179 protein-coding genes and 1 pseudogene (1 of these 180 cut by a window edge) are annotated in these 230,686 nt (G+C 63.2%); 100 read left to right on the top strand and 80 right to left on the bottom strand.

Annotated features, from left to right (window positions below):
* Together fixJ and CKO42_RS00905 are read right to left on the bottom strand one after the other, a co-directional pair.
* On the bottom strand, nt 1–91 hold the start of the coding sequence (gene fixJ, locus CKO42_RS00910; protein WP_200236767.1) for a response regulator FixJ. The gene continues 524 nt to the left of window position 1, outside the view; 91 of the gene's 615 nt are visible here — the first part of the coding sequence; it begins with the start codon at nt 89–91; the stop codon falls past the left edge of the window.
* Nucleotides 88–2,853 (bottom strand): PAS domain-containing sensor histidine kinase, encoded by a 2,766-nt coding sequence (locus CKO42_RS00905; protein ID WP_338034823.1) that lies wholly within the window; start codon nt 2,851–2,853, stop codon nt 88–90. The genes fixJ and CKO42_RS00905 overlap by 4 nt, the downstream gene beginning before the upstream one ends.
* Before the next feature lie 152 nt (nt 2,854–3,005).
* Here CKO42_RS00905 and CKO42_RS00900 point away from each other — a divergent pair, with 152 nt between their 5' ends.
* The 4 genes from CKO42_RS00900 (at nt 3,006) to CKO42_RS00885 (ending at nt 8,827) form a co-directional block, all read left to right on the top strand.
* Complete coding sequence (locus CKO42_RS00900) at nt 3,006–3,584, top strand: RDD family protein (protein ID WP_200236765.1); 579 nt, start codon at nt 3,006–3,008, stop codon at nt 3,582–3,584.
* Nucleotides 3,584–4,228, top strand: coding sequence for an MBL fold metallo-hydrolase (locus CKO42_RS00895; protein WP_200236763.1), 645 nt, complete (start codon nt 3,584–3,586; stop codon nt 4,226–4,228). The genes CKO42_RS00900 and CKO42_RS00895 overlap by 1 nt, the downstream gene beginning before the upstream one ends.
* An 85-nt stretch (nt 4,229–4,313) precedes the next feature.
* Entirely contained in the window at nt 4,314–7,511 is a 3,198-nt protein-coding gene (locus CKO42_RS00890) for a DUF349 domain-containing protein (RefSeq protein WP_200236760.1), read from the top strand.
* Between the two features lie 527 nt (nt 7,512–8,038).
* Entirely contained in the window at nt 8,039–8,827 is a 789-nt protein-coding gene (locus tag CKO42_RS00885; protein WP_200236757.1) for a DUF2189 domain-containing protein, read from the top strand.
* 301 nt (nt 8,828–9,128) lie between these two features.
* On the opposite strand, the gene CKO42_RS00880 is transcribed toward CKO42_RS00885, so the two are convergent.
* From CKO42_RS00880 to CKO42_RS00870, 3 genes are read right to left on the bottom strand one after another with little or no spacing between them, the layout of a single operon-like run.
* Nucleotides 9,129–9,569, bottom strand: a complete 441-nt coding sequence (locus CKO42_RS00880; RefSeq protein ID WP_200236754.1) for a response regulator — start codon at nt 9,567–9,569, stop codon at nt 9,129–9,131.
* Nucleotides 9,566–10,924, bottom strand: coding sequence for a sensor histidine kinase (locus tag CKO42_RS00875; RefSeq protein WP_200236751.1), 1,359 nt, complete (start codon nt 10,922–10,924; stop codon nt 9,566–9,568). Before CKO42_RS00875 ends, CKO42_RS00880 begins: the two co-directional genes overlap by 4 nt.
* Nucleotides 10,924–11,136: a hypothetical protein gene (locus tag CKO42_RS00870; RefSeq protein ID WP_200236748.1), complete on the bottom strand. Its 213-nt coding sequence runs from the start codon at nt 11,134–11,136 to the stop codon at nt 10,924–10,926. Before CKO42_RS00870 ends, CKO42_RS00875 begins: the two co-directional genes overlap by 1 nt.
* Before the next feature lie 82 nt (nt 11,137–11,218).
* Between CKO42_RS00870 and CKO42_RS00865 the strand changes: the two genes are divergently transcribed.
* From CKO42_RS00865 to CKO42_RS00855, 3 genes are all read left to right on the top strand, one after another.
* Entirely contained in the window at nt 11,219–11,635 is a 417-nt protein-coding gene (locus CKO42_RS00865; protein WP_200236744.1) for a hypothetical protein, read from the top strand.
* Nucleotides 11,636–11,751: 116 nt separating this feature from the next.
* A complete protein-coding gene (locus CKO42_RS00860; protein WP_200236742.1) occupies nt 11,752–12,417 on the top strand; it encodes a sulfotransferase family 2 domain-containing protein in 666 nt (221 codons plus the stop codon).
* A 5-nt stretch (nt 12,418–12,422) separates the two neighbouring features.
* Nucleotides 12,423–12,632: a hypothetical protein gene (locus tag CKO42_RS00855; protein WP_200236739.1), complete on the top strand. Its 210-nt coding sequence runs from the start codon at nt 12,423–12,425 to the stop codon at nt 12,630–12,632.
* Between the two features lie 239 nt (nt 12,633–12,871).
* Here the strand turns inward: CKO42_RS00855 and CKO42_RS00850 are convergent, their stop codons facing one another.
* The 10 genes from CKO42_RS00850 to CKO42_RS00810 all read right to left on the bottom strand — a co-directional run bounded on the left by CKO42_RS00850 (nt 12,872) and on the right by CKO42_RS00810 (nt 19,715).
* Nucleotides 12,872–13,561, bottom strand: a complete 690-nt coding sequence (locus CKO42_RS00850; RefSeq protein WP_242479026.1) for a fasciclin domain-containing protein — start codon at nt 13,559–13,561, stop codon at nt 12,872–12,874.
* Between the two features lie 316 nt (nt 13,562–13,877).
* Nucleotides 13,878–14,153, bottom strand: a complete 276-nt coding sequence (locus CKO42_RS00845) for a glutaredoxin family protein (protein ID WP_200236733.1) — start codon at nt 14,151–14,153, stop codon at nt 13,878–13,880.
* A 4-nt stretch (nt 14,154–14,157) separates the two neighbouring features.
* Nucleotides 14,158–15,171 carry a tyrosine recombinase XerC gene (gene xerC / locus CKO42_RS00840; RefSeq protein WP_242479025.1) on the bottom strand — a complete coding sequence of 338 codons (1,014 nt, stop codon included), beginning with the start codon at nt 15,169–15,171 and terminating at the stop codon, nt 14,158–14,160.
* Nucleotides 15,172–15,323: 152 nt separating this feature from the next.
* The gene (locus tag CKO42_RS00835) at nt 15,324–16,013 is read right to left on the bottom strand and encodes a DUF484 family protein (RefSeq protein WP_200236727.1); all 690 of its coding nucleotides are present in this window, start codon (nt 16,011–16,013) and stop codon (nt 15,324–15,326) included.
* Between the two features lie 3 nt (nt 16,014–16,016).
* Entirely contained in the window at nt 16,017–16,871 is an 855-nt protein-coding gene (dapF, locus tag CKO42_RS00830; RefSeq protein WP_200236724.1) for a diaminopimelate epimerase, read from the bottom strand.
* Nucleotides 16,871–17,278 (bottom strand): hypothetical protein, encoded by a 408-nt coding sequence (locus CKO42_RS00825; protein WP_200236722.1) that lies wholly within the window; start codon nt 17,276–17,278, stop codon nt 16,871–16,873. Before CKO42_RS00825 ends, dapF begins: the two co-directional genes overlap by 1 nt.
* Complete coding sequence (gene lysA / locus CKO42_RS00820) at nt 17,275–18,633, bottom strand: diaminopimelate decarboxylase (protein WP_200236720.1); 1,359 nt, start codon at nt 18,631–18,633, stop codon at nt 17,275–17,277. The genes CKO42_RS00825 and lysA overlap by 4 nt, the downstream gene beginning before the upstream one ends.
* Before the next feature lie 9 nt (nt 18,634–18,642).
* Nucleotides 18,643–18,864, bottom strand: coding sequence for an LPS translocon maturation chaperone LptM (lptM, locus tag CKO42_RS00815; RefSeq protein ID WP_200236717.1), 222 nt, complete (start codon nt 18,862–18,864; stop codon nt 18,643–18,645).
* 120 nt (nt 18,865–18,984) lie between these two features.
* Entirely contained in the window at nt 18,985–19,110 is a 126-nt protein-coding gene (locus CKO42_RS27820) for a hypothetical protein (RefSeq protein ID WP_274608862.1), read from the bottom strand.
* A gap of 194 nt (nt 19,111–19,304) precedes the next feature.
* Entirely contained in the window at nt 19,305–19,715 is a 411-nt protein-coding gene (locus CKO42_RS00810; RefSeq protein ID WP_338034822.1) for a L,D-transpeptidase family protein, read from the bottom strand.
* A gap of 404 nt (nt 19,716–20,119) precedes the next feature.
* Here CKO42_RS00810 and CKO42_RS00805 point away from each other — a divergent pair, with 404 nt between their 5' ends.
* The 11 genes from CKO42_RS00805 to CKO42_RS00755 all read left to right on the top strand — a co-directional run bounded on the left by CKO42_RS00805 (nt 20,120) and on the right by CKO42_RS00755 (nt 33,428).
* A complete protein-coding gene (locus CKO42_RS00805) occupies nt 20,120–21,145 on the top strand; it encodes an alpha/beta fold hydrolase (protein ID WP_200236714.1) in 1,026 nt (341 codons plus the stop codon).
* Nucleotides 21,146–21,248: 103 nt separating this feature from the next.
* Nucleotides 21,249–22,898: an SDR family oxidoreductase gene (locus CKO42_RS00800; RefSeq protein WP_200236711.1), complete on the top strand. Its 1,650-nt coding sequence runs from the start codon at nt 21,249–21,251 to the stop codon at nt 22,896–22,898.
* A gap of 141 nt (nt 22,899–23,039) precedes the next feature.
* Complete coding sequence (locus CKO42_RS00795; protein ID WP_200236708.1) at nt 23,040–24,818, top strand: AAA family ATPase; 1,779 nt, start codon at nt 23,040–23,042, stop codon at nt 24,816–24,818.
* A 260-nt stretch (nt 24,819–25,078) separates the two neighbouring features.
* Nucleotides 25,079–25,468 carry a CBS domain-containing protein gene (locus tag CKO42_RS00790; RefSeq protein ID WP_200236705.1) on the top strand — a complete coding sequence of 130 codons (390 nt, stop codon included), beginning with the start codon at nt 25,079–25,081 and terminating at the stop codon, nt 25,466–25,468.
* Between the two features lie 320 nt (nt 25,469–25,788).
* The gene (clpB, locus tag CKO42_RS00785) at nt 25,789–28,389 is read left to right on the top strand and encodes an ATP-dependent chaperone ClpB (RefSeq protein WP_200236693.1); all 2,601 of its coding nucleotides are present in this window, start codon (nt 25,789–25,791) and stop codon (nt 28,387–28,389) included.
* A complete protein-coding gene (locus CKO42_RS00780; RefSeq protein WP_200236691.1) occupies nt 28,386–28,535 on the top strand; it encodes a DUF29 family protein in 150 nt (49 codons plus the stop codon). Before clpB ends, CKO42_RS00780 begins: the two co-directional genes overlap by 4 nt.
* 205 nt (nt 28,536–28,740) lie before the next feature.
* Nucleotides 28,741–29,022, top strand: a complete 282-nt coding sequence (locus CKO42_RS00775) for a hypothetical protein (RefSeq protein WP_200236689.1) — start codon at nt 28,741–28,743, stop codon at nt 29,020–29,022.
* A gap of 142 nt (nt 29,023–29,164) precedes the next feature.
* Nucleotides 29,165–30,742, top strand: a complete 1,578-nt coding sequence (locus CKO42_RS00770; protein WP_200236686.1) for an ATP-binding protein — start codon at nt 29,165–29,167, stop codon at nt 30,740–30,742.
* A 221-nt stretch (nt 30,743–30,963) separates the two neighbouring features.
* Nucleotides 30,964–31,281, top strand: coding sequence for a type II toxin-antitoxin system TacA family antitoxin (locus tag CKO42_RS00765; RefSeq protein ID WP_200236684.1), 318 nt, complete (start codon nt 30,964–30,966; stop codon nt 31,279–31,281).
* Nucleotides 31,269–31,757 carry a GNAT family N-acetyltransferase gene (locus tag CKO42_RS00760; protein ID WP_200236681.1) on the top strand — a complete coding sequence of 163 codons (489 nt, stop codon included), beginning with the start codon at nt 31,269–31,271 and terminating at the stop codon, nt 31,755–31,757. Before CKO42_RS00765 ends, CKO42_RS00760 begins: the two co-directional genes overlap by 13 nt.
* A gap of 66 nt (nt 31,758–31,823) precedes the next feature.
* On the top strand, nt 31,824–33,428 hold the full coding sequence (locus CKO42_RS00755; protein WP_200236677.1) for an ATP-binding protein: 1,605 nt from the start codon (nt 31,824–31,826) through the stop codon (nt 33,426–33,428).
* Between the two features lie 116 nt (nt 33,429–33,544).
* Here the strand turns inward: CKO42_RS00755 and CKO42_RS00750 are convergent, their stop codons facing one another.
* On the bottom strand, nt 33,545–34,144 hold the full coding sequence (locus CKO42_RS00750) for a Uma2 family endonuclease (protein ID WP_200236674.1): 600 nt from the start codon (nt 34,142–34,144) through the stop codon (nt 33,545–33,547).
* Nucleotides 34,145–34,366: 222 nt separating this feature from the next.
* On the opposite strand from CKO42_RS00750, the gene CKO42_RS00745 reads away from it, so the two are divergent.
* The 7 genes from CKO42_RS00745 to CKO42_RS00715 all read left to right on the top strand — a co-directional run bounded on the left by CKO42_RS00745 (nt 34,367) and on the right by CKO42_RS00715 (nt 42,156).
* Entirely contained in the window at nt 34,367–35,956 is a 1,590-nt protein-coding gene (locus tag CKO42_RS00745; RefSeq protein WP_200236672.1) for a bifunctional GNAT family N-acetyltransferase/carbon-nitrogen hydrolase family protein, read from the top strand.
* 15 nt (nt 35,957–35,971) lie between these two features.
* Nucleotides 35,972–36,790: an MlaE family ABC transporter permease gene (locus CKO42_RS00740; RefSeq protein ID WP_200236669.1), complete on the top strand. Its 819-nt coding sequence runs from the start codon at nt 35,972–35,974 to the stop codon at nt 36,788–36,790.
* 2 nt (nt 36,791–36,792) lie between these two features.
* Nucleotides 36,793–37,548, top strand: a complete 756-nt coding sequence (locus CKO42_RS00735) for an ATP-binding cassette domain-containing protein (RefSeq protein ID WP_200236667.1) — start codon at nt 36,793–36,795, stop codon at nt 37,546–37,548.
* Nucleotides 37,549–37,644: 96 nt separating this feature from the next.
* The gene (locus CKO42_RS00730) at nt 37,645–38,739 is read left to right on the top strand and encodes an MlaD family protein (protein ID WP_200236664.1); all 1,095 of its coding nucleotides are present in this window, start codon (nt 37,645–37,647) and stop codon (nt 38,737–38,739) included.
* On the top strand, nt 38,724–39,446 hold the full coding sequence (locus CKO42_RS00725; protein ID WP_200236661.1) for an ABC-type transport auxiliary lipoprotein family protein: 723 nt from the start codon (nt 38,724–38,726) through the stop codon (nt 39,444–39,446). The genes CKO42_RS00730 and CKO42_RS00725 overlap by 16 nt, the downstream gene beginning before the upstream one ends.
* Before the next feature lie 43 nt (nt 39,447–39,489).
* Nucleotides 39,490–41,109, top strand: a complete 1,620-nt coding sequence (locus CKO42_RS00720) for a hypothetical protein (protein WP_200236658.1) — start codon at nt 39,490–39,492, stop codon at nt 41,107–41,109.
* Between the two features lie 144 nt (nt 41,110–41,253).
* Entirely contained in the window at nt 41,254–42,156 is a 903-nt protein-coding gene (locus CKO42_RS00715; RefSeq protein ID WP_200236655.1) for a DMT family transporter, read from the top strand.
* Nucleotides 42,157–42,326: 170 nt separating this feature from the next.
* Here the strand turns inward: CKO42_RS00715 and CKO42_RS00710 are convergent, their stop codons facing one another.
* The 3 genes from CKO42_RS00710 to CKO42_RS00700 all read right to left on the bottom strand — a co-directional run bounded on the left by CKO42_RS00710 (nt 42,327) and on the right by CKO42_RS00700 (nt 46,580).
* Nucleotides 42,327–43,220: a transglutaminase family protein gene (locus tag CKO42_RS00710; protein ID WP_200236652.1), complete on the bottom strand. Its 894-nt coding sequence runs from the start codon at nt 43,218–43,220 to the stop codon at nt 42,327–42,329.
* On the bottom strand, nt 43,217–45,871 hold the full coding sequence (locus tag CKO42_RS00705) for a circularly permuted type 2 ATP-grasp protein (protein WP_200236649.1): 2,655 nt from the start codon (nt 45,869–45,871) through the stop codon (nt 43,217–43,219). The genes CKO42_RS00710 and CKO42_RS00705 overlap by 4 nt, the downstream gene beginning before the upstream one ends.
* Nucleotides 45,872–46,076: 205 nt before the next feature.
* Complete coding sequence (locus tag CKO42_RS00700; RefSeq protein ID WP_200236646.1) at nt 46,077–46,580, bottom strand: methyltransferase family protein; 504 nt, start codon at nt 46,578–46,580, stop codon at nt 46,077–46,079.
* A gap of 152 nt (nt 46,581–46,732) precedes the next feature.
* On the opposite strand from CKO42_RS00700, the gene CKO42_RS00695 reads away from it, so the two are divergent.
* The 17 genes from CKO42_RS00695 to lpxC all read left to right on the top strand — a co-directional run bounded on the left by CKO42_RS00695 (nt 46,733) and on the right by lpxC (nt 65,517).
* The gene (locus CKO42_RS00695; RefSeq protein WP_242479024.1) at nt 46,733–47,287 is read left to right on the top strand and encodes a CIA30 family protein; all 555 of its coding nucleotides are present in this window, start codon (nt 46,733–46,735) and stop codon (nt 47,285–47,287) included.
* A 757-nt stretch (nt 47,288–48,044) separates the two neighbouring features.
* On the top strand, nt 48,045–48,497 hold the full coding sequence (mraZ, locus tag CKO42_RS00690) for a division/cell wall cluster transcriptional repressor MraZ (protein ID WP_200236643.1): 453 nt from the start codon (nt 48,045–48,047) through the stop codon (nt 48,495–48,497).
* A 47-nt stretch (nt 48,498–48,544) separates the two neighbouring features.
* Nucleotides 48,545–49,477 carry a 16S rRNA (cytosine(1402)-N(4))-methyltransferase RsmH gene (gene rsmH, locus CKO42_RS00685; RefSeq protein WP_200236641.1) on the top strand — a complete coding sequence of 311 codons (933 nt, stop codon included), beginning with the start codon at nt 48,545–48,547 and terminating at the stop codon, nt 49,475–49,477.
* Nucleotides 49,474–49,770, top strand: a complete 297-nt coding sequence (gene ftsL, locus CKO42_RS00680; protein ID WP_200236638.1) for a cell division protein FtsL — start codon at nt 49,474–49,476, stop codon at nt 49,768–49,770. Before rsmH ends, ftsL begins: the two co-directional genes overlap by 4 nt.
* On the top strand, nt 49,767–51,545 hold the full coding sequence (locus CKO42_RS00675) for a peptidoglycan D,D-transpeptidase FtsI family protein (protein WP_200236633.1): 1,779 nt from the start codon (nt 49,767–49,769) through the stop codon (nt 51,543–51,545). Before ftsL ends, CKO42_RS00675 begins: the two co-directional genes overlap by 4 nt.
* A gap of 46 nt (nt 51,546–51,591) precedes the next feature.
* Complete coding sequence (locus CKO42_RS00670; protein WP_420844249.1) at nt 51,592–53,010, top strand: UDP-N-acetylmuramoyl-tripeptide--D-alanyl-D-alanine ligase; 1,419 nt, start codon at nt 51,592–51,594, stop codon at nt 53,008–53,010.
* A gap of 2 nt (nt 53,011–53,012) precedes the next feature.
* Nucleotides 53,013–54,095 carry a phospho-N-acetylmuramoyl-pentapeptide-transferase gene (gene mraY, locus CKO42_RS00665; protein WP_200236630.1) on the top strand — a complete coding sequence of 361 codons (1,083 nt, stop codon included), beginning with the start codon at nt 53,013–53,015 and terminating at the stop codon, nt 54,093–54,095.
* Nucleotides 54,092–55,462, top strand: a complete 1,371-nt coding sequence (gene murD / locus CKO42_RS00660; RefSeq protein WP_200236627.1) for a UDP-N-acetylmuramoyl-L-alanine--D-glutamate ligase — start codon at nt 54,092–54,094, stop codon at nt 55,460–55,462. Before mraY ends, murD begins: the two co-directional genes overlap by 4 nt.
* A gap of 53 nt (nt 55,463–55,515) precedes the next feature.
* Entirely contained in the window at nt 55,516–56,724 is a 1,209-nt protein-coding gene (ftsW, locus tag CKO42_RS00655) for a putative lipid II flippase FtsW (RefSeq protein WP_200236953.1), read from the top strand.
* Nucleotides 56,709–57,785, top strand: a complete 1,077-nt coding sequence (gene murG, locus CKO42_RS00650; RefSeq protein WP_200236625.1) for an undecaprenyldiphospho-muramoylpentapeptide beta-N-acetylglucosaminyltransferase — start codon at nt 56,709–56,711, stop codon at nt 57,783–57,785. Before ftsW ends, murG begins: the two co-directional genes overlap by 16 nt.
* Complete coding sequence (gene murC, locus CKO42_RS00645) at nt 57,782–59,215, top strand: UDP-N-acetylmuramate--L-alanine ligase (RefSeq protein ID WP_200236622.1); 1,434 nt, start codon at nt 57,782–57,784, stop codon at nt 59,213–59,215. Before murG ends, murC begins: the two co-directional genes overlap by 4 nt.
* Nucleotides 59,212–60,114 carry a UDP-N-acetylmuramate dehydrogenase gene (gene murB / locus CKO42_RS00640; RefSeq protein WP_338034820.1) on the top strand — a complete coding sequence of 301 codons (903 nt, stop codon included), beginning with the start codon at nt 59,212–59,214 and terminating at the stop codon, nt 60,112–60,114. The genes murC and murB overlap by 4 nt, the downstream gene beginning before the upstream one ends.
* Nucleotides 60,111–61,097 (top strand): D-alanine--D-alanine ligase, encoded by a 987-nt coding sequence (locus CKO42_RS00635; RefSeq protein ID WP_200236619.1) that lies wholly within the window; start codon nt 60,111–60,113, stop codon nt 61,095–61,097. The genes murB and CKO42_RS00635 overlap by 4 nt, the downstream gene beginning before the upstream one ends.
* The gene (locus tag CKO42_RS00630; RefSeq protein ID WP_200236615.1) at nt 61,090–61,872 is read left to right on the top strand and encodes a cell division protein FtsQ/DivIB; all 783 of its coding nucleotides are present in this window, start codon (nt 61,090–61,092) and stop codon (nt 61,870–61,872) included. Before CKO42_RS00635 ends, CKO42_RS00630 begins: the two co-directional genes overlap by 8 nt.
* A 25-nt stretch (nt 61,873–61,897) precedes the next feature.
* A complete protein-coding gene (ftsA, locus tag CKO42_RS00625; RefSeq protein ID WP_200236612.1) occupies nt 61,898–63,118 on the top strand; it encodes a cell division protein FtsA in 1,221 nt (406 codons plus the stop codon).
* A 94-nt stretch (nt 63,119–63,212) separates the two neighbouring features.
* Nucleotides 63,213–64,379 carry a cell division protein FtsZ gene (gene ftsZ / locus CKO42_RS00620; protein WP_200236609.1) on the top strand — a complete coding sequence of 389 codons (1,167 nt, stop codon included), beginning with the start codon at nt 63,213–63,215 and terminating at the stop codon, nt 64,377–64,379.
* 223 nt (nt 64,380–64,602) lie between these two features.
* Nucleotides 64,603–65,517 (top strand): UDP-3-O-acyl-N-acetylglucosamine deacetylase, encoded by a 915-nt coding sequence (gene lpxC / locus CKO42_RS00615; protein WP_200236606.1) that lies wholly within the window; start codon nt 64,603–64,605, stop codon nt 65,515–65,517.
* A gap of 72 nt (nt 65,518–65,589) precedes the next feature.
* On the opposite strand, the gene CKO42_RS00610 is transcribed toward lpxC, so the two are convergent.
* The gene (locus tag CKO42_RS00610) at nt 65,590–66,048 is read right to left on the bottom strand and encodes a DciA family protein (RefSeq protein WP_200236603.1); all 459 of its coding nucleotides are present in this window, start codon (nt 66,046–66,048) and stop codon (nt 65,590–65,592) included.
* Between the two features lie 179 nt (nt 66,049–66,227).
* On the opposite strand from CKO42_RS00610, the gene CKO42_RS00605 reads away from it, so the two are divergent.
* The 5 genes from CKO42_RS00605 to CKO42_RS00585 all read left to right on the top strand — a co-directional run bounded on the left by CKO42_RS00605 (nt 66,228) and on the right by CKO42_RS00585 (nt 73,085).
* Nucleotides 66,228–67,148, top strand: coding sequence for a M23 family metallopeptidase (locus tag CKO42_RS00605; RefSeq protein WP_200236600.1), 921 nt, complete (start codon nt 66,228–66,230; stop codon nt 67,146–67,148).
* Nucleotides 67,149–67,415: 267 nt separating this feature from the next.
* Nucleotides 67,416–70,253, top strand: coding sequence for a preprotein translocase subunit SecA (secA, locus tag CKO42_RS00600; RefSeq protein WP_200236596.1), 2,838 nt, complete (start codon nt 67,416–67,418; stop codon nt 70,251–70,253).
* 27 nt (nt 70,254–70,280) lie between these two features.
* On the top strand, nt 70,281–71,546 hold the full coding sequence (gene argJ / locus CKO42_RS00595) for a bifunctional glutamate N-acetyltransferase/amino-acid acetyltransferase ArgJ (protein ID WP_200236579.1): 1,266 nt from the start codon (nt 70,281–70,283) through the stop codon (nt 71,544–71,546).
* A 7-nt stretch (nt 71,547–71,553) separates the two neighbouring features.
* Complete coding sequence (locus tag CKO42_RS00590; protein WP_338034819.1) at nt 71,554–72,525, top strand: Nudix family hydrolase; 972 nt, start codon at nt 71,554–71,556, stop codon at nt 72,523–72,525.
* A gap of 323 nt (nt 72,526–72,848) precedes the next feature.
* Complete coding sequence (locus CKO42_RS00585; protein ID WP_200236576.1) at nt 72,849–73,085, top strand: hypothetical protein; 237 nt, start codon at nt 72,849–72,851, stop codon at nt 73,083–73,085.
* A 129-nt stretch (nt 73,086–73,214) separates the two neighbouring features.
* Here the strand turns inward: CKO42_RS00585 and CKO42_RS00580 are convergent, their stop codons facing one another.
* Nucleotides 73,215–73,406, bottom strand: a complete 192-nt coding sequence (locus CKO42_RS00580; RefSeq protein WP_200236573.1) for a hypothetical protein — start codon at nt 73,404–73,406, stop codon at nt 73,215–73,217.
* Nucleotides 73,407–73,947: 541 nt separating this feature from the next.
* Between CKO42_RS00580 and CKO42_RS00575 the strand changes: the two genes are divergently transcribed.
* The 3 genes from CKO42_RS00575 to CKO42_RS00565 all read left to right on the top strand — a co-directional run bounded on the left by CKO42_RS00575 (nt 73,948) and on the right by CKO42_RS00565 (nt 76,939).
* Nucleotides 73,948–74,226, top strand: a complete 279-nt coding sequence (locus tag CKO42_RS00575) for a FeoA family protein (protein WP_200236568.1) — start codon at nt 73,948–73,950, stop codon at nt 74,224–74,226.
* Between the two features lie 95 nt (nt 74,227–74,321).
* Entirely contained in the window at nt 74,322–76,688 is a 2,367-nt protein-coding gene (feoB, locus tag CKO42_RS00570) for a Fe(2+) transporter permease subunit FeoB (RefSeq protein WP_200236563.1), read from the top strand.
* On the top strand, nt 76,688–76,939 hold the full coding sequence (locus tag CKO42_RS00565) for a FeoC-like transcriptional regulator (RefSeq protein ID WP_200236559.1): 252 nt from the start codon (nt 76,688–76,690) through the stop codon (nt 76,937–76,939). Before feoB ends, CKO42_RS00565 begins: the two co-directional genes overlap by 1 nt.
* A gap of 86 nt (nt 76,940–77,025) precedes the next feature.
* On the opposite strand, the gene CKO42_RS00560 is transcribed toward CKO42_RS00565, so the two are convergent.
* From CKO42_RS00560 to CKO42_RS00545, 4 genes are all read right to left on the bottom strand, one after another.
* The gene (locus CKO42_RS00560) at nt 77,026–79,638 is read right to left on the bottom strand and encodes a penicillin acylase family protein (RefSeq protein WP_200236554.1); all 2,613 of its coding nucleotides are present in this window, start codon (nt 79,636–79,638) and stop codon (nt 77,026–77,028) included.
* 82 nt (nt 79,639–79,720) lie between these two features.
* Entirely contained in the window at nt 79,721–81,013 is a 1,293-nt protein-coding gene (locus tag CKO42_RS00555) for a c-type cytochrome (RefSeq protein WP_200236551.1), read from the bottom strand.
* A gap of 106 nt (nt 81,014–81,119) precedes the next feature.
* Nucleotides 81,120–82,379 (bottom strand): BPSS1780 family membrane protein, encoded by a 1,260-nt coding sequence (locus CKO42_RS00550; protein WP_200236548.1) that lies wholly within the window; start codon nt 82,377–82,379, stop codon nt 81,120–81,122.
* Nucleotides 82,380–82,389: 10 nt separating this feature from the next.
* Entirely contained in the window at nt 82,390–84,321 is a 1,932-nt protein-coding gene (locus CKO42_RS00545) for an SEC-C metal-binding domain-containing protein (RefSeq protein ID WP_242479023.1), read from the bottom strand.
* A 172-nt stretch (nt 84,322–84,493) separates the two neighbouring features.
* Here CKO42_RS00545 and CKO42_RS00540 point away from each other — a divergent pair, with 172 nt between their 5' ends.
* From CKO42_RS00540 to CKO42_RS00530, 3 genes are read left to right on the top strand one after another with little or no spacing between them, the layout of a single operon-like run.
* Entirely contained in the window at nt 84,494–89,497 is a 5,004-nt protein-coding gene (locus tag CKO42_RS00540) for an nSTAND1 domain-containing NTPase (RefSeq protein WP_200236545.1), read from the top strand.
* Nucleotides 89,494–91,107, top strand: coding sequence for a glycosyltransferase family 87 protein (locus CKO42_RS00535; RefSeq protein WP_200236541.1), 1,614 nt, complete (start codon nt 89,494–89,496; stop codon nt 91,105–91,107). The genes CKO42_RS00540 and CKO42_RS00535 overlap by 4 nt, the downstream gene beginning before the upstream one ends.
* A complete protein-coding gene (locus CKO42_RS00530; RefSeq protein ID WP_200236538.1) occupies nt 91,041–91,661 on the top strand; it encodes an SAM-dependent methyltransferase in 621 nt (206 codons plus the stop codon). Before CKO42_RS00535 ends, CKO42_RS00530 begins: the two co-directional genes overlap by 67 nt.
* Before the next feature lie 20 nt (nt 91,662–91,681).
* On the opposite strand, the gene CKO42_RS00525 is transcribed toward CKO42_RS00530, so the two are convergent.
* Together CKO42_RS00525 and CKO42_RS00520 are read right to left on the bottom strand one after the other, a co-directional pair.
* A complete protein-coding gene (locus CKO42_RS00525) occupies nt 91,682–92,302 on the bottom strand; it encodes a response regulator transcription factor (RefSeq protein WP_200236535.1) in 621 nt (206 codons plus the stop codon).
* Nucleotides 92,299–94,131, bottom strand: a complete 1,833-nt coding sequence (locus CKO42_RS00520; RefSeq protein ID WP_200236530.1) for a sensor histidine kinase — start codon at nt 94,129–94,131, stop codon at nt 92,299–92,301. Before CKO42_RS00520 ends, CKO42_RS00525 begins: the two co-directional genes overlap by 4 nt.
* A gap of 224 nt (nt 94,132–94,355) precedes the next feature.
* Here CKO42_RS00520 and CKO42_RS00515 point away from each other — a divergent pair, with 224 nt between their 5' ends.
* The 3 genes from CKO42_RS00515 (at nt 94,356) to CKO42_RS27035 (ending at nt 98,592) form a co-directional block, all read left to right on the top strand.
* Entirely contained in the window at nt 94,356–95,189 is an 834-nt protein-coding gene (locus tag CKO42_RS00515; RefSeq protein WP_338034818.1) for a hypothetical protein, read from the top strand.
* A 122-nt stretch (nt 95,190–95,311) separates the two neighbouring features.
* On the top strand, nt 95,312–97,684 hold the full coding sequence (locus CKO42_RS00510) for an alkyl/aryl-sulfatase (protein ID WP_242479022.1): 2,373 nt from the start codon (nt 95,312–95,314) through the stop codon (nt 97,682–97,684).
* A 92-nt stretch (nt 97,685–97,776) separates the two neighbouring features.
* Nucleotides 97,777–98,592, top strand: coding sequence for a transporter (locus CKO42_RS27035; protein ID WP_242479021.1), 816 nt, complete (start codon nt 97,777–97,779; stop codon nt 98,590–98,592).
* A gap of 225 nt (nt 98,593–98,817) precedes the next feature.
* Here CKO42_RS27035 and CKO42_RS00500 read toward each other — a convergent pair whose 3' ends face one another.
* The gene (locus CKO42_RS00500) at nt 98,818–99,630 is read right to left on the bottom strand and encodes a Uma2 family endonuclease (RefSeq protein WP_200236522.1); all 813 of its coding nucleotides are present in this window, start codon (nt 99,628–99,630) and stop codon (nt 98,818–98,820) included.
* 330 nt (nt 99,631–99,960) lie between these two features.
* Here CKO42_RS00500 and CKO42_RS00495 point away from each other — a divergent pair, with 330 nt between their 5' ends.
* The 4 genes from CKO42_RS00495 (at nt 99,961) to CKO42_RS00480 (ending at nt 104,549) form a co-directional block, all read left to right on the top strand.
* On the top strand, nt 99,961–100,215 hold the full coding sequence (locus CKO42_RS00495; protein ID WP_200236518.1) for a ribbon-helix-helix protein, CopG family: 255 nt from the start codon (nt 99,961–99,963) through the stop codon (nt 100,213–100,215).
* Nucleotides 100,196–100,612, top strand: a complete 417-nt coding sequence (locus CKO42_RS00490; RefSeq protein WP_200236515.1) for a type II toxin-antitoxin system VapC family toxin — start codon at nt 100,196–100,198, stop codon at nt 100,610–100,612. Before CKO42_RS00495 ends, CKO42_RS00490 begins: the two co-directional genes overlap by 20 nt.
* A gap of 119 nt (nt 100,613–100,731) precedes the next feature.
* The gene (locus CKO42_RS00485) at nt 100,732–100,986 is read left to right on the top strand and encodes a hypothetical protein (protein ID WP_200236511.1); all 255 of its coding nucleotides are present in this window, start codon (nt 100,732–100,734) and stop codon (nt 100,984–100,986) included.
* Nucleotides 100,987–101,018: 32 nt separating this feature from the next.
* Nucleotides 101,019–104,549 carry a class I SAM-dependent DNA methyltransferase gene (locus CKO42_RS00480; RefSeq protein WP_338034817.1) on the top strand — a complete coding sequence of 1,177 codons (3,531 nt, stop codon included), beginning with the start codon at nt 101,019–101,021 and terminating at the stop codon, nt 104,547–104,549.
* A 31-nt stretch (nt 104,550–104,580) separates the two neighbouring features.
* Here CKO42_RS00480 and CKO42_RS00475 read toward each other — a convergent pair whose 3' ends face one another.
* The 3 genes from CKO42_RS00475 to CKO42_RS00465 form a co-directional block, all read right to left on the bottom strand.
* Nucleotides 104,581–105,360 (bottom strand): Uma2 family endonuclease, encoded by a 780-nt coding sequence (locus CKO42_RS00475; protein ID WP_200236507.1) that lies wholly within the window; start codon nt 105,358–105,360, stop codon nt 104,581–104,583.
* A gap of 168 nt (nt 105,361–105,528) precedes the next feature.
* Nucleotides 105,529–105,912 (bottom strand): antitoxin Xre/MbcA/ParS toxin-binding domain-containing protein, encoded by a 384-nt coding sequence (locus CKO42_RS00470; RefSeq protein ID WP_242479020.1) that lies wholly within the window; start codon nt 105,910–105,912, stop codon nt 105,529–105,531.
* Between the two features lie 20 nt (nt 105,913–105,932).
* Nucleotides 105,933–106,148, bottom strand: a complete 216-nt coding sequence (locus CKO42_RS00465) for a hypothetical protein (protein ID WP_200236502.1) — start codon at nt 106,146–106,148, stop codon at nt 105,933–105,935.
* Between the two features lie 375 nt (nt 106,149–106,523).
* On the opposite strand from CKO42_RS00465, the gene CKO42_RS00460 reads away from it, so the two are divergent.
* The 11 genes from CKO42_RS00460 (at nt 106,524) to CKO42_RS00410 (ending at nt 133,138) form a co-directional block, all read left to right on the top strand.
* On the top strand, nt 106,524–107,663 hold the full coding sequence (locus CKO42_RS00460; protein WP_200236499.1) for an ImmA/IrrE family metallo-endopeptidase: 1,140 nt from the start codon (nt 106,524–106,526) through the stop codon (nt 107,661–107,663).
* Complete coding sequence (locus CKO42_RS00455) at nt 107,650–108,165, top strand: PIN domain-containing protein (protein ID WP_200236483.1); 516 nt, start codon at nt 107,650–107,652, stop codon at nt 108,163–108,165. Before CKO42_RS00460 ends, CKO42_RS00455 begins: the two co-directional genes overlap by 14 nt.
* Before the next feature lie 112 nt (nt 108,166–108,277).
* Nucleotides 108,278–109,825 (top strand): DEAD/DEAH box helicase, encoded by a 1,548-nt coding sequence (locus CKO42_RS00450; RefSeq protein WP_200236477.1) that lies wholly within the window; start codon nt 108,278–108,280, stop codon nt 109,823–109,825.
* Nucleotides 109,826–110,064: 239 nt separating this feature from the next.
* Nucleotides 110,065–111,099 (top strand): response regulator, encoded by a 1,035-nt coding sequence (locus tag CKO42_RS00445; protein ID WP_200236473.1) that lies wholly within the window; start codon nt 110,065–110,067, stop codon nt 111,097–111,099.
* Nucleotides 111,100–111,211: 112 nt separating this feature from the next.
* Nucleotides 111,212–115,735 carry a PAS domain S-box protein gene (locus CKO42_RS00440; protein WP_200236461.1) on the top strand — a complete coding sequence of 1,508 codons (4,524 nt, stop codon included), beginning with the start codon at nt 111,212–111,214 and terminating at the stop codon, nt 115,733–115,735.
* Between the two features lie 377 nt (nt 115,736–116,112).
* Nucleotides 116,113–117,681, top strand: a complete 1,569-nt coding sequence (locus CKO42_RS00435; RefSeq protein ID WP_200236458.1) for a GAF domain-containing protein — start codon at nt 116,113–116,115, stop codon at nt 117,679–117,681.
* 11 nt (nt 117,682–117,692) lie between these two features.
* A complete protein-coding gene (locus CKO42_RS00430) occupies nt 117,693–121,193 on the top strand; it encodes a PAS domain-containing hybrid sensor histidine kinase/response regulator (RefSeq protein WP_200236454.1) in 3,501 nt (1,166 codons plus the stop codon).
* Complete coding sequence (locus CKO42_RS00425) at nt 121,190–122,227, top strand: HD domain-containing phosphohydrolase (protein ID WP_200236451.1); 1,038 nt, start codon at nt 121,190–121,192, stop codon at nt 122,225–122,227. Before CKO42_RS00430 ends, CKO42_RS00425 begins: the two co-directional genes overlap by 4 nt.
* 52 nt (nt 122,228–122,279) lie before the next feature.
* Nucleotides 122,280–123,848, top strand: a complete 1,569-nt coding sequence (locus CKO42_RS00420; RefSeq protein ID WP_200236448.1) for a response regulator — start codon at nt 122,280–122,282, stop codon at nt 123,846–123,848.
* Nucleotides 123,838–129,069, top strand: coding sequence for a PAS domain S-box protein (locus tag CKO42_RS00415; protein WP_200236445.1), 5,232 nt, complete (start codon nt 123,838–123,840; stop codon nt 129,067–129,069). Before CKO42_RS00420 ends, CKO42_RS00415 begins: the two co-directional genes overlap by 11 nt.
* Entirely contained in the window at nt 129,059–133,138 is a 4,080-nt protein-coding gene (locus CKO42_RS00410; protein WP_200236442.1) for a response regulator, read from the top strand. Before CKO42_RS00415 ends, CKO42_RS00410 begins: the two co-directional genes overlap by 11 nt.
* A 9-nt stretch (nt 133,139–133,147) precedes the next feature.
* Here the strand turns inward: CKO42_RS00410 and CKO42_RS00405 are convergent, their stop codons facing one another.
* From CKO42_RS00405 to CKO42_RS00360, 9 genes are all read right to left on the bottom strand, one after another.
* On the bottom strand, nt 133,148–135,844 hold the full coding sequence (locus CKO42_RS00405; RefSeq protein WP_200236437.1) for a diguanylate cyclase: 2,697 nt from the start codon (nt 135,842–135,844) through the stop codon (nt 133,148–133,150).
* Between the two features lie 60 nt (nt 135,845–135,904).
* Nucleotides 135,905–139,417 (bottom strand): hybrid sensor histidine kinase/response regulator, encoded by a 3,513-nt coding sequence (locus CKO42_RS00400; protein ID WP_200236434.1) that lies wholly within the window; start codon nt 139,415–139,417, stop codon nt 135,905–135,907.
* A 150-nt stretch (nt 139,418–139,567) separates the two neighbouring features.
* Nucleotides 139,568–139,780: a type II toxin-antitoxin system HicB family antitoxin gene (locus CKO42_RS00395; protein ID WP_200236431.1), complete on the bottom strand. Its 213-nt coding sequence runs from the start codon at nt 139,778–139,780 to the stop codon at nt 139,568–139,570.
* A 2-nt stretch (nt 139,781–139,782) separates the two neighbouring features.
* A complete protein-coding gene (locus CKO42_RS00390) occupies nt 139,783–139,968 on the bottom strand; it encodes a type II toxin-antitoxin system HicA family toxin (RefSeq protein ID WP_200236935.1) in 186 nt (61 codons plus the stop codon).
* 86 nt (nt 139,969–140,054) lie between these two features.
* Nucleotides 140,055–140,267: a DUF433 domain-containing protein gene (locus CKO42_RS00385; RefSeq protein WP_200236426.1), complete on the bottom strand. Its 213-nt coding sequence runs from the start codon at nt 140,265–140,267 to the stop codon at nt 140,055–140,057.
* A 10-nt stretch (nt 140,268–140,277) separates the two neighbouring features.
* Nucleotides 140,278–143,370, bottom strand: a complete 3,093-nt coding sequence (locus CKO42_RS27030; RefSeq protein ID WP_338034816.1) for an isoleucine--tRNA ligase — start codon at nt 143,368–143,370, stop codon at nt 140,278–140,280.
* 169 nt (nt 143,371–143,539) lie between these two features.
* On the bottom strand, nt 143,540–144,394 hold the full coding sequence (locus tag CKO42_RS00370) for a nucleotidyl transferase AbiEii/AbiGii toxin family protein (RefSeq protein ID WP_200236933.1): 855 nt from the start codon (nt 144,392–144,394) through the stop codon (nt 143,540–143,542).
* Entirely contained in the window at nt 144,391–145,122 is a 732-nt protein-coding gene (locus tag CKO42_RS00365; RefSeq protein ID WP_200236423.1) for a hypothetical protein, read from the bottom strand. The genes CKO42_RS00370 and CKO42_RS00365 overlap by 4 nt, the downstream gene beginning before the upstream one ends.
* 81 nt (nt 145,123–145,203) lie before the next feature.
* Nucleotides 145,204–147,039: an ATP-binding protein gene (locus CKO42_RS00360; RefSeq protein WP_242479019.1), complete on the bottom strand. Its 1,836-nt coding sequence runs from the start codon at nt 147,037–147,039 to the stop codon at nt 145,204–145,206.
* A gap of 59 nt (nt 147,040–147,098) precedes the next feature.
* On the opposite strand from CKO42_RS00360, the gene CKO42_RS00355 reads away from it, so the two are divergent.
* On the top strand, nt 147,099–147,266 hold the full coding sequence (locus tag CKO42_RS00355) for a hypothetical protein (protein ID WP_200236419.1): 168 nt from the start codon (nt 147,099–147,101) through the stop codon (nt 147,264–147,266).
* 165 nt (nt 147,267–147,431) lie between these two features.
* Here CKO42_RS00355 and CKO42_RS00350 read toward each other — a convergent pair whose 3' ends face one another.
* The 4 genes from CKO42_RS00350 to CKO42_RS00335 all read right to left on the bottom strand — a co-directional run bounded on the left by CKO42_RS00350 (nt 147,432) and on the right by CKO42_RS00335 (nt 152,790).
* On the bottom strand, nt 147,432–149,336 hold the full coding sequence (locus tag CKO42_RS00350) for an ATP-binding protein (RefSeq protein ID WP_242479018.1): 1,905 nt from the start codon (nt 149,334–149,336) through the stop codon (nt 147,432–147,434).
* Nucleotides 149,337–149,621: 285 nt separating this feature from the next.
* The gene (locus CKO42_RS00345; RefSeq protein WP_207148618.1) at nt 149,622–151,601 is read right to left on the bottom strand and encodes a putative bifunctional diguanylate cyclase/phosphodiesterase; all 1,980 of its coding nucleotides are present in this window, start codon (nt 151,599–151,601) and stop codon (nt 149,622–149,624) included.
* Nucleotides 151,602–152,447: an HDOD domain-containing protein gene (locus tag CKO42_RS00340; RefSeq protein ID WP_200236411.1), complete on the bottom strand. Its 846-nt coding sequence runs from the start codon at nt 152,445–152,447 to the stop codon at nt 151,602–151,604. It lies immediately after the preceding gene.
* Between the two features lie 10 nt (nt 152,448–152,457).
* Complete coding sequence (locus tag CKO42_RS00335; protein WP_420844248.1) at nt 152,458–152,790, bottom strand: hypothetical protein; 333 nt, start codon at nt 152,788–152,790, stop codon at nt 152,458–152,460.
* A 240-nt stretch (nt 152,791–153,030) separates the two neighbouring features.
* On the opposite strand from CKO42_RS00335, the gene CKO42_RS00330 reads away from it, so the two are divergent.
* Together CKO42_RS00330 and rlmKL are read left to right on the top strand one after the other, a co-directional pair.
* On the top strand, nt 153,031–154,281 hold the full coding sequence (locus CKO42_RS00330; RefSeq protein WP_200236406.1) for a LysR substrate-binding domain-containing protein: 1,251 nt from the start codon (nt 153,031–153,033) through the stop codon (nt 154,279–154,281).
* Nucleotides 154,278–156,782: a bifunctional 23S rRNA (guanine(2069)-N(7))-methyltransferase RlmK/23S rRNA (guanine(2445)-N(2))-methyltransferase RlmL gene (rlmKL, locus tag CKO42_RS27025; RefSeq protein WP_242479017.1), complete on the top strand. Its 2,505-nt coding sequence runs from the start codon at nt 154,278–154,280 to the stop codon at nt 156,780–156,782. The genes CKO42_RS00330 and rlmKL overlap by 4 nt, the downstream gene beginning before the upstream one ends.
* Here the strand turns inward: rlmKL and CKO42_RS00315 are convergent.
* The gene (locus CKO42_RS00315) at nt 156,777–158,426 is read right to left on the bottom strand and encodes a tetratricopeptide repeat protein (protein ID WP_200236402.1); all 1,650 of its coding nucleotides are present in this window, start codon (nt 158,424–158,426) and stop codon (nt 156,777–156,779) included. The two genes, rlmKL and CKO42_RS00315, sit on opposite strands and share 6 nt — an antisense overlap.
* 311 nt (nt 158,427–158,737) lie before the next feature.
* On the opposite strand from CKO42_RS00315, the gene CKO42_RS00310 reads away from it, so the two are divergent.
* Nucleotides 158,738–160,282, top strand: coding sequence for a GGDEF domain-containing protein (locus tag CKO42_RS00310; RefSeq protein ID WP_200236399.1), 1,545 nt, complete (start codon nt 158,738–158,740; stop codon nt 160,280–160,282).
* A 148-nt stretch (nt 160,283–160,430) separates the two neighbouring features.
* On the opposite strand, the gene CKO42_RS00305 is transcribed toward CKO42_RS00310, so the two are convergent.
* Entirely contained in the window at nt 160,431–162,749 is a 2,319-nt protein-coding gene (locus CKO42_RS00305; RefSeq protein WP_200236396.1) for a 2OG-Fe(II) oxygenase, read from the bottom strand.
* A 262-nt stretch (nt 162,750–163,011) separates the two neighbouring features.
* Between CKO42_RS00305 and CKO42_RS00300 the strand changes: the two genes are divergently transcribed.
* The 7 genes from CKO42_RS00300 (at nt 163,012) to CKO42_RS00270 (ending at nt 171,417) form a co-directional block, all read left to right on the top strand.
* Nucleotides 163,012–163,212 (top strand): hypothetical protein, encoded by a 201-nt coding sequence (locus CKO42_RS00300; protein WP_200236393.1) that lies wholly within the window; start codon nt 163,012–163,014, stop codon nt 163,210–163,212.
* 256 nt (nt 163,213–163,468) lie between these two features.
* Complete coding sequence (locus CKO42_RS00295; protein WP_420844251.1) at nt 163,469–164,167, top strand: cupin domain-containing protein; 699 nt, start codon at nt 163,469–163,471, stop codon at nt 164,165–164,167.
* 151 nt (nt 164,168–164,318) lie between these two features.
* On the top strand, nt 164,319–165,053 hold the full coding sequence (locus CKO42_RS00290; RefSeq protein WP_200236389.1) for a hydrogenase subunit MbhD domain-containing protein: 735 nt from the start codon (nt 164,319–164,321) through the stop codon (nt 165,051–165,053).
* Nucleotides 165,054–165,282: 229 nt separating this feature from the next.
* Entirely contained in the window at nt 165,283–166,737 is a 1,455-nt protein-coding gene (locus CKO42_RS00285; protein ID WP_200236386.1) for a complex I subunit 5 family protein, read from the top strand.
* A 5-nt stretch (nt 166,738–166,742) separates the two neighbouring features.
* Nucleotides 166,743–168,248, top strand: coding sequence for a complex I subunit 5 family protein (locus tag CKO42_RS00280; RefSeq protein ID WP_420844247.1), 1,506 nt, complete (start codon nt 166,743–166,745; stop codon nt 168,246–168,248).
* Nucleotides 168,245–170,329 (top strand): complex I subunit 5 family protein, encoded by a 2,085-nt coding sequence (locus CKO42_RS00275; protein WP_200236380.1) that lies wholly within the window; start codon nt 168,245–168,247, stop codon nt 170,327–170,329. The genes CKO42_RS00280 and CKO42_RS00275 overlap by 4 nt, the downstream gene beginning before the upstream one ends.
* Nucleotides 170,330–170,526: 197 nt before the next feature.
* Nucleotides 170,527–171,417: a sulfotransferase family protein gene (locus tag CKO42_RS00270; RefSeq protein WP_200236377.1), complete on the top strand. Its 891-nt coding sequence runs from the start codon at nt 170,527–170,529 to the stop codon at nt 171,415–171,417.
* A gap of 103 nt (nt 171,418–171,520) precedes the next feature.
* Here the strand turns inward: CKO42_RS00270 and CKO42_RS00265 are convergent, their stop codons facing one another.
* Nucleotides 171,521–173,491, bottom strand: a complete 1,971-nt coding sequence (locus tag CKO42_RS00265; protein ID WP_200236374.1) for a tetratricopeptide repeat protein — start codon at nt 173,489–173,491, stop codon at nt 171,521–171,523.
* An 83-nt stretch (nt 173,492–173,574) separates the two neighbouring features.
* On the opposite strand from CKO42_RS00265, the gene CKO42_RS00260 reads away from it, so the two are divergent.
* A complete protein-coding gene (locus CKO42_RS00260; protein WP_200236371.1) occupies nt 173,575–173,880 on the top strand; it encodes a hypothetical protein in 306 nt (101 codons plus the stop codon).
* Here the strand turns inward: CKO42_RS00260 and CKO42_RS00255 are convergent.
* From CKO42_RS00255 to CKO42_RS00225, 7 genes and pseudogenes are all read right to left on the bottom strand, one after another.
* Nucleotides 173,848–174,300 carry a Fic family protein gene (locus tag CKO42_RS00255; RefSeq protein WP_200236368.1) on the bottom strand — a complete coding sequence of 151 codons (453 nt, stop codon included), beginning with the start codon at nt 174,298–174,300 and terminating at the stop codon, nt 173,848–173,850. The genes CKO42_RS00260 and CKO42_RS00255 overlap by 33 nt on opposite strands.
* A gap of 196 nt (nt 174,301–174,496) precedes the next feature.
* Complete coding sequence (locus CKO42_RS00250) at nt 174,497–177,619, bottom strand: BPTD_3080 family restriction endonuclease (protein ID WP_200236365.1); 3,123 nt, start codon at nt 177,617–177,619, stop codon at nt 174,497–174,499.
* Nucleotides 177,619–180,828, bottom strand: a complete 3,210-nt coding sequence (locus tag CKO42_RS00245; RefSeq protein ID WP_200236362.1) for a site-specific DNA-methyltransferase — start codon at nt 180,826–180,828, stop codon at nt 177,619–177,621. Before CKO42_RS00245 ends, CKO42_RS00250 begins: the two co-directional genes overlap by 1 nt.
* A 179-nt stretch (nt 180,829–181,007) precedes the next feature.
* A complete protein-coding gene (locus CKO42_RS00240) occupies nt 181,008–181,250 on the bottom strand; it encodes a hypothetical protein (protein WP_242479016.1) in 243 nt (80 codons plus the stop codon).
* Between the two features lie 63 nt (nt 181,251–181,313).
* Nucleotides 181,314–183,113, bottom strand: coding sequence for a mechanosensitive ion channel family protein (locus tag CKO42_RS00235; RefSeq protein ID WP_242479015.1), 1,800 nt, complete (start codon nt 183,111–183,113; stop codon nt 181,314–181,316).
* Nucleotides 183,114–183,158: 45 nt separating this feature from the next.
* Nucleotides 183,159–183,428 (bottom strand): annotated as a pseudogene (locus tag CKO42_RS00230) (hypothetical protein); the annotation flags it as partial.
* 43 nt (nt 183,429–183,471) lie between these two features.
* Complete coding sequence (locus CKO42_RS00225; protein ID WP_200236356.1) at nt 183,472–185,445, bottom strand: tetratricopeptide repeat protein; 1,974 nt, start codon at nt 185,443–185,445, stop codon at nt 183,472–183,474.
* A 114-nt stretch (nt 185,446–185,559) separates the two neighbouring features.
* On the opposite strand from CKO42_RS00225, the gene CKO42_RS00220 reads away from it, so the two are divergent.
* Nucleotides 185,560–185,865, top strand: coding sequence for a hypothetical protein (locus CKO42_RS00220; protein WP_200236353.1), 306 nt, complete (start codon nt 185,560–185,562; stop codon nt 185,863–185,865).
* Here CKO42_RS00220 and CKO42_RS00215 read toward each other — a convergent pair.
* The 8 genes from CKO42_RS00215 to cmoA all read right to left on the bottom strand — a co-directional run bounded on the left by CKO42_RS00215 (nt 185,833) and on the right by cmoA (nt 195,725).
* The gene (locus tag CKO42_RS00215) at nt 185,833–186,861 is read right to left on the bottom strand and encodes a Fic family protein (protein WP_200236348.1); all 1,029 of its coding nucleotides are present in this window, start codon (nt 186,859–186,861) and stop codon (nt 185,833–185,835) included. The two genes, CKO42_RS00220 and CKO42_RS00215, sit on opposite strands and share 33 nt — an antisense overlap.
* Before the next feature lie 203 nt (nt 186,862–187,064).
* Entirely contained in the window at nt 187,065–187,433 is a 369-nt protein-coding gene (locus tag CKO42_RS00210) for a DUF5615 family PIN-like protein (RefSeq protein ID WP_200236342.1), read from the bottom strand.
* Complete coding sequence (locus CKO42_RS00205; protein ID WP_200236337.1) at nt 187,430–187,684, bottom strand: DUF433 domain-containing protein; 255 nt, start codon at nt 187,682–187,684, stop codon at nt 187,430–187,432. The genes CKO42_RS00210 and CKO42_RS00205 overlap by 4 nt, the downstream gene beginning before the upstream one ends.
* Nucleotides 187,685–187,831: 147 nt before the next feature.
* On the bottom strand, nt 187,832–188,713 hold the full coding sequence (locus CKO42_RS00200) for a Uma2 family endonuclease (RefSeq protein WP_242479014.1): 882 nt from the start codon (nt 188,711–188,713) through the stop codon (nt 187,832–187,834).
* Between the two features lie 168 nt (nt 188,714–188,881).
* The gene (locus CKO42_RS00195; protein WP_200236332.1) at nt 188,882–192,124 is read right to left on the bottom strand and encodes an efflux RND transporter permease subunit; all 3,243 of its coding nucleotides are present in this window, start codon (nt 192,122–192,124) and stop codon (nt 188,882–188,884) included.
* A gap of 12 nt (nt 192,125–192,136) precedes the next feature.
* Nucleotides 192,137–193,417 carry an efflux RND transporter periplasmic adaptor subunit gene (locus CKO42_RS00190; protein ID WP_207148617.1) on the bottom strand — a complete coding sequence of 427 codons (1,281 nt, stop codon included), beginning with the start codon at nt 193,415–193,417 and terminating at the stop codon, nt 192,137–192,139.
* A 401-nt stretch (nt 193,418–193,818) separates the two neighbouring features.
* A complete protein-coding gene (gene cmoB / locus CKO42_RS00185) occupies nt 193,819–194,928 on the bottom strand; it encodes a tRNA 5-methoxyuridine(34)/uridine 5-oxyacetic acid(34) synthase CmoB (RefSeq protein WP_242479013.1) in 1,110 nt (369 codons plus the stop codon).
* Nucleotides 194,929–194,987: 59 nt separating this feature from the next.
* Nucleotides 194,988–195,725: a carboxy-S-adenosyl-L-methionine synthase CmoA gene (cmoA, locus tag CKO42_RS00180; protein ID WP_200236321.1), complete on the bottom strand. Its 738-nt coding sequence runs from the start codon at nt 195,723–195,725 to the stop codon at nt 194,988–194,990.
* A 215-nt stretch (nt 195,726–195,940) separates the two neighbouring features.
* Between cmoA and ppk1 the strand changes: the two genes are divergently transcribed.
* The 3 genes from ppk1 (at nt 195,941) to CKO42_RS00165 (ending at nt 199,154) form a co-directional block, all read left to right on the top strand.
* Entirely contained in the window at nt 195,941–198,172 is a 2,232-nt protein-coding gene (gene ppk1 / locus CKO42_RS00175; RefSeq protein WP_200236317.1) for a polyphosphate kinase 1, read from the top strand.
* A gap of 176 nt (nt 198,173–198,348) precedes the next feature.
* Nucleotides 198,349–198,951, top strand: coding sequence for a hypothetical protein (locus CKO42_RS00170; protein WP_200236313.1), 603 nt, complete (start codon nt 198,349–198,351; stop codon nt 198,949–198,951).
* Nucleotides 198,951–199,154 carry a hypothetical protein gene (locus CKO42_RS00165; protein ID WP_200236310.1) on the top strand — a complete coding sequence of 68 codons (204 nt, stop codon included), beginning with the start codon at nt 198,951–198,953 and terminating at the stop codon, nt 199,152–199,154. The genes CKO42_RS00170 and CKO42_RS00165 overlap by 1 nt, the downstream gene beginning before the upstream one ends.
* A 65-nt stretch (nt 199,155–199,219) precedes the next feature.
* On the opposite strand, the gene CKO42_RS00160 is transcribed toward CKO42_RS00165, so the two are convergent.
* From CKO42_RS00160 to CKO42_RS00125, 8 genes are all read right to left on the bottom strand, one after another.
* The gene (locus CKO42_RS00160) at nt 199,220–199,459 is read right to left on the bottom strand and encodes a hypothetical protein (RefSeq protein ID WP_200236305.1); all 240 of its coding nucleotides are present in this window, start codon (nt 199,457–199,459) and stop codon (nt 199,220–199,222) included.
* Between the two features lie 72 nt (nt 199,460–199,531).
* Nucleotides 199,532–199,834 (bottom strand): 4a-hydroxytetrahydrobiopterin dehydratase, encoded by a 303-nt coding sequence (locus CKO42_RS00155; RefSeq protein ID WP_200236302.1) that lies wholly within the window; start codon nt 199,832–199,834, stop codon nt 199,532–199,534.
* Nucleotides 199,835–199,838: 4 nt separating this feature from the next.
* Entirely contained in the window at nt 199,839–200,285 is a 447-nt protein-coding gene (locus tag CKO42_RS00150; RefSeq protein WP_200236298.1) for a hypothetical protein, read from the bottom strand.
* A gap of 190 nt (nt 200,286–200,475) precedes the next feature.
* Nucleotides 200,476–202,218 (bottom strand): biosynthetic-type acetolactate synthase large subunit, encoded by a 1,743-nt coding sequence (ilvB, locus tag CKO42_RS00145; RefSeq protein ID WP_200236295.1) that lies wholly within the window; start codon nt 202,216–202,218, stop codon nt 200,476–200,478.
* An 86-nt stretch (nt 202,219–202,304) separates the two neighbouring features.
* Nucleotides 202,305–203,504 carry an acetate/propionate family kinase gene (locus CKO42_RS00140; protein WP_200236291.1) on the bottom strand — a complete coding sequence of 400 codons (1,200 nt, stop codon included), beginning with the start codon at nt 203,502–203,504 and terminating at the stop codon, nt 202,305–202,307.
* Nucleotides 203,501–205,597: a phosphate acetyltransferase gene (gene pta / locus CKO42_RS00135; RefSeq protein WP_200236287.1), complete on the bottom strand. Its 2,097-nt coding sequence runs from the start codon at nt 205,595–205,597 to the stop codon at nt 203,501–203,503. Before pta ends, CKO42_RS00140 begins: the two co-directional genes overlap by 4 nt.
* Nucleotides 205,598–205,827: 230 nt before the next feature.
* Complete coding sequence (locus tag CKO42_RS00130) at nt 205,828–206,883, bottom strand: thioredoxin family protein (RefSeq protein WP_200236283.1); 1,056 nt, start codon at nt 206,881–206,883, stop codon at nt 205,828–205,830.
* 149 nt (nt 206,884–207,032) lie between these two features.
* Nucleotides 207,033–208,664 (bottom strand): DEAD/DEAH box helicase, encoded by a 1,632-nt coding sequence (locus tag CKO42_RS00125; RefSeq protein ID WP_200236276.1) that lies wholly within the window; start codon nt 208,662–208,664, stop codon nt 207,033–207,035.
* Between the two features lie 445 nt (nt 208,665–209,109).
* On the opposite strand from CKO42_RS00125, the gene trxA reads away from it, so the two are divergent.
* From trxA to CKO42_RS00095, 5 genes are all read left to right on the top strand, one after another.
* Complete coding sequence (trxA, locus tag CKO42_RS00120; protein ID WP_200236272.1) at nt 209,110–209,436, top strand: thioredoxin TrxA; 327 nt, start codon at nt 209,110–209,112, stop codon at nt 209,434–209,436.
* 191 nt (nt 209,437–209,627) lie between these two features.
* On the top strand, nt 209,628–210,884 hold the full coding sequence (gene rho / locus CKO42_RS00115; RefSeq protein ID WP_200236268.1) for a transcription termination factor Rho: 1,257 nt from the start codon (nt 209,628–209,630) through the stop codon (nt 210,882–210,884).
* Between the two features lie 74 nt (nt 210,885–210,958).
* Nucleotides 210,959–212,431, top strand: coding sequence for a paraquat-inducible protein A (locus tag CKO42_RS00110; protein WP_242479012.1), 1,473 nt, complete (start codon nt 210,959–210,961; stop codon nt 212,429–212,431).
* Nucleotides 212,428–213,237 (top strand): nucleotidyltransferase family protein, encoded by an 810-nt coding sequence (locus CKO42_RS27020; protein WP_242479011.1) that lies wholly within the window; start codon nt 212,428–212,430, stop codon nt 213,235–213,237. Before CKO42_RS00110 ends, CKO42_RS27020 begins: the two co-directional genes overlap by 4 nt.
* Nucleotides 213,238–213,284: 47 nt before the next feature.
* Nucleotides 213,285–214,724, top strand: coding sequence for a glutamate-cysteine ligase family protein (locus CKO42_RS00095; RefSeq protein ID WP_200236265.1), 1,440 nt, complete (start codon nt 213,285–213,287; stop codon nt 214,722–214,724).
* A gap of 114 nt (nt 214,725–214,838) precedes the next feature.
* Here CKO42_RS00095 and CKO42_RS00090 read toward each other — a convergent pair whose 3' ends face one another.
* The 3 genes from CKO42_RS00090 to CKO42_RS00080 form a co-directional block, all read right to left on the bottom strand.
* Nucleotides 214,839–215,945 carry an AI-2E family transporter gene (locus tag CKO42_RS00090; protein WP_200236262.1) on the bottom strand — a complete coding sequence of 369 codons (1,107 nt, stop codon included), beginning with the start codon at nt 215,943–215,945 and terminating at the stop codon, nt 214,839–214,841.
* A 72-nt stretch (nt 215,946–216,017) separates the two neighbouring features.
* Nucleotides 216,018–216,440 carry a hypothetical protein gene (locus tag CKO42_RS00085; RefSeq protein ID WP_200236259.1) on the bottom strand — a complete coding sequence of 141 codons (423 nt, stop codon included), beginning with the start codon at nt 216,438–216,440 and terminating at the stop codon, nt 216,018–216,020.
* A 63-nt stretch (nt 216,441–216,503) separates the two neighbouring features.
* Complete coding sequence (locus CKO42_RS00080; RefSeq protein ID WP_200236256.1) at nt 216,504–217,409, bottom strand: LysR family transcriptional regulator; 906 nt, start codon at nt 217,407–217,409, stop codon at nt 216,504–216,506.
* A 206-nt stretch (nt 217,410–217,615) separates the two neighbouring features.
* Here CKO42_RS00080 and CKO42_RS00075 point away from each other — a divergent pair, with 206 nt between their 5' ends.
* The gene (locus CKO42_RS00075) at nt 217,616–218,932 is read left to right on the top strand and encodes an OmpP1/FadL family transporter (RefSeq protein WP_200236253.1); all 1,317 of its coding nucleotides are present in this window, start codon (nt 217,616–217,618) and stop codon (nt 218,930–218,932) included.
* A gap of 246 nt (nt 218,933–219,178) precedes the next feature.
* On the opposite strand, the gene dsrE2 is transcribed toward CKO42_RS00075, so the two are convergent.
* The 3 genes from dsrE2 to CKO42_RS00060 form a co-directional block, all read right to left on the bottom strand.
* On the bottom strand, nt 219,179–219,658 hold the full coding sequence (gene dsrE2, locus CKO42_RS00070) for a sulfur carrier protein DsrE2 (RefSeq protein ID WP_200236251.1): 480 nt from the start codon (nt 219,656–219,658) through the stop codon (nt 219,179–219,181).
* A 63-nt stretch (nt 219,659–219,721) separates the two neighbouring features.
* A complete protein-coding gene (locus tag CKO42_RS00065; protein WP_200236247.1) occupies nt 219,722–219,952 on the bottom strand; it encodes a sulfurtransferase TusA family protein in 231 nt (76 codons plus the stop codon).
* A 176-nt stretch (nt 219,953–220,128) separates the two neighbouring features.
* Nucleotides 220,129–220,455 carry a rhodanese-like domain-containing protein gene (locus tag CKO42_RS00060; RefSeq protein WP_200236244.1) on the bottom strand — a complete coding sequence of 109 codons (327 nt, stop codon included), beginning with the start codon at nt 220,453–220,455 and terminating at the stop codon, nt 220,129–220,131.
* Between the two features lie 237 nt (nt 220,456–220,692).
* Here CKO42_RS00060 and cysG point away from each other — a divergent pair, with 237 nt between their 5' ends.
* Together cysG and CKO42_RS00050 are read left to right on the top strand one after the other, a co-directional pair.
* A complete protein-coding gene (gene cysG, locus CKO42_RS00055; protein ID WP_200236241.1) occupies nt 220,693–222,120 on the top strand; it encodes a siroheme synthase CysG in 1,428 nt (475 codons plus the stop codon).
* 15 nt (nt 222,121–222,135) lie between these two features.
* Nucleotides 222,136–223,071, top strand: a complete 936-nt coding sequence (locus CKO42_RS00050) for a substrate-binding periplasmic protein (RefSeq protein ID WP_200236238.1) — start codon at nt 222,136–222,138, stop codon at nt 223,069–223,071.
* Here CKO42_RS00050 and CKO42_RS00045 read toward each other — a convergent pair.
* Complete coding sequence (locus CKO42_RS00045) at nt 222,992–223,681, bottom strand: rhodanese-like domain-containing protein (protein WP_200236233.1); 690 nt, start codon at nt 223,679–223,681, stop codon at nt 222,992–222,994. The two genes, CKO42_RS00050 and CKO42_RS00045, sit on opposite strands and share 80 nt — an antisense overlap.
* A gap of 270 nt (nt 223,682–223,951) precedes the next feature.
* Here CKO42_RS00045 and CKO42_RS00040 point away from each other — a divergent pair, with 270 nt between their 5' ends.
* Both CKO42_RS00040 and CKO42_RS00035 read left to right on the top strand, forming a co-directional pair.
* Nucleotides 223,952–224,506 carry a protein disulfide oxidoreductase gene (locus CKO42_RS00040; RefSeq protein ID WP_200236230.1) on the top strand — a complete coding sequence of 185 codons (555 nt, stop codon included), beginning with the start codon at nt 223,952–223,954 and terminating at the stop codon, nt 224,504–224,506.
* 144 nt (nt 224,507–224,650) lie between these two features.
* Nucleotides 224,651–224,914 carry a zinc ribbon domain-containing protein gene (locus tag CKO42_RS00035; RefSeq protein WP_200236227.1) on the top strand — a complete coding sequence of 88 codons (264 nt, stop codon included), beginning with the start codon at nt 224,651–224,653 and terminating at the stop codon, nt 224,912–224,914.
* A gap of 180 nt (nt 224,915–225,094) precedes the next feature.
* Here the strand turns inward: CKO42_RS00035 and CKO42_RS00030 are convergent, their stop codons facing one another.
* Nucleotides 225,095–226,222, bottom strand: a complete 1,128-nt coding sequence (locus tag CKO42_RS00030) for a S1C family serine protease (RefSeq protein WP_200236224.1) — start codon at nt 226,220–226,222, stop codon at nt 225,095–225,097.
* A 330-nt stretch (nt 226,223–226,552) separates the two neighbouring features.
* Here CKO42_RS00030 and CKO42_RS00025 point away from each other — a divergent pair, with 330 nt between their 5' ends.
* The 3 genes from CKO42_RS00025 to CKO42_RS00015 all read left to right on the top strand — a co-directional run bounded on the left by CKO42_RS00025 (nt 226,553) and on the right by CKO42_RS00015 (nt 229,077).
* Nucleotides 226,553–226,753, top strand: coding sequence for a YgaP family membrane protein (locus CKO42_RS00025; RefSeq protein ID WP_200236221.1), 201 nt, complete (start codon nt 226,553–226,555; stop codon nt 226,751–226,753).
* A 248-nt stretch (nt 226,754–227,001) separates the two neighbouring features.
* Entirely contained in the window at nt 227,002–227,889 is an 888-nt protein-coding gene (locus tag CKO42_RS00020; RefSeq protein ID WP_200236218.1) for an ABC transporter ATP-binding protein, read from the top strand.
* A 21-nt stretch (nt 227,890–227,910) separates the two neighbouring features.
* Nucleotides 227,911–229,077, top strand: coding sequence for an ABC transporter permease (locus CKO42_RS00015; protein WP_200236215.1), 1,167 nt, complete (start codon nt 227,911–227,913; stop codon nt 229,075–229,077).
* 197 nt (nt 229,078–229,274) lie between these two features.
* Here CKO42_RS00015 and CKO42_RS00010 read toward each other — a convergent pair whose 3' ends face one another.
* Together CKO42_RS00010 and CKO42_RS00005 are read right to left on the bottom strand one after the other, a co-directional pair.
* Nucleotides 229,275–230,192, bottom strand: a complete 918-nt coding sequence (locus CKO42_RS00010; protein WP_200236212.1) for a hypothetical protein — start codon at nt 230,190–230,192, stop codon at nt 229,275–229,277.
* 62 nt (nt 230,193–230,254) lie between these two features.
* Nucleotides 230,255–230,533: a phosphorylase family protein gene (locus CKO42_RS00005; protein ID WP_420844246.1), complete on the bottom strand. Its 279-nt coding sequence runs from the start codon at nt 230,531–230,533 to the stop codon at nt 230,255–230,257.
* Nucleotides 230,534–230,686: the final 153 nt, after the last annotated feature.

The raw sequence follows: 230,686 nt of genomic DNA, 5'->3' as shown, positions 1-230,686 counted from the left end.
CCTGCATGCCAACCGACTCGATGAGCCACTTCAACGAGCCGCGCATGGCCTGATCGTCGTCGACCACAAAAACGGTGAGCGTTTTACTCATCCGTGCGTCCCTTCCGCGCGCGGAAGTTCGAGCAGATTCAGCTCACGCGCATCCGCCAGCGCCACCGCCATCGCGGCCTGTCCGTCATCGGAACCAGCCGCATCGGCGGCGACCGGCAGCTCGACCTCGAACAGCGCACCAGCACCGGGCTCGGATTCCGCGCGGATCGTGCCGTTGTGATCTTCGAGGATGGTCAAACTGATTGGTAGCCCCATACCCATTCCGCTTTCTTTGGTGGTGAAGAAGGGATCGAACAATAGATCCATTCGCTGCGCTGGAATACCGGGTCCATTATCCTGTACGCGCACCAGCGCACGCTCGCCGACGCGCCGCGTGCTGACCAGGAGCGCACGCTCACCAGGCGCCATTTCCTCGAGCGCATCCAGCGCGTTGCGAACCAGGTTTAGCAGCACCTGCTCGATCTGGACCAGGTCCACATCCACCGGGATCGGCTCCTCGGTCAGCTGCTGCTCGATCTGCATCTCGAGCTTCGCGGTCTCGAATTCGACGAAGCTACAGACCTCGCGCACCAGCAGATTGAGGTCGACCACCGAGCGGATCGGCTGCTGTTTGCCGACCAACGCCCGTAACCGCTTGATGATCTCGCCAGCGCGCTGGGCCTGCCCGGAGATGTGCGCCATCGCGTCGATCAGCGGCGCGTGCTCATCTTGACCACTTTTCAGCCGACGGCTCGCACCGTTGGCGTAGTTGACGATCGCCGACAGTGGCTGATTGAGCTCATGCGCCATCCCGGTCGCGACCTCGCCCATGGTACTCAATCGGCAGACATGGACCAGCTCTGCCTGATGCTGACGCGACTCCTGTTCGGCCCGACGCACAGCGGTGATGTCGCGCGCGTAGATGTTGACATACCCAAGGTCTTGAATCGGCACGAATAGCAGCGAGTAGATCGTGCTGCCCAGATCGTCTTCGTACTCGCGCGTCTCGCCACCCTCGAGCGTCTCCCTCACCTGATCACACCAACGCGCTGGCAATGGTCCGCCGGGCTCGGTCTCCCAGGCCGTCATCAACGGCTGGCTAGATGCATTCGCATAGACGATGCGGGCGGCGCCATTGACTCGCAAGATCGGGCTCGGGCTCTCGCTGGCAAAGCGAGCGAGGCCTTTGATCTCGCGCTCGGCCTCCTTGCGCTTGGTAATGTCGTGGATATAGAGCGTATAAACCGGCTCATCGTCGAGCGCGATCGGCACGATCGAGATCTCGATCGGGAACAGCTGCTCGTTGTTACGCACCGCGCGCAGCTCGGTGCGCGCGTGCGGCCGATCGCCGAGTGGGCCACGGCGACGCGATTCCTGCAACAGCCCGATGAAATTGGCACGATCGCTAGGGGCGATGAAGGCGCGCACGAAATCAGTACCGATGATCTGATCGCGATCAAAGCCGAGGGTGTACTCCGCGGTCGGATTGTAGTCGATCACCGAGCCGGCACGGTTCAGGGTCACGATCGAATCCAGCGACGCCTCCATGATGGCCGCCTTCAATGCCTCCGTCTCGCGCATCTCGTGCTCGTGCTTGCGCCGCATCTCCTCACGCGCACGCAGCACCAACGAAGTGAAGTGCTGCATCCATTCTTCTAACAGCAGCAGCTGGTTACCGCCCCCTTTGAAGCCCGGCTGGTCGATCCCGAGCGCCCGCTGAGAAAAGCGCGTCATGCGCTTCAACACCTTGTTGAGGCGTGCCGAGACCAGGTAGATGACCAGCGTAAAGACCGTGATGAAGACCAACGCGGCGATCAGGCGCTGGTTGCGCTCGAAATCAATCACCTTACTCGACATCTTGGCCACACTGCGCTGCGGGATGAAGGTCGCAAACAGGATGTTCCAGTTCGAGCCTTCGTAGGCGGGCAGCGACTGCGAGGTCACCAAGAACTCATCGCCCCATTCGTTGAGCAAGGTTCCCGGAATCAGCTGCTCGGGCTCGTTGCTGGCAAGAATGCGCTGCTCGTCGGCGTCGACCAGCGCCACCGCCGAGCTGTCGGCCGAGAAACTGCCCTCAGAAGCGGCCAGAAAAGCAGCATCCACCGGCACCAGCACCACCAAACTGCCCATGGTATAGCCGCTCGCATCCTCGACACGGTCGCTCACCACGAGGAAGGGGCTGTCATCGAAGCGCGCCAGCACGGTCCGCACCTCATCGAGATCACTCAGCCATTCACCCAGATCATTGGTCAACTCCGCCGGCAAAGACTGCTCGCCGGACTGATAGACCTCGCGCACCAGACCGCGTGAGTCCACCAGCAGCACATGGCTCGGCGCCAACAGTGCATTTCGGCCAAACACATCCGGCAGCCAGAACGGACGGAAGCCGGCATAGATCACTGGATCGACGACCTCGCCCGGGAACCAAAACAGCGGCTCCAGGTACTGCGCGAGACGCCGATGGTTCGCCAACAGACGGGTCGTTGACGCATAGTTGGCCATATACTGATCAAAACGAATCAGACTCTCGCGCGCCCTCAAGTCCAGACGCATCGACAGCTCACGTCCAAAGATGCGCTCAACCGCCCGACTCTGCACCTGATCCAAGGTAATCCAGACCGCCAGGCCAGCCATCAGGCCGATTAAGATGCTGATCACCGGCATCGGTAAACGGCGCAGTACAGTAAAGAGGGTCGGTTTGACGCTGATGCGGGGTAGTTTCACAACGCCACCAGTTGCAAGCGAATGGCTCCGTTCAGGAAGATAGCGACCCAAGCGATTTCGATCAGGCGCGTCGATGCCAAGGTCGCGGAATGCCAGCATCCTGCCCAAATCCGAACCACCAGTCGAGCCGATAGTCTAGCCGATCAGGCCCCATCAGCCGCCACAATGCAGTGCTAGCCAGAAGACCCGCCGCCTCGGTAAGGTTGCCTGACCAAGCAACCTGCAGCCCAGAACACACTTCGAGATACCGAATGACTGACCTCTCCCAGACACAGGGCCCAGGGCTACTGCGCCGCCTAGCCGCCATCCTCTACGACCTACTGCTGGTCGCTTCTGTACTCTTTGCTGCCGCCTTCGTCTACACCATCTTGGTGCAGAGTCTCACCGGCGCTGACCTCACCCAGGGCGTCGCTGGCTTCCTGTTTCAGCTCTACCTGATTGCAGTCATCGTTGGCTACTATCTCTACTTCTGGACCGCTGGCCGCCAGACCTTGGCCATGCGCGCCTGGCGATTGCTCATCCTGCGCGAAGACGGCTCGCCGCTCAGCAGTGTCGATGCACTACGCCGCATCGGCTTCGCCATCCTGACCCTAGCACCAGCCGGCCTCGGCCTCTGGTGGATGCTGTTCGATCGCGACCGACTCACCTGGTACGACCGCCTTGCCGGCACCCGCACGCTGTTGCTGAGCAAGGGCGCCGGCAGCACCACGCTGCTTAGCAGCGACGGCAACGGCAACGGCAGCAACAATGGAAGCAGCAGCGGCAGTTCAGGCCCAAGTTCCAGCGTTAGCTCCAGCTCCAGCTCTCGCGCCAGCCAGGAGTCCAAGTGATGCAGTTTGAGATCATCCCCGTCACGCCCTTCGAGCAGAATTGCACGCTGTTGATCTGCCCAACAACGCGGGAGAGCGCCATTGTCGATCCGGGCGGCGAGCCAGCGCGGATTATCGCCGCCTTGGAGCGTCTCAACGCCACACCACGCATGATCCTGCTCACCCATGGCCATCTGGACCATGTCGGCGCCGCGCCCGAGCTCGCGGCACAGCTCAATCTGCCGATCATCGGACCGCATCGCGACGACGCCTTCTGGCTTGATGCGCTGCCACAACAGGCACAGATGTTCGGCTTCCCGCCGCAGTCCGCGTTCAGCCCCGACCAATGGCTCGAGCATGGCCAGCAGTTGCAGCTCGGCGAGCGCAGCCTCGAAGTGTTGCACTGCCCAGGCCACACGCCCGGCCATCTCGTGTTCTTTGATCGCGCCGCAGGCCTGGCGCAGGTTGGCGATGTGCTATTCCGAGGCGCGATCGGCCGCACCGACTTCCCGCGCGGGGACCACGCGCAACTACTCGCCTCGATCCGAGAGCGCTTATTTCCGCTCGGCGATGAAGTCCGCTTCATCCCGGGGCATGGCCCGATGGGAACCCTAGGAGAAGAGCGCCGAACCAATCCCTTCGTCGGCGAGCGACGCAGCGGTTGATCACAGCATGATCGCAGCATCCGTCGACCAGCCTTGAGCGGTATACAATGGCCGGTCACCTTGCCGCCACCTTCCCCTCGCTACCATGTTGCTGAAACGTCTGTTCGGCCGCCGCGCCGAGTCCAAGGCCCCCGCCGCTCAACAGATGGAGGTCGCGACCGCACTCGAGAGTACCGATGTCAACGTCCGCCGGAATGCCTGCCGACAACTGACCGACCTCAGGCGTCTGCGAGACCTCGCCGATGCCGACCACGACGCTGGCGTGCGCGAGCTCGCCGAGGCGCGCTACCGACGGCTGCTGTGCGGACTCGACGCCAACGCGCCACAGCTCGAGGCACGGCTCGCCGAGCTGAGCCGCGCAGCCAACCCGGGCCTGCTCGAGCAAGCCGCAACCCAAGCCAGTGACGCTGAGCTGCGTCTCGCCGCGATCAGCCAGCTCGAGGATGCCGCGGTCCTGACGGGATGCGCAATCAACGACGCGGTCGCCGGCAATCGGCTCGCCGCCGCCGAGCGCGTGCAACAGAAGCAGGCGCTGGAGCAGATCGTCAAGGCCATCGGCAAACGCGACAAACGCGTCTACCGGCTCGTGCGCGAGCGACTCAAGCAGCTCATCGAGCAAGAAGAACGCCCGCAACGCGCGCGAGCACTCGGCACCACCCTCTGCGAGCGTCTGGAAGGGCTGGGTCGCTACGACAACTGGCTGCAGGATCGCGCCGTGCTCGGGCACCTCGAGCAGCAATGGCAGACGATCGAGACGGATGCGGATCAGGCTTTGCGCGACCGCTTCGAGCATCTGCGGCAGCGCTTCCTAGCCGACTATCAGACCTACCTGCAGGCACAAGCGGCACCGCCTGTGGCCGAGCAAGAAAGCCAGGCTGAACATCCGACCGAGGGTCGGGCAGCGCCTGGCGCCGAGCAGGAGATTGAGCAACAAGCTGAACCAATAGCCGTTAGCGACCAGGACCAGGAGGCGCTGATCGAAGCACTGCAGGCGCTCGTTACACGAGCACCCGAGCTTGACCCGAGCGACCTCGAGCAGGAGCTACAAGGTCTGCAAACCGCTTGGCAGAGCGCCGAAAGGCAAGCAGGAGACGACCACCCCGCACTCGCGCAGGCCTATCGGCAAGCCGAGCGTGCGCTCCGAGCACAGCGCCGACAACGCCAACAGCATGCGCAGGCAGAGCAGGAAAACCAGGCAGGCCAGGCAGACCAGGCACAGCAGACAGCAGAACAGCTGCTTGCCGATCTGCGCCGACAAAGCGAGCGTAACGCGGTACCTGATCAGCGCACCCTCGACGCCTTACGCAAACGGCGCCGTCGCTTGCCAAACAAGCCAGCATTTGCCGCCGCATCGAGCGGGTCCGAGATCGCGGCCGATACAAGCACTGCTGCTGATACCGCGGAGGTCAAAACCAAAGCACAGCCCCAGCTGACCACACTGGAAGAGATCGACCAGCGGCTAGCGCGTCTGGAGCAACGCTTCGAGCGACATCAAAAACAGCTGTTACGCAAACTCGACAGCCTGCCCGAGCGTCTCACCGAATTGGAGCAGCACCTTAACCAAGGCGAGCTGAAGAAGGCCGACCCGCTGTATCAGAGCATCAGCGCGACTCTCGATCATAGCCGCGCAGCAGGCGTTGGGCGCGACATCTTGTCCGCCACCGATGAGCGCCTGAAACAGATTGCACCGCAGCTCCGCGAGCTACGCCACTGGCGACGCTGGAGCACCGACGAGCATCGCGCGCAGATCTGCGCCCAGATCGAGGCCTTGGCCGCCGACACCGAGCACGCCGATGAGCCCAGCATCAATCGCTTGGAGGAGCTCAAGAGCCAATGGCAAGCGCTCGACCGCCAAGGCGCCCCCGCCGATGATGCGCTCTGGGAGCGGTTTCGGCAGGCCGCGGAGCAGATCCGCGAGCGCTGCCGTCCCTATCTCGAGGCCCAGACGGCGCTGCGCAGCGAGAACCGCAAGCAGCGCGAGGCACTGGCGAAGCGGCTCGAAGACTTCCTCGCCAAGGTCGACTGGCAGCGCGTTGATTGGAAGAAGCTGCACCGTGCCGAGCGCGAGATGCGCCAGGCCTGGAGTCGTCTGATCGAGGCCCCTGGCGGCGATCATCAGGGCGCCCGCGATCGCGCGATTGAAGGCCACTTCCGACGCGCACTGCGGCGGCTCGATCGCAGCCTAGCCGAGGAGCGCGAGCGCAACCAAGCGGAGAAACAGGAACTGCTCGAGCAGATGCGCGCGCTTGCCGATGAGCAAGATCTGCGCAAAGCGATCGACGCCGCAAAGCAGCTGCAAAGCCGATGGCAGACCACCGTGCCGGCGCGGCATCGCGAGGAGAATGCACTTTGGCAGCAGTTCCGCACGGCAAGCGATGCGATCTTTGCCCGCCGAGCCGCCGAGTCCGAGGCGCGCGATGCAAGCCTCCGTGAACATCAGGCGACACGAGAGGCCATCTGCCAAGACCTCTTGGCATTGGTCGACGCTGCAGGTATCCAGTCAGCAGGCATCCAGTCACCGGAGGCGCTCGAGCAACAGATCCGCGAATTGAAGATGCGCTGGAGCGACACGGAGGCGCTGCCGGTTCCTCGCCAAGTCCAGTCGGCACTGAATCGTCAATGGCGCGAAGGCCTTGCAGCGGCCAAAGACCGACTCGCCGGTCTGCATGAGGCACAGCGCTGGGCGGGGCTCGAGCACCTGGCCACGCGGGCTGCTTATTGTGATAGTGCTGGCCGCCGGCTCACCGCGGCGGCGCCAAGCGCAACCGCTGAGAGCACCGCTGAAGCAACCGGCGACGCCATCGACACGACGACGCCCATTGAAGACGAGACTCACGAGAGACACGACTGCGAGCAGCTCAAGCAGGGCTGGGAGGCCCTGCCGAGCGTCGAGGACGCTGATCTCGCAGCAGCGATGGATAAGGCATTCGATCGGGTGCTGAGCGGTTGCCGCGAGCCGGGTCAACGCAGCAGGCTCGCCGCGCTGCTCAACGAGAACCTGGCTCGGCGTGAGACCCTGTGCCTGAGTCTCGAGATCATCAGTCAGGTCCCATCGCCAGAGCACTTACAGACCGAACGCATGCAACGCCAGGTCGAGCGCTTGCGCGATCGGATGGGCGACGGCGAGACGAACGGCAATGACGATAGCGCCGCCCTGCTCCGTGACTGGTATCTGAGCTCCCCGGCAGCCGCGTCAACGGCCCTGGATGCACGCTTCGATCGGATCAAGCGGGCGCTGTTTGAAGGCGCCTCGCAAGCCAATGCGAGCCCGGGTGGGGCTTAGTCCTTCACCGAGCAGCCAGAGGGTCGGGTCACCGACTGGCTAACCGGTTTGTCGGAGGCCTGTTCCACACGAATCTGGCGCTCAATCGGCTCAGCCGCGCGCAACCCGTGGGGCGATGTCGCCTCAAGATCAACGCCAGGCGCAGCCGATCATCATTGGCAATGCAAATAGGCACTTCAGTTCCATCGGAATCTCGAGTTGACAGGATTTTGCGCAGTTTTCCACTGATCTGCACAATATTGACCGATATACCTTGCGTTTTATCAGTGACTAGACCAAATTATGGGCGTCGCAGGCATTCACAAAACCCCAACGTCGCTGCAGCGCAGAGCCCGAAAAATTAGCACCACCAGCCTGTTACCTTAAGCTGAACCGCAACGATCCGATAACAACAATAACGCGGAGCCCGGCTAAGGCCCCGCCACCAGGGCTCGATTCTGAGTCATCACGCCCCTACTGCATGGCACCGATGGCATCGAGCCTAGGCTTGTATCCCGAGACCAAAATAAATACCGGAGGAATTCGCGATGGAGCAAACCACCGCCGTTGACGCTGTCCAAGCCGAGGATTTCGTCGTCAATCAGATCAGCTTCGCTCAGCCCTGGGAGTGGATCGAGAAGGGCTGGCGCGACATGCTCGCAGCCCGCCGTTATAGCCTGACCTATGGCGCCGCCATCGTGCTGATCAGCGGACTGATCACCCTAGGCCTGAAGAGCGAGGGCATGTTCTTTATCGTGCCTTTTCTGGTCGCCGGCTTCTATCTCCTTGCGCCCATCATCGGTCTCGGCCTGTACCAGATGAGCGCACATGTCGAGCGTAACGAGCCGATCCAGTTCTGTAGCGCGCTTGAGGCCTGGCGTCGGAATCAGGCCCAGCTCGGGGTCATCACCGCCGGCCTGCTGATCATCATGCAGCTGTGGATGATGTCGAACTTCGTGCTCTTCGCGCTGCTCTACACCGGCATGCACCCGCCGCTGGAAAACTTTTTCAGCACCGTTTTCCTATCTGGGGAGCACAACGCCTTCGCCTTCGCGAGCATGGCGGTTGGTTTCCTGTTGGCTTGGCTGGCCTATGCCATCAGCGCGATCTCAGTACCGATGCTGATGGACCGCAAGGTCGATGGCTTTACCGCAATCCGCACGAGCGTGAAGGCGGTGACTCAGAACTGGGCACCGATGACGCTGTGGGCGCTACTGATCGTCTTCTTCATCGGCCTCGGTTTGCTAACCTTCTACGTCGGCCTCGCGATCGCCATGCCGCTGGTCGGCCATGCAACCTGGCACGCCTACCGCGATCTGGTGCCGAGTGATCACTGAGGTTCAACGGTAAGAAACTGTCTATCAACGTCTTCCCGATTTGAGGGCCAGTGTTGGGCGATCATCTGGAAGTAGAAAATGGACAGCCACTAAACCCAGCTTCAACCTTAAAACCGCAGCCCGCGATGGTGGTCGGACTCACATCTGACCCCGCCGGGCCGGTCTCAGGCTTACCACCTCTGCCCCTGTGCCCCTTTACCTCGCTGCCCTGACCTGACCTGCCCGATAGCCGATAGCCGATAGCCGATAGCCGATAGCCGATAGCCGATAGCCGATAGCCGATAGCCGATAGCCGATGAGACTATTCTGGCAATTTCACCACTGTGAACCAGTAGCTCTCCATGCCCTTGATTGCATGGATCAGTTGGTCAAGATCGACCGGCTTGACGACATAGCCGGCCGCACCTAGGCCATAGCTCTCAACGACGTCGCGCTCAACATCAGAGGTGGTCAGCACCACCACCGGAATCGCGCGAAGATCCTCATCCTGCTTCACCTGCTGCAGGAATTCCCGACCATTCATCCGCGGCATATTCAGGTCGAGCAGGATCAGATCCGGACGCGGCGCAGTCGCAGACGCCTCGGTCTCGCGGCGCAAGAACTTGAGCGCCTCGACCCCATCGACGACGTGATGCAGCCTGACCAGCACGCGGCTTTCCTCGAATGCCATCCGCACCAGATCGGCATCCGCGATCTCGTCTTCGACGAGCAGGACGGTAAACACAGGTTGGTTGATGATCATGACGAAAGATCCTCGCGCGTAAAATCTAGTACGATTGTCGTACCGCCACCAGGCGTCTCCTCCGCCATGGCACGACCGCCGACGGTCTCCATGATCCGTCTCACGATCGCCAGCCCGATGCCAGTGCGCGTTGCCAAAATGGGCGGACTCAGTTGCTCGAAGACGCCGAAGACGCGCTCGCGATAAGGCGCTGGAATCCCTGGCCCATTGTCGGCGACCAAGAGTTGTAAGCCGCCCACTGCAGCGCGGGTGAAGACCTGAATCTCGACCGGCTGCTCCGGATCAGCGTGCTCAATCGCATTCTCGAGCAAGCAGCGCAGGCAATAGCTCAGCCATTGACGATCGAGCGGGATGCGGGGCATCTCAGCGACAGACAGGGTCACTGGTGCCTGTGAATGCTGATCAGCCAAGTTCGCAAAGAACTCCCGTGTCAGCGCCGCTGGATCATCAACGCCCTGTTGCGCACTGGCCTGGCCCGCGGCCAGATAGAGTTGCATGTCGCGCACCAGCGTCCGCTGCCGAATGGCCTGCGTCTCCAGCGTCAACGCCAGTGGTTCCAGTTCATCAAGCTGCGCGCCACGTTCCAGCCGACGTCGAATCAGGCCGGCATAGCTGGCCATGCGTCGGCAGGGCTCCTGCAGGTGATGAGCGGCGACCTCGGTGAAGCGCTGCAGCGCACCATTTGCCTGAGCGTTTTTTTCCAACAGCTGCTTAGCTGTCGCCTCCGCTTGCCGCCGCCTTCGCACGTCACGAGCGAGCTTCGCGCTGAGCAATAACAAGGCCATCACGCCAATAAAGAGGACGAGGATGGTACGCCGATCCTGCTCCCGACGCTCGGCGACATAAGCCGCGATCTGCGACGATTGTAGATCGACCTTATCCTCAAGCCCGCTCTGGTAATGCCAGAAGGGATCATTCGCCTCGCGCATCACGGTGAGATCGGAGATGATCGACAGCAGTTGGATCTTGCCGTCGATGTTCAGCGGCGATGACCAAACCGCAACCTTGCGCTCCTCGCCAGACGCGAGCCGATGGCGAAACACGAAGTGCGCGCGCTCACCGCTCTCTGCGCGCTCCATCTCTTCATTCACTCGCAAGGGCGCCAGGGTGCTGATGTCCTGGATGCGCATCGCAAGCAGGCGCTCCCGGGGATAGCCGTAAAAGCGCACCGCTGCGGCATTCGCATCGCGAATCGCGCCACTGGCGGGATCGACCAGCAACATGGTCGCCGCATGATCACGAAAGACATCGGAAAAGGCTGGCTCGGCATGAGCCGGACTCCAGACCTGAATCCAGGCAACAGCAAGCAGCGTCAACAGCCTGAAGAGCAAGACTCGGCGACTCGACTTCGACATCAGGGCAGGTTGTCGATCAGTTCCAACGCCTCAAGCTCCGCGTTGCTCAGCGGTGCCAAAGCCAGAAGCGGCGCCTCTCCGAATTCAGCTAGCGATGCAGGGACGGAGCGCTTTGTTGTTGTCATCATGGTTTCACGAACATCGCCACAAACGTCATCACAAACGTCATCACAAACGTCGCCAAAAACATCGCCAGGATCGCCGCAAGCCATCGCGACGCGGATCGCAAGATCGCCTTTCGGATCAGGTAGGATGTAACCTCAGATCCGAAAGAAAGTCGAGTATCGCTCTCCCATGACGCCTGTCTCCGCAGCCAAGACCTCCGTTTTCGGCACACCGCTGACTGAGGCGGGTCCCGACGACGCCAGCCTTTTCGTGCGCCCGCTCGAGCGACTCGCCGAGCTGCTCGAAGGCATCGATCATGCGCGCGCCACTGAGGTTAGGGAACTGCTAGGCCTGCTGCAGACGTCACCCGCGCAAGTGCGGCATCAGCTCGATGGCAATGCCTGGTGGGCCGGGGCCGGCTCGCTGGCCGCCGAGACCATGAGTGACAACCCAGGACTGGCAGAGGCCGAATGGGCCATGCTGGTGCGGGAATTCCGCAACCTCATGATCGAGATTGGTGAACAGTTGCTGGCGACGGGTGCGGCTAACCCCGGTATTCGCTCTTGGCTGCTCGCATTCAACAATTGGAATGCCTCTGAGGTCTGAGCCGCACTGACCACTGACCACTGACCACTGACCACTGACCACTGACCACTGACCACGACATCTTGGGCTGCGGATCAGGCTCACGCCAGGCCTTTGCTTGCTGTATACAATGCCCTATGCTGCTCTCGATCAAGCATCAGTTCCTGTTCATCCATATTGCCAAGACCGGCGGCACCAGTGTGCGTGCGGCGCTGGCGCGTCGACGTTGGGCTGATCCCTGGTATTGGCCGATGTTTGTCTGCAGCCGTCTCAGTCACCTGAGCGGTCATCGCATTGCCACCAAGCTGCCACGCCATGCCAAGGCTATCGCGGCAAAGGAGCTGTTACCGCGCGAACGCTTCGACGCCTTGTTCAAGTTTGCGTTCGTCCGCAACCCCTGGGATCTACAGGTCAGCTCCTTTCACCACATTCGGCGCGAGCGCCCCCAGCACCTTAGCGGCCATGAAGATTTTGCCGCCTTCTTGCGCTGGAAGCTCGACCCCGAGCGACCGCCGCAATACCACATCGACACCTCGATCGAGCTCCAGACCGATTATTTGATCGACCTGCGCGGCAACCTGATCGTTGACTACATCGGCCGCTATGAACGTCTTGAGCAGGACTTCACAGAGGCCTGCACGCGCATCGGCATCCAGCCACCCAAGCTCCCGCACCGCCGGCAGGCCAACGACCGCGGCGCCGACTATCGCCGCTATTACGACGACAGCACCGCCGAGTTGGTCGCCAAGCACTTTGCATCGGATATTGAACGCCTCGGCTACCGCTTCGACCCGAGCCCATGACGGGAATGTCCGACAGTGATTACCGGCACGTACTCAACGAGTTGGAGAGCTTGTTGCAAGAGACCGCCGAGACACTGGAGCGCTTTGTCGAGACGGGGATGGATCAAAAACTGCCCGAGGACTACCAGAAGCTTCTCGCGATCCAGGCCGAGGCCCTGCACGAGCAACAGGTCTACCTGAACGCGCTCAGGCAGGAGCCGGATCACCGGCACTAACGCTCATTGCGCGTCGCTACCCGGAACGATGAAGCGGTTGTTGCAGGGTAACGCTGATCGCGCAGCACCAGTTCGAACACCGCAACGATTGGTTTGAGGGAAGCTCAATCCGTATCAACGGTAACAAGAAGGCCCGGCACACCAGTGGGGTGCCGGGCCTTCGTCTTGCTTGCTGCGTCAGCGTCGGTCGAGAGCGAGTCTGATCTCGGCTAAGCTAGGCTGAGGGCAGCGCGGATAGGTTACAGATTCACGCGGTCGATCACGTGCACGATACCGTTGGTGGCGTGGAGATTACTCTGCACCACATCTGAGCTGCCAAAGCCGATGTGGCCACCCGCGCTGGCCGTCGGCCCGACGGCGATCGAAGTCCCGTCGATGGTCCGGGCCTCGCGCATCTGCATCAGGTCAGTCGCGCTGTAGCGTCCAGGCACGATGTGCTTCGAGATCAACGAGGCCAGTGCTGCGGGATCATCACGCAGCGCGGCGCGCTGCTCATCAGACAGTTTAGCGAAGGCCTCATCGCTCGGAACAAAGAGGGTGTAAGTGCCACTGCCGGTCAGTAGATCAGCCTTATCAATGGCCTGCATCGCCGTGCGGAAGTCGTCGAACACGCCCGAGCCAGAGAGGACATCTGCCAGCGTTTTGGAGCTTGCGTAGCTCGGAACACCGTCGACGTCGCCATACTTCCCAAGCACGTCAGTCGGCTTCGCGTTTTGCAGACCTGCCTGTGCGCGAGCGAAAGTCTCCTCGTCTGCGTACTTGCTACCGAACGAGAGGGCGGTCAGCGGACCCAGCGCCATGCTGAGGCCAAGAATGACAACGAGACGATGTGAGCGGGTGGTCGAGTCGGTCATGGGTAGTTCCTCAAGCTGTCGATGATTTAACGTCAGAGACATGGACAGAAGCAGTTCAGAGAAGGCTTTCAGCATCTTCAAAGGCTATGTTTCTGCCCGCTACGAGACGGATGTTAGGACATCCTGAACATTTGCCAAGTGAAACCCAGTTAAGAGCATGGTCTTTTAGAACCGCCACGCCCTTGTCCCGCCCGTCTGCCGGCCTTGTCCCCATGCAACTCAGCTAGAGCCGTAATTGGACTGACCACTTTTGGCAGACCAATTTTGGCAGACCAATTTTGGCAGACCAATTTTGGCGGACCAATTGGGCGGACCAACTGGGCGGACCAACTGGGCGGACCAATTAGGCACACTGGCAGCAAGGCAGGTGGAACGCCGATCGATCCGAGAATCAGCTGTCGCTGTGGCGCTTGTAGGCGGCGAGGAATGCGCGCTCTGAGAAGCCGTCCAGGCGTTGGTCGCCGACCAGTATCGTCGGCACCGCACGGGCGCCAAGGCGCTCTAAGGCCTTGCGCGCCTTGGCGCTGCGTCCGACATCAAGCTCGCTGTAGGCAATACCGCGCGCGTCAAGAAAGGCTTTAGCCTGGCGGCAGTGCGCACAGCCTTGACTGCTGTAGAGCAACACCCGCGGGGCGCGAGGCTGACCGGCGCCTGTGCGACCGCCCATGTGCCTAGCGCCGCTTCCGCGCGCGTGGATGGGCTTGATCGTAGACCTGCGCAAGGTGTTGAAAATCTAGGTGGGTATAGACCTGAGTCGTGGCGATGTCGGCGTGGCCGAGTAGCTCTTGAACGGCACGCAGGTCGCCCGAGGATTCGAGCAGATGACTGGCGAAGGAGTGTCGCAACAGATGCGGATGCAGATTGCGGCCCGCAGACCGTTGCTGCGCCCAGTGCTTGAGACGCGCCTGAACGGTGCGCGGATGGATGCGCCTACCGCGCGAGCTGACGAAAAGGGCCGACTCGTCCGCCGCGGCGAGCAAGGGGCGGACCGCAAGCCAGCCCGCAATGGCTTGTAGCGCCGCTCGGCCTACCGGCACCCGGCGGGTCTTGGAGCCCTTACCGACCACGGTCAGCATGGCGTCGGCTGGGTCGATGTCACGCACATCCACCGAGATGAGCTCGGCAAGGCGCAAGCCCGACGAGTACAAGAGTTCAACCATCGCGGTATCGCGCAACGCCAACGGATCGTTCTCGATCCCTGAGTCCGCCTCGGCGGTGCCTGGACTTGTTGGATCAGCGCCAGCCCCGATGGGCCTGTCACTATCGAGCAATGCGCTCAGCGTATCGGCGTCCAGGCTGCTCGGCAGACGCCTCGCACTCTTCGGCGCGCGCAGCCCGCGCGCCGGGTTATGGGACACCAGGCGTTCACGCAGCAAGTAGTCGAAAAAGGTGCGCAATGCGGAAAGCTCGCGCGCCAAGGTGCGGCCGCCGATGCCCATGCGATGCCGAGCTGCGACATAGCGGCGAATCGACTCATCGCGTAGATCCGACCACGCCTGGATGCCCTGCTCAAGTCGCCAGCGGGCGATACGCTCGAGATCGCGCCGATAATTACTCAAGGTATGCGGCGATACCCGACGCTCGTTGGCAAGATGGCCGAGGAAACTCGGGAGTAGCGGGTCCGAATCTGGACCTGGATCTAGCCCTGGACCTGGAGCTGGGTCATCATCCGCTTCTGGACCCAAAGCTGAGGCTGAGGCTGAGGCTGTGGCTGTGGCTGTGGCAGAGGCTGAGGCAGAACCAAGGGCAGAGGCTGAGGCAGACGAAGAAGCTGTATTTGAGCTTGAGACCCTGTCCGCCTTCAGCTCAGATCGCAAATCGTCGGTCGGCGCACCCATCAGACTGAACGGACGCGCTCGAGGTGGGCGAGGCTGGCGAGCTTAGCGCCGGCGACCGCGCCAAGACGCTCGAGCAGGTCGGTGCCCATATCCGACGCGAAGCGTTTTGGATCGGCACTGCCGATCGCCAGCACACCGGTTTGCTCATGCGCACGGATCGGGATCAGTGCAGCCGAATGGATCTCGACCGGGAGCTTACCGAACAGCCCCCCGGCCTGTTCGGCAGCAAAGGGACCGCAAAGGCAGCGATTGCTATCAATGAAGTCGGCGAAACTGCGCACCAGCGGGTCGGCCGCACGCTCATTCGCATCGACCGGGAATAGCTTGACCGCAACAGCATCGGCACTGAACTGCTCGCGCAACGCCTGCTCCAAGGCGTTGCAGGCGTGCAGCAGATCGGGAGCCAGTATCAGTCGCAGGGTCAGCTCGTGTAGGCGTGTGAGCAAGGCTTCGTAATCGTGCGCCCGTGCGACCAAGTGATTCAACCGGCCACGCTCATGGGCGAGCTGCTCGCGCAGCACCGTCACCTGGCGCTCGATCAGCGAGGTCGCACCACCGCTGCCGTGAGGAACATTGAGCTTGGCGAGGACATCGCGGTGGCGCAACAGGAAGTCTGGATGCCGCATCAACCAGGCAGCAACCGTCTCATCACTGACCGCCGATGCCACCTCATTGCTACGACTATTCATTGCTCAATATTTCCATCTCAATCTTTCCATCTCAATACTCCCGTCGAAGACGCGGACGGCGGGGCCAGTCATCCGTACCGGCATGCCTTCCCCTGGCCAATCGATGATCAGGGTTCCACCCGGCAAGCTCACTTCGACGCGCTCGTCGAGCTCGCCCCAGAGGCGCCCGACCACCACGGCGGCACAAGCGCCCGTACCGCAGGCCAGGGTCTCACCCACGCCGCGCTCCCAGACGCGCAGCCGGATGGCGGTGGCGCTCTGACGCTGCATAAAACCGACGTTCGCCCCGCGCGGGAACAGCGGATCACGCTCGATGCGCGGGCCAATCTCCGAGACGGGTGCCTGGTCGAGATCATCGGTGACCGCGAGCACCGCGTGCGGATTGCCCATCGACAGAGCACCAATCCGCAACGCACGACAGCCGGCACCGAGATCATAGGCCGGCGCGCGAGCACGCACCGCGAGCGGGATGGCGGCAGGGTCGAAACGCGGGAGCCCCATGTCCACACTCACTTGCCCGTCGGGGCAGAGCTCTAGGGTTATCGGACCCGCCGCGGTGCCAACACGAATGGAGTTGGCAGAGGTCAGCCCCTCGTCCCGAACATACCGCGCGAAGCAGCGTGCGCCATTCCCGCATTGCTCGACCTCGGAGCCATCGGCGTTGAAGATCCGATAGTGGAAAGCGGTGTCGTCTGATCGTGGCGGCTCGACCAGCAGAACCTGATCGCAGCCGATACCGAAATGTCGATCAGCCAGCCGGCGAATCTGCCCGGCACTCAAGTCGACCTGCTGCCGAATCGCATCGATGACGACGAAGTCATTGCCGAGCCCCTGCATCTTGGTGAAGCGCATCTGCACTAGGACCGCCTGCCCCAGACCGCAGGATGGCGCGCGCGATGGCGGTCACCGACGACTGGGACCGAGAGCGATAGCTGGAAATCTTCCTCGCGCAACTGTTCCTCAACCTCATGCTGCTGTAAGGCCGCAAACAGCGAATAATGAACATCCTGGCGCAGAACCGGGGAGGCGCAGCGCGTGTAGCGCTCAACCAGGGCTGTGGCAGTGACTCTCGAGGCCGCCCGCGGCAGATCGTAGGTCAGGGTCTCAAGCCGCGGCGAGGGAAGCTTGTCGCAGAGCAAACGGGCGCGACTCGCAAGCTCGGGCTGCCGGTCGAGATCGGCTGCAGCAAAAGAAAGATGGTGGGCCGTGTAGGCCTCGGCCTGGACCTGGATGTCCATCAGCTCGGGCTCCAGGGTCCGCTTCATGGGAGGACCTGTTCGCCGGCGAACAGCTCAGGAAGCGACTCTCGCCGACGGACCAGATGGGCCTGATCGCCGTCAACCATCACCTCGGCAGCGCGTGGTCGGCTGTTGTAGTTCGAGCTCATCGAGAACCCATAGGCACCGCTGCCGCGGATCGCGAGCAGATCGCCTTCTGCCAGCGCCAACCGACGCGCCCGGCCGAGAAAGTCGCCAGTCTCGCAGACTGGGCCGACGACCTCATAAAGCTCAGCCGTTGGATCGACTATTAGATCGACTGGCAGATCGGCTGTTGGATCGACTATCGGTTCAACCCTCTGCTCGCTCTGCGGGTCGCCAGGGTCCGCGATCGAGTGCTTCGCCGACAGATCAGCACGCGGCCGTTGCACCGGCACAATCTCCTGCTCAGCCCCGTAGAGGGCCGGGCGCAACAGATCGTTCATCGCGGCATCGACGATGGCGAAGCGATGTGTCGGCGTCGGCTTGAGATATTCGACCCGCGTCAACAGCACACCCGCATTCCCAGCAATCGCCCGGCCTGGCTCAAGGATGACCTCAACCGAACGCGCGCCGAGCCGCTCGCAGAGCGCGGCCGCATAGGCATCGGGCAACGGCGGCTTTTCGTCGGTGTACCGGATGCCAAGACCACCGCCCAAATCCAGATGCTTGATCGGTATGCCCTGCTCAGCGAGCCGGTCAGCGAGCAGCAGCACCCGGTCCAGCGCGTCGATGAAGGGGCCAAGGCTGGTCAGTTGCGAGCCGATATGGCAATCGATCCCGACCACGCGCAGCCCGGGCAGCTCGGCCGCATGGCGATACACCGCTTCCGCGGCCTGGATGTCGATGCCGAATTTGTTCTCTTTCAGCCCGGTCGAGATGTAGGGATGGGACTGGGCGTCGACGTCGGGATTGACTCGGATCGAGATCGGCGCCACAGCGCCCGTCTCTAACGCAATGGCGTTGATCCGCGCCAGCTCAGATTCCGACTCGACGTTAAAACAGCGGATACCGATCTCGAGCGCGCGGCGGATCTCATCGGCACGCTTGCCGACGCCAGAGAAGATCACCTTGTCTGGCCGGCCGCCCGCTGCCAGCACGCGCTCCAGCTCGCCAACCGAGACAATATCGAAACCCGCACCCAAGCGCGCGAGCAGATTCAGGACGGCCAGGTTGGAGTTGGCCTTGACCGCGAAGCAGATCAGGTGTGGGCGCGATCCAAAGGCGTCATCGAAGGCCTGCCAGTGCCGGGTCAGGGTCGCACGCGAGTAGACGTAACAGGGAGTCCCGAAACGCTCGGCGATGGTCCGTAGTGGCACCTCTTCGGCACAGAGCTGATCACCTTGGTAGACGAAATGATCCATAACAATCGGTCAAAAATTATCCGGCTCGGGCGGGACGACCGGCACATCATCGAGTGCCTCGAGGCCTTCGTTGGAGGTGTCCGGACCAGGTACCGGCGCTGATTGACTCCGGGCTTCGGCGTCATCGTCTGGCAGATACAACGGACCCGTTTGACCACAGGCGGTCACCATCTGGCCCAGCGCAAGGGTTGCGATGATCAGATACAGCAGATAACGGGCCCAGCAGTGCATGCGTGAATAGTGTCTGATCGCGAGTGATCGAGCAAGCGACCCCGGCACCTCCGGGGGCCGAGACCAGTGCGACGATATCCCCGGCCGGCTCGAGCCGGGGATCAACCGAGATCGCGTTTTTTACTTGCCAAGCGCTGCCTTAACCACGCCCACGACCTTATCCTGCAGCTCCTTGGCCCAGGGTGGCTGGGGAAGATTCCAGCCGATGACGAGCCCGACCAAGATCCAAAATAGCGCGAACAACATCTGTCTTTCTCCACCGCCGGCTGACGGCATCCACCGTTATGCTTCAGATCGGGACAAGTATGAACCAAGCGCCGCCATGCCAACATGATCGGCTCCTAAGACCGCCAAGTCTCAGCAGATCTGCGGCAGGACGAGCCAAGCCTAACGCTCATGGCGCCACGCCACCCCGGTCGATCAATCGCGTCAGCATCAGCTTAAGGCAAGATGGTGATCGGCGTGCCATCTCGGACCAGTCGCCAGATCTCATCCATCTCTTCGTTGCCTACCGCGATGCAACCGTCGGTCCAGTCGCTGCGCCGATATTCCTCGGCCAGACGGGGCGACGAGAGCCAGTTGGGCAGACCATGGATCATGATCATGCCGCCCGGCGAGACCCCGAGCGAGCGTGCGACCGTGCGATCGAGGTCGTTGGGATAGGACACATGGATGGATTTGTAGAACGAGCTGTTCGGATTACGCCAATCCAGCTCATAGTTGCCTTCCGGAGTACGCTCGTCGCCCTCCTGAAACTTGTGGCCGCGGGGCTGATCACCCAGCGAGATTCGATAAGTGCGATAGACGGCACCGTCCTTATGCAGCTCCATGGTGCGCTCAGACTTCTTCACTAGCACCCGATCAACGTACGGGCTCGTCGACGTGGCTGGCTTTGACGCACAGCCCGCGCTCAACCCAGCAATCACCAGAGCAATCATCAGCGCGAGCAGCCACTGCAGTCGCTGTCCGCCAGCGGAGCACCACCTAAGCCTGCCCCGAGCAACGTCTGACGAGGCCACACCGAGGCCCAGAAAAAACCAGCGATCGATCATCGTTAATCGCCTTGAACGAGAGAGTTAAGAAATAAACCTGAGGCCAATTCTACTAAAATGACAGCGTTCGAGATAGCGCGCCGTCAGGCCCAACTCGCAGTTCCCAACAAAACCGCCTCAAGAGACCGGAAAGACGCCTGTGCTAGCATCCGTCCTGCCCTGACCACACCAAAATTTCACCCTGCTTGCCGCACCACTAACCTATGCGAACATTTCTGCGCATCCTGCTGAGTCTGCTGATCCTGGTCGTCTTACTAGGGCTGCTCACGATCGCAGTCGGCCCCTTCATCGTCAGCCCGAGCCCGGCTCCGGGGGTCACCGATGCCGAACTGGTAGCCGCACCCGAAAGCCGTTTCATTGCCCTGCCGACCGGCGCTGATGAGCCCCAGGAGTTCCACTTCATCGCAAGGCTTGACGAGGAGACGCCGGGGCCGGCCTTCATGCTCCTGCACGGCTTCACCTTCAACCTCTTCACCTGGAGCCAGTTGCTCGATCTGTTCGCGCAATACGGTCGGGTCGTCGCTTACGACCAGCTTCCCTATGGCCTCAGCGCCAAACGGGTGCCAGAGATTGCGCAGCAGTCCTCGGACATCTACAGCAAAGCCGCCGCCCTGGAGCAGTTATTCGCACTCGCCGACGCGCTGGAGCTTGAGCAGCTGATCCTGGTCGGCAACTCCTCAGGCGGTACCCTCGCCTTGGAGGCCGCCCTGGCCGCGCCCGAGCGTGTCTCCGGACTAATTCTAATCGCCCCCTGGGTGTACTCGAAGCGGCCGATGCTGCCGGATTGGCTGGTCGGTCTGCCGCAAATGCAACGCGTCTCGCTGGGGCTGGCGCGCTACCTCGGTCGCAACAGCCCGCTGCTCGATTACTCTTACGCCGACACGGCGAAGATCGATGAAGAGCGACGTGCACTGACTGGCGCACATCGGCTGATGGCTGGCTGGGATCTGGCCTGGGGTGCCCTGCTGCAGCGCTCCCTGACCGACCCGGTGACCATCGCTGAACGGCTCGGGGAGATCGAGCAGCCGGTGCTGGTGCTGACCGGCGATGCCGATCAGATCGTCCCGGTGAGCGACACCCAGGCCACCGCCGATGCGCTGCCGAATGCAACCCTAGTCCAGCTTCCCGGCTGCGGCCACCTGCCACAAGAGGAATGCCCGGACCAGGTTGAGGCGGCCATCAGCAGTTGGCTTGAAACGCAACGGCCAGGCACCGGACCAACACCCTGAGCGGCGAGTACTAGGTTGCTTGACGGCCCCAAAGTCATGTTGACCGCCGAGCATACAAACTGGTTCAGGATATTGGCGGAAGGTCCCTAATCCGGAGGCACTAATGACTCAAACGGCCGACCAACCCTCGCAGGCAACGTCACAGGTTGAGCGCGAACGGCGCGAAGCGGGCCATCGCATTGAAAGCGAACAGAGCGAAGCGGGCCAGCAGGCTGAGCGTGAGCAGGCTGAGTGCCAGCAGACTAAGCGCGAGCAGGCTAAGCGCGAGCGGGGCGATGATGCATCAGCGGGCTGCCTAGTCTTTGGCGCCAGCGGCTATATCGGCAGCCACCTGGTTCCGCGTCTGCTGGACGAGGGCATCAGGGTACGTGCGAGCAGCCGCAATCCCTCGGTGCTGAAGGCGCGTGGCTGGGAGGGCGTTGACTGCGTCGCCGCCGATGCGCTCGACCCAGCGAGTCTGGATCAGGCGCTTGCCGGGATCGAGATCGCCTACTATTTGGTTCACTCGATGGCCGCTGGAAAAGATTTCGGCCGGATCGACCTAGAGGCCGCGGCCAACTTTGCCGCCGCCGCCGAGCGTGCCGGGGTCAAGCGCATCGTCTATCTCGGTGGGCTGGTTCCGGACGACGCCGAGAGCGAGCACATCGTCTCGCGACGCGACACTGGCGAGGTGCTGCGCCGCGGCTCAGTGCCAGTGACCGAGCTGCGCGCCGGCATCATCGCTGGCCCCGGCTCGGCCGCCTTTGAGGTGATGCGCGATCTGGTCTACCACTTGCCGGTGATGATCACGCCACGCTGGGTGCAGTCCAAGTCACCGCCGCTGGCGCTGGACAACCTGCTGATGTACCTGGTGCGACTGCCGCAGATCGACGCCGCCGAGGGTCGCATCTTCGATGCCGGCGGCCCAGAGACCCTCACCTACCGGGAGATGATGCGTATCCTGGCCGAGGTCGGCGGCCGTCGTCCGCCGCTGATCATCCCGGTGCCGGTGCTCACGCCGACCCTCTCAGCCTATTGGCTGCGCTTCATCACCGCGGTACCGACCAACATCGCCCGTGCCCTCATCGGCGGCCTCAAACACGACTTTTCTGCCGACGACGCCGAGCTGAAGCGCCTGGTGCCACAACAACTACTCGGCTTCCGCGAGGCGGTCGAGGCGGTGTTCGCGGCCGAGCGTGAGAGTGCACCCGTCGTCGCGCGCTGGATTGAAGGAGCCTTTGCCGTGCGTCAACAACGCATCGATTACGCCTACTACGCCAAACGCGCCGGTGGCAACGCCGAGACTAAGGCGCCACCGAGCGCGGTCTGGGGGGTGGTCTCTAGGATCGGCGGCGACGACGGCTGGTACTACATGAACGGCCTCTGGCAGCTGCGCGACCTAATGGATCGGCTCGCCGGCGGTCCTGGCGGGCAGCATGGCCGGCGCCATCCGAGCGATCTGCGCGTTGGCGATCGCATCGGCTCCTGGAGCGTCATCGGCCTCGAGCCGGAACGGCGCCTGAGCTTGGCCTTTGGCATGCGCGCACCCGGCGCCGGGATGTTGGAGTTTGACCTAGAGCCGCGCGCCGATGGCGGCACCAAGCTCAGCATCACGGCTTATTGGCATCCAGCCGGGGTCTGGGGCCTTGCCTACTGGTATAGCTTCCAGCCAGCACACCAGTTCATCTTCGGCGGCACCGCCAAGGCGATCTGCCAGCGCGCCGAGGGGCACGCCAAGCATCCGAAATCAGATCAGCCGTCAGGTCGGTATTAAGTCGAGCATGATGGCCGCCATCAAGGCCAGCATCAAGGCCGGCATTCATTTCAGCATTCAAGTCAGCATTCAGTTCGGCATCAAACCGCTTTGCCGCCGAATGATGCCGCGGCGCTGGCAACACTGAAGGGAGTTGATGGCATGCTCTTCCCCTACGGCCTCAGCGACTTCGCCACCCTCAGGCAAGAGGGCTATTTCTATCAGGATCGCACCGACCGCATCCCGCAGCTCGAGGCCGCCGGTCGGCAACTGCTCTTTATTCGCCCGCGGCGTTTCGGCAAGAGCCTGCTGCTCTCGATGCTAGAGCATTACTACGACCTGAACCGAGCCAATGATTTCGAGGCGCTGTTTGGCCCATTGGCCATTGGGCGCAATCCAACGCCGCTGCATAACCGCTACTTCGTGATGAAGTGGGACTTCTCGCTGATCCAGTCCCAGGGTGGTGTGCATGAGATCGAGGCGGCGATCCATCGGCATCTCAATGACTGCATGCGCGACTTCGCCTACCGCTATCAGGCCGTGCTCCCACAGGCGATCGACCTCTATCCCGAGGATGCACTGACGTCATGGCGCACCACGCTCCGCGCCCTGAGCGCAACCCCCTACAAGCTCTACCTGCTGATCGACGAGTACGATAACTTTGCCAACGAAGTCCTGATGGCCGGGCGCAAGCAGGATCACTATGAAGCCCTGCTCTATGGCGAGGGGCTGCTGAAGACCGTGTTCAAGGCGGTCAAGGCCGCCGCCGGTGGCCTCGGGCTCGATCGCGTCTTCATCACCGGCGTCTCACCGGTGGTGATGAGCGACATCACCAGCGGCTACAACGTTGCCGAGAACCTCTATCTCAACCCGGACTTCAACAGCCTGTGCGGCTTCACCGAGGCCGAGATCACGGCCATGCTCGCGCGCATGACCGACGAGGGCGCGAGCTGGTCGGCGGTCGAGGCGCTCGAGACCATGCGCACCGCCTACAACGGCTATTGCTTCAGCCCCAAGTCCCAGGAGCGGATCTACAACCCGACGCTCAGCCTGTATTTCCTCAAGCATCTGCAGCACACCAGCGAGTATCCCGAGCCGCTGCTCGATGAGAATCTGGCGATGGACCGCAATAAGCTGGTCTACATCGCACAACTGCCGCATGGCGAGGAGCTACTGATCCAAGCGCTTGCGGATGAACAGGGCGTGCCGATCCCGCAACTGGCGATGCGCTTCGGCGTGGCGGACATGCTGAATGCGGTCAAGGATCAGCCCTTCATGGCCTCGCTGCTCTACTATTTCGGCGTGCTGACCTTGGGTGGTCAGGGCAAGCTCGGCAAGACCCTGCTGCGCATCCCTAACCTGGTCGCTCGCGGGCTCTACATCGAACGCCTGCATGAGCGCTGGTTAACCACCTACGAAGATCGAGAGACCTCGCGGACACTCGCCGAAGAGGTCTATCTGCAGGGCGATCTCACATCGATGGTCGCGTTCATTGAATCACGCTACTACCCGGTGCTCTCCAATCGCGATTATCGCTGGACCAATGAGCTCGCGGTCAAATTGGCCTTTCTGACGCTCCTGTTCGATGACCGCATCTACCTACCGCTGTCAGAGGCCGAGGTCGACCATGGCTATGTCGATCTGGCGCTGATCGTGCGCCCTGATATGCGCCGTTTCCAGGCGCTGGATCTGGTGCTGGAGTTCAAATACGTCAGCCTGAAGGCACTCGGACTCAGTGGCGAGCAGGTACGCGCGCAAACGCCCGAGGTCCTGGCATGCGCGGCGCCGGTCGCCGAGGCACTCGCCGCAGCGAGCGAGCAGGCGCGCCGTTACGGCAAGGCACTGCGCAAACGCTTCGGCCTTAACGAGATTTGCCCGTTCGCGGTCGTCGGGATCGGGCTCGAGCGGGTGATTTGGCGGCGGTTGGACGCGGAGGCGTAGGCATCAGCATGAACGCAGACGACCAGTTCTCGAATGATGCGGTACTCCACCTGCCGATCCGGAAGCATGGCCCTGCGGGCATCCATCGATCATCCATCAAGCGTCCATCAAGCGTCCATCACGCATCCAGTCTGCAGGCATTCAGCGGATGCGCCACAATCAGTCACGCGCCGCTCTCGAGCATCGATCGAGCATCGACGGCCCGTGCATCAACGACCTAGACTCGACAACACAACATCAAACCCCAGAGGAGACCCAGCATGCACGTCAGCGACTATATGACCGCAACGCCAATTACCATCGAAACCAACGCCGACTACCAAGAGGCGTTCCAGATCATGCAGGAGCGCGATCTGCACCACCTACCGGTGGTCAACGCCGAGGGTGGTGTCATCGGCATCCTGACCCGACGCGATCTGCAATTGGCCGCACGCTGTTTCAAGGAGGCCCCGACTGAGGTCGGCGAGGTCATGCACAGCCCAGTCACCACCATCACTCCCGATGCCGATCTTGCAGCCGCGGTCGAGCGCATGCGTAGTGATCGGATCGGCTGCCTGCCCGTGTCGACCGATGGCGGTCATAACATCGTCGGGATCATCACCGAGACCGACCTGCTGCGCGCACTCGCGCAACTGCTCGCGGAACGCTGAGCTGTTGGCGCCTGCGCTTGAGCCGTCGGGCCCTATGACTAAGGCGCCGATCGAGGATCGCAATGCCTGATTGACAAGGGTCTTGATCATGCCGATGGCGGTTCAATCTGGTCGCCGGACAAGACAAGCCGATTCTCCCAGCCTGGGTGCGCTCGCCAGATCCGGCAGTCAGATCAGGGCGGTCGGCGATCGGCCGCAGCGCCCCTGCTCTGGCTCTGGCTCTGGCTCTGGCTCTGGCGAAACGGCCCAACAACTGCTTGAATTCTCTTTAAAGCCGCCGCAATTCGGCAATAACCCTAGCGTTTGTCGGAGATAAGCACATGAGAATGGACAAGCTGACCAGCAAGTTCCAAATGGCCCTGGCCGATGCGCAAAGCCTGGCGGTCGGGCGTGACAATCAATTCATCGAGCCGGTGCACCTGATGGTGGCGCTGCTCGATCAGGACAGCGGCACCGTGCGCCACCTGCTGGCACAGGCCGATGTCAGCGTCAATCGGCTGCGCTCGGCACTCGGCGAGGCGCTCGAGCGGCTGCCGCAGGTCTCGGGGAGCGGCGGCGACGTCACCGTCTCCAATGCCTTGGGCAAGCTGCTCAACCTGACCGACAAGCTGGCCCAAACGCGCAACGATCAGTACATCAGCTCCGAGCTGTTCGTGCTCGCCGCGCTCGAGGACAAGGGCGAACTCGGCAAGCTGCTGCGCGAGACCGGTGCCAGCAAAGGCGCACTCGAGAAGGCGATCGAGAATCTGCGCGGCGGCGAGGCGGTCAACGACCCCAACGCCGAGGAGCAGCGCCAAGCACTCGAGAAGTACACCATCGACATGACCGAGCGTGCCGAGCAAGGCAAGCTCGACCCAGTGATCGGCCGCGATGACGAGATCCGCCGCACCATCCAGGTGCTCGCACGCCGCACCAAGAACAACCCAGTGCTGATCGGCGAGCCCGGCGTCGGTAAGACCGCCATCGTCGAAGGCCTGGCGCAGCGCATGGTCAACGGCGAGGTGCCGGAAGGACTCAAGACCAAGCGCCTGCTTGCGCTAGATATGGCCGGGTTGATCGCCGGCGCCAAGTTCCGTGGCGAGTTCGAGGAGCGGCTGAAGGCCGTGCTCAACGACATCGCCAAGCAGGAAGGCAACGTGGTGCTGTTCATCGATGAGCTGCACACCATGGTCGGCGCCGGCAAGGCCGAGGGCGCAATGGACGCCGGCAACATGCTCAAGCCGGCGCTCGCGCGCGGTGAGCTGCACTGCATCGGCGCCACCACGCTCGATGAATACCGCAAGTACATCGAGAAAGACGCGGCGTTGGAGCGGCGCTTCCAGAAGGTGTTGGTCAACGAGCCGAACGTCGAGGATACCGTTGCCATCCTGCGCGGGCTGAAGGAGCGCTACGAGGTCCATCATGCGGTCGAGATCACCGACCCGGCGATCGTCGCCGCGGCCACCCTCTCGCATCGCTATATCACCGATCGCCAGCTGCCCGATAAGGCCATCGATCTGATCGACGAGGCCGCCTCGCAGATCCGCATGGAGATCGACTCGATGCCGGAGGAGATGGACAAGCTCGACCGGCGGCTGATCCAACTCAAGATCGAGCGCGAGGCGCTGAAGAAGGAGTCCGACGATGCCTCGAAGAAGCGGCTGCGCGACCTCGAAGAGCAGATCCAGGTGTTGGGGCGTGAGTTCTCCGACCTCGACGAGATCTGGAAATCAGAGAAAGCCGCAGTGCAGGGCACGGCACACATCAAGGAAGAGCTGGATCGCGCGCGCGTCGAGATGGAGACCGCCCGTCGCGCTGGCGATCTCACCCGCATGTCGGAGCTGCAATACGGGCGCATCCCCGAGCTGGAGAAGCGCCTCGCCTCGGCCGCCGAGGCCGATGGTAGCGCCGCGAACCAGCTGCTGCGCAACAAGGTCGGCGCCGAGGAGGTGGCGCAGATCGTTTCCAAATGGACCGGCATCCCGGTCAGCAAGATGCTCGAGGGCGAGCGCGACAAGCTGCTCAAGATGGAGGACGAGATCGAGCAGCGCGTGATCGGCCAGCAGGAGGCGGTGCGCGCGGTCAGCGATGCCATCCGCCGCTCGCGCGCGGGTCTGTCCGATCCGAATCGGCCGATCGGCTCCTTCCTGTTCCTCGGCCCCACCGGCGTCGGCAAGACCGAACTCTGCAAGGCATTGGCCGAGTTCATGTTCGATACCGAAGAGGCGATGGTCCGCATCGACATGTCCGAGTTCATGGAGAAGCACTCGGTCGCGCGACTGATCGGCGCCCCGCCCGGCTATGTCGGCTATGAGGAAGGCGGCTATCTGACCGAGGCCATTCGCCGCCGACCCTATGCGGTGATCCTGATGGACGAGGTCGAGAAGGCGCATCCGGATGTCTTCAACATCCTGCTGCAGGTGCTCGATGACGGCCGCCTGACCGACGGCCAGGGCCGCACGGTCGATTTCCGCAACGCGGTGATCGTGATGACTAGCAACCTCGGCTCTGACATCATCCAACAGAAGGCCGGCGAGGCGCAGTATGCCGAGATGAAGGAGGCGGTGATGGAGGTGGTGCGCGTCGCCTTCCGCCCCGAGTTCATCAACCGGCTGGATGAGATCGTCGTCTTCCATCCGTTGGATGAGGCACAGATCCGCGCCATCGCCGGCATCCAGATCGGCTATCTCAAGGAACGGCTGGCCGATCGCGAGATGGGGCTCACCATCAGCGATGCCGCGCTCGACCTGCTCGGCGAGGCCGGTTTCGATCCGGTCTATGGTGCTCGCCCGCTCAAGCGCGCGATCCGCGCCCAGCTCGAGAACCCGCTGGCGCAGCAGATCCTCGCCGGCAAGTTCGCCCCTGGCGACACCATCGAGGTCGATGCCCGCGATGGGCAGTTGCTGTTTGAGTCGGTGGTCGAGGGTGAGTTGGTCGATTGACGCCTAGCGCGCCTGCGACGGAGCGCGGGTACGTCAAGGCAGCGCGCGATGCAGTGATCGAGACCGATCTCGATCGATACCTCTTCCCCATTGACTGCCCATATCAACTCAAGCAGATCCTGGACGACGACTGGCTGCCAGACTAAGAAACTGTCCATTTTCTCCTTCCCGATTGCAGCCGGACGGTGCCGCTCAAGTCGGGAAACAGTTGATGGACGCTTTCTAAGACTGAGACCACATCAGCCCAGATCAAAAGAACAGACCAAACTCCAGCTAACGATCATGGCGCGGCGCCACCCCGGCAGATGAATCGCGCGAGATTCAGGTTAATCGAAGGCCTCAAATCCATCCATGAAGCCCGACACCCGCACTGCGATGCATGCACTCATCGCACAGGTGCGCGAGACGCTCCCCTTCGACGCACCAGCGGCGCAGGTCTGCAGCGGCGACTGTCAGGGCTGCTCGCTGAAACTGCTCGACTACCTCGATGGCGAGCTGTGCGGCTGGGAGCAGCGCCTTGAGGCTGGCGAGACGCCGAATTTTGGCGACCTCTCGCGACTGGCAAAGACCAGCCGTAAGGTCTATGCGGTCTTGCAAAAGAACGGGCTGATCGTCGCCATCACCCCGATTTGACGGCTTAATCGCGCGCATCCCTCTGCGCAACCTGGATGGCAATGTCCTCTGCATACAGAGGCGCAGGTCGCGCAGCGTCCGGTCGTCTGTCAAACCGAGGGCCCTCGCCGATGCCGACCGGACCCGGTGCTATGATCGCCCGATGAAACGCAAGAAACTCCCCATCGGTCTCTCCACCTTCCGCGAAATTCGCGAGGAGGGGCACTACTATGTGGACAAGACAGCCTATGCACTTCAGCTGATCGAGCAAGGCAAGTACTACTTTCTCTCCCGCCCGCGCCGCTTCGGCAAGTCCCTGTTTCTCGACACCCTGGCCGAGCTGTTCCAGGCCAACCGGCCACTATTTCAGGGACTCGAGGCCGATCCGCACTGGGACTGGAGCATCCCCTACCCGGTGATCCGGCTCAGCTTTGGCGGTGGCGTGATGCGCGATCGCGAGGCGCTGGATGCCAAGATGCGGGATCTGCTGCGGATCAATCAGCGCACTCTCGACATCCCCTGTCCGCCTGAGCTGGATATCCCGGCCTGTTTTGGTGAGCTCATCCGTGCGGCGGAAGAGACCTACGGCCAGCGCGTGGTCATCCTGGTGGATGAATACGACAAGCCGATCCTGGATAACCTCTCCAAGCCCGAGCTGGCTCGACAACTGCGCGAGGGTCTGCGCAACCTCTATTCCGTCATCAAGGACAATGACGCCCACATCCGCTTCGTCTTCATCACCGGGGTGTCCAAGTTCAGCAAAGTGAGTCTCTTCTCTGGGCTCAATAACCTCCAAGACATCACCATCGACCAGCGCTACTCGGCGCTCTGTGGTTATACCGAAGACGACCTCGATGCGGTGTTCGCGCCAGAGATCGAAGGGCTGGATCGCCAGCAGATCAAGGATTGGTACAACGGCTACAACTGGACCGGCGAGGCCGTCTATAACCCCTTTGACCTCTTGCTGCTGTTTGACAGCCGGCTGTTCCGTTCCTACTGGTTTGAAACTGGCACACCAACCTTCCTGATCGACGTCCTCACCCAACGCCATACCTTCAGCCCCAGGTTGAATGCCTGGCGCGCCACCGAGGCACTGCTGTCACGTTTTGATGTCGATGACATGAGCACTGAGGCCCTGCTCTGGCAGACCGGCTATCTGACCATCCACGGCCAGCGCCAGATCGGCGCCCGCATCGAATACACCCTGGGCTATCCGAACCTGGAGGTGGAAAGCGCCCTCAACGAGGCCCTGCTCAAGGGACTCTATGGCGACGCCAGTGAGGCCAGCGAGGCCAGTAGCCGCGTCTATGACACCTTGATGGACGGCGACTTCGACGCCCTACGCCAGCACTTCGTCAGCCTCTACGCCAGCATCCCCCACGACTGGTTCCGCAACAACCCGATCACCCAGTACGAAGGCTACTGGGCTAGTGTGTTCTACAGCCACTTCGCCGCCCTCGGGCTGGATCTTCGCCTGGAGGATGCCACCAACCAGGGGCGACTGGATATGGCGCTCTTGTTCAATGAACAGGTCTATCTGTTCGAGTTCAAGGTGGTCGAACTGGTGCCTGAGGGCCGGGCGCTGGAGCAACTCAAGGCCAGAAACTATGCCGAGAAGTACCAAGCACTCAAGCAGCCCATCCACCTCATCGGTGTCGAGTTCAGCAAGGAACAGCGCAATCTGGTCGGCTTTGAGGTGATCAGCGCTGGCAGCGGCAGCAATGAGTTATTCACACAATAAGTCATCCACAAACTTGCGACGCCAACCCCAAACCTCACGCAAGACAACCCACGGCTTTGTTCTTCGCGCTTGCACTTCTTCTGGCCCTGTTGGGGCCGGTGTCGGTGAGGAATCCCTAATTCAAACCCTGAGCGGCGTAGGCTATCGGCTGCGTCATTGACTTCAAGGTTTGGAGATATACAATGTATATCATTCACCGTCCTCAAAAGTCGAGGTGCGCCATGTCCATTCTCCCGCCCGCCGCCCAATCTGAGCCCAGACCCGAGCCCAAATCCGAGCAGGCCACCCGCGCGATCAGCCTGCGGGTGCGCGAAGAGATCCGCGGACTGATCGATCAGGCAGCCAGCATTCAGGGGCGGTCACGCTCCGATTTCATGATTGATGCCGCGCGGCGAGCCGCCGAGGAAACCTTGCTCGACCAAACCCTGGTTCGTGTCGATCAGGAGACCTATGAGCACTTCTTGGCCATTCTCGACCACCCTCCAGCCGAAGCGGGTTATCAGCGGCTGATGTCAGCGCCAACCCCATGGAGCGCATGATTCTCGAAGCCCCTGCGCCGCTAACCGAAACACATCGAACCCATGGCTTCTGCTCCGGCGTCCAAGCGCTGGACGACTGGCTCATGCACCGCGCCTGGAAGAATCAGCTCAGTGGCGCCTCGCGCACCTACGTCGTGGCGGCGGCGGGAGCGGTGGTTGGATACTACTGCCTGGCTTCAGGCGCGCTCGCGCTGCGTGAGGCGCCCGGAGGCATCCGCCGCAACATGCCGGACCCCGTACCGATGGCGATTCTCGGACGCCTGGCCGTCGATCAACGCTGGCAGGGACGTGGTCTGGGTGTCGCCCTGCTCCGCGATGCCGTCGAGCGTACCGGCGCCGCAAGCAAGATTCTTGGTCTTCGCGGGCTGCTCGTGCACGCGCTATCCATGGAGGCCGCCGCCTTCTACCGCCATCATGGCTTCCTCCCGTCACCGAAGAATCCGTTGACGCTCATCCTCTCGCTCAAGCCGAACTAACGGCCTAGCAGCGAGTATCACGACCGCTTCGCCGAGCCCGACCTAGCCCAGTGCTATGATCGCCCGATGAAACGCAAGAAACTCCCCATCGGTCTCTCCACCTTCCGCGAAATTCGCGAGGAGGGGCACTACTATGTGGACAAGACAACCTATGCACTTCAGCTGATCGAGCAAGGCAAGTACTACTTTCTCTCCCGCCCGCGCCGCTTCGGCAAGTCCCTGTTTCTCGACACCCTGGCCGAGCTGTTCCAGGCCAACCGGACGCTGTTTCAGGGACTCGAGGCCGATCCGCACTGGGACTGGAGCACCCCCTATCCGGTGATCCGGCTCAGCTTTGGCGGTGGCGTGATGCGCGATCGCGAGGAACTGGATGCCAAGATGCGGGATCTGCTGCGGATCAATCAGCGGAGCCTCGCCCTTCGCTCCCCAACGGAATTGGATATCCCCGCCTGTTTTGGTGAACTCATCCGTGCGGCGGAAGAGACCTACGGCCAGCGCGTGGTCATCTTGGTCGATGAATACGACAAGCCGATCCTCGATAATCTCTCCGAGCCCGATCTGGCGCGGCAGATGCGCGAGGGTCTGCGCAACCTCTACTCCGTGATCAAGGACCATGACCGCTTCATCCGCTTTGTCTTCATCACCGGGGTGTCCAAGTTCAGCAAGGTGAGCCTGTTCTCTGGGCTCAATAACCTCCAGGACATCACCATCGACCAGCGCTACTCGGCGCTCTGTGGTTATACCGAAGACGACCTCGATGCGGTGTTCGCGCCAGAGCTCGAAGGGCTGGATCGCCAGCAGATCAAGGATTGGTACAACGGCTACAACTGGACCGGCGAGGCCGTCTATAACCCCTTTGATCTCTTGCTGCTCTTTGACAGCCGGCTGTTCCGTTCCTACTGGTTTGAAACTGGCACACCGACCTTTCTCGTGGAGCTATTGACCCGCCGGGGCACCTTCAGCCCGAGCCTTGAGACCATGAGCGGCGACGAGGATCTGCTCAGTGCCTTCGATGTGGATCACATCGCCACCGAGGCCTTGCTCTGGCAGACCGGCTACCTAACCCTGCGTGGCCAACGCCAGACCGGCGCGCGGATCGAATATCAGCTGGCATACCCCAACCTGGAAGTCCGAAGCGCCCTTAACAATTCCCTGACCAAAGCCCTGATGGGCGATCTCAGCCAGGCCAGTCGCGCCCTGGGTCGCCTGTACGACAGCCTGATGAGCGGTGACCTCGACCAGTTGCGCCAGCACTTCGTCAGCCTCTACGCCAGCATCCCCCACGACTGGTTTCGCAACAACCCGATCACCCAGTACGAAGGCTACTGGGCCAGCGTCTTCTACAGCCATTTCGCCGCCCTCGGGCTGGATCTGCGCCTGGAAGACGCCACCAATCACGGCCGACTCGATATGGCGCTGTTGTTCAATCAACAGGTCTATCTGTTCGAGTTCAAGGTGGTCGAGCTTGTGCCAGAGGGCCGGGCGCTAGAGCAACTCAAGGCCAAGAATTACGCCGAGAAGTATCAAGCACTGAACCAGCCCATCCACCTCATCGGTGTCGAGTTCAGCAAGCAAGAGCGCAATCTGGTCGGCTTCGAGGTGAGCAGCGCTGACAGTGCCAGCAATCGGTCATCGCCAACAGAGGTCATCCGCCCACGCACTGCTCCCTGAAGCTTCTCAACTGCCCCCTGATGAGCCTGAGCCTGAACCTGCTCCTCCCAACACTGAACCGCAGCCGACTGCGGCTCCAGCGACGCTCAGCTCGGGCCTATTCAATCCACTCGGACTCATTCAATCGGCGCATCTGGCTCAAACTGAATCTTGTCGTAGACCTCGGCTAAGTCTAGGGTACAGCCGATACTCTCCAGCACGACCTGATCGGCGAGATCCTCGAAACTGCTCAGTATCCAGCGCCCGTCAGTGCCGCGACTGTAGTGTTCGACCAACACGCGGTGCTGTGAGACCAGCAGGTATTCTTGTAAGGATGGGATACGCCGATAGAGCGCGAATTTCTCGCCGCGATCGTAGCCCTCGGTCGAGGAGGAGAGCACCTCGCCGATCAGGCTTGGATTGAGCAACAGGTCGCGGCGGCCATCCTGAAACGCCTGCTCGCCGCAGAGCGCCATCAGATCCGGATACTTGCCGGCATCCGCATGCTGGATGCGCAGTTTCATCCCGCTGGCGTAGACCCAGCAGGGACGGCCCTTCATCTGGATACTCAGCTCTCGGTTGATGTTGCTGAGAATCGCGTGATGCTCGGCGGTGCCGCCACTCATCGCAAAGACCTCACCATCAACGTATTCCGTGCGCTCATCAAGGCTGGCCCGCTCAGCCTCGAGCCAGTCTTCGAAACTGATGCGTGGTTTCCGATCTGCTTGAGGCGTCATCTGCCGGTCTCCGTTTGAGGAAGTGCATAGAGCATAGTCGAACGCGCCTAATAAGGCCTCCATCAACCTGTTCCCGTTTTAGGACCACTGTAAGGATGCTAGTGGGCCATCATCAGGAGGCAAATGGCTGACAGCAGCTCGGCAAGCATGAGAAGTTAACGGCCACATGATGGTATCGTTCCCAGCATCGAGCCAGCCCTTCTGCAGCAGCCCTCCGACCGCATGAACGACACCACCGACCGCCTCGCCCAACTGCATCTGCGCAACGCCACGCCCGCAGACGTTCCAGCAATCCGCGCCCTGTTCGAGCGCGCCTATGCCGGCAGCGGTGTCAGCAGCTATAGCGCGGCGATGCTGCGGGGTCAGATCAACAAGTTCCCAGAAGGTCAGTTCGTCGCCGAGTATCAGGAAGACACGGGCACGCGCTTGATTGGCTTCTGCTCCAGCTTCCTCGTCAGTGGCGAGATCGCCCTGAAGCCCCACGGCTGGAACTGGATCACCGGCAGCGGCTATGCCTCTCGCCATGATCCCGATGGCGACTATCTCTATGGCATGGAGGTCTGCGTCGACCCCGAGTACCGCGGCCTGCGGATCGGCCAGCGTCTGTACGACGAGCGCAAGAAACTGGTCCAGTCGCAGGCGCTCAAGGGCATCATCTATGGCGGACGCCTGCCAACGCTCGATGCCGCCTTGACGCGCCAGGACGACGCCTATGACAGTCCACAAACCTATGTCGACGCCGTGGTTGAAGGCCGCGAGCGCGATCCGGTGTTGACCTTCCAGCTGCGTAACGACTTTCAAGTCATCGGCCTGCTGCCCGGCTATTGGCCCGAAGACAAGCAGTCGCGTGGCTACGGAGTGCATCTGCTCTGGCGCAATCCGAATGCCCCGGATGAAAAAGAGGAGGCGCGCGCCAAGCACTATGGCGGACGTCTGATGGATACCGTGCGCGTCGCAACCGTCCAGTACCAGCAGCGGCGGGTCAAGTCCTTCGACGAGTTCCTCGACATGCTGCGCTACTTCGTCGATGTCACCTCCGACTATCGCGCCGACTTCTGCGTCTTCCCCGAGCTGTTCTCGTTGCAGCTACTGTCGATGGAGGACCAGGAGCTGTCGCCAGCCGAGGCCATCGACGCCCTGACCCGCTATACCGGCCCGATCAAAGAGGCGCTGCGTGAGATGGCGATGCGCTACAACATCAACATCATCGCCGGCTCGCATCCGACCAAGATGGCCAATGGCCGGGTCGAGAACATCTGCTATATCTGCCTGCGCGATGGCGAGGTGCATGAGCAGGCGAAGATCCACCCGACGCCGAACGAGGTCTATTGGTGGAACATCGAGGGCGGCAACGAGCTGGCCGCGATCAATACCGACTGTGGCCCCATCGGTGTACTGATCTGCTATGACGCCGAGTTCCCCGAATTGGCCCGGCATCTGGTCGACCAGGGCGCTAATATCATCTTCGTGCCCTTTTGCACCGATGAGCGTCAGTCCTATCTGCGTGTGCGCTATTGCAGCCAGGCGCGCGCGGTCGAGAATCAATGCTATGTCGTCATGTCTGGCAACTGCGGCAATCTGCCGAATGTCGCCAACATGGACATTCAGTATGCGCAGAGCTGTATCCTGACCCCCTGCGACTTCCCCTTCGCGCGCGATGGCATCGCTGCGGATACGACACCGAACGTCGAGACCGTGGCCTTTGCCGATCTCGGGCTCAAGGCGCTGCGTGAGGCGCGCAATTCCGGCACCGTGCAGAATCTCAAGGATCGGCGGCATGACCTCTATACAACGATTTGGCGTGAGCGCTGAGCCTCAGGGTCGCTGATGACTCCGAGCCGACGCTTGCTCAGCCGCGCCCCCCTGGGGCTGCGACATCAACCCGCACAGCACAACCGACTGCGCGCGCTCGAGCGGATCGGCCTGGGCGCCTTGACGCTCAAGCTCTGCCTGCAGCTCTACCTGGGCATCCTGTTCGGACGCGCACAGTTCGATCTGCCGGCCTTTGCGCTCGCGCTGCGCCAGTCCGGTCTCACGGTCTTCCCGGCGCTGACGCTGGTCGCCGCCACCGCGGGGGTCATCCTCGGCCAGTTGGCCGCGCGACTGCTCGCCGAGATCAACCTCCCTGGATTGATCTTGGTGCCGGTGATCTACGCGGTGACCATGGAGCTGATCCCGCTGCTGGTGGGGATTCTGGTCGCCGGCCGCGCCGGTGTCGCGCTGGCCGCCCGTCAGGCGAATCTGGTCGCGAGCGGTCAGGTCGACGGGCTTTTGGTCAGCGGTATCAACCCGATCCAGTTCACCACCGGGCCGGTGCTGCCGGCAATGCTCGCCATGTCCTTCGCACTCGCCGTTTGGGGTAGCCTGGTCGCCTTGGGCGCCGCCCTGCTCTGGCTGGTGGTGATGGCCGATGTGCCGAGCTATCTGTTCAACGACGCCCTGCGCCAGGCCTTGACCCTGGCCGATCTGCTCGAGGCGCTGAGCAAACCTCTGATCTTCTCGCTGGTGATCGCCTTGATCGCCACCGCCAACGGCATCGCCGCCGGGCGCGATGTCGCCGGGGTCAGCCGCGCCGCTACCGACACCATGATCGGTGCCGTGACGGCGATCCTGCTGATCGATCTCGGTTACGCGCTGGCGCCTTGATCATGAACGCGCCTCCGGCCAATCCGCCCCTGGTTGAGCTCGATCAGGTGTTTCAGCACGTCAACGGACGCTGCGCGCTGAACGCCCTCTCGCTCTCGGTGCGACGCGGCGATGCCCTGCTGTTGATCGGCCCCAATGGCGCTGGCAAGAGCCTGACGCTGCGGCTCATGCTTGGCCTCGATCAGCCTTCCTCAGGCGCGATCAGGCTCTTTGGCCAAGACCTGGCCACCCTGACCGATGCCCAGATGAATCGGCTGCGCAGCCGCCTCGGCGTCGTCCTCCAAGGCGGCTCGCTGCTCGATGAACTGACCCTGCTGGAGAACCTACTGCTGCCGATGCGCTCGCGGCCCCTGGATCGCTCGGCACTGGCCCGCGCGGCGCGCCTGGTGATCACCCAGCTTCAGCTCGACGGCATGACCCATCACTACCCCCGCGCACTCTCGCTCGGACAACGCCGCAGCGCCGAGCTAGCCCGCGCGCTGATCAACCAGCCTGAGCTGCTGATCTGCGATGGCCTCAGCGATGGACTCGATCGGCCGGCGTTACGCGATATCCTGAGCATCCTGCAGGTTCAGCGCGAGACCAGAGGCCTCACCTTCATCGCCACCGATAATGCGATGCTCGATGTCATCGGCCCTGAGGATCGGGTGCTGGTCATGGACCGCGGTCGTCTGCTGTTTGATGGCACCCGCGCTGGCTTAGAGAACACCAGCGCTGAGGATCTCGAGCTGCGTACTATCCTTGAAGGACATCCCTGAATAAGCAGTAGTGAGTAATGAGAAGTGAGAACTGAGAAGTGAGTGGTGCGTGGTTAGCGGATAGTTGATCGTGGTGGATCGTCAATCGTAGATAGCATGAGCAGGTTGAATCGTCTCTATTCGCCGCCCGAGCTTGGGGCGCCCGGTAAGCGCCAGGCCCATGGTCGCCAGCGTGATCTGGCGCTCTCAGGCCTGTTCGTGTTGGCGATGCTGGGCTTGGTGCTCGGCGTGCTGCTGTTGCTGGCGCCTGGTCTGTTCAGCGGCTATAGCCTGCGTGCCTATTTCCTCGACGCCAATGGTCTCGACAGTGGCATCGATGTGATTCAGGAGGGCTTCGTCATCGGCCGCGTGCGCGCCCTCGAGCCGGTCTTCAGCGATGACGCCGATCGCGCCAATTGCCCGCAGCCGACAACAGCGCGCGCGCCGGATCTGCCCTGCTTCCGCGCCACGCTGAGTATTCAGCAAGACTGGCCGGTGCCCGCCGACAGTGTCGCCCAGCTCGCGCCCGCCGGTGTGCTGCAGGGCAACATCATTCGGATCATCCCAGGAACGGCAGCGGTCACCTTGAGTGCAAACAGCGATATCCCGACCATCGACCGTGAGCCAGACCTTGGCATGCAGATCAGCGCCACCATTGAGCAAGCTCAGCGCAGCCTCGACGAGGTGATCCGCCCAGCGCTCGCCCGACTGCAAGAGCGCATCCAGGGGCTGCTGGGGATGTTCCAAGACGGCGAAGACGGCACTGGGGAACTGGGCGCTGATCTTGGCCAGGGACTGGGCTCGGTGCTCGACAATCTGGTCGGGGTCAGCGCCAACATCGAGCAGAGCGTCAATCCGGAGCAGATTCAGGGCATCCTGACCGCCGTGCAGACACTCTCGGAGAATCTGGCGGTGGTCTCGGCGGCGCTGCCATCGCGCACCGAGGAGATCCAGAACGCCGTGGTCCAATACACCGCGCTGGCCGACGAGTTGCAGCAATTGGTCCAGGCCAGCCGACCTAGCGTGCAGGGCTCCCTAGACGACGTGCAGTATGTGTTACAAGAACTGTCCGCAGCCTTGGCGCCGATCCTGAGCAACATCGAGAGCGCATCGCGCAATCTCTCCGCGCTCTCGCGTGAGTTGCGCGAGGACCCGGTCTCATTGCTGCGCGGACAGGAGCAGGAGGACCAGTCGCCATGGTTCAATCGCTGAGGCGATGGCTAAAAACGCGGGTAGCGCGCGATACGGGGCTGCGCGATGTGGGGCCGCACGATACGGGGCCGCGCGACGCCCGGCTGCTCGGCGCTCTGCTGCTCACAGCCCTAGCCCTCGCTGGCTGCGGAAGCTCCGGGCCAGCCCAGCGCGATCAGTTCTATACGCTGCAGCCCGAGGTGGCCATCTCGCCCAGCCCTCAGTCCGTGCCGGGGAGTCTGCTGATTACACCCTTGGCGGCGCGTGGCTTCCTCGGCGGTACCCAGATCCTGTTTCGCACTGCGGACGCCCCGCTGCAAGTGCAACGCTATGATGCCTTCCTGTGGGACGAGGTGCCGGGCCGAGCGATCAGCGAGGCGCTGATCGCGGCCCTACGCGCCAGCGGCAGCTTCCAGTTCGTGGTCTCGGTGGCGGACCGCGCGCAAGCGGATTTCATGCTCAACGGTGAGCTCACTCGCCTGGAACATCTGCCGACCGCAACGCCACCTCAGGTCAGCGCCGCCTTCAACCTGACGCTCATCGCCCAGCAAGACCGATCGATCCAGTTCGCCCACAGCTACAGCGGACAAGCGCCGACGGCGGCCAACACCCCCGAGGCGATGGCGCAGGCCTTCAACCGCTTGACCGGGCGTTTGCTCACCCAAGCGATGCAGGACCTTCAGCGTCTGGCGCCAACCCTCAAGCGCACCCTGGCCAGCGACGGCTGATCTCTTGCCTCGACGCACAGGCTCAGATCCCTTTGCCACGCTGATGCCCGCCGACCTGGGCCAGATGCCGGTCGCCTGGCAGCAGCTGCGCATACCGGGGCCACCGCCAGGGCTCGCGCTCAGCCCAGCGGAGCAGAGCGCGCAGACCCCGGAGACGCGCTTTGCACGGCGCAGCATCCAACGCCTCGAACTGCGGGGCGAAACGGCACGGGATTCAGGCCACCCAGCATCTAGCCGCCCAGCACCTAGCTGCTCTGCACCCACTGAGCCCACTGATCCCACTCAGCTAACTCAGCCAATTGAGCCAGCTGAGCTAACTCAGCCAACTCAGCCAACCGATCAGCTCGCCTTGATCGACAAGGCCTCGCCTCACGCCCTGTTCGACCTGATGCTGACCGAGGTCTCGCCGCACGGCGCCGGACAGGCACCCAAGGCCGATGCCGACTCCGTCATGCCGATCACCGGACAACTGCTCTGGCAGACCGCCGCCAACTTTCATCGCTTCGTTAGCCGCCCCGAGATCCGCCGCGAGTTCGGGCTCGGCGCTGAGGCTGATCCGAGATTCCGCGCCGGCAACGCGCCAATGGCGCAGCTCGGCATGAATCAGGTCGACACCGAGCAGCTCGGCATGAAGCAGATCGCCTCGTCCGGGGTTGCCACGACAGAGACTGCTACGACGGAGGTCGCCACCCAGGCTGGCTGGCTACAACTGGCACTGAACTGTGATCCCAATACCCACGACCGCGAGAGCGTGCAGGCGCTCAAGTCCTTCCATTTGCATCTGATCTACTGGCGGCCACCAGAACTCCGGGCGCTGCACCAGGCCGACCGATACGGGGATCAGCACGACCCCTATCTGGCGCGACAATGTCTCGATCCGCTCAGCTTCATCGGCCCCAGGTTGCTCGATGACCGCCTCCAGGCGCTCGACCCCGATCTCGCCGCCCTTGGTGCGCAACGGCTGCCGGCAGATGCCAGCGCGAGCTGCGCCGGCCAGCGCCCGCTGGGCTGTCTGATCGCACTGCCGAGCTGGGACCTCTTGGCAACCCCAGCCTTTGAACGGCTGATCCGACAGCTGCACCAACGACTCACCGCGACGGCCAGCGCCCTATTGCGCGCGTTCACCGGCGCGGAGCAGGCGCCGAGGCCCTGGCAGCGTCACCGACTGTTACCCTTACGCCAGATCGCTCAGAACCTCGAGTCCATTGGTCTGAGTGCGGCGATCCGCGCCGATCTGCTCGCCCTCGCGCAGCCGCTGCACGACCTCTCCGCAGCGCGGGCTCAGCAGCTCAAACGCGCCTCGCCGGCTCGGCGGATGCATCAGATGACCCTGAACCAACCCTGCTACAGCCTGAGTCTCAGCCCGATGGACGCCCTCGGCCGCTCAACCCTCGGCGCCGATGGCCCGCTCCTGCTCAGCCTGCAGTTGAAACTGTTCTCGGGGATCGGAGGTGCCGGTCTGTTCTCATTTCCCGGCATCCCGAGCCTGCGTGTGCTCCGCGCGCAAGGACAGTTCTCGGACGCAGACTGGCAGCGCCGCGCCGACTTTCAGCGCCGCTTTGCCGAGTACAACAGCACAATAATCAAGCAAGACTGCGCTGAAGGACACCTCCACTACGGCCCAGTGGGTCAATTCCAGAGCGCCACCGGCTGGACGCGCTAGCCATGACCATGGCTCTCGCCGCCAATGCGCTTCACCATCCCCTGATTGCAGCCGCTGCAGGCAGGACGCGCTAGCGATGGACCTTTGTGCCTATGCCGGGAACATGCAGAGTCCAGCGTACATTTTTTTCTGGATGTATTAGCGATGGACCTCAGCGCCTATGCCCACCTGTGGATCTTGTTCTCGCTGCTGTCTGCGTTCTTTCACGCCTCGCGACTCGCCGTCACCAAGCACCTGAGCCTGACCCTTTCGGTCCGCGCGCTCACGCTCTATGTCAACCTCGCCAGCCTGCTAGTCACCCTGCCGTTGATCGTCTGGTATCACGACTTTCCGTTCGAGGACCGCATCTATCTGCAGGTCGTCCTGCTGGGCGGGCTGATCTCCGGGCTCGGCGGCTGGTCGCTCAACGTCGCCATTCACCGCAGCGAGGTGTCGCTGGTCGGGCCGATCCTGACCCTGACCCCGGCGTTTGTGATCATCATCGAGTGGTTGCTCACTGGCGCCTTGCCGGGCGCGCTCGGTTTCCTCGGCATCGGCTTGCTGGTCATCGGCAGCTACATCCTCGCCCTCAGTCACGAGCAAGAGGATTGGCATCGGCCACTGCTGCGCCTGGTCACCAATCCCGGCAGTGCCTTCACCTTGACCGCCGCGGCCTGCTTCGCCACCGCCTCGACGCTCGGGCGCATCGGCATCGAGCGCTCTGACCCGCTCTCGTTCGCGGTGATGGTTGCCATCATCAACCCGATCGTGCTGTTTACGCTGTTCAGCGTTCAAGACCGGCGCTTCTATCGCGAAGTCCTGCCGCCGCAGCTGGCCCGCCAGGCGCGCCCCTTGCTGCTGCTCGGGGTACTGTTCGCGCTGATGCGCATTGCCGACCAGATCGCGCTCAGCATGACGCTCGCCAGCTACGCAATGGCGGTGAAGCGCACCGCCGGGATGTTCTCAGTGCTGATCGGCCGCTGGTATTTTGGCGAGGGCCGCACCCGCGCCAAGCTTGTCGGCAGTGCGGTGATGCTGATCGGGCTGTTTTTGCTGACGCAGCTCTAACGCCTATGGCGCGGTGCCACCCCGGAGAATGAATCGCGTGAGATTCACCGTAACGTCTAAAGCGCAACGCCACTCGGGACGATGAAGCGCGCGCTTCACGATAACGCCCATAGCACGTCGCCAACCCGGACGATAAGACGCTTGTTTGACGGCAATCCGAAACGGCCCTTTTAGTTGTGCTCTAGCCGATCGACATCAACCGAGACGGCCAGACTGTGCTCGCCACCGCCATAAAACACGCCGCGCAGTGGCGTAACGTCCTGATAATCACGCCCGATCGCGGTGGTGATGTACTGGTCGGTGATCGCACAATCATTGGTCGGGTCAAGATCGACCCAGCCGCCGGTGTGGATCGCCTCCGGACAGTAGATCGCGAGCCAGGCATGTGAGGCATCCGCGCCACGCAGCTTGGGCTGGCCAGGTGGGGGCAAGGTCTCGAGGTAGCCGCTGACATAGCGGGCTGGCAAGCCAAGGCCGCGAAGCGCTGAGACCGCAAGATGGGCGAAATCCTGGCAGACGCCCCGACGCAGCTGCAGCACCTCAGCCAGCGGGGTTGCAACGGTGGTCGACGCCGCATCGTATTCGAAATCGCGATAGATACGGCTCACCAGATCCAACGCCGCTTCCAGCAACGGGCGCTCAGGCATGAAAGACTCGCGTGCATACTCGGCCGCCAGCGGATCGAGCGGCGCCGCAGGCGATGGCAGCGTGAAGAGGCGCGCCGATGCAACCTCGGCACCGACGCTATCCTGTAGCTGAGTCCGCATCTTCTCCCAAGGCTGAGTCGCGGCCGGCTCCGGCAGCGCAGGGGCCCAGACCTCGACCTCTGCAGTGGCGGTGATCTCGAGCTGCAGATGCGACTGCTGCACCGAGAAGTAGCTGACCCGGTTGCCAAAGAAATCGCGATGCTCACGCACCACCGAGGGCCAAGGGTTGATCCGTAGATTCGCGAGCTTGCAGCGTTGGTTGGGCGTCTCGCGCGGTTTCAGGTGAGCAATGCTGTGGCAGAGCGAGACCGGACCGCCGTATCCATAGCGCGTCTGATGGGTGATCTGATACCTCATCGCAGACTCCCCGCTGGATTGGCAGCCAGGGGAGTCACCGGCAGCGCACCCCGCAGCGCCTCGGCCTCCGAGCGCTGTCCAATCAGGTGATGCGGCTGCTCCTCATGCCGGAAGTATTGCGCAGTAACAGCGTCTGAGAGCGCGCTGATCGAGGTCTCCACACTGGCCAGTAACGCATCTAATGCATCGCGCCGTCGGCCGCCTTCGCTCGGTCGGGCGAGCAGATCCAGCTCGGCGAGCCGCAGTTCGGTCATCACCCGCATCAGCGTGCGCTGGGCCGGCGTTCGGCGCGTTGAGAGGCTGTTACCGGGCATCTCGTCGATCAATTCCGACAAGCGGGCGATCTGGTACGCCAGTGAGCGTGGATTCGCCTCGTCCTGCAGCACCAAGTCGAGCATGGCACCGACGCGGGTTCCGGCCTGGTAGCGACGCCGGTAGGTGATCAGGCTATCGGTGACGCCGAGCACCGCCTCGACCAAGATCGATTCCCCCTGATCGGGGCTGACGCTGACCAGGGTCGAGCGCAGTAAGGAGGCCGTGTGCAGGCCGCGCTCGAGCCGGCGGCCGGCCTCGAGGAAGTGCCAGCCCTCGTTATGGGTCATGTTCTCGTGGGTCAGGGCCGAGAAGGCCACCAACGAGGTGATCAGCGGGTCGAGCAGATCCAGCGCCCGGCCGAGTCCGCGCGGCGGGGCCTGGGTCAGCAAGCGCTGGCGGCGCTCGATATCGTTGGTCACGCGCCAGGTATCGTTGGACAAACGCTCACGCACCGACCAAGCCGCCTGCCCCAGCGCCTGCAAGGTCTGAGGCAATGCCCCAGCCCGCTTTTGGTCGCTGATCAGCGACAGCACCTCGGGCACCGGTTGCGCGAGCAGGTCAGCGGCTCCCTCGCCAACAAAGCCGGGGAAGGTCTGGCTCTGATGTGTCAGCGCTGCCAGCAGCAGATGCAGGCAGCAATCGGCATCGGCCTCAGCGGCCAGACTGCTGCGCTCGGTGATCTGGATGATGACGATGCGCAGCAGGCGCACCAAGCCCTCGGCGCGCTCGGCATAGCGGCCGATCCAGAACAGGTTGTCGGCAACCCGAGACGAGACCTCGCTCTCCTGCACCACTGCGGGCACCACCGCCGGCGCATTGGCATCTGCGGTGACGATCAGGGTCTCTTGGCGCTCCGGCTCGCTGGCCAAGACCCAGGTATCTTTACCCAGACCGCCGAGCTGATTGGAGATCATCGGCGTATCGGTATCCAGCGCGATCCGACTTAGACCGCCGGGCATCACCGCGTAGCCTTCTTGCTCGCTGACCAGGAAACTGCGTAGCACAAACGGTCGCGGCTCGAGCATGCCGTTGATGTAGGCCGGCGCGGTCGAGGGTTGAACCTCTTCTTGCGCCACATAGCGATGCGGCTCGCGTCGGATCGCCGCAATCAGCTCGTCGCGCTGCTCGGCATCGAGCTTGGCTCCAAACAGGCAGCGCTGGCCGGCCGGGCTGCCGGCCGGCTTAATCACCAGGTTATCCAGGTTGGCGATGACGAAGTCGCGCGCCTCGCGCTGGCCGCACCACCAGGTTTGCAGATGCGGCAGCACCAGTGCCTCACCGAGCAGCTGCTCGCAAAGCGCTGGCAGGAACGCCATCAGACCGGGATGCTCCAGCACCCCACTGCCGAGCGCATTGGCGATGCCGAGGTTGCCGGCGCGCACCGCTTGCAGCATGCCCGGCACGCCAAGCAGCGAGTTTTCTTTGAGCTCGAGCGGGTCACAGTTGACATCATCGACGCGGCGCATCAGGGCGTCGATCCGCTCCAGCCGCCCGAGGGTGCGCAGCCAGAGCGCGCCGTCGCGCACTGAGAGGTCACTGCCCTGCACCAGGTTGAAGCCGAGATAATTGGCGAGATAGGCATGCTCGAAGTAGGCCTCGTTGCGCGGACCAGGGGTCAACACCGCGACCCGTGCATGATCGCTGTGCCGCGGCGCGATGCGCGTCATCGCACGGCGCACCGAGCGATAGAAGCCGGCCAGTCGGTGGACATGGCTATCGCGAAACAGGCTTGGCATCACGCGCGAGAGCACCACCCGATTCTCCAGCGCATAGCCGCTGCCGGAAGGGATCTGGGTGCGATCGCCGATCACCCGCCAAGCACCGCTGGCATCGCGGGTCAGATCGGCGGCGTACAGCACCAGCGGCCGATCGCCCGGTGCTGGGGCGCCGTGACAGGGCAAGAGATAACCAGGGAAGCCGTCGATCAGCTCAGGCGGGAGCAGTCCCTTATCGATCAGCGAGCGCGGCCCGTACAGATCGAGCAGGATCGCGTTCAGCAGTTCGGCGCGCTGGATCAGCCCGCGCTCCAAGCCGGCCCATTCCTCGCCGCGGATCAATAACGGCAGCGGGTCCAGCTCCCAGGGCCGGGACATCCCCTGCGGATCACCATAGACGTTATAGGTGACGCCATTGTCGCGCACCAGGCGCCGCGCCTCCTGCCAGCGGCTATCGATCCCTTCCGACCCGAGCTCACGCAGCGCATCGATCAGGTACTGCCAGTGCGGTCGCAAGCCGCCATCGCTGGTGCGCATCTCGTCAAATTGGCCGGCCAGCGGACGATAGCTATCGCCCAGGCCTGTTGGCTCTGGAGGGGCGCTGGCTAGGTTAGCAACCATCGATGCGCAACACTGAAGTTGGCGAGCAGAGGCGCCGATTAGACACGCACAGCCCTCGCCGCGGCAAGGTTCGGCACAAGACCGAGCGCTTGGCTAGAGTCGCGCAGACGGCGCCGGTCAACGCCGGCTCTGAAGCATTCACATTCACAGTCTGAAGCCGCTCTCAGTGGAGATCTGTCAGTACGGATCTGTCAGTACGGATCTGTTAGTACAGATAAGGGATGAACTTGCTGACGCGCGCAGCATAGTCGCGGTATTCAGGATGACGCTCGGTCAGCCAAGCCTCTTCTTTACGCGCCTTGAAATCGAAGAAGAGGAAGCCGATCACCAGCCACAGCAGATGGGACAGGCTGAGCGAGTAGAACGTCCAGGCTAGCGCGGCGCTCAGCAGGCTTGCATAGAGCGGATGACGCACCAGGCTGTAGACCCCGTGCTGGACTAACTGGCTGTGGTCGACAGGATAGGGCAAGGGCGTCAGGTAATCGCGGATATGATGCGAGCCCATGGCGCCAAGCACCAGCGCCGCGAGCACGAAGGGGATCGCCAGGATCAGCCTCGGCAGCAGCAGCTCGGCGAGCAGCGCTGGCGAGAGCCCTGGATGCCAGACCGGGGTCATCGCAAAGATGATCATTAGCGCGAACTGGACCGCGACGAGCATTTCGCCGCGCCGTCCAAGCCCAGGCCGTGGCCGGTCGCTGGATTGGCTCATGAAGGTCTCCGTCTCAGGAATGATCAAAGCGCGTCAGTATCGCATCGGCCCGGCCCCGCGTGTCGGCTGGATATCAAGAAATCGAAGTTCAATCGACCTTGCCCTGGACCCAGGGTGGACGGACGGTACAGACTATGTAGATGTTCAAGCCGATGCTCCTAGCCCTCCTTGCGATGATGAATCCGGCCTTTGCCGCCCCTCCCGGACTGATCGACGATTTTCGCCAGGATCGAGACGCGTCTAGGCTCGGTACCGCCTGGCGCCTTACCACCGACCGCGTGATGGGCGGGATCTCGGAGGCGCAGATGACGCGCGCTGTGATTGACGGACGCCCAGCGCTTTGCCTAACCGGCACCGTTAGCCTCGAAAATAACGGTGGCTTCGTCCAAATGAACCTGGATCTCAGTCCCGATCGCGGACTCTTAGACGCAAGCGCCTACAGCGGGGTCAGGCTCATCGTGCGCGGCGATGGTGCTGACTACAACCTTCACCTCAAGACCGCAGCCACCAGGCTACCCTGGCAGTCTTACCGCGCCGCGTTCCAGACCGGATCGGCTTGGCAAGAGGTGCGACTGCCATTCTCATCCTTCGAGCCACACCGTCTCGTTCCCACGCTTGATCCAGCCCGACTCAAACGCCTTGGCATCGTCGCCATCGGGCGGGCCATGAGCGCCGACGTCTGCATCGCCGAGATCGGCTTCTACTAGCCTTCTACTCGCCTTCTACTCGCCAGGCTCCGCCTCCGACCGGCGAGCCATGATTTTGCTGCACTGCGACATCAGACTTGACTCATTCGTCAGCACTTGCGGCCGTCGAGCAACCTAAGGCTCATGGCGAGGCGCCACCCCGAAAAATGTATCGCCTGAGATTCACGTTAAGACCTCACTTTTCTCTCGAACAAAACGTCCGAAATGGCTGATTCTGAGTTCGCTCATCGGAGATTCACTGAGCAAGCCATCAGGGAAACCCTGATCAGCGGAAAGACTGGACCATATACAAGGCCTGAGGCTACAGCGCTAGAGAAGGCGCTCTGGCCTCAGCAAGTCGACCAGGCTCTCCTGGCGTCGTCTCCGCCCGTTCGTCTCGCCCCGGCACCCCCTGATTGCCTTTGATCCCGCGCCAGGGCTGCATCCTCGCCCCACCGATGCGGTATCAGCAGGGCATAACCACGGCGCTGCAGCGCCCTTTCGCCAACATCCACTCCACTTTGCCCCACCGGCATTGATGTCATCGCGGGCGAGGCCATCACTCTTCACTTCACATGAAAAAGCAACAGTATCCTATTGAAATATATATCTTATCTTAGGCTCCAAGAAAGAACACACGAAACCGCGCCAAGCTTCTTGTTGCAAAAGGAAAATCTGGATAATCGCCTTGACCGTAGGAAACCCGCCACCTAAGATTGGAAAAAAGTGGGGTGCGGTGGAGTTTTGGGGTGATGACCGCCTTTAAGGGGGGCCGGTCATGTTTCGGGGGACACAATTTCTCAACCTGGACGCCAAAGGACGTCTTGCGATTCCGTCACGACAACGCGAACGGTTAGCGCAGCTCTGCGACTCTCATCTCGTCATCACCGCCCATCCGCAGCGGTGCTTACTGATTTATCCGGAACCAGGTTTTGCTGAGCTCGAGCGCAAGCTCAACGCGATGCCGGCGCATCTCGAGGAGACGACCGCCTTACAGCGGTTGCTGATCGGATACGCCAACGACGTCGACATGGACGCCCAGGGACGCGTGCTGCTGACCCCAGCGCAACGTGAATTTGCCGCCTTGGAGAAGCGCGTGGCGCTGGTCGGCATGGTGAATCGCTTCGAGCTGTGGGACGAGTCGGCCTGGCAAGCCACGATCAAAGGCGCTGAAAACGTTGATCTTTCGCGCCTTGCCGCGAATCCGGAAACAGCATCCTTCTCTTTTTAGACAAGGACTTAGGACAACAACAAGCGTATAGGGGGGCGAGCCAGCCAATGGCATCGCGGGGTCACGTACCGGTTCTGTTGGACGAAAGCATGCAGGCCTTAGCCATACAGACATCGGGCTTCTATCTCGACGGCACCTTCGGCCGCGGCGGTCACGCGCGCGCGCTGCTGGCGCGACTCGGTCCCTCGGGAAGGCTCTTGGCCGTCGATCGAGACCCGGAAGCGGTTGCCGCGGCAGCCACCCTGGCCGAGGACGACACCCGCTTCGAGATCGAGCGCGCGCGTTACTCGCAGTTGCCAGAGCTTGCCGAGGCGAGAGGCTGGAGCGGCCGTGTCAACGGCATCCTGCTCGATCTGGGTGTTTCATCTCCGCAGCTCGACCAGCCAGAACGCGGCTTCAGCTTCAACGCCGACGCCCCGCTCGACATGCGGATGGACCCGAGCACCGGACAGAGTGCCGCGGACTGGCTTGCGACCGCGAGCGAGCAGGACATTGCCCGCGCCCTACAAGAACTGGGCGAGGAGCGGTTTGCGCGCCGCATTGCGCGCGCCATCATCGCCGCGCGACAGCAGGCACCGATCAGCACAACCGGCCAGCTCGCGGCCCTCATCGAACGCACCGTGCCTACCCGCGAGCCGGGCAAGCATCCGGCAACCCGCAGCTTTCAGGCCATTCGCATCCAGATCAATGCCGAGCTCGACGAGCTGCGCAGCGCGCTAGCCGGGGTCTGCGATCTGCTCGCCAGCGGCGGGCGTTTGGTCGTCATCAGCTTCCATTCGCTGGAAGATCGGCTAGTAAAACGCTTCATCCGCGACGAGGCGCAGGGCGCGAGTATCCCCAAGCGCGTGCCGGTCCGTGACGCTGAGCTATGCCGGCGGTTGCGCCCGATCGGCAGCGCGACAAGGCCATCAGCGGCGGAGATCGAGCGCAACCCGCGCGCACGCAGCGCGGTGCTTCGCATCGCCGAGCGGCTGCCATGAAAACGCTAGGTCTGCAAACCGGAGCACTGGTTGGCGTGGCCTTACTCGGCCTAGCCGTGGTCGCCACCGCCACCGCTGTGGTTTACGTCAAGTATTTGACTCGAATCGAGTTCGTGGACCTACAAGCGGTTCGTGCCGCGCGCGATGCGCTCGATGTCGAATGGGGTCGCCTGCGCATCGAAGAGGCGGCCATGGGAACGCAGACGCGGGTTGAACGCCGGGCCCGACAGTCACTCCAAATGCATCTGCCGCGGACTGGCGAGCTGCGCATCGTCGAGGTCAACACCGAATGATCGAACCGAGTCAAGTCAAAAACGCCTATCAGCGTCTGCACGAGGCCGAGCGCCAGCGCAGGAAGAAGCGTTTTGGCGAGCGCCGGTTTCTCATCGGCGCGGCATTGGTGATGGCCTTCGTCTCGGTCACCGCCAGCGCCTTTTATCGCCAGGTCGTCGAGACCGATTTCCTCCAGGATGAAGGTGCTAAGCGCTTCTTGCGGGATCGTGAGATTCCGGCCCGGCGCGGGATCATCATGGATCGTAATCACCAGCCCTTGGCCATCAGCACCTCAGTCGCAACGATCTGGGCCGACCCGCAGCTGCTCGCCGAGCGCAGCGATGCGCTCGAGCCACTCGCCCGCGCGCTCGAAGAGCCAACCGCCGATCTCGCGGCCAAGGTTAGCGAGTACGCCGCCAAGGGCCGTCGCTATATGTACCTGCAGCGACGTGTCGAGCCACATCGGGCACGCGCGGTCGAGGACGTGGTTGAGACCTATCGCCTCAACGGCATCGGCATGGAGACCGAGTATCGTCGCTTCTACCCGGGTGGCGAGATCTTCAGCCAGGTCGTCGGCTTCACCAATATCGATAATCAGGGCCAAGAAGGCATTGAACTGGTTGCAAACAACGCGCTCAAGGCCGCGCCAGGCAAGCGCCGCGTCATTCAAGACGGTCATCGGCGCATCGTCGAAGAGGTCGAACAGTTGCAGGCGCCTGAGCATGGCGAAGACATCGTGCTCAGCATCGATCAGCGGCTGCAATTCCTCGCCTACCGCGAGCTCAAGCGCGCCGTTGAGGAAAACAAGGCCGTCGGTGGCTCGGCGACGCTGTTGGATGTAACCACCGGCGAGATCCTGGCACTCGTCAACCAGCCCTCTTTCAACCCCAATCAGCCGCGGCAAGAGTCGGCGGAAGAGCGCCGCAACCGTGCGCTGACCGATGTCTTCGAACCCGGTTCCACGGTCAAGCCGTTCGTGGTCGCCGCAGCACTCGAGCGCGGGCTGGTGCATCCGCACAGCCCGATCAGCACCTCTCCTGGCGTGTTGCAGGTCGGCCGCAACCGGGTACGTGACTATCGCAACCTGGGCCAGCTCGACACCACCAGCGTCATCACCAAGTCGAGCAACGTCGGCGTGGTCAAGATTGCGCAACAGATGGATCGGGCCGTGCTCTGGCAGCTCTATCGGCGTCTCGGCTTCGGCCAGACCAGCAATGTTGGCTTCCCGGGAGAGCGCTCCGGCTATCTGCCGCATTTCGACGGTTGGTCCAACTTCGAGCATGCGACGCTCGCGTTCGGCTATGGGCTCAACGTCACCACCCTGCAGCTCGCCCAGGCCTACGCCATCATCGCCACCGACGGCATCAGCCGGCCCGCGACCCTGCTCCGGCGCGATAGCGTGCCAGCCGGAGAGCGCGTCTTCGCGCCCGAGACCGCACAGGCCGTGCGCCTCATGCTCGAGACCGTGATCTCGACCGAGGGCACCGCACGTCGAGCCGCCATCCCCGGCTATCGCGTTGCCGGCAAGACGGGAACGGCGAAGAAGGCGACCGAGCGTGGTTATGTCGACGGCAAATACCAGTCGGTCTTCGTCGGTTTGGCGCCAGTGACGAGCCCGCGCTTTGTCATGGTGGTCATGATCGATGAGCCGGGCGGCAAGGAGTATTACGGCGGCGCCGTCGCCGCGCCGACCTTCGCCCGCGTGATGCCGGCTGCGCTGCGCCTCTACAACGTGGCTCCGGATGATCCTAAGCATCCATTGATCTTGACCTCCTCGACCGAGGGAAAACCATGATGGCCCTGCACACAGACCCGCTCAACGAACGGCGAGGCCTGAGCCGATGAGCCCGCAACACGCAGACCCGCAGCGGACGAACCCACCCATGTGGACCCTCAGCGAGACGGCGCGGGCGATTGGCGCACGGCTCGTCGGTGCAGACGTCGCTTACAGCGGCGTCACCACTGACAGCCGTGGCGATTGTCATGGCTTGCTGTTCATCGCGCTTCAAGGTGAGCGCTTCGACGGCCATGACTATGTTGCCAGCGCGGCCGCCAGCGGCGCCGCTGCGGTCTTGGTCGACCGGCCACTCTACATCGACCTGCCACAGCTGATCGTCAAAGACACGCGGCTCGCACTGGGGCGCCTCGCCGCCGCTTGGCGCGAGCGCATCCCCGCGCAAGTGATCGCCATCACCGGTAGCAACGGCAAGACGACGGTCAAAGAGATGACCGCTGCGATCCTCTCCCAGGCCGGCGCCACTCGCGCCACCGCCGGCAACCTGAATAACGACATCGGCATGCCGCTGACCCTGCTCGCGGCCCGCGATGAAGACTTTCTCATCCTCGAGATGGGCGCCAATCATCACGGCGAGATCGGCTATATGACCGACATCGCTCGCCCTGATGTGGCGCTGATCACCAATGCCGGCCGCGCCCACCTGGAGGGCTTCGGCAGCGTCGAGGGCGTGGCCCATGCCAAGGGCGAGATCGCCCGTGGCCTGCCGCCAGAGGGCACCTTCGTGGTCATGGCCGATGTCCCCTGGACGCCCTTATGGCAGCAGCTCGCCGCTGGCCGCCCGCTACTAACCTTTGGCACCGGCCCCAGCGCTCAGGTCAAAGCGGATGAAAACGCCATCACCGAAACCTGGGATGCGGATGGATTCCGCAGCCATTTCACGGCGAACATCAAGGGCCATGAGGTTGAGATCGCGCTGCCGCTGGCCGGCTCGCACAATGTGCGCAACGCGCTCGCCGCGATTGCCGGCACCACCGCATTAGGCATCGAGCCCGCCAGGATTCGCGCCGGCCTCGAGCAGATGGTGCCGGTCAAACGCCGCCTGCAGCCGCGGCACACGAGCACCGGCGCCAAGCTGCTCGACGACAGCTATAACGCGAACCCGGACTCGCTGGCCGCTGCCGTCGACGTGCTCACCGCCCTACCACTCGAGCCGGACGGGCGCCATCTCTTGGTCATGGGCGATTTTGGCGAGCTCGGACCGGATAGCACAGAGGTCCATCATGAGATGGGCGTTGCTGCCCGAGCGGCGGGCGCCAGCAGCCTCTTCGCGGTCGGGACGCTCAGTCAGCACGCGGTCGAAGGCTTCGGCGCAGGCGCTCGCCACTTCGCCGATCAGGACGCGCTGATCGCAGCGCTGCTCGCCGAGACCGGCCCCGCTGATGTACTTCTGGTGAAAGGCTCTAGGCTGTCGGCCATGGATCGCGTCGCTGACGCACTCTGTGCGGACAGGGAGGCGCGCTGAGTATGCTCCTGCTCCTGACCGACTGGCTCAGCCAATATCAGAGCGGCTTCAACGTCTTCCGCTATCTGACGTTGCGCACCATCCTGGGTGTGCTGACCGCGTTGGCGATCTCGTTGCTGATCGGCCGGCCACTGATCCGCTGGCTGAGCGCCTACAAGGTCGGCCAAACCGTGCGCAGCGACGGTCCCGAGAGCCATTTCTCCAAGGCCGGCACGCCAACCATGGGTGGCACCCTGATCCTGGTGGCCATCGCCGTCAGTACCCTGCTCTGGGCCGACCTGCACAACCGCTTCGTCTGGGTGGTGCTGTTGACCACCCTCGCCTTCGGCGCGATTGGCCTGCTCGACGATTACCGCAAGTTGGTCTTGCGCGACCCGAAAGGGCTCCCGGCGCGCTGGAAGTACTTCTGGCAGACCATCGCTGGCTTGGGTGCGGCCCTCTATCTGTATTTCAGCGCCACCACAACAGGCGAGACCGCGCTGCTGATCCCCTACTTGAAGGACGTCAGCTTCCAGCTTGGACCACTGTTCGTGATCTTTGCCTATCTGGTCATCGTCGGCTCCAGCAACGCCGTCAATCTCACCGACGGCCTCGACGGCCTCGCCGTGCTGCCTTCGGTGATGGTCGCCGGCGGCCTCGGCATCATGGTCTACGCCGCCGGGAATATCGAGATCGCCGGCTATCTGAAGATCCCCTATGTACCGAATGTCGGCGAGGTGGTGATCTTCTGCGGCGCACTCGCCGGCGCCGGCCTCGGCTTCCTCTGGTTCAACACCTATCCGGCCCAGGTCTTCATGGGCGATGTCGGCGCCCTGGCGCTAGGCGCCGCACTGGGCACGATTGCGGTGGTTGCGAAGCAGGAGATCGTGCTCTTCATCATGGGCGGCATCTTCGTGCTCGAGACGCTCTCGGTGATGATTCAGGTCGGCTCGTACAAGCTCACCGGCAAGCGTGTCTTCCGCATGGCCCCGCTGCATCATCACTACGAGCTCAAGGGCTGGCCCGAGCCGCGCGTCATCGTCCGCTTCTGGATCGTGACGGTCATCTTGGTCCTAGTCGGATTGGCGAGCCTGAAGATCCGATGAGCCAAGTGCGCGCCAAGAAGGTCGCGGTGGTCGGCTTGGGCAAGACCGGCCTCTCCTGCGCGCGTTGGCTGCATGCGCAGGGCGCCGAGGTTGCCGTGCTGGACTCGCGCACGACCCCGCCCGGACTCGCGCAGCTGCAGGAAGAGCTGCCTGACGTTGCCGTGTTGGTCGGCGGCTTCGACGCCTCAGTCTTGGCGGCGGTCGACGAGATCATTGTCAGCCCCGGGGTTCCAGTAAGCACGGCCGCGCTGCGGGCTGCCTCTGACAAAGGCATCCCCATCGTCGGCGATGTCGAGCTGTTCGCGCGCGCAGCAACGGCACCGGTGATCGCGATCACCGGCTCCAATGGCAAGAGCACGGTGACGACCCTGGTCGGAGAGATGCTCCGGCACGCCGGGCTGGATGCCGCGGTCGGCGGCAATCTCGGCATCCCGGTCTTGGATCTGCTCCGCGCCGATGCGCAATGGTACGTGCTTGAGCTGTCGAGCTTCCAGCTCGAGACGACAGAGTGCCTACCAACCCATGCCGCGACCGTGATCAACCTGTCAGCCGACCATCTGGATCGCTACCCGGACATGGCCGCTTATGGCGCCGCGAAGGCTCGGATCTTCGCCCATGCCGAGCGCGCCCTGGTCAACCGCGATGATCCAGCTGCGTCGGCACTCGCGGCCGGGGTCGCAGACCAAGTCGGCTTCTCGCTGAGCGAGCCAACCAACGAGGTCGACTACGGGTTGATCTCAAACGACCAGCAGGTCTGGCTAGCGCGTGGTCGTACGCCACTGATCGCGACGACCGAGCTTCGCATGCCCGGACGGCACAACCTGGCCAACGCCTTGGCGGCACTCGCACTGGCCGAGATGGCTGGCGTCAGCCCGGAGGCCGGCTGCGAGGTGCTGCGCGAATTTCCGGGGCTTGCGCACCGAAGCGAACTGGTCGCCGAGAGACGCGGCGTGCGCTGGATCAACGACTCCAAGGGCACCAACCCGGGTGCAACTATCGCCGCGCTGGCCGGCATCGTCGACGAGCCAAGACAAGGCACTTCTGCAGCACCCGCCCGGGCCGTGCTCATCGCCGGTGGCGAAGGTAAGGGCGCGGACTTCTCCACCTTGGCGCCTGTGGTGAGCCGCTGTGCACACGCGGTCATCCTCATCGGCCGCGACGCGGCACTGCTTGAGCAGGCCCTGAACGACACGGCGCCCTTGCACCGGGCCGCTAGCATGGAAGAGGCGGTCCGACTCGCGGAGCATCTCGCACAGCCCGGAGACGCGGTTTTGCTCTCTCCGGCCTGCGCCAGCTTCGATATGTTCGATGACTACCAGCATCGCGGTCGCGCCTTTGCTGCCGCGGTCGCAGGCTTAGCGCCATGACCGCAACGCGACTGCCTAACAGCCCTCCAGCCGCGCGGCTTAGCGCATCGGCGATGCGCGGTCGGACGCGACGGCGCGACCGCAGCGAGCCGGTTATTGACGGGCTGTTGTTGGTCTGCGTCCTTGGGCTGCTCGGGCTCGGATTCGTCATGGTGGCCTCGGCGTCGCTGCCGATTGGGACCCGCGACTATGCCGATCCGTTCTTCTTCGTCGTCCGCCATGGCATCGCGCTAGGACTCGCGCTGATCTGTGGACTGGTCTGTTTTGCGATCCCGGTCCAGGTCTGGGAGCGCTCGGGCATCTGGCTGCTCTTGCTCAGCTGCGGCCTGTTGGTGCTGGTCTTGGTGCCCGGTATCGGCCGAACCGTGAATGGCGCGACCCGCTGGATTCCACTTGGCCCCTTGAATCTGCAGCCGTCGGAGCTGATCAAATTCGTCGCGGTGATCTATCTTTCAGGCTATCTGGTGCGACGCCAGCATGAGGTCACCACCTCGGTGGTCGGCTTCATTCGGCCGATGGTCCTCATTGGTATCGCCGCCAGTCTGATCATGGTGCAGCCTGATTTCGGCACCACCGTGGTGATCCTCGCCACGGTGATGGCGCTGTTACTGCTCGGCGGCGCGGCCTTATGGCCGTTTGCACTCTTGTTCATCACCATCGGGGCCGGTCTCGCACTGCTGATCTGGATCGAGCCTTATCGGCTGGTGCGTGTGACCTCGTTCATCGATCCCTTCAAAGACCCCTTCAACACCGGCTATCAACTCAGCCATGCCCTGATCGCGATGGGCCGCGGCGAATGGTTTGGCGTTGGTCTGGGTAACGGGATTCAAAAGCAGTTTTACCTGCCCGAGGCACACACCGATTTCTTGCTTGCGGTCATCGGCGAGGAACTCGGCATGTTCGGGGTGATCGGCGTCATCTTCACCTTTGCGCTGATCGCTTGGCGCGCCTTCGACATCGGTGCGCGTGCTCAAGCCATGGGTGATGGCTTCTCAGCCTATGCCGCGCATGGCTTCGGCCTGTTGCTTGGGATGCAGGCCTTCATCAGCGCTGGCGTCAATACCGGCATGCTGCCAACCAAAGGCCTACCACTGCCCTTCATCAGCTACGGCAGCAACGCCCTCATCGTCTCGGTAATGGTTGCCGCAGTGCTGCTACGCATCGATTTTGAACTGCGCCGCAAGGACAGCAGGCCGCTCCCAGAGGCCGGCGTTGCTCGCAGCCTAGGCACACCGAGGGGGATTCGATGGCGCCGCGCATAGCGATCATGGCCGGTGGCACCGGCGGACATGTCTTCCCTGCTTTGGCAGTGGCCGAGGTGCTGCGCGTGCGCGGTGCAGAGGTATTCTGGCTCGGTACCCGTGCTGGTCTCGAGTCACGCCTGGTGCCCGAGCGCGGCTTCGAGATCGAATGGCTATCGGTCGCGGGCATCCGCGGCAAAGGCCTGCGCACCCTCGCCGCTGCGCCGCTGAAGCTCGCGGGAGCTCTCGGCGAGGCCGCTGGCGTGCTTAAACGACGTGACCCGGCCGCTGTACTTGGCATGGGCGGCTTCGCCTCGGGGCCAGGCGGCATCATGGCTTGGATGCAACGTCGGCCCCTGCTGATCCAGGAGCAAAACAGCGTGCCGGGCATGACCAACCAATGGTTGGCGCGGGTCGCCGATCGCGTATTCGAGGCGTTTCCGAACAGCTTCCCAAACACTCGCCAGGCCATCACCACCGGCAACCCGGTGCGTGCAGCGATCAGCGCGCTGCCAGCGCCAGCCGCGCGCCTCGCTGGCCGCTCCGGCCCAGCGCGACTGCTGGTTCTGGGTGGATCACTCGGCGCCCAAGCCTTGAACGAGACCATGGCTCAAGCCCTCGCCCTGCTGCCGCCGTCGCTGCGTCCAGCGGTCCGCCACCAGGCCGGCGAGCGCACCCTGGCGCTGGCCCAGCAAGCCTATGCCGCGGCCGGTATCGGGGCCGAGGTGACGCCCTTCATCGCCGACATGGCCGAGGCCTATGGCTGGGCTGATCTGGTGGTCTGCCGCAGTGGCGCGCTCACGGTCTCCGAGCTGGCAGCAGCGGGCTTGCCAGCGATCCTGGTGCCCTATCCGCATGCGGTCGATGACCATCAGGTCGGCAATGGGCGCTGGCTCAGTGAAGCCGGCGCCGCCCAACTCCTGCTGCAGCGCGAGATGAGCCGCGAGCGGCTCGCCGCCCTGCTCGAGCCGCTGCTCGCCGATCCGAGCCAGCGCCTGCGCATGGCCGAGGCCGCACGCGCCAAGGCCCAGCCGGACGCCGCTGAGCGCATCGCCGAAGCCTGCCTGGAGCTGGCGCAATGAATGCCGCTCATCGCACCCACAGCGCGGCCAACATGGGCCGGATGCGGCGTCTGCACTTCATCGGCATCGGCGGTGCCGGCATGAGCGGCATCGCCGAGCTGATGACCAACCTCGGCTACGAGGTCCAGGGCTCGGACCAGCGCGAGAACGAGGTCGTGCGCCGACTCACCGGCTTGGGCGTCCAGTGCTTCATCGGCCATCGCGCCGAGCAGGTCGCCGACGTCGATGTAGTGGTGGTCTCCACCGCCATCGACGAGAGCAACCCCGAGATCCTCGCCGCCCGCGCGGAACGTATCCCGGTGGTGCGCCGCGCTGAGATGCTGGCCGAGCTGATGCGCTTCCATTATGGCGTTGCCGTCGCCGGCACCCATGGCAAGACCACCACCACCAGCCTGATCGCCAGTGTGCTGGCCGAGGCCAATCTGGACCCGACCTTCGTCATCGGCGGCCTGCTCAACAGCGCCGGCGCCAATGCGCGGCTCGGCAGCAGCAAATACCTGATCGCCGAGGCCGACGAGAGTGATGCCTCCTTCCTCTATCTGCAGCCGATGCTGGCGGTGGTCACCAACATCGACGCCGACCACATGCGCACCTACGGCAACGACTTCGACCGGCTGCGCAGCACCTTCAAGGAATTCATCCACCACCTGCCGTTCTATGGGCTGGCGGTGCTTTGCGTGGATGATCCCGAGGTGGCCGCGCTGATCCCGACCATCTCGCGCCCGATGCGCACCTATGGCACCGAGGCGCAGGCCGACGTGCGCGCACTGAATATCAGCCAGCAGGGGCTGCGCATGCGCTTCGAGGTCAGGCACGCGGACGCCGCAGAGCCCTTCCCGGTCGAGCTCAATCTGCCCGGTCGGCACAATGTCCTGAACGCCCTGGCCGCGATCGCGATCGCACTGGAGCTGGGCGTCGAAGAGACCGCGATCCAGCACGCGCTGAGCACCTTTGCTGGCATCGGCCGGCGCTTCGTGGTCAGCGACTGCCCGTTGCCGGATGGCGGCTCGGTGACGCTGATCGACGATTACGGGCATCATCCGCGCGAGCTCGCCGCGACCATCGAGGCCGCACGCGGCGGCTGGCCCGGCCGGCGGCTGGTGCTGCTGTTCCAGCCTCACCGTTATTCGCGCACCCAAGAGCAATTCGACGATTTCGCGCAGGTGCTGTCCGAGGTCGACCTGCTGGTGCTCTGCGAGGTCTATGCCGCCGGCGAGCAGCCCATTCCAGGCGCCGATGGCCGCAGTCTGAGCCGGGCGATACGCTCGCGCGGGCAGGTTGAGCCGGTCTTCGCGCAGAACCTCAGCGAGGCACCCGCCTTGCTCGACGCCCTGCTCGAGCCGGGCGACCTGCTCCTGATCTCTGGCGCTGGCGACATCGGCCAGCTCCCGGCCCGCTTGCCGAGCCTGCTCAGCGAGGTGCGGTCGTGAATGCGCCCACGCTCAACGGGCCCGCGCTGCGCGGCGAGCTGCGCCTGAACGAGCCGCTCGCGCGCTACACCAGTTGGCGCGTCGGCGGGCCAGCGCAACGCCTGTATCGACCGGCTGACGCCCAGGATCTGGCCGCATTCCTAACCAGGCTCGATGCCGATGAGCCGCTGTTCTGGCTCGGCCTCGGCAGCAATCTGCTGATCAGCGATGCCGGCTTGGCTGGCACGGTCATCCACACGCAAGGTTGCTTGAACGGCATCAGCCAACTCCCAGACCACGCGATTCGCGTCGAGGCCGGCGCGAGCTGCGCCAAGGTCGCCCGCTTTGCCAGCCGCCAAGGCCTGGTCGGCGCCGAGTTTCTCGCCGGCATTCCCGGCACCATGGGCGGCGCCTTGGCGATGAATGCTGGCGCCTGGGGCGGCGAGACCTGGCCGCTGGTGCGCGGCGTGCGCACCATCGATCGACAGGGCCAGATCCGCGAGCTCGGGTCGGCCGATTTCCGTTATGGCTATCGGCAGGTAATGGGACCAGAGGGCGAATGGTTCCTGGGTGCCGATCTGGTGCTAGAGCCCGGCGACACCGAGGCGGCACAGGCGCGCATCCGCGAGCTGCTGGATCGGCGCGCCGCCACCCAGCCGACCGGCGTGCCGAGCTGTGGCTCGGTGTTTCGCAACCCGGCTGGCGATCACGCCGCGCGCCTGATCGAGGCCGCGGGGCTCAAGGGCCGTCGCATCGGCGGTGCCGAGGTCTCGCCCAAGCATGCCAACTTCATCATCAACCTCGGTGACGCCACCGCGAGCGATATCGCCGCGCTGATCGCACTCGTGCAAGACGAGGTCGAGCGCAGCAGCGGGATTCGCTTGCAGCCGGAAGTCCGCCGCCTCGGAGCATTTGCATGACGAGCTTGGCTCCAAACCCCAAGACCTTGGCCCTCGAGCCCATTGATCCGGCACGCTACGGACGGGTTGCGCTGATCCTGGGCGGCAGCTCCGAAGAGCGCCCGATCTCGCTCAGGAGCGGCGCCGCCGTGCTGGCTGCACTGCAGCGCCTGGGCATCGATGTCACACCGCTTGACCCGGCCGACCATCCCGGCAGTGCCCTATTCCAGGTGCTGAACCCACAGCGCTTTGATCGCGCCTTCCTGATCTTGCACGGGCGCGGCGGTGAAGATGGCCAAATCCAGGGAGCACTCGAAACCTTGGGACTGCCCTACACCGGCTCCGGCGTGCTCGGCTCGGCGATCGGCATGGACAAGTACCGCACCAAGCGGGTCTGGGGCGGCGCTGGCCTACCGACCGCCGAGTTCGCGCTGATCCTCGACGAGGCCGATCTCCAGCAGGCGGTTGACCTCGGGTTTCCGCTGATGATCAAACCGGCCCACGAGGGCTCCAGCCTGGGCATGGCGCGCGCCAATGACCGCGACGAGTTGATCGCAGCCTGGCATGAAGCGGCCAAGCTCGATGCTGTTGTTCTCGCCGAGCGCTGGTTGACCGGTGCAGAGTACACCTGCGCCATCCTCGGCGAGCAGGCGCTACCGCTCATCCGGCTCGAGACACCGAACGTCTTCTATGACTTCGACGCCAAGTATCAGGCCAATAGCACCTCGTACCTCTGCCCCTGCGGACTGCCGGAGTCCATCGAGACCGAGTATCAGGCGCTGTGCCTTAAGGCCTTCCACGCCGTCGGCGGCAGCGGTTGGGGCCGCGTCGACTTCATGCTCGACGAGGCCGGTAACCCCAGGCTGCTGGAGGTCAACACCATCCCTGGGATGACGGATCACAGCCTGGTGCCGATGGCCGCCCAAACCGCCGGCATCGACTTCGACAGCCTCTGTGCACGCATCCTCGAGACCAGCATGCTGGAGACCCCCTCCCATGACTGAGCCAACCCATGAGCTTCAACAACCGTCCGTTCGACCCAGGACGCGGCTGAGCATCATCGCCCGACTGTTGACCGCAGTCCTGCTGCTCTGTGGGCTGATCGGCGCCGGCTGGATCGGCCTGCAATGGGAGCCGGTACTGCTGCCGGTTCGCGTCGTCAGTATCGACGGCGAGATGCATGGACTCTCGCGCGAGGCCCTGCAGCAGACCATTAGCAAAGAGATCACCGGCGGCATCCTGACCCAGAATCTGGCGACGCTCCGCGCTCGGGTACAGGCTTTGCCTTGGGTCGAGCAGGCGACGACACGCCGGATCTGGCCCGACCGTATTCAGGTCAGGGTGCGCGAGCACAGCGCGCTTGCGCGCTGGAATGAAAGTGGGCTGGTCACCGAGGATGGCGTGGTATTCCGCCCCAGCGATGGGCGGCTACCGGCTGGGCTGGCGCGCCTCGGCGCTGCCAATGATGAACAAGCACCGGAGGTGGTCAACCGCTTCCTCGATTGGGGCTCGCGACTGCTCGCGCTCGGACTGATCGTCGACGGGGTCCAGCGCGATGCGCGGGGCGACTGGTCGATCGAGCTGCTCGGCGGCACCGACGTGCTGCTCGGCACCGATGAGGTCGAACAGCGGCTCGAGCGCTTGATCGCTGCCTACAGCCAAATCGAGGCGATCGGCATCCCAACCCGACTCGATCTCCGCTACGCCAATGGCCTCGCGGTGCGCTGGCTGCCGGTCGGCAACAGCGCTGGCGGCCCCAAGCGCATCGCGGCTAACTGAATTCTAAATATCGGAGCGGATCTGCATGGCAAGACGCAGCGAAAAGAACCTGGTCGTCGGTCTCGACATCGGCACCTCGAAGGTGGCCGCCTTGGTGGGTGAGATCAGGCCTGACGACACCATCGAGGTCATTGGAGTGGGCACGCACCCCTCGCACGGCCTCAAGAAAGGCGTGGTCGTCGACATCGAATCGACGGTGCAGTCGATCCAGCGCGCCGTCGAGGAGGCCGAGCTGATGGCGGGCTGCGAGATCCATTCGGTGCATGCCGGGATCGGCGGCAGCCATATCCGCAGCCGCAATAGCGACGGCGTCACCGCGATCAAGGAGCACGAGGTCAACCAAGGCGACGTCGACCGCGTCATCGACGCCGCGCGCGCCGTCGCGATCCCAGCCGACCAAAAGATCCTGCACATCCTGCCGCAGGAATTCATCATCGATGATCAAGACGGCATCCGCGAGCCAATCGGGATGTGCGGTGTGCGCCTTGAGGCGCGGGTGCACATGGTCACCGGCGCCGTCAGTGCCGCGCAAAACGTCGTCAAGTGCATCCGACGCTGCGGCCTCGAGGTCGACGACCTGGTCATCGGCCAGCTCAGCTCATCCTTGGCCGTCCTCAAGGAGGACGAGAAGGAGCTTGGCGTCTGCACCGTCGATATCGGCGGCGGCACGACTGATCTGGCCGTGTTCACCGATGGCGCGATCCGGCACATTGCCGTGATCCCGATCGCGGGAGACCAGGTGACCAACGATATCGCCGTGGCCCTGCGCACACCGACACAGCACGCCGAGGCCATCAAGATCCAACATGGCTGCGCCCTGTCGTCAAGGGGTGGGCAAGAGAACATCGAGGTGCCAAGCATTGGCGAGCGGCCACCGCGCCAGCTTTCGCGGCAGACCCTCGCTGAGGTGATCGAGCCGCGCTATGAGGAGTTGCTCAACCTGCTCCAAAACGAGCTTAGACGCAGCGGCTTCGAAGAACTGATCGCCGGTGGCGTCGTGCTCACCGGCGGCAGCGCAAAGATGGAAGGCATCGTGGAATTGGCCGAAGAGGTCTTCCACATGCCCGTTCGACTCGGCCTACCCCAGTCGGTCACAGGGATGGAAGACACCATTGCCGACCCAGTCTACGCGGCTGGGGTCGGGCTACTCATCTACGCCAAGCAGCATCGGTTCGCCGGTACCGCTGAGCACCAGAGCGCGGGCGTTTGGGGGCGCCTACGCAACTGGTTGAGTGGCAGCTTCTAACCATGGTGACGGGCGAGAGAGACCCCGCGGCCCGAGGGGGATTAGGTTCTATTGCAGCACAGACCACAACAGCAAAATCCGCGAGGTAACTGATATGAGCTTCGAGCTAGTTGATACCCAAACTCAGAATGCCGTGATCAAGGTCATCGGCGTCGGCGGCGGTGGCGGCAACGCGGTCAATCACATGGCAGCCGCCAACATCGAAGGCGTCGAGTTCATCTGCGCCAATACCGACGCTCAGGCACTCGAAAACGTCTCTGTCAAGACGGTTCTGCAGTTGGGCGCCGGCATCACCAAGGGACTTGGTGCAGGCGCTGATCCGGACGTCGGCCGCCGCGCCGCGGAGGAAGACCGAGACCGCATCAAGGATCTGCTCGATGGCGCCGACATGGTGTTCATTACCGCTGGCATGGGCGGTGGCACCGGCACGGGTGCCGCGCCGATCGTCGCCGCCGTCGCACGCGAACTCGGCATCCTCACCGTCGCCGTGGTCAGCAAGCCGTTCGTGTTCGAGGGCGGCAAGCGCGCCAAGGTCGCCATCGATGGCATCCTCGAGCTGGAGAAGCATGTCGACTCGCTGATCACGATCCCGAACGACAAGCTGCTCGCCGTGCTCGGCAAACAGATGACCCTGCTCGACGCCTTCAGTGCCGCCAATGACGTGTTGCTCAACGCCACCCAGGGTATCGCCGAGCTGATCACCCGCCCCGGCCTGATCAACGTCGACTTCGCCGACGTCAAGACCGTGATGTCCGGCATGGGCGTCTCGATGATGGGTACTGGCTCGGCCACCGGCGAGAACCGGGCGCGCGAGGCCGCTGAAAAGGCGATCAACAGCCCGCTGCTGGAGGATATCGATCTCGCCGGAGCCAACGGCATCCTGGTCAATATCACGGCAGGCATGACGCTGACGATCGGCGAGTTCGACGAGGTCGGCAACACGGTGCGCGACTTCGCCGACGACAATGCAACCGTGGTCGTTGGCACCGTCATCGATCCAGACCTCGACGAGGAGCTGCGGGTGACGGTCGTTGCGACGGGGCTTGGTGATCGCAAGGCCGAGCGTCTCGCGGTGCGCGGTGGCGAGCCAAGGATTCGCCTGGTTGACAACGATCAGCGTGACAGCTCAGCGCCTGACTATCGCGACATGGATCAGCCCGCCTATATTCGCAACAAACGTCCGGCGACCGGTGGCGAGGCCACCGCAGCCGATCTGGACTACCTCGACATCCCGGCCTTCTTGCGCCGCCAAGCGGATTGATCTAGGACAACCCCTAACATGGATTATTGGTTAGATATCAGACGTTTTACTTGCAATAGCATTCAAAGCTTGATAAAAATCGGGGAAAACCCTAACCTATCGACGCATTGAATGGCGCACGACGCCAATGCCCAAGGATGGGCACTGTTGGCGCTGCGAACAACGTCTTAAGATACGGTCCGACACCGAGGTGTCGACGGCCGCAACGCTCGGAGGAGCGCCAATGATCCGCCAACGAACACTGAAGAACGTGATTCGGGCGACCGGCGTCGGTTTGCATACCGGCGATAAGGTCTATCTGACGCTTCGGCCAGCTGCCGCCGACACCGGCATCGTCTTCCGCCGCATCGACCTCGACCCTATCGTTGATATTCGGGCCAACCCGCTGAATGTTGGCGACACCAGGCTGTCGACAACCCTCACCAACGGCGACGTCCGCGTCTCGACCGTTGAGCATCTGCTTTCGGCCTTCGCCGGCCTTGGTATCGATAACGCTTTTGTCGACCTGAGCGCAGCCGAGGTTCCGATCATGGATGGCAGCGCAGCGCCATTCGTGTTCCTGCTGCAATCTGCCGGGATCGAGGAGCAAAATCGCCCACGTCGCTTCATTGCCATCAAGAAGCCGATTATCGTCGAGGACGGGGACAAATACGCCCGCTTCGACCCGTTTGATGGCTTCAAGGTCGAGTTTTCAATCGACTTCGACCACCCCGTCTTCGCCTCGCGATTACAGACCGCAACCATTGACTTCTCGACGACCTCGTTCGTCAAAGAGGTCAGTCGTGCTCGCACCTTTGGCTTCTTACGTGATATCGAAGCACTACAGCAGCAAGACTTGGCGCTCGGTGGCAGCCTCGACAACGCGGTCGTAGTCGACGATTTCCGCGTCTTGAACGAAGGCGGCCTGCGCTACGAAGACGAGTTCGTCAAGCACAAGATCCTCGACGCGATCGGCGATCTGTACCTGCTCGGCCATCCGCTCATCGGCGCGTTCCGCGGCCACAAGTCTGGCCATGCATTGAACAACCGACTCTTACGGACCCTGCTCGCCGATCAATCGGCTTGGGAAGAAGTGACCTTTGACGACAACGTCGAGGTTCCCATTCGCTACGGCGTACCGGTGGCGGCGAGCCTCTAGACTAGGCACCAAGACACTCGAGCTACCGCGAAACAAGCATTCATCGTTTGGGGTGGCAACGCACCAAGGAGGTCAGCGTAACGATTGACCCAGGGTTCGAGCAAGGCGTGCGAGCGCCTCGGACAACGGCGAGCGGCCAGCCTCATCAGTGCTGCTGCTCTCCTGGTTAACGCCGACACGCCCCTGTACCGGGCGCGGTAACGGCGCCATGGAGTGAAACGATGGCGGAAGGACGCGCACCTTACAGGCCTTCACCTCGGCATCGACCGCGGCAGGGCCGTTGATCAAAACAGAACCGATCAGTTCAGGGCAGAGAAACCGAAATCGGTCGGCCCAAACGGGGGAATCAACAAACAACGTGAGTTCACCCGCTGAGAGGGTAGCCTGGCTGCAGTGCTTGGCCAGATCGGCTGGCAAACGCAGCCGCAGCTCGCTCAGTAACCGTTCGCGCCGCTCGATCTCATCGAGCAGCGCCGCGATGGGTTCGCTCGCGCGTAAATGACGGCGAATATGCGCTGTGGACTTGGCCATGGTTCGAGCCTCAGCGTTTTCGATCACGCTGTCCAGTCTTGGCTCAAACGCATCGACAGAACTTGCCCGACTCGGAGAGTCTGCGATAGCGCGAGGTTCAGACTGGGCCTGATTGCAGACGTCATTTGGTCTCGATGACCAGTGGCGGCGGCAAATGACTTAGACTGCTCGGAGAAACGATGCGACGGCTCAACGACAGTGACTCTCAATTCGGCTATAGCTCCACAGGCCTTCTCACCCTAATGCTGGTGGCCCTTCTGGCCGGTGCAAGCGGTTTCTGGCTCGGTCATCACCGCTTCTCAGCGCAGACGCACACCGACCTCGCGACCGTCCTCTCTCACCTCAACAACCGACACCGCGTCAGTGGCGCCCCCACTCAGGACGCTGATGCGGAGCTAGACAGCATCGCGATCCGCGTTGGTCAGTTGCAGGCCGAAGTCCTCCGAATCAACGCCCTAGGCCAGCGTCTTGTCGAGATGTCCGGTCTTGATGTCGATGAATTCAACTTCCTCCAGCCAGCACCGTCCGGTGGCGGCCCAGAGAAGGTGAACTTGCGCGAGAACAAGGTTGACGAGGTTGCACAGGATCTCGCCAAGGTGCTCGCCGAACTCGGCGACCGCAAACGCAAGCTGGTCTTGCTCGAAACCCTGATCATGGAGCGAGACCTCAAGAGCCACACGATACCAGATGGCTGGCCACTGACCACTGGCGGCGTTGTAACCTCAACCTTTGGCATGCGCCGCCATCCGATCAGCGGACGGCGCAGCATGCACAAGGGCATCGATATCTCGGGCAAGCATGGGTCTGATATCGTTGCCATGGCCGATGGCTTGGTGATCTTCTCAGGACGTAAGACCGGCTACGGCAAGATCGTCGAGATCAGGCATCCGGACGGGCTCGAGACTCGCTACGCCCACAATTCAAGTAACATCGTCAACAAAGGCGACCTCGTCACCAAGGGCCAAGTGATTGCCAAGCTCGGATCGACCGGACGCTCAACAGGCCCCCATGTCCACTTTGAGGTTCGCCGCGATGGCGAGGCACTGGATCCCATGCGCTTTCTCGACCTCAGCGAGCGTTCGCGACTGGCGCGCCTCTAAGGCAGATCGCAGCACCGCCTCCCCCACCAGCAACGACCCTTACGCGCGCATGAACTGAGTAATCATCGATTTAGATTAGCGGCCGGAGCGCCAAACAGCTATCCATCGGTTGAGCCGGTATCGATCACGCCGGGGGCCTTCGTCAGAGGCTCCCGGCGTCTTTGATTCCGCACCAGCGCGCCAAGCGCGCCGACCAGATCTGCGCTCCCGGTTCGACTCCGGTATCATTCCGGGCAAATTTCTGCCCACTACTACAGAGCCCCAATCATGGCCCTACGCCTTTTCCGAAAGGTCTTCGGCAGCCGTAATGAGCGTTTGGTCAAGCGGTTGTTGAAGTCTACTGAGCAGATCAACGCAACCGAAGACAGCGTCTCCGCGCTTTCCGATGACGAACTTCGCGCGCAGACCACCCTCTTTCGCGAGCGGCTAGCCGAGGGCGCAACCCTCGATGACCTACTACCCGAGGCCTTTGCCGTCGTCCGCGAGGCCGGCAAGCGCGTGCTCAGCATGCGCCACTTCGATGTGCAGTTGGTCGGCGGCATGGTGTTGCACAACGGCAAGATCGCCGAGATGCGCACCGGTGAGGGTAAGACCCTGGTCGCCACCCTGGCCGCCTACCTCAACGCGCTGCCGGCCAAAGGCGTGCATATCGTCACCGTCAACGACTACCTGGCGCGGCGCGATGCGGCCTGGATGGGCCAGATCTATCACGCGCTGGGCCTGAGCGTTGGTGTCATCAACAGCTCCGGCGGGATGGGGCCAGATAACGCGTCGTTCCTGTTCGATCCCGACTATGAGCCCTCTGAGCAAGACGGCTATCGGCACCTGCGCCGCGCGACCCGGCGCGAGACCTACCACGCCGACATCACCTACGGCACCAACAACGAGTTCGGCTTCGACTACCTGCGCGACAACATGGCGTTCACGCCCGAGCAGCGGGTGCAGCGCGATCCTTACTACGCGATCGTCGATGAGGTCGACTCGATCCTGATCGATGAGGCACGCACTCCGCTGATCATCTCAGGCCCTTCCGAGGGCAATACTGAGCTCTACACCAAGATCGATACGATTATCCCCAGCCTGATCCGCCAAGAGGCGATCAAGAACGAGGAAGGCCAACCGGACTTCGGCCCCGGCGACTATTCGGTCGACGAGAAGGCGCGGCAGGTCTATCTAAGCGAAGAGGGTCACGAGAAGGTCGAGCAACAGCTCACCGAGATGGGCCTGCTCGGCGCAGAAGAGAGCCTCTACGACGCCGGCAACATCGTGCTGATGCACCATGTCTACGCCGCACTTCGCGCCCATGCGCTGTTCCAGAAGAATGTCGACTACATCGTCCGCGATGGCCAGATCATCATCGTCGACGAGTTCACCGGCCGCACCATGCCGGGGCGGCGCTGGTCCGAAGGTCTGCATCAGGCGGTCGAGGCCAAGGAAGGGGTCGCGATCCAGCAAGAGAACCAGACGCTGGCCTCAATCACCTTCCAGAACCTGTTCCGGCTCTACCCGAAGCTGGCCGGCATGACCGGCACCGCCGACACCGAGGCGTTTGAGTTCCAGAGTATCTATGGGCTCGAGGTCACGGTCATCCCGACCAACCAGCCGATGGTCCGCGACGACCGCGGCGACCTGGTCTATCTGACCCAAGAAGAGAAGTACGCCGCGATCATCGAAGACATCCGTGATTGCGTCGAGCGCGGCCAGCCGGTGCTGGTGGGGACGGCCTCGATCGAGACCTCGGAGCTGGTCTCGCAGAAGCTCAAGACCGAGAAAATCACCCATGAGGTGCTGAACGCCAAGCAGCATGAGCGCGAGGCCGGCATCATCGCCCGTGCCGGTGAGCCCGGGGCGGTCACCATTGCCACCAATATGGCCGGTCGCGGTACCGACATCGTGCTAGGCGGCAACCTCGATGCCGAGTTGGAGACAGCGGCGGACGAATCGGAGCGAGGACGCATCAAGGCGGACTGGAACAAGCGTCACGCGCTGGTCATCAAGGCCGGTGGCCTGCATGTGATCGGTACCGAGCGCCATGAGTCCCGACGCATCGACAACCAGCTGCGCGGTCGCGCGGGGCGCCAGGGCGATCCGGGCTCGAGCCGCTTCTATCTGTCGCTGCAAGACAACTTGATGCGCATCTTTGCCTCCGAGCGCGTCGCCAACATGATGCAGCGGCTCGGCATGCAGGAAGGCGAGGCGATCGAGCATCCTTGGGTGACCAAGGCGATCGAGAACGCCCAGCGCAAGGTCGAGGGGCGCAACTTCGATATCCGCAAGCAGCTGCTCGACTATGACGACGTCGCCAACGATCAGCGCAAAGTGATCTACCAGCAGCGACGCGAGCTCATGGATGGTGACGACGTCTCCGAGACCGTTGCGGCAATGCGCCACGACGTGCTCAATGAGCTGATCAGCATGCACATCCCACCGCAGAGCCTAGAGGAGCAATGGGATGTACCGGGGTTGGCGGCATCGCTGCAGGATGCCTACGGCGGCAATTGGCCAATTCAACACTGGCTGGACGAAGACGCCGAACTCCACGAGGAAACGCTACGCCAGCGCATCGCCGACGAGCTTACGGCACAGGCGGCCGAGAAGGAGAAGCTGATCGGCGCAGAGAATATGCGCCAGATCGAGAAGGCGGTGATGCTGCAGACCCTCGATACGCAATGGAAAGACCATCTGGCCCAGATGGACTATCTGCGCCAAGGTATCCACCTTCGTGGCTATGCGCAGAAGAACCCGAAGCAGGAGTACAAGCGCGAGGCCTTCGAGATGTTCTCGGCGATGCTCTCGAGCATCAAGCAGGACGTGGTGAAGACGCTCGCCCGGATGCAACTGCAGGTACCCGACGAGATCATGCCGCAGGGGCCGAGCCCGTCGGAGTTCCAGTTCAAGCACGAGGCCTTCGAGGGCCTGCCGTCCTCGGCCAAGCAGGCGCCAGACGCAGCGGGCGGCCAGGCTGGTGCTGGCGGCGCAGCGTCCACCTCAGACGACGATGCGCATCAGCCCTTCGTCCGTGACGGTCGCAAGGTCGGCCGTAATGAGCCCTGTCCCTGCGGCTCCGGCAAGAAGTTCAAGCAATGCCACGGGCGTGTCTCCTAATCCACAGCGGCGAGCAGTGACCAGACGATGACCCTTGATGCACCCGGTCCCCTGAAACAGGCGTCTCATCGTCCGGATTGGCCAGGCGCGATAAACGTTGGTGGCGTTCGCCTCGCCTCGATACCTGCCGCTATCCGTTATCGCGATCGCGACGATCTAGTCCTGATCGCGTTGGCGGAGGGCACAACATGCGCCGCCACCTTCACCCGCAATGCGTTTTGTGCTGCACCGGTGACCGTGGCGCGCGAGCACCTCGCCGCCGAGGCACCGCGCTGGCTGTTGATCAACGCCGGCAACGCCAATGCCGGCACCGGTGCCCGTGGGCTCGAGGACGCTCGCACCTGTTGTCGTGCGTTGGCAGCACTGACCCAAGTCGGTCCGGCGCAGGTATTGCCGTTCTCGACCGGCGTCATCGGCGAATACCTGCCGGTCGAGCGGCTCACGGCGGCACTGCCTCAAGCCATTGCAGCGCTCGACGAAAACGGTTGGGATGCCGCCGCCCGCGCGATCATGACCACCGATACCCGGCCCAAGCGCGCCACTCGGCAGCTGATGCTCGGGGACCGGCAAGTGTCCATAACCGGCATCGCCAAGGGCGCCGGCATGATTCGGCCGGATATGGCGACCATGCTCGCCTTCATCGCGACCGATGCCGCAGTGACCCCAGCTTGCCTTCAGCGTTGTCTATCCCAGGCCGTCGATGGCTCCTTCAACGCCATCAGCATCGATGGTGATACCTCGACCAACGATGCCTGTGTGCTCGCCGCCACCGGCACTGCCGGCAATCCACCGCTTGATGACCCAGCCTCGACGGGGCACGAGGCGACGGAACTCGAGGCCTTTCAGCAGGCGCTCAATGCGCTCTGTGACGAACTCGCCCGTGCGATCGTCCGCGACGGCGAGGGGGCAACCAAGCTGGTTAGCATCGAGATCGGCGAGGCGCGCACGGCAGCCGAGGCACGACAGGTCGCCGATACCATCGCCCATTCTCCGTTGGTCAAGACCGCCCTGTTTGCCTCTGATCCAAATTGGGGGCGCATCCTCGCCGCGGTCGGCCGCGCCGGACTTGAGGACCTCGACATCGACAAGGTGCGCATCTGGCTCGACGAGGTGCTGATCGTCTCGCACGGTGGCCGCGATCCGGGCTACCAGGAGCAAGATGGGCAGGCTGTCATGGCCAAGGATGCCTTCAGTATTCGCGTCGATCTCGGCCGCGGCACCGGCAGCGCTCGGCTCCTAACCTGCGACATCTCTTATGAGTATGTCCGCATCAACGCCGAGTACCGAACCTAGCCAGCCTGTGGCTCATTCCAACGAGTCGCAAGACCCCAAACTGATCCACGTCGCCGCTGGCGTCATCAGTGATGCCCAAGGCCGTGTGCTGATCGCCAAGCGACCCATCGGCGTGCATCAGGGGGGTCTTTGGGAGTTCCCAGGTGGCAAGCTCGAGCCTGACGAATCGGTCGAGCAAGGCTTGGCCCGCGAACTCGATGAGGAGCTTGGCATCCAAGTCACGGCCTCGAGGCCGCTGATCCGCCTGCGCCATGACTATGGCGACCGGCTGGTGCTGCTCGACATTCATCGCGTCCTCAGCTATCAGGGCCATCCACATGGGCGCGAGGGCCAGGCACTGGATTGGCAGCTGCCGGCAGACATGCAGCCCGAGCGTTTTCCTGCCGCTGACCGGCCCGTGATCAATGCGCTGCGCTTGCCGAGCCGCTACCTGATCACCGGTCCCGAGCCGCGCCAGACCGACGCCTTCGTGGCTCAGCTCTCGCAGGTACTCGCCCGCACCGGCGCGCGCATCGTGCAGCTGCGTGCGCCGGACTTGGAGGCCCTTGCCTACGCGGCACTCGCACAGGCCTGCGCCCCCGTTTGCCGTCAGGCGGGTGCGCAGCTGGTGCTCAACTGCGATCCGGATCTCGCCCGCGAACTACCCGGTGACGGTCTGCATCTGACTGAGGCCCGGCTTGCGGCGTTGACCGAGCGCCCGCGGATCAACAGGTCGCTGCTAGGAGCCTCGTGCCACAGTGCCGAGGCGCTCGCCAAATCCGCCGCGCTGGACCTGGAATACGCCTTGTTGTCCCCTGTACAGCACACGCAAAGCCACCCAGACGCGACGCCCCTCGGATGGCCGACCTTTGCTAAGCTGGTCGATCGAGCCTGCCTACCCGTCTATGCGCTCGGTGGCGTCGACGAAGGCGATCTCGAGACTGCAATCAGCCATGGCGCCCAGGGGGTCGCCGGCATCCGTGGCTTCTGGTCGCGCTGAATAGCGATGCAAAAATACCTACGCAGGTAGGGTGGAACGAGTACAGCGGTTCCGCGAATCGAGCCTATCGAGGATCTCACCGTGGACAAGGAAGGCCCCGCACAGAGAGGCGCTTTCAATCTGCCATGAGCCAGGGCAACGCGCAGCGCCGACAAGTGCAGGCATCAAAGCGGGCTTAAACCCCACAGGGCAAGGAAGAGAAGAGCTAGCAGCCCGACAGCCTGCATCAACAGATCAAATCGCCGATGCCTGAGGCGCAAGCCCTTGATCCGTTTATCGAGACTTGCAGACTCGGCGAGCTCGGGCTGGATAAACACGCGACGATGGTCGAGTTCGACAGCGTCGGCCGCTGCAACGGCCATTTCAAGATCAACCCTGTAGGTTCGGGGCTCGAGGCTACAGAGGTGTCGACGCAGACCCTGATGCAGGTGCATCAGGGCCGCGTCGATGTCATCGAAGCGGGCGGCAAACCTCAACCCTGGCCGATCGAATTGAGGAGCGCCCTCTCGTGTGCGAACAGAGACGATCCCAGGACGGTCGGCTTGCGTCTCGAGCAGTAAATAACCTGCTTGCATCGTCGCTACAGCCACCCGTTCGACGCGCCTAATCTTCGACGCGCCTCATGATGTTTCTTTCCAGCGTTCCTATCCGGAGCTTCCTTCCGGTCGCAAAGCGCAGTCAAGCGTCTCTCAGGCAACTTCGGGAACGAGCTCCCAGTTGCATTGATCGATCAACTCACGCGTTTCCCGCTTGAGCGGCGCACGCTGTTCGGGAAGGAATTCACGGCCTCTTGACCAGGCCTGCTCCGCCTTCTCAGCCTCGAACTGCAAGCCTTGGCGGCGAAGATGCCATAAGGTATGCGTCTGTTTCGGTGTCATCATTCATGCCTCTGCGCAACAGGGCCTCTGGATATCCACAAAGTGCCCTGAAAAATACATATTCGCTTACGATCATCTCCCATGATCGCCCACCGCAGCAACCATCCACAGCCTACGTGATCTACACGAGAAGCCACGTCACCCCTAGATCCAGCATAGCGCAGACGAAAGAGTTCTCAATGGGTAGTTTCCATGTCTCCTTTAGTAGACACTTATCCTGGACACTGAATCGTGGATACTGAAGTATCGATACTCAGGTCTAAATCCCACTGACGAAGCCAGCGGGAGTGCACAAAAGACACGACTGTGATGGAACTGTCGCCCCAGCGGCTCGGATCGATGCAGGCTCGGTCCCTGGCGCCGCAGCGTCAATTGCCGCTACAGCGTCGATTGCCGAATATGCTGCGCCGCGTCAATCGATCTGGTCATGCCTGCTTTTACCGCAGCAGCATCGCCGCTATATTGAAAACGCGAACTTGAGAACGCGACGCGTTTCTTCACTGACTGATCCGTAGCGCCTAGATAGCGAGAAGAGCTCGATTCGATGGACCAACCCGTCTCAACCCCATTGACCCTGACCCAGTTGCCGGTTGGCTCATCCGCCGTCATCACACAAATCCTGGGCGGCCAAGAACTGCACCGAAAATTACGTGGTTTCGGCATCCGTCTCGGCACCCCGGTCCGCATCGCGCACCGGCGTGGATCTGGCCTGGTGGTCTCGGTCGGCAACACGCGGGTCGCCCTCGGCGGAGGCATCGTCGAGAAGCTACTCATCACACCGATCCAAACTGACGAGAGCCCAGAGTCGGGGGCATCCGGCTAACGTCCATAGCGTGTCGCCACCCCGGACGATGGAGCGCTTGTCTCACGCTGACCCATGCCAGCAACCACCACAGCTTCGCACGGAGTCGTGCCGCGATGAATCGCAACCCAAATGACCCCCACAGCAACGTTGCGTCCAAGGCGCCCTTGACCATAGCGCTTGCCGGCAACCCGAACTGCGGCAAATCCGCTCTGTTCAATGCCCTGACCGGGATTCGCCAAACCACCGGCAACTGGCCAGGAGTCACGGTCGAACGCCGCGAAGGGCGGAGCGAGCTTGACGGGCGCCCGGTGCGGGTGATCGACCTGCCGGGGATCTACTCGCTCGATGCAGATTCGCTCGATGAACAGGTCACGCGCGACTACCTGCTCAGCCGCGACGCCGATCTGGTGGTGAACGTGCTCGACGCCTGCAACCTCGAGCGCAACCTGTATCTGACCGTGCAGCTGCTCGAGCTCGATGTGCCGGTCGTGCTCGCGCTGAACATGATGGATATCGCCCGCAAGCGCGGCATCGAGATCGATACCGCAACCCTGTCCGAGAAGCTCGGTTGTCCGGTGGTCCCAGTGGTTGCCGTCTCCAAAGAGGGCATTACCGAGCTGAGCGCGCGCGCGCTTGCGGTCGCTGACGGCGGCGAGAGCGGAGGCTATACGCTTGGCCATGACGAGAGCGTCGAGCAAGCCATCGCCGATCTGGCGCCAGGATTGGGCAGTGGCTCGGAGCGCAACGACCGCTGGCTGGCATTGAAGCTCATCGAGGGCGACCGTCAAGTCCTGGCCGAGCTTGATCCCGAACTCCACCCCAAGCTCGAGGCGCGTATCGAGCATTGGCAGCACGCCATCGCCGCCCGGACCGGCGAGGACCCCGATATTCAGATCGCCGACACGCGCTTCGCCCATGCCCATGCGCTGGCAAAGACCGTGCAACGCCAACGTGGCGCTGCTGGCGGACACCTCTCCGACACCATCGATCGCGTCGTCCTCAGCCGCCTTTGGGGCATCCCGCTGTTCTTGGTGATGATGTACCTGATGTTCGTCTTCACGATCAACATCGGCGGCGCATTCATCGACGTCTTCGACGGCGTCGCGACCGCGCTGTTCGTCGACGGCCTCGGCTCGCTCCTCAACAGCCTCGGGGCGCCGGCCTGGATAAGGCTCATCCTCGCCGATGGCGTCGGCGCCGGACTGGCCGTTGTCGCCACCTTCATCCCGATCATCGCCAGCCTTTACATCTTCCTGTCCGCGCTCGAAGACTCCGGCTACATGGCGCGCGCCGCGTTCGTGATGGACCGATTCATGCGCTCGATCGGACTCCCCGGAAAGGCCTTTGTGCCCTTGATCGTCGGTTTCGGCTGCAATGTACCGGCGGTGATGGCCACCCGCACGCTGGAGAACGAGCGGGAGCGCAAGCTCGCAATCCTCATGAATCCGTTTATGTCCTGCGGCGCCCGGCTGCCGGTCTACGTGCTGTTCGCTGCGGCCTTCTTCCCGCACTCGGGTCAGAACGTCGTCTTTGCGCTCTACCTAACAGGCATCCTGATTGCCCTGCTCACCGGCCTGATCATGAAACGCACGCTCCTGGCCGGCACCAGCACCGGCTTCATGATGGAGCTGCCGCCCTATCACATGCCCAAACTGCGCGGGGTTCTACTGCGCACCTGGGATCGCGTGCGCCTATTCCTGCGCGAGGCCGGCCGCGTGATCATCGTCATGGTGCTGATCCTGAACATGCTCAGCTCGATCGGCACCGACGGCCGGCTGGATCAGAACGCCAGCGATGACTCGATCCTCGCCGCTGCAAGCCGACTCGCCACGCCCTTGTTTGCGCCGATGGGCATCGGCCAAGACAACTGGCCCGCGGTGCTCGGCATCTTCTCGGGCGTGTTGGCCAAGGAGGTCATCGTCGGCACCCTCGACAGCCTCTACAGCCGTCTCGCGGCCGAGGCCGCACCGGACGATGAAGCGCCGCCGTTCCGCTTGGGCCCGGCCCTGATGGCCGCAGCGGCGACGGTACCGGCCAATCTTGCCGAGGTTGGCCGCGGCATTGCCGATCCTCTGGGCTTACAGATCGGCGACGAGCTAGACCCTGAGGCCATCGCCGCGGAGCAATCCATCACAACCGGCACCTTTGGCGCGATGGCGGCTCGCTTCGATGGTCAAGCCGGTGCCTTCGCCTACCTGCTGTTCGTGCTGCTGTACTTCCCCTGCGTGGCCACGATCGGCGCCATCGTGCGCGAAGCCGGCGCGCCCTGGGCGACCTTCGTCGCCGCCTGGACCACCGGCATCGCCTTCGTCACCGCGAGCCTGTTCTACCAAACCGCGACCTTTGAGCGGCATCCAGTGACCTCTGGGCTCTGGATCGGCGGCCTCCTGCTGCTGCTGATCGCCGTCTTCACCGGCCTGCACCTTTGGGCTCGACGCGGACGACAGGTGGCATTGAACACCGCTCAGAGCCGAGCCTGATGCTGACGGCGGCGCGCGATCTCGTCCGCGAGCAAGGCGTGATCTCGCTACAGGAAGTGGCCTTCAAGCTCGGCGTTCCATCTCAGGTCGCACGCGCAATGCTGCAAAAGTGGGTTGCGAAAGGGCTCATCGAGCCGCTCCCGACCGCCGCCTGCGCTGGCTGCACGCTTTGCGATAGCGCGCCGCGTGAGCTGTATCGCTGGTGCGAGTCAGCGGATCTAGCCATTTGCCCTGACTTCCGCACAGGCTGATCCTATCAATCCTGATATTTTTAGCGCGTATTTCCGCCAATGAGGTGGAACGGCTATAGCAGCACCAATAGCGCCTGCTCAGCCGCTCAGTCCGGGCCTGGCTGCAGCACCAAGGTGCCGACTGATGCTCGGGCTTCGGCATCCGACCAGGGCCAGGGGTGTGAGCGGCCGTTGAGCCAGTCGTCGAGCTGATCGGCGCGGTAGCGCGAGAATCGATGACCGGATTGCCCGAGCGGCAAGGTTCCGCGCGTCTGCGACCAGACCGCAGGCGCAAAGACGACGCGCACCGAGGCGACATTGCCGATCGCGCGCGGGCTTGTCGGCGGCGCAATCGCGACATCGATGGTCCCGCTATCGCCACCCCGCCCGATTGGCCCCAGATTAAACAGGCCGCCCAACAATGGCTGGCCGTCGAAGGCATGGGCAAAGGTCAGCTGGCGCAGTTGAGCCAAGGTCGGCTCCTGCTCGCCAGGCATCGCGTCTCGCATCGCCCCGGCGGTCGCCCGCAGCGCGCGTGCCCAGATCGCCGCGGGGCCTTCGACCACGCCCGGGGTTTCGATGTCATCCCAGAAGCTCGACTGGTCGCTATACATCGTCTCGGCCAGCGGTCCGTAGGTCGTTGTATCCAGCCTCATGAGCAGCTCAAGATCCGTACCCAGCTCGTCAGCATAGAGCGCGCGATACAGCTCCGAGCGCAGCAGCACGAAGAATGCGGCCGGTTGGCTCTCGTCTTCGAAGCTGCCAGACCAGTCAAGCAGTCTGGCCTCGGCTAAGGCGGCCGCTTCCGGATCGGCACGTCGGATCGCAGGCAGATGCCGCCGTAGCGAGCTGAGATAGACCGCCGCCTCAAGGCTGACGCGATCCGACTGCATCTGCTGCATGGCCGCAAGGTCCAGCGTTTCCTGCCCATCATCCAGCGCATCATCCAGCGCATCATCCAGAAGCGCCTCGATGCGTTGCGCCCGGAATGGGGCGAGCCAGGAATGGCTGATCGCCAACGCGTCCTCATCATCTGTACGGATCGCATTGTTCGCGCTCACCAGACGCTCATCGCTCGGCGCCGTGATGCCTGGGTTCTGTGCGAACGGTCGATAGCCGTTCCAACCATAACCAGGCTCCCAGCCGGGCACCGGAAAGGTGCCGCTGCCGCGCCCGCGATCTGGCAAGAGGCCGGAGACCTGACTGGCGATCTCCCCATCGCGATGGGCAAAGAGCAGACTCAGCGCGACCTGGTGCAAGTCCTCGACAGCGGCACGCGCCTCAGCGATGGTGGTCGCCGTATTGAGACGATAGAAGCCGACGAATGCCCGATCGGGCCGGTCGAACGCCAGGCGCAGCGCGAGGCGAAACTCGCTGCGCTGCGAGCCCCGAACTGCAGCGAGCCCGGCGGGGTTGGACCCCGCGCTGGCGACTAGCTCGTCGATCAGCACGCCATGCCGAGTCGAGCGGATCGGCAGCTCAATCTGTCGCTGGCCTTCAACGCCTTGCTCGGTTCTTGGCCCAAGCGCTTGACTAGGCCTTGCGTCAGCTTTTGCGTCAGCCCCTGACTCAACCTCAGTCCCTGCAGGCTCAGACTGGCCGGCCACCGCAATCCGCTCGACCCGAACCGCAATCGGCTCCCAGCTGCCATCAGGTCGCAACACGCGCGTCCCATCCTCGCTGACACGCTCCAAAAACAAATCTTGGGTGTCAGCCGCCGCCGCGGTGATCCCCCATGCGAGGTCGGCATTGTGCCCAATCAGTATCCAAGGCACGCCAGGCAGGGCAACGCCCGCAACCTGATAGCCAGGTGCCTGCATCGCAAGCTCATACCAAGTGCCCGGCATCACCGCCGGCAGATGCGGATCGTTCGCCAATAACGCCGCGCCGTCGTGAGTCCTCGAACCCGTGACGGCCCACGCATTGCTGAGCGCCTGCGCCGAAGCCGGTGGCACCAGCACAGCCCTTGGCCCCATTTCGAGTTCAGCACCCGATGGCGATCCCGGACCGATGTCGAGCAGGGAGCGATAATCCGGCAGTTCGTGGGCATCCGCCGGTGCCGGCTGCCCCTGATCGGTCGGAAACAGCTCCAAGGCACGCTCAGTTCCTAATCGTTGCGCCAACCGCAGGAAGACCAGCTCTTCGCGCAGATTCATGGAGTTGAGCCAGGCCATATAGCCGCCGATCAGCAAACTATCCTGCGGCTGCCAGGGGCTCGGCTGAAGCCCAAGTAACTGGTACTCGAGCGGCAACCGATAGCCGGCCCGCGCCCTTCTCAGATAGGCGTTAACGCCATCGGCATACGCCTGCAGCAGTCGTTGCCAGCGCGGCTCGAGGGCATCGAAAGACCGTTGGGCTGCATCCGGCAGCCCGATCGTCCGGTAGAAACGATCTGCACCCAGCGCACCCTCGCCAAACAGCGCTGCCAATCGCCCACCAGCGAGCCGCCGCAGCAGGTCCATCTGCCAAAAACGCTCAGCAGCGACAACGAATCCCTGTGCGAACAGCATGTCGTGGAGCGTCTCAGCCTGGATACTCGGAACCGCGTGAGGGCCATAACGCACGGTCACCGGTTTCTCAAGCGCTGAGAACGCTAAGGTGCCGTTATAGATTGGATGCGGGCGATGTACCCACCAGGAAACCAGCCCAACGCCGAGCAGCGTCGCTGCGACAAGCCCTAACAGGATGAAACGCAATAGCTGGCGGAAACGCGATCGCATGAATAGGCGTTCCTAAGCGACCAGATGCGTTCGAGCGCAGGGCCACTGCTCGTGCAGCGGCCCGGCACCCTCACCACATCAACTACTTGCGCAAGGCCTTGACCTCTTTCTCCGTCACTGGCGGCGCATCATTGCCCCAATTGGCGCGGATATAGCTCGCCACGGTTGCGATCTGCGCGTCGGTCAGCACCGAGCCAAACGAGGGCATCACCACATGCGGCGAAAAGGCCTCCGAGGGGTCAGACGGGGCGCCCAGCAAGAGGGTCTTGATCACGTCATTCGGCAGCGCTTCATTGACCACCGGATTGTCCCTGAGCGCAGGGAAGTAGGGCTTCAGGCCCTGGCCATGATCCTGGTGACAAGCACTGCAGTTCTTGACATAGATCGAGCGGCCTTTCTCGTAGGCCTCTTGCGTCAGCACCTCTGGCACCTTCGGCCGGTGCGTCGGCTCGGTCTTGGGCGGTAGATCCTTCAAGTAAACCGCCATTGCGCGCAGGTCAGAGAGCGCTAGCTTTGAGAGGCTATCGTGGACCACCTCTGCCATCGGACCGAGAGCCTCGGTCGCTGGGGCATCGCCCGGGTCGGGCTCGCTTGCATCGAGAGCAGCGGGCGCCATCCCGGTCTGCAAGAAGGTGGCGAGCTCATCGACGCTCCAGCGCCCAACCCCCTCACTGAGATCAGAGGTCAGATTCGGCGCGTACCAGCCGTCAACGATGGCTCCGGTCATCGCCTTCGACGGCTCGGTGGCGCCGGCCATGTTGCGTGGGGTATGGCAGGAGCCGCAGTGACCCAGGCCCTCGACCAGATAGGCCCCGCGGTTCCATTCATCACTGCGGCTCGGATCAGGCTCAAAACGACCCTTGTCCAAGTACAGCTCCTGCCAGCCGAACAACAGATCACGCATCGAGAACGGCCAGCGCAGATCGGTCTCGGGCGGCTCGTAGTTAGAGGGCTCAAGCGACATCAGGTAGTCCTTGATCGCGAGCAGATCGTCGTCCGAGACCTTGGTATACGAGGGATAAGGCAGTGCCGGGTAATAGGGCAGGCCGCTCGGCGAGATGCCGTCCTGCAGCGCATGCAGGAAATCTTTATCGCTAAATGAGCCGATACCGTAGCCTTTTGAAGGCGTGATGTTCGGCGTGTAGATGGTTCCAAACGGGGTATCGATCGGCAAACCACCCTCGAAAGGCTTGCCATCAGGTCGCGTGTGACAGGCAAGGCAGTCGCCGGCTGTCGCCATGTACTGACCGTAGACTAAACGCCCTTCGGTCAGATCGCTGGCTGCAGGTGCGGAGTCGGCCGGCTCATCGCCGGCCAGTGCGAGCGTGCCTCCGCAGAGCAGACTGGCTGTTAAGGTGAGAGAGCGAAAACGCATAACCGATATCTCCATCTTTGGGTGAGCTGAGTTTGTTGATGAGCTGAGTTTGTTTAAGAGTTCAAGCGATCATTGGATGCCGAACGCGAATCAAGCTGGCGCTCGCTCAGAAGACATGGGCTCCCTGCGACTGCGTCGTGGTGTGAAAAACATCTCGATAGGCGCTGTAGATCGAGAGCACAACGAGCACGGCAAACACCAGCATGAGCGGCATAACCAGCAGCATCAAGACCACCATTAGCGTCTCAGAAATCGCGGCCAGAAGTGCGCTCACCACACCCAAGATGAGGCTAGCGGCGAGCAAGATGAAGAACAGGGCCAAGCCGTAGACAGTGAAGGGGACGATGTTCTTCCAGCATCCGCGGAAGCTCATCCGCATGGCCTCAATCGCAGTCATCCCCTCCAGCGCAACCAATACCGGCGCAAACCAGTACAGCATGAGCAAAGGCACCATCGTCAGCATGACCACAAGCAAGAACAGGCCAAGCCCCGGTCCTAACGCGGCAGCGACGATATCAGGGTCGCTCGAGCTCAGCGCATCCATTGACCCGGCCGTCACGACTCCAGTTGCCATCGCGATCAGGCCAGCGACAATGAACACCACAAACAGGCCAACGAGATAGAGCAGCCCAACCAACGCCAGCTGTCCTCCGTGCGTCGAGAAGCCATCGAAACCAGCCATCACCCGCAGCGTACCGCCGCGCTCCTGTGACTGGGCTCCCAACATCAGCCCCCCGGCAAAGACCGGCCCGAGGATCATGGTCGCCAGTGAACCGAGCACTGGCACCAAGCTGAGCGCAAAGGTCACCAGATAGACCAAGGCCACAGCCGCTAGCCAAAGCCGTGGCTGAGCCTTGAATTGTTGCCAAGCCTGGGTGATCCAGTACCAGCCATGGGTGGCTCGATGCCTGATCGGGCCGAATGGCGGCTGGCGGCCAAGCGCGTCGGAAGCAGCGCTGGTCGGCATCCGTTCAGCGGCCGGCTTCGCCAGAGAAACCGCGCTTTGCGAAGCGGCGGCATCAGCGCCAGAACCGGCCCAATCCGCGGCCGGCGCATCGGCCGGCGATTCAGCCAGCGAATCGGCTGGTGACGCAACGGGCTGCGCTGCATCCCCCGCGTCCGCGGCATGCGCCGTCATCGCCTCGATCCGCGATGCTATCCCGATCTCCTCGAGAACAGCTTGATAACGCCGCGCGTTGTCGGCGTCGACATCGGTTTTCAGCACCCGCGCCTGACCCGCGGTAATGAGCTCGCGGGCCTGCTGCTCGCCAACCTTGAACACGGCGGCAAAATCTCGCACCACGTCCTCAGGATTGACGGTAGGGTCGAGGGTTCCAGTAAAGACGACCTTAAAGGCCTGCGCCATCGGTGCCTCCTCAAGCAGTGAGTCGCTTCTTCATCCAGCTCAGGAGGCCGGGCTCAGCCTCCCAGACGTCGCGCATCGCTTCGCGGTAGAGCCAAGCCTGGTCTTCGCCGCCCGGGGTAAAGCCAGCGTCATCCAGCACCGGGCGTTTGATGCGCTTACGCAACAAGAAACGCGGGATGCGGGGCAAGCGATCCACCGCACTGTTCAGCGCCCGCGCCGCATGCTCTTGGTGTCCCAGGCGATAGAGCGCGAGCACCTCGCCATAGGCGAGATCGGCCAGCAGGTCGTTTGGAAATCGGCGCACGAGCTCCAGCGCCTGTTGATCCGATCGAGCACGCAAGTAATGGTTCATCAGCTCAGCGCGAGCGCCATGGTTGTCCTGCGGGTTCAACGCCAGTAGACGCTCGACCGCTGCCGCGGCGGCCTCCTCTCGACCGGCCTCAGCCTCATGCAGATAGGCGCGGAACAACAGCCGCAGCGCCGGCCGGTTGCGCTCCGCTCGCCAGGGCAGGCAACCGACACCGGTTTCAGCGACAGTCGCGTCGATGATCGCGAGCGCGCGCTTGTAGAGCGGTCCCAACAGCGTATGCGAGACCCAAGGCAGGCTGCTCTCGGGATGCTCATAGAGTGCGGTCGCCAGATCATCGAGCACATCCAGACTGTTCGCCGCCTCAGGCTGCGCGCTGAGTAGACGCATCCAGACGTCGGCTTCCCAAACCGCGCCGTCGTCGAGCGCTGAGAGCTGGGTCGAATAGGGTTTGGAAGCCGGAAAGATGCGCCGCCATTCACGCTCGATCGCGCGCAGACTGGTGCTCGGCAAGAGCGCACCACAGGCTCCCGAGGACGCAACTGCGTGATCGCTGGGTAATTGTTCATCAGGAAATAACGAAAGCTGTAGGCCGGCTCCGGCCTCGAGCGGATCATCCAGCGATTCGATCTGATAGGCCAACGGTGGCAGCGCCGATAACGCACTGATCCAGTGCCGGAGCTCCAGCAGCAGTGGGTCCATCGCCGCTGAATGGCTGGAGACCAATGCCTCTTGCGGGTCCACCATCGCCTGTTCGAGAAACCCGAGGAAGCCGGCGTCGGTATCGCCGTTGCGCCTGAGCCGATGGCGCCAGAATTGAGCGCGCGAGCGCGCACGAACGTCGTCGTGGCGAGCCGCGAGCAGTGTGATCTCAAGCAGTGCAGTGGACGGATTGTCCGGACCATGACGCAACGCCTGCTCAAATGCCTCATCGGCATAGTCGAGCTCGCCCTCGTCCATGAACATCATGGTAAAGCGTTGCCAGGCTGCGGCCTTCAGCTCGCGGCTGCCTTCATCGGTCACACGCAGCAAGAAGGCCTGCTTCTTTTTCCAGTGATCCAATGCATCGAGGGCATCGCAGAGGACATCGAGGGCCGGCTCGTAGCGACTGTCGAGGGAGCCGATGTCGCCCCGGAATAAGGGTTCGAGCAAGGCCGCCGCACGCCCGGGCCGCTCATGCTCGAGCCAGCGCTCGGCGACCTTGGCCAAGAGCGTGTCCGGCACCGCCCGGCGCCGTAACGCCTCTTGCATCGCTTCTTCCGGCAGATCATCGATCAGCAGATCCCAGATCAGCTCGGGCGGAAGCTCGGGCAATGGCCCGAGCGGCTCGCAGCAATCGCGGTAATTGAGGCCCGAGCCGCAGAAACAGGGCTCATCGTCGCCCGGCGGCGCTAGGGTGAGAGGACGCCAGTCATTGTCTGCACGCGGGGTCGCGTTCCAGATCGCCACACCCAACATGGCTGCTAAACGCTCAGCTTCCCCCTCCACCAGCTCGGACTCAACGCCAAGCTCGGTCGGAATGTGTGCCCGCGACCAGGCAATATAGCGATCGAGGTCGCCGTCACCTGCGATCTGTCGTACCGCGTCACGCAGAAGCTGCTCCATACGCTGCGGGTCAGTCGTCTCGCTTTGCATCAGGGCGCCCTCCGGCTGAAATGGTGCCAATTCGGTTCCCTCATGGCATTGTACCCTGACCGACGCGGCGCGTCTCGATGCCCGCCGCCATCGCCACTGAGCAGGCCCGAAGCAGCCTTTGAACAAACCCTGAACAGACCCCGAACAGCCCCCGAACTCCTGAAGCGAGCACATGACCGACAAGTCCGTCAGAATCTTTGTCTCATCACCGGCCGACGTCGATCACGAGCGCGCCGCGGTCAAAGACATCGTTGAGCAGCTGGCGAGCGAGTATCTGCCGTACTTCGAGCTACGCACCGTCCTCTGGGAAGAGGAGGCGCTGACAGCGGATCGCACCTTCCAGGCCGGCCTGACCCAGCCTGAGGATTGCGACATCGTCCTAGTCATCCTCTGGACCCGACTCGGCTCGCCGCTGCCGCAAGAGCCCTATCGCGGCATGACCGGCACCGAGTGGGAGTTCGTCAATGCGGTCGAGGCCTCGGCCAAGACCGGCATCCCCGAGGTGCTGGTCTACAAAAAAACCACGCCGAAGCTGGTCGACATCACCGACGCCGCACTCGCCCGCGAAGCGGTCGAAGACCGGCGCCGGTTGGAAGCGTTTTTTCGCGCGCATTTCTTTTTCGACGACAACAGCTTCCGCCGCGCCTTCCGCACCTTCGACAATGCCACGGCGTTCCGCGAGCTGGTCTCGACCCAGCTGCGCAAACTGCTCAACCGACGTATCAGCGCCGAGCGCCGCGCCACCACCGGCGATCTGCGTTGGCAAGGCAGCCCGTTCCGGCCCGATCGGCCGTTCGAGAGCAGCGACGCGCGCATCTTCACCGGCCGTGAGCAAGAGGTCCGAGAGCTGCTCCAGCGCCTCGAACAGCTCGCGGCCGAGGAGACCAGCCTACTGTTGGTGGCCGGCCCGAGCGGCAGCGGCAAGACCTCGCTGCTCCGCGCGGGTGTGCTGCCCAGGCTGACGCGCCCGTTCCAGTTCGACGAGATCGCCGCCGTGCGCACTTGCCTCGTCGACCCCAGCGCGGCTGAAGCAGGCCCCACCGCCGCGATCGCCGAAGCGCTCTGCGCCCAGCCCGCACTCGCCGAGCCGCTCGCCAACTTCGGCCTCGGCAGCGCCGAGCTCCATCGCCTGCTCATCAGCGACCCGGCGTTGGCGGCACAGCAGATCAGCAGCGCCCTCAAGGCCAGCTCGCCGGAGCTGACCACCAGCGGTGGCACGCGGCTGTTGCTCCTGCTCGATCCGCTCGACATCGCCCTCGAGCGCGCAACGCAGGAGGCGCTGCAGACCTTCGCCACCGCGTTGCACGCACTGGCCAGCGCCACCGCCATCTGGGTGGTCGCCATCCTGCGCAGCGACGCACTACCCGCCCTCGAGCACCTGACGGCCCTGCACCCGCTAATCCAACGTCAAGGCTGGACCGAGATCGGACCGCCATCAGCCGCACGCATCCGTCAAGTGATCGAGATCCCGGCACGCATCGCCGGCATTGAGATCGACGCCCATGAGCTCGGCGAGCGCGAGCTGGTCGAGCACATCGAGGCCGACGCCAACCGTCTCCGCCTCTGGCCACCGCTCATCCAGCCGGTGTTGGATTCCAGCTATCAACGCGCCGTACAGCGACAAGCCGCTACCAACGACGCTGGCTTGCAACTCTCCAGCGCCGACTACCTCGCCTCTGGCGGCATCAACGGCCATGTGCTCACCCGCGCGGCAGCGGTCTGGGCCGAGCTTGACCCCGAGACACGCAGCGCCATGCCGAAGCTCTGCCGGGCGCTCATCAGTCTCGAAGGCGGCGCCAGCGGTCGCCCCACCAACCGCTTCGGCAGCCTCGAGCTGCTGCGCCAAGACCCGGCCTGCGAGCGCCTGCTGCAACAGCTGATCGAGTCGCGACTGGTCATCGCCGAGGGGCTGCGCGACCCAACCCTAGATAGCCGCTGCGAACCGCCCGACTATCGGCTCCGCTCTGAGCTCGCCGCCATCTGGCGCCAGACCCGAGCAGACTGGCGCCAGCGGCTGCGGCGGCTGCGCCCCGGCCAGGCAAGCCCCGAGCCGGATGCACACCAGGGCCAACAGTCGCTACAGCATGCCGAGGGTGACACAGGCACCGACGGCCATATGCATGCCGACGGTCAGACAAACGCCGACACTGAGCGGCAGGACTGGCGCCAGTATCGAGCCATCGTCTCCTTCAGCCATCCGGTCTTGCTCAGGCTCTGGGAGCCCGTGCGCGACTGGCTGACCGTACCCGCCAATCGGCAATTGCTCGCCCGACGCTTTCAGCTCGACCGCCAGGCGCAGCTCTGGAAACGCACCAATTGCAACAGCGAGTATCTGCTGCGCGACCTCGGCTCGGCCGAGGCCGAGGCCCTACGCGAGACTTACGCCGATGAGCTGGAGCCGCTCGAGCGCGAGTTCATCGCTCAGTCCCAGGCGCATCTCGCCTTCCTGCGCCGACGCAGCCAACTGGTGCGTGCGGTGGGTGTCGTACTCGCCGCGCTGATGCTGCTCTCGGCGATCTCCGCCGGTCTCGCCTACCGCGCTTACGCCGACGCCCAAGCCAACCTCAGCCGCAGCAAGCTCAACGAAGCCAATCTCTCGATCACTCGCGGCAATACGCTCCAGGCCGTTGACCTGGCCCTGGCTGCCGGAGCCGACCTGCCGGAACGTGCCGTGCAGACCCTCGGCGTGGCCTTCAGCAGCAACCGCATGATCGCCATGGCCGCTGCCCCGAACCCGATCCCAGACCAGCCGCGCAGCCCGGCGTTTAGCGATCAAGGCTCGCACCTCGCCGCCTTCCTGCCCGACGGGTCGGTCACCCTGCTCGAGCTTCAGCAAGGACGTTTTGTCCCAACGCAAGCGCTGGCCGATGCTGAACTCGGCTTGCATACGCTGGTCTTCGGCCCCGAAACGCAGGCCTTTGGCATCGGCAGTGAGGGGGTTTGGCGCCTCCCAGCCAGCGCTGGCACCGAACCGGACTATGCCTGCGGCACCCCGCCGGGGCTCAGCTTCGCGCTCGATGACAGCCGTCAACGCCTCGCCCTCAGCCAAGATGATGGCGAAGGCCAGCAGGGCCTCTGTGTGCTCGATCTCATCCGACCTGGCCGCATCATCCTCGACAAGGCGCTCGAGGATGGCCCGATTCGCAGCCTCAGCTTCTCACCCGATGGCCAGTCCGTCCTCACCGCCGCCAGCATCGGCCGCTCCCGACTGATCGACCTCGAGTCCGGCGCGATCAGGCTCTCGCTGCCAGCCGATGGCCCGATCGGCCGGCCGTTCGACCGCGCCCTGTTCGATGCAACCGGCGAGCGCATCGCCATTGCCGCTGCCGATGAGCGGATTCGACTCTACCGCAGCAATGGCGAGCCCATCACCGAGCTGTCCTCGGCACGGATCGGCGGGCGCACATTCAGCATGCACCGAAGCGCGGTGCGAGATCTCGCCTTCGACCCGTCTGGGGCCTTTTTGGTCGCCGCAGACGACGAGGGACAAATCGTGCGCTGGACGCTCAGTGACGCGGCCACTGCAGCGCCCGATACGACGCAGGTCTTTGATCAGGCCGTGGTCTTGAATAGCCATCGCTTGAGCGCTGGAACCCTGCGCATCGTCGCCCCGCCAGCCTCCGCGTCAGACCAGCTCAACGAAAGCCTGGTGCTCAGCGCCTCGCTCGATGGCACGGCCAAGCTGACCGGTTTGCAGACCGGCAAGTCCATCGCTGTCCTCGGCCATGACGCAGCGATCATCGCCGCTGGCTTCCATGCCCAAGGCGAGCGCGTCGCAACCTTCTCCGCCCGCGACGAGACGGCTCGCCTCTGGCGCGTGACACCCGTCTCTCAGGTCGCCTACCGGCTGCAGCATCCAGACCATGTCTGGTCCGTCGCCACGGCGACGGCGCCGCCCGCCATCGCCCACGGCACCGACACACTGCTGCTCGCCACGGCCGGCTTTGATGGCGGTGTGCGCGTCTGGCGTTATGGTCGCGATGACTCCAGCAGTGGACCCGAGCCCTGGGCCGTGTTTCTCGATCAGGAGCCCAGGCGCCCGGCACGCCAGGTTCAGTTCTCGGCGGCGGGAGACCGGCTCGCCTCCGCTCATAACGACGGCACCGCACGCATTGCCGATCTGGTCAAGAAGCGCCTCGACTGCAAACTGCAGGTCACCACATCCGAGCAGGGCATCGTCTACAACGCCTTGTTCAGCCCCGATGCCAGCTGGGTGCTGACCACCTCCGATGATCCCGTCGCGCCGCTGCGTGCCTTCTCCAGCGAGACCTGCGAGCCATTGCAAACCGGCAACGGCTCGCCGCATGGCACAGCACCGATCGAGGCCGCCGCCCTGTTGCAGATCCCAACCGGCACGCTGATCGCCACCGGTGACGAAGACGGCATCGTGCGTCTTGCACAGCGTTCGAATTCCGATCAGTGGCGGCCTCTTTGCCAGGCTGATGCCGGCGTCGGCGAGATCGGCGACATCGCGCTGAGCCCTGATGGCAGCAGCATCGCCATCGCTGGCGAGTCCGACCGCGCTGCCCTCATCAAGCTCGACCTTGCGGCGCTCACGACCGCCAAGCCAGACACCGAGCCAAACACCGAGCCAAACCCCGAGGCCCAGGCCGGCACCAAGCTCGCCCCCAGCTGCGGTCGAGTCCAGTCGCTCGAGGGGCATAGCGGCCGCATCTATAGCATCGCCTTTGCTCCGGATGGCCAGCAGCTCGTCACCGCATCGATGGACAAGACCGCCCGTGTCTGGAGCCCGCAAGGGGACGCGATCGGCATCCTCAGCGGCCATCAAGACCGCATCTATCGCGCCGAATTCAGCCCCGATGGTCAATGGATACTCACCGGTTCCCGCGATGGCAGTATCCGGATTTGGAAACGTCCGACGGGGCGCCGTCAGCAACCCCAGACACTCAGCACCTTTCTACCACTCGAGGGCGGCGCGGGTGGCGTCGCCAATGCCGCATTCAGTCCGGATGGACATTATGTCGCTGGCGCCTATTGGGAGAATGCAGCGATCCTCTGGCGACTCTGGGCCGAAGACGGCCAAACCATCGGTAGCGAGCACGAGGCCTGGGGAGCGGATCGCGCGAATCTCGCCTTGGTTCAAGAGGCCTATCGATTCCGGCGCGACAACAAGGTCGTCGAGCCCGATTTCAGCACGCTCGAGCTGATTGAATGAAGCGACGCATGCACAACCGTCCGCGTGCGCTCAGGCCCAAGCCCGAGCTCTGGCTCCGGTTCGCACCTGGCTCCGGGCGCGGGTCCGCCTCTGGGTCCATGCGTGAGTCTGGGCCTGGGTTCATGCCTGGTTCTGCGCCTGGATCTTGGCACGGGTTCTGGCTTGGGCTCAGTCTGGCCATCCTCGTGCTTGGGCTGATGGCGACGCAGGTCGAGCTGCGCGATACCGACATCGCCGTCTATGCCACCGCCGCTGAGCGTGTCTTCGTCGACGGCGAAGACCCCTATCCGCGCCGCCCTGGCGATGTATTACCCTTCACCTATCCGCCCACGGCCCTGCCCCTGCTCTACCCAATCAGCGGCCTCAGCCTCGAGCAATTGGGCAAGGTGATGCTCGCGTTGAACCTAATGCTGACGATCGTGGTCATGGTCGTCATCGTCGGTGACCTGGCGCGCGACGATCAAAGCGGCAAGCTGCGCTTCTGGGGACCGCTCTATATCGCCGGCTTCGGCGGGCTCTATCTGAACCTGCAATTCGGCCAGGTCAACCTCTTGCTCCTGCTGCTGATCTGGGGCTATTGGCGCGCACTACGGAGCGACCGCGAGGGTGCGGGCGCAGGCGCCTGGCTGGCGCTCGGCTGTCTCGCCAAGCCACACTATGTGCTGCTCGGCCTCGGCGCTGGGCCACTGCCGCGCCTGAGACTGGTCATCGGCGGGCTGCTCGCCGGCAGCTTGCTCATTGGCCTCAGCCTTTGGATCGCCCCGAGTGGCAGCTGGGTCTCCTGGTGGCAAGACATCGTTGCCACCACCAGCCTGACCCAGCTACCACCCGGCCATAGCTCGATCGCCGCCCCCTGGAACCGCAGCCTGGCCGGCGCCATCGCCCGTTTTCTGGTGCCGAACAAGTTCAGCAGCATCATCGCTGATGATCCGGCCCTGGCCGCCCGCCTCACCGGCAGCGCAATCCTGATCGTCATTGGCGCCACGGGCGCAGTGCTCTGGCGCTCGATGCGGCGCCGCCTGGCATCTAGGCTTGAGCCTCGACACTCGGCTCCGCAACCGGCTCCGCAACCGGCTCCGCCAAGGGTCGCGGCCGGAGCGGCCCCCAGGTCAATCCAAACAGGCGCATCGAGGCACAACTCGCACTGGGCTCAGCCGCGTGGCGCAATCGACCATGACATTGAACTCTCGCTGATCAGCATCGCAGTGTTCTTGATCTCACCAGCCAGCTGGACCCATCACCTGGTGCTCTTGCTGCCGGCTGCCTTGGTGGTGCTGCGCGATCGGGTTCTCGCGCCTGGTCTTGCGCCGAGCAGCCGTTTTGCCGCCGGCCTAGTGCTCGCCGTGCTGGCTCTCACCCTCGACGACCTGATCCCGCGCGAGATCCGGGTCAGCTCGCTGCCGCTGATGACGCTGATGACCGTCGCCGTCATCGCACTCTGGCTGCTGCTCGCAGAGCAGCTTTGGCAGCGCAGCGGCCTCGGCTGTCTGCCGAGACCCAACCAGCAACCGTCCATCGACACTGAACATGAGGACAACGCAGTATGTGGGACCAACGCTTCGACCGGGACGACTACCTCTACGGCACCGAGCCGAGCCAATTCCTGGTAGCGCAGCGCGATCGGCTGCGGCCGGGGCAGCGCGCGCTCGTGGTTGCCGAGGGCGAGGGGCGTAATGCCGTCTACCTCGCTGAACAGGGGCTCGAGGTCAGGGCGCTAGACAGCTCCCGAGTGGCCTTGGCCAAGGCGCAACGGCTAGCTGCGGAGCGTCGAGTCGAGGTCGATTTTCGCTACACCGACCTCGCGCACTGGCAGTGGGAGCCGGATGCCTATGACCTGGTCGTGGCCATCTTCATCCAGTTCGCCGACCCCGCACTTCGGGCCGCCATCTTTGCCGGCATGCAGCAGACCCTCGCACCTGGGGGCTTGCTGCTGTTACACGGCTTCACGCCGGCCCAGCTCGCCTACGGCACCGGCGGCCCGCCCTGTGCCGAGCTGCTGTACACGCCAGAACTGCTGCGCGAGGCCTTCGCCGAGATGGAGATCCTGCAGCTCGAGGAATACGAGCGCGAGCTGCAGGAAGGCAGCGGCCATGCTGGGCAGGCCGCGCTGATCGATCTGGTTGCTCGCCTGCCCGTCGCCGCCGAGCCAAAGGGTCCCGGGTGAGACGACCCATGGCTCAGGCCTCAACCAGAGGGCGGTATGCCCAGACGCTCGGCCAGCCGAACCAGCTCGGCGAGCGACCTCACCCCCATCTTGCGCATCAAGCGCCCGCGGTGGACCTTGATGTTCTGCTCGCCGGTGCCGAGATCCGCCGCGATCTGCTTGTTCAGCTTGCCGGCGATGACATGGCCGAGCACGTCCCGCTCTCGCGGCGTCAGCGACGCGAGCCGCTCGCGCAGGGCCGCCATCTCCTTGCGCTCGACCTGCTGATCCGAGGCGCGTTGCAGCGCACCCTTGACCGCCCGCAGCAGGTCCGCCGCATTCACTGGCTTGGTCAAGAAGTCCTCAGCGCCGGCCTTTAACGCGCACACGCTCATGGGAATGTCGCCATGACCAGTGAGGAAGACGATGGGAAGCTCCGCCCCACGTTCGCGCAGCCGCTCCTGGACCTGCAGACCATCGATCTCGGGCATCGCCACGTCCAGCACCAGGCAGGCGGGACCGTCCGGTCGCTCGTGCGCAAGAAACTCCCGCGCGCTGCTGAAGCACTGAGCCTGGAATCCCTGTGCGTGGAGCAGCCGTGCCAAGGCCTTCAGCATATCCGGCTCGTCGTCGAGCAGGTAGACGACAGGCTCGGCCGTCATGATGTCCCCCCGTCTCGCGGCAAAGACACCTGGACGCTGGTCCCTTGGCCGGTCGCCGACTCCAACGAGACCTGCCCGCGATGGCTGCTGACGATGGAGCGTACGATGGCCATGCCCATGCCGAGCCCCCCAGGCTTGGTGGAATAGAAGGGATCGAAGACGCGTTGCGGATCAGACAATCCGCCGCCGTTGTCCGTCACCTCGAGCAGGACCCGGTCCGCCTGCCTGCGGGTGACGATCGAGACCCGACGCTCGCCCGTTGGATTGTCGGCCACCGCGTCGCAGGCGTTGTCGAGGAGATTGAGCAGGACCTGCTCGATCAGGATTCGGTCCGCCTGCACCGAAGGCAGGTCCGACGCCAACCTGAGCGCCAGGCTCACCCCGCGGTCGTCGATCTCGTTGGCCAGCAAACCGAGGACCCGGTGAATCGCATCCTCGAGCAACAGCGTTTCCCGCTGTGGCACACCGCGATGGACCAGCGCACGCAGGTGCTGAATCACGTCGGCTGCACGCCGGTCGGCGCTGACGATATCGGCCAGGATCTCCCGCACCTCGGTAAGATCGGGCCGCTCCTGGGCCAGCAGGGCCTGGGCCGCTTCGGCATTGGTGAGGATCATGGCCAGCGGCTGGTTCAACTCGTGGGCCAGGGAGGCCGACAGCTCGGCCAGGGTCTCAAGCTTGGACACCTGTTCGAGCCGTGCTCGCTGTCGGTGGATCTTGTCTAGCATCGCCCTGCGTTCCGTGATATCGACGCACACGCCCATCAAGGTCTTCGGACCCTCGGGCTCGCCGACACCGCGACCCAGGCCGGCGAGCCAGCGCACCCGACCGTCGGGGTCGGCGACCCGGAACTCGGCTCGGTACCGTTCGTTGGGGCGCAGCGTCGTCGCGATCAGCTGTTCCAGCCGCGTCCGATCCTCCCCGTGCACCCGGTCCAGGAACGCCCCCAGCCGCAGGTCCCCGGCTGCAGGCAGCCCGAAGAGCTCGCGTGTCTTGGCCGTCGCCCAAACCGCTCCCGATTGCCCGTCGAGGCTCCAAAACCCCGCATCGGCCGCCTCGGCCGCAAGGCTCAGGCGCTGCTCGCTCAGGCTCAAGGCAGCCTCCTTGACCTCGACGTCGCGCTCCGCCCGCGCGGCTCGAAGCAGGCCGAAGCTGAGCTCGAAGCCCATGGCGGCGGCGACGAAGAGCAGCAGCGGCGTGAACATCACGGGCACCTGAGTAAAGCCCCAGAACGTGAGGACCGCATGGGTCGCGCTGAGCGTGACCGAAGCCAGCAGGCCGAGCGCCAGCGCAATCGCCCGCGCACCCTCTCCCCGCCGCCAGACACTGATGCTGCCGTCGAGGATGAACAGGAACAACAGCGCGTTGCTCGCCTGACCCATCAACATCCAGGGATTGGGGACGCCGGTCACCACCACGACCGGCTCGCCGAGCAGGGTGATCTGGTCGAGATCGGTCAATGCGAGGTAGTTGAGATTCGCGCCAGAGACGAAGTTCGGCACCAGCGCGGCCGTCCGCAGGCCCAGCGCGAGCCAGCCGATCAATGGGAAGCGTGGGCGCAGACGCAGGTAGGCCAGGATCACGAACACAGAAATGCCGGACCAGATCGGGACGTGTAACCAACGCAGCGCGAGACCATAGACCTCCGGGGTTGGCGCGCGCAGCATCCAGAGCTCGATGCCCGCGACGCCGATGACACTCGCCGCAAGCGCCACGAACAGCAGGTACGACCCGTCTTCCCGCTGCATCAGCCAGGCGGCCAGATAGACCCCGCCGAGCGTGGCCGACAAGGCCGCCATCGTGGCATAGAGCGTTGTTATCCAGCTCATCCCCTGTCCGCATGCCTGAGCGCCGGTCGCGGCATTTTACTAAGGTGCAATGTTGCCGGGCTGGCGGCTTGCGTAGGCTAGGTGCACGCACTGGAACGCACTGTTCCAACGGTCCATCGGCCTCACCCGGCTGCTTACGATTGAAACGCGAGGATTCGTCATGGTCGCCACACCCCCACAAGCGCACCCTGGCAACCGGTCAAATCGGACAGGCTGTCCTGATCGTGAGAAGTCCTGAGTCCGCGCAGCGCATGGGACAGCGGATTGCCGCACCCGATCCGCGTCCGACCCGGGCCGCCTCCGAGCCTACCCTCTGGCTGGGCCTGCGGGCAAGCAGCCTCGGGATGACGCTGTTGCTTGCTGCACCCGCTGCAGCGCAGGACGCCGGCTGGCGCTTTGCAGTCTCCCCCTATCTGTGGGCGCCCGGAATCGAAACCTCCGTCGGGACCCAGTGGGGCCCTGTCGACCTGGACCTGAGCACCTCCGATGTGCTCTCGGATCTCGATCTCGCCTTCATGGGGGCCTTCGAGGCACGCAACGGCCGCTGGGGGCTGATCGCAGACCTGTTCTACGCCAAGCTGTCCCAAGGCCGCGCCAACCCGCTCGGCCCGTTGTTCGCGCGCGGCCGGGTCGAGACGACGGCGAAGGCCCTGAGCGGTTACGTCGGCTACCGGGTCAGCGAGACCGAGCGGTTCGCCGTCGACGCACTGGCCGGCTTTCGCGTCACCGACCTCGCGGTCGACCTATCCCTGTCCCCCGGCGCGCTGCCGGGTCAGCGTCTCGGGGTGAGCGGAACCTGGGTCGACCCCGTCATCGGTGGCCGCGCCCGCGTCGCCATCGGTAGCAACGGGTTCGCGACCGCCTTGGCGGACCTGGGCGGTTTCGGCGGCGACTCCGACCAGACCTGGCAGGTCGTGGCGATGCTCGGCTATCAGTTCAACGCGCGCTGGTCAGTCCAGGGCGGCTGGCGCTGGTTCTCGATTGAGCATGCGCTCGAAGGGCTCGACGTCGAGACCGACTTCAGCGGCCCCCTGCTCGGCCTCACGATTCGCTTCTGACGCCCGCGTCGTCACGATCCAACGGCCGGCGCTCCCGCAGCGCGTGCTTTGTGGGTTGCGGGATTTTCCGCAGCGACTGCGCTTGTCCATTCACTCACGAGGAGCATTGCATGAAGATTCCAATGACCATCATGGCGGTAATCCTGACCGCCGCCTGCGCAACCGGCCTTGCGGCCGCTGCCGAAACCGCCCCCGGCGCCGCGCCGGCGCAGACCTTCACCCTGCAGCGCGGTGAGAACCTTTCTAGCCTGTGCACCGATATCCAGCGCACGGGTGTCGATGTCTCGCCGGCCGACTGTATGGCCCAGATCCTCTTCGCCAACCGCGCTTGGTTCGAAGAGCGCTTCGGCTATGTCTGGGACGACCCGGCATCGGTGAATCTCGACTCCGCGGTCCGTCTGTGGGCCGGCGTGCCCTACCTGCTGCCGGCCAGTCTGGTGGTGGCCCAGGCAGCCGCGGGCGAGGCCGCGGAACCTGCCGCGGTGGCGCCTGAAGAGACCACACCGATCCATCCCGGCCACTTCGACCCCAAGGGCAAGCCGCCGTCGGAGTTCACTAAGGAAGTGCTGCGGCGGTCGAGCGAGCATCTGCCGTTCGACGACACGCGCGACCTCGACGAGAACAAGAAGGGCTTCATCGCGCCGATGGAGCAGCGCCAGATCATGGCCGATGCCGGCCATGTCGCCTGGGACATGGATGCCTTCAACTTCATCGACGAGCAGGATCAGTTCGATAGCGTGCACCCGTCCTTGCACCGCATCGCCAAGCTCAACCAGAACTACGGGCTCTACGAGGTCACGCCGGGCATCTACCAGGTGCGCGGTATCGATCTGGCCCAGATGACCTTCATCCGCGGCAAGACCGGCTGGATCGCCTACGACGTGCTGGTCAGCGCTGAAACCGCGCGGGCGTCGTGGGAGCTGCTCCAGGAGCATGTTGGCGAGGGGCTGCCCATCACCGCCGTCATCTACTCGCACAACCACGCCGACCACTGGGGCGGGGTACGCGGCCTGATCAACGACGAGGACGTGGCCTCGGGACGGGTGCAGATCATCGCGCCCGACGGCTTCATGGACCACCTGGTGTCGGAGAACGTGTTCGCCGGCAATGCGATGAACCGGCGGCTCTTCTACCAATACGGCCTGCTGCTGCCGCGCAGCCCCTACGGCTATGTGACCCAGGGCCTCGGCCATGGCGTCTCGGGCGGCTCCGTCGGCCTGATCGCCCCCACCCAGCTGATCACCCAGCCCATCGAGGAGGTGATGGTCGACGGCGTGCGGATGCTCTTCCAACTGACGCCCGACACCGAGGCGCCGGTGGAGATGAACACCTACATCCCCGAGCTGAAGGCGCTGTGGATGGCCGAGAACGTCAATCACGGCATGCACAACATCTACACCCTGCGCGGCGCGCCGGTACGCAATGCCCTGAACTGGTCGCAGTACATCAACCGCGCCCTGTATCTGTTCGGCCAGGAAGCCGACGTCATGTTCGCCTCGCACCACTGGCCGCGCTGGGGCAACGAACGCATCCAGGAGGTGTTGCGCGCGCAGCGCGATGCCTACGCGCACCTCAACAACCAGGTGCTCCATCACGCCAACCAGGGCGTCACCATCAACGAGATCCACAACGTCTACGAGGTGCCCGAGACACTGCAACAGACCTGGTACACCCGCGACTACCATGGCTCCCACGAGAACAACGCGCGCGGCGTGATCCAGCGCTTCCTCGGCTTCTGGGACGGCAACCCGACCAATCTGATCCCGCTCTCCCCGAGCGATTCGGCCCCGCTCTATGTCGAGATGATGGGCGGCGCGGAGAAGATCCTCGCCCGTGGCACAGAGCTCCGCGACGAGGGGGCCTATCTCTACGCCACCGAGATCCTCAACAAGCTGGTGCAGGCCGAGCCCCAGAACCGGGCGGCCCGAGACCTGTTGGCCGATGTCTTCGAGCAGCTCGGCTACCAGCAGGAGAATCCCGGCCTGCGCAACAGCTTCCTCGCGGCGGCCTATGAGCTGCGCAACGGCATTCCCACCGCGCCGATTCCAGACTCCGGCAGTCCCGACGTGATCCGGGTGATGACCACCGGCCAGTTCCTCGACTTCCTCGCGATTCGCATGGATGGCCGCAAGACGCGCGGGATGCAGTATGGCATCAACCTGGTTACCCCGGACAACGACGAGCAGTTCGCCATCGAGCTGAACAACGAGACGCTGACCAATATCCAGGGCTTCCAGGTGGCGAATCCCGATCTCACCATCACCATCGACCGCGCGGATCTGGAACAGGTCATGATGGGCGAGAAGACGCTCGAGGCCCAGATCGCGGACGGCACGGCCAAGGTCGAGGGCGATGTCAGCATCCTCGAGCCACTCGCGGCGGCCATGGTCGAATTCGACCCGCGCTTCGAGATCATGCCGGGCACCAACGGCCACTCGGCGTTGGTGGACGAGGACGCCTTCGAGGCGGCGGTCGGCAACATGATCGCGGAATAGCGGGCCGGTTGAACCAGGGCGCGATCCGATGCCGGGTCGCGTCCGCGCCGCCATCCCACGCAGCCTCCTCCGATCACGCGAAGCGCACTTCCATGTCAAAGACAAACCTGACCGCCGCAATGGCGTTCGTGCTGGCAGGGTGCACGCTCTTCCAGCAACAGGCCCGCGCGGATGAGACAGAGGAAGCGCTGGCCAAGCAGCTCGCCAATCCGGTCGCTGCGCTGATCAGCGTTCCCTTTCAGTTCAACTACAACCAAGGTCTCGGTCCGGTGGACGACGGCGAGCAGTGGCAGCTCAATCTCCAACCGGTGATCCCGTTTTCGCTGAACAGCGACTGGAACCTGATCTCGCGCACCATCGTGCCGCTGATCGACCAGCGCGATCTGTTTCCCGGCGCCGGCAGCCAGTCGGGCATCGGCGACGTCCTGCAGAGCCTGTTCTTCTCACCCGCCGCACCGACGGCGGGGGGCTGGATCTGGGGCGCGGGGCCGGTCCTGCTGCTGCCGACGGGCAGTGACGACCTGCTGACCGCCGACCAGTGGGCGGCCGGTCCCACCGCGGTCGCGCTGCGGCAGCGGGGCCCCTGGACCCTCGGCACGTTGACGAACCACCTGTGGTCCTTTGCCGGCGACGACGACCGCGCCGACATCAACACGACCTTCGTCCAGCCCTTCCTCTCGTACACGACGCCGACGGCCTGGACCTACACCCTGCAAAGCGAGAGCTTCTACGACTGGGAGGAAGGCGAGTGGCTGGTACCGGTCCGGGCGGTGGTCTCCAAGCTCATTCGGGTCGGCAAGCTGCCAGTGAGTATCGCCGGCGGCGTGAATTACTGGGCCGAGAGTCCTGCCGGCGGACCGGAGGGTTGGGGCGGGCGCATCACCTTCACCCTCCTGCTGCCGCGCTGATGGGCCAGGCGCGCTGACAGCCCAGGGACCGGTGCTCACCCTCAGGCCATCGCGGCACGCGTCCCTCGGGATCGACCACCAAGACCCAGCGAATTAGCATTGGGGTGATGCCGAGCCTGCGCCAAAGGGTAATGCGGAGCCTATGCCACAGGGTGATGTCGGACGTATGTGAGAATAACCCCTTAGCCCGCTAACGCTGATCGAGCAGATGTCCTCTCATCAGTTTCACTGGTTCGACTCATCGGGATCGAGTCCAAGCGCGCGCAAGCGCTCTGCTAAAAGCTCGGCGCGGGTCTGTGCTGCATCGGCCCGCATCGCTTCTTGCGTAGCCCGCATCGCCTCCTGATCGGCACGTTGAGTCTCCTGCTCCGCCCGCTCAACGGCCTCCGCGGCGCGCCGGGCCAGCTCCACTGAGGTCAAGAACGGCTGGCCATTGGGGTAGAACAGCAAGAGCGTCTGGGGAGTCATCGCGAAACGCACCCCTAGCAGTGGGCTGCTCCAGCCGTGAATATGCGACTGGCGGACGAGCCTTGAGCGGTGATCCGGGCTGCCTGATACCGACTTGGCCTCGCCCGCAGCCTCTGGCACGGACGCAGACCGATCGCCGCCTTGACGGGTCCAGATCCCGAGCGTGTGGCGATCCGGGTCGTAGACGTAGTATTCCTCGACCCCATAGCAATCATAGAATCTCAGCTTGTCGGCCATCTCCTTGGCGCTGTTCGATGGGGAGAGAATCTCGAAGGCGACCTGTGGCGCGATGCCGTCCTCCTCCCACTGCCGATAGGAGCCCCGTCGCCCCTTGGGCCGGCCGAAGACGACGAAGACATCGGGCGCGATCGGACCGGTCTCGCGCCGATCGGGTACTGGATACCAGAGCAGGTCGCCGGCGATGAAGACGTTCGGGTCATCGGCAAACAGGATCTCCAGATTCTCCTTGATCTTCACCAGCCATTCATACTGCTCGGTGTTATCGGCCATCGGCTGCCCGTCGCTGTCCGGATAGGGATCATCCGGATCGATGTGAGACAAGGGGTTCATCGCTCGGCTCCGGTGGGGGTTGATTCATGAGTTGCATCATGTTGATTCATGAGCGGCATCATAGAGCAAAGGCGGCGCAGAGGGCCTGCGTGACATCACCAACGTCCTGCGGTCGGTCTGAGGTGGATCTTTAGTCTCGTGTGACTCAGGAGCCGACGCCCAGCCCGCGGCATCTATCGGCAAACGGCCAAAGGCGTCGATGACCTAGACCGAGCAAGGCGTCAGCAATCCCCCATGTCGGCCGCTGAAAGCCGCGACCTGCTTGGCAGGGTCACCCAATGGGCCTAAACTCATGCGTAAGACAGCTTTGTATTACAGGGAGACCCAGCGATGGCTCTGTCACTCCGGCTCGATCAGGAAACCGAGGTCGCACTGCGCCAGCATCTGCAGCGCACCGGCCTCACCCAGTCCAGCTTCGTGCGCGAGGCGATTCGTGAAAAGCTCGCCCGTTCTTCAGCCGAAGCATCAACACCGTATCAGCTCGGCGAGTCCTTGTTCGGCCGCTATGCCAGTGGCGATTCGGGCCGCAGTCAACACCGCAAGACCTTGATTCGAGAGCGTTTGAATGCAAAGCATCGTCGTTGATAGCGGTCCCTTGATCGCGCTCTTCGACGGCTCCGATCGTTTCCATCAGGCGGCGCTGGCCTTTATCAAGGCGCACCCCGGACCGCTGATCACCAACCTCCCGGTGATCACCGAGGTGGTCTACATGCTGGATTTCGCCGCCCAGGCACAGCGGGACTTTCTCTTCTGGGCGGAATCGGCGCTGCTGCTCGATACCGAGACCGCGAACGACCTGCCACGGATTCGCGCCCTGATGGAGAAATACCACGACCTACCCGCCGATTTCGCCGACGCGTCCCTGGTCGCCCTCTGCGAGCGGCGGCGGATCACGACGGTTGCCAGCGTCGATTCCGACTTTACCGTCTATCGCATGCAGGATCGGCGCGGTTTCCGCAACCTCTTCCAGACGTTGAACTGAATCAGCCGGTCTTCCGAATCTGCGGCAAACAAGATTCCCAGGCTCTCCTTGCTGTCAAGCGCGCTCGCGAAAGCCCGGTGTAGACTAGGCTGCATCGAAAATCGCCATCGGTACCTTCCATGACTGAGCTAAAGTTGGCAGGCAATGGATTGTTGATCCCCCCGCAGTACCTTAAAGAGATTGGCGCCGAGCCCTGCGTGCGGCGCATCAAGGGCGGGCTGCTCATTGAATCCAGGCATCAATCCTTGGCGCGCGAGCAGTTGTGCGATTTGGTTGCACGCCTCCGCATCCCCGCTGAGCCAGACGCCCCTGGTGAAGATGAAATCGCCGCACTCGTCGACGAGGTTCGCAGCCAGCGTGCGCGTCATCGTTGATACCAACGTCTTCGTCTCAGGGCTGATCAATCGTGAGTGACCTGAGCCCGGAACCCTCCGACATCGAATCCAAGGTCAATGCCTTCATCACCCGTTGGGGTGGCGGCAAGAGCCACGGCGGCAATGAGCGCGCCAACCTGCAACTATTCCTGACCGAGCTGTGCACCCTGCTCGAGCTACCGCAGCCCGAGCCGGCCGGCGCCGATCACAGCCAGAACGCCTATGTCTTCGAGCGCAGCGTCACCGAGCATCGCCCCGACGGCAGCACCACCCCGCGCTCGCTCGACCTCTACCGTCGCGGCTGTTTCGTGCTCGAGGGCAAGGACACTGGCAAGCAGACCGGCAGCGAGCGCTGGGACGCCGCCATCGTCAAGGCCCACAAACAGGCCGAGAACTATGTCCGCGCCTTGCCGGCAACGGAAGGCCGCCCGCCCTTCATCGTCGTCGTCGATGTCGGGCGCAGCATCGTGCTGTTCTCCGAATTCAGCTGCTCGGGCGGCCACTATGTGCCCTTCCCCGACCCGCGTAGCCATCGCATCGGGCTCGAGCAGCTGCGCGACCTGCCCATCCGCGAGCGCCTGCGCGCGCTCTGGCTCGAGCCACTCGGACTCGACCCCAGCCGCTACGCCGGTCGGGTCACCCGCCAGATCGCCACCACGCTCGCTGGCTTGGCCAAGTCACTTGAAGCCTCGGGGCAGGACTCCGAGCGCGTGGCCGGCTTCCTCTCGCGCTGCCTGTTCACCATGTTCGCCGAGGACGTCGGGCTGCTGCCGGAGGGCAGCTTTTCCGCACTGCTGCACCGGCTGAAAGCACAGCCCGAGCAATTCCCCAACGCCATGGCCAGCCTCTGGCAGACGATGCACAGCGGCGGTTTTTGCGGCCTGCTGATGCATCAGGTGCTGCGCTTCAACGGCGGCCTGTTCGCGGGCGCCGACCCGCTGCCGCTGAGCGCCGAGCAGATCGGCCAGCTCATCGAGGCCGCGCGCGCCGACTGGCGCCAGGTCGAGCCGGCCATCTTCGGCACCCTGCTCGAGCGCGCCCTCGACCCGCGCGAGCGCCATAAGCTCGGCGCCCATTACACCCCGCGCGCCTATGTCGAGCGCCTGGTGATGCCGACCGTGATCGAGCCGCTGCGCGCCGACTGGGAGGAGGTCCAGGCCGCCGCGCTGAACTACCAGCGCCAAGGCAAGCCCGAGGCCGCCCTCGCCGAGGTCAAGCAGTTCCAAGGCCAGCTCTGCCAGACGCGGGTGCTCGATCCGGCTTGCGGCAGCGCCAATTTTCTCTATGTCGCGCTCGAGCACATGAAGCGGCTGGAAGGCGAGGTGCTCGATGTGCTGGGCCGCCTGCAGAAGACCAGCAGCTTTGAGCTCGAGGGGCTCACCGTCAGCCCCAACCAATTCCTCGGTCTGGAGGTCAACCCGCGCGCCGCCCGCATCGCCGAGATCGTGCTCTGGATCGGCTATCTGCAATGGCACTTCCGCACCTATGGCCATGTCAACCCGCCCGAGCCGGTGCTGCGCGACTTTCACAACATCCAGTGTCGCGACGCGCTGATCGAGGCCCAGGCGCGCGAGCCCCTGCTCGATGAGCAAGGCCAACCGGTCAGCGTCTGGGATGGGCGCAGCACCAAGCCGAGCCCAATCACTGGCGAGCCGATCCCCGATGAGGCGCAGCGGCTGCCGGTGTATCGCTATCGGGAGCCGCGCCGCGCCGACTGGCCGGAGGCGGATTTCATCGTCGGCAATCCGCCGTTCATCGGCGCCGCCAGCATGCGCCGCGCGCTCGGCGACGGCTATGTGGATGCGGTGCGCGGCGTCTACAGCGGCCTGGTGCCGGACTCGGCCGACTTCGTCATGTACTGGTGGCAGATCGCCGCCGAGAAGGTCCGCCAGGGGCAGTCGCGGCGCTTCGGTTTCATCACCACCAACAGCCTGCGTCAGACCTTCAACCGCCGGGTGCTGGAGCCGCATCTGAGCGATGCCAAGGCACCGCTGTCGCTGGTGTTTGCGGTGCCCGATCATCCTTGGGTCGAGGCCAGCGATGGTGCGGCGGTGCGCATTGCGATGACGGTGGGCGCGCCGGGTGATCAACCGGGGCTGCTGTGCAAGGTCACCGCCGAGGGCTCGGGTGACGAGGACGCGCGCGCGGTGGCGCTGAGCGAGCGCGAGGGCAAGCTGTTTGCGGATTTGGCGATTGGTGCGGATGTGGCGGGAGCAGTCACGTTGCAAGCAAATTCAAATTTAACAAGCCGAGGCGTCATGCTCTTTGGCGCCGGATTCATTATCACTAAGGACGAGGCCGATGCGCTCGGTTTGGGTCAAGAGCCTGGCGTTAAGGCTGTGATCCGCGACTATCGCAATGGCCGCGATCTGACCCAGAACCCGCGTGGAGTGAAGGTCATCGACCTGTTTGGGCTCGGCGTCGAGCAGGTGCGGGAGCGGTATCCGGCCATTTATCAGCGGTTGCTGGAGCGAGTGAAGCCGGAGCGGGATCAGAACCGTGACAGGGCAATCCGTGATAGCTGGTGGCTACACGGTCGCCCCCGACCCGAGTGGCGTCAGTTTTCGCAAGGGTTGACCCGCTATATTTCCACCGTCGAAACGATGCGACACCGAATTTTTTTGTGGCTCGACGAAACGATCCTTCCAGACAACAAGCTGATCAACATCGCACTCGACGACGCCTTTCTTCTTGGCGTCTTGAGTAGCCGTGTTCACACATGCTGGGCAATGGCGACTGGCAGTTGGCTTGGGGTCGGCAATGATTCGGTTTATGTCAAAACCCGCTGCTTCGAGACCTTCCCCTTCCCGGCCGGCAGCGGCAGCGGCAGCGCCAACGCTAGCGACAGCCAAATCACCACGATCCGCAATCTCGCCGAGCAGATCGACGCCCACCGCAAGCGCCAGCAGGCCCAGCACCCGAGTCTGACCCTGACCGGCCTCTACAACGTGCTCGACGCCCAGCGCCGCGGAACCGCGCTGACCGACAAGGAGCGCGCCATCAATACCCAAGGCTTGGTCAGCCTGCTCGCTGAGCTGCACGACCAACTCGACACCGCCGTCTTCGCCGCCTATGGCTGGCAAGACCTGGCCGAGACGCTCGTCGGTCGCCCCGGCGCCACCAGCCCCTGGCCCGACAAGCCCGCCGCCCAACTCGAAGCCGAAGAGGCGCTGCTGACCCGCCTGGTCGCGCTGAACAGCGAGCGCGCCGCCGAGGAGACCAAGGGCGTCATCCGCTGGCTGCGCCCCGCCTATCAAGCCACCGACACCGCAACCGCCAACGCCGCCCAGCAGCAGAGCGCCGACCTCGACAGCCCAGCCCCAAAGACCAGCGCCGCGACAGCCGGCAAGGCGCGCAAATTCCCACCGGTACGCGCTGGCATGCGCGCGCAAATTGCCGCCGTGCGCGACGCGCTCGGCAACCAAGCGCGCAGCCTCGATGAGCTGACGGCGGCATTCACCGAGCCAAAGAAGACCCGCCCCAGGATCGCCGACACCTTAGCCGCCCTCGAAGACCTCGGTCTATTGCAACGCGACGGCGAGGATTACCACTTAGCCCGCTAGCCCTGATCGGGCAGACGCTATCGCGTCGGTCTCACGGGTTTGACGCATCGAGATCATCGGGATCGAGTCCAAGCTCGCGCAAGCGCTCTGCTAAACGCTCGGCGCGGATATGCTCGGCATCGGCGCGTTGAGTCTCCTGCTCCGCCCGCTCAACGGCCTCCGCGGCGCGCCGGGCCAGCTCCACTGAGGTCAAGAATGGCTGGCCATTGGGGTAGAACAGCAAGAGCGTCTGGGGAGTCATCGCGAAACGCACCCCTAGCAGTGGGCTGCTCCAGCCGTGGATATGCGACTGGCGGACGAGCCTTGGGCGGTGATCCGGGCTGCCTGGTGCCGACTTGGCCTCGCCCGCAGCCTCTGGCACGGACGAAGACCGATCGCCGCCTTGACGGGTCCAGATGCCGAGTGTGTGCCGATCCGGGTCGTAGACGTAGTATTCCTCGACCCCGTAGCGATCATAGAAGTCCAGCTTGTCGGCCATCTCCTTGACGCTGTTCGATGGGGAGAGGATCTCAAAGGCGACCTGCGGCGCGATGCCGTCCTCTTCCCACTGCCGATAGGAGCCCCGTCGCCCCTTGGGCCGGCCGAAGACGACAAAGACATCCGGCGCGATCGGACCAGTCTCGCGCCGATCGGGCACCGGGTACCAGAGCAGATCGCCGGCAATGAAGACGTTTGGGTCATCGGCAAACAGGATCTCCAGGTTCTCCTTGATCTTGACCAGCCACTCATACTGCTCGGTGTTATCGGCCATCGGCTGCCCGTCGCTGTCCGGATAGGGATCATCCGGATCGATGTGAGACAAGGGGTTCATCGCTCAGCTCCGGTGGGGGTTGATTCATGCCCGGAATCATAGAGCAAAGATGGCTCTAGGGCTTGCGTGCGTGACATCTCGAGCACCAGATTGCGCGAAGGAGCCTCTGTCGGCGAGGTGATCGAATTGGGCCGTCATCGCGACCCGTCGTCGGGTGTCGGCAACGGCTCAGGCATAGCCCCCATCAGCAATCCGCGACAAATAATCCTTGACCGCTTGGGCGCGCCCCTCCTTGAGCAGATCCTCGGCGGTCTTGTCACCGAAGGATGGCAGCGGTTGCGAGCGAAACCAGGCAAAGGCGCGCGCAGTGGAGCCTGTCCAAGGGATCGCGCGATTGATGATGTCGACGGTATCGCGGAGACGCTGCTGCGTCTTTGGCGAATTGCTCCGCGCACGTTTGCTGAGCGCATCGCGAGATAGCCCGGTGGCCCGTGCGAGCTCGACTTTGGTGACATGCAACTGCTCGGCAAGCCGATCGGTCTCGACGAGACCTCGGTCCGAGAAGAGACAGGTCAAGTCTTCGACTGCCACAGCCGTCGTTGCCTCACTCAATGCACCAATCATTGTGCAGATTATGCGGCATCTGCGACATTCCGCAAGCAGCAAGACTCAAGCGGATGCTGTTGCTTATCGGGCGCAGGGCCATCACCCTGCGCTTGTGATGGAAGATGATCGTTAACTGTCAGATCCCGACTGATCGTCCCCTGTTCGAGCAGGCGTTCAGCCAGTTTGTCCCGCACCATGAGCGCACGCAAAGCGGTCAGTAAACCGGCCAAAATAACGGCCATATTGCCAACCAAAACCGCATAAATTGAGCTATATCCATGATATAAAAGCTTTTATGATCGCCCCCAAGACGGACGAAAAAGCGGCCATCTTAGCGGCCAACAGCACCGCCCCCGACCGGGGTGAGTCGGTGTCGTGCATGGAGCCCATGCGGATCTCCAAACGTGCGCGCGATCGGGCAGCGCTTGCCGACCTGGACGCGGCAATCTCAGTGAGGAAAGCCTGATGGCAGCGTTCGACATCGAACCCACGCGCATGAAGATGAGCGATCAGCGGATCGAAACCGCTGTCGTTAGAGACGATGTTAAAACAAGCGAACAAGGCGAGAATTGAGCTAGCATCCCAGTGAGACTTTTTTAACGTTCATCGGAGCAGGTATGGAGATCAAGACCTTGATGGGCGCGCGAGCGCGCGCAGCAAGGGAGGCGGCCGGGCTGATTCAGTCTGTCGCAGCACAGCAGCTTGGCATCGCGCGGCAGACCCTCGCCAGCATGGAGCAAGGCCGGGTGCCGTTCGACGGTGTCCAACTCGTGGCCATGGCTGAGATCTACAGTCGCCCTGTCACCTACTTCTACGACTTGCGCGAGTCGGATGGCGCGGCCATCGCCTTCCGTGCGGATCATCCCGAGTTGGTCGATCCCGCTCTCAAGCAACACCTGCTCGATCGGTTGGCCGCGCTTGCTGATCTGGAGGTCGCCGCCGGACTTGATGTCAGTCACGGGCTACCGCCCACTGAGCCGCTGTCGAAGGCCGGGCAGAGAGAGTTGACGGTCGTCCGCTCAGTCGCTCAGGAAGAGCGCGGCCGCTTGGGGGTCGGCGATCGGGCGCCGGTGAGCGATCCCGTTGCCTTGCTCGAGAGCATCGACGTCAGGGTAATTCCGTTCCAGCTCGCCCCCCAGGAGGGCAACCTACTCTCCGGGTTCTCGGCATTCAGCGAATCCTTGGGTGCCGGCATTTTCGTCAACACACATCCGTCCCTATCCATCGAGCACCAGATCTTCTGTGTGCTGCACGAGTACGCGCACCTGATCTTTCACCGTTCCCTCTATCGCGAGCCCGGCGAGCGCTATCGAACGCGCGGCAAGAACGCTTCGCCGGCGGAGAAGATCGCCAACACCTTCGCCGGCGCTTTCCTGGTGCCGGCGGTCGCTCTCCGCCAGCATGCCGGCCCTTTAAGCCGGATCAATCCGACCGACGTGATCCGGCTGAAGCGCCTGTTCCGGGTCTCCTTTACCGGCATGCTGACCCGGTTGTGCCAAGAGGGATACCTGGATAAGGCATCGAACGGTCGACTCTGGTCGATCTGCAAGGCCCGCGGCTGGGACAAGCAGGAGCCAGAGCCACTCTCGGAACCCCCAGCCTACGGACGCCGAACTGAAGCCCTCGCGCGCGCCGCCTGGGAGCGAGGGGAAGTGTCCTTGCCCTTTCTGCAAGAGGTGCTCGGCCAAGACCGCAAGGCCGTGCGCGATCTCGTCTCCGACTGGGAGCAGGATACCCAGCTCGATGCCGTTCACTAGGATCACCGCAAGTGCAGACACCTGCGTCCTGTCAGACTTCATCGCCGTTGGACGGGTGGGCTTGCTCTCGCAGTTGTTCCCTGGAGGCGTCTGGGTCGATGCCAGTGTCATCGTCGAGCTTCAAGATCAGTTCGGGGCCTCCGTGCGCGATCAGGCCATCAGCGGCGGCTGTCAACTGCTGCTTGAGCGAGGTTACGATGCTAGCCACTATGCGGAGATGGCCAAGATCAAAGGCACCCGACCGGCGATGCGCCATGCAGACATCGCGACGGTGGTGCTGGCCCGAAAATGCGGCGGGATCTGCCTCTCATCGGACGCTGCCGTGCGCAAGACCTGTACCGAGCGAGGAATCCCCATCGCTGGCCAGCTCGGCTGTCTGCGAGCATGTGTTCAGCAGCGTCTGTTGACAAAGACAGACGCCGACCAGTTGCTCGACCTGTTCGTGCGCAATGGCCTTTACCTTCCTCGGAACGCGGTCGACGAATTCCTTCGAGGCTCATGACTTCAGGCATGCCCAGCCGCCCCGAGGCGGACCCGCACCGCGCCCTGCTGCAAGGTCTCTCTTCAAACTTCACCCTTCAAACTTCAAACTTCAAACTTCAAACTTCAACCAAATGACCAACAGCTTCGACGCCTTCGATCTCGACGAACCGCTGCAGCGCGCCATCGCCAACGCCGGCTGGCAGCAGCCGACACCAGTACAGCAGCGGGTGATCCCCGCCGTGCTCGAGGGCCGCGACCTGCTCGCCTCGGCCGCTACCGGCTCCGGCAAGACCGGCGCCTTTCTGCTGCCGATGCTGCAGCGCCTCAGCGAGGAGCCGGCGCCCGATGGCGGCATCCGCGCACTGGTGCTGGTGCCGACGCGCGAGCTGGCAAGCCAGACCCAGAGCGAATTCCTGAGCCTCGGCAGCCGCACACGGCTGACTGCGGCGGTGATCGTCGGCGGTGAGGATCGCGGTCGCCAGGTCTCGGCGCTGCGCAAGAACCCGGACCTGGTCATCGCCACTCCAGGCCGGCTGCTCGAACATCTCGAGACCGGCGAGGCCGATCTGACTCAGCTCAGCTTCCTGGTCCTCGACGAGGCCGATCGCATGCTCGACCTCGGTTTCGCCGCCGACGTCATCACCCTCATTGGCGCCAGCAACCGAGCGCGCCAATCGCTGCTGTTCTCGGCCACGCTCAAGCACGGCGGACTGCGCCCGATCACCGATCATCTGCTGAAAGACCCTCTGGTCATCGAGATCGACGCCATCCGCGCCGCGCATCCCGATATCAGCCATCAGATCATTCTCAGCGACGAGCTGCCGCATAAACAGGCCCTGCTGCGCTGGCTGCTGCAGAACGAGACCTATGAAAAGGCACTGGTGTTCACCAACACCCGCGCCCGTGCCGATGCCATCGGCGCCTTCCTGGTCGGCGAGCAGGTGCGCGCCGCCGTGCTCCATGGCGAGTTGGATCAGCGCGAGCGCAAACGGGTGATGGGCCTGTTCGAGCGCGCTCAGGTCTCGGTGCTAGTCGCTTCCGATGTCGCCGCGCGCGGACTGGATCTGACCGGTGTTGAGCGCGTGATCAATCTCGACATCCCGCGCAGTGGCGAGGACTACCTGCATCGCACCGGCCGCACCGGCCGCGCTGGCAACGCCGGCATCGCCATTTCGCTGGTCTCGGCGCCGGAATGGAACAAGATGGAGTCGATCAGCCGCTGGCTCGGCATCGAGGTCGAGCTGCGCCGGCTGCCGGGTCTCGAGGCCCATTTCAAAGGCCCTAACCCAAAGCGCAAGGCCGGCAGCAAGCTCGCTGGCAAGGCAGGCAAGGCAGGTAAGACCGGCAAGCAGGCGGGCAAGACATTAGGCAGCAAGACCGGCAACAGCCGCACGAGCGCTACAGCCAAAAACAGCGCCAAAAGCAGCGCTAAGTCAGCAGCCAAGAGCGGTGCTAACGCTAGCCCCTATGCCGCCAGCCCCTATGCCGCTAGCCCCTACGCCGCCAGCGCCAAAGGCTCCGGCGCCACCAAGGCCGAAGCCCCTAAGCCAAAGCAACGTCTCCGCGACCGCAAGAACATCGGCAAACGGCGCAAGCCCAGCTCAACAGAGGGCAGTAGCACCGAGCGCATCGACGCCGGCTTCGCGCCACCCAAGCGTCGCCCCGACAGCAATGGGTGAGGCAGTAAGAAAGGCCAAAAACGAGCACTGCAGCAACAAACGGCCCCTCCTGTCTCTGGTATCGTTGATCAGCCTGGTCGGTTTAGCCTCGCCGGTACAGCCTGGCCGGACTCAGCCTGGTCGGTTCAGCTTGGCCGGACTCAGGCGAGCCGGCTGAGCGGTACCCTGGAACAGATGCCTCGTCATCCAGGGGAGCGTTGTACGATGTCGGGGTTTAGAGCAGAGAAAATGGGGTTGCGATGCATCAACAAACCATCCTCGTCGTCGACGACGAGCCCGCTAACATCGACCTGTTAGTCGAGTGTCTGAAGGACGAGTACAACGTCAAGGCCGCCACCCGTGGCGAGCGCGCCTTACGCATCGCTCGCTCCGGCGAGCCACCGGACATGATCCTGCTCGACATCATGATGCCCGGCATGGACGGCTTCGAGGTCTGCCAGCAGCTCAAGGCCGATCTCAGCACCCGCCATATCCCGATCATCTTCATCACCGCCAAGATCGCGCTCGACGACGAGATCCGCGGCCTCGAGCTGGGCGCTGTCGATTACATCACCAAGCCAATCAGTCCACCCATCGTCCAGGCACGGGTACACACCCAGCTCGCGCTCTACGATCAGAATCGCATCCTCGATATCAAGGTCCGCGAGCAGACCGCGCAGCTGCACGAGACCCGCCTGGCGATCATCCGCCGGCTCGGGCGTGCGGCCGAGTACAAGGATAACGAGACCGGGCTGCACGTCATCCGCATGAGTCATTACGCGGCGATCATCGGCCGCGCCATCGGCATGGACGATCGCAATGTCGACCTGCTGTTGAATGCCGCGCCGATGCACGATGTCGGCAAGATCGGCATCCCCGACAGCATCCTGCAGAAGCCCGGCAAGCTGACCCCAGAGGAATGGGAGGTGATGCGCACCCATGCCCAGATTGGCGCCGACATCATCGGCGACGCCAGCGGCTCGGAGCTGCTCGAGATGGCGCGCGTGGTCGCCCTCACCCATCACGAGAAGTGGGACGGCAGCGGCTACCCAAACGGTCTCGCCGGCGAGCAGATCCCGCAGGTCGGGCGCATCGTCGCCATCGCCGATGTCTTCGATGCCCTCACCTCGGTGCGCCCCTACAAGCCAGCCTGGTCGGTCGAGCGCGCGCTGGAGCTGTTCCGCGACAGCCAAGGCAGCCATTTCGATCCAGACCTGGTCTCGGTATTCTTTGATGTCATGCCGGAGATCCTGGCGATTCGCAGCCGATACGCGGAAGACGGGATGGTGACCTAGACGGACCAGAACAGGAGGCAGTGTTCTATAAAGGTGCATGAGGCATCAGGCATGAGTCATGAGACAAGAGGCATGCCCAAGCGATTGCGATCGATCCATTTCTTACCAGGCCATGCACAAAGATAGAACAGCCACCTCAGGCGTAGCACAGGCACTCACGAGCGACCCTCAGATCCGTGCGCGCGCCGAGGAGGCACTGCGGCTAGGGCGTTTCGAGATCCCCAATGAGGCCCTTGAGGGCGCCAACGTCGATGTCATCGCCCTGATTGAAAACCTGCGCATCTATCAGGCAGAGCTGGAGCTCCAAAACCAGGAGCTGCAGAACACGCAGCTGCGCAACCAGGTCGCCCTTGAGCGTTTTTCGTCCTTCTTCAACAGCGTCCCCATCGCCGAGCTGGTGCTCGACCAGCGTGCCCTCATCCTCGAGGCCAATCTTGCCGCCCAAACGCTTTTTCGTCTCAGGCCAAACCATCTGCGCCGCCAGCATTTCGCCCGCCTGATTGCCGATCGCGATCGCGCCGCCTTCATCCAGGCCTGGAGCGACCTGCCTCAGCATCCGCACCTCGAGCTGCCTGAGATCCAATTGCGAATCGCCACCGAAGAGGTGCTGATTGGCGATCTGCATATCGCCCCGCTACCCGCCAGCGACAGCGACAGCGACAGCGACGAGCAGCAGTATGTCTGCGCCGTCGTCGATCGCTCCGAGGCGGTGCAACAACGCCGTGCCCTCGACGATGCCCAATGCGATCTCCAGAAGCGCATGGCGGAGCTGTCCTGCCTGTACGACGTCGCGCAGCTGACCGGGCACGACGACCTCAGCCTGCAGGCCGTCTTCGAGCGCGTCGCGGAGCGCTTACCCGCCGCCACACGCTATCCCGACCGCTGTCAGGTCTGCATCCAGTGCGGCGACCAGCAGCTCGGCCCCGACCTCATTGGGAGCCAGATCGCGGCCGAGTTCAGTGGATGCCAGGGTCAAATCGGCCGCGTCGCCATCGCCTATGAGCCTCCTTTGCCGGACTCGCTAGGAGCAGCCTTCCTCGCCGAAGAGCAGGACATGTTGCAGGGCATTGCCTCGCGTCTCTCGGCCATCGCGACCCGCCGTGAGGCCCTGACCGAGCTGCACGATAATCACACGCTGATCGAGGCCATCTTTCGCCGCGCACCTGACGCGATCGAGCTGGTGGACCCGGAGACCCTGCAGATCCTAGACGCGAACGACGCAAGCTGTCAGTTCTTAGGCTTCCAGCGCGACGAGCTGCTCCAGCACAGCGTCGATATTTTTCAGGCCGATCTATACCCTGCCGCCCTGCGCAGGCTGACCAAACAGATCGTCGCCAGCGGCGGCGCTCGTTTCGAGACGCGACTCCGGCGCAAGGATGGCACCATCTTCGATACCCGGGTCCATGTGCGGGCGCTCCATCTCCATAGCCGGACCTATCTGCTCTCGATCTGGCGTGATGTCAGCGCCGAGAAAGCGAGCCAAGCGCAGATCAGAAAACTCTCCACGGTCGTAGAGCAGAGCCCCAATTCGGTGGTCATCACCGACCTCGAAACCCGCATCGAGTATGTGAATGATGCCTTTGTCCAGAAGACCGGCTACAGCCGCTCCAAAGTCATCGGGCAAACGCCACAGATCCTGAAGTCAGGGCGAACGCCGCCCGCTACCTATGAGCAGATGTGGCAGACCTTGCGACGCGGCGAGCCCTGGAAGGGCGAGTTCATCAATCTGACACAGGCTGGCGCTGAGCAGATCGAGGCGGCGACGATCATCCCCTTACGCCAGGCGGACAACGAGGTCACCCATTATGTCGCCATCAAAGAGGACATCACCGAACGCAAACGTCTGAGCGAAGAGCTCGAGCGTCACCGAGAACACCTCGAGCAAGAGGTCGAGGCCCGCACCGCCGAGCTGGCGGCAACAACGGCATCGCTGATTGAGGCGAATAATGAGCAGCAGGCGCTATTCGATGCCGCGACCGCTGGAATCGTCTTCGTGCGTGATCGTAAGATCGTCCGCCTGAACCGCACCCTGGCCGAGCTCTTTGGCTATACGCCCGACGAAATGATCGGCCAGAGCACGCGCGTTTGGTACGCCGATGAAGGCAGCTTTGTCGCCATTGGCGAGCGCATCCTGGAGACCTTCCAGCAGGGCGGCGTCCATCGAGAAGAACGCGAATTGAGGCGCAAAGATGGCAGTCGTTTCTGGGCGCGCATGACGGCCCAGGCCATCGACCGCGCTGACGCCAGCAAGGGTGTAGCCGGCATGATCATCGACATCACCGCCGAACGTAAGGCGGTGGCACAACTGGCCAAGGCTAAGGCCATGGCCGAGGCAGCGGCGCGCACCAAGTCCGACTTTCTGGCCCGGATGAGTCACGAGATTCGCACGCCCATGAATGCCGTCATCGGCTTTTCCCACCTCGCGCTGAACACCGACCTCGACCCCAAGCAGCGCGACTATCTGAGTAAGATCAGCCAGTCGGCGCAACTGCTGCTGCGCATCCTGAACGACATCCTCGATTTCTCCAAGATCGAGGCCGGCCGCTTGGAGATGGAATCCATCCCGTTTCGCCTCGACGAGGTGCTCGAGCAGGTGCTCAGCGTCATCACCCACGAGGCCAAGCAGAAGCCGATTGAGCTGCTGATCGACCGCCCCAGCGATGTGCCCGGCGCCTTGATCGGTGATCCACTGCGCCTGGGCCAGATCCTGATCAACCTATTGAACAATGCGGTCAAGTTCACCGATCAGGGTGAGGTTGGGCTGAGCATCCGCCTGCTCGAGCGCCGCGACGCACAGGTCCAGCTCGAGATCAGGGTCCGGGATACGGGCATCGGCATCAGCCAGGCAGCGCAAGCCAAGCTATTTCGAGCCTTTGGCCAGGCCGACGACTCGACCACACGCAAGTATGGCGGCAGCGGGCTCGGGCTCAGTATCTGTAAGCACCTGGTCGAGATGATGGGCGGCAGCATCGAGGTCGAGAGTGCGCCAGGTCAGGGGAGCTGCTTCCGTTTCGAGGTCTGGCTGGCGATCGATCCCAAGGCACGCCCATCGCAGGGAGCCCCCGCGGCGCTACGCGGCACTCGGGTCCTGGTGGTCGACGACAATGCCTCGGCGCGAACCCTGCTATGCCGCACCCTGGAAGAGCTTGGCTGCATCGCGACCACCGTGGCGGATGCTGAGGCCGCGTTCGCGGAGCTACTCCAAGCCGAGCAGCAGGCAATGCCCTTCAGGGTCCTGTTGATGGACTGGCAGATGCCGCAGATCAACGGGATCGAGGCGACCCGCCGGATCAAGCAGGGCCTGGCGCTAGCACAGTGCCCGGCGGTGCTGGTGCTCGCCGCCTGCTGTTCCGAGAGCAACGCCGCTGAGGCAAAAGCGGCCGGCGCCGATACGGTGCTCAGCAAGCCCATCAGCCGCTGGGGCCTGCGCGAGGCCCTGCTCACTGTGCTGGGTGAGCAGGCGCGGGAGTATCCGGCAAGCTTGGGCCATGTCGATGCCGATGCCGAGGATGCCCCGGTCATGCTCGCCGGCGCGCGGGTTCTGCTGGTGGAAGACAACGAGATCAATCAACAGATCGCCGTTGAGCTGTTGGAAAGCGTCGGGGTGTCGGTCGATGTGGTCGCGAACGGCCGCGAGGCTGTTGATCTGCTCTTGGGCGCGAGCCCACCCCAATTCGACGGCGTCCTCATGGACGTACAGATGCCGCTGATGGGCGGCTATGAGGCCACTCGACGGATTCGCGCAGACCCGCGTCACCAACACCTACCGATCATTGGCCTCACCGCGCACGCCATCCGCGAAGAGCGGGAGCGCTGCCTGGAATCGGGCATGTGCGACCATGTGACCAAGCCGATTGAGCCCCGCGTCCTCTATCGTGCCATGGAGCGCCACTTCCAGACGCGCAACGGCAGGGGCGACAGCACCCGCCGCTTGGGCAATCGCCAGTCAGACGACCCGTCGCCAACCTCGTCTCGAGCACCGCGACAGACCCGGTCAACCAGGCCGACCGACCGGCTCGATGTTGCCGACGGAGTCAGCCGGCTGATGGGAAACCATCAGCTCTACCGGAAATTGCTCAAAGCCTTTGTCGACCGCGAGCGCGACAGCGCCGAGCGGATCGCCGAGGATCTCCAGGCCGGCGACCGCGAGCAGGCGCGGCTTCGGGCGCACAGTCTGAAGGGACTGGCGGGCAACATCGGTGCGCATCGCCTCGCCAGATCAGCCGCGGCCCTGGAGACCGCGATCCGCGAGCAGGCAGCCAGCAATCTGCTCGATGGACAGATGACAGGGCTTCGCGAGGAGCTTGACCAGCTGTCTGCTGCCATCCTTGACCAACTGCAACAGCACAGCAGCCTGCGCGCAGAGGACGACGACGGCGCCGCCCAGCAGCGCAGCGCAGCAGGGCGCGATGGCCCCCTGGCCGATGCTCAAGACGTCGAGCGGACTTGCGCCCTGCTCGACGCCCTCATGGCCGCACTCGACCGCTCCGAGATCGACGAGCAAGCCCTCGCTGGGCTGCGCCAGACCCTCGCCCCAGAGGTCTTCGCGAGCCTGGAGCAACGACTCGACGGCTTCGAGTTCGAGCAGGCGTGCGAGCTGGCCAAGGCACTCCGGACGGGTGCGGCCTCGACATGAGGTCGCGTGATGTTGTGACGTGGCAAGAAGAGGCTCGCGCAGAGACGCAGAGGCGCAAAGGAAGAAAGAGCTTGCTCGATGTTCCCAGTGCGCTTCTCTTGTCCTTCTCTTCTTCACTTCTTCTCTTCTTCTCTTCTTCTCTTCTTCTCTATCTTCTCTGCGCCTCTGCGCGAGATCTCTTTTTCTTGTGTCGTCTACGCGACATGGCACCAGCTGATTGACATTATGTAGATGCTGCACTCCTCCGAACCCAAACCAAGCGACAGCTCCGATAAAGGGATGCTCTTTTGTTAACATCGACACGAAATCATTGACGGCGCGCGAACAAAAGGCCTGCGCCAAGCGAGAACCAGACGAGAACAAGACGAGAACAAAGCATGAATGAACAGCCGCAAATCCTCGATTGCGAGAACGAGCCCCTGGCCAACTCCGGCTTGATCCAGGCCGGCGGCGCGCTGCTGTTCATGGACAAGGGCTCGCGGCAGTTCCGTTATGTGAGCGCCAATGCCGAATCTCTGCTGGGGGAGCCGGCCGCGGAGCTGCTCGGTCAAGATGCAGACGACTGGCTCGCGGGCGTACTGCCGGACGTTGGCACGCTGCCAACGGCGGCAGGGCAACGGCTGCAGTTCACCGCGGCCGTCGACCTGGGCGCTGGCGATCTGGATGTGCTGATCACAGCCACCGCTGCAGGCTGGCTGCTCGAGCTCGAGCCGAGCGTGCCCGCCGACCTCTCTGATCCCGCCGATCCCGCTGATCCCGCCGACTCATCGGCACAACCGCCATCGCTGGCGCCCCTGACCGATGCGCTGACGACAGAGCAGCTGCACCACGTCCAGCAGCAGCTGGTCGATGCGATTCGCCGCCTGATCGGCTACGAGCGCGTGATGCTCTATCGGTTCCATCCGGACTGGACCGGCGAGGTCATCGCCGAAAGCGCCGCGGCCAGGGCCAAGACCTATCTCGGGCTGCGCTTCCCGGCCTCGGACATCCCGGCGATCGCGCGCGCGCTCTACGCCCAGACGCCCTACCGCCATGTGCCCGATACCCATGCCGCGCCCGTCCCCATCCTGAGCCGGAGCGGCGAGGCGACGGACTTGGATCTGACCTGGTCCGATCTACGCTCGGTCTCGCCGGTGCATCTCCAGTACCTCGAGAACATGGAGGTGAAGTCGTCGTTCTCGGTGTCGATCATGGTCGAGGGTCGGCTCTGGGGACTGATCGCCTGCCATCACCCGCAGGCGAAGACGATCCCGCTCGCACGGCGGGAAGACTGTCGCGCGCTGGTCGCCGCCTATCTGGAGCGCTTCAGGCTGTACCAACGCTCGGTGCAGCAAGAGATCCATGAGGACCTGGCCCGATCGCTGGAGCAGCTCCGGGCAGCGCTCGGGGCCGGGACACCCATCGCGGCCGCCTTCGCCGAGCACTTCGAGCCCCTCGCGCAGCGCTTCTCCGCCAGTGGCGGCGCGCTCTGGATCAACCGCGACCTGACCCTACTCGGCGACCTGGCCGCCAGCACCGACAGAACCGATAGCGCCGATAGCACCGATAGCACCGACAGCGCAGAGCTCAGCCTGCTGCATCAATGGTGCCTGCGCGAGCAAGCCGAGGCGATCACCAGCTTCGATCACCTGCCGGACGCCCTGCTGAGCCAGCTCCCGGATCAGCCGCGGGCGTTCAGTGGGTTTCTGTCGATCGGCATGCGGGCGCTCCAACACGGCAATGCCCTGCTGCAGCTCTACCTGCTGCGTCCGGAGGAGGTCAGCGAGATCGCCTGGGCCGGTGATCCCGAGAAGCCGTTGGCGGCAACCCCGGACGGACTGCGCCTGTCGCCGCGCGATTCGTTCGACAAATGGGTGGAGGTCCGCCGCGGCTTCAGCAAGCCCTGGAGCGAGGCTGACCGCTTTGCCGCTGAGCAGCTGCGCGAGCGCCTGATGCAGCTGCTCTGAGCCCTGCTTCGATGCTGCCTGCCTGTCCGCCCATCGATCTCGATGTCCTGCGTTCTCACCTGGGCCTGTTGTTCTGCTACGAGCGTCCGCTGGACGGGTCTGCTGAGCGGCAACGCGAGCTGCAACGCGTCTGGGGCGACGTTGAGGCGCTGACCGGCTACGATGCGGCGGCGCTCAGCGGCGGCGCACGGCCGCTGTCGGCGCTGCTGCTGCCCTCCGATCGGCTGCGGGTCAGCCGCGAGCTGGCGCGCCAAGCCGAGCAGGGCGACCAGTTCGAGCTGCGCTACCGGCTCCGGCGTCAGGATGGGCAGACACGCTGGGTGCGGGATGCCGGACGCATCCTGCGCCCGCCCCAGGGACCGACCTTACTGCAAGGCCTGATCGTTGACGTGACGGCCGAGCACGAGCGCAGCCGGGAGAGCGCCCGGCTGCAGGAGGCGCTGAACAGTGCGCGTGAGCTGCTGCAGGCCGTGACCGAGACGATCGACACCGACCTGGTAGTGATCGACGGCGATGGTCAGGTGGTCCTGGTCAATCGCTCCTGGCTGGATAGCAGCGCCCTGCTCGGCGGCGGTGGCAGCGCGGCCGGCGACTGGCTCGGCCAGAGCCTGCCCGACCAGGTCCGCGCCAACGACCACCCGGCCCTGGGCGGCGGCGACTTCGCAACCGGCATTCAGGCGGTGCAGGCGGGTGCCAAGACCCACGTCGAGCGCGAGACCAGCGTCGCGCTGGCCTGGGAGACGCGCTGGCTCAAGCTCTTTGCCACCCGGCTGCAGGGCGCCTTGCCGGGCGTGCTGGTGCGGCGCGATGACACCACCACGCTGAAGAAGGCACAGCAGGCGCTGTTGGAGCAAAGCACTTATCTCAATAGCATCTTGGATTCCGCGCAGACGCTCGGCATCATGGCGCTCGACGCTGAGCAGCGCATTGCCTTCTTCAATCCAGCCGCCGAGACGATCTTCGGACTCACCGAGCAGCAGGCCGTTGGCCGACCGCTCGAGGCCTTGGAAGCCAGCACGGGGCTGGATGCCGAGCGCATCCGCGCCGGCCTCGGCCAGGCTCAGGGCAACGGCGAAGCGGTGTTTGAATCGAGCGGTTTCGCCGGCCAGCCGGAGCGGATCTTCGAGAGCCGCATCGCACCGGTCAGGGCCGCGGACCAGCGCGCGCTCGGCTTCCTGCTGACGACCCGCGATGTCACCGATGAGCGCAGCTACACTCAACGCATGGAGCAGCTCAACGAGGAACTCGAAGAGCGCGTTCGCCAGCGCACCCTGGAGCTCGAATCCAGCCGCGCCAGCTTGGAGTCGGCGCAGCAGATCGCCGCCATCGGCAGCTGGGAATGGGACTTGACCAGCGAGCAGCTGCTCTGGTCGGCCGAGATGTATCGCATCTTTGGACTCGAGCCGAGCGCGGGCGAGCCGCCCCTAGAGACGCTGCTCGAGCTCGCCCATCCGGACGACCGCGCCCGGTTCGAAACCGCCATCCGCGAGCTGCAGCAGGCGATCCGTCTCCAATACGACATCGAATTCCGCATCATTCGGCGCGACCGCGAAGAACGCGTGCTGCGCGCCATCGGCCGGCGCCTGGACAACGCCGACGGCCGCGGCGCACGGCTGCTCGGCACCCTGCAGGACATCACCGAGCGCTATCGCCTGATGGACGAACTGGTCAAGGCGAAGGAGGCCGCTGAGTATGCGAGCCAGGCCAAATCGCGCTTTTTGGCCAACATGAGCCACGAGATTCGCACGCCGATGAACGCGATCATCGGCATGACCGAGCTGGTGCTCGAGACCGCGCTCGATCTGCAGCAGCACAAGCTGCTCAAGTCGGCCTGCTCCTCGGCGCATGCGCTGATGACCATCCTGAACGACGTCCTGGATGTGTCTAAGCTGGAGTCCGGCAAGATGGCGCTCGAGACCATCCTGTTCAGCCTGCCGGAGCTGCTCCAGGAGCTCATCGACACCACCGCAGCGGGCGCCCGTCGCCACGCGCTGGAGCTGCGGCTCGAGATCAGCGAGGGGGTGCCGGCCTGCGTCCTTGGCGATCCGACGCGACTCCGGCAGGTGCTGACGAATCTGCTCAGCAACGCGGTCAAGTTCACGCCCGAGGGCAGCATCAGGCTCGTGGTCGCGCCGGTTGCAGGCGAGGACAACCTGCAGTTCTCAGTGATCGATACCGGCATCGGCATCTCGGCGGCCCATCGCCGCAAGCTCTTCGAGCGCTTCTCCCAGGCCGACCAGTCGATGACGCGACGCTATGGCGGCACCGGCCTGGGCACCGCCATCGCCAAGGGCATCGTCGAGCAGATGCAGGGGCGCATCTGGGTCGAGAGCGAAGAAGGGCAAGGCAGCCGCTTCCACTTCATCGTCCCGCTTCCGGCCGCGCCAGGCGTCAGCGACTGCAGCAGCCAGGCCGATGCGTCACTGACCGACGAGCCCTGGACCCAACCACTGCGCATCCTGCTGGCCGAGGATATCGAGATCAACCAGGAGCTGGTGGAGCTGCGACTCAGTCAGCGCGGGCATCAGGTGCGGATCGCGGGTGACGGCCGGCAGGCGCTCGACCTGCATGCCGCGGAGCACTTCGATCTGATCCTGATGGACGTGCACATGCCGCAGATGAGCGGCGATGAGGCGGTCCGGCTCATCCGGCAGCGCGAGCAGCAATCGGGTCGGCACATCCCGATCATCATGCTTACCGCGAGCGTGTTGCCCAGCGATCAACAACAATGCTTTGACGCCGGGGCCGATGATTTTGTCGCCAAACCCATTGACTTCGGCGATCTATACCGAAAAATGGCTCGGCATTTCCCGACGCAGGAGGGGCCGGTCGCTGCCGCAGCCGCCACTGGACCGGCAGCGCAACAGGCGCTGCCGCCGCTGCTCACCGTGGATGCCGCGGCCGGGCTGCGCCGTTGGGGTGACCGGCACAGCTGGCTCAAGGCGCTGCGACGGTTCGGGCAAGACTATGCCGAGGTGTCCCAGCGTGTATCGCACTCGCTGGCAAACGGCCAGCTCGATTCAGCGCGAGAATCGCTCCATGCCCTGAAGGGGGTTGCAGGCAACCTGGGCGCCAAACGGCTGGAGACCGTCGCGCAGCAGCTCGAGCTCGCGCTCAAGCAGCAACGCCAACCGGACCAGGCGCAGCTCGCCGAATTACAGGCCGCGATGGACGCGGTGCTGGCGGACCTTGATCGGCTCGGACCCCTGGACGCAGATCAGAGGGACACAGATCAGAAGGACACAGATCAGGGGAACGCAGCTCAGGGGAACGGTCAGCAGCAGGTCTCGGGCGCGGAAGGCCGCTTCCGGGACCCCGCGAAGGCGAGCCTGCTGCTCGAGACACTCATCAACGCCCTCGCCTGCTCAGCGCTTGACGACGAGGCCATCGATGGACTCCGAGACGCCCTCAGCCCTGAGACGTTCGCGGCGCTGGAGCAATTGCTTGACGGTTTCGAGCTCGAGCGCGCGGCTCAACTCGCCAAATCACTCAAGGCCGAGGTCGATCCATGAACCAAGACAAACTGCAACGCTATCGAATCCTGGTGGTCGATGACGAACCGGCCAACCTGAATCTGCTGCGTCAAATCCTGAAGCAAGACTATGACCTTGCCTTCGCCAAGTCCGGCCAGGATGCGCTCAAGACCCTCCACGAGCACAAACCAGACATGGTCCTGCTGGACATCATGATGCCCGGCATCGATGGCTACAAGGTCTGCGAAACGATCAAGCAAGACCCACGCCTGAGCGATATCCCGGTGATCTTTTGTACCGCCATGGATGACGAGCTCGATGAGCAGCGCGGCTTCGCGCTCGGCGCCGTGGATTACCTTACCAAACCGGTGCGTCCGAGCATCGTGCAGGCCCGCATCCGCACCCACATTGCCCTGAGCGATCAGAATCGTAGCTTTTATCGGCGGGTTCAGAGCGCCGAAGCGGATCTGATCCAGTCCCGACTCGAAGCGCTGCGCATGCTCGGGCGCGCCGCGGAGTTCAAGGATAACGAGACCGGCTACCATGTCATTCGAATGTCGCTCTACGCCGAGCTGCTCGCGCGCGCGAGCGGCTGGACGGATGAGGAAGCTGAGATCTTGCGCAACGCCGCGCCGATGCACGACGTCGGCAAGATTGGTATCCCGGACAGCATCCTGCTCAAGCCCGGGCGCCTTGATGAGGCCGAGTGGGCGGTGATGCGCCAGCACAGCGAGATGGGTGCCAGGATCATCGGCGAGAGCGGCGGCACCTCCCAACTCTACACCATGGCCGAGAGCATCGCCCTCACCCACCATGAGCGCTGGGATGGAACCGGCTATCCGCAGGGTCTCGCTGGCGAAGACATCCCGCTGTGCGGACGTGTGGTGGCGATTGCCGACGTCTTCGACGCCCTGACCTCGGTGCGGCCCTACAAGTGCGCCTGGTCCATCGAAGACGCCATTGACCACATCCAGCAGCAGGCCGGCAAGCATTTCGATCCGCTGCTCGCCACCCGTTTTGCCGAGCTGATCCCCGAGATCCGACACATCATCTCGGATTGGCAAGATCAGTAGCTTCGGCCGAAGGAAGAATTCTTGAGCGCTATCTGAATACGACACCTGCACCATGAGCGATGACATCCCGATGCGGTTACTGATCGTCGACGACATCCCGACGATGCTGAAAACCCTGAGCTATGCCCTCGAGGACCAAGGCTTCGAGGTCGCGGCTGCGGCCGCCGATGGTCAAGAGGCGCTCAACCTGCTCAAGCACGAGCGCGTACGCGAGCGCGTTGACATGGTGCTGGCCGACTGGCACATGCCAAAGATGAATGGGCTCGAACTGCTGCGGCAGATTCGCGCCAACCCGAAGACCGCCAAACTCCCGTTCCTGATGGTGACCGGTGAGATCAGTCGCACCAGGGTCGCCGACGCCATCAAGTCCGGCGTCACCGACTTCGTCGCCAAGCCCTTTACCTCTGAGTCACTCGCCAAGCGCGTTAGAAGCGCGTTCAAATACGGCGCCAGCGCCATGCACCTGCCCTCCGGCAGCGATCCCGCCAATCCGCTCGGTGGCGAGTCCGAGACCTCCTCCGGTCCCCGTCAGCGCATCATCCTCACCGTCGACGACGAGCCCGACAATATCGAGATCGTCGCCGAGGCGCTGAAACCGCAGTACAACGTCAAGGCCGCCATCAATGGCCGCATCGCCCTCAAGGTGGCCGCCGCCCAGCCACCGCCGGATCTGATCCTGCTCGATATCATGATGCCGGAGATGGACGGCATGGAGGTGCTGAGCAAGCTCAAGCAGAATCCACGCACCGCCTCGATCCCGGTCATCTTCGTCACCGCCAAATGGACCAACGACGAGGTCGCCGCCGGCCTCACCGCGGGCGCGGACGACTACATCGTCAAGCCGATTCAACCGACCATCCTCAAGGCCCGCATCGAGACCCAGCTCCGGCTCAAGGATGCCGCCGATGCACTGCGCGAGCAGCTCGATCTCACCGTCGCGCACATCCGCCTGCAGGAAGATATCGACCGCATGGTGCGCCACGACATCCGCAATCCACTCACTGCCATCATCGGCTACGCGGATGAGCTCGGCGAGCAGGGCTACCTGACCCCGGTGCAGAATGAGCTGCGTGAGAAGATCGAGCAGGCCGCCTTCACCGTCAGCGAGCTGGTGAACTTCTCGGTCGAGCTGCTGCGCATCGAGCGCGGCGAATACGAGCCCAAGCTCGCGCCGGTGAACCTGGTCGATCTGACCCAACGGGTGATGCGCGACCTACAGCCGTTGGCGCGTGCCGGCATGGTCGAGCTGTTGCTGCAAGAGCACGACCAGCCAGAGGCGCTGGTCGCCTCGGGCGAGCGCCTGCTGATCTACACCATCCTCGCCAACCTGATGCGCAACGCCATCGAGGCCACGGCAGCCCGTGGCAGCGTGCGCATCCGCTTCGAGCACGGCGGTGGCCAGGTCAAGGTGCATGTGCTGAACCCGGCCCTGGTGCCGAGCGCAATCCGCGAGCGCCTGTTCGAGAAAGGCGCCACCTTCGGCAAGGAAGACGGCTCCGGCCTCGGCACCTACAGCGCCAAGCTGATGGCCGAGGTGCTCGGCGGCTCGATCAGCTTCATCAGCAACGAAAAAGAGCGCACCTGCTTTAGCGTGACCCTGCCCGCGCATCATGGTCGCTGAGCACAGCAGGGCCGATTCTCGTCGCCATTGGCCGGCGCGTCGCCTCCGCCGCCTGCTCACCGCCTCAGCACTCGCGATCATCCCATGCGCTACCGCGCTCGCCGATGCCGGCGCTGGCGTCGCCGCGCTCGCACCGGTCGCCTTCATCACCTGGGCCATCACCATTGGCGTCAGCATCGCGCTGACCCTGACGCTGCTGCGTCGGCTGCGTCGCGGCAGCGAGGATCGGCTGATCGAGCGGCGCGGCGTCATGCTATTGGCACTGGCGCTGGCGGGCCTGTTCCTGGCGCTGGCGCTGGCACTGGCGCAACAGGGGCTGAGCCAGATCGATCAACGCCTGCGCGCCGACAAGGCCGAGACGCTCTGGGCGATGAATCGCGCCACAGAGCAGGCGATGCAGATGTGGGTCGATAGCCATCAGCGCGAAACCGAACGCATCGCTAATGATCCACAGCTGCAGCCGCTGCTCGGGGCCTTGCTCGCGGCCGCCGAGACGCCGACCCTGCTGCGCGACAGCCCAGCACTGGCGCTGGCGCGCGAGCGCCTAGCCGAGAGCCGCAACCTCAGCAACGCCGAGGACGTGTTTCTCCTCTCGCTCGAAGGTCGAGTGCTGGCCGCTGCCGAGCCAGGGCCACTCGGCGAGCTGCATCCGGTGGCACGCTGCAACCCGTTCGACTTCGCCCGGCTGTTGAGCGGCGAGCGCCTGTTCATCCCGCCCAGCGCGCCGAATCAGGAGAAGACCGGCGCTGACTGCCTGCCGCAAGCGATGTTTCTCCTCACACCGGTCAATGATGCTCAGGGGATGCGCGCCCTGCTCGGCCTGCGCCTGGACCCGGCACAAGCACTGCGCCAGATCACCGCATTCGGACAGCTGGGCCGCAGCGGCGAGACCTATCTGTTCGATACGCGCGGCCATCTGCTCACCCCCTCACGCTTCGAGCAAGCGCCATTGGCCGGATTCGAGGCCACCCCTGGCCTGCGCATCGCTGACCCAGGCGGCGATCTAAACCGCGGCTTTCAGCCCAACAACGCGCCCGAGACCTGGCCGCTGACCCGGATGGCGCAGGCCGCACTGCGTGCTGAGGATGGCATCGACGCCCAAGGCTACCGTGACTATCGCGGTGTTCTGGTGATCGGCGTCTGGAGCTGGTCCAAGACGCTCGGGCTCGGTATCGCCACCGAGATGGATCTGGATGAGGCCCTGGAGCCCTATCGCGCCCTGCGTACCCCGCTGCTCAGCGCCCTGGGCGGCGTGGTGCTGCTCGCCTTGGGTCTGATCGTCGCCCTGATCTGGCTCGGCGAACGCGCCCGCGGCCGACTCAACGAGCTGGTCGAGGAGCGCACCCACGACCTGCGCAAGTACGTCCAGGCGGTCGAGCAGAACCCACTCTGCATCATCTTCACCGACCGCGAGGGTCGCATCGAACACGTCAATGCAACCTTTTGCGAGATCAGCGGCTACAGCGCAGAGGAGGCCCTGGGCGAGAATCCAAGGCTACTGAAGAGCGACAACACCCCGACCGAGACCTATGAACAGCTTTGGTCAACCATCCTCAGCGGCAACACCTGGCACGGCGAACTCTGCAATACCAAGAGAAGCGGCGAGCATTACTGGGTCTCGCTGTCGATCGCACCGGTCGTGGATGAGGCCGGACAGATCACCCACTTCGTCGGCATCGCCCAGGATCTCACTGAGACCAAGCAGATCGCGCTGGCGCTGCGCGAGGCCGAAACCACCCGCAATCTGGCCTTGGATGCCGCCGAGGTCGGTCTTTGGAGCGGCGATCTGCTGAGCAACCGCTGGAGCTGGGACAAGCGCGTCGCGCAGTTGCTTGGTCTGCCAGAGGACCAGCCGGCAACCCTAGAGGGCTGGACCGAGCGCATCCACCCCGAGGATCGTGCCTGGGTGCTTGCCGAGTTCGCGGCCAGCCTGCGTGGCGAGCGCCCGCTGGAGATCGAGTACCGGGTGTGCTGGCCGGATGGCAGCGAGCATGTGCTCGCCGCTCGTGGCGCCGCCAGCCTGGACGACCAAGGCCAGCCGCTGCGCATCGACGGCGCCATCTTCGACCGCACCGCGCTGCGCCAGGCCGAGGCCGAGATCGAGGCCGCGCGCGAGCGCAATGCGCTGATCCTCGACTCCGCCGGCGAGGGCATCATCGGCGTTGATCTCGACGGCAGCATCAGCTTCTGCAACCGCGCCGCTGGTGAGTTGCTCGGCTATGCGCCGGAGGCGCTGATCGGCTTATCGCTGCATGACACGCTGCATCATCACCATGCCGATGGCCGCCCGTGCGCGGAGGCCGACTGCCCGATGAACCGCACCCTCAGCGACGGCCAACAACGTCGCATCGAACAGGATCTGCTGTGGCGACGCGATGGCGCGGCGCTGCTGGTGGAATACGTCATGGTGCCGATGCGCAAGGGCGGCGAGCAGGTCGGCGCCGTATTGGTATTCATGGACATCGCCGAGCGCGTCAGCGCCCAGAACGCCTTGATCGCCGAGCGCCAGCAGATGCAGAGCATCCTCGATGCCAGTCCGCTATGCGCTGGGATCACGGTCAACGGGGTGATCCGTCTGATCAATCCCAGCTTCCAAAAGACCTTCTCGCTGTCGGTGGGCGATTCCTCGCGCGACATCTACGCCGATCCCGCGCAGCGCACGCGCATGCTCGAACGGCTCGAGCGCGACGGCCAGGTGACCGATTTTGAGGTCGAGATGCGACGCAACGACGGCAGTCTCGGCTACATGCTGGCCAGCTTCGTCAAGCTCGACTACCAGGGTGAGCCTGGCATCCTCGGCTGGCTGACCGATTTCACCGAGCGCAAGGCGCTGCAGGAGCAGCTCAGCAGGAGCGAAGAGCGCCTGCGCCTCGCCATCGAGGGCGCCTCGATCGGCGTCTGGGAATGGCGTCTGAAGGAGAATCGGTTGTATTGGTCAGAGTCGTTCAGGAGCATCTTCGACATTCCCGCTGAGCAACCGGCCTCCTTTCGCTTGCTGCTGTCCCGCATCCATCCGGAAGATCGGGCCTACGTCAAGCAGCGCATCGAACAGGCGATCAGCAGCGGCGACTACTATCATGCCGAGTACCGCATCCGGCACGCCAACGGCGAGCGACGCTGGATCAATGCGGCGGGACGCCCAGTGATGGATGCCGCAGGCGAGTGCCTACGCATTGGCGGCATTGCCCAAGACATCACCGAGCGTAAGGCCGCACAGCAGGAGTTGGCGCAGGCGCGCGATGCCGCCGAAGCGGCGACCCGCGCCAAGTCCGAGTTCCTGGCCAACATGAGCCATGAGATTCGCACGCCGATGAACGCCATCCTCGGCATGTCGCATCTGGCCCTGCAGACCGATCTCAATCCGCGTCAGCGCAACTACATCGAGAAGGCGCATCGCTCCGCCGAGGCGCTGCTCGGCATCATCAACGACATCCTGGATTTCTCCAAGATCGAGGCCGGCAAGCTCGACATCGAGAGCACCGCGTTCCGGCTCGAGGATGTGATGGACAACCTCGCCAACCTGGTCGGTCTCAAGGCCGAGGAGAAGGGCCTAGAGCTGATCTTCGAGCTGCCCCCGGACCTGCCCACGGCGCTGATCGGCGATCCGCTGCGCCTTGGACAGGTGCTGATCAATCTCGGCAATAACGCGGTCAAGTTCACCGAGCCCGGCGGCAAGATCCTGATCCGCGTGATTGTGCAGCGGGAAGAAGAAAACGACATCTGGTTGCGCTTTAGCATCCAAGATACCGGGATTGGCATGACCGCAGAACAGCAGCAGCGGCTGTTCCAGTCGTTCAACCAAGCCGATAGCTCGACCACACGCAAGTATGGTGGCAGCGGCCTGGGACTGGCGATCAGCAAGCGGCTAACGCAGATGATGGGCGGCGAGATACAGGTCGAGAGCACGCCGGGCGTGGGCAGTACCTTCCACTTCAGCGTCCGTCTGGAGAAGCAGCAGGAGCAAGCCTCGCAGCGTCCCTTCCTGGTCGATGGGCTGAACCGACCGGATCAGCAGGAGGCGATGGCAGAGGCCCTCACCAAACTCTGCGGCGCCTCTCTGCTGCTGGTCGAAGACAACGCCATCAATCAAGAGCTGGCATTGGAGCTCTTGACCACCAATGGCATGAGCGCAGCGGTGGCCAACAATGGTCAGGAGGCGATCGCGCTGCTCGAGCAACAGCGCTTCGATGGCGTGCTGATGGATTGCCAGATGCCGATCATGGACGGCTACGCGGCGACCCGCGCCATCCGCCAAGACCCGCGTTACCGCGAGCTGCCGATCCTGGCGATGACCGCCAATGTGATGACAGGCGATCGTGAGAAGGCCATCGCCGCTGGCATGAATGATCACATCGGCAAGCCAGTGAAGGTGCACGAACTCTTCACCACCATGGCGCGTTGGATCATGGTCGAGAAGCGAGTTGAGCGGAGAGAGGGGGAGAGTGAGGAGAAGCGTCAGGAGAGGAGCAAAGAGAGCCTGAATGCAAGCACTCAGCAAGCTGCCGCGTCTTCGCTAACGCCTCACTCTACTCCGCTCACGCCTCAGTCCTCTCAACTCCCTCCTCTACCAGGCATCAATACCGCCGCAGGGCTGTCCGTGACGCAGCACAATCAAGCGCTCTACCGGCGCCTGCTGCGCCGCTTCGCCGAGACGCAGGCGAATTTCGCAGGCGACTTTGCCGCTGCAATGGCTGCTCGCGCAGAGGACCCGCAGGCGCCAACGCGCTGCGCACACTCGCTCAAGGGCGTGGCAGCCAATATCGGCGCCGAGGGCGTGCGCCGAGCAGCGGCAGCCTTGGAGGTGGCCTGTCAGGTCGGTGCCGATAACGGCCAGCTCGAAGAGTTGGTCGCCGATACTTGCGCAGCGCTGCTGCGGGTGCTGGCTGGGCTTAGGGCGCTATCGGCTGCCGCGCCTGGCCCTGCTTCCGGAGCGACGTCGGCCGGGCCATCGGCGCTCGGAACATCAGTGCCCGAGGGTGGGGCACAATCCGAGCTGGCGCTTGATCCTGCAGCCTTGGCGAACGAACTCGCCCGACTGCGCGCCTTAATCGAGCAAGACGATACCGATGCCATCACACTGGTGCGCGACCTTGCCGAGCAACTTGGTCACAGTCGCCTCGCCCAGGCGCTCAAACCGCTCAGTTCCGCGCTCGAGGCCTATGATTTTGAGCAAGCGCTAGCGGCGCTTGAAGAGGTTGAGGATGCCATCCATGCCGCCTGACCAGCGCAGACCAGAACCACGTCCGCTGTCATCGCTTGCGCCATCTGCGCGGCGCTTCCAGCGCCATTGCATCTTGCCGCTGTCACTGCTGCTGTTCGCGCTCGCGCCAGTCGCCGCATGCGCACAGGAGCGCCTCTTGCGCGTCGTCGGCGACGAGAATTATCCGCCCTATCTGTTCATCAACGCCGAGGGCGAGGCCGATGGCTACCTCGCCGATCTCTGGCAGCGCTGGTCACAGGTCACCGGTATCCCTGTGGACTTGCAGCCCTTGCAATGGGATCTCGCGCAACAACGCCTGCTCGACCGCGAGGCCGATGTCATCGAGAACCTCTACAAGACCCCGCAGCGCCTGCCACTGTATGCCTTTTCCGAGCCTTACGCCACCCTGCCGGTGGCCATCTATCGCGACCGCTCGATCGGCGGGCTGACCAAGCTCGAGACCCTGCGCGGTTTTCAGATCGGCGTCATGCAGGGCGATGCCTGCATCGACTGGCTTGCCAACCGCGGCATCCATGACCTGAAGCGCTACGAGAATTACCGGGCCGTGATCGCGGCCGCCAAGGCGCAGGAGATCAAGGTCTTCTGCATGGATGAGCATCCAGCCAACTTCTATCTCTACCAGCTCAACGCCCATCAGCAGCTGGTCAAGGCGTTCGAGCTCTACGAGGGGAAATTCCACCGCGCGACGCGCAAGGACGCTCAGGCCACCCTGGACCTGGTCGAGCAGGGCATGGCCTCGATCCCCGAGGCCGAGATCGCCGATCTACGCCAAGCATGGCTGACGACGCCGCTGGACTATCGCCGCCATGCCATGCTGGCACTCAAGGCGATCGCGGCACTCAGCCTGGTGCTGATCCTGGTCGGCCTTTGGGTCATCTCGCTGCGCCGCGCCGTCGCCAACCGCACCCGCGAGTCCGAGCGCGCCAAACAGGCCTTGCTCGAGACGGAGACTCAGCTGCGCTCGCTCGGCGACAACCTGCCCAATGGCTTCATCTATCAGTACCAGGTCGCCAACGGCAAGCCGGTGTTCTGTTACGTCAGCGCCGGCGCCGAACGCGTGCTCGGCTTGAGCGCCGAGCAACTGCAGGCGGACTCGGACTGCATCTTTGCGCGGATACCGCCGGATGCGCGCGAGCGCAACGCCGAGGCCGGCGCCAAGAGCGCGGCAGACCTGAGCGATTTCTCCGAGCTGCTGCCATTCAACCATCCTGATGGCCGGCAGCGTTGGCTCTTGATCCAATCACGCCCACGCCGCGGCGTAGACGGCGACACCCTCTGGGACGGCATCACGCTCGACGTCACCGAGCAGCAAGAGGCCAAGGCCCGCTTGCAGGAGAGCGAGCGGCGCCACCGCCAGCAGCTCGAGTCGCTGGTCGCCGAGCGCACCGCCGAGCTGCAGGCGAGCAATGACCAGCTCGCTTATACCCAACGGGCGATCGATCGCGCCGGTATTGGCATCGCGTGGAATAACGCCGACAACGGCCGCTTCATCTACGCCAACGATCAGTGCTGCGCGCAGTTCGGCTATAGCCGTGAGGCGCTGCTGCAGCTGACCGTCAGCGACATCAACCCCGGATTCAGCCCCGAAGCCTTACGGCAGGTGGCCAAGGATCTGCGTCAAAGCCAGGACAGCCTGAAGATCGAGACCCAACACCGGCGCCAGGACGGCAGCCTCTATCCGGCCGAGGTCACCATCTATCTCCAACGGGTTCGCGACGAGGAGTGGTTCATCGCCTTCTTCGAGGACATCACCGAGCGCAAGGTGGCTCAGGAGGCGCTCGCGCAAGCGCGCGATGCCGCCGAGGCGGCCACCCGCGCCAAATCCGAGTTCCTGGCCAACATGAGCCATGAGATCCGCACGCCGATGAACGCCATCCTCGGCATGTCGCATCTGGCGCTGCAGACCGAGCTCAACCCGCGTCAGCGCAACTACATCGAGAAGGCGCATCGCTCGGCCGAGGCGCTGCTCGGCATCATCAACGACATCCTGGATTTCTCCAAGATCGAGGCCGGCAAGCTCGACATCGAGGTGCGTGACTTTCGGCTTGAAGACGTGATGGACAACCTCGCCAACCTGGTCGGTATCAAGGCCGAGGAGAAGGGCATCGAGCTGCTGTTCGAGCTGCCGCCGGACCTGCCGACGGCATTGATCGGCGATGCGCTACGCCTGGGTCAGGTGCTGATCAATCTCGGCAACAACGCGGTCAAATTCACCGAGCCCGGCGGCGAGATCCTGATCCGGATTCGGGTACACCAAGAAGATGCCGAGCACGTCTGGCTGCATTTTTTGGTGCGCGACACCGGCATCGGCATGACCCCGGAGCAGCAGCAGCGGCTGTTCCAGTCCTTCAGCCAGGCCGACAGCTCGACCACGCGCAAGTATGGTGGCAGTGGGCTGGGGCTGGCGATCAGCAAACGCCTCACCGCGATGATGGACGGCGAGATCTGGGTCGAGAGCACGCCGGGGATCGGCAGCCGCTTCCACTTCACCGTGCGTCTAGGCAAGCAGCGCGGGGTGCGCTCACAACGGCGCCTGAAGGTGGATGATCTGGAGGCACTGCGGGTGCTGGTGGTCGACGACAATCGCACCGCGCGCGAGGTGTTGGAATCCATGCTCAAGGCCTTCGGCTTCCAGGTCGAGCAGGCCGAGAGTGGCCCTCAGGCGATCGAGCGCCTCGAGCAGGCCGACAGCCGCACGCCCTATGATCTGGTGCTGATCGACTGGAAGATGCCGGGCATGGATGGCCTCGACACCACAAGGGCCATCCAGGCCGATCAGCTGATCGCGCGCGCGCCCACGGTGATCATGGTCACCGCCTATGGGCGCGATGAGGCGCAGCGCGCGGCCGATGATCTGGAGCTGGCCGGCTTTCTGACCAAGCCGGTGACGCCCTCGACGCTGCTCGATGCGATCCTCACGGCGATGGGCCGCGAGGCGGTCACCGACTCCCGCGCCGCTGACCATCAGGAGGCCACCAGCGAGGCGCTGGCGAAGCTACGCGGCGCGCATCTGCTGCTGGTGGAGGACAACGCGATCAATCAGGAGTTGGCCATGGAGCTCTTGACCACCAATGGCATGACGGTGGAGGTAGCCAACAACGGACAAGAGGCGCTGGATCTGCTGGAACAGCAACACTTCGATGGCGTGTTGATGGACTGCCAGATGCCGATCATGGATGGCTATGCGGCGACCCGCGCGATGCGACAAGACCCACGGTATCGGCAGCTGCCGATCCTTGCGATGACCGCCAATGTGATGACCGGCGATCGCGAGAAGGCCATCGCCGCCGGCATGAATGATCACATCGGCAAGCCCGTGAAGGTCCGCGAGCTGCTCACGACTATGGCACGTTGGATCGAGGTCGAGGAGGAGGTCGAGGAGGAGAATGAGAAGAAGAGTAAGGAGAGAAGTGAGGAGAGGAGTGAAGAGAGCCTCATGAGCCCTGAGGCGACGCCTGAGGGAACGAAGCCTGTGGATCTACCAGGCATCGATACCGCCGCAGGGCTGGCGATTACCCAGCACAATCAGGCGCTCTACCGGCGCCTGCTACGGCGCTTCGCCGAGACCCAAGCGGATTTCGCCGGCGACTTCGCCGCCGCGCTGGCGGCCAAAGCGCAAGATCCAGAGGCGCCGACCCGCTGTGCGCATACGCTCAAAGGCGTGGCCGCCAACATCGGCGCCCAAGGCGTGCGCGAGGCCGCTGCGGCACTCGAGGCCGCTTGCCTACAGGAGCAGGAAGCGAGCAAGATCGATCATCTGCTCAGCAAAACGCTCGCGGCACTGACGCCAGTGATCGCAGGCTTGCAGGCGCTCGAGTCGGAGACGAGCGCGCCGCCCGCCGTCACCAATCGCGTCGCACTCCAAGACCAACTCAAGGCGCTGCGGGAGTTGCTCGCAAGCGACGACATCCGCGCACTCGAGACGCTCTCGACACTAAGCCAGCAGCTGTCAGGAACGGCGACCGCCAACGCCCTCAAACCCCTAGCAGCGGCCTTGGACGTCTACGACTTTGAAAGCGCACTCACGGCCTTGGATCAGATCGAGCGCAGCCTCGATGCAGACCTGTGAGCCTTAGACTCAGACTGACGTCTGTTGCTCGGGCGGCGTGGCTTCCAGCTCCACCCGGTTGCGCCCCTGGTGCTTGGCGCGGTACAGGGCTTGATCCGCGCAGGCTTGCAATTGGCTCAGATTGGCCTTGGCATTGCCATCCTTGTGCGTCGCCACGCCGACACTCAGGGTGACGACACCGGCAACGCTGGAATCGGCGTGAGGGATGGATAAGGCTTCCACAGCCGCCCGCATCTGCTCGGCCAGATGGCCGGCGCCACTGCGGTCGGTTTCCGGCAGTAGGGCGACAAATTCCTCACCACCATAGCGTGCCACCAGATCCAGAGGTCGCTCGACGCATGCCTTCAGCGCCCGCGCGACTTGCTTGAGACAGGCGTCTCCATCGGCATGACCATAATGGTCGTTATATTTTTTGAAGTAATCGATATCGATCATGATCAACGACAGGGGTAAACCGACGCGTTGAGCGCGCTGCCATTCCAGTTTAGCCCGTTCATTGAAATGCCGACGATTGGGAATCTCGGTCAGAGCATCCTGCCGAGAGAGCTTCTCGAGCAGATCCGTCTTGATCCTAAGCTCCTCTGTGACCAGCGTCCGTTTGATGATCTCATTTTCCAACGCATTATTAGTCTCACGTAAGAGCACTTCGGCTCTCTTGCGTTCAGTGATATCTTGTTGGATGCCAAACCAGCGACTGTCGCCATTGTCAAAAAACAATGGGCTCGATTCGATCAGCATGTGGCTCACCACACCGCCAACGATCACCCGTCCCTCCCAGCGAAACTGACTTTTGTCCTCAATCGCCTGTTGATTACAGCGTTTGAATTCCGCCAGATCCTCGGGATGAATCACCTCAACGGCAACGTTCGGATCAGCCAGCACGGCCTCCCGATCGAGTTGATTCATGCTGCACCAGCCATCGCTGACATACTCGAAATCCGACTGGCCATCACCGCGATGCCAGAACACATAGACGCCCACCGAGACATGGTCGACGAGGTCGTTGAAACGGCCCAAGCTTTCCGTCAGGGCCTCTTCGGCGCGCTTGCGATCGGTGATATCAGCGAGGACGCCCTCCCACACCGTGGTGCCATCCGCCAGGGTGCGGGGGAAGGATTCAGCGGTGACCCAGCGCACTTGCCCATCAATCAGAAGCCGGGTTTCGCCAAAAAAGGGCGCCTGCTCGGCAAAGGCCTTGGCATTGAGCGCGACCCAGTCATCGTAGTCGTCAGGGTGCACACAGGCGAAGGCGCGCAAGGTGTCGGTAACGGCCTCCGCCCGGCTCAGCCCGGTCAATTCCAGGAACCGACTGCTCATAAAGGCGAATTTCGCCATGCCGCCATCGGCTGGCTGCACCATGGTGTAAGTCCCGATCGGGATGTTTTCAGTCAACTCGTACGCGGTCTTCTCCAGCCGGGCCTCGGCGAGGCGCAGGGCTTCCTCGGCATATTTTTGTGCGCTCTGATCGTAGAGATAGCTGCGCATCCCGCTCACCCGGCCGGCTTGATCACGCACCAAAATGGTAAAGTCGTATAGCCACACAAAATGCCCGTTGCCGGTCCGCAGCCGATAAGACGCCTCGAAACGATCCGTGCCCGCTTCAATATTGCTTTGCAATTCGGCGAGAATGCGCGATAAGTCATCCGGATGGATCAGGCTGCTGTAACAGAAATCTGCATCAATGAGGTCCGCCGCGCGGTAACCAAGGATCTGCTCGACGTTCGTAGAGACGTAAACCATCGACCACCGGTCTTGCGGCTCAGCCCGCCATTCGATGGTGAAGACGGGGCCTTCGGCAAACAGATCGCGCTCTTTTTTGAGTGTGTTCGTCGCTTTTTTGGTCTTGGCGAGCAAGATAATGATGACGATAGAAAACATCAGAATGGCCGATACGACGACGAGATACATCCACATCATCGGAGCGTCCAGGATCGGATAGGGACTCCAGCCGGCGGCTGGGATGGCGCCCAACTGCCAGCTCCCATAGGGCAGTTCGATGGTCTGAGTCACCGGATCACGCGCGAACACCGAGGCATCTCCCCAAAACACCTCGCCCTCTGGCCCGCCCGCATCGCGACCTCTGAGGCTGATGCGCAGCGCGCCATCATTTGCCCTGATCCCGGCACCGGCAAAGATGGATTCCATATCCATGACCACTGACGCAAACCCCCAAAATCGCTCCTTTCCCGATGCCGGATCATCAACACGAATGGGAATGCGCGCGATCAAGCCCTCACCGCCCTGCACCAACGAGACGGGGCCGGCCAGAACGATCTTATTGAGCCCCAGCGCCAACCGGACGGCCTCGATCTGATTGGGCTGCTGTCTGTAGTCCAAGCCAATGGCCGCTTCATTGCCCTGCAGCGGGTACATGAAACGAATGACCATATCCCTGGCAAGCCCGATGTTGCGCAGATCCGCTTTTTCACGAAACTGCACCGCCATGGCGCGACTGAAATCGTCCTGCGTCAAGTCGGGGTTCATCGCCACCAGTGATTTGACCCCGGAGACGGCATAGATATTGGCGTAGATGCGTGCTTTGAGCGCAGCAGCGCGCTCATCGAGCTGCTGTTTGACCTCTTCGATCTCGTGTTGTCGATAGACTTTGGACTCGAAGCGAAATAGTTGTAGGCCAATCAGCACGAACAGGCTCAAGAGCACTGCGAACAGCACCATCGCCATGCCGGTCAGGTTGATTGATTTCACAGGGTTTTTGCTCCGCACACTGTGAGATTACAGCAACTCATCAAGCGTGCATGAGCACTATCAGATCCCATTCGCCGGCCCATGTGCAGGTGGGTCGTCAATATCGGCTTGATCGGCCCGCTCGGCTCGGTCTGCCCGCTGCTGGGCACGCAGTTCGCTCAGCAGGACCAACGCCTGCTCGTAGTCGAAGTCGCCGATGTGCTGCTCTAATCGGTGCAGTCGCTCACCGAAGGCCGCACTCAATAGCGGTCTCGCATCCTCAAACAGGCGATTGGCTTCGGTGTCGTCATTCGACAGCAGACACTCGAGCCGATCGAGCTGATCAGCGAGGTCCTGCTGTTGATCGTCGTCGGCAACGCCCTCTGCGGCAACCGCCCCTGCGTCGACTCCGCAAGAACCCTGCTCAGGAGACTGATCCAGAGGCAGTTGCCGCACAGCGGCACAAAAGGACTTCAGCGCTAACCCCAGTTGCTCGATCGGCGCCCGCAACCGCTCCGGGTTGAGCCCCATGCGTGCGGCCTGCTCGATATCGGCCGCATGGTAGCGAATGCGATCGGCCGCTAAGGTGGCGGCAACCCCTTTCAGCGCATGCGCAAAGGACGCGATCGTCTCCCAATCACCCGTTTGCAAGCACTGGCCCATGCGCTCCGCATCCTGCCCGTGATCGTCGACGAAGCGATGCAACAGCCGACTGTAGTGGCGACTATCGCCACGCAGCCGGCGCAGTCCATGCTCGACATTGAGGCCTGGCACCTCCGCCAGCCTCCGCGCCACCGCGCCGGCAGAGGCCTCATTCACCACCGGCGGGCGCTGGGGCGCACTTGGCCATGACCTTGACCAGGCACTTGGCCGCTGATGTTGGTGCTCATTTGGCCGCACAGTTGAGGAGGCGCCGGGAGAAGTGCTAGGCGAGACGCTGGCTGAGATGCTAGGCGAAGCGCTGGACGATCCCCCTGTCAGCGCCGTCGAATCGCCTTGGGGCAACCACTGCTGCAGGGTCGCGACCAGCACATCGGGCTCGATTGGTTTGCCGATGTGCGCATTCATGCCAGCCTCCATCGAGCGTTGCCGATCCGCCTCGAACACATTCGCCGTCATTGCCACGATCGGCACCTGCTGACGCCCGGGGAGAAGACGAATCTCGCGCGTCGCCGTCAAGCCATCCATCACCGGCATCTGGATATCCATCAGGATCAGATCGAAGTCCTGTTTGCGCACTTGCACAACCGCCTCGGCACCATCCACGGCGATGCTCACACGATGCCCGAGCGTCTCGATCAGCTCGCGGGTCACCTCCTGGTTGATCGCATGATCCTCGACCACCAGGATGCGAGCGGAGACGAACTCGGCGGCGGGATGAGCCCGGGATGGATGATCTCGAAATGGATGCGCTCGGGAGGTGAACATCGCATCCGACGGCGCCATCGTACCCGGCTGCGCCTTTGCATGCGCTTGGGCTTGGGCCTGAGCGCGGTCCTGAGCCTGCAGCGCCCATTGCAAGATATCGTAGAGCTTGGAGGCGGTCACCGGCTTGGCTAACACCTGGGTGATCCCTGCCGAGGCCGCCAGATCCGTCGGCAGCTCATCGCCAAAGGCGGTCACCAGGATGCACCCCGGCACCTGCCGCAGTGGCAGCGCCTGGATGCTGTGCGCGGTGTCGATGCCATCCATCTCCGGCATACGCCAGTCGACCAGCACCAGATCGAACGGCTGTTCCTGTCGGTCGGCCTTGAGGACCTCACTCAGCCCGAGCGCGCCGGTAGCCACCGCCTCAGCCCGCACCTCGAAGGATTCGAGCAGCTGCACCAAGATCTCGCGATGTGCGGGGTCATCATCGATCACCAGCAGGCGGCGCTCTTGCAGACGGGCCAACAGAGACCCCTCTGGCTGCGCGGAGGCAGCGGGCCGAAACGGGATCTCGACGGCAAAACAACTGCCCCGCCCCGGCTCGCTGCGCACCCGGATCTGCCCGCCCATCAACTCGCACAGCCGCTTGCTGATCGCCAGCCCCAGGCCGGTGCCACCATAGCGTCGCGTGGTACTGGCATCGGCCTGCTCGAAGGCCTGGAACAGCCGCGAGCGCTGTTCCTCGGTCATGCCGATACCGGTGTCGCAGACCTCGAAGCCAAGCCGCAGCGCAGTCTGCGCGGTCTTTCCGCCCAGTCCGGGCGTTTCAGGCAATCCGGGCTTTTCGGGCTTTTCGGGCTTTTCGGGCAGTTTGGTCTGGTCGGTCTTGTCGGGCCATACCGTCTGTCCGGTTGGCGCAATTGACGCGGTTGGCGCGATTGACGCAGTTGACGCGGTTGACTGAGTGCGCGTCGCCGGCTGCCCCGCATCGAGCAGGACGCCTTGAATCGAAACCTCACCCACCTCGGTAAACTTCGCCGCATTACTGAGCAGATTCAGCATGATCTGCCCAAACCGGGTACTGTCGCCGCGCACCCGCAACGGCAGATGATCGAGATCGATGCGCAGCTCCAGGCCTTTGTTGATCAGGGTCGGCGTCACTAGGGCACAGACGTTATCGATGATCCGCGCCGGCTCAAAGTCCTCCTCCTGGAGCTGAATCTTGTCGGCTTCGATCTTCGACAGATCCAGCACATCGTTGATGATGTGTAACAGATGCTGCGCCGAGGCCGAGAGCTTCTCGAGCTGCTGCGATTGCCTTGGGGTGAGCGGATCGCGGCGCATGAGATGGGCATAGCCGATGATCGCGTTCATCGGCGTGCGGATCTCATGGCTCATGTTGGAGAGGAACGCCGACTTGGCGCGATTGGCGCTCTCAGCGGCGGTCTTGGCGGCCTCTAGATCGATGGTCCTTGAGGCGACCAGCTCTTCGAGATGCAGCCGGTATTCATCGAGTTCGCGCTCCCTGCGCTTGCGCTCGGTGATGTCCTGCCAGACGCCAGAGATCATCTGGCGGCCGTCATGCTCAACCAGCCGGAAGGTGAGATTCACATCCCGAAGCGAGCCGTCCTTGTGCCACATCCGACTCTCGAAGCCACGGATCTCACCGGCGAGGATGGCGCGGATATTGTCGGCGATCGTTTCCGGATCATGATCGGCCTCGAAGTCCCGCACCCGGAACTGGGCAAACTCGGCGCGGCTGTAGCCCAACCCCTGGCAAGCGGCATCGTTGAATTCGAGGATGCGCCCGGTCTCGGGGTCAGCCAGCACGATGGCATCGGTGGTCTGACCGAACATGGTTTCGAGCAGCGACTCGTGCTCACGCAGACGCTGTTCGGCGGCGGCCTGCTGGGTGATATCGCGCACCGCCACCACATGGCGGCCAGAGGCGGCAAGCGCACCAAAGCGCGCCTCGAAACGACGCGGCCCCGTGGGCATCGGCAGCTCGTACTGGAACGACACCCAGCGCTCGCCCTCACGCGCGCGGCGCAGCGCATCGGCAAACGCCGGGGCGATCTCCGGCGGCAACACCGCCCGCGGCGTCTTGCCTAGAAAGACCTCTGGCGGCACGAACAGCTCACCGGTCTCGGCCTGATAGAAGTCGACGATGGTGCCGTCGGCCTCGAGCACAAAGATCAGATCAGCCGGTGCCGCGTGTTCTGTCATTGTTGTTCTTTTCCTACAGGATCATTCAGCGGCCTGTATCAGCGGCCAGGATCAACGCCACTGGGTGACCTGCAAGCGCGATGGCGCTTGGTTTTTTTAGCGTCCGCTGATTTGCCAAATCATGCGCTGTTGGCTTTGCGTGGGAAAGGCTCAGGCGGCAATGTCGATATAGTCGACTTGGCTCTGTGGCGATGGGACTGTCAATCCGTCTTCGCGTAGTCCTTCAATGTGCAATAGGATCGCTTCGCGGATGCGACTCTCGACCTCGGCGACGCTCTCTCCGGTGGCAATACAGCCTGGCAAGTCAGGCACATAGGCTGAAAAATTACCCTTAGCTTTCTCAATCACGATGGCATACCGCATAGCTATTTCCACCCTGCTTGCTTGAAGATGCTGTTCTGAGTTCCGGCCGCTAACTCGTCGCTCGGTTTACCGGAAACCGTGACACGGCCAGGTTTCGACGGATGCTTGAACTGGCGATGGCTGCCTCTCGTGGTGGCGAGATACCAGCCATCAGCGTTGAGTCTGGACACAACCTCTGAGACTTTCATGAGCAACTAGGATCGATCTTCTGGCGCCGCATGCCGCTCATCCGTCCCACCACCGAACCTACTTCATTTGGCATCGAGCCAGATCATCATGCCACCAATTTGGGAATGTCAGCACGCTCTGCGGCGAACAACAAACAGGCCTGTATATCTTCCAGTTCCAGATCGGGGAAGTCAGCAAGCAGCTCTTCTGGACTCACCCCATCGGCAAGGGTCTCGAGGATATCAGTGACTCGAATCCTCATGCCTCGAATACAGGGCCTCCCACCGCACTGCCCGGGATGATTGGTGATTCGGTTCATGAGCTGCTGTTTATGCAAAGCGCCGTACCTCCCCATCGCCATCGATATTATCCACACAACGCCCGCAGAGCTCGGGATGGGCGGTGTGAGTGCCGACGTCGGCGCGGTGATGCCAGCAGCGCACGCATTTAGGGTGCTCGCTGGCGCGGATGCGAACCGCCAGCCCCTCGACATCGGTATCGAGCGCATCCTCGGGCCGCTCGACCAACGCATGCACCCGCGCCTCGGAGGTAATGAGTACGAAGCGCAGCTCGTCGCCGAGACGGCTGAGCAGGGCTTGCAGCTCCGCTGAGCAGTAGAGATCGATCTCGGCATCCAGCGCGGCGCGGATCTGGCCTTGGGTGCGCGCCGCCTCGAGCTGGCGACCGATGGCGGTGCGCACTGCCAGCAGCTGGCTCCAGAAGGAGCGATCAAAGGGGTCACCGGCATCGAGCGCGATCAGCCCTTGATACCAGGTCGCGGTGAAGATGGTTTGATCACGCTCGCCGGGCAGATGGCGCCAGATCTCCTCGGCGGTGAAGCTGAGGATCGGCGCCAGCCAGCGGCTCATCGCCTCGACGATGTGATACATCGCGGTCTGGCAGGAGCGTCGCGGCAGGCTGTCGGCGCCGGTGGTGTATTGGCGGTCCTTGATCACGTCCAGATAGAAGCCGCCCATGTCCACCACGCAGAAGTTGTGTAGCCGGTGGTAGATCAGATGGAACTGATAGTCCTGATAGGCGGCAATGAACTCCTGCTGCAGCTGTAGCGCCCGATCCACCGCCCAGCGGTCGAGCTCGATCATCTCGGCGGCGGGAACCAGGTCCCTGGCCGGGTCGAAGCCATTGAGGTTCGAGAGCAGGAAGCGCGCGGTGTTGCGGATGCGTCGGTAGGCATCGGCGGTGCGCTTGAGGATCTCGTCGGAGACGCGCATCTCGCCGCGATAATCGGCGGCGGCGACCCAGAGCCGGATGATGTCCGCACCTAGGGTCTTCATCACCTCCTGCGGGCGCACCACGTTGCCCTTGGATTTGGACATCTTCTCGCCCTTCTCATCCACAGTGAAGCCGTGGGTGAGGACCGCGCGATAGGGCGCCTGGTCGTGCATCGCGACCGAGGTCAGCAGCGAGGATTGGAACCAGCCGCGGTGTTGATCGGAGCCCTCGAGATAGAGATCGGCAGGGCGGCGGAGACCGGCCCATTCGCCGCCTGGGACCTCAGCTGAGGTCTCCGCTTGAGCAGCAAAAGAATCACTCGCTAGTGCATCAGACGAGACACTCGATGGATCGCGAGCGAGGCTGTGAGATGGGGCAGCGTCCGAGGCGCTCGATGAGTCGCTAGCAAGCCCGGCACTTGAAGAGCTGCTGGCATCAGCCGAGCCAGCGTCGACCGCGCGATCAGTTCCAGCTGCGCCGCGATCGAGCACACAGGCATGGGTCACGCCCGAGTCGAACCAGACATCCAAGGTGTCCTGCACCTTCTCATAGTGCGCGCCCTCCTCGTCGCCGAGCAGATCCTCCGGAGACAGCTTGAACCAGGCGTCGATACCCTTTGCCTCGATGCGCGTTGCAACATCTTCAATCAGCTCCGCAGTGCGCGGATGCAGCTCGCCGGTCTCCTTGTCGACGAACAGCGTGATCGGCACGCCCCAGGTGCGCTGGCGCGAGATGCACCAATCCGGGCGGTTGCGCACCATGCCGTCGATACGCGATTGGCCCCAGTCCGGCATCCAATGCACCTGGCCGATCTCGCGCAGCGCGGACTCGCGCAGGCCGGCCTGCTCCATGCTGATGAACCACTGCGGGGTGGCGCGGAAGATGATCGGCGTCTTGTGCCGCCAGCAATGCGGGTAACTGTGGCTGAAGCGCTGCTCGCGCACCAGCGCCTGGTTGGCCTTTAGGGTCTCGATGACCTGCTCATTGGCATCGAAGACGTTCTCGCCGGCAAACAGCGGCGTGCCTTCGAGAAAGCGTCCGTTGCCGCCAACCGGATTATCCACTGCCAGATCGTAGCGGCGACCGACGATATAGTCCTCCAGGCCATGACCCGGCGCCGTGTGCACCGCGCCGGTACCGGCCTCGAGCGTGACATGCTCGCCGAGGATGATCGGCACCTGACGCTCGTAGAAAGGATGAGCGAGCATCAGACCCTCGAAGGCATCGCCACGGCCATAGGCGATGACCCGATAGTGCTCGATGTCCCAACGGACCATGGTGTCCTTGAGCAGACCTTCGGCGACCAACAGCCGCTCAGCGCCGTTCGGCCCGTCCTCGGCCACCTGCACCAGTGCATATTCAAGCTCGGGGTTCAGCGCCACGGCCTGGTTGGCCGGCAAGGTCCAAGGCGTGGTAGTCCAGATCACCACCGACATCGGCCCGCTGCCGTGCCCTAAGCCCGCTCCATTGGACTGACTAGTGCCTTCCGGAACCCGATGACAGCGCGCCAGCAGCGCCTCGGGATCAGCGACCTTGAAGCGCACATCGATCGCGGTCGAATCCTTATCAGCATACTCGACCTCGGCCTCGGCCAACGCCGAGCCACAGTCGATACACCAGTGCACCGGCTTGGAGCCCTTCTGCAGATGGCCGTTGGCGATGATGCGCCCAAGCGAACGGACGATATCGGCCTCAAAGCGCGGCGCCATGGTCAGATAGGGATGCGCCCAATCACCCAGCACGCCCAAGCGCTGGAAATCCGCGCGCTGGCCATCGACCTGCTTGCCGGCATAGTCACGACAGGCATGACGAAATTGGGTGGCGCTAATCTTCTGCCCCGGCTTGCCCTTCTTGCGCTCCACCTGCAGCTCGATCGGCAGGCCATGGCAATCCCAGCCCGGCACATAGGGTGCGTCCAGCCCATCGAGGGTGCGCGACTTGACGATGATGTCCTTCAGCACCTTGTTGACCGCGTGGCCGATATGGATCTCGCCGTTCGCGTAGGGCGGACCATCATGCAGGATGAAGGTCTCACCACGCGCACGCGCCTCGGCCCGCGCCGCGCGCACCAAGGCGTAGACATCGATCGCCTGCCAGTGCTTGAGCATCTCCGGCTCGCGCTGGGCCAGGTTGGCCTTCATCGGGAAGCCGGTCTTCGGCAGGTTGAGGGTATGTTTGTAGTCGGTCACAGCTTGAAAAACCCGTTGTGCGCGCGGGTGCAGGCAAACAGCACCCGATCTGAATCAGTTGGGGGAGAGACTACCAGACTCGCCTCACTCTGGCGCTCGACGCGCGAGGCTCACGGATCACGGCTCACGGCTCATGGCTCATGGCTCATGGCTCATGGCTCACTGAGCCTTATGGCTTCTCGGGAAAGAGCTTGCCAACTTTGCTGGCAAAGAACCGCTCGCTCCAGAGACCCAGGCTAGCCTGATCCGGCGCGCTGACAAAAGGGGCCACATCACGCGCTGCTTGTGGCCAGTCGATCTCAGCAATGCGCGCCATCAAGGCCGCGTTCAGCCATTGCGGATCAACGCGCGGAGGCTGCTGCGCCCAAGGGCCGACTTGGGCCAAGGCCGCCTCCAGATGCGGCAGATTCGGGGCAACTCGGCCCGCGACATACCAGGCAAAATCAAACCAATCCCGGCCTTTCACGTAAGGCCGACACAGCAATGCGTGCAGCTTGAGCGCGAAGTTGCTCGCTAGATCCTGAGCGCAGACCTCGAAGTCCAGCGGGAAATCCAGGTACTGAAAGTCGAAGCCCGATCCTGCCGGTGGTCGGGTATCCATCTCCAACTTGACGCGCAGCTTCTTGCCGGAATCTCCCCGGTAAAAGGAGAGATCCAGTTGGCGGCCGAGGGAATCGTCCTTGATCATGGCCTCACGCACGGCTCGCGTCATCCTGCTTCGGTCGCGCAGCTCGCAGCGGATGCCGAAATCGGCCAGCACATCGGCCATGGTGGCGAGATAGGGCTCCCAGCGAAAGTCAGGGGCAGGCGTTCGCGAGATGAAATCCAGATCTTCCGAAAAGCGCCTGAGACCCTGCAGGATGCGCAAGGCCGTACCTCCCTGAAAGGCCGCCTGCTCGAAGAAGCCTGCCCGCCAGAGTCCGTAGAGCGCAACCTCCTGCAGGATCTCCCGCAACGCTTGCTGCTCGCGGTGCGCATCCGTCGCGGCATAGGACTGCAAGCGCTCACGCAGCAGGTCGATCACTGACAACCGCCCTGGCTGAGCATCCGTCCATCACCTGCATCCCCTGACAGTAGACAGCTGCTGAGGCCATCGATGACCTGCTGCATCCGCCGATGCCGATAGACGCGGCGCACTGCCTGCAGCCGCTCGACCTCTAATGAGGCCAATGGCTCCAGATCGATCCGCGCCCCGCCGAGCCATGCGTGCGCGCTGCTCCAATCCCAGCGATGCAGGCAGAAGAGATCCAGCAGCGCCCGCAGCGGTTGAGCAACCAGTGCGGCCTGCTCTTGAAGCACGATGCGGTCCACAGCCTCCAGCATGAACCCCTTGATCAACGGCAGTGGGGCGAATTGGAATAGGCCGGCTTCGTCGATCTGGTACTGACGGCTGCGCCGATCCGGAGTGACCGCTTGGACCAGCGTCACCGCCTCCGGAATCCAGCCATGAAAGGCCAGTGCCGACTCGAAAGAGACATAGGCACCAGGCACCAAGCCTTGCACCAACACAAACGGATGCGCGCCGCCACCAGGATGGGCGCCGCCGCCGGGATAAGAGCCGCCGTTAGCAACCCGACTCGCGAGACGATAGCGGCCACGCCGCAGGCGCAGCAATTCACCCCGGTGCAAAGCACGATTAACCAGATTGTAGCGACGTTGCGCGCTGCCCCCGAGCAGGCGCGCGAGCTGTGCCTCGGTCAGCGTCCGCTGTTGCAAGCCGGCGCTCAGGATGGTTTCGGTCAGTGTCTCCATTCATGCAAGATACTTTCATTTCATGAAAGGATCAAACACGACTTGGACAGCCTCACAGCCCGCCTCCGCCATGGACGACCTTCAGCGGAGACGCCGCCAGTCGGCCTGGATCAGATTACGCGCGGCGCTGCTGAAGACGAGGCCGACCTCGAAGAGGCCCTTGCCTGGTGCTTGCCGGTATTTCTGGCTGTAACCGCGTGCCTGGATCTGCGCCAGGGCTGGGTTGGTGGCGGGCGCTGCTGGAGCGTTAGCCACTAGCTCAGTGCCAGTGCCAGTGCCAGTGTCAGTGCCAGTGTCAGTGCCAGTGTCAGTGCCTGTGCCTGTGCTAGCGCCAGCGCCAGCGCCAGCGCCAGCGCCGAAGGCTGGGTCCGCGCTGGCCGGATTGCCAAGCAGAGCAGGCGAGTCCTCGCTTGTAGTGGTGACAACGGTTGCCGGAGCGGTTGCTTGGGCGGTTGCTGACGCTGCGGTGATGGCGTTCGGACCTAGAGCCCGATCATCCTTGCCGCGCGCATCACGCACCAACTTGATCTCGATGACGTAGATGTAACCGGCAAGCTTGAGGGTCAGATCGACCTGACCATGATTGGTCAGGTCTTCCGGAATGATCTCGGCATCCAGGCTGGCGAAGAAGGCATAGAGCACGCTGGCATAGTAGCCCTCGGCATCGGGAAGGTCGTTGCCGGTGAAGTTGCGCCAGGGGATGCTGGCGAACAGGCGTTTGATGGTGGCGACGAGGGCCGGCAGGTCGGCCTGTGCCAAGGCCTCGATGAGCCCACGCTTATAGCTCAGACGCGTGTCGCTGATGCCCGCATAGGCATCGATGAATTGGTTGTTCAGCGCGCGCCGCACCTCGCTGTTCGGGATGCGCAACCGAAAGGTCAGCTCACCCCACTGCTGCGTGGTCGAAGCCACGGTCAAATACCCCGCCTGAAACAGCAGCGTCACGGGATTGATCCGCTCGACGTCGAAGGAATCCAGGATCTCTTCGCCCACCTCGAGCTGTTCCAGATCCGGCAGGAAGTAGCGTCGCTGCTGAAACAGCTTGATCAGGAAGCTCGGGCTGCCGGTCTCGAACCAGTAGTTGCGGAAGCTGTGGCCATCGCTGATGAACAGCAGGATGTCATAGGGGTTATAGACCGGCTCGCCGAGAAAACCGTAGCCGTTGTACCAACGGCGTAGCTCGTCCCAATCGACCCCGGCAAGATGCTCGGCGAAGGTGGTCTCGAGATCCTGCTGGGTGTAGCCGCAGATGGTCGCAAAGGGGGCGCTGAGCGTGATGTCGCGGAGTTGATTGAGCCCTGAGAACAGGCTCACGCGGCTGAATTTGCTGACTCCGGTCAGGAACACGAAGCGCAGATGCGCATCCTGCGCCTTGAGCACCGAGTAGAGGTTCTTCAGCCCATCGCGCAGCTCGGCGGTGCGCTCCGGATGCTCGATGTTGTCGAGGATCGGCTTGTCGTATTCGTCGATCAGCACCACCGCGCGTTGGCCGCTCTGGCCATGGGCCTGGCGGATCAGGTCAGCGAAGCAGCCGGGGATGTCAGTATCCTGCCCATCGCTATCGATCCCGAGTCGAAGGGCATTGTCCTTGATCAGTTTCCGGATGCGCCGATCCAGTTCGGCGCGACTCTGGAGCACGCCGGCGGCAAAGTCGAGCAGGATCACCGGATGGCGTTGGCTCCAATCCCATTGGTCATGGATGTGCAAGCCGTGAAACAACGCCTCGTTGCCCTCGAACAGCTCCTTCAGCGTATCGACGAACAGGCTCTTGCCGAAGCGTCGCGGACGCGAGAGAAAATAGGCCTTGCCTTGTTGCGCCAGCGCCTGGGCCGCGGCGGTTTTATCGACGTAGCAATAGTCACCCTCGCGGATCTCGCGGAAGGTCTGGATGCTGATGGGGAGCTTTTGCTGGGGCATGGGGCTTAGCGTGATGACCGCTTGCTGACTGTGCGGGTCATAGCATGCGCGCAGCCTGGATGTCGATCCAGACCGAGGAGCGCTACTGCCTCGATCGCACTGAGTTGCGGTTTGACTGTTTGAGCGCCGCTATCGGTGCGCCATCAGCCTGGCATCGAAGCACGCTGTTCCTTGAGCTGTTCTACCCAGCGGACGACACCACCGAGGACGTGCTGCGCTGCGCGTAGTCGTTGTTCGACAGTGGCACTTGCTTAAGCGCTTGGGTAGGACGCAAGAATAACCGGAGCATCTACAGGCAAGCTAAGCCCTTCCTGAGCTGGCATCGTTAGTGGAGTTGTGCCACTTGTTTCTGAACCGTTACTGAGCAGGTCGTCGGCGAACTCTCTATAGACTCAGTGCAACCGCCGCCAGTCGGCCTGGATCAGATTGCGCTCGGCACTGCTGAAGACGAAGCCGACCTCGAAGAGGCCCTTGCCTGGTGCTTGCTGGTATTTCTGGCTGTAACCGCGCGCTTGGATCTGCGCCAGGGCTGGGTTGGTGGCGGGCGCTGCTGGAGCGTTAGCCGCTAGCTCAGCGCCAGTGTCAGCGCCAGTGCCAGTGCCAGTGCCAGTGCCAGTGCCAGTGCCAGTGCCAGTGCCAGTGCCAGTGCCAGTGCCAGCGCCAGCGCCAGCGCCAGCGCCAGCGCCAGCGCCAGCGCCAGCGCCAGCGCCAGCGCCAGCGCCGAAGGCTAAGTCCGCGCTGGCCGGATTGCCAAGCAGAGCAGGCGAGTCCTCGCTTGCTACAGTGACAACGGTTGCCGGAGCAGTTGCTTGGGAGGTTGCTGACGCTGCGGTGATGGCATTCGGGTCTAGCTCCCTATCACCCTTGCCGCGCGCATCAAGTATCAGCGTATCACGTACCAGTTTGATCTCGATGACGTAAATGTACCCGGCAAGCTTGAGGGTCAGATCGACCTGGCCGTGATTGGTCAGGTCTTCCGGAATGATCTCAGCATCCAGGCTGGCGAAGAAGGCATAGAGCACGCTGGCGTAGTAGCCCTCGGCTTCGGGGAGGTCGTTGCCGGTGAAGTTGCGCCAGGGGATGCCGGCGAACAGGCGCTTGATGAGGGCAATCAGCCCCGGCAGATCACCGGCGACCAGACTGTCATAGAGGCCATCCTGTAGCCGGATGCGCGTCTCTTCGAGGCCGGTGTAGCCGCTGATGAACTGATCGTTGAGCGCGAGGCGGACCTCTTGGTTAGGCACCTTGAGTCTAAACATCAGGCGACCACGACGGACCTGCGTGCTGGCGACGGTCAGATACCCGGCCTGAAACAGCAAGGTCACGGGATTGATGTGCTCGACATCGAAGGAATCCAGGATCTCTTCGCCCACCTCGAGCTGTTCCAGATCGGGCAGGAAGTAGCGTCGTTGCTGAAACAGCTTGATCAGGAAGCTCGGGCTGCCGGTCTCGAACCAGTAGTTTCGGAAGCTGTGGCCCTTGTCGATGAACAGCAGGATGTCGTAGGGGTTGTAGACCGGCTCGCCCAAGAAGCCATAGCCGTTGTACCAGCGCCGCAGCTCGTCCCAATCAACACCAGCAAGATGCTCGGCAAAGATCGTCTCGAGATCCTGTTGGGTATACCCACATAGGGTCGCATACTGCGGGTCTAGGGTGATGTCGTTGAGCTGATTGAGCCCCGAGAACAGGCTCACCTTGCTAAATTTGCTCACCCCGGTCAGGAACACGAAGCGCAGATGGGCATCCTGCGCCTTGAGCACCGAGTAGAGGTTCTTCAGCCCATCGCGCAGCTCGGCGGCGCGCTCCGGATGCTCGATGTTGTCGAGGATCGGCTTGTCGTATTCGTCGATCAGCACCACCGCACGTTGGCCGAAGCCCTCGTGAGCCCGGCGGATCAGGTCACCGAAGCAGCCCGGGATGTCGTTATCCTGCCAGTCGCAATCGATCCCGAGCCGTTGGGCGTTGTTGTTGATCAGCTGCCGGATGCGCCGATCCAGCTCGGCGCGACTCTGGACCACGCCGGCGGCGAAGTCGAGCAGGATCACCGGATGGCGTTGGCTCCAATCCCATTGGTCATGGATGTGCAGGCCGCGAAACAGCGCCTCGTTGCCCTCGAACAGCTCCTTTAGCGTATCAACGAACAGGCTCTTGCCGAAGCGGCGCGGGCGTGAGAGGAAGTAGACCCCAGCTTGTGTTGCCAGCCTCTCGGCCTCGACGGTCTTGTCGACATAGGTAAAGCCGCCTTCGCGAATCTTGCGGAAGGTCTGGATGCCGATCGGGAGCTTTTGCTGAGACATAAGGCTTGGCGTGATGACCGCTTGCTGACGTTGCAGGTCATAGCATGCGCGCAGCCTTGATGTCGATCTACGGGCGCTCCCTACTGTGCTTCGAGGTCCAAGCGGCACATCACCGACAGGCTCAGCTCGATCCGTCGCATGTTGTGAAGCCGCTCGGGGTCGTTAAAAACAGCGTTGCCTGATCATCGCGCCCTCCGGATGGGAGCGAAGAAGCTCGCACATCAGGCAGCCATTACCCAGCCATCATTTGGTCCGCAGGGACCGGCCGTCTGCTTAAGCACAAGGTCAGCCAGCACCCAGATATCGGTGCTCGAAGTCTTGGGGAGAGACCGGGCGTCCGAGATGGAAGCCTTGCCCGATGTCACAGTGGCGCAGGCGCAAGAACTCGAGCTGCGCTGGCTCCTCGATCCCCTCGGCGACGACCGAGCAACCGAGGTTGCGCGCTATCTCGATGATGCTTTGGGCGATGACCGCAGTGTTTGCGTGCGCGGGAAGGTCAGCGACGAATTCGCGATCGATCTTAATCCCAGAGAAACAGACGTTTTTTAACGACTTGAGTGAAGAATAACCGGTTCCGAAATCGTCGAGCCAGACCTCGAATCCATCGGCACGCAAGGCATTGATGTTCGCCACCGCCTGAGACTCGTCACGGGTAATGGCGGTCTCGGTGACCTCCAGGTGCATGCGCGAAGGTGACACTTGGTGCTGAGACAGGATTTTACTCAATCGTTGACTGAGATCTTCTTGGCTAAACTCGATGGCAGAGAGGTTCACTGAGAACGGAACGGCAGGGAGTCCTTGGCGATCCCACTGACGAATCTGCTGACAGAGTCGGTGCAACACCCAGTCGCTGATCTCGACAATCTGTCCGGTGCTCTCGGCCACTGGGATAAAACTAGAGGGCGGCACCGGGACCCCGTCACTGGTGCTGAGCCGCAGCAGAACCTCGGCGCCAACCAGTGCGAGGTCCGCGACGCGGAACAGCGGCTGGTAGTGGAGTCGAAACCCGTTGTCCTGCAACGCCTGGTGCATCAAGGACTCGATGCGCAGATGCAACACGCCGGACTCACCCCAGACTGGATCGTAGAGGACGAACCGATTGCGACCGAGCGACTTGGCGCGTTTGAGTGCCGAGTCAGCGGAGCGAAGCAGGGACTCGGCACTCAGGTCTTCCTCGCTGGGACTCACCGCTGCCAAGCCTATACTGACCGATAGATAAAGTCGCTGTGCGCCCTGAAAAAAGCCTTCAGCCAGGTGCTGCTGCACCTCGCCCGCAACACCGAGCAGATCATCGGGAGCTCGCAGTTGGGCGACGACAATCCCCAGTTCGTCTGCCCCTGTGCGCGCGACACAAAGATCGCTGGAGACGATGCCGAGCGCTTGCAGCACGTAAGGTGAGCGAAAGACGCTCTCCAACCGATGGGCAAAGCTGCGCAGGATCTGGTCGCCGACGGCATAACCAAGCTCCTTGTTCACACGATGGAAGCCGTCGATGTTGAGCAACATGACACCGACAGATTGGCCCACGGCGGGTTTCGCTAACGCCTGCTTGAGGACCTGGACAAACTGGGCGCGCTGGGCCAGTCCAGTGAGCGGATCGGTGGCGGTCACCGCGCGGGTTGCGTGCCCCCCAAATGGGTGTGTTTCCCGATGTCGCTTCTGCTCAGCCGCCAATGCAGGGGCCTCGGTTAAACGGTCCAGCGCCAGTGCCGCAAGATCCGCCATTGCCAGCAGCGGTTGGTGCAAGAGGGCTGGGATTTCCGCGCGTATCCAAATGGCCACAGCGTGCACGAAGCGCGGCGAGGCCAGCCTAGCAAGCACCCAGGTTTCGCCCCGCCAACTCACCCGGTGCAGCCCCTGCTTGATGGCTGCGGCAACCCAGCCTGATTCGATCGCATGTTCAATGTCTTCGGGAGAGATCGTCGCGACAGGGTCAGCTATAACCGTTGCAAGCTCCTCTGCAGGTTCTTCAGCAAGCTCTAGACAGCCATCGATGTCTCGCTGCATGAGACCGAAGCGGGCCTGTGGAAGCAGCAGTCGGGATGCCTCTTGGAGCAGGCTTTGGGTTGCCTGCGTGCTTGCGCAGGCATCGAAGCGCCCGATGGCCAGGCGCAACACCGCGAACGCGAGCGCAGAGAGACGAGGCGTCTGCAGCGCTGATCCTGTGCTTGATGTGTCGGTCAGGGACTCAGCCAGGGAGTCGGTCAGGGAGTCGGTCAGAGAGTCGGTCAGAGACTGCAGCGGCGGTCGTGGCAAAGGCATCATTCAGGACTCAAGGAAGGCGGACACGACATCCTTAGTCGTTGACAAGGTCAGATCAACGACAGGACGCAGATCCTCGATCTCGAGGCCGCTGCGCTGCCACTGCGCATCGCTCAGGACGGGTACAGCGCGGGTTCCACTGCTACCAATACGCAGGCTGTTGGTGATGATATCGGCGATGTGAGTGATACTGGTCTCGAGGCAGTAGTCGTCCTCGGCTAGGTCGTGATGTCGGCCGGCGACTTCGCAATACACGCGCGGAATCTGCCATTTTTCCAACAGGAGCGCCCCGACATCGGTGTGCGTGATGCCGAGTATCTGTGCTTCGAGCGTAAGCAGGTCGGCACGATGCTCGCGATGCGCTTGGAGTGCTTGGCCCATCGCGTCCGGCTCAAGCAGATAAAGCGGGAGCCGACCGATGTCATGCAGCAAACCCGCCAGATAGAATCGCTCAACCTCGGTTTGCCCGAGGCGCCTTGCAATGGCTCGGCTGGCAACGCCGGTCGCGATGCTGTGCTCCCAGAACGAGCGCATGGACACGGCGCCGAGTGGGATATCCCTAAAGACCGAGACGACAGAGGTCGCGAGGACGATCCGATGGGCCTCTTCGGTTCCAATCACAGCCAACGCGTGCGTCAGGCTGTCCACCTTGGAGACGAGTCCGTACAGCGCGCTGTTGGCAACACGCAGCAGCCGTGCGCTCAACGACAGATCGGCCTCCAAGACGCGCGCCATCGACTCCAACGACCCCTCGGGCCGGACTAGGGCTTCACGTGCTTGGTAATAGATCGCGGGAAGAGATGGCAGCTCATTGAGCCGATCGAGTAATCGGTCAGCTCGAGCCTTCATCGCAAGTGGCTCATTGCTGTTGCTGAGCGCGCTCAAGACAGAGGCCATAAAGCGCTTGGATAACCGGATGCCCGAGGTTGCTGAGTGCAAACTGGGCGTCGAGCATCGCTATGAGCGCCTGATGGGAACGATGTTGCTCCGCGGTGTCAGGTACAGTCTCACCAGAGATGCTGATCGGAGCCTCGGCTATTCCCCAACATTTGAGCGCACGGATAGTGCGTTCGGTAATCATCGTGCCTGCCCGCAGCAGAACGAGCCCATTTGGATCATAGACATCAGCGCCGATCACCATGCCGGTCTGGATTTCATCCAGGGGACGTGAGTTCAACATCATCGTTAGCAAGACTGGTCGCTGATCCCAAACACGCATAGCCAGGAGTCTAGTACAGATCCCTACTGGATTACAGGTGGTTCCCCCAGCGCCTTTTTGGAAGACAGCGTTTTGTTTGGAAGACAGCGTTTTGTTTGGAAGACAGCGTTTTGTGAAGATTGTGACCAACAAGCCAGACCAGCAAGCCGGACTTCGAGCGGTTCGGGGTATCCTTATCGCCTGCAGCCTCAGGCACCGCACTGTCCCACCGTTATGAATCTGCGCGATATCAAATACATCCTCGCTCTTGCCGAGACCCGCCACTTCGGCCGCGCCGCTGAGCGCTCGTTCGTCAGTCAACCGACGCTGAGCGGCCAGATCCGCAAGCTCGAGCATGAGCTCGGCGTGACCATCTTCGAGCGCACCAATCGCTCGGTCGAAATCACGCCGACCGGTCAGCTAATCCTGCAGCATGCACGCCTACTGATGGAGCAGGCGGATGCCATCGAGCAGGTTGCCCGCGCGCATCAGGACCCGCTCGCCGGGCCATTGCGCATCGGCGCCATCCCGACGCTGAGCCCTTATCTGCTGCCGCTAATCCTGCTACCGCTGCGCGAGCGCTTGCCACAGATCAAGCTGGTGCTGATCGAGGAGATCACCGAGACCCTGCTCAAGCGGCTCGAGCATCATGAGGTCGATGCGGCGCTGCTGGCGACCCCAGTCGCCGAGCCTGAGCTGGTCGCGCGGCCGCTGTTCGAGGAGCCGTTCTGGCTCGCACATCCGCGCCAGCATCCGCTCGGCGACAAGCCCGAAATTACCGAGGCCGATCTGGAAGAAACCGAGCTGCTGCTGCTCAGCGACGGCCATTGCCTGACTCATCAGGTGATGGAGGTCTGTCGCCTGGCCGAGCGCCCGCGCAGTGGCGAGATGGCCGATCTGCGTGCCTCGAGCCTTGAGACCCTGCTGCAGCTAGTCGGCGCCGGTTTCGGCTGCACCTTGCTACCGGCGTTGGCCTGCAGCGGCGAGAATCCACCGGACAGCCCAATCGTGCGGCGGCCACTGCATCTGCCAGATGCCTATCGGCGCATCTCGCTGGTCTCGCGGCGCAGCTTTCCGCGTCAGCAGGCGTTGGATGCCTTTGCCGAAGTCTTGGTCTCGCAGTTGCCGGACTCGGTGCGGCCGTTGCCGGGCGCGCCGGCGCCGGTTACTGCGGCCGTCGATGACGCACTGAATGCGCCCACGCCTGCCGCAGCGTCCGCCTCGGTCGCTGCATCCGCGCCAGAACAGAGCGTGGCTCCGGCAGCCGCAAGCGCTTCCGGATCGATGCGCGCCTCCGGGCTGACTCCTGCATCCAGATCGACTCCTGTTTCCGAATCGAAACCGACATCCGGATCGGCCGCCGTATCCGTATCGACGCCTACATCCGATTCGACGCACAGCGCCACGTCAACCATCGCGAATGCGGCTGCTCCTGCAGAGGAATCTGCACCCGCGCCTGCATCTTCAACGGCATCAAACAAATGAGCGAGCAACGCTTCTTCGTCAGCGCCGCGCGCAATCTCGAGAGCCTGCTCGCCGATGAGCTGCGTGGCCTCGGCATCGAGACCGCGGTCGAGACCCGCGCCGGGGTCGACTTTTCTGGCAGCCTGGCCGACGCCTACCGCGTCTGCCTCTGGTCGCGGGTCGCCAGCCGCGTGCTGCTGCCGCTCAGCGACTTCGCCGCACCAAACCCGGATGCCCTTTACGCCGGCGTGCGCGAGATCGACTGGTCCGAACACCTTGGGCCGGAGCAGACCCTCGCGGTCTCGGTCGACAGCGCCCGCTCGCAGATCGAGCACACCCAGTTTGCGGCCCAGCGCGTCAAGGATGCGATCGTCGATCAGATCCGCGAGCGCAGCGGCAGCCGCCCGAGCGTGCGCCCGATCCAGCCCGATCTGGCGCTGCGCTGCCGGCTGTTCCGCGACCAGGCGGTGCTCTTTCTCGACCTCTCCGGCGAGGCCCTGCATCGGCGCGGCTGGCGCATCCAAGGCGGCGCCGCGCCCTTGAAGGAGACCCTGGCGGCCGCGCTGCTGCTGCGGGCCGGCTGGCCCGAGATCGCCGCCGGCGGCGGTGAGCTGATCGACCCGCTCTGTGGCATCGGCACCCTGGTGATCGAAGGCGCGCTGATCGCCGCCGACATCGCCCCCGGCCTGCGACGCGACTATTGGGGCTTCAGCGGCTGGCGTGGTCATGATCAGGCAGCCTGGAGTGCCTGGAGGACGCTCCTCGCCGAGGCCAAGGAGCGCCGCGCAACCGGCCTGCATCGGCTTGTGCGCAGCAGCACCCGGCTGCGCGGCAGCGATCTCGATCCGGCCGCAATCAAGGCCGCGCATGCCAACGCCTCGCATGCCGGACTTGCTGGTCATGTGCAGTTCGAGCGACAGGCACTGGAAGATTGCCGGCCCAGTCGCAGATCACAGATGGCAAGCCTCAGCCTCGATCAAAGCATCGATCAAAGCCTGAATCCAAGCCCAGGCCTCAGTCCAGACTCAAGCTCCGATCCGCTGACCGGCACAGGCACCATTGCGGACACCAACGCCAGCAGCGCGAGTTCGAGCGCCAGCAGTGGCACCGACGTCGAGGCCGGCAACGGCGGCAGCGTGGAAACACGCGTTGGCACGGACACTGACATCGGTCTGAGACCCCCTGCGGGCAACGCTCACAGGAGCCCCCAGCCGATCCCCTCTGCCGCCTCATCCGAGCGTGCATCAAATACCACGCCGATACCCGGCCTGCTGATCACCAACCCGCCCTATGGCGAGCGCATCGGCGCCGAGGATCTCGCCGGCCTCTACCAATCACTGGGCGCCTTGCTACGTATCCAGTTCGGGGGCTGGCGCGCTGCCGTGCTGACCGGCAACCCGGAGCTTGGTAAGCGTATGGGGCTGCGCGCGCATCGGTTTCATACCCTCTACAACGGGCCGATCGAATGCCGGCTGCTGCATTTCGAGGTCCGCCCCGAGGCGCATGTCTCAGACCGCCCTCGCCCATTGCCTCCTGCCGAGCGCGGACCCGGTGCCGAGATGCTCGCCAACCGGCTGCGCAAGAATCAGAAGGCGCTCAGGAAATGGCTACAGCGCGAGGGCATCGGTTGCTACCGACTCTATGATGCCGATCTGCCCGAGTACGCGCTGGCGGTCGATGTCTACCAGAGCGCCAACCCGGCGACCCCGGAGCGGCGCTTCGTGCAGGTGCAGGAATACGCCGCCCCGCCCGACATCGATCCCAAGGCCGCACGGCGGCGGCTGCGCGAAGGCATCGGTGTCATCGCCGAGGTGCTCGAGGTGCCGGAGCACGACCTGTTCTTCAAGGTCCGCCAGCCGCAGCGCGGCAAGGCCCAATACGAGCGGCTGGCGCAGACTGGCCACTTCCACAAGGTCGCCGAGGATGAGCTGACCCTATTGGTCAACTTCGAGGACTATCTGGATACCGGCCTGTTTCTCGATCACCGTGAGACGCGGCGGTTGATTGGCCACCTGGCCGCTGATCGCAACATGCTTAATCTGTTCGGCTACACCGGCGTCGCGAGCTGCCATGCCGCCCGGGGTGGCGCCCGCTCGACCACCACGGTTGACCTCTCCAAGACCTACCTCGATTGGGCGCGGCGCAACCTGGCGCTGAACGGCTTCACCGGCCACGACCATCAGCTGATCCAGGCCAACTGCCTGGAGTGGCTCGAGCAGGCCCGCGCCTATCGTGGCCACTTTGGGCTGATCTTCCTCGATCCGCCGACCTTCTCGACCTCCAAGCGCATGGACGGCACCTTTGATGTCGAGCGCGATCAAGTCAGGCTGATCCGCGCCGCCGTGGCCCTGCTCGCGGCCGATGGCGAGCTGATTTTCTCGACCAACAAGCGCCGCTTCAAGCTCGACGAGGAGGCGCTGAGCGATCTGGACATCGAGGACATCAGCGCCCAGACCATCCCCAAAGACTTCGCCCGCCATCCGCATATCCACCGCTGCTGGCGGATTCGGCGCGGATCATGATGCGCGCCGTACGACCACTGCCAAGGCCTCCACGGGCCGCTCGCCTTCGTGGCGGAGCACCACCGTCTCGAGCTGGTCGATGATCAATCCCGCCGCGTCGAGCACCTGACGCAGATAGCGCCGGCTGTGTCGATAGCGTCCTGACGGCTGGAGCTCCCAGGATTCACCGTCAGCCTCCTCTGTGGTGGCGATGAACAGGCCTTCGGGCCGCAGCGCGGAGGCGACAGCGGCAACCAGCGGTTCCAAGGCGCCCATGTAGATCAGCACATCGGCAGCGATGATGACGTCCCAATCCGCCTGCGCTGGAGCCAAGAAGGCCTCAGCATCGGCCTCATGTAAAGCGTCATAGAGATCGCGCTCGGCGGCGCGGGCGAGCATCTCGGGCGACAGGTCCAAGCCCTCCAGACGCTGAGCCAGCGGGCGCACCACCGGCGCGACCAGCCCGGTGCCGCAGCCGAGGTCGAGCAGGCTGTCCACGCCCTCGGGACGTGCCGCGCGCAGCAGGCGCTCGACTAGGGCCGGCCCGGCATAGTCGAGGGCGCCGAGTCGATCATCAAAGCTCTCGGCGAAGGCGTCGAAGGTGGCCCGCACATAGGGGCTGCTGGCCCGCTCGGGCGGCGCGGCGTCCATCAGCGCCGGCGCCAGATGCTGAGCCGTCGGGCTGTTGGGATAGGCGTTGAGCCAAGCGATGGCCTCTTGCCGGGCCTGCTCCAGGCTGCCAGCGGCACGCAGCGCATAGAGGGTTTGGCCATGGACTGTGTGCAGGGACTCCGCATCGGGCTGCAGCGCTAGCGCGCGGCGGCCTTCCTGCAACGCGGTCTCGAGTGCTCCAGCATCCTGAGCCGCCTCAGCCAAGCCCACGCGCGGGGTCGGATCTTCAGGCGCGACTTCCGTCGCCGCTCGAAACGCCGCCATCGCCTCTTGCGGCTGCTTCAGCCGGCGCAGCGCGTTGCCCAGCATCAGATGCGCCTGTGCCAATTGCGGGGCCTGCGCGATGGCCTGGCGCGCGGCCTGGGCCGCTTCGTCATCGCGCCCCTTGCGCCATAGCGTCGCCGAGAGCCCGGTCAGCGAGGGGGCATGGTCAGGGCGCTGTGACAGTGCGCGGCGGTGCAGCGCCTCAGCCTCATCCAGGCGACCTGCTTCGCGCTGCGCATGTCCACAGGCGGTGAGAATCGGTGCCGAGTCGGGCGCCAGGCTGACCGCCCGCTCCAAGGCCTCAAGCGCCTCATCCTGCCGATCCTGCGCCTTGAGCACGGTGGCGAGATTGGCCAGGATCTCCGGGCTATTCGGCGCCACCGCTAGCGCATCGCGATAGGCGCCCTCGGCCGCCGCTGGCTGGCCGGTATCCTTCAGCGCCAATCCCAGGTAGCGATGCACCTCGGGGTTGTTCGGATCACCCTTCAGCGAGGCGCAAAAATGGCGAATCGCCTCCTTGGGCCGACGGCGTTGGTGGACCGCGATCCCCAGATAATAGAGGGCGCGGGCATCAGTCGGACGCCGCCGCAGGATGCGACGATAGGCCTTCTCGGCCTGTTCGAGCTGACCGGCACGATGGAGGCCAGCAGCCTCAGCGAGCGCTTTGTCCCCACTGTGTGAAGGTCCCCGCATCGGACCGCGCGAAGCGGTGCGGCGCGCCTGCACCATGATGTCTCTCCCGTTTCGTCAGTTGCAGCGGCAAGATTGTGTTTCGCGCCGTCGCGCGAGGTCAATGATTGCGGCCTCTAAATCAGGTTAGACTCATGGCATATCCTGTGTTCTGTTTGACGCACAGACATTGCCTCCATGGACGCCGAGCATGTGCTCAGCGGGCAACGATCAGCGCGAGCCAGCCCCTGGCCTGGTGGCCCTGAACCTACCTCAGCGAAGCCCCTCGAACCGGCAGTTAAAACAGATTTCATGCGCTTGCAGCCAGCGCGCATGCGCAGATACAGCCCTTGTCAGCGCCAATCACCCCAATGAACATCAAACACCGCGGTCAGATCTACAACATCTACGTGGTTGTTGGACTGAGCAGCCTGTTGCTGATCAGCAGTTTTTACTTCTTCGGTCTGCGGCCGCTGGTCGGCTATCTGCGGGCAACCCACACCCAGAGTCTGGAACTGGCGGTGCAGAACAGCGCCGGGCGCTTGCAGGGCATCCTGCAGCATCATGAAGATCTCGCGCGACAAGCAGCGAGCCGCACCGCGATTCGTCTCAAACAGGCTGCCTATCTGCGTGGCGAGATCAGCCGCGAGGCACTGGTCGACTTCAGTCAGCCGAAGCTCGCCGATGCCTTGCGCGCCAACGACCTCATACTCGCCATCGCCCGCCAAGGCCCGGATGGCGAGCCTCTATTCAGCGTCGGCCGGCCGGTTCCCGTGACACTAACGGCGGCCTGCATGGACGACGCGCTCCAGCAGGTGCAACGGCTGTCGAACGAAGCGGCCAAGCGCACCGGTGCGCTCGTCTATTGCTCGCCGCTCTTCGATGGCAGCGGTGAGCGCATCGGCTTCGACACCCTGATCATCAGCGATCAGGCGGTGCAGCAGTTCATCGGCGAACAGAGCCGCCCCGCCAGCCTCTTGGCGCTGGTCTCGGGCGAGCGTCAAATCAAATATTGGCCGCGCCAAACAACAACCGACCAGCCCTCTGCTGACCAAGCTGCGACTGAACAACCCACTACTGACCAGGTCCCAGCTGAGCAAGCCCCGAATGACCAGGCTCTGACGGAACAGGCTCTGACGGAACAAGCTTCGAAGGATCAGGCCCAGACAGCGCTGCAACAGTTTTTGGCATCAGGCTCGAGCGATCCACGCTTCATCATTCGCCAACAACCGCTCGAGGGGGACCGCTGGAGCCTGGTCTCAATCGTTGACGCCGAGCAATTCTATGCCCCCATCGACCAGCAGATACAGGTGTTACTGGCGACCACGGCTGGCGCCACCCTGGTCGTCTATCTGCTCACGGTGCTGTCGCTACGGCCGATTGTCTCCACCCTCGCACGCGAGGAGCATCTGCTCTCACTCTCGCGCACCGATGGACTCACCGGGCTCTACAATCACGCCTATATGCAGGAGCTGATCGATACCGAGCTCGAGCGCGCCACGCGCTATCAGCGCCCGCTGACGCTCGTGCTCTTCGACATCGATCACTTCAAGGCCCTCAACGATCAACACGGGCACCAGGCCGGCGACCAGGTCTTGATGCAGCTCGCCAAGCTGTGCCAGACGCTGATCCGCGACTCCGACAGGATCGCCCGCTATGGCGGCGAGGAATTCCTCATCATCCTGCCGGAGTTGGAGCCTGAGCAGAGTCAGCAATTCGCCGAGCGCTTGCGCCATGAGATCGAACAGGCCCGGTTCCGCTTTGGCGAGACGCCACTGCGCATCACCATGAGCATCGGTCTCGCGCATTGGAACGGACAAGGCACTCCACCCACCAAGGTCGAACTGATCCGCGCTGCCGATCGCGCGCTCTACAAGAGCAAGGAGCAAGGGCGCAACCGGGTGACGCTAGGGTGAGCGATCGCGACCATCAGCCATCGCCGCGCCTGCCTAGGCGCACCTGGCAGCATCACGCAAGCAGTTTGGTATGAGCAGCTCGGTACGAACGGCTAGGTCCAAGCCGCCAGCCCCAAGCCGCCAGCCCCAAGCGGCTAGATCCAGACGGCTAGGCCGGCCGAATCAAGCGCGCGCGATCGGCAAGATCCTGCTCGCGCTGGCGGACACGGCGCACATAGCTGGCCTGGTTCTTGGTGCAGATCAAGGTAAACGGACGCCCACGCTTATCGGTGGTCCGATCCAGATCGCACTGATCCATCTGGATTCTCTGCTCGACATGGCTACGCGCGTTTTGGGCGGCCTTGAGCTGCCAAGTCGACTCGCTCGGCGAGGCCAGAAAGCGGCTGAGGTCTTGGCAATACTGGCAACGACAGCGCAGCTCGGCCGGACGCTGCCAATCGGCGGGCGGCTCCAGTGGCTCGGCGATACGTCGCTCGAGATGCGCGAGCACCGCCTCACGCAAGCGGGCGGATGCGCTGTCCGCGGGCATCGGCACCGCTGAGTCGGCCAGGCTCAGGGCCGCCGCGAGAAGGATGGCGTCCATCGGATAGCGCTCGGGATCAGACAGACAGCGTGCTAGGGCCTGCTCGGCGAGACTCGGGTCGATCTGGTCCAAGGCCCGCAGCGTATCGGCGACCAGCCGTTGCGATGGCTTTGCGGCTCGCCACTGCGGGATGACCTCGGCCGCATCGCCATCATCAGCACCAGCACCAGCACCAGCACCAGCAACGGGCTGTGACCCAACGGCCTGTGCCGCTGCGGGCTGTGGCGCACCGGGCAAGCCGGCCAACAGAGCGGCAGCCGCCGGCCGTAGATCCTCGGCATCCAGCAGGTTCTGTTCGACACAGTGCGCCAAGAGCGCGGCACAGGCCTCAGGTACGACTCGGGCATTGCCCTTGACCAGGGCCGCCAGCAGTTCGCCGGCGCGAGCGGCGGGTACGTGGCCAAGCAGTTCGACGAGCTGGGCATTGTCGGCCTGATCATAAGCACCGGTCGCCATCCGCTCGACCACGAACTCGGCCGCCGCGGACGCATCGCCCAGCGCGCTCAAGGCGCTGAGCAAGGCCGCGCCATAGCCGGCCTTATTGGCATTCTGCGCTTGCCAGCGCTCGCGCGGCCAATCGTCGCGAATCGCCAGCGCTAGCCCATGTGCCTGCTGCCAGACCGCGTCGCCCGAGACCGCCCCGGCCGCTCGCCAACGTTCGACCAGGTCAGTCAGATAGGGCAGACTGACGCTCAGTCCCGCATCAACCAGCACCAGCGCTCGATGCGCGCGCGGCCAGAGCACCAGCGCCGCGCATTGGTAGGTGCGCTCGTAGGAGGCGCCTTCGTTGCCGGTGGCCTCCTCGAAATCGGGCTCGATGTCCTCGAAGCCATCAAAGGCATCCGGCGGGCTGACCTCATCGTCATCAAAATCCAGATGGCCCAGCTCCAGCGGCTCCCCATTGGCCGCGCGCCACTGATGGATGTAGCGGCCTTGCTCGAAGACCTCACCCACCTCCATATCCACATCACGGCCGTACCAACCGCCGGTGTACTCGGCGCTGCCCTGCTCAAAGACGGTGACCAGCCCAAGGTGCAAATCGCAGTCGGTCGCTTGCGCGGCATCCAGCACCAGACTCGCGACCGAGGCATCGACGCCCTTGAGGCTGTGAAAGCCCAACTCCGCTGGGGTATAGGCATGCTCCAGCGGCAGCACCAACTTGTGCGGCTCGCCCTGCCAGCCGCGCAGCTGTTGCGTCAGCTCCTCGCGTTGGCTGTCATGATCCGGCGGCTGCGGCAGCGGGCCACCGTCGGTGCGGATCAGGTTGTAGACCAGCGCCAGGCGATGGCCAGAGGCGATCGGCTGCACCTCATGCCGGCAGTCGGCGTAGAAGGCGGCGAAGGCGACCTCCGAGGGCTCATCGCGGCGCAGATCCAGGCGCACCTCTTGCGCCTTGTGGCGGACGATCAGCTCGCCGCCGGTGTAGAGCGAGGGCAGCACCATCACCAGGGTGGCAAACATGCCGGGCGCCTTCTCGGTATCGCGATGCGAGACGAAGAAGCTGCCGGCATCGTAGATCAGGAGCTTGTAGAGCGCGGCCTCGACCTGGCCATGCACGCCCAACCCGGTGGTGACCTGGCGCACCACCCGCTCGAGATCCCCGGCCCAGCGCCGACCGCTGAGTTGGAGCTTGGCGGCATCGATCTGCCAGGTTCGGCGCACCTCGGTATCCACCAGCGTCTCCGTCCCACGGCCGTAAGGCGCCTGCTCCGCCAGCGCAACCAGCTGCTCTGCCTGCACCGGCAACAACGGCATAGCGATCGGGCCGAGACCCTCGACCTGGAGCTGAAAGGGATGCATATCCAAGGTGCCGCTGGCATAGAACTCGCCAGGATGCTGGACCTCAGACAGGATGGCGGCGATCTGGTTGGCAAGATGGGGCATCGGAAGCGCTTCGTTGTTGGTTGGATTGGGTTGCTTGCGTTGGCGCCTGAAAGGCCCTGGCAGTGTACTTGATCGGCCCGACGGCGGCAGGTCAAGCATGGATGAAGACGATAAACGTCAAGCCATAGCGCTTGCGCGAACAGGCGCGATAAACTGCTGTCTTAGACATCGAAACGACACTCGATAAAGCCACGCCCTCTGTCTCGATGACAGACTTGAGACAAGATGTTGTGTTGGCTCGCACGAGCATCTGGATACCAGCATGAACAAAACCCTCAAACGCTTCTTACGCGGTGTAGGCAGCGTCATCGACATTGCACCGGCACCCGATCCGCAGCGTTATTTGCCACAACGCTCCGATGCCGAACTGTTGCGCACGGACCTGGAGGCGATTGGGGCAGACATGCGCCAGATCATGGAGACTGAGCGCCATGTCCGCTCATCCGCTCGACCACAGCGCTAACCCCACAGCCGAAGCCTCGGCAAACAGCACCACGCTGACGCTAGAACGGCGCGAACTGTTTATCGGTCCCCTCCCACCTCCGGATCATCATTGGCCGTCGCGCAGATAAGCAAGGATAGCTGTTGCCTGCGGGAGCTTCACTCGCTCAGCCATGATCGCTTAATGAACTCATCCGTCACGACTCGCGTCTCAACCACCTAGCAGCATGCAGCAGCAAACCCCAGCACCCAAGATGCAACCAGTGCCGACCCCAGAATTGCCCGACATCCACGCCGATCTTGCACAACGGGTGGTGGTCGACACCCGGCAGCTGGACTGGGAGCCGAGCCCAAGCGGCACGGTCTGGCGCAAGCCGCTTTACCGGCAAGGTGGCGAATTCGGGCCGGTGACCAGTCTGGTCCGCTACGCACCCGGCGGCGCCTTCGCCGAGCACAGCCATCCCGAGGGCGAAGAGATCCTGGTCTTGGACGGGGTCTTCTCCGACGAGCAGGGTGACTATCCCGCCGGCACCTTCTTGATGAATCCCGATGGCAGCCGGCACTCACCCCGCTCCGAGCCCGGCTGCACGCTGCTGGTGCGTTTGCGCCAATATCCCGGCAGTGATCGCCCGCGCTTGGTGGAGGACACCCAGGCCGCCAGCAGCTGGCGCCCCGGTCTGGTCGACGGCCTCAGCGTCCGGCCGCTGTACAGCCAGCCCGGCTATCCGGAGAGCGTGGCGCTGGTGCGCTGGGCGCCCGGCACCCAGTTTCAGCCGCACAGCCACTGGGGCGGGGAAGAGATCTTCGTGCTCGAAGGCGAATTCGCCGATGAGCAGGGCCGCTACCCGGAGGGCACCTGGATGCGCAGTCCGCATCTCAGCCGGCACCAGCCGTTCTCTGACACCGGTTGCCTGATCTATGTGCGCGTTGGTGGGCTCGATCTGATGAGCACCGATCAAGCCAAGCCCGGCCCCTGATGCTCAAGCTCATGGCCGACCATGATCAGCGACCACCAGCAGTGACCACCCTCAGCAACCACCCTCAGCGACAAGCATAAGCGCGCATGAAGACGCATGACGGGTTGCAGCCTGTCAGACCCTGCAAGTCTCCGATCAGCGGGAGGCTGCGTTGACCATCGCTCCAGCGGCAGTCTCAGCAGCAGCCTGGGTGCTGGTGTCTCTGTTGCTGTTCCTAGCCGGCTTCTGCCTTCTCCATCGGAACCTTTGGCGCGCTTGCCAAGGCTTCGTGGCCTTCGCGCTGCTGATGTCATTGGCCTGGCTGGTGCTCGGATCGCCTTGGCTGGCACTGGCCGAGGCGCTGCTCGGCGCGCTGCTGACCGGTGGCACATTGCTCTGGACGCTGCGCGGCCGCGGGGCATTGCCGCGTTTGGCGCCCGTCGATGAGACACCGCGGCGAGCCCGCCTCAGCGCCCCGCTGCGCTGGCTGCTGATCCTGAGCTGGCTGGGTCTGAGCGGCGTTGCCTTGGTCATGCTGCTCGGCCTCGACGCGCTGAGCCCGCCGACATCGACCAGCACGCTGTTGACCGCGACCGGTGTGCTGATCATGGGCCTGGGGCTCTGGGCCTTCAGCGCTCAGCGCCACCTGCTGCGCCGACTGCTGGCCTTCAACCTGCTTGGCTCCGGGGTGTTCCTGCTACTGGCCGGGGTTGCTGCGCCGGTGCCGGTGTCAATGATCGCGCATCTGGAGCCTGCTCCGATCGCCGAGGTCCGGGCGTTGATCTTCATCGGCTTGGTGGTGGCGCTGCTCGGCTCGGTGCTCGGCGCGGCGCTGTTGCTGCAACTGCATGCACAGGCTGGTCAGGTCACCTTAACGCCCATGGCGCCGCGCCACCCCGGCCGATGAATCACTTGGAATTCAGGTTAAATGCCATCTTTGGCTCTGGTCTCGCTTTAGGCAGCGGATCGGGTGGTATTGCGGATACTGGATCAAGTTCTGGTGCTGGTGCTGGTGCCGTTTCAGTTGCAGGTCGCGTTTCAGGTTCACTGAGCGGATCGAGGGTAGCTCCGAATCCAGGTTCAGAGTCGGACCTCGGCTCAAGCTCAGGTCCAAGCTCAGGCTCAGGCTCAGATCAATGAGCCCGACCCCGCTCCACCTGCTCTGGCTGCTCTTCGCGCCGCTGGCCCTCGGTCTGCTGGCTTGGGTACGCCCGCCGCGCCATAGCGGATTGGTCTTGTTCGTCGCCATGCCGCTGCCATTGGTGGCACTCTGGCTGCTGCTCGGGCTCGATGACGGGCCAATGGCGGGACAGCTGGCACTCGGACCGCTGACACTGCACTGGCGCCTAGACGGACTGGCGGCCTTGTTGTGGCTGCTGACTCAGCTGTTGCTCCTCGCCAGCGCCCTGTATGCAGCAGGCTATGTCCGCACCACGACACTCGGCCAGCGCGCCTACGCCTGGCTCTGGCCACTGATGGGCGGTCTGGCGCTGGGCCTCGGGCTGATCTGGATCGCGGCCGATCTGCTGCTGCTCTACGCCGGCCTGGAGCTGATGGGGCTCTGCGCCGTTGGCATGATGTTGCTTCCCGGCAATGCCGAGGCGCTCACCGCCGGCCTGCGCTATCTGCTGTTCGCCCTGGTCGGCTCGCTGACCTGGCTGCTCGGCATTGCCCTGCTGCTCGGCGCTTGGGGCCGACTCGATCTGGCGGGGATGGCGGGGCTGGCATCGGTCGCTCAACCTGATCCGGTGACGCAAATCGCCGTCGCGCTGCTGGCCAGCGGGCTGTTGCTGAAAGGGGCGATCTTTCCGCTGCACAGCTGGCTGGCGCCGGTGCATGGCAGCGCCTGGACCCCGGTCAGCGCGATCCACGGCGCGCTGGTGGTCAAGGCCTCGTTCTTCATCTTGCTGCTGCTCTGGCGCGCGCTGCTGCCCGAGGCCATCGCCGGCGCCTGGGCGCTTGGCCTGCTCGGCAGCCTGGCGGTGCTCTGGGGTGGGATACAGGCCTGGCGCGCCGTCGGGCTCAAGCAGCTGGTGGCCTGGTCCACCGTCGGCCAATTGGGCTATCTGATGCTGGCCTTCCCGCTGCTGGCCGGGACCAGCGCCGCCGTCGCATTGATGGCCTGGCAGGCGACCTGGCTGCAGCTCGCCGGGCATGCGTTGGCGAAGGCGGCGATGTTCATGGCCGCCGGCAATCTGCTGCTCTCGACCGGCGCGCATCGGCTCGAGGGCCTGACCGGGACCAGCCGCCGACTGCCGCTCTCGCTGATGACCTTCGGACTCGCCGCCGTCACCCTGATGGGACTGCCGCCGAGCGCCGGCTTCACCGCCAAGTGGCTGTGGTTGCAGGCCTCGTTGGCATCGGGCCAATGGCTCTGGGTGGTCGTGCTCGCGCTGGGCAGCCTGCTCAGCGCCATCTATGTGTTCCGGGTTCTGCGCTGTTCCTTCGTCGAGGACGCCCCTGAACAGGCGTTCCGCAGCCTGCCGTTGGGGATGGAGCTGATCGCCTTGGTGCTGGCGCTGGCCGCCATCGGGCTGGGTCTGGCAGCCGGCTGGCCGCTATCGTTTCTGGCGCCAGTGGGGGTGCCATGAGCACCATGAGCGCTCTGCTACCGCTGGCGACCCTGGCCAGCTCGCTCCTGACCGCAGCCGTAATCTTCATGCTGCCGGAACAGGCTGTGCGCACCCGCACCGCGCTCAACCTCGCCGCCGCGCTGATCAAGCTGGTGCTGGTGATCTGGATGGCGCGGGGCTTGGTCGCAGGCGAGGTCTATGCGGTCGAGTTTGCGGTGGTCGAGGGCCTGAGCTTCGTCTTGCGCGTAGACGCGCTCGGGCTCACCTTCGCAGGGCTATCCTCGCTGCTCTGGCTATTCACCACCATCTATGCGATCGGCTACCTCGAGGACTCGCCCAACCGTCGCCGCTTCTTCGGCTTCTTCAGCCTTTGCGTTGCCAGCACCCTGGGCATCAGCCTGGCCGGCAACCTGTTTACCCTGCTGATCTTCTATGAGCTGCTGACGCTCTCGACCTATCCGCTGGTGGCGCATCGCGGCACGCCGCAGGCATTGGCCGCAGCCACCGTCTACCTGCGCTATACGCTCAGCGCCGGCCTGGTGTTGATGATCGGCATGGTGGCCTTGCAGGTCTTGGCTGGGGATCTGCGCTTCGGTCAGCGCGAGTTCCTAGCGGCGCTGGGTCCTGAGGCTCGCCCCTGGCTGATCGGCCTGTTCTGGCTACTGACCCTCGGTTTCGGCGTCAAGGCGGCGCTGGTGCCGCTGCATGGCTGGCTACCGCGGGCGATGGTGGCCCCGGCGCCGGTCAGCGCCCTGCTGCATGCGGTGGCCGTGGTCAAGGCCGGCGCTTTTGGCATCGTGCGGCTGGTCTACGATGTCTACGGGATCGCTTTCAGCGCGTCCTTAGGCGTGCTCGATGGACTGGTGGTGATCGCCTCCGTCACCATCGTCTACGGCTCGCTACGCGCGCTAGCTCAGCAGGAGCTGAAACCCCGGTTGGCCTACTCCACGGTCAGCCAGGTCTCCTACATCGTACTCGGGATCGGGCTGTTCGGGCCGCTAGGGACCATCGCCGCGCTCGCGCATCTGCTGCATCAGGGGCTGATGAAGGTCACGCTGTTCTTCTGCGCTGGCAATTATGCCGAGGAGTTAGGGATTCACCGCATCGATGAGCTCGATGGCGTCGGTCGGCGCATGCCGCTGAGCAGCTTGGCCTTCACCATCGGCGCGCTCGGCATGATCGGGATGCCCCCGGTGGTCGGCTTCATCAGCAAATGGATGCTGGGCATGGGTGCGATGCAGGCCGAGATGCCCTGGGTCATTGCGGTGCTGGTGGCCAGCACCCTGCTCAACGCGGCCTATTTCCTGCCCATATTGAATCGCCTCTGGTTCCGCCCTGGACCGGCCCATGGGATTGGGACCTGGCCGGCTGAGCGTGCACCGAGTCGGCTCGAGACCAGCGTCTGGCTGCTGCTGCCGGCCCTGGCCACGGCATTGCTGAGCCTGCTGGCCGGGATGCTGGCGGGACTGCCGTTCAGCCCCTTGCAGTGGGCCACCCGCGTGGTCGAGCAGACCTATCTGATGCCATGACCGAGCTGAGCCTTGCACCCTTCCCTCTCCTGCGCCTGCCGCTCGCGCCTTTGCTCTTCGCAGCGCTGCTGTGGCCGCTGCTGCTGGGCCTACGCGCCGCACTCGGGGCGACGATCGGCCTTGGCCAGCTGCGCCCTCACCTAAGCCGCTCCTTAAACAAGCCACTAAACCAGCCCCTGAGCCAGCCGCTGAGCCATCCCTCGAGCCAATCCCTGCATCGGCCACTGGACTGGCTCTGGATCAGCGCGCCCCTGCCAGCACTCGCGCTCGCCGTGCTGGGTCCAGACGGCAGCCTCTGGCTGGAGGCCTGGCTACTGGGTGGCTCCTGGGAGCTTGATGACCAACGCCGCTTGCTGCTGGCCTTCAGCGCCCTGCTGTGGGGACTGGCGGGCTGTTACGCGCGCGGCTACTTTGCTGCCGAGCAGGCGCAGGCCGCAGCAGGCGACACGGACAGCCGCGCGCGCCTGCTGCGCTTCGCCCTGTTCTGGCCGCTGACCCTTTGCGGCAATCTGCTGCTGCTCGTCGCCGAGGATATCGCCAGTTTCTACCTCGGCTTTGCGCTGATGACCTTCTCGGCCTACCCGCTGGTGATCCACAGCGGCAGCCGCGAAGCGCGCACCGGCGGCTTGGCCTATCTGGTCATGGCCGTGCTCGGGGAAGGGATGATCCTGGCTGGCCTGCTGTGGGGCGCCGGGACGGGCTCGGCGCTGACCCTGTCGGAACTGCGCGCGACCCTGGCGACGGCGGACATGGGCCTCTGGATGGGCCTGTTGCTCTGGCTCGGCTTCGGGGTCAAGGCCGGGGTGATCGGTCTGCACCTGTGGCTGCCGTTGGCGCATCCGGTCGCACCAACACCGGCCAGCGCCGTGCTCAGTGGCGTGATGATCAAGGCCGGACTGGTCGGCTGGCTGAGCACGCTGCCGCTAGGCATGGCCGGTGTCGACGAGGCATTCCATTGGCTCGGACTGGCGATGCTGACCGCTGGCCTGATCGGCGCCTTCGCCGCAGCCTTATGGGGCGTCGCGCAGCACAACCCAAAGGCGGTGCTGGCCTATTCCAGCGTCAGCCAGATGGGCATGATCGCGGCTCTGATCGCGCTCGGGCTGCTGCAGCCTGACAGCTGGCCCGCGCTCAGCGTGCTGGTGCTGTTCTTCGCCGCCCACCACGGCTTGAGCAAGGGTGCGCTGTTCCTCGGGGTCGGCATCAGCGAGCAGTCGCCGCGCTTACCTGCCTGGCTGCTCTGGACGCTGCTGATCCTGCCAGCGCTATCGCTCGCCGGCGCGCTGGGCTCCGGATTGATCGCCAAGTGGGGCACCAAGAAGGCACTCGATGCCGCTGGAGAAGAGACCTTGGCCGTCTGGCTGAGCCTGGCGGCCGTCGGCACCACGCTGCTGATGGCGCGAGCGCTGTGGCGGCAATGGAGGCAGTGGCCGCGGAAACGTCACATGCCGGGCTCGAGCCAGACGAGCCAAAAGCATCACACGAGCCCCCGCCTCCCGAGCCAGCATGCACCGACGGCCGCCAATGATCGACGCCTTCTCGCACCCATGCCGCTGGCCTGGTTGATCAGCGTCCTCGCCGCGCTCAGCTTGCCGCTCTGGTTCAGCTTGCTCGCAGGCGGGATCGAAGGCGTGCTCTCAGGCCAACTCGCGGACAGGTTTGCTTGGCCTCCGCTCAGCGCGCTCCCCGCCCTGCTCTGGCCGCTGGGGCTAGGAGTGCTCCTGTCGGTCGTCTTTGGCTGGAGTCTCCACCGCGTGGCAGTGCGGCTGAGCCACTGGCTGCCCGCCGGCGATCTCTGGTGGCCATTGGCCTTCTGCGGCCGTTGGCTGTGGCATCTCGTCCGTAGAATGCTGCGGAGGCTAGCCGCCTTGCAATCAGGCTGGATCGCTTGGTGGGTTGCGCGCGAGCGCGATGGCTTGACCGGCTTGGATACACTGACGCGCGCCGAGGGCTGGCTGCGCCGTCAGTTGGCGCTGTTACTGCTGGCCGTGGCCCTAGGGTTGGCCGCGGTGCTGTTGCTCGCTGATGTCGACCACGACATCCAACGTTGGAGACAAACCCATGGAGACGCTCATCATTGAAACCGCGACCGATGAAGATATCAACGCGCGATTCATGCAATCAGCCAATCGCGGCGAGCCGCAGCGAAGGGCCTCGCAAAACGATTGCTGAAGCATTGCACAGGATCAGGAGCGCCCTTACCCTAGGCGTTGAGATGACGATGGGTTCATCGACCGCCAAGGATCGCACCGCTTCTTGTTGCCACCGAGGATCCTGTATGCCGGAGCAAGACTTGCCGAACGGGCGAATGTTCGTCGTTGGCTGCTCACGATCAGGAACCACACTGTTGTTGAGCCGGCTGGCCGGCCATCCAGCCGTTCACGCGTTTCCTGAAACCGGCCTGCTACTGCGGCTGTTCGGGATGCGCGGTATTCCAACGGCCCTAGCTCGCCTTGGACTCTCACTAGGCCGGGAGCAGAAATCACTGCGCAAAGCACTTGGCAGCATCAGTCGACTCAGTCAATCAGAGCTGAGAGACGCGAATATCTTCATTCCCAAGCGCCAGGTGTATCTTCAGGCGGCACTGAGCGCGTCCATCCACTTTTTTGACCAAGTCGCTCGCTTGCAGGGATGTTCATGGTGGGTCGAGAAGACGCCCAGACACTATTATTATGCGCATCTCATCACTGAGCAGGTTCCGAACACAAGGGTCATCCACATTGTTCGTGATGGCGCCGATGTCGTCAGATCCATCGTTGATCGCGCCCGACGCCATCCCGAGCTGTTCCCTCGACAATCAGACCCCTACTACGCTACCGCTCAATGGAATCGAGCATTAAGAGCTCACATCGGCTGCTTGGGAAAAGCCGGACACGCCTTTGTTATTTACGAGGATCTCATTACCAACCCTGAACGTGAGCTGTCCCGACTCGCACGCGAATGCGGTCTGAGTTGGCATCCCAATATTGTGGCAGGCGCCTTAAACGGAGCCTCATTTGTCGCGTCAGAGGAGATCTGGAAGCGCCATGCAATCGGCCCAATCCTAAGTGACCGCAATCCAAAAGCAACAGTCTTCGACAGGCCGACGACGAAGGCGATCACCAGTGCGCTAAACCTCAAGATCTACTGCTCCCTAGTTAAAGGAATCCGCGCCTCCTCTGCTGTCTAGCAAGTTCAATCGCCCTCGATTTCAAGGGGAACTTCTTGGATACTCTCGATGGCATCCGCTTCGCCAATCTCATCGACGACTTCTCTAACGACCTCCTTGATGGCTAACGCCGCGCCAACGCCCGCAGCGTACGCCCGAAAAAGCCCTCGCGCTTGGCTTTAACGTGATTTACCAATCGCCGAACCTGCTCGAGTTGCTCCGCCTCATGGTCATCCTCGATGAAGGATTCGATCAGATTGAGCTGTGATTCGGCCACCTCGTCCTCGCCACGGGCGCTCTCGAGCATTGCCAGCGTGCCATTGAGGTGGATCAGATCCAGGATATGGATACGATGCTGCTCGCGGTGTCCCTCCAGCAGGTCACTGGCGGCCTCGAGATCGCCCCGCATGATCAACGCACGCGCCAGATTGCAACGGGCTAACAGATAATCCGGATTCGCCTCGATGGCCTGTCGCAACAGCTGTTCCGCCTCGGTGCGCCGACGCGCCATGTGGCGGATCGAGGCGAGCATCAGCAGCGTCTGTGGATGATTGGGAAACGACGCGAGAATCGACTGCAGCTTGGACTCGCAGGCATTGAATTGAAAATCGTTATAGTCGTCACGCGCCTCATCGAGCAGGCTGTCGAGCGCTTCCAGCAAGCCGCTGTCGGTCGGCTCGCGATGCACCTCCATCTCGAAGAGCTTGATCGCCCTCAGCTCGTCACGGTCCCAGAACTCGATCAATTCATCCTCGCCGAGCTGGCCGGCCTCGCGCAGTGCCTTGAGCATTTTAAATCGGTCGTTTGAGGTGCCGATCGGCAAGCGCACCAGCTCACGCAGCACCTCGGCGACCGCGGTGTCATGCTGCTGCAACCGATGCATCAGGACCAAACTCACAGCTTGGCGCAGCGGCTCACTGCCATTGATATAAAGCGCCCGAAGATAGGCATTGGAGGCGCTAAGACCGATGAGGGTTTTTTCGGCTTGATGGGTCCGCTGCGCCTGCACCTGGTTCCGCATTGCGCTGAAGCGGCTAGCGGGTATCGCGTTGTGCATCTCGAGCGCGGAGGGAAGCAGGGTCTCGGCATCAGCGGCGGCCAAGCGGTTTTCCGCCGCCAGCGCGAACCCTGGCGACGCCTGCTCGATCTCCTGCCACAACCGTCGCGCCTGTTTGAGTTCACCGCAGCGGGCTGCGGCGCAAGCGCCCAAATGGGTCATGGTGGCCGTCGTCAGGTCTTGAACGCCTTCCCACCAGGGTGTGTCAACCGTGCGCTCGTAAGCCGTCCAAGCAGCCTCGGGCTGATCCAGCAGTAGCAGCGCGATCAACTGCGGCAGGGCCTCGTCAACCCGTCGCGCCGTCATCATGGCCAAGCGGGTGCAGAGACCGCTGGCGCCTTCGACATCCCCCAGATACAGCCGCAGACTCGCAGCCCAGCCGAGCGCGAACAGATTCTCGTCATCCCGGCGCCAGCTCTCTAAGGCGAGCGCGAGTGCCTCGTCGATGCGCTCGAGATGAAACAAGCAGGTGATCCGATTATTGCGCGCGCTGGTCAGTTCCAGGTCTTCCAAGTACCGCAACGCCTTGCTGAAGGCAAAGCCGTTCATGCAGAGCCTGGCGCGATCGAATTGGACCATCGCCGCTTCGTCTGCGCGGGTGCCGTCAACCAGGGTGCAAAGCGCCGTCTTGATCTCATCGGAGAGCGGAAAACCGTAGGGCGCCTCGCCACCGAGAGCCCGGACCTGCTCGGCAACGCGTTCAGCAAGCATCAAGCAATGGCCCTCGACGGCATAGACCAGCAGCTGCTCTTGCGCGAACAGACTTTGGGGATGGCGATCGGCCCAGTCGTGCACGACGACGGCAGCAAATTGTGACCCCTGCCCGCCGCGCAAGGCCTTGATCAGGAGGCCCTGCGCGCCGCCATGATCAGGAAAACGCTGCACCAACTGCTGCACGCGCTCAATGGCCTTGGCAAAGTCCTCAGCCTCCAGCAGACGCTCGATGGCGCGCAGCTGTGCGGGCTCAGGCCGCAGATGCGGACTCGTCTTGCGCTTGCTAGAGCGCTTGGGTTTGTTTTTAGGTGTCTTTTTGGACATGCTGTGTCTTTGCGAATGGATCACGGCGTCGCGGTCCAGCCCGACTGGCGCGCGGCGGCGTTCATCCAACAGATGAGGTGATTATGACAGCCGACATCATCGGCCATTGCTGGCACTGCGGCACTGATCTGACGCGCGCCGACTACGGGCGTGAGAATCACTGCTTGAGCTGCGGCAAGGCGACGCGCGCTTGCCGCAATTGTCGTCTCTATCAACGCGGGCGTCCCAATGATTGCCTCGAGCCCCTGGCCGAGCCGATCGCCGATAAGGTCCGCGCCAACTTCTGCGAGCATTTCGATCCCGCACCGCGGCCCTCAGCGTCCCCGGTCCCGAGCAGTACGCAGGATGAAGACCACCTACGTCAAGCCGCCGAATCCTTGTTCAAGTAGCCACTGGCGTCCCCGGTTGGTCAGTCGATACTGCTGTAGCCGGCTCTTGGGCTTGTCGGGAATCGTCATCTCGATCAAGCCGGCGGTTAGCGCCGGCTGCAGGTAGCGCTCGCGGAAGGATTTACGATCTTGTCGTCCGAGCGCAGCCTGCAACCCTTCTCGGCTCATCTCGCCCTGGATGACCTGTAGCAGCTTGCCGACTTGGGGGGTTACTTGGGGGGTGACTTGAGGGGTCGCGCCCGTCATCGCCGCCAAGATCATCCGCAGCATGAAGACGATGAACGGCGCCGAATCGGTTTGCTCGGTGCTCTCTTGCAGGGCTTGGTAATACTCGCCCTGATGCTCGAAGATCAGGCTCTCCACCGGCAGATCAGCAAACAGCGGATTCCAGTGCGCGAGGGATTCCCTCGCGCTCGGCACGCATGATAACCGCCCGAAATGCCCCAAAGCTGTGCTCAGGAAGCGTCGCCCGCAAGTCAGCCAACGTAAACAAGGTCTGACCTTCGCTGGCGAGATGCGCGAGCACGCGAGCGAGGTGTTTGATTGGCTGCATCGGCTGATCGGTCAACGCTTTGTTACGAAAAGTGTCACAAAGCATGGGCCTTTTGGTCGCCAATCAGCAAACCCGATCCAACATCAGCAGCAGCGCCGGCGGATCATCAACCAACACATAAGCCCAGCGCCCATGCTCGCCGAGCTGGTTCATCGCCTGCACCCAGCGCTCGGCCGCCTTGGCCTTGATGTCGGCATCATCGTTGTACTGCCCCTTGGTCTCGATGATCAGCTGTAGCCCATTGCTCAAGACCGCGATGAAGTCGGGCAAATAGCTCGCGACCAAGGCCTGTTTGCGATAGGGGATCAGGAAGCCAAGGTGGTCGTTCTTCACCCAGCGCAATACGGCCGGGTGGATGTCGAGCGCAAACCCAGCGCTCTGCTCCCACTTCTTGGTATCCGCCACCATCGCGTTCAGGTGGCACTTCTCGACCGGCGAGGTCGGCTTGGTGCTATGGAAATCGACGAACGCGGTGCTCCCCTGCCCGCTAGCGCCACGCGGAATCACCGGCAGCTCCCGAAGCTGCTGATCGGCACCGCGCTTGATCGCCTCGTACAGCGTCCACACCGCGGCTTGCGTGTAGTGCCCGGCGGCGAGGAGATCACAGGGCTGACTGTCGCCCTTCAGGACCAGCTTGGAGCGATCGCTCAGGAACCGCTGCGCCGCGCTCAAGACCTGCTGAAACAGCGGCAAGACCGGCACGGCGTCCCGCCCATGCTCCTCTTGCCAGACGCGGCAGACCTCGCGCGCGAGCCGAAACGCCACCTGCTGATCGCGCCAGCGGGTGCGCCACTCCGTCAGCGATAGCCGTGGCTGCTGGCCTGGCCCAAAGGCCGAGAGGGCGCCTTCCGGCGCCGTCAACGAGGTCATCTTGACGGTCTGCGGGATCTGCATCGGGTCCAGCGTGACTTGCGCCACCTGTGCCCAGTCGAGATGCACCTGCAGGCTGCCACTCGGCTGGTAGCCGGTGATGATCGGAAAGTCGATCCGATACTGGTCTTTCTCGGGCACAGCGAAGATGTGCTCTGGCTCCGGGCGCTCCGGCCCCTCGCGACGCTTGCGCACCTTGAACGGCACCAGCTCGAACGGCACGCCAAAGACCTTGGCGGTCTCTTCCGCGAACTGATCCGAGCCATCTTCACGCACCGCATAGCTTTGGCGCCGCAGCGCACGCCCCACCACCTGCTCGCACAGCAGTTGCGAGCCGAACGGACGCAGACCGACGATGTGCGTGACGGTATTCGCGTCCCAGCCTTCGGTCAGCATCGCCACCGAGATGATGCAGCGAATATCACGCCCCGGCGGGATGCGCTCATCGATCCAGCGCAGGCTGCCATCCTCCTCATCGTTGGCGACCTTGTCATTGTGCTTGCGCACCAGCTCGGCCCAGTCCTCCGGTACCTTGTCGCCCGGCCATGTCGGCTTGCCGATGCTATCCAGGATGAAGCGCAGCCGGCGCGTCTCGTCTTTGGTGCCACCGGCCTCGATGTCCTCGATCACGCGCGAGTCGATGCGCACCGTGACCTCTTCACCGGGGCGATTGCGAAACCAGTCCGGTGCCTCGCCATAGCCGCCCTCACCTTGCGCCAGCCACGCATAGACGGCCTTGGCCAGACGTGTATCCCGACAGACGACGATGAAGACCGGCGGCACCGGATGCTTCTGGCGCCGCTTCGAGCGCTGCTCCCAGTCCTGAAAGCGCGTGAACCAGTCCTGCGCCAGCAGAATGATCGGCGTGCTGGCATAGGTCATCACCAGCTCTGGGGTCAGCGTCGTCCCCAGCCCTTCCTGCTCAGCGCGCTGCTGCACCCAGCGCCAGATATTGAAGTAGGCCGCCTCCTTGTCGCCGCTTTGATCCTGCGTCGGCAGTTGCGGGATCTTGACCAGACCGGACTCGATCGCATCCAGCAGCCCGAAATCGGAGACCACCCAGGGAAACGGCCGCCCGACCTCGTTACCCGAGCCTTGGATGTAGAACGGCGTGGCCGAGAGATCGATGCAGCGACAGAGGCCCCGCTTGCCCGACTTGCCTCCACCGGCCAGGGTATTGATCCGATCCAGCCCCTCGATCCAGACCGTCGCCTCGCGCTCGTTCTTCACCGCCAGCGCGCTGTCGTCATCCAGCGCGACCTGCTCCTTGGCATCGAGCTGCCCGCCGCGACGATAGGCGTGATGCGCCTCGTCGTTGAACACCATCCACTGCGCCGCGCGGCCCCGTCCCGAGCCCAGCTCCTGACGGATGCGTTTGAGCCAAGCGCGATCGGACTCGAGGTATTTGACCTCGCAGGTCTCGTTCGCCTTGCCCGCGTTCTTCATCACCGCCACCGGCTCGCCGGTCTTGACTACCCGTGCGGGCTGCTGATGGACGCTGCTGGTCTCCTTCTTCGCCAGCCGATGCCAATTCGCGATCATCACCTCGCCCCGGCGTAGCTCCTCCATCCGATGCGCGGGTACCAGCTGGCGTGTGCGGTAGAGGCTCAGATCCCCACGCGCAGGGTCCAGCTCCTGCAGCCGCTCGCGGATGGTGACGTTGGGGCAGACGATCAAGATGATGTCGGTAAACCGATCATCTTTCGGCGCCGCGACCCGGTTCAGAATCGACCAGGCCGCGAGCATGCCTATCACCGTCGTCTTGCCAGTACCGGTCGCCATCTTGCAGGCGTAGCGCAGAAAGTGGCGCGCGCCTTGGGCCTTGGCCTCCGCACCCGGCTCGTCGAGCGGGAGCTTGGGCAGTCCCTGCTGATAGGGCGCTGCCGCTTCGGTGAGAAAAAGGATCGTCTCCGCCGCCTCGATCTGGGCGAAGAACAACCGCTGGTGCCGATCCGGCGAGCGCCACAGGGCCAGCAGCTCGCGCGTCACCGGGCTGGCGCCCTCGTAGCAGCGCCCGGTCCGCTCGCCCTCGCGCCAGGCTTGCAAGCGTTGGCGCAGCTGGTTGACCAAGTCCAGCGGTTCTTCCTGCCCGACCTCGGTCTCGCCGAATAGGTCTTTCGGCTTGGCGACCTTGCGGCCCCGCTCGGCGCGCTCCGGCACCCGGAAAAAGTAGCTCGCCGGCCGCCGCCCCGCTGCCTTCACCGGCTCGCGGTTCTTGCGGATCTCCCAGTGAACATGCGGCTCCTCGAACGCAGAGTTGATGATCGGCGATTCGACCTCCAGCGGCCCCCGCGCACTGCGCTCGACCGCCGCCATCAGTGCCGCGCCTCGTCTGCGCGGCGCACCGCCATCAGCTCGTTGCCGCGCTCATCGATCACCTTGACCGCGACACAGCGCTGTGCGCCCAAGGTGAAGGGCTCGGACTCGGCCCCTGCCAGATGCTCCCAGACACTGGCATCGAACGCTGCCTTGAGCGACTTTTGCAGATTGTCCCAGGCCGCGGTGCGCGGGAAGAACACCTGCGAGGCGCAGAACACCAGGCCGTTGTAGTCGGTATCCAACATCCAGCAGGGCAAATGCTCAGCCGCCACCGACTCGGTCTCCAGGGTGTCGGGGCGGAAGGTATCCAGGCCCAGCATCCGCAGCCGATAGAGCGGCTCACCGGTGGCGGTCGCGCCAGCCGTCTCCAGGCGCGCATCCGGCAGCCCGGTGATCGAGAACAGCTGATCGGTCTGGCTGGTCTTGAGCAGATCGCTCATCACCACATCGGGGGTGACATTGATGTAGGTCGCCGGGATGCGCAGTCGGCGCTGATCCGAGACCAGCTCGCGCGCCTTGGCCTCGATGGCGAAGCCGAACAGATAGAGTTGGTCGTAGCGCAGGAAATGGGCATCGCTCGCGGCATCAAAGACGAACTGCGAGTCGATCGCGCCGTTCTCGGGACCGAAGACGATGGCGATGCGTTGGGGTTGAGCCTTGAGCTGAGTTTCGGGCTGACGCTCAGGTTGAGTCTGACGCTGGGGCTGGGGCTGATCCGACTCGGCGCTGTTGATCGCGCTGATGGCTTCGGCATGCAGGCGCTCGCCATCGGCGACCGGTCGCACGCCCTCCAAGTCCAGGCTCTGATTGCCGGGCAGTCGCAGCCGATGCGCGCGCCGCAGCACCTCGATCATGCGATCGATGTAGGCACGCGGGTTCTCGTACTCAGCCGGCCGCGCCTCGCGGTCCTTGGTCTGGTCGAGCGGCGCGGGCTCGCTGTCCAAGGTCGCCGCAGCCTGGATCGTCGCCTCGACCGTGAACGGACCACAGACGCGGGTAATCTTGGCGTTCTGCTCCGGGCGATCGACCAAGGTGACCGTCTCCGGCTCCTCATCGTTGGCGATCGACTTGAGCGTGATGCGTGGCACCAGGCCACCGACCTCCTCGCCCTTCCTGTTCTGCTTGCGCGCGTAGCGGAAACCGGCGGCGGGACCGCGCGTGGGTTCTTTCAGCTCATGCCAAGGAAAGGTCGCCGTCAGCAGCCGTTGCCGAGCCAGCGCCAGCGGCACGCGGGAGGTATCGCAGGTGATCCAACGCCGGCCCCAGTGCTCGGCGACGTAGGCGGTGGTGCCCGAGCCGCAGGTTGGGTCGAGGACGAGATCGCCTGGGTCGGTGGTCATCAAGAGGCAGCGTTGGATGACCTTGATATTGGTTTGAACTACGTAGAGTTTGTCAGCAGCAAAACCTGCAACTCCCGTATCGTCCCATCGGTTTGTTAAGGTATAGACTGGAAAATCAGAAAAATAACGAACATAGTAAAGACCAGTACCGGTTGATTCTAGCCGTCTAGCCTTATCCAAGTTCTTAAAACCAGCCTTTCCAGTCTTCCAGTAACCACGCTTCGGGCGGTATTCATTTCCATCAAAAAGAACAGGGAAACTGCCCGGAGGCCTTTGACTAGTTAGGTTGTCAATTCTGTAAATTCGAGAGCTTGCTGGCAGCAATTCGGTATCTAATCTTTCTTCCTTTGTTAGAGACCTACGCTGCCCATTTGGCAATTCAACTTTACTGTATGCGCTATCTCCTGCCTCACCCCACTTCTTTGCCTTGTATAAGCTATTATATTTAATCTTATTCTTGTCCTTACAATACCAGAGCAGATAATCCGCAGTTGATGGTAACAGATCTGATGTGGCGCTTGAAGTTTTAGAAAATGTTATCAACGCAACAAAATTATCTGCCAATAGAACCTCATCCATCACCTCCCGCACATGATGAAGATTCTCATCCGAGATCTGCACGAAGACGCTACCACTCTCGGTCAGCAGCTCCCGCGCCAGCAGCAGCCGATCGCGCAGATAGCTCAGGTAGGAGTGCAAGCCCAGCTCCCAGGTATCACGATAGGCCTTGACCATCTCCGGCTCGCGGATCATCTCGGCATCCTGGCCGTGCTTGACGTCGCGCTTGCGCACGAAGGGCTGAAAATTGGAGCCGAATTTCACCCCATAGGGCGGGTCGATGTAGATCATCTGCACCTGACCGCCGAGCCCCTCGTACTCCAGCAGTGAGTTCATCACCTGCAGCGAGTCGCCGAGGATCAGCCGGTTGGTCCAGGGGCCTTGGTGCTGGTAGGCGTCGAGCTTATCGGCCAGATCCAGCTGCGGATCACCAAACAGATCGAGATTTTGGCCAGCCGACTTGTAGCGTTGCAGGCGCTCCAGGATGGCGCGGGTGGAATGGCGCTCGTGGACGAACAGCGGCACCGTCGGCACGCTGATCTGGTGGCGCTCGGCCTTGCCGGCCCAGTTCAAGAACGGCTGGGTCAGGCTCTTGAGGCGAGCGGCGCATTCGCGGGTGGAGCGAAACAGCTCGCCGCTCCCCAACCAGCGTTGCGGCTCGGCAAACACCTGCTGCTCGCCCTGCTCGGCGGCAGCGGTGATCAGCGTCAGCAGCCAGTCGGCCAGGTCGCGCTCGGCGCTCTCGTCCCAGCACAGCTCCGGTGCCAGACTCGAGTCGTAACGGTAGCGCTTGGGTGAGCGGTGCTGGCTGAATTGATCCTGGATGCCGACATCGGGGCGCTGCTTGGCCAGCTTCTGATGCCGGTAGGTGCCGAAGGCGCCGTGATCTGCGAGTTGAGCGCTGGCGCTCGGCGTCTTCTGCTGCGCAATCGCATCAACGGCGGTTCCGGTTTTGGCAGCGGTTCCAGTATCAGCGTCGGCATCGGCTCCGGTTTTGGCATCGGCATCGACGTCAGCTTTGGCGTCAGCGGACGCTGCCAGCTCCGGGACGCTATCCACAGGCGCTGCTGCCGATGTTGACGAAGCCTCCGCGCCGCATCGAAAGACCGAGCCGCCGCGACCTCGCCCGCGACCAAGGATGCCGTCGGAAACCAGTGCTTCGCGGATCGCCTGCACCGCCTCTTGGGTGACCGGCTCCCCGGTTGCGTTGACGCTGCCCTGTATCGCGCGGAACAGCTTCAGATTACCGATACTGGAGCCATCCGCCGGAACAGCGGCGAGGATGGCGTCGCGGAGCGATGTCGACATGATGCGGTCCTTGTTTGATCCTTCTCTTGCAAGCTGCAAGCGATGTGTACAGCCGGCTGTGCGAGCGTTGCAATCCCTGCATCATATCTGGTTTAACTCAAGCCAACGAGCTGCCCTTTAGCCTCAGGCGCGAAGCCGTGGTTCGGACCGTCGCCTCCAGTCATCAAAGTCAGCTTGAATCAAGCAGCCTCATCAAGAGAATGCTTGACCACCAACGGAACCTGAATCGGAACAAAGCGCGTTGCGGAATAAAGGTAATCTTTGCCGCTCTCATCAATCACTCGTATGTCACCATCTGCCGCCGCTTCTTCATCGGGAAGGACTTTGTAGATCTTGTGACGTTCGAGGGAGGCAGGATAGTCAGCGTTGTCCAAGCAAACGACGTAAGCTGCCAGAGTGTTAGGATCTTGGGTCATGGTCATTCTATGTAGCCTTTGCGTTTCATCTCTCGTCTACCAATACCATGCGCCTCGTACCAATGCAGCTCAGCCATTCGTTCTCGGCCATTCTGCAGACGAGCTAGAGTGAGGATGTGACAGCTCCGGCAAACGCTCGATCTCGACAGTCTGGGTCGGGAAGGCAAACTTGACCTCGAGCCGTTCGGCGAGGCGGACGATCTCGAGCAGCACACGTTGGCGCTCGATCAATTCGGCCGACCAGTCCGGAACCTGCAGGAAGAAGTAGAGCATGATGTCGAGGCTGCTCGGCGCGAAATCATTGAGCACAACGTGGAAATAATCCTTGCGCGTGCTGGGCGTTGCCATGATCACGGCCTTGATGCCCTCAACGAAGGCCTCGACACGCTCTGGCGGCGTGTCGTAGCGGATCGCCAGCCTGGTGTAGACGCGCCGATAGGTGCGCCGCCCCATGTTGTCGATGGTCGCCGTCATGGTGGATGAATTGGGCACCGAGAGCTCCGAATCATAGAAGGTGCGGATGCGGGTGCTGCGGAAGCCGATGTCCTCGACCGTGCCTTCGACGCCGTTGAGCTTGATCCAGTCGCCGATTGCGAATGGCCGATCGAGCATGATCGCGATCGAGCCGAGCAGATTGGCCAAGGTCTCGCGGGCGGCAAGCGCGATTGCCAAGCTGCCAACGCCAAGACCGGTCAGCACCGAATAGGCGGGTAGACCGATCCGGTCGGCGGCATCGATCACCATCGCGGCGATGGCGATGACGATCAGGAGCTTGAAGCCAAGACGCAGCAGCTGACTATCGATACCGCGCGACCGCAGGCGACGCGAGCGAATGATGACCTCTGGGATACGGCTGAAGACAACCGCGACCAGCCAAGCCAGCAGCGAATACTCGATGACGACGAAGACCCGCGCGATGCTTTGTAGCATCGACCCCGTAAAATTGATCTGCCAGCCAATCAGCGCGTGGACGCCAACAGCCAGCAACAGCGCGAGCACCAATGCCGCCATCGTGCGCCAGCGGGTCTCTCGACCGAGCTTGGCCTTGGCACGGCGCTCGGCGCGACGCGCGAGTCGATAGACCAATAGCGCGATGGCAATCGCACCGATGACAGCAACCGCAGCAGCGAGCCACTGCCAGACCGCCTGCCCAAGCCATTCTCCAGCGAGCCAAGGCGGCAGTGCTTGATTGTCGGCCCAGGTGAAATCGATCCCGGTGCCAGGCGTCAGCGTATAGGCGCGATAGATCCCCGGCGTCGAACCCTGCTGCAGGTAAGGCAGATCCTCAACACTGGCAAAGAAGTCCTCAGCCCGGTCGACGGTATCAACGCTGAACAGCCAGGCCCCCGCGCGTGGCCCTTCTTGGACCTGTTGCAGCAGTATCTCGGTATTGGGTATCCGCCATTGGGTCAAGTCCTCGCGCTCGACCTGCTCGGCATCCGGAATACTGGCATAGGGCGGCAGACCAACGCGGTCGATGACCTCTTTCAGCAAGAGCGCAACCTCGACCCCGACACCCTCCGTAAAGGCCCGCGGTACCTCGCTGAGGTCCAAGGTCCGCACCGCGCGGCGCAATGGCTGAATGGTCTCTCGGCCCGGCTGCTCGGGGTCCTTGCCGATCAGATAGACGCGGTCCAGATTCAGGATCAGGCTGGTAATGGTCGCCCTTGGGCTGGAGGTATCGGGTGGGCGCAGCGGGTTGATCGCGGGCGCGATCGCAGTCGGCAGCCGATCACCGAACTCCTCGGCGAGCAGTGGCTGCCCCGCTAGCGGCAACCACAAAAAGAGCGCAAAGAGCAGCCCCAGGGCGGCGAAGCACAACGGAGGGCGAGGCTGAGCCCAATGATAGAACTGATCAAATCGAGCCAAGCTCACTCAAGACTCCTAACATCCGCGCTGAATCAACCCAGGATTCTAACCCGATTCAGCCGGCGCCGAAGGCGGCGTCGGCAAGCTTGCCGAACCGCCAAACCTACCTTGCAGCCGCCCATGCGCGCTCTCGTGCATCGACAACAGGGACGGAATCACCAGCAGGACCAGTAAGGTTGCGAAGCCGAGGCCAAACGCGAGCGAGGTCGCCATCGGGATCAAGAACTGCGCCTGATAGGAGGTCTCGAACAGCAGGGGTGTGAGACCGGCGATGGTGGTGAGCAAAGTCAGCAGCACGGCGCGCAGGTGCTGGCAGAACCAATCTCATCAACGACTTCTCTAACGACCTCCTTGATGACTAACGCCGCGCCAGCGAACGCAGCGCACGCCCGAAAAAGCCCTCGCGCTTGGCTTTAATGCGCTTGACCAATCGCCGAACCTCCTCGAGTCGGTCCGCCTCATGGTCATCCTCGATGAAGGATTCGATCAGATTGAGCAGTGAATCCGCCACCTCGTCCTCGCCGCGGGCGCTCTCGAGCATCGCCAGCGTGCCATGAAGCTGGATCAGATCCAGGATATGGATACGATGCTGCTTGCGCTGTCCCTCCAGCAGGTCACTGGCGGCTTCGAGATCGCCCCGCATGATCAACGCACGCGCCAGATTGCAGCGGGCTAACAGATAATCCGGATTGGCCTCAATAATCTGCCGCAACAACTGTTCAGCCTCGGCGCGCCGACGCGCGATGTGGCGGATCGAGGCGAGCATCAGCAACGTCTGTGGATGATTGGGAAACGACGCCAGAATCGACTGCAGCTTGGACTCACAGGCCTCAAATTGATACGCGTTATAGTCTTCATGCGCCTCATCGAGTAGGTCGTCGAGCGCGTCCGGCAAGCCGCTGTCGGTCGGCTCGCGATGCACCTCCATCTCGAAGAGCTTGAGCGCCCTCAGCGTATCACCGTCCCAGAACTCGACCAATTCATCCTCGCCGACCTGGCCGGCATCGCGCAGCGCCTTGAGCACGCTGAAGCGCTCGTTTTGCGTCCCGATCGGCAAACGCACCAGCTCACGCAGCACCTCAGCGGCCGCCTTGTCGTGCTGCTGCAGTCGATGCATCAGCAACAGGCTGACGACTTGGCGCAGTGACTCATCCCCATTGATCGCCAGCGCCCGCAGGTAGGCATTGGAGGCGCTGATACCCCACAGGTTTTGTTCAGCCTGCTTGGACTGACCCGCCTGCGCCTGCGCGCGCAGCGCGTTGAGACGGCCAACCGGTAGCGCATTGTGCATCTCGAGCGCAGCAGGCAGCAGGCTCTCGGCATCGGTGGCGGCCAAAAGGTTCGGCGCCGCCAGCCTAAAACTCGGCGATGCCTGTTCGATCTCCCGCCACAGCCGTCGCGCCTGTTTGAGCTCACCGCAACGGGCTGCCGCGCAAGCGCCCAGATGGGTCATGATGGTCGTCGTCAGTTCTTGAATCCCCTCCCACCAGGGGGCTTCGACCGCACGCTGATAGGCCGCCCAGGCGGCCTCGGGCTGATCCAGCAGCAGCAGCGCGATCAACTGCGGCAGCGCCTCGTCGACCCGTCGTGCCGTCATCATCGCCAAGCGGGTACAGAGACCGCTGGCACCGTCGACATCGCCTTGATAAAGCCGCAGGCTTGCGATCCAGCCGAGGGCGTACAGATTCTCGTCATCCCGACGCCAGCTCTCTAAGGCCAGGGCGAGTGCCTCATCGATGCGCTCGAGATGAAACAAGCAGGTGATCTGATTATTGCGAGCGCTGGTCAGATCCAAGCCTTCCAGATACCGCAACGCCTTGCTGAAGGCAAAGCCGTTCATGTACAGCCGTGCACGATCGAATTGGACCATCACCTCGCCATCGACACGCGTGCCATCGATCGCGGTGTAGAGGGTGGTCTTGATCTCATCAGAGAGCGGGAAATGAGTGAGTCCCTGGCCGCCACCCAAGGCGCGGACCTGTTCGGCAACCCGGTCGGCAAGCAGCAAGTACCCACCCTCCATGGCATGGGCGAGCAAGTGCTCCTGCGCGACCAGACTCTGAGGACGCCGCTCGGCCCAGTCAGATGCGGCAACGGCGGCGAACTGTGCGCCCTGCCCATCGCGCAAGGCTTCGACGAGCAGCGCCCAGGCGCCACTATGATCGGGAAAACGCTGCACCAGCTGTTTGGCGCGCTCAATGGCCTTGGTAAAGTCTTTAGCCTCCAGCAGCCGCTCAATGGCGCGCAGTTGCGCGGGCTCGGGCTGCTGACGCGAACTTGTCTTGCGCTGACTAGCGCGCTTCGGTTTGTTTTTAGGTGTCTTTTTCGACATGCTGTGTCTTTACGGACTGATAGTGGCGTCAAGGCTGGACTTGGCTGGCACGCGGCGGCGTTCATCCAACCGATCGCGTTCATCGAGCGTTCATCCAACAGATATGAGGTGATCATGACAGCCGACATCATCGGCCATTGCTGGCACTGTGGTACAGAGCTGACGCGCGCCGACTATGGGCGCGAGAATCACTGCTTGAGCTGCGGCAAGGCGACGCGCGCGTGCCGCAATTGTCGTCTCTATCAGCGCGGGCGTCCCAATGATTGCCTCGAGCCGCTGGCCGAGTCGATCGCCGATAAGGTCCGCGCCAACTTCTGCGAGCATTTCGATCCCGCACCGAGACCCTCAGCGTCCCCTATCTCGAGCAATACGCAGGATGAAGACCACCTACGTCAAGCCGCCGAATCCTTGTTCAAGTAGCCACTGGCGTCCCCGGTTGGTCAGTCGATACTGCTGTAGCCGGCTCTTGGGCTTGTCGGGAATCGTCATCTCGATCAAGCCGGCGGTTAGCGCCGGCTGCAGGTAGCGCTCGCGAAAGGATTTGCGATCTTGTCGTCCGAGCGCAGCCTGCAACCCTTCTCGGCTCATCTCGCCCTGGATGACCTGTAGCAGCTTGCCGACTTGGGGGGTTACTTGGGGGGTGACTTGAGGGGTCGCGCCCGTCATCGCCGCCAAGATCATCCGCAGCATGAAGACGATGAACGGCGCCGAATCGGTTTGCTCGGTGCTCTCTTGCAGTGCCTGGTAATACTCGCCCTGATGCTCGAAGACCAGGCTCTCCACCGGCAGATCAGCAAACAGCGGATTCCAGCGCGTCAGGATCAGGCTCTGCCAAAGACTTCCCATGCGCCCGTTGCCGTCGGCGAAGGGATGGATGAACTCGAATTCGTAGTGAAACACAGCACCGGCAATGAGGGGATGAGCATCGGTCGCGGCCAACCAACGCAACAGCTCGGCTGTCAGCTCAGGTACCCGAGCCGCTGGGGGTGCCAGATGGATCACTTCATTGCCTGCCATGACGCCAACGCCCCCGCGCCGGTAGACGCCCGCCTCATCGATCAGCCCTGCCATCAAGACGCGATGCGCGTCGAGCAAGTCCGCTTCTACCGCAGGTCGCCAGGAAGGGAAGCGCTCATAGGCCGCCAGCGCGTTGCGCACCTCGAGGATCTCGCGCGGCGGGGCGATGACCCGCTGACCATTGAGGATGGCGGTGATCTGCGCTTCACTCAGCGTATTGCCTTCGATGGCCAGCGAACCTTGGATGCTGCGGATACGGTTGATCCGCCGCAGTCGCAGCGCGATGGCCTGATCCATCGGCGCACTGAGCCGCCCAAGGGTCTCACTGATCTCAGCGACCAGGTTTAACATCTCCGAGGTGATGCGATATGGCGGCTCAGCGCTGGTCTTGCCTGTCATTCATGCACCGCCTTCCGGGTAGCGATAGAGGCCGCGAAACACCCACCTGAGCAGTCCCTCCCGCTCGGCACGCATAACAACCGCCCGAAACCGCCCCGAAGCTGTGCTCAGGAAGAGTCGCCCGCAAGTCAGCCAATGAGAACAAGGTCTGGCCTTCGCTGGCGAGACGCGCGAGCACGCGAGCGATGTGCACACTAACCCACTCAGCCTGAGTCGCGCTGATGGATGCGAATCCGCCCGGGCTCAATGATCCAAAGTTCGCGGTTGAGCGGACGTTGCTCAAGCGCGGCAATCAACTCGCGCACGCGGTTCAGTAGAGCTTCCGGCCCGGCGCGTTTCGGCAACTCCAGAACGACAAGTCCAGCAGATTGCTCGGGTGGATAGCGCAGTGTTTGGGCAAAGTCGTGGTCCAGCGTGATCAGCGCCCGCCCCTCGTCCGCGCAAATATGGAAGAGCTCGTCGTCCGGCGCACCGCTCAGGGCCTGCTCCAGCACGGTCGACACATCATGGCCCGCCTCGGTCAGCAAACGCTGACCGCGCGTCCCGATGTTCTCGTCGAGCTTGAGCTTCACGCCGCGGGCTTGTTCTCGATGCGGGTTTGGATCGGGATGATCCGCTCGCGGGCAATTTCGGCGCCGTAGGCGATGGCGGCGAGCAGATCCTCTCGGGTCAGCTGAGGATAGTCCTCAAGGATCTCGCGCTCAGTCATCCCCGCCGCCATCCAGTCCAGGACCAGGGACACCCAGATGCGGGTGCCCGCGATGCAAGGTTTGCCAAAGCAGACCTGCGGATCAATGCTGATGCGCTGCAAGAGTGGGGACATCGAGACCTCGTGTCGGATAGGGCGAAAAGTCTGTACCGAACAATCGATACCGTAGAGTCTATGGCCATTCCCGAAGAATAGACCGGCCAGCCGCTGAGGTTGCGTCAAAAGGCCTTTATTCAGCATCTATTCAGCATCTATTGTCTCTCAGCACGCATCCAGGATGGCAGCAACCAGAGCCCGGTCGAGATCAAGCGCCTCGGCGATCTGCATCGGGTCGAGTCCCAGCGCGTGCAGCTTGGTGATGGCGGCGATGCGGGTGGCGTCGCGCTCCGCTTCGGCCTGCTGTCTGGCCTGTTCTTCTTGCAGCCTGGCCTGTTCTTCCTGCTGCCACTGCGGATAGACGAAGGCCTGGTAGAGGGGGTCGTGCCGCAGCGCCTCCAACGGCGTGCGCCCGAGCATGTCGCGACTGTGGAATTGGAAGCCGGGCAAGGTCCGGGAGCGGACGATGCCGTCAGCGCCGAGTATTGACTCGAAGCCGCCATCGCTGCCCCGCGACAGAAAGGTCAGTCGCTCGGGATTGTGATGAACGATGTAGTACTCGCGCACGCCAGCTTGCGCATAGTCGCGACGCTTCTCCACCTCATCGCGCTCGCGCGCGGCGCGGTTGCTGTCGGACAGGGCCTCGATGCAGAGGTCGAAGACACCGCGATAGGAGCGGTCGAGGTCGCCTAAGGGGACCGGGTTGTCGTTGCGCACAACGGCAAGGTCCGGTTTGCGAATGACGACGCGATCGGACAGCGCCAGGCGAAAGCCATGCTCAAGCGCCGTGCACTTGGCGATCGGATGCCACTTGAGGAACTCGTCGAGCAGCGCGCGGAGCCAGTTGTAGATCCAGTAGGTCAGGTTGTCCGACACTGGCTTCTCCTCTAAGCGGCCGTTGTTCCATTCGTAGTGCACATCCGGAAATTCGTAGTAATAGGCCCAGTACTCGGCTTCGGAGACCCGGCGCCCGTCAGCGTTCATCAGCTCGTCCTCGGTGGGCCGAAGATCGTCAGTGGTGGCTAAGGCCTTGGCGGTAGCAGGCATGTCGGCACCCCTTGGGTGTGGAGCGAGCGGTTGACGACGATTGACTCATCAAGCCGTTGTCGTCGTAGAGAAACGCTAGAGCGAGGATGTGCTCGCGTCAAGCCGCGATACAGGTTCAGCGATCCCAAGTGCCCGCTGGTCCGAGCGCACCGGAGCCAGCGCGACCCTCTATCCCGATTGCACAGATGCGGGCGGTTGCGTCGGCAGGCTGGATGCGCGCCCAAACCACTGCTGCAACCGCCCATGCGCGCTCTCATGCATCGACAACAAGGACGGAATGACCAGCAGGACCAGCAAGGTTGCGAAGCCGAGCCCAAATGCGAGCGAGGTCGCCATCGGGATCAAGAACTGCGCCTGATAGGAGGTCTCGAACAGCAGGGGTGTGAGACCGGCGATGGTGGTCAGCGAGGTCAGCAGCACCGCGCGCAGGCGCTGGCAGGCGGCCTCGATCAACGCCTCCTGGATCGACAGCCCCTCGCCGCGCAACTGCTTGTAGAAGCTGACCAGGATGATCGAGTCGTTGACGACGATGCCGGACAGACCAAACATCCCGAACAACGACAGGATGGTGAGATCGATGCCCATCGCCCAGTGCCCGAGGATGGCCCCGGTGAGACCGAACGGGATCACCGCCATCACCACCAGCGGCCAGCCATAGGACGAGAACACCCAGGCCAGGATCAGATAGATCAGGATCAGACCGAGTATCAGCCCCTTGCGCATATCCGTCAGGGTGTCGCGCTGGTCGGCCGAGCGACCTTCAAAGGAGTAATTGACGCCGAAATCGCTCTGTAGTTGGGTTAGGGTGCCCTCTTCAAGGCCAGAGGTGACCTCACCGGCGGTGGTCACATTGGTATCGACATCGGCGGTCACCTCGACCGCAAGCTTGCCATCCGCATGGCGCAAGACCTCGAAGCCCTGCCGCGAGCGCCATTGCGCCACTGCGGTCAGCGGCACTGAGTCGCCATCGGGCGTGCGCACATTGAGCCGATAGAGGCTGGCCAAGGTGCCGCGCTCGGCCGCCGGCAGCGTGACCCGCACCTCGACCTCATCCGCGCCATCCTGGAAGATCTGCACCAGTTGGCCATCGAAGGCGGTTCGCAGCTGGCGGCCGAGATCAGCGACAGTCAGCCCCAAGGCCTCGCCGACCGGCGTCAGCGCATAGATGAGCTGCTCGCGTCCATAGGCCATGTCGTCATCGACCTCGAGCACACCATCGATTCCAGCAATCGTCTCCGAGAGCGCCAAGGCCGCCGACTTCAGCTCATCCGCCGAGGCCCCGGTCAGGCGGATGGTGAGATCCCGCCCGGGCGGGCCGACCCGCCGTGCCGTGATGTTCAATGACTCCAGACCAGCCGGCATCTTGATGCGCTCGCGCCAGGCACGGATCAGCTGGTTATTGCGCACGTTGCGCAAGTCCGGCTCGACCAGCTCGATCTGCAGCGAGCCGAGCTGATCCGCAGTGGCGCCGCCACCGGGTCCACTGCCGCTCTTGGAGCCGTGATAGGCCAACACGACGTTGATCAACTCTCCTTGCTCAAGCTCCTTCTCGGTTTGGTACAGCGTCTCCTCCAAGTGGAGCAGGAACTGATCGACGCGGGCGCGCGGCGTGCCGGCGGCAAAGGACGCATTGGCGTTGATGATCTGCGACTCCGGCGTCGGGAAGAAGACGAAGCCGAGCCGACCGCCCGCCAACAAACCAATCGCCAGCATCAGCATCGCCATCGCCGCGGCCACGGTCGCGAAGCGGTTGCGCACAGCCAGGATGACGAGCGGCCGGAAGGCACGATCGCGGAACCACTCGAAGCCGCGGTCCAGCCGGGCGCGGATCGAGTTCGGCTTGATCTTGTGCGTATGCACGAAGGCGTTGCGCAGGTGGCCCGGCAGCACCAGGAAGCTCTCGACCAGCGAGGCCAGGATCACGCAGATGATGACGATCGGAATCGCACCAAGGATGTTACCAATGCGGCCACCAACGATGATCAGCGGCAGGAAAGCGGCGATGGTGGTCAGCGATGAGGCGATGACCGGTGCCAGCATCCGCCGCGCCCCACCCTCGGCGGCAAGCAACGGGTCTTCGCCCTTCTGATAGTGGGCCATCGCGTCCTCGCCGACGACGATGGCATCGTCGACGATGATGCCAAGCGCCATGATCAGCGCGAACAGGCTGATCATATTGATGCTGCCGCCGATCAGGTAGAGGATGAACAGCGTCGCGGCAAAGGAGACCGGAATCCCCCAGGCGACCCAGAACGCGACCCGCCCGGTCAGGAACAGATAGAGGATCGCGACCACCAACAGCAGGCCACCGAGACCGTTGCTCACCAGCAGCCAGATGCGGTCGCGCACAAGTTCCCAGGAGGAGTCATAGACGGTGATCTCAACCCCTGGCGGCAGCGTTGGTCGGGTGTCATCGAGCCATTCCCGGAAGGCACGCGCGGCCTCCAGGGTGTCACCGCGATCGCTACGCTGCAGCACGATCTCGACCGCCGGCTCGCCATCGACCGACACCAACACCGAGCGGTCTTGGGCAACGCGCTCGATCTTGGCGACATCGCCCAGCTCGACGCGCAGCTGCTGGTCGGCCCGGATCGGGATCTGCTCAAAGCCGAGCGCCTCGCGCCGCTTATCCAGACTGCGCAGCTCCCGCGAGCCTTCATCGAGCCCGATCGAGCCAGCTGGCAGATCCAGACTGAAGTCGCCCACCCTGCGGCCAATCTCCTGTAGACCGACGCCGAGCTGCTCGAGCTGGTCGCTGTCGACCTGGATGCGGATCTCTTCCTCAGGCAGACCTTTGATCTCGACCTGATCGAGCCCACGCTCGAGCAGCTCGGTCTCGAAGCGACGCGCCAGCTTGCGCATCTCGCCAGGGTCCTGAAGCCCGGTGACCAGCAGCCGCGCGACCTGCTCGTAGCGACTCGCAAGCGCCACCTGGGGCTTCTCGGCGTCCTGCGGGAAGTTGCGGAACTCATCCACCGCGCGCCGCACCTCGTCTAGCGCCAGCAGCGGATCAACCCCTTCCTTGAACTCGAGCGTGATCGATGCGATGCCCTGACTTGAGGTCGAGGTCATCTTGTCGAGGTCATCGACCGTGCGCAGCCGCTGTTCGAGCGGATTGGTGATACCGTCTTCGATATCCTCAGCGCTGGCGCCAGACCAGACCACGCGCACGCTGACGATATCGAGCTCGAAGGTTGGAAAGAACTGCACGTTGAGCCGATCCAGCGCGAAGGCGCCGGTCAGCAGCATGATCACCATCAGCAGGTTCGCCGCGACCTTATGATGGGCAAAGATGCCGATGATATCGGTGCGATGTCGGCTGGCGCTGTCCGAGCTGTTGGTGTCCGGGCTGGTGCCGCTCTCCGGGCGTTTGGTGTCTGGGCTGTTGGTATCCAGGTTTGCGGTATCCATGCGTAGTGGTCGTTAGTTGGGGCTGTCGGGAGCGCCCGACGTGGCTTCAGCGACATCTGGCTCCGGACTCGGTCCCGGCGCCGGTGTCGGTGTCGGTGTCGGCTCACGACTGCTGCCCGCCGGCTCAGCGCCGACGATCGCCACGCGCAGCCCCTCGATCGCATTCGGCATGTGCGTCGTCACCAGTGCATCGCCGGCAGCCAGCTGATCGGACCTAACCAACAGCCGCTCTTCGCCGGCCGCGCTGATGCGGGTACCGAGACTCTCGACGTCGATGCCGCGCATGCGGCCATCCTCGACCAGATAGATGCGACCGCCGCCATAGACGGCCCGAAACGGCACCTCGACCACCGCCTCGCGCATCGGGCGCTCGAGCGAGACGGTCAGCAGCTGCCCTAAACGCAACAGGGTCGGATCGCCATCCAGCTTGAACAGCGCATCAACGCCGCTCGGATCGGCCTCTCCGGCCAAGCGATCGAAGCGCAGTTGCAAGGACTCGCCACCAATCGTGGCGCTCGCCGACAGCGACAGATCCTGCTTCACGGCCTCAATCATCTCGTCCTGATAAGGCGCCGGGATGCGCGCCCGAATCTCGAGACTCTCGGTGGCGTAGAGGCGCACCAAGGCCTCTCCCTTTGTCACCTGGTCGCCCTCGGTCACCTCGACGCCGGTCACGATGCCGTCGTAGGGGGCTTTCAGGGTGGCACGCTCAAACTCAAGCCGCAGCTCCGCCAGCCGCGCCTTAGCGCTAGCCAGGCGCGCCTCGAGACCGCGCAAGCGGCTCGGATGATCGGCGATGCTCATCTCGCGATTGGTCACCGTCAGCTGTTGTTGCGCCTCGGTGCGCTTGGCATCGTCCAGCGCCTGCTCGGCGCCGACCTGTTGCGTCTTCAGGCGCTGCTGACGCTCAACCGCGTCCTGCGCGAGCTTGAGCAGTCGCTGCTCTTGCTCCAGTGCCAACCGATCGGTCTCGAAGCGGTTCTTCTCGCTAGCGATCTGCGCCTCCAGATCAGCGATCTCGGCCTCGACCTGGGCAATGCGCGGCTCGAAGTCACGCTCGTCCAGGCGCAGCAGCACGTCGCCTTCAGCGACAACGTCGCCGTCTTGGACCAGCACCTCGGTCACCCAGGCCGAGGCCGGCGCGGTGGCGCGGAGCAGATCCGGGGTCTCGACCCGACCGTAGAGCTCAAGCTGCGGCGCCGCGGTTAAGAGCTCGACCGGCTCCACGGCGACGCGCCAGACACGCTCTTGGACCGATGGCGAGGCCTTCTCTGGCTTGGTGGCAACCAGCAATCGAAAGGCGCCAAAGCCGATAGCAAGGATAAGAACGGGAAGGATAACTTTTAGAAGACGGCTCACTCAGGATGCTCTGTACAGACGAAAGGCGGCGCAACCATCAGCAATCCGCCGGGCGGCGCTCGCTCCGGGCGGCCGCTTGTCACCGGGAGACGCTGGAGAATCTTTGCTTACCTAGTGTCGTGGCGCATACCCAGGATGACAACGACGAAGCTCAGTGAAACCCCGATCATGGCGTCTTCGCGACGACATCACTGCCTCGTCGAGGCCTCCGCTGGGTTCAACCGCCAGCGCTTTGACAGCGATCCCGCGGCAGAATTCAGGCCTGCGCCAAGCGGGACGCCAAGTCGCCCAGCAGATGAAACGGGGCCGGCAGCCCAGGCGAGCGACTCGGACGCTCAACCAGCACGTTGTGCCAGCAGCAGCGCACGAACTGGGGCCGGATGGCCTTCGATGGTCAGGCTTGGGTCATTGGGATCGAGAAAGTCCGCCAGGGACTGGAAGCGCATCCAAGGCGTTGCGCGCTGCTCTTGAATGGTGGTGCGGGACAGATCCACCAACTGCAGATCCTGATAGCCCGCAGCCCTGATCCAATCGCCGAGGGTCGCGACGCTTGGAATCGCATGCACATTGCGCATGCGCGCATAGCGCCCAGCCGGTATTAGAGGATCGGCGTTTGCAGGTCCGCAGACTGGTGGCCTGCTCTCGCGGACTCGTTGATCGGCGTCCTGATCGAGCAGAGGCTCGCACGCAGAAGGCTCGCAGACGATCGATTCGCCGCTAGGACGATCGACCACGAGCGTCTCAAGGACGAGCTCGCCACGCGGTCGAAGACAATCCCGCAACCGAGCCAGATGTTGGATCGGATCGCGGCGATGATAGAGCACCCCCATCGAGAACAGGGTATCGAACTGACCGCCGGCGGCGCAGAGGCTCGGCAAATCATCATCGGCCAGCGGGAACACGGCCAGGCGTTCGGCGCCGATCAGCTGTTCGAGCGCCAAGAATTGCAGGACGAAACGCAAGGTGGGGTCGATCCCGAGCACTAAGTCGGCGCCAGCGCCGAGCGCACGCATGCCGTAATAGCCATTGCCGCAGCCGACATCGAGCACCCGCCGCCCCGGCAGTGGCGCGATGGCATCGGCCAGACGCGCCCATTTCCAGTCCGAGCGCCACTCGGCGTCGATCTCGATCCCGTGCAGACAGCACGGGCCCTTGCGCCAGGGGTGCAGCTGTTCGAGAACCTGGCGCAGCTGAACGCTCACCGCGGGCGACAGGGGTTGCTCGGCAGCAACCCCGACACAGGGCTGATCGAGCACCCGGCTGGATTCGCAAGGGTCGGGCAGGCACAGGGCCGAGAGGCGCTCTAGGGCCTCGACCCAGTCGCCGAGGTCACCATGTCGGGCAGGCTGCAGCCGCTCCAAGGTCAGCCGACGCAAGGGATTCACCCAGTCCGCCAGCGCTGACGCGCGCAGCACATCGAGGAACGGCTCGAATCGCTGCAGCAAGACGCGCTCGACTGAGCCCAACCCTTCTAGTCGGTGAGGTTTACCTCCGCTCACGGCCATCAACGCGCAATCCAGCCAACGAAGTTGAGACACTGAAAGAACGGCTCGATACGCTCGAAGCCAGCCTCACGCAGCCGGGCATCGTGCTCCGCCACGGTATTCGGAATCAGCACTTGCTCCAGCGCGGAGCGCTTGCGTGCGATCTCGAGCTGGCTGTAGCCCTGCGCGGCCTTGAAGTCGGCATGCAATCGAGCAAGCAGCCCATCGTCGTCGGCGACCGCCACCTTCTCAGCCAGGATCAGCGCCCCGCCAGGGCGCAGACCGGCGTGGATGCGACGCAGCAGCGGCAAGCGTTGTGCGGGCTCGATGAACTGGAGCGTCAGATTCATCACCACCAAGCTCGCATCAACGATCCTGACGTCGAGCAGATCCGCACAGATCGGCTGCAGCCGGCGCTGCTGGATCTCCGTCTCGAGCCGCAGGCGCAACTCGTCGATCATCGCCGGCGCCCGGTCGATGGCATAGACCCGGATGGACTCGGCGTCTGTGCCCTCGGGTAGGCGCGCGAGGAGGCTGGCGCTGGTGGCGCCAAGCGAGCAGCCGAGGTCGTAGATGCAGGCGCCTGGCTGAGCCAGGTGGGCACCGATCAGCCCGATCAGGCGCACCAGCTCGCCCCAGCCGGGAACCGAACGCGCGATCATGTCAGAGAACACGCTAGCCACGCGCTCGTCGAAGACAAAATCGCCGCGCGGCGCATCAGCGCCGGCGTACACTTGATCACAGCGGAGATGAGGCATCATTCGCACGCATCACTTACACGCATCACTTACACGCATCACTTACACGCATCGCTCACAAGCATCATTCACAACTCAATCGTCAAAGGCGCAGAATTCAACCGTCATCAGCGCGGATGTGACCGCCAAAGCAGCGACAAACAGACGGCCACAACAGCGCGCTGTTAGGATATCGAGACGCCAAAAATAGACCAGCACACACCGGGGAGCCAAAGATGACCGATACCAGCGCACAACCGATCGTAGAAGACGACGAGGCCGATATCGAGTCCGTCGACACCGATGCGCCAGTCGTCAACCCGGAGCCCGATCTCGACGACCCCGCACTTTACCTCAACCGCGAGCTGACTTGGCTTGCGTTCAACCGACGCGTGCTGCACGAGGCGGATGATCCGCGCACACCGCTGCTCGAGCGGGTGAAGTTCCTGGCCATCGTCAGCAACAATCTCGATGAGTTCTTCATGAAGCGCATCGGCGGCCTGAAGCAGCAGATTGCCGCTGGCGTGCACAGCCAAACCGTCGACGGCCGCACCCCCACGCAACAGCTCGACGAATGCCGCGCCGAGATCGCCGCGATCCAGGCCGATCAGGAGCGCATCTATGGCGAGGTGATGGCGGCGCTCGGGGAGCAGGATATCCGGCTGGTGGAGATGCATTCGCTCACGAGCGAGGTCCGCGAACGCCTGCGCGGACATTTCCGCACCAACATCTTCCCGATGATCACGCCGCTGGCGATGGACCCCGCGCATCCGTTTCCGTTCATCTCCAATCTGGCGCTCAATCTGCTGGTGCGGCTGCGCTTCCCGGGCGGCAGCGATACCTATATGGCGCGCATCAAGGTTCCGGTGAGCAAGGATGTCTCAAAACGGCTGATCCAGGTCGACGGACTCAATAATACCTTCGTCACCCTCGACGACCTCATCGTCCACAACCTCGACATGCTCTTCCCGGGCATGGAGATCGTCAGCTGCGAGCTGTTCCGGGTCACGCGCAACGCCATCGTCGAGCCGGAGGAGGAAGCCGCCTCAGACCTGCTCGAGATGATCGAGACCGAACTGCGCGAGCGCCACTTCGCGCCCATCGTCCGGCTCGAGGTCCAGGCCGGCATGGACCCCGTGCATCGCGGCATGCTCGCCGCCGAGCTGGGCCTGAATGAGTCCGATGACGTCTATGAGGTCGGCGGGCTCATGGGCCGTCGCGACCTGTTCGAGCTGGCCAGCCTGGATATCCCCGAGCTGCACGACAAGCCGCATCGCTCCGGCGATCATCCGGTGCTCGGCAACGATCGGCGCAACATCTTCCATATCATCCGCGAGAACGGCCCACTGCTGCTGCAGCATCCCTACGAATCCTTTTCGACCACCGTCGAGCGTTTTCTGACCACCGCCGCCAAGGACCCGAAGGTGTTGGCGATCAAGATGACCCTGTACCGGACCTCGGGTGGGGCCATCCTGGATGCGCTGATCAAGGCCGCGCGCAACGGCAAGCAGGTCGCGGTGATGGTCGAGCTCAAGGCACGCTTCGATGAGGCCGCCAACATCGGCTGGGCGCGCCGACTCGAGGGCGAAGGCATCCATGTCACCTATGGCGTGCTCGGCCTGAAGACCCACTGCAAGCTGATCTTCGTGGTGCGGCGCGACTACTCGCAGCTCCGTCGCTACTACCACATCGGCACTGGCAACTATCACGGCGGCACCGCCAAGCTGTATACCGACCTCGGCATGTTTGGCTGCGACGAAGACATCGGCCAAGACCTGACCGAGCTTTTTAATTACCTCACCGGCTATTCCCCACCGCCGAGCTATCGCAAGATCCTGGCCGCGCCCTACACGCTCAAGCGCGGCATCCTGGAGAAGATCGACCGCGAGATTGCGGTCCACGAGCGCGAGCGTGGCGGCGGTCTGATCCAGATGAAAATGAACGCCCTCGAAGACCCGGACATCGCCCGCGCCCTCTACAAGGCGAGCCGGGCCGGGGTCAAGGTCGACCTGATCGTGCGTGACACCTGTCGCTTCCGACCGGGGATACCAGGACTCAGCGAGAACGCACGGGTGGTCAGTATCGTCGGGCGCTTCCTCGAACATGCCCGCATTCTCTACTTCCGCAACGGCGGTGAGGAGGAGTATTTCATCGGCTCCGCGGACATGATGCGACGCAACCTCGAGAGTCGCGTCGAGGTCCATGCACCCGTCGAAGACCCCGAGCTCCGCCAGGAGCTGCGTCTAATCCTTGATGTGCAGTTTGCCGATCAGCGCTCGGCCTGGGACATGCAGCCAGACGGCAGCTATGTGCAGCGCCAGTCTGAAGACGAACATGCCAAGGGGGCTCAGGATACCTTGATGGGCGTGGCCGAAAAGCGCCTCTCAGCAGCGGCCAAGCATAAGGAGAAGAACCTACGCTCGCGGCTCCTGAGCCATTTCGAGCATCGGCTGGCGACGACCTCTTAGTCGATGAGGGGCTAAATCCCCTCGAGCGCGGGAAACCTACATGGCCTGGGATGCGCCGGTAAAAGACGAAGTGGCCGGCAGCAAGGCTAAGGAGGAGGCGATCCTGCGCGGGGCTAATCCGCTTGATGTGTTCAATGCGGGGCGCCCGGCGCGGTATCGCGTGGGGGGAAGTGGCGTTGCCGACATTACGATCCGAAGAACTTGCTGCTATTACCGGGACCGGGGATTTGTCGCTCGTTGATCTCGGCCCGGCTCATAACCGAGCGCGTGATGAGGTTGTGCGCAAGGGGCTCGATACGAACAGGGAGCATGGCATCGCCGTGTTCAATGACGGGTCTACTGTCTCGTTTGGCGGCGAGCACAGGGACCGGCTTGCAGTCCCCAGGTTCGACGCGATAGAAGGATCGGTCACAGTCCACCATAATCATTCGTTTGGAGACAGCCTGAGCCGGGCCGATCTCTTTATGCTGTTTGAGCGTGCTGAGCTTGGGCGCGTTGATGCGCATGGCCACGCAGGTTTGTGGGCAAGCGCGCAACGCACAGGCGGCGCACTCGCTCGCATGAGCGCGTTTGCGGTGATTGAGGACGCGGTATCTCGCGCAAGACGCTTGATTCAGCACGCGCTTGAGCGTGGTCAGATTGACCTAAGCGCGACACGGGCAGGGCTTTATCAGATTGTAGCTGCGCAGCTTCTGGAGCAAGATGACATGATCCGCTACGCTTTAAATAGCAACTCTGTTCTCACGTTAGCGAGAAACATTATCAAATGGGGGCAATGATGGCCTACGATCCCGAGCTTGTTGTTTATGAAGAACCTGGCAGCCTGGATGTCGATGACTGGGAGAGGTTTTGTCAGCAAATGCGCGAAGAAGCGCGACGCTACCCAGAGAGCCAACATGTTCGCCTAACGTTGCAATCAGCCGAACGCGCGCTTAAACAGTGCCGCGCGATGCGGGCACGGCTTGACGCACAGGCCGCGTGATGCCGATACCACCCGCGCCTGACGCTCATGGTGCGGCGTCACCCGGACAATGAATCGCATGAGATTCACGTTAACACATCACCCTGACCCGGCGGGCAAACCAGCTTATAGCCCGGCACGTGGTTTTCATCGAGCACGGTCTCGAGCCACTGATAACGCAAGGTCTCGCTGGCGGCGAGTGTGTCTTTGATGCTCTGCTCCATGTTAAGCAGCCTTTCGTATTGGGCCTCGATGCCGCCTTGCTTGAAATCATAGGCAAACTCGCCGTAGTAGATCAGCAGCTCGATGCCGGTGCGCCGAAGCATGCCCTCGGGCCTAATCCCCGCGAGCGCGGGGGAACCAAGGAAGCCAAGCTGATTCACGATTTTCCAGGGGACCTAACCAGCAATCGTCTCCATCCGCCCGGCGAGCGCGAAATCCAGCTCGGTGATGCCGCCGGCGTCATGGGTGGTGAGATCGACGCGGACCGTCTTGTAGACGTTCAGCCACTCCGGATGATGGTCCATCGACTCGGCTGCGAGCGCAGCCCGGACCATGAACCCGAAGGCTTCGCTGAAGTCGCGGAACTGGAAGCTCTTGTGGAGCTTGCCATCTTTGACCGTCCATGGCGCGCTGGCCGAGGCATTCAGCGATTGCAAGGAGCTTGCAATCGCAGCGTCGTCGAGCTTAGTTCGATGCATGGTCTCAGGCGGCGACCTTGTCCTTTTCTTCGAGCTTACGGATCAGCGGGTAGAGGTGCTCGGTCTCGCGTTGGATGCGATCAAGCACCAACGCGAACATCTGCTCGGTCTCGTTCAAGAACTCGCTGTAATCCCGGATCTGTAGCCGGCGATGCGGCTCCGAGCACCAGTCCTTCAGATACTTGTTGAAGATCCGCTTGATCTCGGTGGAACCTGACAGGAAGCGGTTCGCCGTGTTTTTGACTGATTGATCAGGGTACGAGATCAAGCGACCACAGAGCTCGCGATCAACCAGCTCGATGTGCTCGCGCACCTTGCCGGTGTACTCGAAGAAGACATCGCAAGCCGTCTCGGTATCACACATCTCCCGACTCTGGATCAGGTAGAGAAAAACGTTCGAGAGCTCAGTGATCTTATGATTTTGCGCGTGGAGTTGGGAAAAAGCGGTCATTTTGCAGTTATCCTCCTAAAGCGATAGGTTCCCCAATGGGGGCAATGAGTAGCTTGGCTGTTTTTTACTGATTACAACTAGCACAGCGACCTCAAAGGCACAAGAAAGCGGCCATCATGCAGACATCCATGCCAAGCTGTCTCCGGGCCTCGCCAGCAGCGGCGACGCGTTCGAGCGCGAAGAACCACGATCAAGACTCGATCATGGTGTCCAGCCGACCGCCAGGAAGCACCATCGGCAGCACATCTTCTGTTTTGTCAACCCAGACGTCCACCAGGACCGGCCCGGGTAACGCCAATGCCTGATCAAGCACGGCGCGCAGGTCTTGTGGATCTTTGACCCGTAGGGTCTCGAGCCGCTGATAGACGTACTTGAGCCCGAGCAGATTCGGCAACTGGCGCCGGCAGGTTTGATCGATCTTGGTGCAGTGCGGATCACAGTCCTCGCGACGCGCCAGGCAGGTCTCGTAATGGTGGCCCGCATCCATCATGTCTTCCCACTGGCGCACCATGCCGAGGAAGCTGTTGTTGAGCACAAACATCTTCAGCGGAATGGCATTCGCGACCACAGTCGCCAGCTCCTGGATATTCATCTGGAAACTGCCGTCACCGTCAATCAGCACAACCGGCAAATCCGGAGCCGCGTACCAGGCACCGATCGCCGCTGGCAGCCCGAAGCCCATGGTGCCGAGACCACCGGAGCTGATCCACTGCCGCGGACGCTGGAAGCGATAATACTGGGCCGACCACATCTGATGCTGGCCAACACCGGTCACCAGCGTGGCATTACCCGCGGTCAGCTCGGAGAGCGTATCGACCACCGCTTGTGGCTTGATGTAATCGCCGCTGCCAAAAGGTAACGGCAACTGCTGCCGCCAGTCGACCACCTGTGCCAGCCAATGCGGATGCCGAGCATGGCGGGTGCTGGCGAGTGCATGATCAAGGAAAACGCTCAAGGAGGCGATCAGGTGTAGATCGGTCTTGATGACCTTGTCGATCTCGGACGGATCGATATCGACATGCGCGATGCGCTTGCCAAGCGCGAAATCCTTGACCGCAACCCGATCATCGAAGCGTCCGCCCAGGGTGAGGATCAGGTCGGCGTCGCGCAGCGCATAGTTGGCCGGCACGCTGCCATGCATCCCCGGCATGCCGAGGTAATACGGCGCATCAAAGGGCACCGCGCCCAAGGCGTTGAAGGTGGTGGTGACCGGCACCTCAAAGCGCTCGGCGAAACGACAGAGGGCTGCCGCAGCACCGGCGTGGATGATGCCGCCACCGGCCTTGATCACCGGTCGCTCGGCGCTGCAGAGCGCATCCAAGATGGCGTCGGCGCGCTCAGTCTCGAAGGGCACCTCTGGCCGGTGCCGACGCCGCGCCGGGCGCGCCTTCATGCACTGAGTCAATTGCACGTCTTTACAGATGTCGACCACGACCGGTCCGGGCCGACCTTGCTGGGCCAACGCAAAGGCCTCACGCAGCACCCATTCGAGATCGCCGACGTCACGCACCAGATAGTTGTGCTTGGAGATCGGCCGGGTAAAGCCAACCGTATCGACCTCCTGGAAGGCATCGCTACCAATCGCATGACTCGGCACCTGGCCGGTGATGAACACCGTCGGCACCGAATCCTTGTACGCATCGGCAATCGGCGTCGCCAGGTTGGTTGAGCCGGGCCCAGAGGTGGCGAGTGCAACACCAACGCGACCGCTGGCGCGGGCATAACCTTCAGCGGCATGCCCAGCACCGCCCTCTTGCCGACAGAGCACAAAACGCGGCACGGGCTCGCCCCGGCGCATGCGCTTGTTCAGCTCAACATGCAATGGGATCACTGCGCCGCCGGTATGCCCAAAGATGACATCGACACCGAGATCCCGGAGGACATCGAAGAGCAAGGCGGCGCCAGTTGGATGCAGGCGGACGGGAGTGTTCATCGGGAACGGATCGATCAAAGAGCAGACCGTTAATGATAACCGCGCAAGCGCTTTTGGTGTTGATCCGGGCCAAGCAAAACAATCACTCAGCTCACCGCCTCAACCGCTTCGCGCGCGATTTGCAGCTCCTCATTGGTCGGGATCACCAAGACCTGGATGGGACTCTCCGCGTGCGAAACAGCCCGCTCCTGCTGAGAAGCGGCTGTATTCGCCGCCGCATCGATGCGGATGCCGAGAGTCTCGAGCCCCGCGCAAGCCCGTGCGCGGAGCTCTGCTGAGTTCTCGCCGATACCGCCGGTGAAGACCAAGGCATCGGTGCGACCAAGCTCCGCGAGATAGGCGCCGATGTATTTCTTCAGCCGATGTGCGGTGACGCCGAGCGCAAGCTCGGCGGCCTCGTCGCCGGCCTCAGCCCGGCGCTGTATCTCGCGCAGATCATTGTCACCACAGAGGCCGAGTAGACCGCTTTGGCGGTTCAGTAGTCCTTCCAGCGTATCGTTGTCGAGCCCCAGATGCTTGCTCAGGTAGAAGGGCACGGCCGGATCGATATCACCGCTGCGGGTGCCCATCACCAGCCCCTCGAGCGGGGTCATGCCCATCGAGGTATCGACGCTGCTGCCCTCACGGATGGCGGTGGCGCTAGCGCCGTTGCCAAGATGCAGCGTGATCAGATTGCAGTGCTCGAACGGCTTGCCCAGCAGCTGCGCCGCGCGCCGGCCGACGTAATGATGCGAGGTGCCATGAAAGCCGTAGCGCCGAACCCCGTGCTCGCGATAGAGAAAGTCTGGAATCGCATAGCGATAAGCGGTGCGCGGCATGGTCTGGTGAAAAGCGGTATCGAAGACGGCGACCTGCGGAATCGTTGGGAACAGCTTGCGCGCCACCAAGATGCCGTCGAGGTTGGCTGGATTGTGCAGCGGCGCCAGTGGAATGACTTGGCGGATCACCTCGATGATGTCGTCATCGACCAGCGTCGGGGCATGGAAGGCCTCGCCGCCGTGCACCACCCGATGGCCAACCGCTAGCAACTCAGCGGTATCGGCGAGCGCCCCAGTCTGCGCCAAGGCCTCGGCAATGCGCTGCAGCCCCTGCTGATGATCGGGTATTGCGGCACAGTCCTCGAGGCTCTGCTGAGTCCCTTCCGCATCCGCCCAACGGCAGCGCATCAGGGCCTCGGGCTCACCGATCCGAGTCACCGAGCCCGAGGCAAGCACCGTCCAGTCATCGTTTCGGAACAGCTGAAACTTGATCGACGAGCTGCCCGAGTTCAGCACCAAAACCTTCATGATGTCTCCTCGAGTGTCTGCGCCTGGATCGCGGTGATGGCGACCGTGTTGACGATATCAGTGACGCTACAGCCGCGGCTGAGATCATTGACCGGCTTGTTCAGCCCCTGCAGGACCGGCCCGATCGCGACAGCGCCAGAGCTGCGCTGCACCGCCTTGTAGGTATTGTTGCCGGTATTGAGGTCCGGGAAAATAAACACCGTGGCCTGTCCAGCGACCTCGCTATCGGGCATCTTCGAGCGGGCAACACTGGCATCGACCGCGGCATCGTACTGGATGGGCCCCTCGAGCTTGAGATCAGGGCGCCGTTTGCGCGCAATCGCAACCGCCTCACGCACCTTCTCAACATCAGCGCCCTTGCCAGAGGAGCCGGTCGAATACGACAGCATCGCAATCCGAGGCTCGACCCCAAATGCGGCAGCAGTGCCGGCTGAAGTAATCGCGATATCGGCGAGCTGCTCAGCGTCTGGATTCGGGTTCACGGCGCAGTCGCCGTAGACCAACACGCGGTCCGGCATGCACATGAAAAAGACACTCGAGACCAGCTTGGTGTCCGGCTTGGTGCGGATGGTCTCAAAGGATGGGCGAATGGTGTGCTGGGTGGTATGCAAGGCGCCCGAGACCATACCATCGGCATCGCCGGTGTAGACCATCAAGGTGCCAAAGTAGCTGACGTCCTCGAGCGCATCGAAGGCGATCTGCTCCGAGATGCCCTTGTGCGCCCGCAGCTCATGGTAGACAGCCGCATATTCAGAGCGCTTTGGCGAGTTGATGGGATCAATGATCTGGATACCCTCGAGCTGCAGGCCCATCTCGCCAATCCGACGCCGAATCTTCTCCGGATTCCCCAACAGGACGAGCTCGGCGACGCCGCGCAGCATCAAGATCTCAGCAGCGCGCAAGATGCGCTCGTCTTGCCCTTCGGGCAGCACGATGCGCTTGCGCTGCGACTTGGCGCGCTGGATCAGCTCGTACTCGAACATCAGCGGGGTAATCCGTGCTGACTGATGCAAGGCGATGCTTTCTTGCAGCCCTTTGATATCGACAGAACTCTCGAACACACCAAGGGCGGCGGCGATCTTCCGATCATCACCGGGCAGGATCACTGACTCGACCTTATTCACCGCCAGCGCAGTCTGGAAGGTATCGCGTTGGGTGCAGAGCACCGCCACCTTGCTGCGCCGCAGGCCAAATAGCAGACGCTGGACATTTTCGGCCGGCTTCAAGCCACCGGTGAGCAGCAGCCCCGCGACACGCGGAAAGGAGTCGGCGACATCGGCCGCCAGGCTGGCGAGGATGATGTCGCTACGATCGCCGGCGGTGATGATCAGGCAACCATCCTCGACATAATTGAGAAAGTCCGGCACCTCCATCGCCGCAACCTTGTAATTACTCACCATCTGATTGAGCGCATCGGCCTCACCGCAAAGCAGCTCCGTCTGCAGCATCTTATGGATCTCGCCGATGGTGGGCTTACTTAGGGCCTCGGTCTCGGGCAGCACATGCAGGGTTTCGGTCTGCGGCAGCACCGCGCGTGCGCGCCGTTTGACCACATCCACGAAGTCCGGATGGACGCCATTGACGACCGTCGCCAGCAAATCACCGCCGCGGTCGATCATTGACTCGTGCGCCATGTGCACAGCGTGGATTGCTTCCTCAGAGCTGCGCTGGAAGCCCTTGACCACAACCACAATGCTGCAGCCGAAGTTGTTTGCCAGATCGGCGTTGAAGTCGAATTCCAGTGAAGGCACAAGACCGTCGTAGTCGGTGCCAGCGCAGAGGATGAGGTCACACTGCTCGTCGAGCAGCATGAACTTATTCAGAATGAGCTTCAGCAACTCGTCATAGTGCCCGGCCGCCGCCAGCTCGCTGGCCATCTGCGAGGTGCAGCCATAGAGCATCTCGGGCGGAAACGGCAGATCGTAACGCTCGCGGATCAGGGAGGTCAGATTGTCCTGCTCAACCGGCCCGCTCACGATCGGCCGAAAGAAGCCAACACGCCGATTCACGGCGGAGAGCATCTCCATGAAACCAAGCACGACGACCGATTTTCCGCTGCCCGAACCGGCGCCAGCGATATAGATACTCTGCATAAAAAGGATTTCCTAAGGGCTAAGCACCAACGGTGCTCAGCCAAGTCAAGTTTCGGTAATGATGCCGCAAGGCCCAACAGAAGAGGTTACGGTGCCTTGACGGTGACCACGGAACGCACCCTGACCGCGTTTGAGACCGCGTTTGAGACCGCGTCTCAGGCAGGCTCACCGGAAGGCATCTATCAACTGTGGACAAATTCACATGCAAGATGCATGCAAACGCTTGAGGCTTAGAATGCGCGCTGCACCCGCCAGCGTTGGTAGCTAGGCTCCTGGAGGTAGGCCTTGCTGGTGATGAAGTTCAGCACGTTGCGCAGCCGATAGAAGCCAACCACCGAGTCGACGCGCAGAATCTCGCGGCCCTGCTCATCAAAAAAGATCACGGCTGGTGCGTAGAAAAGTCCCAACTCCGAGGCCCAACGGCTCGCGGTGGTGCGCTCCCCAGAGGGCGTGATCACTGGTGTCTGCGACCACATGTCGAGCTGGATGCTATCAAAGTTGGCAAAGCCCTCTGCAATGGCCTGCTCTTGTAACGACTGACCATGAAGGACGTCGCAGGGATGACAATCGCCCTGCTCAAAGAACACCGCCAGTGGGCGCTCCGCCGGCAAGCGACTCCGGTCGAGATTGTAAGGCGGCGGCTGGAAGAAGGGCGCATCGTTGAGGTCTGCCGCATCGAAGACCATCCGGTTGTCGCCGCGCGCCAGATAGTCGCGCAGCGATTCGCGCCGGTAGTGCTCGTCGGCCACGTATTCGAGCGCGGCTCGGAACTGATACGGGGGATAGTAGCCGCGTAGGCGCAAGACCTCATCGCCGCGCTCATCGTAGAAGATCAGCGTCGGCGTAAAATCGGCCTGCTCTCGCAGTGAAAAGCCGCGTTCGGTCATGCTCCGGCCACGCAAATCCGTCACCTCGGCCACGCCCCAGATATCAATGGGCGTGATATCAAAGTGACGACGCGTGTACTCAACGATGTCTGCCTCAGTGCCAAAATTCACGTCCATGAGCTGGTGGCAGTAGGGGCAGCGCTTCTGGCCAAAGTACAGGATCAGCCGCTTACCTGCCTCACGCGCCGCCTCGAGATCAGCGCGCAGGTCCAAGAACGGATCATTGAACCACTCCGGATAGCTCAGCAGCTCATCACGCGGGAGATCACTGAAATTGACGGGATCAGCATCATCGCCCGCAGCACTCACGGGCAGCGCCACACTCAGCAACAGCGCCATCAGGAGATGGACGATCGTTGGCGGGTAGATCAACCGGTAGTAGAGACTGGAACGAGGCATCAACTCTATCGGCTCCAAAGACGTGCGATGCACGACGGCAAGAAGACTTGGCATAAGTCGTTTAAGTAGCGGCACCATGCGCGTTAACGTGAATCTCACGCGATTCATTGTCCGGGGTGGCGCCGCGCCATGAGCGCGCGCCACGAGCGTTAGGTCTGCTTATCGGGCTCTGGCGCACTAGCATTGGCCGAGCGACGCCGCGGACCGCGACGCCGACGCTTCTTTGGCGCCTCTGCTGCCGAGCCAGCGGCTGCCGTTGCGACTTTTGCTGCAGGCGCTGCAGCAGCCGAGCGCTCAGGCGCTGCGCCTGAGGCGACCACCTGCTCGACCGCGCGGGCCTGCTTGGTCTCTGTACCAGGCTCGCGTCGAGGTCCAGAGCGTCCGCGAGCACCACTCGGGCCTCCCGGCCGCGCTGAGCGATCGCGCGACGCATCGCGCCGACCGTGGCGTCCCTCATCACGCGGACGACGCTCAACCCGAACGCGGCTCCTAGGATCGATTTTAGCAAGCAATTCCGGCTCGACGGTGCTGATTGGAATACGCGCCCCGATAAAGGCCTCGATGTCCGGCCAGCCCATCGCGTAGCTCTCGCAGACAAAGCTGATCGCATCGCCGGCCGCGCCCGCGCGCGCGGTGCGGCCGATCCGATGCACATAGTCCTCAGCATCATCCGGCAAATCATAGTTGATCACATGGGTGACGCCTGGAATATGCAGACCACGGGCCGCGACATCAGTTGCAACCATAGTCGCAAGCTCGCCCTCCTGGAACTGCTTGAGCAGACTGAGCCGCTTCTTCTGCGGCACATCACCGGAGAGCATTGCCGCCTTGAGCCCGTTGCCTTCCAAATAGCCCCAGACGCGCTCACCTTCGCGCTTGGTATTGACGAAGACCATACTGCGCGCCCCCTCAAATCGGCGCAGCAGGCCGATCAGTAGCGGCACCTTCTCCTCATTGGCCACCATGTAGCCGCATTGGGTAACGCGGTCTGCGGTCACCCGCTCCGGGGTGATCTCGACCATCTTCGGGTCGTTCATGTGCTCATAGGCAAGCTCCATGACCCGATAGGAGAGCGTCGCCGAGAACAACAGGCCAAGCCGCTCGCTGGGCGGCGGCAGGCGTCGCAGCACGAATCGGATATCCTTGATGAAACCGAGGTCGAACATCCGATCGGCCTCATCGAGCACCACGACCTCGACCTGACGCAGATCGAAAACCCGCTGTTTCAAATAGTCGATCAAACGACCCGGGGTACCGATCAAGATATCGACACCGGCCGCGATCTCATCGCGTTGCGCCTGGTAGCCAGTGCCCCCATACACCAGACCTAACTTGAAGTTGGTGTGCGCAGCCAGCAGCTTCGCGTCCTTGTGGATCTGGACCGCGAGCTCACGGGTCGGCGCGAGGATTAACACCCTGGGCTGTCGCGGCCTGTTCGACGCCGGCTCAGTACCCGACTCGCTAGCGACCTCGGCAGGGGGCACGGCGCCAGCGTCAGCAGCCGGTTCGGGCTGCGGCGCGGCCTCGGCAGCTGACGCGACTGACACACCGGCCATGTCCTGCCGGAGCAGGCGCTGCAGCGCGACGACCAGAAAGGCAGCGGTCTTGCCGGTCCCGGTCTGCGCCTGGCCGGCGACGTCCTGTCCAGCCAACGCAATCGGTAGCGTCTCCGCCTGAATCGGTGTGCAAGAGTGGAAGCCAGCCGCCTCGAGGCCAGCAAGAATGTTCGGGTGAAGATCGAACTGATCGAAACGGGTATCGGTGAGGTGAGTCTGGGGCATAGAAAGGGCGAACAGGTGAGGACGAGGCCCACGTCGTCATGACGGTCGTCATAACGAGGTGCGCAGGACTTGCAAAACTTGATATCTTTAGCTCAAATAGCATCCTAACGCTGGCGGCGGCATTTACGCCAGCCACCAGCCCGCCCCATCCCGTCTCACCGCACGGCCAAAGAACCATTGGCGCAGCAGGTGAGCGCTCGGACAGCGCAGCCCCAGCCCGCACATCGAACGACAACAGCCAGCGGGACAGTCTGTTGCGAGCCAACCCCGGCTGTTGAGCACTCAACTTGCAGCGCCGTGCTGAAAAACGGCCCCATGAAGCCGATTCGCCATCGGCGCAATCACCAAGACCGTCATAGAAACATCGCACCATCACAACCCATTGGCGAACAACCAAAGGCCGGTGCCGGTGCTGACTATGACCCCAACCTGGAGAGATAACGAAGTGAGCGACCGAATCGTCCATGTGACTGACGATACCTTTGAACAAGACGTGTTGCAGTCCGACCAGCCCGTACTCGTTGACTATTGGGCCAACTGGTGCGCCCCCTGCAAGATGATCGCCCCAGTTCTCGAGGAGATCGCAGCGGAGTACGAAGGGCGCATTAAGGTCGCTAAGCTCGACATCGACGAGAACCGAGCGGTCACCGAGCGCTTCAACGTTCGCGGTATTCCAACGCTGATCCTGTTCAAAAACGGTGAGGCCGAGGCGATCAAGGTCGGCGCGGTCTCGAAGTCCCAACTCACCGTCTTCATCGATAGCAACCTTTGAACCAGCCACGCACCCGCCCGCGGCGCCGGCCCGGGAATAACCCCAGGAATCGATCCGGCAACATCGAGACGGAGCCAGGCAACCAAGCCGACTCCGAAGATCCCACCACTGACGAGCCCAGCTCGTCCCCGCCGAGTCCTCCGCGATCCTCGCGCGGGGAGCGCAGCCGAGCCCCGTCGAATCAACCATCCATGAATCTCACCGAGCTAAAATTGATGCCCGTCCCTGCGCTAGTGGAGCTAGCGCAGTCGATGGAGCTCGAAGGCGTTGGGCGTTCCCGCAAGCAGGACCTCATCTTCGCCATCCTCAAGGCCAAGGCGAAACGTGGCGAGGATATCTACGGCGACGGGGTGCTCGAGATCCTCTCTGACGGCTTCGGCTTCTTGCGCTCCGCGACCGCCTCGTTTCTCGCTGGACCGGATGACATCTACGTCTCCCCCAGCCAGATCCGGCGCTTTTCGCTACGCACCGGAGACAACATCACCGGCAAGATCCGTCCGCCCAAAGACGGCGAACGCTACTTCGCGCTGCTCAAGGTTGGTGATATCAACTTTGACCGGCCCGAGAACGCCAAGACCAAGATCCTGTTCGAGAATTTTACGCCGCTGTTCGCGCAGCAGCGCCTTGGTCTCGAGGTCGGCAACGGCAGCACCGAGGATCTGACCGCACGCACCGTCGATCTGATCGCACCCATCGGCAAGGGCCAGCGCGGGCTGATCGTCTCGCCGCCAAAGGCCGGTAAGACGATGATCCTGCAGAACATCGCCCAATCGATCGCGCACAATCATCCCGAGGTCTTCCTAATCGTGCTGCTCATCGACGAGCGCCCGGAAGAGGTCACCGAGATGGCCCGTTCGGTGCGCGGCGAGGTGATCTCATCGACCTTCGACGAGCCCGCGACGCGCCACGTACAGGTCGCCGAGATGGTCATCGAGCGGGCCAAGCGGTTGGTCGAGCACAAGCGCGATGTCGTCATCCTGCTCGACAGCATCACCCGGCTGGCCCGCGCCTACAACACGGTCGTACCCTCCTCGGGCAAGGTGCTCACCGGTGGCGTCGACGCCAACGCACTGCAGCGGCCGAAGCGCTTCTTCGGTGCCGCGCGTAACGTCGAAGAAGGCGGCTCGCTGACCATCCTCGCCACCGCGCTGGTCGAGACCGGCTCGCGCATGGACGATGTGATCTACGAAGAGTTCAAGGGCACTGGCAACATGGAGCTGCATCTGGATCGACGCATCGCCGAGAAGCGCATCTTCCCTGCCATCAACATCAACCGCTCTGGCACCCGCCGCGAAGAGCTGCTGATGCCGGCCGCCGAGCTGCAGAAGATGTGGATTCTGCGCAAGATCCTGCATCCGATGGACGAGCTCGCCGCAGTTGAGTTTCTGCTCGATAAGCTCAAGACCACCAAGACCAACAACGAGTTCTTCGACTCGATGCGGGGCTGATGCGGGGCTTAAGGTATCGCGCCCATCGCCGCCCGGACGATGCAGCCTCTGTTGCGCGGTAACAGCCGATCGTGATGCCTGCGCGGCTGCAACGGATCAGCGTCGCCCTAGTCTCGGCGGTGCTCCTGATCGGTGCGGTGATGTCGACCGCTCAGCTGATCCGCGAGCTGCGCACGCTGCAGCGGACACAAGTGCAGCGTGCCGAGCTTCAGGACGTGAAATACGGTCTGCTCGACGCCGAGGTCTGGGTCCGGCAGATCTCCGCGATCCTGGCCGAGCAGATCGAGCAATTCGAGCTGACCGAGCAGAATCGGCCACAGATCAAGCGCAATCTCGAGGTCGTGCTCGACCGGATGCTGTCCGAGGTCGAACAGGTGCTACGCCGTCGCAATGCCGCAGGCGACAGCTGGGTCGACCGCCTCCAGGGCAGCCTGCGCCAAGGTGTGCAAGACTGGCTGGTCGACTTCGACCAGCTGCGCGCCCGCGTCCCGCTCTATGCCGATGCCGTGCTCGAGGAGCTGGACCGCCCGGAGAACCGTCGCGAGATCCAGCGCCAGCTGCTGCAGGCCATCGAGCAGGCCTCCAATGCAACCTTCACCCAGGTCGACCGCTCGCTCCAGCGACAGATCGAGCAAACCCATGGCTGCGAGACCACGGCTGACTGTATTGAACAGCTCGGTCAGACCGCCAGCAGGCTCCAGGCGCGAGCTCAGATCGGCGCACTCTGGACACTTGGCTGCGTCAGCCTGCTGTTTCTCCTCGCCTGGCGCGATCCGGGTCTGCCATTGAGCAGTGGCTGGCGCCCGCCGCAGGGCACCAGCCAACGCGAGGACGCTGCCGACACCGCAAGACCGATCCCTTCGCCTCCGCCTTCCCACGCAACTTGCTCTGAGGCTGAAGCTCGGGCTGAGGCTGAAGCTGGGATGCCGTTGGCATCCCGACGCCGCACCCTCGCCCCCGAGCTTATGCTGATGCTCGCCGCGGCAACGCTGGTCTTGCTCAGCGCCGGCGTCATGACGCCGATGATCGAGGTCGAGGCGCGCATCGATGAGCTCAGCCTCAGCTTACTCGGCAAGCCCGTGGTCTTCACCGACCAGGTCCTCTACTTCCAGAGCAAGAGCATCCTTGACCTGGTTCAGGTGCTCACCGCAACCGGCGCCGCCGATATGATCCTGGTCGCGGGACTGGTGGTCTTGTTCAGTCTGATCTTCCCAACCGCCAAGATCATGGCCAGCCTCATCTATTACACCGATCTGAAGGGCTGGCGCAGCCGGGCGCTGGTGCGTTTTTTCGCGCTGCGCTCGGGCAAGTGGTCGATGGCCGATGTGCTGGTCGTCGCGATCTTGATGGCCTATATCGGCTTCGATGGGCTGATCAGCAGCCAGCTCGCCGAGCTGAGCGGCCTCGGCCGGCAGGTCGACCTGCTCACCACCAACGGCACCAACCTGCAGCTCGGCTTCTTCCTCTTCCTCGCCTTCGTGATCGCCAGCCTGTTCCTATCGGCGATGCTCGAGGCGCGAGCCCCGCGATCGAGACCCACGCAATGAAGGCGATGATCCTGGCCGCCGGGCGCGGCAACCGCATGCGGCCGCTGACCGATCAGACCCCGAAGCCCTTGCTCGAGGCGGGCGGTGCGGCGTTGATCGTCCATCAGATTCGGCGGCTGCGCGAAGCCGGCTTTACCGAGTTGGTGATCAATCATGCCCACCTAGGTGAGCGGATCGAGCGGGCCTTAGGCGACGGCAGCACCTATGGCGTCCGGATTCAGTACTCGCCCGAGGGTGAAGGACGAGCGCTCGAGACCGGTGGCGGCATCCATCGCGCGCTGCCCCTGCTGGGTGATGCCCCGTTTCTGGTCACCAACGGCGATATCTGGTGCGACTTCGATTACCGCCAACTGCGTCTCGCTGATAAGGATCTAGCGCAGATCGTGCTGGTCGATAATCCACCGCATCATCCAGCAGGCGATTTCGCACTGCGCGGAGATCGGGTTCGTCGGGAACAGAGGCAGGCGGAGGCGGAGGCGGAGGAACAGGATCAAGGGCACGATCTCGAGCAGAATCTGGATCAGGAACGGGAACGGGATCAAGAGCAGGAGGAGAAGCAAGAGCAAGAGCAGGGTTTAGAGCGGGCTCAGTGGAACGCAGAGCAGCGCCTCACCTTCTCCGGCATCGGCCTCTATCGGCCACAACTGTTCGCCAACTGCACGCCGGGCGCCTTTCCGCTTGCCCCATTATTGCGCACAGCCATCGCCAGCGGACGCTGCGGCGGCCTGCATCATCGCGGGCAATGGCTGGATATCGGCACGCCCGAGCGTTTACAAGCACTCGACAGGATGTTAAGGAAACACTGAGCCAGGCAGAACGTCGCCTCGCGCCCCACTGGAGGCACTGTATCGCGATGGGCCAGGACATCCAGCATCACGCATTCACCCAGGCCGACTTCCGCGAGTTCGAAGCGCGCCTGCAGGCCGAGACCGCGCTGCTCGAACGCTGGTTTGCTGAGGATGCCTTCGCCGACGGCCCGCGCGCAACCGGCTTTGAGCTCGAGGCCTGGCTCATCGATCGCCGCCATCAGGCCCCGGCGCCCATCATCGAAGCCTTCCTCGAGCAGCTGCAAGATCCGCTCATCGTCCCCGAGCTCGCACGCTTCAACCTCGAGCTGAATAGCACGCCCGAGCCCCTCGGCGGCAAGCCGTTTAGCCGGCTGCATGCTGAACTCGAGCGTACCCTGACCCGCTGCCATGCGGCAGCCGCGACACTCAACGCCCAGGTCGGCACCATCGGCATCCTGCCCACGGTACGCCCGGATCATCTGGTCCCGGCGCAGATGACACCGCGGCCGCGCTATCGCGCCCTCAACGAGCAGATCCTGCGCCTGCGCGATGGCGAGCCGATCCGACTCGAGATCGAGGGCGAGCGACCGGTGTTCATCGAACAGCCCGACGTGATGCTCGAATCAGCGGCAACCTCGTTCCAGATTCACTTCAAGATCGGTGCCGCGGAGTCGGCCCGCGTGTTCAACGCCTCCAAGCTGCTGGCCGCGATCACGGTCGCAATCGGCGCCAACTCGCCCTATCTGTTCGGCCGTGAGCTCTGGTGCGAGACGCGTATCCCGCTGTTCGAGCAGGCGGTCTCGGTGGGCGACAGCCCATTACGCGAGCGGGTCGGCTTCGGCATCCGCTATGCAGAGCACTCGGTGATGGAGTGCTTCCGCTCCAATATCACACGCTATCCGGTACTCCTGCCGCATCTGATGGACGAGCCCGTGGAACGGCTGGCGCATCTCAGGCTGCACAATGGCACCATCTGGCGTTGGAATCGGCCGCTGATCGGCTTCGACAGCGGCCCGAGCGGCGAGCAATGCCCGCATCTGCGCATGGAGCATCGCGTGGTCGCGGCCGGGCCCTCGACGATCGACAACATCGCCGATGCCGCCTTCTATTGCGGCGCGGTGCAGGCCCTCGCCAGCGAGCTAAGACCGCCAGAACACTCGCTGCCGTTTAATCAGGCGCGGATCAACTTCTATCTCGCCGCTCAGAAGGGGCTGAATGCCGAGATCCCCTGGTACGACCATCCAGCGCGGATGCCAATCCACCAGCTGATTCGCCAACACATCCTGCCCAAGGCACGCCGTGGCCTGAACGCGCTTGGCATCGATCGAGACGAGATCGACCGCTGGCTCGGCGTGATCGAAGCCCGCGCAGCCACGCGCCGCACCGGCGCCGCTTGGCAGCGCGCCTGGGTCGCCAGGCACGGGCCAGACATGGCCGCGCTCACCGAGGCCTATCTCGCGCATCAGGCCACCGGCAAGCCGGTGCATGAATGGACGCTGGACTGATCGAGGCTGTGCGAAACACTACGGACTAAGCCACGCCGCATGAAACGCAACAGACAACACGCAACGCATGAGACGCAACAGACGAGACGCAAACAGGCCCCGATCAAAGATGCGCTAGGTGGATGGACCCTGCTCGAGGGCTGAATCGGTGGTTTCGCCCTTGGCACGCTCAGCATCAAGATGCCGCGGTAGCGCACTCAGGATCGCCTGCACCAAGGTCGCCAGCGGGATGGCAAAGAACACCCCCCAAAAACCCCAAATACCCCCGAAGACCAGGATTGCGACGATGATCGCCACCGGATGCAGATCCACCACCTCTGAGAACAATAAGGGCACCAGCACATTGCCATCCAGCGCCTGGATGATGATGTAGGAGACGGTCAGCCAGATGAAGGCTGGCCCCCAGCCCCACTGAAACCAAGCGATCAACACCACCGGGATGGTCACGATGGAGGCACCGATATAAGGAATGATCACCGACAGCCCAACCAGCACCGAGAGCAACAGGGCGTAGTTCAGACCAAACAAAGAGAAGGTCACGAAGCTCACCACCCAGACGATCAGGATCTCCCAGACCTTGCCACGAACATAGTTTGAGATCTGCCGATCGACCTTTTTCCAAACATCGCCAGCAATGGCCCGGTGACGAGGCAGCCAGCGCCGAAACCAGGCAAAGATCAACTCCTTGTCCTTGAGGAAGAAAAACACCAACAGGGGCATCAGGATCAGATAGACGAGCAGCGTGATCACGCCGACCACCGACGACAGTGACAATGACAACAACTGCTGCCCAAGCCCGGCGATATCGCGGCGGATACTGTTGATCAGCTCAGCAATCTGCGCGCTGGTGATCAGATCCGGATAACGCTCGGGCAACTGCATCAACACCTGCTGGCCATAGGCGAGCATGTTAGGGAGTTGCTGAACGAGGTCGCGGATCTGGCGAGAGACCGATGGCAATACGCCTAGCAGCATCGACACCACAAACAGCATGAACAAGGCGAACACCACCGACACCGCCGCCCAACGCGGCCAGCGTTGGCGCTCCAAGAGACCGACGAGGCCTTCTAGGAGGTAGGCAATCACGATACTGGCAAGCACTGGCGTGAGCATCCTGCCGAAAAACAACAGGATCGCAAACAGCACGAACAGTGCTGAGACGAGAAAGAGGATCTGGGGGTCGGAGAAGTAACGACTCAGCCAGCGGTTCAGCGCTCGCATGGGCATCGGTGGTGAAGTTAAGGTCAGTCAGAATACCGCATCGGAAGCACAACGATCACGCAGGTGCAGAGGCTAGGCATCATCGTCGGCGAGCGGCGCCTCCGGGGTCCTGGGAAGTCGGGCCTGATAGCGACTCACGAACAAGACCTCGAGATCGTCGATGACCTCAGCAGCATCACGCCCTTGAAGGAGATGGGTCGCCATCAGCGCGGAGGTTTCATGCAACATCTCACCGGCATCAAGCATCGGATAGACCCGGCGCAGCCGTTTGATGGCCGCCACCACGCTCTCTTGCGTCGGACGTGGCTCATGCTGCGGCTCAGGCGGGGCCGGGGTGCGCTCGAGGCCTCCCGCAACCGAGTCCGCACCGGCCGCCCCGCCGGCCATCAGGAATTCAGCGAAGGCGATCAGTGTGGCTCGATCTTGGACATCGAGGGCACGCAGAATCTTCAGCAGTCGCCGCTCATGCGGCGATGCGCGCTCCATTGGGATCATTTCAGCCTCTCGCCCATGCCATCAGTGCGTCATGCTGTGCCGTCAGTCGGTCATGCTGAGCCATCACTGCGTCGTATTGCTTTTACAGTAGGCGCGTGCGAATTCGAGCAACTCCTCCATCACGCGAATCCTGAACTTGTGCTTCTGATGGACAAACGAAAGCGGACGGAACAGAGGTGGCTCGAGACGCAAGGCGACCAGTGTGCCAAGCTTGAGTTCCTTCTGAACCGTCACCTTGGAAACAATCGAAACCCCCATCCCGGCCTCAACCGCACCTTTCACAGCCTCTGGGCTGCCCAGCTCCATGGCCACCTTGAGCCCCCCCGTGCCACCGACCATTTCGTCGAGATAATCGTTGATGACCTCGCGCGTCCCTGAGCCTTCCTCGCGGCAGATGAAGGGATACTCGAGCACACGACGACAGGCGACGCACGCCCCGGTCGCGAGGTCGTGCCCTGTGGGGACGATTGCAACCAGCTCGTCTTGTTTGCAAGTCTCGACTACCAGGTGACGATTCGCGACAGGCGACTCGACCACCCCCAGATCGATGGCATTACGCTCGACCAGCGACACGATGCCCTCACTGTTCGAGACCTTGAGATGGATGCCAATCTCCGGATAGCGCTTTTTGAAGTCGCCGAGCAGGGTCGGCAGCATGTACTCAGCGATGGTGGTGCTCGCACCAATGGTGAGTGCGCCACTGATGTCGCCTGTGAGCTCACGCACGCCCTGCTCCATCTCGGCATAGAGCCCAAAGATGCGATCTGCGTACTCGAACACCCGGGCGCCAGCAGCCGTGAGGCTGATCCGATTGCGCCCCCGGTCGAACAGCCGAGTATTGAACTGCTCCTCAAGCTGTCTGACCTGGAAGGTCACCGCCGGCTGCGTCATGTGTAACGCATCGGCCGCCTTGGTGAAGCTCATCAGACGCGCCACCGTATGAAACACCTGCAGTCTGCGGTCTGCCATGGTCTCCTCGAAGCCGTCTTCAGCGTCTGCTCTTATAGCACAGGCGTCCCGTGCTAGCCCGTCGCACGCGCGTCTTTAGCGCCAGCAACAGCGGATATACAACAAACCTGGCTTTTTGCAACAGCCGGGTGTATATTCACAACACCAACAATAAAGGCTAGCAAAACACCATACTAGCCATGCAGTGGTCTGAGGAGTCACGCCAGATGTATGTATTTCACAACGGCCATTTGTCGGCGCTTGCCATCTCCGGTGCCATCCTCGGCGGATGCCTTTCTTCGAGCGCAACGGCATCCGGATTTGCCGTCCCCGAACTCTCGACCGCAGGCATCGCCACGGCCAACGCGCTTGTCGCCAACCCGGTCGAGCGTGGCGCTGTTCCTTACAACCCCGCCGCCATCGCCTTTCACGACCAGTCCTGGCTATCGGCCGGAAGCCTGCTGATCGGGCCGACGTTCTCGGTCGATAACGCGAGCGGCAGCCACGACAGCGCGGGCGCCGATTGGCTTGTCGCGCCGATGATCCAGGCCGCGATTCGAATCAATGAGCGCTGGTCGGCCGGGCTCAGCGTCAACGCACCCTTTGGCCTTGAGACCCGCTGGAAAACCGAAACCTTCCCGCCGCTGACAGGCAGCATCCAACTGCCGCCACCGCCATTGGGACCGGGCGGCAGCGTACCGGCGAGCCCGCAGCCGACTCAGAGCAACCTTGAGATCATCGACTTCACGCCGACCGTCACCTATGCCATCTCGGATGAGTTGGCCGTCGCGCTTGGCGCCGACATCTATTGGGCAAAATCGGCCACACTGAATTCATCAATCACCCAGCTCGAGGGTGACGGCATCGGCCTCGGTTTCAATCTCAGCGCACTCTACGCAAAAGGCCCCTTCAGCGCCGGAATCAACTTCCACTCGAGCAGCACCATTAAGGTCGACGGCAGCTACAGCGCCCTCAACCCGACGATGGTGTTGATTGGCGCCCTGCAGCCGAGCCAAACCGCAGAACTCGACCTCGACCTGCCCTGGCGCTTACAGCTCGGCGCCCGCTACGAGCTGACACCAGCGCTCGCAGTCGAGTTCGACTGGACGCGGACCGGCTGGAGCAGCTTCGAAGAGATCCAGGTCAAGGGCGATCTTAACGGCGCCACACTCTTCGCGGATGTGAACGACTGGGATGACGCCAATGCCTATCGGCTTGGCATGACCTATCAACTGCAAGAGCAGACACAACTGCGCTTCGGCTACTCCTTCGACGAGACACCTCAGGGCGATGCCCATTTCAGCGCCCGCGTGCCAGATAACGATCGACACCTATTCGGCATCGGCGTTGGCCATAGCCTGGGCGATGGATGGCAGCTCGAGGCCGGCTACATGTACGTGATGTTCCTAGACCGCAACTATCGCAGCGCCAAGCCTTACCTTGGTGGCAGCGACATCAACGGCACTGACGCCATCAATGGCGACTACGAAGCCAATGCACATCTGATCGGGCTCGAGGTGAGTAAGTCATTCGACGCCTTCTGATCAACACGGGCCAACAGCACGACAAACCAGTCCCCCTAAGCGCGCAAACCTCGCCGCGCATTTTTAAGGCCGCCCATCCATGAGCGGCCCTTTTTTTGACCTATCGGCAGGGGGGATATGCAAGAGAAGGCGTTGTGACAGACGCCCGTGGCATCAGGACCGCCTGGCGAATCGGCCGGGGAGCAACCGAGACCGCCCCCTTACGCGATAACCAGCGCCTCGCTCGAGTACCGAGCGCCGCTGTCGTCAGATATACAGGCAGATATCGCTCTCGCCCGCGAACTCGAAGAAGGCCGCGGCGCCAGCGTACTCAACGCCGTCGATAAACTGCGAGGAATCCATATCGAACAGATCGACGGTCATCTGGCAGGCGATCAACTTCACCTCCGCCTCCTGACAAAGCTCGCGCAGCTCCTCGACGCTGGCGACGCCCTTGTCCTTCATCTTCTGCTTCATCATCTTGGTCATCATGCCCTGCATACCTGGCAGGGTCATACCAAGGATCGGAAACCACTTGTCCATCCCCATCGGCATGGGCATCCCCGGATTGCCGAGCGGCGTGACTTGCAGCTCGAGCTTCTTCTTCAACAGCTGCAGACCGTAGAAGGTGAAGAAGATCTGCGTCTCATAGCCGAGGGCCGACGCGGTCGACGCCAGAATGAAAGGCGGATAGGCCCAATCGAGCGAGCCCTTGGTGGCGATGATGGCCAGTTTCTTTTCGTCCATCGTTTCCTCCCAGTGGAGCCCGTTCGCCGAGCCCCTGTTGTGTTGTAAGGGGTGTGGCGGAGGTCAGTTCTTCTTGATCATGAAGTGGAACTTGCCGCCGTCTTCCTTCGACTCCATCAGCTCATTGCCGGTCTGCTTGGAGAAGGCATCAAAGTCTTTGACGGAGCCTGGATCGGTCGCGATCACATGCAGAATCTCGCCAGCCTCCATGCCGTTGAGCGTTTTCTTCGCGCGCAGGATCGGCAGCGGGCAGTTGAGACCACTGGCGTCGAGCTCTTGATTGAAGTCTGCCATCGGATACACCTCACACTCTGTGTTTAGAAAATTGGACGAGCCGTCTCAGCTCAAGACCCACGCTTACGCTTTAGTATTTCAGCACAAACGAAGCTTCTGATTTTTAGCCGAAACCGGACAAAAAGGCAACATGAGCGGCGCCCACTTGATCCCCAAGCGGGGCCACTCGCGGTCATTCAACCAGCGTTGATCTGGCCAATCTCGTAGCCGTGACGGGCCCAAGCGATGATGCCGCCGCGCAGGTTGAAGGCGTTATCAAAACCCTGCTGGGCAAGGAATTGACAAGTGTGATATGAGCGCGCGCCACTGCGACAGTAGATCACCAGATCACGATCTCGGGGCAGCTCCGCGGCACGCACGGGGATCACCGCCATCGGGATGTGGATCGCATTTGGCAACGCACCTTGCGCCACCTCTGCCGGCGTGCGCACATCGACCAGCACGACGTCATCGCCGTTGCTCAGACGCGACTTCAGGGTTTCGGAATCGATCTCTGTGACCAAGGTTAGACTACCCAATGACCAAGTATTTCAGTATATTAACATGCTCAATCAAGACGCGTCGCCGCTCTTGTGCGGGCAATCTTGCCCCAGCGCCTCAGGCGAGGCGTATGATCTTGGGTCTGCTTGGCCGCTGATTCCAGTGCTCGGCCCAGCAGACCCGGCCCGCTAGGCCCGCTTAGGTTGTACAAACCGGCCGGCTAGAGAACTACAGATTCGCCTTCAGAGGCAGCGTCAGCGATGGAACATCTCCCCATCTTCCTCGATATCAAAAGCAAGCCCTGCCTGGTCGTGGGTGGCGGGCCGATCGCATTGCGCAAGCTCGACAACCTCAGGCGCGCCGGCGCTCAGGTCATCGTCGTGGCGCCAACGCTCAGCGAAGAATTTCGCGCGCGCATCGAACAAGCCGAGATCCGCTTTCATGCCCGGACCTTCACCGACAGCGACATCGACGGCATGCGTCTGGTGATCGCCGCGACCGACGACCGCGACGTCAACCGACGTATTGCCGAGCTTGCAAACGCCCGCAACATCCCGGTCAACGTCGCCGATCAGCCCGAAGACTGCACCTTCATCATGCCGTCGGTCATCGACCGCTCGCCAGTCGTGGTCGCGGTCTCGACTGGCAGCGCATCACCGGTACTCGCCCGCATGATCCGTGCGCGGCTCGAGTCCTTGGTCCCGGCCGGTTACGGCCGCTTGGCTGAGCTCTGCGCCGACTATCGGGACAAGGTCAAGGCACGTTTCGAACAGCAGCGCGACCGCCGGCGCTTCTGGGACCGAGTGCTGCAGGGTGGTGTCGCCGAGCGCATCTTCTCCGGCCACTTGGAGGAAGCCAAGGTCGCGATGGAACGGGAGCTCGAGTCCGGCACCCGACCAAGCACCGGCGAGGTCTATTTGGTCGGCGCAGGGCCAGGTGATCCCGACCTGCTCACGTTTCGCGCGCTGCGCTTGATGCAGCAAGCAGATGTGGTCGTCTACGATCGCCTAGTCGCCAAGCCGATCATCGACATGGTGCGCCGCGACGCCGAGCACATCTACGTCGGCAAGCAGCGCAACCAGCACACGATGCGCCAAGAGGAGATCAATCGGCTGCTCGCACGACTCGCCAAAGAGGGCCACCGGGTGCTGCGACTCAAGGGCGGCGATCCCTTCATCTTTGGCCGCGGCGGCGAGGAGATCGACACCTTGGCGGCCGAAGGCGTGCCGTTCCAAGTCGTACCCGGCATCACTGCGGCGAATGGCTGCGCCTGCTACGGCGGCATTCCCTTGACCCATCGCGACTACGCCCAGTCAGTCACCTTCGTCACCGGTCACCTCAAGGACCACAGCATCGACCTCAACTGGCCGCAGCTCGCACAGCCGAATCAGACCGTCGTCTTCTACATGGGCCTCGTCGGCCTGCCGCAGATCATCGACAAACTGATCGAGCACGGCGTCGCGCCCGAGATGCCCGTCGCGCTGGTCCAGCAAGGCACCACGCACATGCAGAAGGTCTATGTCGGCACCCTGGCCACGATCCTGGCCGAGGTCGAGCATGACCCACCGCAGCCACCGACCCTGGTCATCGTCGGTGAGGTTGTGCGCCTGCGCGAAAAGCTGGCCTGGTTTAACACCGAACCTGATCCAGAACAGGGTGCGACGACCCCAATACTGCCCGGCGACTGAGCGCACTGACGAGCGATGGGTGCCGCCAGCACAGCGCAGCGCGCCTGCAACCGGGAGCCCAGCCAGCCAACCACTACTGCAGACCTGTGGCGCCGCCGGAGCGCGCCACGGGTAGCACCGGCACTCTGCGTCTTACTCCTGCTCCTGAGCCAGGATCTGGCTGCGGCAACGTCCCTGACAACGATCGCCTTCGCGGTCACCATCGAGCGCCCACCACTCGCGTTCAAGCAAGGTGGTGTCGTCAAGGGACTCGAGATCGACCTCGCCCGCGCCTTGGCCGCAGCGCTCGAGCTCGAGCTCAATCTCCACGCCTTACCGGAGCCTCGGTTGATAGACGCCCTCCGCGGTGGCCGCGTCGACGTCGCGCTCTCTGCGCTGCCGCGTGACGAACTCGCCGCGCTTGGGCTCGCGACCAGTGAGTCAGTGCTCGACAGCGGCCAGATGGCGATCATTCGCACCGACGACCTAGCCCGTTTCCCCCGCCTCATCGACCTCAAGCTCACCAACGAGCGAGTTGGCTATCAGCGCGGGAGCCTCGGCGCCAGGCTCGTACAAGCACAACTACCGCGCGCGGAACGGGTTCCGTTTGCAGAGGCCAACGCGGGTCTTGCCGCACTCCGTCATGGCGAGATCGCCGTCTTTATCCATGAGGCGACAACCGCCTGGTCACTTGCCGCCGACCCTGAAGAAACCGCGCTCACCGCCGTCTTTCAACCGATCTCCACTGAAAAATGGAGATTCATCACGCGTACCGAGGATGCCCAGTTGCGTCGCGATCTCAACCGGGCCATCGACGCCTGGCGCCGCTCTGGCGAGCTCGAGCGCATCATTCGGCGTTGGATACCGATCCAGATTCGGATCAAGGATCGGTTCAGTCAGCATCAGGGGCCCGACTCACCGTGGTCAGGCCGAGCTGTTCCCAGGCCTGCATGCCACCGCGATACCACTTGAGCTTGTGTGCCGGAAAGCCGAAACCGAGCAGCGCCTTGATGTTGGTCGGCGATTGACCACACCAGGCGCCATTGCAGAAGAACACCAGGGTCTTGACGTGATCGAAATCCCAAAGCCCATCAGCCGTAACAGCGCCGAATTCAAGCTGCAAGAGCTCAGCAATCTGCGCTGGCTTGGCATGCGCCGGGTCGAGCTGCGTGTAGGGAATATTCAGAGCACCCGGAATCGTCCCACGCGCAAACCAGTCCGGCGTTCGCGAGTCGATCACCAGCACATCACTGAGCTCGCCCGCAGCGCGCTGCAGATAGTCGATGAGCTCGAGCTCGCCGATGGTCTCAACGCCAGGCGCCAACTGCATCGGCTGCACACAATAGGGCGGGCAAGGTCGGGATGTCTTCTCAAACGGCGGCCGGATGGTATGACCAGGGTCTTGATGGCGCATCAGTAGCACCGTCTCGTCACCCTCAAGAAGCTCGATATAGGGCAGATCTGGCGCAATCTTGACCTCGAGTGCATCGAGGTCGAAGAGCCCCTCACTGGGTTCCGCGGCCTGCGCGGACCAGGGACTGAGCAAGACGAGCATCATGAGCAATACAACTGACAATGGCATAAAGACACCTCTCTGCAGGTCGAAACGGCAGACGCAAACGCTTGATCACAGCCGAACCGCTCTCAGCGCAGCCCAGTCAGCTCAAGAGGCACACTGCGAATGCGCCTCGCATCGTGACTCTCGATTCGTGACTGTCGACAAGACGATCACCAGGCGATCACCAGGCGATCACCAAGCGATCACCAAGCGATCACCAAGCGATCACCAAGCGATCACCAAGCGATCACCAAGCGATGACAAAACGATGACCAAACGATCAAGCGGATAACCATGCGTGCGTCACCTACGAACAGCAAGTCGCCAAACGGCGAGCGCAAGCGCCGCTGGGGCCAACGCTTACGCCGATGGGGGCTCGAAGGCGCGATCGTCCTCCTCGTGCTCGCCGCTGTGCACTGGTACAAAGCAAGACCGCTCGCCGAAGGAATGGCTCCGGCGCTCAGCGGTCGCGCAATCGATACGATTGAGCAGATCAACCTGAGTCCACCGCTGGAGAGGCCAACCTTGATCCACTTCTGGGCCAGCTGGTGCCCAATCTGCAAGCTTGAGGAGGGCAGCATCGAGGCGCTCGCGAAGCGTTACCAGGTGATGACGGTCGCGATGCAATCCGGCACTGAAGAAGAGATCAGCCGCTACCTCAGCGAGCGAGCGCTGGATCTGCGCGTGATTGCTGACCCCAGCGGCGAGATCGCCCAGCAGTGGGGCGTTCAGGCGGTGCCCGCAAGCTTCATCATCGACCGCAATGGCCGAATCCGCTTTCGACGCGTCGGCTACACCACTGGCCTCGGACTGCGCGTCAGGCTCTGGCTCGCCGAGATCGGCGTCTAGCTGGCATCTAGCTAGGGTCTAGCTAGCTTTCTAGACAGCCTCTAGGAGACGCCAACCTGCGCTGATGAGACAGGTCGCTGTTCGCCCTCGGATTGGTATAATCTTGGGTATATCAGCAAACATCGATATATGGAGAACCCCACCATGCCAACCTACGACTATCGTTGTGACACCAATGACCGCGTCGTTGAGGTGAGCCATCGAATGAGCGAGACCATCAGTACCTGGGGAGAGCTCTGTGAGCGCGCAGCGATCCCCTGCGGCGATACGCCCGCGTCGACCCCGGTCAGTCGCATGGCCACCGGCGGCAACCTGATCTCGAGCAGCGCACTCGGTAGCGGTAGCGCACCCGCACCGGCCTGTGGTGCCGGCGGCTGTTGCCCGACCGGCGTCTGCGGCTTCGACTGACGCTCGAGCGCCTGACTCCTCAGCCGAAGCGCGGCGCCTGAAGAGAAAGAGCGCCTCGCTACCCGGGACAGTGGTGAGGCGCTTGTTTCACGGTAACGTAAAGAGCGCCTCGCCACCCCGGACGATGAAGCGCGGAGTGGCGTCAACGCGATCGGCCGAACGCCCGTTGGAGAGGGCAGCTTAATCCCAGCGGACTGATTCACCCCCAAGATGGATCGCCACCTCCAGGGGGCGGCCATCTCGGATGATGGAGAGCGTCACTCGATCACCCACCTGGTAACCCTCGAGGATATCGATCAGATCCGCCATCTCAGCGACCGGCTGCCCATCCACCCGTTGGATGATATCACCAGGCATGATCTCGCCTGTTGGGCTGACTCGGGTCTCAACCAGTCCGACGATATCGGCCGGCGAGCCTGGCCCGACACCCAGTACCAAAACACCCTCGAGTCCAAGCTGCCTCAGAATCGGTCGGCTTACGGCATCGTCGGCCGTGATGCCGATGCGCGGACGGATATAACGCCCTCGAGCGATCAACTGTGGCACAACCCGGTTGATGGTATCCACAGGCACAGCAAAACCGATGCCGCTAAAGGTGCCCGAGGTGCTGAAGATTGCCGAGTTGATGCCGATCAGGCGCCCAGCGCTATCGATCAAGGGGCCACCCGAGTTTCCTGGGTTGATCGCCGCATCGGTCTGGATCAGGCCGCGGATCTCACCGGATCGTTCGTTGTAGATGGCGCGGTCAAGGGCCGAGACCACGCCGCTGGTCAAGCTGTAATCTAATCCGAACGGGTTGCCAATCGCGAACACCTTCTGGCCAACCCGCAGATCGGCACTGCGGCCAATCGGTATTGGTTCGGGCGCCTGCCATGCACCACTGATCCTGAGCACGGCCAGATCATGAGCCGGACTCTTTCCGATCAACTCAGCGCGGAAGTGGCGCTGATCGGCCAAACGCACCCAGGCTGCGCTCGCCTCAGCGATGACATGCCAGTTGGTCACGATATGCCGCTGGCCGTCCCAGACGAAGCCGGAACCGGTTCCGCGGCGCACGACATTCGGATCGCGCGCCCAAGGGTTGACCAGCTCCTCGGTGGTGGTGATGAAGACCACCGACGGGCTGACCGCATCGAAGATCGCAATCGTCGATTCCTCATCGGCCGCCAGATCACCACGCGCTGTGACAGGCCTAGGCACCGCCGCGCGCTCGATCAGCCAACCATCGATCCAGGGCCGGAACGCGAGCAGCGCAAGAAAAGCGATCACCGACCAAAACAGGGCGCGGGACAACTGGAATCCGTGCATGACGACGCTCGAAGGGACTATCACGGCGGGGAAAACGACCAGGATAGCCAGTCTAGCGGGCACAGGTCGTGGATTCCCCGCATCCATTGTCCAATCGCAACGCCCACCCGCTCAGCCTACCCGTATACTTTAGATTCACGCGGTCGCTGGACAGCAGTCGACTGCGCTATCACAGGCATGGTCCTCGGCATCGGTCCCGATGCGGGAGAAACCAAACGCCATCGTCCCCATCTTACTTGTAGCCACGCTAAGACAGCCGCGACCCAGCGATCGACCAGGGCGCAGCCGCTAGCGTTATCATCCAAACCCATCCAGCCTTTGGAGCTTCCTATGAACCTCGTCAAAAACGTCGGCCAGACCGATCGCAACATTCGATACGCCGCCGCCGGCATCCTCGTCCTGATCAGCATCCTCGGCGGTCCTTGGTGGCTGGGCCTAGTCGGACTCATCCTGCTCGGCACCGCCTACTTCGGCACTTGCGCGGCCTATATGCCGCTCGGCATCGACACCACCAAGAACGACAAGGAATAAGGCTGTCGACGGTGCGACGGCCCGAGGCCACTGAGGCGCTTGCGCCCACTTCGTGGCCGCTGACCGTGAAGGAATTGCCCCATCTTCCGGGATGGGGCGCGGGCGATAAACGTTACCCTGACACAAGTGCTTCATCGTCTGTCGTCGCGACTCGACTATGCACGTCACCTCACTGGCTATTCCAACCTTCAAGCTAAAAGCTCTACCGTTGACCTGATGACCTGATGACCTGATGACCTGATGACCTGATGACAGACGATCTTCTCATCGCCGCAGACGGGCTAGGTAAGCAGTTCCCAGGCGTTCGCGCTGTTGACGACATCAGCTTCGGGGTCCGACCTGGCCAGTGCTTCGGTCTTCTAGGGCCAAACGGCGCTGGCAAGACGACCACCCTCGAGATGCTTGAAGGCATCCAGCCACCGACAAGCGGCCGCGTACTGTTCCGAGGCCGCCCACTCGATCGCGATTTCCGCGAGCAGATCGGCATCCAGTTCCAGGCGACCTCGCTCCAAGATTTCCAAACCGTCCGCGAGTCTCTGGCGATGTTCGCGGCCCTCTACCAACGCCACGCCGATCTCGACGAGCTCATCCAGCTCTGCCATCTACAAGAGATTCTCACACGCGACACGCGCAAGCTCTCGGGCGGCCAACGCCAGCGCCTGCTGCTCGCCATCGCCTTGGTGAATGACCCAACCCTAGTGTTTCTGGATGAGCCGACCACAGGCCTCGACCCCCAGGCCCGGCGCAATTTCTGGGCGCTGATCGATCGCGTCCGCGAGCGCGGTACAACTATCCTCATCACCACCCACTACATGGAAGAGGCGGAGCGACTCTGTGACGAGATCGCCATCGTCGACCACGGCCGCATCCTCATTCAAGGTCGGCCGAGCACGCTGATTCGCGAGCATTTCCCGACGGCAATCCTCCGACTACCCAGCAGCGCCTGGCCCAGTGATGAGCCGCTGCCGGCAAACGCTGAGCGCCGGGACACCAGCATCGAGATCTATGTCGACGAGGTGCCAACCGCGCTCGAACAGCTGGAGCAACACGGTGCCTCGCTGATCGATTTGCGCGTCGACCGCCCGAGCCTCGAGGATCTCTTCCTCAAACTGACCGGCCACAGCCTTAGGGCCTGAGCTCTCTCGATGAAATCTGCGATGAAACCTGCGACGAAACCAGTTGCCACTGTTCGGCTGGACCGGGCTAGCGAGCGCACCGCCTTCAACCCACCGAGCTGGAAACGCATCCAGGCGATCTTCGTCGCTCGCAACCGCGAGTTCTACCGCGACAGCGCAGGCCTGATTTGGAATATCCTGATGCCGGTCATGATGATTGTCGCGTTTGCGTTCATCTTCGGCTCAGGCAGCCAAACCCTGCTCAAGGTCGGCCTACTCGGCGACGACGCAGCGCCGATTTCATCAGCCGCCGGCCGCGGGATCGACGACTTCCTCTCAATCGAGACCATTCAATTTGTTCCAATCACCGAGCAGGACCCTGGCGTTGCCAAAGTCGCTCGACATCAGCTCGACCTTCTTCTCGATACTCGGACATCTTCAACCGCGCCGGTGCGCTACTGGGTCAACCCTGAGTCGGCGAACGGCTCGATCGCCGAACGCCTCCTGCTTGGCGCATTTGCCAGCGCACCGGTGGCGACTAGCGCCTCCGGCCTACCGGCAAGGCCACAGGCAACGGAGATGCCGCTGCGCGAGACCGCAAGCGGCGAGGCACTCAGCTACGCCGATTGGGCCGTGCCCGGCGTGCTCGCGATGAACCTGATGTTCTCCAGCCTTTGGGGGGTGGGCTGGGTCGTGGTGCGCTACCGCAAGAACGGCGTCCTGCGGCGTCTCAAGGCAACCCCGCTGACCCCGCTCGAATTCCTGATCGCGCAGATCTTGTCGCGGCTGATTGTGGTGTTGGCCTCAAGCCTCGTTGTCTACACCGGCGCGATGCTGCTGCTCGATTTCCCGATGCGAGGCTCTTATCTCGCCCTCATCCTGATCTATGTGGCAGGCGCACTCAACATGATCAGCTTGGGACTGATCATTGCCGCCAGATTACGCACAGAAGAATTAGCCGATGGACTGCTCAATCTGATGTCCTGGCCCATGCTCTTGCTCTCGGGCGTGTGGTTCTCGATGGAAGGCACGAGCGCCGCAGCACAAACCCTCTCGCACCTCATGCCCTTAACCTATCTCGTCGAAAGCGCGAGGGCGGTCATGATTGACGGCGCCGACCTCATAGCCATCGCGCCGCAGTTAGCCCTGTTGCTAGCGATGGCAGCGATTCTAATCACCATCGCAGCAAGGCTCTTCCGCTGGGAGTAGGCGCTGGATCTGCGCCAGCGCACGCTAGGCTAATAGGCTCAGATCCAGCATAGGCGACGAGATTCAGCCCCAGTGGAAGCTAGATCTGCGCCAGTGCAAGAAGGTGCGGCTCGTCCAAAGCACTAAACCTGAAGCAATCACGTCATCTTCAGGCGCGGCGCGCCATGAACGTTTCCGCACCCTCCTCCGAGCCGGACTCAGTTCGATGAAGAGCCGCCTGGCGCAGCCGGGCGCTGATAGTAGCCAGGCGCCGCGGGTGCTGGCCAACGACCGTAAGCCCCATAAGGCATCGCGGCCGGCGGCGAAGCTTGCCAAGGCACAGGCGGCATGCGCTGCTGCATCGCCTCCCAGCGCTGGCGCGCGGCCGCCTCAGCCTGCCGCCTCTGCTCAGCATAGTAGGCCTCAGCCTCTGCTCGACGCCTCGCTGCCCAGTCGCCAGCGCTCGCGGGCGCCTCTGCAGCATTAGAACTCGGAGCAGCTACTACCTCTGCTTTGGCGTCAACAGAAGCCGGGGCCGTCGTCGCTGGCGCCTTCGGCGTCGCTGACTGCTCGGACGGCTGAGCGACCGGCGACTGCGCGGCCTGCCTAGCGACTGGAGCCGGTGCAGCAGGCGCCTGCGCGGTTTGCCTAGCGACCGGAGCCGGTGCAGCAGGCGCTGCTGCCGGCGCTGAAACAGAGGTCGCGGTCGATTCAGGCTTCTTCGTCATCACTGCCCGGGCAAAGGCCTCTGCCTCCTGCTTGCTCACATCAGGCACGGCCGCGGCCGGAGCGCTGGCAGCAGCGGGAGACTTTGGCTCAGAGGCGGGAGCCGTTTGCTCCGGCTGAGTTGGGGGCGCAGACGGAGCGGCGCTGGCTATCTCGCTGGCCGCACCGCTTGCGGCTGCTGGCACAGCAGCGGCTGGTGCCTCACGGTCACCGCCGCCCATAGAGAACGGCATCAATGACTCACCAGTCTTGCGCTCGAGAGAGCCGAGGTAGAGGAATCCGAAGAGGAGCACAAGACTCCAAAGGACCATTTTTGGCAAGAAGCCCATCCGAGGCTTTGCCTGCTCCTGGCCTTCCACAGGGTTCTTTTCAGCATTTTCCACCGGGTTTTGCTCCTGGTCGTCGGCCATCATCGTTTCTCCGCAAGTTGTTTGGGGTTGGGTGTGGGGACAATGATCTAGTGAGCGCCGCTTCAGCCAACCGGCGCGGCACGCTGCTCGGCAAGCATCGCCAAGAGGCGTCCGATATCGTCGGCGCAGCGCTCGATTTGTGCGTTGATCGCATCCATAGTAATCGCTTCGTCACTGAGGCCAGCGCCCCAATTGACGACAAACGCCAGTGTGGCGTAGCCGAGATCGCGCTCGCGCGCGAGCGCTGCCTCCGGCATCGCTGTCATACCAACGAGATCGCAGCCATCGCGGGCCATGCGGCGCACTTCAGCTGCAGTCTCAAGCCGAGGCCCTTGGCTCACTGCATAGGTTCCACCATCACGCAGCGGGTAGTGTTCTTGATCTGTACCGGTGATATTTTTTGATCAAAGAAAATTATATACTATTCTACTGTTAACGGTAAACTTTCGGGATCTTTAGTTATGGTACTTGAACCTGTTTGCTGCCCCCATTGC

The sequence above is a fragment of the Lamprobacter modestohalophilus genome, from assembly GCF_016583905.1.
GTDB classification, from domain to species: domain Bacteria; phylum Pseudomonadota; class Gammaproteobacteria; order Chromatiales; family Chromatiaceae; genus Lamprobacter; species Lamprobacter modestohalophilus.
This window is presented reverse-complemented; position numbering and strand designations above follow the sequence as displayed.

Bases quoted from the DNA above. Each gene is read 5' to 3' on its own strand.
- CKO42_RS00905 (WP_338034823.1), bottom strand. From the start codon at position 2,853: ATGCTGGCATTCCGCGACCTTGGCATCGACGCGCCTGATCGAAATCGC.
- CKO42_RS00900 (WP_200236765.1), top strand. From the start codon at position 3,006: ATGACTGACCTCTCCCAGACACAGGGCCCAGGGCTACTGCGCCGCCTA.
- CKO42_RS00895 (WP_200236763.1), top strand. From the start codon at position 3,584: ATGCAGTTTGAGATCATCCCCGTCACGCCCTTCGAGCAGAATTGCACG.
- CKO42_RS00890 (WP_200236760.1), top strand. From the start codon at position 4,314: ATGTTGCTGAAACGTCTGTTCGGCCGCCGCGCCGAGTCCAAGGCCCCC.
- CKO42_RS00885 (WP_200236757.1), top strand. From the start codon at position 8,039: ATGGAGCAAACCACCGCCGTTGACGCTGTCCAAGCCGAGGATTTCGTC.
- CKO42_RS00880 (WP_200236754.1), bottom strand. From the start codon at position 9,569: ATGATCATCAACCAACCTGTGTTTACCGTCCTGCTCGTCGAAGACGAG.
- CKO42_RS00875 (WP_200236751.1), bottom strand. From the start codon at position 10,924: ATGTCGAAGTCGAGTCGCCGAGTCTTGCTCTTCAGGCTGTTGACGCTG.
- CKO42_RS00870 (WP_200236748.1), bottom strand. From the start codon at position 11,136: ATGGCTTGCGGCGATCCTGGCGATGTTTTTGGCGACGTTTGTGATGAC.
- CKO42_RS00865 (WP_200236744.1), top strand. From the start codon at position 11,219: ATGACGCCTGTCTCCGCAGCCAAGACCTCCGTTTTCGGCACACCGCTG.
- CKO42_RS00860 (WP_200236742.1), top strand. From the start codon at position 11,752: ATGCTGCTCTCGATCAAGCATCAGTTCCTGTTCATCCATATTGCCAAG.
- CKO42_RS00855 (WP_200236739.1), top strand. From the start codon at position 12,423: ATGTCCGACAGTGATTACCGGCACGTACTCAACGAGTTGGAGAGCTTG.
- CKO42_RS00850 (WP_242479026.1), bottom strand. From the start codon at position 13,561: ATGCTGAAAGCCTTCTCTGAACTGCTTCTGTCCATGTCTCTGACGTTA.
- CKO42_RS00845 (WP_200236733.1), bottom strand. From the start codon at position 14,153: ATGGGCGGTCGCACAGGCGCCGGTCAGCCTCGCGCCCCGCGGGTGTTG.
- CKO42_RS00835 (WP_200236727.1), bottom strand. From the start codon at position 16,013: ATGAATAGTCGTAGCAATGAGGTGGCATCGGCGGTCAGTGATGAGACG.
- CKO42_RS00825 (WP_200236722.1), bottom strand. From the start codon at position 17,278: ATGAAGCGGACCCTGGAGCCCGAGCTGATGGACATCCAGGTCCAGGCC.
- lysA (WP_200236720.1), bottom strand. From the start codon at position 18,633: ATGGATCATTTCGTCTACCAAGGTGATCAGCTCTGTGCCGAAGAGGTG.
- lptM (WP_200236717.1), bottom strand. From the start codon at position 18,864: ATGCACTGCTGGGCCCGTTATCTGCTGTATCTGATCATCGCAACCCTT.
- CKO42_RS27820 (WP_274608862.1), bottom strand. From the start codon at position 19,110: ATGTTGTTCGCGCTATTTTGGATCTTGGTCGGGCTCGTCATCGGCTGG.
- CKO42_RS00805 (WP_200236714.1), top strand. From the start codon at position 20,120: ATGCGAACATTTCTGCGCATCCTGCTGAGTCTGCTGATCCTGGTCGTC.
- CKO42_RS00800 (WP_200236711.1), top strand. From the start codon at position 21,249: ATGACTCAAACGGCCGACCAACCCTCGCAGGCAACGTCACAGGTTGAG.
- CKO42_RS00795 (WP_200236708.1), top strand. From the start codon at position 23,040: ATGCTCTTCCCCTACGGCCTCAGCGACTTCGCCACCCTCAGGCAAGAG.
- CKO42_RS00790 (WP_200236705.1), top strand. From the start codon at position 25,079: ATGCACGTCAGCGACTATATGACCGCAACGCCAATTACCATCGAAACC.
- clpB (WP_200236693.1), top strand. From the start codon at position 25,789: ATGAGAATGGACAAGCTGACCAGCAAGTTCCAAATGGCCCTGGCCGAT.
- CKO42_RS00775 (WP_200236689.1), top strand. From the start codon at position 28,741: ATGAAGCCCGACACCCGCACTGCGATGCATGCACTCATCGCACAGGTG.
- CKO42_RS00770 (WP_200236686.1), top strand. From the start codon at position 29,165: ATGAAACGCAAGAAACTCCCCATCGGTCTCTCCACCTTCCGCGAAATT.
- CKO42_RS00765 (WP_200236684.1), top strand. From the start codon at position 30,964: ATGTCCATTCTCCCGCCCGCCGCCCAATCTGAGCCCAGACCCGAGCCC.
- CKO42_RS00760 (WP_200236681.1), top strand. From the start codon at position 31,269: ATGGAGCGCATGATTCTCGAAGCCCCTGCGCCGCTAACCGAAACACAT.
- CKO42_RS00755 (WP_200236677.1), top strand. From the start codon at position 31,824: ATGAAACGCAAGAAACTCCCCATCGGTCTCTCCACCTTCCGCGAAATT.
- CKO42_RS00750 (WP_200236674.1), bottom strand. From the start codon at position 34,144: ATGACGCCTCAAGCAGATCGGAAACCACGCATCAGTTTCGAAGACTGG.
- CKO42_RS00745 (WP_200236672.1), top strand. From the start codon at position 34,367: ATGAACGACACCACCGACCGCCTCGCCCAACTGCATCTGCGCAACGCC.
- CKO42_RS00740 (WP_200236669.1), top strand. From the start codon at position 35,972: ATGACTCCGAGCCGACGCTTGCTCAGCCGCGCCCCCCTGGGGCTGCGA.
- CKO42_RS00735 (WP_200236667.1), top strand. From the start codon at position 36,793: ATGAACGCGCCTCCGGCCAATCCGCCCCTGGTTGAGCTCGATCAGGTG.
- CKO42_RS00730 (WP_200236664.1), top strand. From the start codon at position 37,645: ATGAGCAGGTTGAATCGTCTCTATTCGCCGCCCGAGCTTGGGGCGCCC.
- CKO42_RS00725 (WP_200236661.1), top strand. From the start codon at position 38,724: ATGGTTCAATCGCTGAGGCGATGGCTAAAAACGCGGGTAGCGCGCGAT.
- CKO42_RS00720 (WP_200236658.1), top strand. From the start codon at position 39,490: ATGCCCGCCGACCTGGGCCAGATGCCGGTCGCCTGGCAGCAGCTGCGC.
- CKO42_RS00715 (WP_200236655.1), top strand. From the start codon at position 41,254: ATGGACCTCAGCGCCTATGCCCACCTGTGGATCTTGTTCTCGCTGCTG.
- CKO42_RS00710 (WP_200236652.1), bottom strand. From the start codon at position 43,220: ATGAGGTATCAGATCACCCATCAGACGCGCTATGGATACGGCGGTCCG.
- CKO42_RS00705 (WP_200236649.1), bottom strand. From the start codon at position 45,871: ATGGTTGCTAACCTAGCCAGCGCCCCTCCAGAGCCAACAGGCCTGGGC.
- CKO42_RS00700 (WP_200236646.1), bottom strand. From the start codon at position 46,580: ATGAGCCAATCCAGCGACCGGCCACGGCCTGGGCTTGGACGGCGCGGC.
- CKO42_RS00695 (WP_242479024.1), top strand. From the start codon at position 46,733: ATGCTCCTAGCCCTCCTTGCGATGATGAATCCGGCCTTTGCCGCCCCT.
- mraZ (WP_200236643.1), top strand. From the start codon at position 48,045: ATGTTTCGGGGGACACAATTTCTCAACCTGGACGCCAAAGGACGTCTT.
- rsmH (WP_200236641.1), top strand. From the start codon at position 48,545: ATGGCATCGCGGGGTCACGTACCGGTTCTGTTGGACGAAAGCATGCAG.
- ftsL (WP_200236638.1), top strand. From the start codon at position 49,474: ATGAAAACGCTAGGTCTGCAAACCGGAGCACTGGTTGGCGTGGCCTTA.
- CKO42_RS00675 (WP_200236633.1), top strand. From the start codon at position 49,767: ATGATCGAACCGAGTCAAGTCAAAAACGCCTATCAGCGTCTGCACGAG.
- CKO42_RS00670 (WP_420844249.1), top strand. From the start codon at position 51,592: ATGAGCCCGCAACACGCAGACCCGCAGCGGACGAACCCACCCATGTGG.
- mraY (WP_200236630.1), top strand. From the start codon at position 53,013: ATGCTCCTGCTCCTGACCGACTGGCTCAGCCAATATCAGAGCGGCTTC.
- murD (WP_200236627.1), top strand. From the start codon at position 54,092: ATGAGCCAAGTGCGCGCCAAGAAGGTCGCGGTGGTCGGCTTGGGCAAG.
- ftsW (WP_200236953.1), top strand. From the start codon at position 55,516: ATGCGCGGTCGGACGCGACGGCGCGACCGCAGCGAGCCGGTTATTGAC.
- murG (WP_200236625.1), top strand. From the start codon at position 56,709: ATGGCGCCGCGCATAGCGATCATGGCCGGTGGCACCGGCGGACATGTC.
- murC (WP_200236622.1), top strand. From the start codon at position 57,782: ATGAATGCCGCTCATCGCACCCACAGCGCGGCCAACATGGGCCGGATG.
- CKO42_RS00635 (WP_200236619.1), top strand. From the start codon at position 60,111: ATGACGAGCTTGGCTCCAAACCCCAAGACCTTGGCCCTCGAGCCCATT.
- CKO42_RS00630 (WP_200236615.1), top strand. From the start codon at position 61,090: ATGACTGAGCCAACCCATGAGCTTCAACAACCGTCCGTTCGACCCAGG.
- ftsA (WP_200236612.1), top strand. From the start codon at position 61,898: ATGGCAAGACGCAGCGAAAAGAACCTGGTCGTCGGTCTCGACATCGGC.
- ftsZ (WP_200236609.1), top strand. From the start codon at position 63,213: ATGAGCTTCGAGCTAGTTGATACCCAAACTCAGAATGCCGTGATCAAG.
- lpxC (WP_200236606.1), top strand. From the start codon at position 64,603: ATGATCCGCCAACGAACACTGAAGAACGTGATTCGGGCGACCGGCGTC.
- CKO42_RS00610 (WP_200236603.1), bottom strand. From the start codon at position 66,048: ATGGCCAAGTCCACAGCGCATATTCGCCGTCATTTACGCGCGAGCGAA.
- CKO42_RS00605 (WP_200236600.1), top strand. From the start codon at position 66,228: ATGCGACGGCTCAACGACAGTGACTCTCAATTCGGCTATAGCTCCACA.
- secA (WP_200236596.1), top strand. From the start codon at position 67,416: ATGGCCCTACGCCTTTTCCGAAAGGTCTTCGGCAGCCGTAATGAGCGT.
- argJ (WP_200236579.1), top strand. From the start codon at position 70,281: ATGACCCTTGATGCACCCGGTCCCCTGAAACAGGCGTCTCATCGTCCG.
- CKO42_RS00585 (WP_200236576.1), top strand. From the start codon at position 72,849: ATGGTCGAGTTCGACAGCGTCGGCCGCTGCAACGGCCATTTCAAGATC.
- CKO42_RS00580 (WP_200236573.1), bottom strand. From the start codon at position 73,406: ATGATGACACCGAAACAGACGCATACCTTATGGCATCTTCGCCGCCAA.
- CKO42_RS00575 (WP_200236568.1), top strand. From the start codon at position 73,948: ATGGACCAACCCGTCTCAACCCCATTGACCCTGACCCAGTTGCCGGTT.
- feoB (WP_200236563.1), top strand. From the start codon at position 74,322: ATGAATCGCAACCCAAATGACCCCCACAGCAACGTTGCGTCCAAGGCG.
- CKO42_RS00565 (WP_200236559.1), top strand. From the start codon at position 76,688: ATGCTGACGGCGGCGCGCGATCTCGTCCGCGAGCAAGGCGTGATCTCG.
- CKO42_RS00560 (WP_200236554.1), bottom strand. From the start codon at position 79,638: ATGCGATCGCGTTTCCGCCAGCTATTGCGTTTCATCCTGTTAGGGCTT.
- CKO42_RS00555 (WP_200236551.1), bottom strand. From the start codon at position 81,013: ATGCGTTTTCGCTCTCTCACCTTAACAGCCAGTCTGCTCTGCGGAGGC.
- CKO42_RS00550 (WP_200236548.1), bottom strand. From the start codon at position 82,379: ATGGCGCAGGCCTTTAAGGTCGTCTTTACTGGAACCCTCGACCCTACC.
- CKO42_RS00545 (WP_242479023.1), bottom strand. From the start codon at position 84,321: ATGCAAAGCGAGACGACTGACCCGCAGCGTATGGAGCAGCTTCTGCGT.
- CKO42_RS00540 (WP_200236545.1), top strand. From the start codon at position 84,494: ATGACCGACAAGTCCGTCAGAATCTTTGTCTCATCACCGGCCGACGTC.
- CKO42_RS00535 (WP_200236541.1), top strand. From the start codon at position 89,494: ATGAAGCGACGCATGCACAACCGTCCGCGTGCGCTCAGGCCCAAGCCC.
- CKO42_RS00530 (WP_200236538.1), top strand. From the start codon at position 91,041: ATGTGGGACCAACGCTTCGACCGGGACGACTACCTCTACGGCACCGAG.
- CKO42_RS00525 (WP_200236535.1), bottom strand. From the start codon at position 92,302: ATGACGGCCGAGCCTGTCGTCTACCTGCTCGACGACGAGCCGGATATG.
- CKO42_RS00520 (WP_200236530.1), bottom strand. From the start codon at position 94,131: ATGAGCTGGATAACAACGCTCTATGCCACGATGGCGGCCTTGTCGGCC.
- CKO42_RS00510 (WP_242479022.1), top strand. From the start codon at position 95,312: ATGACCATCATGGCGGTAATCCTGACCGCCGCCTGCGCAACCGGCCTT.
- CKO42_RS27035 (WP_242479021.1), top strand. From the start codon at position 97,777: ATGTCAAAGACAAACCTGACCGCCGCAATGGCGTTCGTGCTGGCAGGG.
- CKO42_RS00500 (WP_200236522.1), bottom strand. From the start codon at position 99,630: ATGAACCCCTTGTCTCACATCGATCCGGATGATCCCTATCCGGACAGC.
- CKO42_RS00495 (WP_200236518.1), top strand. From the start codon at position 99,961: ATGGCTCTGTCACTCCGGCTCGATCAGGAAACCGAGGTCGCACTGCGC.
- CKO42_RS00490 (WP_200236515.1), top strand. From the start codon at position 100,196: ATGCAAAGCATCGTCGTTGATAGCGGTCCCTTGATCGCGCTCTTCGAC.
- CKO42_RS00485 (WP_200236511.1), top strand. From the start codon at position 100,732: ATGACTGAGCTAAAGTTGGCAGGCAATGGATTGTTGATCCCCCCGCAG.
- CKO42_RS00475 (WP_200236507.1), bottom strand. From the start codon at position 105,360: ATGAACCCCTTGTCTCACATCGATCCGGATGATCCCTATCCGGACAGC.
- CKO42_RS00465 (WP_200236502.1), bottom strand. From the start codon at position 106,148: ATGGCCGTTATTTTGGCCGGTTTACTGACCGCTTTGCGTGCGCTCATG.
- CKO42_RS00460 (WP_200236499.1), top strand. From the start codon at position 106,524: ATGGAGATCAAGACCTTGATGGGCGCGCGAGCGCGCGCAGCAAGGGAG.
- CKO42_RS00455 (WP_200236483.1), top strand. From the start codon at position 107,650: ATGCCGTTCACTAGGATCACCGCAAGTGCAGACACCTGCGTCCTGTCA.
- CKO42_RS00450 (WP_200236477.1), top strand. From the start codon at position 108,278: ATGACCAACAGCTTCGACGCCTTCGATCTCGACGAACCGCTGCAGCGC.
- CKO42_RS00445 (WP_200236473.1), top strand. From the start codon at position 110,065: ATGCATCAACAAACCATCCTCGTCGTCGACGACGAGCCCGCTAACATC.
- CKO42_RS00440 (WP_200236461.1), top strand. From the start codon at position 111,212: ATGCACAAAGATAGAACAGCCACCTCAGGCGTAGCACAGGCACTCACG.
- CKO42_RS00435 (WP_200236458.1), top strand. From the start codon at position 116,113: ATGAATGAACAGCCGCAAATCCTCGATTGCGAGAACGAGCCCCTGGCC.
- CKO42_RS00430 (WP_200236454.1), top strand. From the start codon at position 117,693: ATGCTGCCTGCCTGTCCGCCCATCGATCTCGATGTCCTGCGTTCTCAC.
- CKO42_RS00425 (WP_200236451.1), top strand. From the start codon at position 121,190: ATGAACCAAGACAAACTGCAACGCTATCGAATCCTGGTGGTCGATGAC.
- CKO42_RS00420 (WP_200236448.1), top strand. From the start codon at position 122,280: ATGAGCGATGACATCCCGATGCGGTTACTGATCGTCGACGACATCCCG.
- CKO42_RS00415 (WP_200236445.1), top strand. From the start codon at position 123,838: ATGGTCGCTGAGCACAGCAGGGCCGATTCTCGTCGCCATTGGCCGGCG.
- CKO42_RS00410 (WP_200236442.1), top strand. From the start codon at position 129,059: ATGCCGCCTGACCAGCGCAGACCAGAACCACGTCCGCTGTCATCGCTT.
- CKO42_RS00400 (WP_200236434.1), bottom strand. From the start codon at position 139,417: ATGACAGAACACGCGGCACCGGCTGATCTGATCTTTGTGCTCGAGGCC.
- CKO42_RS00395 (WP_200236431.1), bottom strand. From the start codon at position 139,780: ATGCGGTATGCCATCGTGATTGAGAAAGCTAAGGGTAATTTTTCAGCC.
- CKO42_RS00390 (WP_200236935.1), bottom strand. From the start codon at position 139,968: ATGAAAGTCTCAGAGGTTGTGTCCAGACTCAACGCTGATGGCTGGTAT.
- CKO42_RS00385 (WP_200236426.1), bottom strand. From the start codon at position 140,267: ATGAACCGAATCACCAATCATCCCGGGCAGTGCGGTGGGAGGCCCTGT.
- CKO42_RS00365 (WP_200236423.1), bottom strand. From the start codon at position 145,122: ATGGAGACACTGACCGAAACCATCCTGAGCGCCGGCTTGCAACAGCGG.
- CKO42_RS00360 (WP_242479019.1), bottom strand. From the start codon at position 147,039: ATGCCCCAGCAAAAGCTCCCCATCAGCATCCAGACCTTCCGCGAGATC.
- CKO42_RS00355 (WP_200236419.1), top strand. From the start codon at position 147,099: ATGTCGATCCAGACCGAGGAGCGCTACTGCCTCGATCGCACTGAGTTG.
- CKO42_RS00350 (WP_242479018.1), bottom strand. From the start codon at position 149,336: ATGTCTCAGCAAAAGCTCCCGATCGGCATCCAGACCTTCCGCAAGATT.
- CKO42_RS00345 (WP_207148618.1), bottom strand. From the start codon at position 151,601: ATGATGCCTTTGCCACGACCGCCGCTGCAGTCTCTGACCGACTCTCTG.
- CKO42_RS00340 (WP_200236411.1), bottom strand. From the start codon at position 152,447: ATGAAGGCTCGAGCTGACCGATTACTCGATCGGCTCAATGAGCTGCCA.
- CKO42_RS00330 (WP_200236406.1), top strand. From the start codon at position 153,031: ATGAATCTGCGCGATATCAAATACATCCTCGCTCTTGCCGAGACCCGC.
- rlmKL (WP_242479017.1), top strand. From the start codon at position 154,278: ATGAGCGAGCAACGCTTCTTCGTCAGCGCCGCGCGCAATCTCGAGAGC.
- CKO42_RS00315 (WP_200236402.1), bottom strand. From the start codon at position 158,426: ATGGTGCAGGCGCGCCGCACCGCTTCGCGCGGTCCGATGCGGGGACCT.
- CKO42_RS00310 (WP_200236399.1), top strand. From the start codon at position 158,738: ATGAACATCAAACACCGCGGTCAGATCTACAACATCTACGTGGTTGTT.
- CKO42_RS00305 (WP_200236396.1), bottom strand. From the start codon at position 162,749: ATGCCCCATCTTGCCAACCAGATCGCCGCCATCCTGTCTGAGGTCCAG.
- CKO42_RS00300 (WP_200236393.1), top strand. From the start codon at position 163,012: ATGAACAAAACCCTCAAACGCTTCTTACGCGGTGTAGGCAGCGTCATC.
- CKO42_RS00285 (WP_200236386.1), top strand. From the start codon at position 165,283: ATGAGCCCGACCCCGCTCCACCTGCTCTGGCTGCTCTTCGCGCCGCTG.
- CKO42_RS00280 (WP_420844247.1), top strand. From the start codon at position 166,743: ATGAGCGCTCTGCTACCGCTGGCGACCCTGGCCAGCTCGCTCCTGACC.
- CKO42_RS00275 (WP_200236380.1), top strand. From the start codon at position 168,245: ATGACCGAGCTGAGCCTTGCACCCTTCCCTCTCCTGCGCCTGCCGCTC.
- CKO42_RS00270 (WP_200236377.1), top strand. From the start codon at position 170,527: ATGCCGGAGCAAGACTTGCCGAACGGGCGAATGTTCGTCGTTGGCTGC.
- CKO42_RS00265 (WP_200236374.1), bottom strand. From the start codon at position 173,491: ATGTCCAAAAAGACACCTAAAAACAAACCCAAGCGCTCTAGCAAGCGC.
- CKO42_RS00260 (WP_200236371.1), top strand. From the start codon at position 173,575: ATGACAGCCGACATCATCGGCCATTGCTGGCACTGCGGCACTGATCTG.
- CKO42_RS00250 (WP_200236365.1), bottom strand. From the start codon at position 177,619: ATGGCGGCGGTCGAGCGCAGTGCGCGGGGGCCGCTGGAGGTCGAATCG.
- CKO42_RS00245 (WP_200236362.1), bottom strand. From the start codon at position 180,828: ATGTCGACATCGCTCCGCGACGCCATCCTCGCCGCTGTTCCGGCGGAT.
- CKO42_RS00240 (WP_242479016.1), bottom strand. From the start codon at position 181,250: ATGACCATGACCCAAGATCCTAACACTCTGGCAGCTTACGTCGTTTGC.
- CKO42_RS00225 (WP_200236356.1), bottom strand. From the start codon at position 185,445: ATGTCGAAAAAGACACCTAAAAACAAACCGAAGCGCGCTAGTCAGCGC.
- CKO42_RS00220 (WP_200236353.1), top strand. From the start codon at position 185,560: ATGACAGCCGACATCATCGGCCATTGCTGGCACTGTGGTACAGAGCTG.
- CKO42_RS00215 (WP_200236348.1), bottom strand. From the start codon at position 186,861: ATGACAGGCAAGACCAGCGCTGAGCCGCCATATCGCATCACCTCGGAG.
- CKO42_RS00205 (WP_200236337.1), bottom strand. From the start codon at position 187,684: ATGTCCCCACTCTTGCAGCGCATCAGCATTGATCCGCAGGTCTGCTTT.
- CKO42_RS00200 (WP_242479014.1), bottom strand. From the start codon at position 188,713: ATGCCTGCTACCGCCAAGGCCTTAGCCACCACTGACGATCTTCGGCCC.
- CKO42_RS00195 (WP_200236332.1), bottom strand. From the start codon at position 192,124: ATGGATACCGCAAACCTGGATACCAACAGCCCAGACACCAAACGCCCG.
- cmoA (WP_200236321.1), bottom strand. From the start codon at position 195,725: ATGCCTCATCTCCGCTGTGATCAAGTGTACGCCGGCGCTGATGCGCCG.
- ppk1 (WP_200236317.1), top strand. From the start codon at position 195,941: ATGACCGATACCAGCGCACAACCGATCGTAGAAGACGACGAGGCCGAT.
- CKO42_RS00165 (WP_200236310.1), top strand. From the start codon at position 198,951: ATGGCCTACGATCCCGAGCTTGTTGTTTATGAAGAACCTGGCAGCCTG.
- CKO42_RS00160 (WP_200236305.1), bottom strand. From the start codon at position 199,459: ATGCTTCGGCGCACCGGCATCGAGCTGCTGATCTACTACGGCGAGTTT.
- CKO42_RS00155 (WP_200236302.1), bottom strand. From the start codon at position 199,834: ATGCATCGAACTAAGCTCGACGACGCTGCGATTGCAAGCTCCTTGCAA.
- CKO42_RS00150 (WP_200236298.1), bottom strand. From the start codon at position 200,285: ATGACCGCTTTTTCCCAACTCCACGCGCAAAATCATAAGATCACTGAG.
- ilvB (WP_200236295.1), bottom strand. From the start codon at position 202,218: ATGAACACTCCCGTCCGCCTGCATCCAACTGGCGCCGCCTTGCTCTTC.
- CKO42_RS00140 (WP_200236291.1), bottom strand. From the start codon at position 203,504: ATGAAGGTTTTGGTGCTGAACTCGGGCAGCTCGTCGATCAAGTTTCAG.
- pta (WP_200236287.1), bottom strand. From the start codon at position 205,597: ATGCAGAGTATCTATATCGCTGGCGCCGGTTCGGGCAGCGGAAAATCG.
- CKO42_RS00130 (WP_200236283.1), bottom strand. From the start codon at position 206,883: ATGCCTCGTTCCAGTCTCTACTACCGGTTGATCTACCCGCCAACGATC.
- CKO42_RS00125 (WP_200236276.1), bottom strand. From the start codon at position 208,664: ATGCCCCAGACTCACCTCACCGATACCCGTTTCGATCAGTTCGATCTT.
- rho (WP_200236268.1), top strand. From the start codon at position 209,628: ATGAATCTCACCGAGCTAAAATTGATGCCCGTCCCTGCGCTAGTGGAG.
- CKO42_RS00110 (WP_242479012.1), top strand. From the start codon at position 210,959: ATGCCTGCGCGGCTGCAACGGATCAGCGTCGCCCTAGTCTCGGCGGTG.
- CKO42_RS27020 (WP_242479011.1), top strand. From the start codon at position 212,428: ATGAAGGCGATGATCCTGGCCGCCGGGCGCGGCAACCGCATGCGGCCG.
- CKO42_RS00095 (WP_200236265.1), top strand. From the start codon at position 213,285: ATGGGCCAGGACATCCAGCATCACGCATTCACCCAGGCCGACTTCCGC.
- CKO42_RS00090 (WP_200236262.1), bottom strand. From the start codon at position 215,945: ATGCGAGCGCTGAACCGCTGGCTGAGTCGTTACTTCTCCGACCCCCAG.
- CKO42_RS00085 (WP_200236259.1), bottom strand. From the start codon at position 216,440: ATGATCCCAATGGAGCGCGCATCGCCGCATGAGCGGCGACTGCTGAAG.
- CKO42_RS00080 (WP_200236256.1), bottom strand. From the start codon at position 217,409: ATGGCAGACCGCAGACTGCAGGTGTTTCATACGGTGGCGCGTCTGATG.
- CKO42_RS00075 (WP_200236253.1), top strand. From the start codon at position 217,616: ATGTATGTATTTCACAACGGCCATTTGTCGGCGCTTGCCATCTCCGGT.
- dsrE2 (WP_200236251.1), bottom strand. From the start codon at position 219,658: ATGGACGAAAAGAAACTGGCCATCATCGCCACCAAGGGCTCGCTCGAT.
- CKO42_RS00065 (WP_200236247.1), bottom strand. From the start codon at position 219,952: ATGGCAGACTTCAATCAAGAGCTCGACGCCAGTGGTCTCAACTGCCCG.
- cysG (WP_200236241.1), top strand. From the start codon at position 220,693: ATGGAACATCTCCCCATCTTCCTCGATATCAAAAGCAAGCCCTGCCTG.
- CKO42_RS00050 (WP_200236238.1), top strand. From the start codon at position 222,136: ATGGGTGCCGCCAGCACAGCGCAGCGCGCCTGCAACCGGGAGCCCAGC.
- CKO42_RS00045 (WP_200236233.1), bottom strand. From the start codon at position 223,681: ATGCCATTGTCAGTTGTATTGCTCATGATGCTCGTCTTGCTCAGTCCC.
- CKO42_RS00040 (WP_200236230.1), top strand. From the start codon at position 223,952: ATGCGTGCGTCACCTACGAACAGCAAGTCGCCAAACGGCGAGCGCAAG.
- CKO42_RS00035 (WP_200236227.1), top strand. From the start codon at position 224,651: ATGCCAACCTACGACTATCGTTGTGACACCAATGACCGCGTCGTTGAG.
- CKO42_RS00030 (WP_200236224.1), bottom strand. From the start codon at position 226,222: ATGCACGGATTCCAGTTGTCCCGCGCCCTGTTTTGGTCGGTGATCGCT.
- CKO42_RS00025 (WP_200236221.1), top strand. From the start codon at position 226,553: ATGAACCTCGTCAAAAACGTCGGCCAGACCGATCGCAACATTCGATAC.
- CKO42_RS00020 (WP_200236218.1), top strand. From the start codon at position 227,002: ATGACAGACGATCTTCTCATCGCCGCAGACGGGCTAGGTAAGCAGTTC.
- CKO42_RS00015 (WP_200236215.1), top strand. From the start codon at position 227,911: ATGAAACCTGCGACGAAACCAGTTGCCACTGTTCGGCTGGACCGGGCT.
- CKO42_RS00010 (WP_200236212.1), bottom strand. From the start codon at position 230,192: ATGGCCGACGACCAGGAGCAAAACCCGGTGGAAAATGCTGAAAAGAAC.